The following is a 196103-nucleotide window of genomic DNA, read 5'->3' on the forward strand; positions in this document are numbered from 1 at the left end:
CCGCTCAAACGGGCCGAGCATCGCAGCCGGACACCACCCGCACCGGACACCGTCAGTATCACTCGACAAGACAGAACTTAAGTCACCAGCATTGGACCTAGTTCAGGTAGTCCTCGCAGGCGCCGGCGCGGACGGTGTCGAGGGTGAAGCAGTGGAATCCGCCTCCCGCGAGCCGCCGGTGGCGGTGGCGTACGGGCACGACGGTGAAGCCGCGGCCCTCCAGGACCCGGATCAGTTCGGGGTAGAGGGAGTTGACGACGACGGTGTGCTCGTCGACGGAGAGCACGTTCATGTCGATGTAGCGGCTGGCGATGTTGAAGCCGAAGTCGCTGTAGTCGGGGAACGCGCCCTCGTCCATGGCCGGCGGGTAGATGACGTCCCAGGCCTGCATGGCCTCGGGAAGGTAGGCGAGGTACTTCGGCTCGCGCAGCAGCATCAGGCCGGGCCGAAGCGGCACCACCACGCTGTCGATGTGGCTGTCGGCGATGGCGTCGAGCAGGTGGAAGCGCAGGTGGGGCAGGGTCTGGCGGAGCCAGCGCAGGGCGAGTTGATGGTTTAGTTGGCGGCGTTGACCAGGACGTCGCGGCCCAGGCGCATGCACTGGGCGCCGTCGAAGATGAGCTCCAGGCCGAGTCCGTCGAGCGGCAGGGCCGTGTCGGTGTCGGTGACGTGCGTGACGTCGATGCCCTGGCGGGTGAAGTAGGCGATGTCTAGGGAGCCGCGGGCGAGGGCGGGCCGCGGCATGCTCTGCCAGCGGGCCCCGTCCTCGAAGTAGCGGTAGAGCACCGGCTTGAGCAGGTCGTTCTCGAAGATCCGGGCGCGCACGTGCGGGGCCGTCTCCACGATCGTGTCCCCGAGGATGATCGTGTTGTCGCGCACGTTGAGGGCCGGGGTGGCCCGCGCGTCCCAGAACGGCGAGCGGATGTCGATGTCCTTGCCCGGGGTCGCCGGGCGGTGCACGGTGACCCCGCACGCGGCCAGGGACTCGGCGAGGCCGGTGACATCCTCGTTCAGCTCGTCGACCAGCTGCTGCGGGATCTGCAGGAGGTCCTGCCCGGCGCCGCCGGGGGCGGGGTCGGGGGTGACGTTGTCGTAGTAGAACAGTTGGAAGGAGGCGTCGACGTGGTGCGCGGTGTAGTGCTCGGCGCTCCCGACGATGACCTCTTGGAGCGGGCTCCACTCGTCGTAACTGTTCAGGGGCAGGGTCTGGGGCATGGTGGGCCGACTCCTTGGCGGCGTGGGCGGCGCGGTCAACGGGGCCGTGCGCACAGCAGCGCGTCCGGCCGGTTGGGGTGGGCAGCGGGCCGGGTGGGCCCGGCTTAGGCGGAAGCCTCGGCGGTGCGGGGCTGCGCGGCGGGCACGGCGGGCACGCCCAGGCGGGCGATGATGTCCTCGATCACGCACGGCACCTCGGGGGTGGAACGGCGGCGGAAGAAGTAGCCGCTGCACCAGGGCACCTTCTCCCAGTCCTTCAGCCGCTCGCTGAGGAGACGGTGGGCCTCGGGCAGGCGCCGGAAAGGGATCTGCGGGCACCAGTGGTGCACCGGGTGGTACATGTCGTCGAGGTGCCCGCCCAGGAGATGGCGGGTGAGCCAGTGCGAGGACCAGCCGCGGGTCTGCCCCAGGACGTTCTTGCGGTCCTCGATGAGCCCGGCGTGGTTGCCCAGGTCGGTGATCCAGGTGACGACGGGGCGTACGAACACCAGCGGCACGAGCCAGTACCAGAGGAACGCCCCGACCGCGTCGAAGGGCCAGCAGGCCGCGATGGCCGCGCCCCATACCAGGGCCCGGCAGGCGAGCGCCCGCCACGACTCCTGCGGCGCCTTGGTGACCAGGGTGAGGACGGCCGTCTTGGGCAGGCGGAACAGCGCGCTGCGGACGATGACGCGCATGACGAACGCGCGGCGGGTCGGTGCGGGCCCGGCCCGGCGGATGTCGCCGGCCTGGTAGGACTGGAACATCGGATCGTCCGCGGAGCCGAGCTTGGCGTGGTGGATGCCGTGCGTGGCCTTATACGGTGCGAAGCCCTCGCCGAGCAGCGCGGTCAGCGCGTACCCGATCATCCGGTTCGCCTTCCGCGTGGCCATCAGCTTGGAGTGCACACACTCATGGGCCAGGTTGGACAGGTGGCGCTGGCGCACGCCGATGTAGCAGACGGCCACGACAGGCCCGAGGAGGTGCCCGGCGAGCGCGCCGAGGACCGCGGCCGCGGCGACGGCCAGGATGTCCATGAGGACGTCGCGCATCCCGATCGTCGGGCGGCCACACAGCCCCTCCAGCTCGCTGATCAGCGGCCGGCCGAGGACCTGCTGCACGGAGCGCGAGGCGCCGGTGCCGTGCCGCGTACGGCCCGGTGATGCCGACAGCTCGGGCGTGCGCGCCGCTCGGCTGCTCATCCGATTCCTCCAGTCTCCTTCGAAGGGGTGGGTGTCGTGGTGGGGGGGGGGGGGGGGGGTGGTGGGGGGGGGGGGGGGGGGGGGGGCCCTCCCCCCCCCCCCCCCCCCCCCCCCCCCCCCCCCCCCCCCGCCGGCTCCTCCTGGTGCGGTGCGCCGGGCGGATGCGCCGTCAGGAGCGCCCGCGCGGGCCATGGATCACCAGGAGGCGGCCGGTGATGGGGCCGGTCAGGCCGCCGCGTCCGGACGCTCGCCGGACTTCAGTGACGACGCGGCGTCCGGGCGCTGCCCGGTCTTCAGGGAGACGGCGTCGGGACGGACACCGACCTTGAGGGCGCCGGCGTCGGGACGGACGCCGGCCTTCAGAGCAGAGTTCATGGCTCCTCCTTCGGGCACAGCTGTGCCCTGGATTCGAGACGATCGGGAGGGAATCAAGCGTGCGGAGGGCCGCGGGAGGTTCCCCGGGGCATCCCGCACGCCACGGCGTTCGGTCGTGGTTGCGCCCACACATGAGAGCTGGCGGAGCTGGCCGGGCCCGCGGTGCGGACCGCGCCCTTCGCCAGAAACGGCCACGGTGACCACGGTGTTGACCTGGCGCCGGGACATCAAGCTAGGAGCGGTGCGCGGCCCCGGCAACGGGTTGCGACGTTGCACCGGTCGCGTGGCCGTGGCACCGCGCGCAGGAGGGCGTCGCACGGGTGTTGCACACCCGAGGGCGGTGACCTGCGCATGCAACACCCGCCGGGCGCCGGAAACGCAACCTGGGCCGCTGCGGGCTCCGTTGGCCGGGCTCGGTGGGGTTCTGCTCGGCACCGGGCCCGACTAGCGTGCCGCTGCCGGCGCCGAGCGCCCGGCCCCCGCTCGCGCCCTCGCGCCCCTTCCTGGTCCTCGCTTTTCCGCCCACTCACGGAGTGCCGCGTGCCTGACGACCCGATCGCCCTCAAGTCGAACCTGCTCTTCGGCCTGCGCGACACCCTGCGCGCCGAGGGGTTTCTCGAGCTGCACACCCCGGTCGCCCGCCGGGCCGATCTGGGGCCGGACCGGCGTGCACCGGTCGACCTGGACGGCGGCCGCTTCCTGCGGGCGATGATCGGGCCGGCGCTGCGGATGAACCTGGAGTTCCATCCGAGGATCTTCGAGATCGGCCCCTGCTTCAGGCCCGAGACGCCGGACGACCTGCACGGGTGCGAGTTCGCCATGCTCGACCTGTACGCCGCGAACGAGGATTTCGCCTTCCTGCTGCACCTGGCCGAGCAGCTGGTCGCGCCGCACCTTCCGTACGAGCCGGTGAAGGTCTCCGTCACCGACCACATTCGCGACGTCTTCGGGACCGACTTGCGGCACGAGCCGACCGGGGATCTGCCGCAGCGGATGGCCGCCCGCCTCGCGCTGAGCGCCGACACCCCGTTCAAGGTCACCCTCGGCACGTTCATCGAGCGCGAGCTGGAGACCCAGAGCATGGGCGCGGCCGTGTTCCTCATCGACTACCCGCTCGGCGGTGACGAGCCGTGCGCCCGCCTCTCCCCCGGCACCGTCGCCCAGCTCAACCGGTTCGAGCTCATCGTCGACGGCATCGAGGTGGTCCACGGCTACGAGGACGAACCCGACGGCGCCGCTTTCACCCAGCGTGCCAAGGAAGTTGACCTCTACGACGATGAGCAGCGCCTCGCGCGCGAGGCCGTCGACGGGGGCCGCGTGCCGGCCGTGAGCGTCGGGCTGGGCATCGGCATCGAGCGGCTGTGCATGGCCGCGTCCGGAGTCAAGGACATCAGCCGCTTCCAGCAGTCCCCCATGTTCTGACCCCTCGATCCCCCGCGAACATCAGGAGGACCCGTGCCCCTCCCGCTCACCCCGCTGGCCGGTGGCTTCGGCGCCGAAGCACACCTCGACCTCACCTCCCCCGACGTGCCGGCCGGGCAGCTGGCCGACGCCCTGCACCGCCACCGCGTGCTCGTCTTCCCCGGCCAGCACCTCAACCACGCCGACCTCCTCGCCGCCGCCGGGCACTTCGGCACGGTGGACACCCACGTCGACCGCACCTACGCCGTCCCTGGATTCCCCGGGATCACCACGATCAGCAACATCACGCAGGATGGCGCCCGCATCGGCATCTACGACGGTGACCAGGAGGAGGAGTGGCACGCCGACAACAGCTTCAAGCCGAACCTGACCCGGGCGACCCTCCTGTACTCGGTCATCACCCCCGCGGCCGGCGGGCAGACACGGTTCGCCGACACCACCCGCGCGTACGCGGATCTGCCCGCCGCCCGAAAGAAGGAACTCGACGGCCTGCGGGCGGTGCACTCCATCCAGCAGCTCGGCGCCCTGCAGAGCCAGGCCAACGGGGGGCAGTCCTCGACCGCGGCCGGCAGCCTTTCGGCCAGCCCGGACGTGGAGCACCCGCTCGTCCTGACGCATCCGGTCACCGGCGCCCGCTCGCTCCTGCTCGGCAGCATGGTCATCAGCCACATCACCGGCATGGACCGGGACGACGGCGCACGCCTGGTCGACGAGCTCCTGGACCACGCGACCAGCGCCCCGTACCTCTACACCCACCGCTGGAGGCAGGGCGATCTCGTCGTCTGGGACAACCTGGCCACCCTGCACACCGCGTCGCCCTGCGACAGCTCCCGTCACCACCGGCTGCTCTACCGGGCCGCGATCCGCTGACCCGGGCGGAGTCGTACCTCGTCCGGGCGGCGGACGGCGAGATCCCGCCGGTGCGTGGGTGGGCGCCACTAGGGTGGCGGCATGGCCGAGAAGGAGCACTCGCTCAGCGAGAACCGCGTCAACCGGATCGGCAGGGAGGTCCACGCGGTCTGCCCGGAATTCGACGCCGAGGCCTTCGCCCGCGACGTCGTCGCCGGCTTCCCGCGGCTCGGGCTGAAGGACCGGATCGCCCGCACCAGCAAGGGGCTCAGCACCCATCTGCCGGTCAGCGGACTCCAGGCCGTTGACATCCTGCTGCACTCGCTGCCCGCCACACCGCAGGACGCGGGCATCACCAACGAGTTCGGCTTCTACATCTACGCCCCGCACAGCCACTTCGTCGCCGAGCACTGCCGCAACGGCAGGGACCTGGAGCAGGCGCTGGACGCGCTGCGGCGCTTCACCTCGTACTTCTCGGCCGAGGACGCCATGCGGTACTTCATCGCGGACTTCCCGACGGAGACGTTCAAGGTCATCGAGTCCTGGACCGCCGATCCGGATCACCGGGTGCGTCGCCTGGCCAGCGAGTGCACCCGTCCCCGCCTGCCGTGGTCGGTCCGCATCCCTGTGAACCTCGACGCCGGGATTCCGATCCTCGACCGTCTCTACGGCGATGCGAGCCGGTTCGTAACCCAGTCGGTGGCCAACCACCTCAGCGACATCGCCGAGGACAACCTCCCCCTCGTCCTGGTCACCCTCGGCCGCTGGCGGACCGAAGGCCGTGCCACGGAGAAGGAGTTCGCCTTCATCGCGCGGGAGGCCCTGGCCACCCGACTGAAGAAGGGCGACGCCGCCGCGTACGAATTCCTCGGCTACCCGAGCGATCCGCCGGTCCAGCTCTCGCCGGTCCGTCTGGAGAGCAACCAGCTGCGCCTCGGCGACCAGCTGGTGTTCGCCGCGGACATGACGGCAGCGGCATCGACGAAGGTGCGGGTGAACTACGTGATCTCCTCGCCCACCAAGACGGGCAAGCGCCGGGTGAAGGCGTACGTCCTGAAGACCACCGCGGTCCAGGCCGGGCAGACGATCGAGCTCGGCAAGGAGCACGCCCTCAAGTCCACGGCCACCGTGACGCTCATTCCCGGCACGTATTCGATCGAGATCCAGGTCAACGGCCGGAGCTCCGCCCCCGTCGAATTCACCGTCGTCGAGTGACGGGCACGGGCGGACCGGCTCAGATGATGGGCGGCGACCCGGCCACGAACGTCTCTCCCAGTCGCGGCCGTCAGTCGCGAACGGGTAGCTCGGCCCGTGCCACATCGGGGCCGTCCGTGTCACCCGCTGTCGACCAGCGGCGCGCGTAGCGGTATCCCCAGATGCCTGCCGCGAGCGAGCTCAGCCACATCCAGGGTTCGGGGCTCACCCCGGCGACCGCGCAGAGGCCGACGGCGATCAGCCCGCCGGCGAGCGCGGGGATGAGAGCGAATCCGATGCGGTGCGCGGGGTCGACCGTGGCCATACGGTCATCCTGCCCGAGGAACCCGGGGCGGCACCGCGATTCCGGGCCATCGGCTCCGTTCTGGACACGCCCCGTCTGTGAGCTGCGGCGTTGGTGGGGTCACAGACGAGTGAGGATCCGCGCCAACTCGTCAACGAGCGCAATGAGTCGGGCACGTACGGCTCCGTGACGGCCCCGGCGGACCCCACGCCGGCGGCCGCCGTAGGCGGCCTGGACCGCACTGAGCTGCGCCCACCGCCGTGCGTGCTCCCGATCGAGCTCGGCGGCGCAGGTGAAGGCGTCGAGGGTGCGGTCGATCCCCCTGGCCAGGTCTCCCTGCTCGGCGAGGACGACCGACCGGGACTTGGTCAGCGTGCCGCAGTCGTACGCCCGGTCGCCCACCCAGCCCTTCGGGTCGACGGCCAGCCAGGGCTCTCGGGTGCCCGCCAGGATGTTCCGCGCGTTCAGGTCGCCGTGGATGAGGGTGTCCGGCTGGTGGTGCGCGAGCTCGCGCACCGTCGCCGTCGCGGCCTGCACCGTCCGGGACGGCAGGGCGTCCGGGAATTCCTGGACGTCCCGGCGCAGTTGCTCTTCCCACCCGGCGGCCCGGTCTTGAAGCCGGGGCAGTCCGGCGGGCGCGGCGACGGCGAGGCGACGGCTGACGCTCCCCGCGATCGCCGCCACCTCGTCGCCCTGCACGGCCTGGGCCAGCGTCGTGGGGTGCGCCCGCTCCAGCAGCATGGCGAACCGGTCGTCGTCGCGCTCGTGCAGCAGGACCGCTCCGCGCCCGCCCCAGGCCGAGAGCGCGTCCGGCTCGAACCTGTTCTCGGGATGAGGAAAGGACACCTTCAGCACGGCAGGCTCGGTCGTCTTGCGCAGCACCGGGACAACGATCCCGACGCCCCCGTACAGCAGGTCACCGTCCGCCGTGCAGTCCCAGCCCTCGGCCACCTCCCGCACCGTGGCCGGGAGAGCGGAGAGCCATGCCGAGCCGGCCGGGGTACGCGGCGCCGTGCCGGTGCGCGGCTCCTACCGGTCGGTCGGTCACCGCCGTGCCGGCCACTGCTGCTCCAGGAAGCGCCGGAGCTCCGGGGTGGTCGGCGGCAGCTCGTCCAGGGCGCGCACCCACAGGTGGCGATCGTGCTCGGACAAGGCGACTGGGCCCGGCTTCTGCGGCGTGCAGGCGAAAACGAACTGGCGGCTGGTGCGGCCACGGGCGTTGGTGTACTCGAAGTGGCCCACGTAGCGGTCGATGGTGATGGTGAGGCCGGTCTCCTCCATGATCTCGCGCGGCAGGGCGTCGATGATCGACTCGCCCTTCTCGAGCCGGCCGGCCGGGGTCTCCCAGGTGCCGCCGAGGTGGTCGTCCGATTTGCGGCGGACGACCAGGAGGCGCTCGTCGTGCACGATCAGGCCGCCGACGACGAGCGTGTGGATTCCGTCGCGGTGTGCCTCGTCTTCGAGCTCGGCGGCGAGACCGCGCAGGGCGGCGTAGCGGGCGAGCGGGCTCATCGGCCGGTCCCCGAGGTCCTTCGGGTCGATGAACGCGAGCGCGCGGCCTTCGGGTGAGGGTCAGGGTGTCGGGGTCGCCGTCCCAGGTGCCGCGGAAGACGTAGGTGAGGTGCCCGTTGTCGCCGGTGTGGGTGAACAGGTGCGAGAGGTGCACGGCGGCTTCGTCGAGGCCGACCTCTTCGTGGACCTCGCGCACGATGGTGCCGCGCGGTCCGGCATCGGCGGCCTCTGGCCTGCCGCCGTTGGGTGACCAGGTGTCCGGCCAGCAGGTTCCCGGGCTGTCGCCGCGCAGATGCAGCAGGAGATGCCCGCTCCGGTTGCCGATCAGGGCCAAGGTGCCGTAACCGTAAGGCGGTTGGCGTGGCGTGATGAGCTCCAGGACGCGCTCGGTGTCCTGGCGTGTGGTCGGGTGCAGCGGGATCCGGTCGAAGTCGTCACGCGGGATGAAGGCGAGCTCGCGGCCTTCGGTGAGGGTCAGCGTGTCGGGGTCGCCGTCCCAGACGCCGTGGAAGGCGTGGCGGGGGTAGCCGTCGGTGTGGGTGGAGAACAGGTGCGTCAGCCGGATGTTCTCCAGACCGGTTTCCTCGCGCAGCTCCCGGCACGCGGTGGCGTGCGGGTCGGGGTCGTCGGGCTCGGCGCCGCCGCTCATCGGCGCCCAGGTACCCGGCGCCCAGATGCCCGGTTTGTCGTCGCGCAGGTGCATCAGCACCTTGGTCGTGGCCGGGTCCGTGATCACGACGAGGGCGCAGTACGGGTCCTCGTCCGCCGGGCGGTCCTCGCGCGGCCGGCCCAGGCTCGCCAGGACCCGGGCGCGCAGGACGGGGTCGCCGAGTTCCGAGGGCGAGCGCCATTGCGCCGCGCCGACCTCTTCGGCCTGAAGGATCAGGTCGACCGGTCCGCGGGCGCGGAACAGGTAGCGGACGTCGTAGTGCACGTGGGCGGGCTCGTTCTTGTCCGGCCGGGCCGAGATCGTGTGGACGTCGATGTGCACGGGCGTGCCGTCGCCGAACACTTCTAGCTCGGTGACGCCGGTCTCTTCGGCGATCTCGCGCCGGACGGCCTGCCCGAGCGTGCGGTCCGAGTCCTCCGGGTGTCCCCCGGGCTGGATCCATCGGCCGGAGGCGAGGTGGTGGATGAGCAGTACGTGGTCGGCGTCGTTGATGACGACGCCCGAGGTAGTGACGTGGCCGTTGAACTCCCGCCGGTCGGTCACGTTGGCGCCGGCGGCGAGACGGTCCAGGAGGGGCTGGAGCATCGACTGTTCGTCGGGGTGCCCGCGCAGGTAGCCGGTGACGAGGTCCTGGAGGTGCGGGGCGGGGATGGTCATGGTTCTCCTGGTGACCTCGTGCGCGGCGCAGCTCCACAGGGGGCGCAGCGGGGGACGGCGCGTTCGAACGTAGCGGCCGATCTGCGGGCGCGGGCACGGAACGCGAGAACATCACCCGGGCGTGCGCCGGCCGCGTCGAAGGTGCCGATGCTAGCCGCCGTCGCGGCAGTCCAGGGGCGTGACGCTCCGGGTGCTCACCCGGCCGCGAACCAGATCGAGCCACTCTCGCGGGCGCCGGATTCCGGGCCAGCTCGGAGAGTTCAAGAATCCTTTCTCCCCGCATCACCCCAGGTCAGAGCCCTCCCTTGCACGGGTGGCGGCTGGCGGCAGGGAAGGCCCGGGATGACCGGATCACGGTGCTGGTGGCCGCGGATTGTCAGTGGCGTGGGCGAGGGTCCGTCCGCAGAGCACAGCCACACACACCGAAGGAGACGGGTGCTGTCGACGCGTCATGCAATCCGCCGCTCGGGCAACCGTCCCGCCGCCTTCCCCGTACGTGTGAATCGAACGAAGCGAGAGGAGCCGCCCACGCAGACGGCCCTTGCCGTCCGCGTCCGGCGTCGAACCTTCATTCGGCTCGTCGCCCGCGGCTGCCCGTAGCGGCCCTGTGATCAGGTCCGTTGTCCGGGTGCTCTGCCCCCGTTCCGAACCGAGGAGAAACCGTGAATCCCGTCCGCTTGGTCACCCTTCACCCTGTACTCGAGAACCCTCCTGCTGCGGCCGCCGAGGCCCTCGCACACCGGCGGCCCGTCGATGCCCGCCGCGTCCTGTTCGCCGCAGCATCACGACCGTCATCGGGGTGGGGGGCATGACCAACCCGACCACTCCACCCCCTGCCCTGCTCGCGTGGGCCAGCCGGGCACTCGGCGCCCGTCCCGCAGTCAAGGACGTCAGCCATCCGCGCGAGAACTCCCGCGTCTGGCGGCTCGACCTGCCCGGGACCGCCCGCTTCTACCTGAAGATCTCCCCCAGAGCCGTGATGTACGAGCGCGAGACGCTCGCGCTCCGAAGTGCTGCACCGGCCCTCGGCGCCGGCGGTGCGCCGCAGCTGCGCGCCTCGAGCGCGAAGGATCTGGCACTGCTGCTGACCGCCGTCCCAGGACGGCCGCTCAAGCAGCTGGAGCTCTCGCCCGTGGAAGAAGCCCGCGCGCACCGGCACGGCGGCGCCCTGCTGGCCCTCCTCCACGCGGCCGGTGATCTGTCCGGTCCTCGACGGGCCGAGGCGGAGCAGACGCTGCAGGCCGCGGCCAACGGCGCCGAGGGGCACCTGGCGGCGGCCGGGGACCGGCTGACCGCGCCGGAGCAGAAGCTCGTGCGCCAGCTGGCCAAGGAGCTGCGGGCCCTGCCGCCGCTGCCGCTCGCGTACATCCACGGCGACGCGTGGGACCGCAACCTCATGTGGTCGACCGCCCGGCAGCAGGCCGGCTGGATCGACTTCGAGCGCTTTGTCTCTGCTTAGTGGTCATGTCTCATAGATGGAGCGAGTGAGGCTCTGGTCCCCGTTTGTGCTTTGCAGTCTGTAGCGTCCCGCACGTACCGTCCCCGCCATGCAGATGATCTTCTTTAGCTCGAAGGGCTGGCGGTCGTGGGGGCTCGACGGCCGACCCGTGATAGCCGAGCTCATGCCGGTCCTCGTCGATGACGACCTTCTCTTCGAGGATGAGCGTGGAGTGCGCGACACAGTGGCGATCAACACCTGGCTGCGGTGGCTGCCACTGGATGGGGTCCCAGCACCCAACTCGTGGGAGTTCTACGCTCGCACGCTGCGGGAGTGGTGCGAGTTCCTTGCGGCCTTGGGGATCGGCGTCTTCGATGAGCGCGCCCAGCTGAAGGACGCACTGAGCCTGTACGCGGTCGACAGGTCGTGCGGCCCACTGAAGCGTCGCCTTGCGGCCACCACGTGGAACCAGCAGATGAGCATCTTGTCGCGCTTCTACACGTGGGCGGACAAGGAGAGCCACGCGCCTGCAGTGCCGTTCACCTACAAGGAAGCCGTCTCAAAGTACGGGGACCAGGTGCGGGCTCAGCAGGTCAACCAGGCCCGCCGGCGCACTCCGAAGCGTCATGTCACGATCCGCTACTTCGAGTCCGACTTCGCGGAGATGTTCGTTCGGGGCCTGGCAGGGCTCCGCCCGGACGGGTCGCCGGACACCTCGTACCGCGGGCGGACGCTCACGCGCAACGCCGCGATGGGTGACTTCGTCCTCTCCTCGGGGCTGCGGTCGCAGGAGTTCACGTACTTGCTGGACGTAGAGGTTCCCGCGCTTCCGCCGAAGCCGACCGCGCTGCCGATCTCCTTCCCCGTCCCCGAGGGCATAACGAAGGGCCGCAAGTTCCGCACGACGTGGACGTCCTACAGCAGCCTGGCGCGCGTACACCGGTACATGACGACGGTTCGCCCCTTGGCCACGGTCGGCTCGCGCTGGAAGCCGCCGGCCCGGTGGGGTGAGCCGTTGGTGGTGAGCGAGGCCAACGCCCGGGGTGGCCGGGTGAACGGCACCAGGGTGAAGTGGGCGGCGTTGACGCCGTCCGAGCGGCGACGCCTGGTAGCGCCCGATGGTGGATCGATGCTGCTGGGGGTGCAGGCGAACGGCGCTCCCTTCACCGCCTGGGCCACGGTGCTCGAGCGGACTTCCACCCGGATCCGGGAGCGTTTCGAGCCCCGCTTCCCGCACACTGCCCCGCACCGGCTCCGTCACACCTTCGCGATCAGGACGTTGGAGTGGCTGGTCAGCGGCCATTTCATGGAGGCCGCCCGCATGGTTCACGCGACCGATACGGATGCGGCGCTGGCTCTGTACCTGGGCAAGGCGGATCCGATGATGGTGCTGCGTGACCTCCTTGGACACACCAGTGTCGTCACCACGGAAGCGTATCTACGCCGCCTGGACATGACCCGGATCTACCGCGATGCGTATGAACGCGCGGGGCATGAGTTTGACCTTTTTGCCGAGGCCCAGGCGGATGAGGAGTTCGAGGATGAGGCGGTGCTCGTCTGATGGCCGCTCAACTGCTGGAGGAGCCCGCGCGGCTGGTCTGCTGGTTCACCAGGGGCACTACCGCGACGGTGGAGCTGCCCGTGCAGGAGAATCCACAGCTGGTTCGCGATATGGCCAGCGGGTTGATCGGGCTGATACATCCTCACGGCAAGGTCGACGCGGAGAGGACGGTCGAGGAGTTCGTGCGGGCGATTCGCCTGTTCGCGGCGGCGATGGCCAGGCGCGGGCACGTCGGTGGTGCGGCGGACCTCACCCGCCCCGTCCTCGTCGAGCAGTTGTGGGTGACGGGAGCCGCTCAGGAGTCGATGATCCGTCGGATGCTGGCCGCGTTCGACCAGGACTCGCAGGCGCTGCGTCCGGAGGTGCGTGAACTGGTGGGCGGGCGGGCGTACAACCAGAGGCGTCGGCGGGACTCCCAGCCGCTCCTCCCGTACGACGAGACGGTCTGGCGCAGACTGCAGGAGGTGTGCCGGGTAGAGATTGAGGAAGCCTGGTCGCAGTTCCGGGAGGCTCGCGCCGCAGCTGAGAAGGGACGGGATCCTTATCAGCACGGCTGGTCGTACGAGAATTTGTGCTGGTGGATGGTCCGTCACGGCCCGGAGAACGCGGTCAGCCTGGGGCAGCGGGTCGGGTGGACGCCGACGATGGCCTACTACCGCATGGGCCGCGGCGCTGATGCACAGCGTGTCTGTACTGCGCTGTTCCCCTCCCCGTCGGTGGTGATCGCCTACCAGCTGCTGTTCGGCGCGTACACCGGCATCGTCCCCGACGGCATCGCCGATCTGGGCGTTGAGGACCTGGAGTGGGCCGGAGACGCGGCGATGCTGGTGAACTACCTCAAGGGCCGGACCGCCGAGGAGAGCGTGACGCTGTCCCCGCGCGCCGTGCGGCTGGTGGAACGATGGCTTGAGCATTCCGCCTTCTCGCGCCGCTTCGCTGCGGAGACCGAAGGCTCAGAGCTGTGGCTGCGCCACGATTTCACCCAGATTGGGGTCTGGAGGACGGGTGCGTCGCTCCACGATTCCATCCAGCGATGGGTGAAGCGGGCGGGTTTGAAGGGCAGCGACGGCAAGCCGCTGCGGATCCACCGTCACAGCATCCGGACCTCGTTCGAGTCCCACCGGGACCGCAAGAACTGGTTCGGCAGCGGGCGCGGGCGAATCGACCCGAACCACAGCCCACGGGTCGAGGGCGACCACTACCTCACGGCCGCGACCCCCGCGCAGAAGGACGCGCTGGAGACGATCGTGGAGGAGGCCCAGGGCGATGTTCTACGCAAAGCGCTCCCACCGATGGTGCTGAGTGACGACGACCTGGCCCAGCTGGCGGACAACCTGCCCGACCTCGTCTCCCGGCTCGGGCTGGACGACGCGGCCATTGCCGAACTGGTCGGCGGACAGCGGGACGTGTTCGTCGCCGCGTGCGCGGACCCGCTGGCAGGGCTGCATGGTCCAAAGGGCCAGCCGTGTCCGGCCCGCCCATGGGTGTGCCTGCTGTGCCCACTCTCCCTGTTCGCGCCGCGACACGCCGCCAACCTTCTGCGGATGAAGGCGTTCTTCGCACGGCAGTGGCAGCAGATGCCGGCCGCCCAGTTCATGGCTGTGTTCGGTCCGTATACGCACCGGATCGAGCAGATCCTCACCTCCTACGATCCGGCCGAGCTCGCGCGCCTGGCCACGGTGATCACCGACACCGACGACGAGATCCCCCTGTACCCCGAGGAGCGCACCGCATGATGCCGCCACTGAACCCCCGGCCGCGGCGTCTCGTCTCGCCCTTCGCCGGCGCGGAGCTGTGCCCGCTGTTCGGCTTCGCTCTGCCGCTCGACGTGACGGGGCCCTTCTTCGACGAGGACCGGTGGCCCTTCGACGAGGTGATCGGGCTGCCGGCCTATCTGCGGCCCAACCAGCGCGCCCTCGACTTCACGCCGATCGTCAACAGGGAGTGGAGGCTGACCGCGAAGGAGTACATCGCGGCGCTGATGGCGCCGCGCCACGACGCGGTCCGTGACCTCGCCTATGCCGAACGGACCGTGCAGACGCTGACGACCTGCCATGGTAAATTGTCCGAGCTCATACGGTGGTTCAAGTGGCTCACGGAGCAGGGCATCACCGACCTGGAACAGGTCACCAACCACCACTGCACCGCGTACGTGGACTTCCGGGCCGAGAAGCTCGGCGACGATGGTGAAGTGGTCGCCGACTCCCCTTCAACCAGAGCCGTCGCAATGGGCGCGCCGATCGGACTCGCGCAGTACCGGGCGCTGTTCAGCGGGCAGAAGTTCCGAGCCGATCTCCGCCCCTTCGACGGCGCGAGCGCCGCCGGTGGCTCCGGCCGGACGGCGGAATTGGGCGGCGCGAACAAGGTGCGGCCGCTGGCGTCCGAAGTGCAGCAACCCCTGCTCGCCGCCGTGCTGTACCTGATCCAGACTCTGGCCCCGCACATCCTGAGCGAAGCCGAGGCAAAGCGGAAGCGGCAGGCCGCGGACCGCAGCCTCACCTCCCACAAGCACCCCAGGCGCGAGGCATTCCTGCACAACCTGGAGCGCCGGGTTGAATCCGGAGAACCTCTGGAACTCATGACACCGGCCGCGGCGAAGGATGCCCGTGCTCGCGGACTGCGCGAGGAGAACGATCCCCTCGCCTCCGTTTCCCTGAGCGCGCTCGCTCGGGAGTGCGGGACCCGGCAGTTTTACGGCGCCTGGCTTCCGGCACTCCGTCCCGACCTGGAGCGGGCCCTTGCCCTCGTCGGAGTCTGCGCTCCGTATGGCCGCCACGCTGCCGAGGTGGAGCGAGCCGACGGGCAGGGGCACGTCGCGTGGACAGAACCGCTGTTCTCGACCGAGCTGAAGTTCCTGGTCGGGTACCTGGCCACGGCCTGCGGCCTCGCAGTGGCCGCGCTCGCCGGGATGCGGCACTGCGAGTTGGGCGAACTGGTCGTCGGGTGCCGTCAGCCGCCCCTGGAGATCGCTCCCGGCCTGTTCCGCTACCGCCTAGCAGGCAAGCTCATCAAGGGACAGCCGCTCGGCGGCGTCCGGGACGAGTGGGTGGTGACCCGGGAGGTCTACGAAGCTATCGAGGTGGCCGAGCAGCTCCTCGGCCAGGACGCGGCGCCCGGCACCTCGCTGTTCCATCCGGTCTTCTGCGACACGACGTACCAGAACTTCAGAGCCTGGGTGAACGGGCCGGCCGGGCAACGGCTGGGCCTGGCCCCCATTCCGGAGGGGGCGGTGACGCCACGGGCCCTCCGGCGCACCCTCGCCGTGGAGATCGCGTATCGTCCCGGCGGCCTTCTCGCGGCAAAACTGCAGCTCAAGCACCTGTCTGTAGCCACTACGGAGGGGTATGCGGCACGGCCAGGCGGCGCTCAGGCGAAGTTCCTCGCCGAGATCAACGAGCTCGAGGAAGAGCGCAACATCGGCATTCTCACCGACGTCTACCACGACTATCAGCGCGGGATCATGCCGTCCGGTCCCGGCGCCCGCGACCTGATCAGCCTCTTCACCAGCGTGGACGGACGGCTCCACGAACTCATCGAGCTTGCGCCCCAGCTCGTCGACAGCGACCAGGAGGTCGTGGCCATGCTCACGGCCCGGGCCCACACCCTCCACCTGGGCACGGCGAACTACTGCTGGTTCATCGATCCGGCCAAGGCGCTGTGCCTGCGGCTGGCCGGCACCCCGGATGCCGACCGGCCGCTTGCCGGCATGTGCGACTCCGCCCGATGCCCCCAAGCCACGCACCACCCGTGCCACCGCCCGGTGTGGGAGGAATCGCGGCAGACCGCCAAGGTGTTCATCGGCAGCCTCAGCCGCCGGCAGAAGACCGAACGGGCCCGTCTGGAAGTGAGCATGGCCCGTGCCGAGCGGGTTCTCGCCGAGATCGACCAAGCCACCGCAGGCGCCGCCGGGAAGGACGAGATCTGATGGGGCGGATCAGCGACAGCAACCGCGCACGCAACGAGGACGCCATCCGAGCGGCCATGGACCGGCTCCTGCGCGGGGAACTTCCACCAAACGGCAAGTGTGATCTCAAGACCCTGGCCCTGGAGTCCGGCGTCACCCGGACCGGCTTCTACCCGAAGAAGAACCGCGACGGCACCACCCGGCCGGGCCCCTACCAGCAGCTTGCCGACGAGTTCGAGCGGCGACTCGCGGCTCTGCAGCAGGCCGGCGAGATCGTCGACCCACGTGCAGCGCAGATCGAACGGCTCAAGGCCCAGGTCGCCGAACTCAAGGATCGGGTCGCCAAGCGGGACGAAGCCCTGGCCGAGCTCACCGCGTTCAAGACCCTCGCCGTGTCCCGGATCGCGGCCCAGCACTCAGAGATCGAGCGGCTGCGGGAACAGACTGCGGCCCTCGGCAACGTCCGCCGCCTGCCCCCCGCCCGCAGCGGCATAGCGCCGTACGGGTCGTGCAGCTGAGGTCGTCAAGAGCATTCGCATACGTGGGCGGGAGACCCAGTCGAAGACCGCCGGGTGCCCCGCCCCGTTGCGGATCGCGTTACTGACACGCCTGAAAGCACCGATGGCCTCGACGACGCTGACGACCACGCCGCTCTCTTCCTTGATCTCGCTGTCGCGGCGAAGTAGATCTTGTCATCGGGAAGCCCCGTTCTGCATGACATGGACCATGGCCTGGTCGAACATCGCCAGTCAGTGGTCAGAGTCCACGATATGACCTGCGGCCACCGCACGATCAGGGAGACACCTTCGCGTTTCTTCCTCGACAACCGACACACCCAACCGAGACGGCGAGATTACTAGCCGCTGTGTCAACGACTCGTCTATCGACACCTCATGAGAAGCTCGGTCAATTCGTCCTGGGAGAATGAGACGGGGTTGTTGCCGAGCCGTTGAACATTCACGGCGGCAGCAAGCTCTCGCATGTCGGCCGCGGACTTCACCCCCACTTCGGACAGGCTCATGGCCATACCCAGCCGCCGCGCCAGAGCGACGAAGCGGTGCCCCGAGTCAGTCGGGTGGGAGGCGCCCAGCAGTCCCGCGATGTCATCGAGCCCCCTTCGGTACATCGGCACTCGCGCCTCGGGGTGCAGATCGGACGTGCTCGCGCGGGCATGGGCGTCCAGGAAGGCGCCTAGGGTGAGCGCGACCGCGTGACCGTGGCTCACGCCGTATCGGCGAGTGATGCCGTAGGACAGCGCGTGAGCTCCCGTCGTCTTCGAGAGGTTGATCGCGCGTCCCACGAGATGGCTGCCTACGACCATGGACCTCGCGGCACCGGCGTGCGGCGACGAAACGAAGTCGTCGATGCCGGACAGCAGACTTCGCAGGCCGTTCAGGGCCAGTCCACGGCTCTCCTGACAGGACTGGACTGCCCAGAGGCTCTCGATGCCCTGAGTGATAGCGTCGATGCCGGACGCGGCCCGCTGATAGGCGGACCCACTCTCACTGAGGGCCGGGTCGAGGACGGCTACGTCTGGCAACAGAGCCGTCCCGGCCACCGAGTACTTGGCATCGCCGATGTACACTGCGGCGAAATGCGTGGCCTCGCTGCCGGAGCCGGAGGTCGTCGGTACCAGCACGAGCTTTATGCGGCGGATTTCGATCGCCGCTCCGGAGCGGATGCATTCCTCCAGGCCAACGCGTGGCACGTCCTCCAGCGCACACAGCATCTTGGCCATGTCCATGGCGCTGCCGCCGCCCACTCCTACCACCGCGTCTGGATGTAGGTCCCGGACCAAGGCGAGCCCCTGCTCCAGCTCCCGGGCGTCCGGGTTTGGGGTGAAGCCGTGCCACTGCCAAATCCGCGTCCGCCGGCTGAACGAAGCCAACATGCTCGATGCCCCGGACTCCTTGAACGACTGCACCCCCCGGACGACGAGGACCCTGCGCGCAGGTAGAGCCTCCACCAATTCCGGAACCGATGCGACGACGCCCCGGCCGTACAGGACAGCGGGCCACCGGAGCGTCACGACGCCGCCTGTTCCACGAGCGCACGCATGATCGACATCCTGCTCTGGGCGGGGGTGGCGCATGGCCGCCCCAAATCGGTACGACTGCCCGGCCGGACACGAATTTCCAACAAGGCGGGGCCGCCGATCTCGCGCAGCCTGGCCAGTTCGTCCGCGATCGCCTCCACCGAGGACGCGGCGACACCGTGCCGATATCCACAACTCTCGACCAACGTCGGTACGTGCACGTGTCCGATTGAAGTTGGTTGGCCACCGACGCTGTCGTGGACGCCGTTGTTGAAGATGACGTGGAAGAACGTGCGCGGAGCGTGCTGAGCGACGACCGGTAGAGCGCCCAGGTGCATCAGCAGAGCTCCATCTCCGTCCAGGCACCACACCTCCCGCTTCTGCTCGCGCAAGGCGATGCCTAAGGCGATGGAACTGGCGTGTCCCATACCGCCCACGGTGAGGAAGTCCAGCGCCGCACTGGACCCCGTCCGCTCCCGGTACTCGACCAGCTCCCGGCTGAGCATGCCCGTACTGGATACCACCACCTGGCCGGGGCCCACTGCCTCGGCCAGGGCGACCAGCGCCTCTTCGCGACTCGGCAGGCCCGGTTCCAGCGCGGCGGCTTGGATCCGGGCAGGCGCGAAAGTGCCCTTCTCCACCAGGAAGACGTACGGCGTGCCGTCGGCGAGCGAGGACGCGATCGCCTTCTGGGCGGCCTCCACAGCTGCGTCAGTCTCTTGCGGGAGCACCGACCAGGGCAGCTCCAGAGCGTTCAGCAATGCCGGCATGATCTTGCCTTGCTTGACGTGTTGAGGCTCGTCGAGCACTCCTGGGCGGCCCCGCCAGCCGATAAGGAGAATCATCGGGATGCCATAGACCGCGGGATCGGCGAGCGACGTAAGCGGGTTGATCGCATTGCCGATGCCAGAGTTCTGCATGTAGAGCAGGGCAGGCATACCGGTGCGCAGGTAGTGGCCGATGGCCACGCCGACGGCATTGCCCTCGTTGGCGGTGATCACGTGTCCGGCCTCGGGCCTGATGCCGCCGAGACAAGCGTTGAACTCCTTGAGAAGGCTGTCCGGCACCCCACAGAAAAGCGAGACACCTTCCGCCACCAGCCGGGACGCGAAGGCGTCGGTGCGGATCATGTGGCGTTCTCCGGGATGATCGACAAGGTTTCCTTGATCGAAGCGAGCATGGGCTCGACTTCGAAGGCACGACCGTGCTGGAGGATCGACTGAGCTACCTTGGACATCTGCGGGTAGATCGCACGCATGAGGTGGTTGGCGTAAATGACCATGTTTACGCCCGCATCCACGAGTTCGGTCTCGCGCACACGGCTATAGCTGGTGGGGACCACCACTAGGGGGACCCGCCGGGGCAGATTATTGAAGTACTTGCAGAACTCGAACATCTCCGAGGGATCCGAGCGCCTGCTGTGGATCATGATGCCGTCGGCGCCAGCGTCCACATACGCCTCGGCCCGGTCCACGGCATCGTCCATTCCCTTGCCAAGGATGAGGCTCTCGATGCGTGCTACAACCATGAAGTCGTCGGTGATCTGTGCCCGCTTGCCGATGCGGATGCGCTCGCAGAAGTCCTCCACCGGCGCCTGGGTCTGCGGAACCTCCGTCCCGACGAGCGAGTTGCGCTTGAGCCCCTCCTTGTCCTCGACGATGACCGCAGAGACGCCCAGCCGCTCCAGGGACCGCACGGTGAAGCCGAAGTGCTCGGGCTTGCCCCCCGTGTCACCGTCGAACACCAGGGGTTTCGTGGTGACCTCGAAGAGTTCGTTCACCGTCTGCAGCCGTGACGAGACGTCGACGGCTTCGATGTCTGGCTTGCCCCGCGCGAGGGAGTCGGTCAGGGACGACGACCACATTCCGTCGAACTCACGGGTCTGGTTGTCCACCACGGTCTTCAAGTTCTCGATGACGAGACCTGACAGGCCGTTGTGTGCCTCCAGAATCCGGACGATGTCCTTGTTCTCCAGCAGCCGGCGGAGCCGGGCGAGTCGGATGTTCGGTGTCGTGCCGATCTCCTTGACGGCGTTGTTCAGCTGTGTGGACGAGATTCCCGTCGTGTAGGGGATCTCCACCAGTCGTCCGCCCCACTCCGCGAGGACTTCGATGACACGCTGCCGTGTGTGCTTCTGTACGCCCGTGCGCCAGTCGTCGCCGTGTACGACGAGGTCGGGCCGGATTGTCCGCAAGTTCTCCTCATAGTCCAGGGTGTGCTGAGGTACCACGGCGGTGACACCCTTAAGGTTCTCGACAACCGCCCGCCGTTGCTCGAACCTCATGTGCGGAAGCCGCTTGTAACTCGCAATCGCAGCGTCGGTCAACAGGCCGATAGTGATGTCACCGAGTTCACCTGCGCGCTGGATGATGTTGATGTGCCCAGGATGAATCAGGTCAGCACTCATACCGACGTAAACAACCGGCCTTTTCATTCGGAATTCCTCATCCTGGAGAACCTGACTCACTTGGCAAGCTGCTTAAGTGCCGCATTCCGGGCTTCACTGTCAAGCATGTCAACATTGGCCCGGTAACACTGCGCTCTCCCGACCAGTGCGGTCAGCTCCCTCCGCATGCGGCGCAGGGAAGCGACGTAGGCATCGAAATCAGAACCGTGATGAGCCAAAAGGTCGTCCTTCAGTCCATAGGTGGTGACCGCGAATGAGAACTGGTCCATGAAAGTTTCGGCCGCACCGGAAGGAATGCGGGTGAGACCCTGTGGGGACAACGGGTTGTAATCGACGATGACGACGTTCCGCACCGGCGCGCTATCGATCGGCGTACTATCAAAGAGGGTCGACGCGTCAGCGACGTAGTCTCCGGACTCCATGTGTGGTGTCAACCCGTGCAGGTCGATAAGCTCGCCGAAGCACTGGTCGTGGCGTACCCGGATCGAAGAGGGGATGCCATGGGCGACGCCGTCGCGCACCAGCGTGTGGGTGTTACTGAGGAACCGGGCGCCGCTCAGGCATGCCTGGGCTAGGAACACCGTTTTCCCGGCACCGTTGCGGCCGATCAGCAGGGTCGCGCCGGCTCCGGGCAGCTCAAAGCCGGCGGCCTTTAGGTGCAGATAGCCGTGGTCCGCGGCAAAGATAGTCAGGATGTGTTTGACGAAATAGGGCCAGACCGTCTTCTCCAGTGCCCGGCCGAACACGTAAAAAGTTCGGCCGATCGTGACTAGATGAGCGGGTTCCCCGAAATAGTGCACGAGGTAGTAGCCGGATTTGAAGCGCTTGCTTCGGAAGGTGCGGTCCGCCTTGTCCCGGTAGACCGACTCCGGCACCTCGTCGCGGTCCAGATCGATGCAGACGACCTCGTAGTCGGGCACCGCCTGCTGATCGGCGCAAGCGGACGAGAAGTAGGAATAGGCGGAGAATTCAGGAAGGTTTGAGGCGATCCTTACCCTGAGCAGATTGAGGTCGACCAGCCTACTGCTGCGAATGATGAGGTTTTTCATTACCCAACCACTCTATTCATGCGATGTCCGATGATGCGGGTGGCCCGCAGCGACGAGGGCCAGGAGCTGTAAGGAGCGGCCAGGAGGTCCAGATCCATCCCAGGATCGCCTCGCATGATGAAGCACTCGGCTCCAGCGCGAGCGCACGTGATCAGGGCGTCGAGCTTGGTGCGCATGGCACCGGTGGCATCCCACTGGCTGCTTTCCCACAGGGCCGCGTAGGCCCGCTGTGGTGACTCGGCATCCACTTCCGGTAGGACCTGGCTCCCCCCGGCGCCGTCGGTGATGATCCCGTCGACGTCGGTGAGGGTCACCACCCGCAGGTGCCCGAAGACCAGAGGAAGCAGCACTTCCGGCACCCGGTCGCTGGAGAAGGTGTGGAGCGTGCCCCTCTCGTCGAACAGGGCGTCACCCGCCAGCACCGGCAGTACACCACGATCGAGCAGCTCCGCGGGGACCGGGGACCTCAGCTCCGGGACGCCGTCACGGAGAGTGCACATCGCCGCGAGTTGTAGCGGAAAGGCAGCGGCCCCGGCGTTGCGCAGCTCAACGGCCCACCTCTTCTTCACCTCGAACGTGGCCTCGGTCAGCCCGGCCAGCGAGAAGGCTCTGGACGGGTTGTGCTCTCGGATCGCTCCGTGCCCGAAGGCGCCCCCACCGCTGATGAGAACCATGCGCCCGGGGAACCGCTGGCTGAGTCGGCTGAAACCCTTGGCGAAGAGCGCCATGGCCGTCTCGTCCAGGTTTCCGGGCTCGTCCTTGCGCGAGAACAGGCTGCCGCCCACCTTGACGGCCAGAAAATCCGGTGTCATCCCTGAGAGCCCCCGTTGTCAGAAGTGTGAGGTGGAAGCGGCCCCCAGCCATCGGGCGCCTCCCACGACGACCAGCTGGTGTCCCACCACTGCGTGTCCTCGGCGACCGACCCTGCGACACTCGCCGCTTCCGTCCGGATCGCGGCCGCCTGCTCTGCCGTAAAGTGCCCGCGCCGCACCCGCGTTTCGAACTTGCCGAGGTCCTTCCACCGGCACGTCTTCGCGCCCGCCGGCACGATGAGGTCGATCTCGTGATCCAGTGTGCTGAATCCGGTGGCGTCTCTTTCGAGCGGTGCCTCGAGGTTGATGTACCACTGCCGAAAGTCACCGCTGTCCGGGTCCTTCGCCACCCACACAGAGTGCGCGTCCCCCGGCCGGTGGAGCTGGAGCACGCCGGCGCTCTGCCAGCGGTCTCCGATCTGCTTCCAGGGATGGGTTCCGCAGCTGAAGGAGTCGTAGCCGAAGCGCAATTGCGTCCCGCGCGACAAGTACAGGGCCACCAGACGAGGAGTGTCGGCCACCACCCGAACGGGATACGCGATCCACGTCCGGCCGTCCAGCACGTCGCGCCGCTCGACGACCGCCCCGTAGCGGAAACGCTGTTCCCGAGTGTCCTCGGATCCGAAGCCCATCGCGCTGTTCCCTCCATCCGGTGTATCGGCGGACGTCACTGTGTCCGGTGTCATGGGTTGTGGGCCCACCACCCATGACGGTGAGCATCAGAAGTTCACGGCGATGAGCTTCGCGGAGCCTGTCCCCTTGGCCGCAGTGAACGCGTGCGGGACGTGCTCCTCCACGAACAGGCTGGCGCCGGTCGGCAGTACGGCTTCCTGGGGGTTCTCCGGGTCGCCCCACTTCATATGGATATCCCCCTCCAGGACGAAGAGGAACTCGTTGCCGGCGTGGCCCGCGTTGAACTTCGCCTCGTCGGGGTTGTCGGTGACCACGTCGACCACCAGGGGCACAAGGGAGGGCACCCGTTTGGTGCGGACCAGGCAGTTGTAGACGTAGTACTCGACGTTGTCGCGCACGCCCTTGAGGATCGGGCGCTCTTCGGGCAGCTGGATGACGACCCCGCCGTTCAGGTCGTTCTCAGCCGGCGGCGTCAGCGCACCGATCGACGTCCCGAGGGCGTCGGCAATCCTGGCGAGCTGCGTCAACGTGAGGCCTCCGCCGTCGCCGTTCTCCCAGGCGGCAATGGTCTCCGGCGTCTCGCTGAGGATCCCCGCCAGCGCGGCGTGATCCATCTTGACCTGCTCGCGCCGCTCCTTGAGAAGCGCGCCGAAGCCACTCGCCGTCACGGTGTTGCTCACTGTTTCTCCCTGAAGTCAGTACTGCTCTTCGTTCCACTGCTTCTGCGGTGTGTAGGCACGTTCGCGTCGCGCGTTGAAGTCGCGATTGAACTTCGCGGCGAGTTCAGCGATCTCCGCGCCGCCCCACAGGCCGGGAACGTTGATGATTCCCTGCTTGTAGGTCATTCGGTACAGAGATTGCTGAGGGTCAACGAAACCCTGCCGGATGCATTCGCGGAGAAGCTCGGACCCGACGATCGGCGATGCCGCGAAGAACGAGGCACTGTTGAAGCCGGCCTCATCGGCATAGTCGTAGGAAGCCTGCATCTCCTCGATCGACTCGCCTTCGTAGCCGAACATGGGCGGCATGCCGATGATGAAGAACCCATGCACGTGCATTCCGAGACCGCGCGCGTACTTAATGAGGTGTGATGTGCGCTTGAGGTTGAGCGGCTTCTTGATCAACTCCTTGAGGACTCGTTGCACTCCGCTCTCGATGGCGAAGGTGACCTGATAGGCCCCGGATTCCGCCATGAGGTCGAGCAGTTCTTCGTCCATGCGCCACAGAGCCGTCCCTTGCGGGGTCGCCCAGGGCAGACCCACCTCACGAAACGCCTTGAAGAGTTCCCGGGCGTGGTCCATGTCGTTCGTGATGTTGTCGTCCTGAATATGGAACTCGTCGATTCCATATGCGTCGCGCAGCTTCCGCACCTCGTTTACGACGCTGTCCACGCTTCGCCTGCGGAGCTTCTGCCCCCAGAAGTGGGTGGTCGTACAGAAGGTGCAGTGCGCTGTGCAACCGCGGCTGGTGTACAGCTGTCCCACCCGAGAGCCGACCGTGTACGGCGACTGATAGGCCTTGATCTCGAAGTACTTCTCCATGTTGTAGTGGTGCCAGGCGGGGAAGGGGATGTGGTCCAGTTCCCCGGCCATGCTCAGCATGGGAGACGACTTCCCGAGCTCGGGGCCCTGGGGGCGCATGGAGCTGATGAGCGGCAGTTCGGGCTTGATCTTGATGTTGGAGTCCCGATCCCGTAGGGCTACGCCGTGGACCTCGTCCTCGCCCACGGTGCCGTTCAGGTATTCGAGCCACAGCAGGAAGGTCATCTCCCCCTCGCCGAGGAACACCGCGTCGAGGTTGGGGTCCTCCAGGCAAGCTTTGGGGAAATAGCGGGCGTGGGCGCCTCCGATGGCCGTGACGGCCCCGGGTGACGCCAGGTCCGCCAAGCGCAGCAGATTGTGGACGTTGTCGGCCTGGTTGCTGAAGATGCTGGACACGCCGACGACATCGGGGCCGAAGTCCCGTATCACCTTGACGACGTCGTCGTCCGACAGCCCGTAGCACAGGAACTGCTCGTCCCCGTCGACCGTCTGGGCGTTGTAGTAGCCCTCGGCGAACACGTCGAGGATCTTGACCTCGTAGCCGTACTTCTCCAGGACGGCCGCGATGTATCCGATGCCCAGCGGATATGTGCACCGCGGCAGGTCGTGCCGGTACAGAGTGGCCGCGGGATTGAGCAGCAGTACCTTTTGGTAGCGCCGCGCGGACTTCTTGCTGATCCGTTGGGGGAGATCGCACCACCTAATGGAGGGTCTCCCATGCAGCGCGAGCTCGGTGGAACCCAGAGAAGCAATCGTCAGGGTATTCACTGTCTTACTCAAAGCCGCCATATTTCCTGGCATTAACCTCGCCGATCAGAAATTTAGCCGAAGACGCCGAATAGCGCGGCAGGCTGGCCTCGCCTGTATCAGTGGCTGTAACGCTGAGTCCAAGCACCCTGTGGTACCCCATCCCGCTATTCCGTCGCCCAGAGAACCCATAAATCATGGTCGACAAAAATACGTCGACTCTCAGTCGCGACCGGCCGGATTATGGTCAGGATGTAGTTGTTTTAGCATGCATCAGTTGTTCCCGGTCAAGACGGGATCGCACTTCGAACAAGTGCAGCGCCAAAGAATCGCCCGCGGAACAGCAGAGCGGTGCCTGAGGCTGCTATATGAAGCTTGTAGAGAGGAGCGAGCGGCAGGCGACCAAGAGCATCCCGAGGTGACCCTGCTGTCGAGCCCCGTACCCAACGGCTGAACCAACTTCTGGCCGACGGCCCTTCCCCTGGTGGCATAGCTGCACTACGTGCCCTGCCCACTCTGGGAGGCCGGCCGCTGAGTTGATCGCGCTGCCTTCGTTTACCACGCAGGCAGCCTACAACGCCGATGCGTAAGACTTGCCACGCCTTCACCGGATTGGCCTAATCGCGGAAGACGGTCAAGGTGCCTGTACGGAAGGCGCCGACGGCATCCTCATGGGACCCGGCAGCTTCTACAGCGCACAGGACGCTGCAGAACCGCGCACATTGACGTTCCATACGTCGTTCCCGGGCACGAGGTTGGCCGCAAGGCGAATCAGCACGCCGTCACCGGCAATTTCAGCAGGGCCTGCCAGCCAGCGGGGAGCCAGCGCCACCGCGTCCGGGCTTTAGGCGCCGGGTGGCCAGCAGGCGGGAGAGGAACCCGCAGGATCTAGCTGGACACAGTTTCACTCTTGTGCGCCATATGACCGAGACCTCGCTTGGGTGAGTCGGCTTGCTCATTGAGGGTCGCTGATGTCAACTGGCTAACAAGGCTGGCACCCCAAGTCGCGAGTAAGTCTTCTCGCGAACAAATGGGGGCCACGTCCACGAACTCGATGGGATCTTACGGAGACCGTGGATCGCGAGCAAAATGCGAGCGCAGCACTTAGTCACAGTTTCCGTCACAACTTCCATGCAGGTCAGATCAGGTGCGAGGGAGAGAACTCAGTGGGAAAGAAAACGGACATTGAAACGGATGCCCCGGTTTCAGTCATCTTGACGCTAAGGGACCCTGCTGCCGCATCCGAAGTCGTGACAAAGCTTCAAGAGGCTCTCGCGGGGTCGGCGGAGTCGGTGGTCTTGTCGGTCAGGGGGCAGACCAAATCGGTCGTTGCTGACATCTTGTCGCAGTTCGGCGAAGGGTCTGATCCCGCCTCCGTTCAAATCGCACTGAAGGGCGACCGCCCTGTCCAGTGATAGGCATATGTCGAACGCCGAGGTGGCGATCAGGCTACTGCGGTGGGGTGCGGATCGAACGCAGGCTCCGGGGTTCGAACTAGACGACGTTCCGACCAATGGGAGCATTCGCTCGTTCCTTAGATCGAGGAACATCGACTCAATGCTCGCGCTGTCGTTGGAGGACACGGGCATTCTTCAGTCGGGGTATGATGCTGTCTGGAGTTGTCAGCTCACGGCTCTGCTCGAAGTATTGGAGGCTTTCGCGAGCGCCGGTATCCGGACGCTCACCTTCAAAGGAGCAGAGCTAATCCGACGCCATTTTCCCGGCCACTCGATCGGCCTCGTCGGGGATGGTGACGTGCTCGTGCCACGCGACCAGATCGAAACGGTCAAGTCGATCATGTATACCCTTGGGTTTCGTCACGCCTTCTTCGATGCGGCAAACGGCGTCATGAGAGACCGCGACCTTCGATACGTAGCGGACTTGGAGCTGCGCCACTACGAGCTTTGCCCCTTCGTGAAAACCTTCGAGCTGTCTGATCCAGTCGTCGTACAGTTGGCGAAAAGCCACAACGCTCACCCCCTCCGATTTGTGTCGGGTCGAGCCGTAGTGGTCATCGAGATTGACGTTCATCACAACGTTGCGTCAGATGCTGATCCCTCGATTCTTTTCGACCGCGCAGTACCAAGCTCGCTCGGTGTAGGAGAGACACTCTCGCCGGCCGATCACGTCTGGCTCAACCTCAGTAGGTACTACAACGAAGTTGCACTGCACGACGGGCGCTCGCTGCGGCCATTCGCTTACACAATCCCGGAGGTGGCTACCGGCAACGTGGACTGGAGCGTGGTCGAGCAGGTAGCACGCGATCTCGCACTCGGTCCGACTTTGTCGTACTTCTTGCGTTTCTGCGACCACGTCGTTCCGGGCAGGATTCCGCTCTCTACTCTTCAATCAGTCCATGACTCAACGAGTAGCCGTGTACGTGATTGGGGCTGGCAACTTGCGAAGCTCTTCGACTTCCATGAGCGGTTCCCGACTTATGCTTTCGAATCCTCCGAGGCACCCAGATGCGAGCCCGAAGTCGTCTCCGGTCAGAGATGGTGATCCAGGGCTTCGGCGTATTGGCTTGACATCTAGTTCGTGATGGTCTGCCAGCGCGGCGGGTTTCCGGGAACGTGACAGGCACGGACTTCCTAGATCATGGAGTTCTCGACGCTCTGTGATCCGAGTGGGGACCGTGCCTGCCGACGCATAATCGCCAATCCCGCCTGCCTTTGACCAACTCCACCAGCAACCCCAGGCCGTGCCCGGGAGATCTCGGGCCTGCTGGCTGCACGAGCTGCCCGACCCGCGAGATCCCCGCGGTGTACGGCACGCTCTCGTCGTCGTGCTCGCGCTGATCTCGTGCGCGGTTCTGGCCGGAGCAACCTCCCTGCTCGCGGTCGGCGAGTGGATCGCTGACGCCCCGTCCTCTGTCCTGGAACCTCTTGGCGTACGACCCGATCCGCTGTCCCCGAAGCGGTGCCTGCCTACGAAACGACAGTACGGCGGCTATTGAGCATCGACGGCAACGCGTTGGACCAGGCGGTGGGCCACCGGGCTGGCCGACCGGCGCACCACACAGGCGGTCACCTGCGCGGCCTGGAGGTGGACGGCAAGAGCCTGCGGGGAGCGGCCGGAGCCAAGGACCCGAAGATCCACCTGCAGGCCGCCTACGACCACGTCCGTGGCCTGGTCCTGGACCAACGGGATTTGGGCGAGAAGAGTCGAGTAGCCGGGGGGGGGGGAATCTCGCCCCCCGGCTCTCGCAGAACCGTGCGTAAAGGTCTCTCTTTACGCGGCTCTTGCCATTCTGATCACCAGGCCGACGACGCTGCGGCGGTCATCTTCCAGCGCGCGAACATGCGGGGGTACCGCCGTGATGGGCTGGTGCTTACATGCCTGAAGCTGTCGGCGGCACCTGGGCAGTCCTGCTCACTGGCCACCGCCGTCAGCGGCACCCCGGACGCGAACCGCGTCATTATGAACGGCTCGCCCACCAACTCCCCGCCGTCATCGGCATAGACAACCTCTGGAACCGGAATCCGGTCCGCGACCAGTCGCATCAGCGCCACCTCGATGGCATGCGTGTTCCTGCGCGGTACCGCCGCAACACGAACGACTTTCCCCCGGTCCGTACGCAACACGTGTCGCTACTGAAGTCGCCCAACAGCCTCCGCTCGTCAACGACCAGCGCGCCTCCCAGCACCCGTGTACGCAGACCATCCAGGGCGTCCGGGACCGGAGAAGCACCAGGGGCATCAGCCGTGGGCACGAGACTGCATCACATGTCCCTGCAACCCCACACAACACGCTGGCCCGCCTACCGCGTACTGGGCACTCCCCGCTCTTCTGGCCGCGCGGAGGTCAGCGAGCAAGTAGGGTGTGGGATCCGTCACACGATGGGGTGGGGATAGCGACACGATGCACTGCTGCTACGCGACACCGACCGCGCCGTCGGCTGCCCCATAAAGCGACACGACCTGCGGGGGACACGGTCTCTGCGGAAACAAAGCGCTCCCGGGCCGCGACCGCCGTGCAGGACTTCGTGCTGATGGCCTGCTCCACCTGGACCGATCGGCCCGACCTGCGCGCCGCGTGCCTCCAGGGCTACGGCCGCAACCTCACCGTCGAGGAGCAGCACGCCTTGAAATGCCTGGCGGCGATCGACGCGGTGAGCTGCCTGGTCTGGGGACCGAAGCTCGACGACCCCCACCTCACCGCACGCGGACGTCGCACCCTGGACCGGCTGACGGCGGGGGTGTTCGCATGACCGCACCGCACAACCGGACCGACGCCCCGGCCGCCGACGCAGCAGACGTCAGCGGCGAGGCGGCGTCCCTCCCGGCCGCGCGGACGGGCCCTCCGCAGCCCTCGGCACCGCCGGAGCTCGACTACAACGGGCGCAAGCACCGGCGGGCGATGGACGACGCCACCTTGTGGGACATGGCCCGCCGCATCCCCGCGGCCCTGATCCAGACGGCCCGCCTGGCCTGGAGCGTCGACCGGCGCATGGCCCTGACGATCGTCGTGTGCCAGCTGCTGTCCGGCATCGGCACGGCGGTGATGCTCACCGCCGTCGCGAAGGCCCTGCCGCAGCTGATGGTCGACGACCCCCGCCAGGGCCTGGCCCATGCGTGGCCGGCGCTGACCGTCGCCGTCGTCGCGATGGCCATCGGCGCGTCCATGTGGATCTTCGCGGACTGGGCGACCCGGCGCCTGAATCCGAAGATCGCCTCGGCCGCGGACCTGCAGCTCGTGGATCTCCACATGCGGGCCGAACTCGCCGCCTACGACGCGGAAGGGTTCGGCGACCGGAGCCAGGCGGCGGAGATCGGCGCGCTGCGCGCCGTCGACCTCGCCGACGACGCCAAGACCCTCACCAACGGCCTCGTCCAGCTCGCCTCCGCGGCCGTGGTACTCACCACCTTGCACCCGCTGCTTCTCGGTGTGCTGCTGCTGTCCGTCGTCCCCCGCGGCCTCGGCGGCGTGATCGCCGCCCGGGTCGACTACCGCGTCCACGACCAGACCATCTCCGCCCGCAATGTCCGCGGCATGATGCGCTGGTGGCTGACGACGGCCGAGCTCGCCGACGAGCTGCGGGCCAACACCATGCGCGGCTACCTGCACTTTTGGTATCGGTCCATGTGTGACCGGGTCGAGTTGAGGGAGGTTGCCGGGGCGCGCCCGTATCTGCGGATCACACTGCTGGCCGCTTCGCTCGGTGGCCTGTTCACTCTCGGCATGTGGGCCTCGCTCGCTGGCCTGGTCCTCGCCGGGGCCATGACGACGGCGATCGCCGGCACCGCGGTCGTCGCCTCGCAGACCGCCGGCCGTGCCCTGAACTCGATCATTCGGTACTCGACGGTCATGTTCCACCACGGGCTCTACCTCTCCGACTATTACGAGTTCATCGACGAGGTCCGCGCCATGACCACGGCCCGCGGCACCGCGTGGGCCAAGCCCCCGCAGCAGATCCGCTTGGAAGGCGCCTCCTACACCTACCCGAGCAAGGAGGCCGCGGCCGTCCAGCCGATCACCCTTACCCTGAACCGCGGCGAAGTCGTCGCCCTCGTCGGGGAGAACGGCGCCGGCAAGTCCACGCTGATCCGCATGATCACCGGACTGACCGTCCCGACCGAGGGCAAGGTCCTGTGGGACAGCACCGACCTGGCCGGCGCCGACGCGGAGTCGGTGTGGCGGCACGTGGGCCTGGTGCCGCAGAAGAACGGGCACTGGCCGCTCGCCGCCCGGGAGAACATCACCCTGGGCCAGCCCCGCGAGCACGGCGACGAGCGGATCTGGGACGCGGCCGAACGCGTCGGCATGACCAAGGCCCTGCGTGAACTCCCCGAGGAACTGGAGACGCTGCTGGCCCGGTCGGTGTGGGGCGGCCACGAGCTGTCCGGAGGGCAGTGGCAGAGGCTGGCCTGCGCGCGAGCGATGTACAGGGAGCCGGCCGTACTCGTCCTGGACGAGCCGACCAGTGAGATGGACGCCCGAGGAGAGCACCAGATCTTCCGGGAGCTGCGGGCCATGGCCTCGGACCGGATCACCGTGGTGGTCACCCACCGCCTCGACAACGTGAGGATGGCCGACCGAGTGATCGTCCTCGACCAGGGAACCGTCCGGGAGCAAGGCTCCTTCGACGAACTCATCGCGACCGAGGGGAGTTTGCTCGGCGAGCTGTACGCCCTCGCCCAGGACCGCTGACCCGCGGCCCCCAGCAGAGGTCCACGCGGGGCCGTGCAGCCGGCGCGGCCCCGCCACTCTCCCGACGCCAAGGAGCGCCATGCACCACCCCGAGCCCGAAGCCGTCAACGCCCGCGCCTGGACCACGTACGGCACCCACCATCTGCAACGAGGCACCGACGTCCCGGAAGTCGACCGCATCTCGTGGGGATTCTGGCCGACCGGGCCCGGCGCCGAAGTCCTCGGCGACCTGACCGGCCTGCGGGTCCTGGACCTGTGCTCCGGCCTGGGCAAGCACGCCGCACACCTGGTGCGCGAGCACGGAGCCACGGTCGACGCCGTCGAAGCATCCGCCAGCCAGCACGCACGCGCCCTCGCCCGGTACGGCGACCTCCCGGGGCTCACCCTCATCCACGCCGACGCCGTCGAGCACCTGCATCAGGCCGAGCCCTACGACGTGATCTATTCCATCCACGGCTTCGGCTACATCGACCCCCATCGCCTGCTGCCCGCCCTCCGGCCGGCCCTGAAGCCCGGCGGGCGCCTCGCCTTCTCCGTCTTGCACACCAACTCCCACGGCCAGGGGCCCTCTTCGAGGGTCACGCCGCGCGCGGAGATCCTGCCGCTCGCCGGCGGCCAGGACCAGAGGGTTGAGATGTGGGTGCTCACCCCGAAGCTGTGGGAGGACCTCTGCGTCGACTACGGCCTCCTCATCGACGGGATCGACGCACTCGACGCCCCCGAGGACGACAATCCGGTCTCCGTCCGCCTCTACCGTTCGCACAGCCGCGCCTCTGCCAGCAGCCGGCCGCGCACGACCCGCCCGCCGGAGCCCAACGCCGCGCTCGGGGTCGGCGCGATCCTGCACGGACCCCGCGGACTCCTGCTGGGAGTCCACCGCCGCGGGACCACCGAGATCCCGGGCGGGACCGTGGAGCCCGGCGAATCCCTGGAACACGCGGTCATCCGCGAGCTCCACGAAGAGACCGGCTGCCGTGCCAGCGAGGAGGACGTCGTCCTGCTCGGCGTGCTCGTGGACCAGGTCGGCACCGTCGTACGCACGACGGTGCCCGCGGTCGTGACCCAGTGGGAAGGTGATCCGGCAACGCAGCCGAACGAGAGCGTAGGCGACTGGCGCTGGCACCCTCTCGACCGGCTCCCAAATGGTCTCTTCATCGCCAGCGCCCAGTGCCTTACCGCCTGGCGGCCGGAACTCGCGATCGACCACCCGGTGGCCACCTTCTACCCGTTCGCCAGCCCTGCCAGATCAGCGTCTGACTGCTGTACTGAGTCGCTCGGTGCCAAGGGCGGTGAGCCACGGTGAACGTGGGAAGCGAGGAGAGCCGACTCGTGGTCATCCGGGGAAACTCAGCGTCGGGGAAGTCCTCCGTGGCAGCCGGCCTTCGCGACCGGTTCGGTCGCGGTCTCGCCCTCGTGGGGCAGGACAACCTCCGGCGGGTCATACTGCGCGAGCGGGATCGGCCCGGCGCTTCCAACATCGGGCTGATCGACACGGTCGCCCGCTACGCCCTTGATGCCGGGTACCACGTGGTTGTCGAGGGGATCCTGTACGCAGACCGCTACGGGGAAATGTTGGAGACCCTCGCCGGTGACCACCGTGGCATCTCCCGCCACTACTACCTGGATGTCCCGTTCCCTGAGACGCTTGTTCGGCATGCAACGAAGCAAGATGCGGAGTACCTCGCGCACGTAACCGAGCGGGAACTCAGGGACTGGTATCGCGAACGCGATCTACTCTCCGGTGAGGTGGAAACCGTGATCCCTGCGGACAGCTCGTTGAACAAAACGGTCGACCATGTCATGCGAGACACGGGCCTTGACCGTCTCCCTCCGCGAGACCTTTGACCCCTCGTGTCCGCTGGCCTCCTTGGGACCGAGGCGCAGCCGAGGATCGTCGATGGACGCGCGCACGCCTCAGCCGGGTGAGCTTAGAACGGTGTAGAGCGCTTCGACCGTCGCGCAGCCACCATCGAGCGGCACGGGGCCGCGTGCGAAGCCCTGGTGGCGGGGTCATCAACACCGGGCCTCTTCCGGCCAGATGCCGGCGCTGATCCAGCAACAGAGGCTCCCGCTGCTGGCCCGCCGCCCCTTCCCGCACGGCCTGACCGGCCTGCTGCTGACCGAGGAGTGGGTCTACCAACTGCGGCGCTCCCTCGGCATCGAACTCGCCCGCGTACGCCTCCACCAGTGGCTCATCCGCTCCCGGCTCCCGGAGACGGTCCGGCTGTGGCTGCGGCCGATGGTCTACGCCGTCGGCTGCGGCATGGCCGTCCACCTCCCCGCCCTGCGCCGGCTCGGCGGCTTTCCCGAACCGATGGAGGACCTCGGCACCGGACACCGCCTCTCCCTGCTCGGCGCCGACCTTGCACCATCCGCTGCCCTGGTCCTGGACGAGCCCTACACCGACACCACCGGCCTGACCAACCTCCACGCGCTCGCGTTCACCGCCTCCGCCCGACCTGACCGGCACGCCCGAGCCGTCGCCCACCTGCCAAGCGGCCTCTCCCGCCTGGCCAGGGCCGTGCTGATGCTGCGGGAGTGGGCGGACGAAGCCGCCTGGCTCCTCGGCACCCCGCTGCTGGCCGCCGCTGTGGCCAGCGCCTGGTGGGCCGGTCCCTTGTGGGCTGGGCTCGCCGTAGTCGGTGTCCTGCTGCACGGTCCCCTCACCACCGCCCGGCTGCTCGCCCTGGCACCGGCCCTGCACCGCCATGTCACCCCACCCGCCACCATCGGGCCGCCACCGCGCTGTACCGCAGCGCGGCCGGTCGTGCTCATCCTGGCCAGCCCTCTCCAGCCCTTCGTCCGGCTGGCCGGGCCCTGGCGGCTGATCTGGGCCAAGGCCACCAGGCGCCGCCTCGGCTTCGGTAAAACTGAACGCTGAACACCCAACGCCCGATCACACGTGGGAGCTTCCTGTGGCTGAACCCGTTACCGCGACCGTCCGCAACGCGGCCAAGGCCGTCGTCCTCCACGACGGGCGCGTCCTGCTCCAGCGCGCCCACTGGGAGGCCCAGGACTGCTACTTCCTGCCCGGCGGCGGACAGGACCCCGGCGAGACCCTCGGCGCCACAGTCCGCCGCGAGGTCCACGAGGAGAACGGCCTGGACGTCACCCCCGAGCGTCTGCTGTGGCTGCGCGAGTACATCGGCGCCAATCACGGCGGCGCCCCGGAAGACCACCGGGTCGAAGCGATCTTCCTGTGCCGGCTCGAGGGCGACCCGGACAAGCTCGGCGGCCACGCCGAAGACGACGTGCAGACCGGCCTGGAATGGGTGGAGCTGGAGAAGGTACCCGGCCTCAACCTGCTGCCCCACGGTCTGCGTACCCTGATCGCCGACCTCGCCCAAGGCGAGCCCCCCACCCGCTACCTCGGCGACATCGCCTGACACCATGGGGAGGATCGACGGCCGCGCCCCCGAAGGCGCCACCGAAATCACCACCGGTCAGGCCAACCGCGTCTGGTACATCGCCGGACGCGAGCCGTACATCCTCAAGCACTACAGCGACCCGGCCCGCGCCGCCAACGAAGCCGCCGTCCTCACTCTCCTCACCCACCACCACGCTCCCGGCCCCGCCTGCTCGACGCCGACGCGGAGGGGCAGCCAGCCTGGACCGCGCAGAGCGCCGTCCAGGCACAGCCCGTCCCCGCTGACCAGTTACTGGATGACCTCGCTGGCCCGCTCGCCGCAGTCCACGCCATCGCCGGAACCCACTTCGGGCGTCTCGCCGGAGCCACCCGTCACCCCACCTGGCGCGCCTACCTCCACGACCGCCTGAACCTCTACACGGCCACAGCACCCGATCTCGCTGCCGCTGCGGCGGCCCTTCGCCGAGACCTCGACCGAGTGAACCTCGACACCGAACCACGCCTGCTCCACCACGACCTCCAGCCCGGACACCTCGTCCGCACCACAGACGGTTTCCGGCTCCTGCTGGACTGGGAACTCGCCGCCTTCGGCGACCCCATCTCCGACCGCGCCCGCCTCGCCGTACGCCTCCGCCTGCCGGCCCCGGGTCCCGTGCTCGCCCACGGAGCCGACCCAGCCACCCACCAGCGCCTGGACCTGCACTGGCGCCTCCACCTCCTCGCCGACGCGGCACTGGCCACCGATCCCGCAGTCCGCGCACACGCCGTGTCCCTGCTAGACCATCCTCGAAAGGGAGGCGATCTCGTTGCGACCCAGCCAGCAGATGCACAGCCTCGGCGTCGTTCAATACGGCGCGCCCATCCTGAGTGAGCCTGCCCGGGCCTTCTCGTTCCCTGACGAGCGGCAGACCGCGGACAGCGTCATCGCTCAACTTCTTGAAGCCATGGAGCGCATCCGCCGCGCGCACGACTTCTCCGGCAAGGGTCTGGGCGTGGCCGCCCCACAGATCGGCATCGGCCGGGCCGCAGCGGTGATTCAGACCCCTGGGGCCGACCCCATCGTGCTGCTCAACCCCCGCATCACCGCCGCCTCTACGGAGGTCGACGAGAAGTTCGAAGGGTGCCTGTCACTCTTTGACGTGCGCGTCCCAGTTCCCAGGCCGCTGCGGATCACCGTGGAGACGGTGACGCCGGACGGCCGTGCGGCGACCGCGGGCTACGAACGCGGCACGGCGCGGCTCACCGCGCACGAAATCGATCACCTTGACGGTCTCGTGCTGCTGAACCGCATGCGGCCCGGCGTGACCCCGATCCCCGTCGAGGAGTACCGCAAGAGCACCGAGGCCACCGGCCGAGCCTGGTCGTACGAGTAGAGGCAACACGACTGAGGTAGTCACGCCGGCCCTGGACCGCCGGACCCGCCATGCCGCGCGGTCTGAGCATCGACCCTCCACAACCCACGTAGTGGGGTGACCCCGCACGCGGATCGGTGTACGTACACGGCCCGACGCCCGGCGATTCAGGCGTTGCGTCGGATCTCCTCCTGATGCTCGGGCGGCAGGCCGCCGGCCGCCCACCGCTGGGCGGCCGCGAGGTTCGGCGCGGTGCCTTGCGGGACGTAGGCGAAACCGTCCCAGCGCTCGAGGAGTCTCGGCTCCTCGGGCCGCAGGTGGCTGGCTCCACCGCTCACAGCGCGATGACGCCGGTAGACGTCCATCGGGGCGCGCCGCCGCCGCTTGTACGCGGCGAGCGGATCGTCGGGGTGAAGCTCGGTGCCTGGTGCCCCCGCCTGGATCCGCCCGTTGACGTCGACGAGCCACTCGCGTGGATCACCGTGACCTCCGCTGGCGGCCAGCGGGAGTTCACCGCCCCGGCCGAACTCGTCCTCACGCCTTGCCCCCCACAGGCGGGAGACCGGTTCGGCTCCACGACCACCGGGCTCGCCTCGGGCAACACCCGTGCCGAGGCCGTCCTGCACGGCCTGTGCGAGGTCCTCGAACGCGATCTCACCTCGCTGATGAGCGTCGCCGACACCACCCGTCTTATCGCCGCGGACAGTCTGCCGCCCGGCCCCGCCGAGCTGTATGACCGGATCCGCCGGGCGGGACTTGGCGTGTGGCTGCGCTGGCTTCCCGCGTACGGCGGGCACTACATGGCCTGCCTGATCGACGACGCGGACCGATTCCACCCCCTGTACTGCAACGGCGGCTACGGCTTCCACCCTGTCCCCGAGATCGCCGCCGTGCGGGCCCTGTCCGAAGCCGCGCAGTCCCGCCTCACCTACATCCAGGGCTCCCGGCACGACCTGACCGACAGCTACGCCACCTACGCGGCCATGACCGCCGGCGAACGAGCCCGCTGCCGGGCCCAGTTGCTCGAGCGCTATGCCCGCCCCGAGCCGACCATTTCGTTTCCCGCCCCCTGACGCCACCCTCGTCGGCCGGTCACCGCAGGAGCTGCTGGAGCACCTTCTCGCCACGACGGAGGCCGCCGGTCTCGGACCGGTCGGCGTCCACGACTTCGCGCCGCTCGCGGATCCCTTCCACGTGGTGCGCGTCGTGGTCGCCCACGCCGAGCACTTCACGCCCCTCACCCGCCGTTTCGGCCGCCGCCTCGCCGAGCACGCCAGGAGCCACCGATGACCCCGCCATCCGACGAAGCCCTGATGGAGCTGTTTGTCGGGCCCACCGCTCACGGCCTGCCCGCACAGCTGGTGTACCAGGACGGCGTACGGGTGCGGCCACCGGCCCGCCGCGGGCACATCGACGCGCTGGTCACCAGTGAGCCGCCGGGGCACATCGCCCTGGTCGACGGCCGCTACGACGATGTCCCCGCCGTCGGGCACCGCGAGCTCCTGGACGCCCTGGCCGCCGGGTGGACCGTCACAGGACTCGGCTCGATCGGGGCGCTGCGCGCCGCTGAACTCCTCCCCCACGGCCTGACCGGCTACGGCCAGGTCTTCGCCCATCTGCTGACCACCGAGGCCCCCGACGACGAGGTCGCGCTCCTGCACGGCCCCGCTCCCGACTACCAGCCCATCAGCGAGGCACTGGTCGACCTGCGCGCTTTCGCCGAGCACCTCAGCGGTGCGGGCCTCGTCGATCACGACCAAGCTGCCGCGGCCATCGGCCTCCTGGCGGGCCGATGGTTCGGCGACCGGTCACAACCGGCGTTCATCGACGCCGTCCGTACCACCGCCGGGGACACCGCGGCCGGCGCGGCCCGTGCGCACCTGCCGCGTCTGCCCGGACTGCGCGTGAAGGCCCGAGACCTGCGCGACTACCTCACGGAGCGCCCATGGACACAGCCACCGACACTGTCCCGTTCGTGCCCGCCCATTGCGGGGGCTGGCCCTTCCTCGACGACGAGCACGCCCCGAAGAAACTGCTGACGGCCGTGGCCTGTGCCAGGCTCGCCCGCCGCGACGGCTCCCGCCCCTCCCCCAGCCCCGAAGGACTCGCGGCCGTCCTCGAACCCGGCGAGGCCCTGCGGATCCGCTCCCTGGACCTGCCCCGCCCCCTGCCCACCGGCACCCTCACCTCGCAACAGCGCGCGGCCATCCCGGCGACGGTGGAGCTCATCGCCCGCCTCGTACCGCCGTGGGCCGCTCTCCTCCAGGCGCTGCCCCTGACCTACCTGCCGATGCCTGCCGGCCGCAGCAGCGTCAGCGCCTCCTGTTTCGCCTGGCCCCAGCACATCCTGCTCGCCGACGCCGCCTTCGACGACCCGGCCGTCCTCGCCGAGCAGACTCTGCACGAGACCTTTCACCAGTGAGCTCTTTCAGCGTTGCCGCTCCAGGGTGAGGACGGCCGCGGAGATTGACGACATTCGATTCGGGCTGCACCGGGACTTGCGGAAGATCCGCCACGACTTCAGCCGTGCGACGCCGCTCTCGACCGGTGCCCGTGCTGTGGAAAGTGCTCGGTTGACGGTCTGCTGGGTCGGCGTGAGGTCACGGTTCGGCGGGCGTCTGAGGGGTGTCGTCACCCACGGGCCGACTCCCATTTGGGCGCGGTCGGCGAGGATGGGAACGCCCTGGCGTTCGCAGATCCGGATGATCCGGTGGGCGCGGGCGGCGGTCAGGTCGTGCGCGCGGCCCGGCAGTACTGGCGAGATCCACAACAATCGTCCGGCTGGGTCGGTCACCACCTGCACGTTCACCCCGTGCCGGCGGTGCTTGTGGGAGAAGTCGGCCCGGCTGTCGCCGACCCGGTCGCACCCCGCCAGGGTGCCATCCAGCAGGACGTAGTCCGGGTCCGCCTCGCGCAGGGCGCGCAGCAGGCCGGGTGCGCGGTCGGCGAGCAGGTCGACGACGGCTGCCGTGTAGGCGTGGGCGGTGCCGACGGAGATGCCGAACCCTGCGGAGAGCTGGGCGAGGGTGTCGTGCCGACGCAGGTACACCAGCCCGACCAGAGCACGCTGGTGCGGCGGAGCTTGCAGCGGCGGTCACCCTCGCGGGTGACGATGAGCATGGTGACCCACTCGACCAGGGCGTGGGGCAGGTCGAGTGCGGCAGAATACGGAACCAACGCGGCTCCTGTGCCTGTGGGTTGAGAATTCGAACACCTCACCCAACGGCACGGGAGCCTCGTGCGTTGCCGGCATCGATCCCGTCACTCGATCAGTGGCCCCGCTGGAAGAGCTCACTGAACCTCTTTCATCCTGGGCTGTCGGGTGAACCGTGCTGGTCAGGGGTGGTGACGCGGCGAAGCCCCTCGTCGTTGGTGTGGTGATCTCACTCAACACGCCGACGGCCGGGGGGCTTCGTTGGTTCCGTATCCTTCCACGCTCGATGTCCCGCACGAGCTGGTCGAGCATGTCTCATGGCTCATCTACGCCCGAAGGTGTGAACAAGGCACCCGTTGGAGGAAGTTGAGCTGCTTCCGGCAGGCCCTGCTCGCGCTCGCCCACCTGCGGAACAACGACACGCTCGCCCAGCTCGGCACCGGGTTTGGCATCTCCGAAGCGACAGCCTGGCGCTACGTGGACGAGACGGTCGACGTCCTTGCCGCCTGGGCGCCCGGCCTGCGTGAGGCCCTGACCGGCCGCGGCGAGGACGACTTCGTGATCCTGGACGGCACTCTGATCCCCACCGACCGGGTCGCGGCAGACGAGCCGTACTACTCCCAGAAACACAAGAAACACGCATGAACGTGCAGGTCATCGCCGCGCCCGACGGCACACCCCTGTGGTTTTCGCGTGCCTGCCCGGACGCACTCACGACCTGACCGCCGCCCGCGCCCACGGCGTGATCGAGAACTGCCTTACCAGGCAGATCCTCGTCCTGGCCGACCGCGCCTACCAGGGCGCCGGCGCCACCGTCCGCACCCCCTACTACCGACACCACGAACTGCCCGAACGCCACCAGCAGTACAACCGGGACCACGCCCGCCTGAACGCGCCTTCGCACAGTTGAAAACATGGCGCCTACTTCGTCGAGCCCGATGCTCGACCAACCGCATCGGACGCATCGTCGCTGCCATCCACACCCTCCTGATCTGCGGATACAGAGGATGAAAGAGGTTCACTGACTGGAAATGCCCCTGGCTGCTGACCGGATCGAGTCCGGCACGTCGCAGGAACCCCGCCGCCAGCCGGAGGTCAGCCCGGCGCCCCGTCATCTTCAGGCATCGGCGCACACAGCGAGGCAGTTCTGCGTGACGCCCTGCATCAGGCCGGTGTTTCGCAGACGGCATAGAAGGTCACGTCGATGTCGCCGGTGCCCTCGTTGGTCACGGTCGTGTGCCAGGCGGTGGCGGAGAAGACGGAAGGGTAGGTCTCATTGATCCGGATGGAAGCGAACTGGTCCAGTTCAGCTCTGGCGCCGCCCGACACCGGCTCCAATCCTGCCGGGCATTCGACATCATGGCCCTCGACAGCGCCGGGGAGAACGTTGAACGGACCCCTGGTGGCAATCTCCCGCTCCACCGGTGTCGACGACGTCGACGAACTTTGCGTCGCGCTCTGAGTGCAGTTGGAGTTCTGGTTGCCGTTGTGGTTGGCGTACCCGTTTTGGACGTTGGGGTAGCAGACGTTGATGAGTGCCGGTCCGTTGAGGATGCCGTTGACGGCCCCCAGCAGTCCGTCCCCGTCTGCGTGAGCCCCGCCGGCACCCACGATGGCCGCGGTTGCAGCGGCGGTACTAATTGCGATGATCCTATGAGCGAGCCTCATTGAACATCCTCCTGCTGTTGCGATGCCAGATCTGTGGTCCTTCATCGCAGAGCATGGTGAGACGGCACGCCGATCAGGCCTGTGGCACGCCACGGGCCGCGTTCTTCAGCCTTGCGGCTCAACCACGCGCAGGACGCGTACACGCTGCACGTCGGGGAGGAAGTCGAGGGCGGACATGGGGACCAGCGCACCGACGGGCCGACCAGGCGGTGCGCGTCGATGACGGGCAGGCGCTTCGCCGTACCTGATGCCCGGTCATTTTCTGAAGGTGTTCCGGTGTGTGGAGCCCGCCGCCTCCGGGCCGCAAAGTGGCCGGGCATGGGCCTGCGGATCAGTGAGCCTTTTCAGGCTGGCCTCTGATCGGGTGACGCCGGTGAGGTGGGTCGGGGGCCGCAACGCACGAGGCCCCCGTACCGTTGGGGGAGGTGTTCGAAGTCTCAACCCATCAGCACAGGAGCCTCGTTGGTTCCCCATCCTGCCGCACTCGACCTGCCCCATGCTCTGGTCGAGTGGGTCACGATGCTCATCGTCACCCGTGAGGGTGACCGGCGGTGCAAGCTACCGCCGCACAGGCGTGCGCTCGTCGCTCTCCTGTACCTGCGGTGCCACGACACTCTCGCCCGCATCGCGGCCGGCTTCGGGATATCCGTCGGGACCGCCCATGCCTACGTCACCGGCGTGACCGGTCTGCTCGCCGACCGCGCGCCGGGCCTGCTCAAGACGCTGCGCGAGCACGATCCGGAGTTCGTCCTGCTGGACGGAACCCTCGCCGAGTGCGACCGCGTCGGTGACAGCCGGCCGGACTACTCGGCCAAGCACCGCCGGCACGGCGTCAACGTCCAGGTCGTCACCGATCCCGTCGGCGAGGTGCTATGGATCTCGCCCGCACTGCCCGGCCGCACCCACGACCTGACCGCCGCCCGCACCCACCACATCATCCGGATCTGCGAACGACAAGGCATCCCGATCCTTGCCGACCGCGCCTACCAGGGCGCCGGCCCGTGGGTCACCACCGGACTCAAACGACCACCCGGCGGCGAACTCACCCCCACCCAACGCGCCTGCAACCGCACCCTCGCCCAGGCCCGAGCGCCCGTCGAGCGCGGCATGGCACGGCTGAAGTCCTGGCATATCTTCCGCAGATCCCGCATCAGCCCCAACCGCATGACCGTCATCGCCAAAGCCGTCCTCACCCTGGAGAGGCAACGCTGAAAAGGCTCAGTGGCTCTACCTGTGCGAGGAGCTCACCCCGCTCCAGCAGCCCGGCTGCACCCAGCGGGTCACGCTGCCCTCCGGCACCAGCGGCCGAAGCCCCGCCGAGCTCCTCGGTGCCGCCCACGTCACCAGTGGACTCGCCCGCCTGTGGCCACTCCTCGACGTCCCCTCCCCCGTCCGCGACCGACGCTTTGCCCACCTCACCGCCTACATCCGCGGCTGCCGCGACCTCATCACCGACAACCGCCCCCATTTCACAGCTGACGGACACGCCCTCGCCGACCGGATCCTGGAGGCCACCCGTGACCCTCACCGTCCCCACCCCTACCGTGCCGTTCAACGACGGCTTCTGGAGTACTCCCCTCTACACCCGCACCGTCGACGACGGACCGGCCGTCAACGATGATCTGCACGCCCTCGTCCTCGACCGCACCCGTGCCGCACCGACCTCCCAGGTCGGTGTGCGCAACGCCGACAAGACCTCCTCCGACGTCCTGCGCTGGGAGCACCCCGCCATCGAGCAGCTCCGCGGCTGGATCACCGACGCCGCCTGCACGCTCAACGACCACGTGGGCGCCGGCCGCGACCCATCGGGCCAGGAAGCGCAGATGATCGCCGAAGCGTGGGCCGTCGTCTACCGTCCCGACGGCATCCACCAGCTCCACAGCCACCACGACGCCGCCTGGTCCGGCGTCTACTACGTCTCCACCGGACACATGCAACAAGGCACCGGCCTCCTGCAGTTCGTCGACCCGCGTCCCGCCGCTGCCGCCCGCGAACCCGACCGCACGCCGCTGCACACGATCAGCCCGAAGCCCGGGCTGCTGGTCGCTTTCCCCGCGTGGCTGCGGCACTGGGTCACCCCGTACCAGGGCGACGCGGAGCGCCTGGTCATCGCCTTCAACATCGGCTTCCGCCGCAGCTGATCACCTCCCGCGACGAAGGAGAGTCCATGTCCGTCACCGCTTTGTGGCCGACGCCCGTGCACACCGTCCTGCTCGCCGCCGACGACTTGGCCCAACTCGCCGCCGATCCCGCTCAGCTCACCGGACACCTGCCGCCCGGCCATCCCGCCCGCGACGTGCCGTGGACTTCGCGAACCGAGAAGTGGGACGGAGGATTCCACGCCGCCCTCCGCCACGGCACCGGAGCATGGTTCGCCCTCGTCGTCCTCGACGCGCTCGTCTGCGACCGCGCCGAGGCGTCGGGGGCGGCGATCCTGCACGACCCGCGGGCCGGCGCCGCCAACGTCGCCCTGCCCGGCCTTCCCTGGGGCCGGCCGATCACGGTGCCCACCGTTCCCGGCACGCTCGTGCTCGTACCGGGCTGGCTGGCCTGGCAGATCGCCCCTGTACACGTCGGCGAGCACCGCACCGTCCTTATCGCGGACTCGGCATGAGGTCGACCCACTGGCCGGATGGGCGGCTATGCGGCCAGGTCTGCGGCTGCGGCGGTGGCCGCGCGCCACAGGTGGTCGAAACGGACCGTGGCCCGACCAGCGCGGTCCGGGACGAGCCGCGGGCTCCCCTCGCCGCTCTCCGTCGCGGTCATGGTGAGGGCGCCGTCGCCGAGGACCGCCAGAGCGAACGCACCCACAGGAGTCACCAGTGCGGTCACTGGCGAGGGCAGCACGCGGATTTCCACTCCCAGGCCGTCGACCTCACGCAACCGCGCTGCCTGCTCGCGCATCACCTCCAGACCGCCGATCCGGCTGGTGAGGGAACCCTCGCCGAGCAGAACGCGTACGGGAGTGCGGCCGCGTCGGGTAAAGCGCTGCTGGCGCAAGGCCAGCAGCCACAGGCGCCGCTTTCCCTCCGCTTCACCCGCCTTAGCAAGCAGCTCGCGGGCGTAGCGGCGGGTCCGCAACACCGCCGGGATCACGCTCGGCGCGTACACCGCGCTCAACGCCCACGGTTCCACGTCGAGGTAATCGCGAAGAGCGGCATCGGTGACGTCGCCGAACGAGTGGTAGGCGCTTCGGCCCTGGGCGCGCGCGGCCCAGTCCAGCGCCCGGTCGCGCAGGGCAACGGAAGGTTCGTAGAAGTCGATCAGCCGCTCAATGTCGGGCAGAGTCGCCCGGTGACGGCCGCACTCGATGCGCGAAAGCTTCGACACGCTGAGGTAGTGGGCGCACGCGACTGTCTGGAGAGTCAGCCGGCGCGCGGCGCGGAGCTGGTGGAGCTGGTGGCCGAGCAGGAGATCGCGAGATCGTCGCGCTCGGCTGGGCGTCGTGAACCACGGACAACGCGCCCCTCCGTACCGTCGGCGGTCGCCGCCCACAGCGTCGGGCGGCTGTCTGCCCGGCCAGGGTCGACCGCGGCCACGGCCGATTCCAGATGGAGGCCCTATACGACGACCACGTATCGCTGACAGAACGTCACAGACCGCTCTACGCTGGGTGCGCCATGTCGTCCGCCCCGCTGAGGGGGTCACCGTGCGGCCCAGCACCCCTACACGATTAGCCGTTCCCGAGGGCCTGTGGGATCGTCCTGAGATCGCCCAGGCTCTCGCGAGGCGTGACGCCGGCGTTCTCTTGCGCTTCTTCCGTCAGCACACGGGCGCGAGCCAAACGCAGGTCGGGAGCCTGACCGGCCTGAGCCAGTCCGACGTGTCCGCCTTCGAACGACGCCTTCGCCAGGCAACCAGCCTGGACGTCCTCGGCCGCATCGCCGCCGGCCTGTCCATCCCCGGTTCGATGCTCGGCATCACCACCGACGGCGAAGGAGCGAACGCACATCCCGCACACGCGCCGGGCCCTCTCACCCGCGGCGGCGCGGGAGGACCAGGACGACTCGGTCCGTCCGATGGGAACCAGCAGGCGCTCGGCGATACCGTGGCCTCAGTCATGCATCTGGGAGGCGCGGACGTGGATCGACGGCAGTTTCTGACGGCCTCGGCAGCGATCGGCCTGGCCGCCCTCGACCTGCCCGACGCCGAGGCGCTCACCCGCCGCGTGAACAGGCCTGGCCCCGTCGCGGTGGGCATGGGAGAGGTCGCCGCCATCCGGACGATGACGACCGAGCTGGGCAACGCCGCCTCCGAAACCGGCGGCGGCCACGCTCGCCACCTCGCGGTGCGCTATCTGACGATCGACGTACAGCGCTGGCTGGAGGGCAGATACGCAGATCCGGTGGGGCGAGAACTGTTCGCCGCGACCAGCCAGTTGGTCCAGTTGATCGGGTGGATGGCCCGCGACGAGGGCCTCGACGGCCTGTGCCAGCGCTACCACCTGTACAGCTACCGCCTCGCCGCCGAGGCCGGCGAGAACGAACTCGCCGCCACCGCTTTACGCGGCCTCGCCGATCAGGCAGTCGACCTGGGGCACCTGCCCGTCGCCGTACGGCTCGCCGAAGCGTGCGAGCACCGCGGCCGCAAGCTGCGCAACCCGAAGGCTCTCGCCTACTACAGCAACACCTACGCCCGGGCAGCCGCCGCTGACGGCGACCGCCCCCTCGCCGCGAGGCTGTTGAAAGCGGCGCAGAAGGCGATCGAAAACGCACCGGTGAAGCCAGGCGAGTCGTGGGCCAGCCACTACAGCCACGGCCGATGGGCCCACGAGGCCGGGATGATCCACGCCCGGATGGGCGACCTGACGGCAGCAGAGGCCCATCTTCATCAGGCACTCGGGACGTACAGCCTCGACCGGCGACGCACCCGCGCTATCGTGCTCGCCGACCTGGGCCACGTTCAGCACAAGCGTGGGAACACCGCTGAGGCGTTGGGGACTTGGCACGAGTTCCTCGACTGCGCGGAAGGTGTGCAGTCGGTACGCATCAACGACGGCATCAGCAATATCCGGGCACGCCTCCCCCGCCTGCCAGAAAATCAGGAGAGCCAGAGCCTCACCGAACGACTCGCGCTGCGAGCGTGACGGCGCCGAGTCAACGGCCCAATCCCGCCCACTGGGGGCGCACGGCCCCGGGGTGCCGAATACCAGGGCACCAACGCCGGCTACGAAGGCAACCGCGAGAGCACCCCGGCCGCGCTGTACCCGGTGAACCGGCGCTCTTCGTTCGCCGCGTCGCCCGGCCTTCGGCGCCATCAGTTCGGTGGCGGAGGGCGAGGGCTCGGCGTTTCGGCCAAGATCGCTCTGGGCTCAGGCCGGACGGGGCAAGGGTCGTTGCATCGCACAGTCGTCGCCTCTCCCGTCGTGAGGCGGATCTCAGCACGTCTGAAAAACGTGCGTTCGAAAAGTGTTCCGTCTCGTTGAGCCAGACGCACTCGAACTCCCGCGCGACAGGAAGAGGGCGACTCGTGGCCTCGGCACAGGACGGCACACCGGATCGCGACACCGCTCTGGCGGATCCAGCGGAGCCGGAGCAGGTGTGCATGCGTGTCGTCGGTGAGACGGCTACGGCCCGGGAGGGCATGGTCGCCCGGCTTGAGGAAGCCGGCGTGCTGCGGCTGGGACGGGTGCGCGAGGCCCTGCTCTCGATCCGGCGCGAGGTGCTGATGCCGCATGCGTACGTGCGGCGCAGCCCGCCAGGAGAACTGCCGCCGCGGTGGGACCTGTTGGGCTGGGCTGATCCTGCCGACCGCGACGAGCTGCTGGCGCTGCTCTACGGCGGGGAGAGCGTGCTCATCCAGCACGCCGGCGAACCGGTTCTCGGCCGTGTCCCGGGTCCGAGGTCGGGTGGGGTGATCACCTCGATGACCAGCATGGTGGGCATGACTGCCAGCCTGTTGCAGGACCTGGATCTGCGGCGGGGGCAGCGGGTCCTGGACATCGGTACGGGCGCGGCTGTGACTGCGGCCATCGTCTGCTGGATCTGCGGCGACCGGAACGTGGTCACGCTCGACCGCGACGCGCACCTCACGGAGGCGGCGCAGGCCCGCCTGGCAGATCTCGGGTACCGACCGATGGCGGTGACAGGGGACGGGGCGCAGGGCTGGCCGGGCGGCGCGCCGTACGAGCGGATTTTCGTCTCGTACGCCGTCCCCAGGATTCCGCAGGCCTGGGTAGACCAACTCGCCCCGGGCGGGCGGGCGATGGCAACCCTCAGCGGCACCTCTCCGTCGTGGCCAGGCCTGGCGATCGTGACCGCCGCGGCCGACGGCCGCATTCGAGGCGAAGTGCGCCCCGTCGAGTTCGGGCACCGGCCTGGCCACGGCTTCGAACGGCTGTGCATGACGCGGGAGTTCCTCGACCGGATCGAGGCCGGGCGGGACACAAGCCGCCTCGTCCGCACCCGTACGGCGCCACCATCAGACGAAGCCCGCGGATTCTGGCTTGCTCTCGATCATCTGCGTCCCGGTCTGGTCCGGAACTGGGGCGCCGACCACTTGGTCATCGGCGCCCCAGCGTGCGGATCCTGGCTCGCGGCCCGGGCAGGCGGAGGCGGCCGGTGGAGTCTGGCGGCGGATGGGCCTCGGGACATCTGGGAGGAGATCCAGAGCGTCGCCGCTCGCTGGAGGGCCGCAGGAGAGCCGTCCGTCTACCGGCTCCATCTCGGTCACGACCACCACCAGTGGGTCAGCGCCGGCACCGGCACCGCGGAACTGTCCTGGCCGCTTCCCAGCCCGGATACGGCCAATGGCGAGGAGCCACGGTGACCGCTGGCGACCTTCCGAATCCGACCGCCCGGCGCCAACAGCGCTACGCCGCGCCCCGGTTGGCGTGCGGGCCCCTGGACCACGTGCGCCACCTCGGCGGCTGAGTGATCCCGGGCCTCGGCTCGTACGCTGATCCCTGTCCCCCGATTTTCGAGAGGTGCTGACATGCCGCCCGCCCCATCCGAAATCCGCGCTCTCGTCCAGACGTACCTGGTGCGCCACCCCGCCGAACACGCCGTCGGGGAAGCGCTGCTGGCGGTACTCGACGGAACCGACGATCCGACGAGCCATACAACGATGCCGGCACACATCACGTGCAGTGCCGTGGTGATCGACCGTGACCGGCGGGTGCTGCACATCCTCCACAGGGCGAGCGGCCTGGTGCTCGTCCCCGGCGGCCATCCCGAGCCGCACGATCGCACGCTGCTCGCCGCGGCCGTGCGCGAGGTGGGCGAGGAGACCGGGATCAAGCCCGGCAACCTGTGCCTGACGCCACTCCTCGGCGTCCCCATCGACATCGACTGTCACGACATCGACGCCCGCCCGGACAAAAGAGAGCCGGCGCACCGGCACTACGACTTCAGGTTCGCGTTCTACCTGGCCGAGGAGCAGCCCGACCTCGTCCTGCAGGACACGGAGGTAGCGGGAGCCGAGTGGCGCCCGTTCGCCGAAGTCAGCTCGCCGACGCTGCGCGCCAAGCTGCAGGAGTCGGAGCTCGACGGCCGGCCGGAACCGGTGAACGCCTCGGCTTTGATCTTCGACGACGCGGGCCGGTACCTGCTGCACCTGCGCGACAATCTCCCGGATATTTGGGAGCCAGGGGCATTCGACTTGCCCGGCGGCGGCAGCGAGCCGGAGGACGAGACGATCGAGGACACGGTCCGGCGCGAACTCGGCGAGGAGATTCCCGACCTTGTCGTGCCGGTCCTTGAGCCCTTCGCCGTGGAGAAGGCCACCGGGACCGACGGACTGTGCGTACTGATCAAGGTGTTCGCCGGCCGGTGGAACGGCGACCCCGACCGGCTGCGTCTCACCGAAGGCGTCTTGCTGCGCTGGTTCCCGCCCGAGATGCTGCACCGGCTGCGCCTGAGCCCGTCGACACGCGATCTGGTGCTCCGGCACGCCGCTCAGCGCACCGCCGTCCTCGGCCACGACCATGAGCAGTTGGACGACGCCGGGCAGGGCCCTTTCCAGGTCGGCGGTTACGCGCACACAGAGCCCACGGTGCCGGGGCCCCGTATGGGTGGTGTGCCGCGCCTCGCGGTTTCTGCCGATGCGAGTGAGATCGCCCGTCTGAGGTCCGAACTCATCCTGTCCGAGGCGCTGGACGAGGACTGGCTGGCCATGTGCCGCGACCACCTTGCCGCGCGCCTTGTCCCGGGCGGGGACGCCCGGGCCTACGTCGTCGACGCGCCCGAGGGCGGGCTCGCGGCCTGTGCTCTCGCCCTGATCGATACCGTGCTCCCCGCCCCCCGGTACCCCAAGGGGCTGGCCGCGCGGATCCAGGCCGTCGCCACCGTTCCCGGCTGCCGCCGCCGGGGCTATGCCAAGGCCGCCTTGACCGCGCTGCTCGCGCACCTGGAAGGCGACGGCGTGACGCTCTACGAGCTGCACGCCTCCGACGACTCCGCCCCGCTGTACGCCGCGCTCGGTTTCAGGAGCGACCCCGCCCTCATGCGGATGACCCGGACCCCGTCCCCAGTTCGCGCACCCGCTCACGGGATGACCTGACCGGCGCCGAATCCGACGCGAAAGCGAACCACCACACGATGAGGAGCAGCTACGTGGGTTACGTCCGCCGGGACCAGTGGGAGCGCCACTATACGCAGGACCGAGGCTTTCGACGGGTCGGTCAGACCGAGAGGGCCCTGCTGGCCGAGCACGTTCCCGCGCCGGCCAATGGCCGGGCGCTGGACGTGGGTTGCGGCGACGGTTGTGTCGGCAGAGACCCTGTCCCCCGCAGGTCGTGTCGCTTTACCCGGCAGGACAGTCCGACGCGCGTGTCGCGGTGCGACGGGGCACTGTGTTCCTTTCACGTTCCAGTGGTGTGATCGAGATCACGGCGGCAGGGATGCGCTTTGCGCTGTCCTCACGGTCGACGGGCGCTTGGAGTTGTCCGTAGGCCGCTTCGCATTGGTGATCGACCCTGCATGGTGCGGCTGGTCCGCACGGCAGTCATCGCCACTAGTCTGTATCCAGATCCGCTCGCCGTCTCGAGGCTGGTCCGCTCTTTGAATGGAGTGAACAGCACACTAAGGGCTGTCCCGTAAATGATCTACGAGCTGCCTCGGGCGTGGTTGGCCGTTGTGAGGGCTGCCCGTTTATCCGGCGAGGGTGAGGTTGTGCATCCGGGCGATGCCGAGCATGGCGTGGTGGACTCCGTCGCCTTTGAGGCGGCAGTCGCGGAGAATCTTCCAGGTCTTCATGCGCGCGAAGACGTGCTCGACGCGGGCGCGGACCTGCTTGTGGGACTTGTTGTGTGCTTCCTTCCAGTCCGGAAAGTCTTCGCCCTTGCGTCGGCGGTGGGGTATGACGAGCCCAGTGCCCGGATAGCCGCCGTCGGCGATCGTGAGTGTTCTGCCGACGGCGGCTTTGGCACCGGATTCCTCCCACGCCTTGCAGTCGTTGCGGTTTCCGGCGAGAGGCCGTCCCACCACGACGACCAGGCGGGTGTCGGCGTCGATGACGACCTGGTGGTTGGTCGAGTACCGGTAGTTCTTGGACTGCTTCGCCACCGTGTGGTCCCGGGTCGGGACCAGGGTGCCGTCCACGATGAGCACGGTGTGCTTGGCGAACCGCTTGCGGGGTTGGAGCGCGAGCATCGGCCTGAGGTGGTTGATGATGCGGTCCGCTGCCGACTTGGACACCCCGAAGAGCGGAGCGAGTTGGCGCATCGTCAGGTTCGTGCGCCAGTACGCCGCGACCAGCAGTGCCCGGTCCTCCAGCGGGAGGCTCCACGGCCGGCCCTTGCGGACCGCGTCCGCACCCTCGCGCCGCAGTACGGTCACCAGCTTGCGGAACAGGCGAGGGCTCAGCCCGGTGAACGGGGCTATCCAGGACGGCTCCGAAGCCGAAATCACACCAGCCACCGCAAGATCGTCTCACCTGCCGGAGAGGCAGTTGGCGAGCCAGTCTGCCTGCTCCTCACGATTGACGCCGCCATCGCCATCCACCACGTAGGCCAACGCCTCCATGAAGGTAGAACCCAGGGGCCAGAGCCAGTTCGGCCCCACGGCGACGACGCGACCGCTGGCCGCGATATACGACCTGAACTGGACCGACCACATGCCCAGAGGGCTGTAGTTCTCTCCGAATCGACACCTCAGTGTGGACGCTTCCTCGGCGGCGTCGATGCAGGCGTCAACGGGGTCTATGTACAGCGACGAGCCGGGGACGCGGGCCGAGGAACTCTCAATCGTCAGCTCGCCGAACTCGGCCCAGACTGCCGTCGCCACGTCGTTGAGTTCGAGCCCAGCACCCATCAGTTGCTGTGTCCAGTCCGCAGTGGCGATCTTGCGACCTGCTGTCCACCCAGCAACGCAAAGCGCGTCCAGCACCGACGGACTACAAGCCATCATCGACTCACTGGTGTGCTCTATGCGCCCTCCCCCTCGGCCGTGTCTGTTGTCCCAGTCTGCCGCACATCAGGAGCAGCAGACAGGGCTACTGGCACGGAAGACACGGAGATCGTTTACGGGACAACCCTTAGGTCCAACTCGGCGACAGCCCGTTAGGCTCTCCGTACGGCACTGGCCGACCGGTGAAGGCATCCAGGAGAATACGGTCATCGAGTGGCTTCCGCAGCTCCACCTTCACGCTCTGTTCGATCATGTCGGTGCGGCAGGGCCCGCTCCGTGCCCCTGCGATGGAGGCGTACAGCACTACGCTCTCGTCCGTCTCAAGTACCTTCACGACGGGGCCGTCGTCGCAGGCTCCGTGCGTGGCCTTCACCGTGATGGACCGGCCGTCCATCGCAGTCCCGGCCAGCCGGGCGACACGCCTGAGACCGCCGACAGACCCTTGCTGAGCCGCTCCGATCGGCGGCTTGGGAAGCTTTGACGGGGTGACGGCGACACGCTTGAGCGGGGTGTCGTAGCCCTCAAGCGTGAACAACCAGGCGGGAACGGTCGCCGTGCCTCGGCTCGTCGTGATCGTCGTTTCGCCGAGCCTCGCTCCCGTCACGGTCAGCCGGGGTCCCTCACTGCGGTTGAGGGCAAACGACTGGTACGCCTTCTTCGCCCCCATCAGTGGACGGCTCAGGGTGTCTCCGCTTCCCCACTCCACCTTCCCGGGCACGGTCGCGGTGGTCGGCAGATCTCCACGCAAGACGAAGTTCTTGGTCTCGTAGGCCCGCTCGTCCGCCTCGGAGAGCCAGCCGGATTCCGGCGTCTGTACCGCGTCGGCCATCGGGTAGTAACCATGGCTCCAGGCAGTCGCGGCCGCGGACCCCTGCCACGCGTCGGCCACTTCACGAGCGCGCCTCTCCTGCTTCTGCGGCGACTGACTGTTCGCATGGCCATCGTCGGCGCCCCGATCAACGCCGCAACCGGCAAGGAGCCAGACACCCAGGAGGGGCGCGAGTAGCAGGCTGACGAGACGCTTCGCTTGCATGTTCATGGAGTTCCCTTGGACGTCGCCGACGACGGATTCCCTGCTGAAGAGCATGGCGCTGAGACTGACCAACTCCTTGCGCCAGCCCCGGTCCACACCTTCGACGCGGAGGGGGGCACCGGGGTTCACTCACGACCTCTCGCACCGCCTGCGGTGTGCCCATCCAGACCGCAGGCAGCGAGAGGAAGGTGCGCGTGCCTAATAGACTTTCAGGCCCTCCCAGGAGAGCACGAGGTAAACCGGCTCGTACCAACTGACGCGGTCCGCTTGGCCGTCGGAATCTCCACAGGGATAGAGATCCCCGTCGGCGTAGTTGGCGCCCGACTGGATACCCACAGCCGTTTCACCGCTGAACAGGGCTCCTCCGCTGTCACCATGCACCGCGCAGTTACTCGCCTTGATCATGTGATTGAGCCTGGTGCCGTCGTCATAGGTGACCGTCGCGTTCGTTGAGAGCACCTTGCCCACCAAGTCCTGGCTCATGGTCCCCACGCGCTTCACCTCCTCATTCACGAATGCGGAGGCGGAACGCGAGATCTGCCCTTCCGAGCCGTCCTTGTACTGGATCGTCCCATACGGCGAGACGTCGGGGTTGGTGTACGCCATCACCCCGTAGTCGGACTGGTTCGTGTCGTTTCCGTAGGCCCAGTCGGTGGCCCTCCCGAGGGGAATGTCCCCGCTCCTTCGGCGCCAGGTGACGGCGCCGTCCTCCATGCAATGTCCGGCGGTGAGCATGTACTTCTTGCCGTTGTCATCCTGCACGTTGAACCCGGCGCTGCAGGTGCGGATCCAGTTGGTCCCGCCGGAGGTGTAGTTCGACAGTATGCCCAATCCGCCGCGCATGGCGTATGCGGTCGATTCGATCTTGCCGGAGTGTTCCGTTATGCTGACCGCATCGCCGTATCCAGAGACAGCATTTTCAATTCGGTCTCTGTCAGCGGCGGAAACCCCGTCGTAGATCTGTACGTCCACCTGGTTGTTGCTCGGGTCGATGCTCCAGGCAGTATTGGGGATCACTGCCAGCTGATCCAGTTTGGCTTTGGCGGAGTCGAGTTCGGCGGTGCTGTGGGGTACGACCTCCGCTACCGCGCCGGCACTTCGCACGGTTTCCGCCGCAGCCTGATCGGTGACCGCGACGACGATTCGTTCATTCCGGTAGTACACGCCAGCCGCGCGCTTGTCGCCCAGCTGATCGGCAATCGCTGTCGCCTTGGCTGGATCGGTGAGTGCTGGCGGCGCAGCTTGGGTGGCGGTTGTGGTGGTCAGCGTGAGTACTCCGCCGACCGCCGCTGCGATTAATCCCCGGTACACGTGACGTCTTCGCATCTACGGTCCTCACATTCTCGATGGATGCACCTTTGGTGATCGACACGCTTCGTGTGAGGCTGGTGAAGCAAGATTGCCAAGAGGTGAACCGGGCATGACAATCTTTGGGGTTGGCGGGGTGTTGACCTGAACTCGCGGGCTGCGGCCTAAAGAAATCCCTGGCAGCGAAACGTTTCGGGGGAGGGCTACTGGCCCGGCCTTGCCGCCGCTCTGGGGTGGTCCCGGGCACTCTCGCGGCGGCGACCTCGAGAATCTTCCTGCCGTCCGTCTGACCGTCCGACGACGTCCACCGAATGGCAAGCCGGATCGCGGGCGCGTTTTATGACGCTGTGACCTGTCGATAGGGGAAGTGACAGATTTTTTCACTGGCCGCGCACGCGTCAACCACCTTGTGCCACACGACCACGCGCCGCCCGCGGGGCCCTGGGGCGCGACTCCTCCCACATCGCCATCGGCCTGGCCGTCGTCGCCCCGTTGGCCGCGGCGCTCCGCCAGCTTTTCGGCTTCTCCCACGCTCCCTGACTGGGGCAGGTCAGCGTCAACTGCCCGATCCGTACGGCGCCGTTCCCGCCGTGCTCGATGGGAGTCTGCGGATGTTGCCGACGGCTGCGGCTTGTCCTCGCAGACGTTCGATCTCCAGGTGCTGGGCGGCGATCTGGGAGAGGGCGCGTCGCTTGAAATCCTTGAGCGCCTCCAGCTCGGCATCGCGTTGAACCAGCCGGGACTTGAGTGCGGTGTTGGCCTCCTTGAGCCTTTCGATCTGCGCCGCCCGGGGATCGGGGACCGTCCCGGCGTCGCGCAGGGTGGTCAGGCGTCGTTCGAACTCTTGGGCCAGGTGCTGATACGGCCCTGGTCGGGTGGTGCCGTCGCGGTTCTTCTTGGCGTAGAAGGCGGTGCGGGGCACCCTGGCCTCGCCCGCGAGCGTCCGCAGATCGCATTTGCCGCCGGGCGGCAGGTCGCCACGCAGCAGCCGGTCCATTACCGCTCGGATCGCCTCTTCGTTGCGGGCTCGGGTGTTCTCGCTGATGCGTCCCATGTCATGCTGCCGTTCCGGTCGCGGCGTCGATCTCGGCCAACACCCGAAGGTCGCGGTCGAGTTCCTTCTGCAGGCGGGCTTTCTCGTCCTTCTGGCCGCGTCCGATCTTGCTGATGAACACCTTCTTGTTCTCCGCGCTGGAGGCCCATACCGGCCGGTGTCTGCTGTGGTGGGTGGCCTGTGGGCAGCGGGCCGAGTCGCACATGCCGACCAGCGGCTTGTCCGCTTTCGGTGTGCCGGCCAGCAGCAGGCACAGCGCTCTGGAGGGGGCGGCGAACCAGCAGTAGCTCGCAATTCCCAGATGCAGCGTCTTCGCTCGGCGGGCCAGCAGTTGGATCACTTCTTCGTCTCCGGGGCGGACGCCAGGAGACGATGCTTGCAGTTCGCGGAGCTTGTCGTCCACGGATTCGAAGTGGGCGATCAGGTCGCGGGCGCCGGGTCCGGTGGGACGGATTCCGTTCTGGAAGTCGCGGAACGCCGCCAGTGTCAGATCCTTGTTGCGGATCTGCTCCTCCGCGCTGACTTCGGCCATGAACTTGGCCTGGGAACCGCCGGGGCTGGCTAACGGTGGAGTCGGGTATTGGAACTGTCCGAATGCCTGACACGTGTGTGCGGCGCTCTCCGACTTGGGCAAGTATGTCTGTCTTGGCTGATGCGACGTGTGGTGGCCTCTACAGTGCTATCGGTAGCCAGCGAGCTCGGGGGTGCGGGTGGCGCGTGTGGTGGCGGTCCATGGGATCGGCAAGCAAGTACGGGGCGAGGACACACTCCTGACGGAGTGGTGGCCCGCGATGGCCGATGGGTTGCGCCGCGCTGGGGAGGATGGCGCGGTGGCACGGTCGGACGTGGCGATGGCGTTCTACGGGGATGTCTTCCGTCCGGCGGGGCAGCTTCTAGCTGTGGGCGATCCCCGCTATGGTGCCGCAAACGTCGGTGAGGGTTTCGAGCGGGAGTTGCTGCTGGCGTGGTGGCGGGCGGCGGCGGAGACCGATCCGGCGGTGGTGCCTCCGGATGCGGCGGATACGCTGGTGATGACGCCGCGGTCGGTGCAGGCGGCGTTGCGGGCACTGTCGGCGTCGCGGTTCTTCGCCAGGGTGGCACTGCGCGCGATGGTCTTCGACGTGAAACAGGTGCACCGCTATCTGCTCGATCCGGACGTGCGGGCTCAGGCCCAAGGCCGGGTACTGGCGGCGCTGAGCGAGGATACCCAGGTGGTGGTGGCCCACTCCCTGGGGTCGGTGGTCGCCTATGAGGCGTTGTGCGCCCGGCCTGGGCACCAGGTGCGGGCTCTGGTCACCCTCGGCTCGCCACTGGGCATCCCGAACCTGATCCTGCACCGGCTGGAGCCGAAGCCGCAGGAGCTGGGCGGCACGGCGCGGGGTATCTGGCCGGGAGGGGATCGCCTTGCGTGGACGAACCTCGCCGACCAGGATGATGTCGTGGCCCTCGTGAAGGACCTGCGCCCGGCGTTTGGCGATGCTGTGCGCTCGACGCTGGTCCACAACGGTTCTCACGCGCACGACGCGACCGCGTACCTGACGGACGCGCTGTGCGGGCGAGCGATCGCGGCGGGCCTGGAATGAGCACCCCGGCGACCGACGAGGGCGGTGCGGGAGTGCCGCGCCGGTTCCTGATCGCCACGGCTGTCGCGCGGTACCCGAAATGCCCCGGCTGGGACAGGCCCGGGCTGGCTGAGGCCCGCGAGCGCGTCATCGACCTGTTCACTCGCGAGCTGGGTTACCGGCATCAGACTGCCCTCGGCTTGGATCCCACTCGGGCCCAACTGACCGATCAGCTAAGGGCGTTCTGCAAGTCGGCGGACCGGCGTGAGGACGACCTGCTGGCGGTGTACATCTCCGGGCACGGGGAGGTCCTTGACGACGGTGGCGATCATGTGCTGCTCACCGCCGACACCGAACCGGACGACATCGCCTACACCTCCCTGCGCACAGGGGAGCTGGCCCGGGTGATCCTGCGGGACACCAAGGTACGACGGCTGCTGCTGGTGCTGGACACTTGCTTCTCCGGGCAGGGCGGCAACGAACTGGCTGCGGCGGCGCTGGACCGCATTGGCGCTCAGTGGGGGCGGGCCACCGGCTCGGGACTGGCGATTGTCTCTTCGGCCCAGCCGCATCAGCAGGCGCAGGCCGGTCTCTTCCCCCGTTTGCTCGACAAGGCCGTGGGCAGCCGGGCCACGGCCGGGCGCGGTCCGGAGGCGCTGTCGGTGTCCGCGGTGGTGCAACAGATGAACGACCATCCCGATCGGCCCGGTTTCCAGCGCATCACCCTGTCCCTGATTGGGCTGACCGGGGAGCCGCCCGCGTTCCTGGCTAACCCTCGCCACAGCACGCGGCTGACCGATGTGGATCTGGCCATCCAGCGGGCCGCGGAGTTCGACGAACACGCCCGGCGCCGCGAGACAGAGCTCACCACCCGGCTGCTGGTTCGCGCCATGGGGTACCACGGAGACGCGGCACAGGGGTGGTGGTTTTGCGGCCGTCATGCTGCGCTCGCTGACCTCGTCGACTGGCTGCGCATGCCCGCTACAGACCTCGGGTCGGTCTGCCGGGTGGTTACAGCCGGTCCCGGGTCGGGCAAGACCGCCGTGCTCGGTCTGATCGCCGCCCTGTCCCACGCCGGACGCCGTCGCACCGTACCCGTCGACGCGCTCGGCCTCGCTCCGCACCTGGTGCCCGACGCGGGGGCGGTCGACGTCGCTGTCTATGCCCAGAACCTCACCGACACCGACGTCCTGCAGAGCATTGCCGCTGCGGCGAAGGTGCGCGCCGACACCATCGGCGAACTGCTTGAGGCCCTGGGCCCACCAGCTGGCGGGCGGCCGTTCACGGTGCTCGTCGACGCCCTCGACGAGGCCGCCACGCCCGAAACCCTGTGCTCCCGGATCCTGCGCCCGTTGATCGACCACTCCGGCGGTCGGATCCGGCTGCTCCTGGGCACCCGCCCCTATCTGCTGGACCGCCTCGGCCTCGACCGGCACCACCCCGCCCAACGCGAGCAGGTCGTCGACCTCGATGCCCCTCGCTACGCCGACCCGCAGGCCATTCTCGCCTACGCCGTCCGCAACCTCTTGGAAGCCCACCCCTCCTCCCCCTACCGGCGGCAGGTCCAGGTGCTGCGGCCGGTGGCGGAAGCGGTCGCCGAGGCCGCCGGGACATCGTTCCTCGTCGCCCGCATCATCGCCAGTACCCTGGCCTCGGCCGACGACGTCGTCCCCGACACGTCGGACCGGGCATGGCGCGACGCCCTGCCGCGCCTGCCGGGGCAGGCTATGCGCGACGATCTCACCCACCGTCTCGGCTCGGACGCCCTACGGGCCGTCGACCTGCTGCGGCCGCTGGCCTTCGCTGAGGGTCAGGGCCTGCCCTGGGAGGACATCTGGGCGCCCCTGGCCTCCGCGATCTCCGGCCGCGCTTACACGGACGACGACGTGCTGTGGCTGCGGCGCGCGGCCGGCTCGTACGTCGTGGAAGCCACCGAGTCCGCCCGGTCGGCCTACCGCTTGTATCACCAGGCCCTGGCCGAAAATCTGCACGACGGCACCGACCGGAAGGCGGTCCATGCGGCCTTCGCCGAGGTCCTCATCAGTCGGGTCCCTTACTGCATCGATGGCTCGCTCGATTGGTCTCGCGCCCATCCGTACACGCTCCGCTATCTCGCAGCCCACGCGACGGCGGCTGGCCACCTGGACGACGTCCTCGGCGACACTGAATACCTCGTCCACGCCATCCCACGTGGGCTCATCCGGCACCTGTACCACGCTCACAGTGACTCTGCCCGGCTGTCTGCGGCGGTCTATCGCACGTCTGTCGGGATCCATGTGGCGGCGACTGCGGCGGCACGCCGACACGTTCTCGTTCTTGACGCGGCCCGGGCTGGGGCCACAGAACTGCGGCAGGGGCTGGCTCAGAGAGTGCCAGAGGAGGAGTGGGTGGCTCAGTGGGCTACGGGGGGCGGCTTTTCGCCAGCGCTTCGGGATACGTTGACTGGCCACACCATGCCGGTGAACGCAGTGGCGTGCACGGTGGTGGACGGTTCCCCCGTCGCCGTCACCGGCGGTTCCGATGGGACTGTGCGGGTGTGGGACCTGACCACCGGGACCCAGGTCGGCCATCCTCTGACCGGTCACACCGGCGTGGTGTCGGCGGTGGCGTGCGCGGTGGTTGATGGCACCCCCCTCGCCATCACCGGCAGCGGCTCCGATGGGACCTTGCGGCTATGGAACCTGACTACCGGGAAGCTGGTCGGCTCGCCGTTGACCGGCCACACCTTCGTGCAGGGAGTGGCGTGCACGGTGGTGGACGGCACCCTGCTCGCCGTCACCGTCGGCGGCACCGACGGAACCGTACTGTTGTGGAACCTCACCTCCCGGACCCAAGTCGGCCAGCCCCTGACCGGCCATATCGGCGAGGTAGCGGCGGTGGCCTGCGCGGTGGTTGATGGCATCCCCCTCACTATCACCAGCAGCCAGCTCGGGGCCGTGCGGGTGTGGGATCTGACGTCCAAGATCCCAGTCCGCCAAGATCTGACCGGCTATGGCTGGTCACGCCCAAGCGGGGTAGTGAGCCTAAGCCCGGTACGGGCGGTGGCATGGACGGTGGTGGGCGGCACCGCCGCCGTCGTCACTGCGGGTGATGACGGGGTGCGAGTGTGGGACCTGGCTACCGAGACACCCGTCCGCCGACATCTGCCCGGCCCCGCCAGCCCGATTCAGGCGTTGGCGTGCACGGTGGTCGACAACACCCCCGTCGCCATCACCGGCGGTTCCGATGGGATGGTGCGGGTGTGGGACCTGACCGTCGACACCCCGGTCGGCCGAGCCCTGGGCCACCACAACAGGGCAGTAAACGCTGTAGCGTGCGCGGTGGTGAACGGCACATCCGTCGCCGTCACTGCGGGTGATGACGGGGTGCGGGTGTGGGACCTGACCGCCGAGATCCCGGCGATCCGACCCCTGACCGGCCACACCGGCCAGGTGCAGATCGTGGCGTGCGCGGTGGTAAACCGTCGCCGCCCGCGATCGCCGCAGCCAGGCCGTAGGACACCGCCGAAAGCGCGGTGGCGAGCGCAGTCCCCTGACGGCACCCCCGTTGCCATCACCCTCGGCAGCAACAGCATCCAGCTATGGGATCTGGCCTCCGGGGCCAGAGTCAGCCAGCCACTAGCTGGCGACACTGGCAAGGTACTGGCGGTGGCGGACGGCACCCCTCTTGCCGTCACCCTCGAATTCAACGGGCACCCGCACAAGGCCCAGCTATGGGATCTGGCCTCAGGGACGCCGGTCGGCCGCCCCGTGACTGGCCTCTTTGGGGCAGTAGAGGCAGGGGCGTGCATGATGGTCGACGGCACCCCCCTCGCCGTCGTCGGCAACAGTGAGCAAGGCGAGGTCTGGGATCTGGCCGCCGGGACCCGCCAGACTCTAACTGGCCACACCGGCGAGGTACGGGTGGTGGCGTGCGCGGTGGTGGACGGCACCCCCCTCGCGGTCACGGGCAGTTCCGATAGGACGGTGCGGGTGTGGGACCTGACCACCGGGACCCAACTCGGCCAGCCTCTGACCGGCCACACCGGCGTGGTGTCGGCGGTGGCGTGCGCGGTGGTGGACGGCACCCCCCTCGCCGTCGTCGGCAACGATCAGAAAGTCGAGGTGTGGGATCTGTCCTCCAGAATCCTGGTTGGTCAGCCTCTGGCTGGCCACACCGGCCAGATACGGGCGGTGGCATGCAAGGTCGTGGACGGCGCTCCCGTCGCCGTCACCGCGGGTGACAATACGGTACGGCTATGGAACCTGCGTTCCTGCGAGCCCGCAGGCATCCTGACGGTACCCGGTCCTCGCGCTGTCGCACTCACCTCCGACGGAGTTCTCGTCGTGGGCATGGGCAAGGACGTAGCGGTCTTCCGCCGGTGCTCTGCACACAAGGTGCGCTGACCGAAAGAACCGCCGCTGCCCGCCAACCTCGTAGGTCGGGGGCTGCCATCAAGTTCGTCGCTGACTGACGTCGGCGGCGTAGGCGGCCCAGTCGCCGGCTGATGCCTGCTGCCACTGGACGGCGGCCTTGATGTGGACCCCGAGCATCCGGGCGAGGATCGCGGCGGGGACTTCGGTCGCGAGGGTGAACAGTGCGGTGGACCGGTCCTGTTTGGGTCGGACTCCGATTCGATGGAGGCGCTTGCCGATTTGGCTGTCGGTGAGAGGGTGCCCGGGGAGGCCGCCCGGAAACAGCCAGGGAACTTCGTCGGGGGTGCCGATCTTGGCCTTGCCGCGGCGGGTTGCGACGAGTTCGCGGACCAGGCTGGCCAGTGGGGCGGGGAGGACGACCGGCGAGGTGCCAAACGTGATCGCGACGGTGTCGCCGTCGATGGTGACGTCGTCGACGGTGAGTTGGCTGATGGTGGCGATCTTTTGTGCGTAGAGGATCAGCAGCAGTCCCGCGACACGGTCCAGGGTCGGCAGCGTGTCGTCGTTGAGGAGACGACGGGCGTCGGCCCAGCGTTTCTCGCTGTCGATGGTGCTGAGCGGGCCGGTCCAGCGGACGGTGCCGTAGGTCAGATCGCGGGCATGCCGGTGCTGTACCGACCAGCGCACGAAGTGGCCGGTCTCGTCGCGGTAGCTGACCGTGGGGTCGGCCATCCAGCGTTCCAGGTCCGGCTGGGTGCAGGTGCCCAGAGTGAGTCTTTCGCCGGTGAGCCAGGTGAGGAAGTTGTCAGCCGCGGTGACGTGGCAGCGCACGTTCAGATCCTGGAGCCGATTGGTGTGGTCTTCGCCGAGGCGCCGACGTAGCCGACGCATGTGATGCCAGACCGCGTAGCCGTGCAGGATCCGGCGCTCGGCGAGATCGGTGCGGGCCTGGACCGTGGTGGTGATCCATTTCTCCAGAGCGATGAGCCGTTCGTCGCGGGGCGGGAGGGCGCCGGTCGCAACCAGAACACTGCGCAGGTGAGCCAGCACCTTGCCCGGGGGTAGTTCGTCGAGGACCTCGTGGGTGACGGGCCGCTCGTCGCGTCCTATGCGCTCCAGGAGATCTCGTACTTTCGAGCGGGAGATCCAGGCCAGGGCGATGTCCGGGCGCTCGGCTTTCGTCAACGCCTGGTGGAACGGGGCGAGTTCAGGACGCCGGGCCCCGGTGGCGTCACCGAGGAGGTTGCGTACTTGTTGGTCGAGGACGCATCGCTGGCAGGGGCGGGTGCTGAGCTGCCAAGTGATGGTGCAGACCGGACAGCGGCCCCAGAATTCCGGGTCGGGGTTGGTGCACTTCGCGCACAACGGCGCCTCCCAGGCGCCGCTGCGGGCCTGGGCGACGGTGCCGCAGCCGCTGCAGGCCACCCATCGCTGCTGGCAGCGGTCGCACCACGGCTGGCCGCTGGCCCGGGATATGTCGCAGAGCGCCGTCCGCCCGCAGATGCCGCACTCAGCGGTGATCCTTGGGCGGCAGTTGTTGCAGCGCGGGCCGTCGGGCAGCCGGTTTCAGGCGTTTCTGGCGCCGACGTCGGTGGTAGGTGCGCTCGATCCAGGTGACGATCGCGATCCGCAGGTCCTGGCGGGTGGCCCAGGTACGGCGGTCGAGGACGTTCTTCTGCAGCAGCGCGAAGAAGCTCTCCATGGCCGCGTTGTCTCCGGCCGCGCCGACCCTGCCCATGGAGCCGACCATGTCGTGACGTGCGAGCACGGACACGAACTTCCGTGAGCGGAACTGCGATCCACGATCGGAATGAACGATGCATCCGGCGACCTGACCGCGACGGGCCACCGCGGATTCAAGGGCTCTCACCGCGAGGCTGGACTTCATCCGGGCGTCGATGGAAATAGCCCCACGACGCGGCCGGAGTACACGTCCTTGACCGCGCACAGATACAGCTTGCCCTCGCCGGTGGCGTGCTCGGTGATGTCGGTGAGCCACAGCCGGTTCGGCCCGGCTGCGGTGAAGTCGCGCCGGACCCGGTCATCATGGACAGGCGGCCCGGCCTTGGTGTTCTTACCGCGGCCCCTGCGCTTGCCGAACGCACTCCACCAGCCGTTGTCCCTGCAGATCCGCCAGGCGGTCCGCTCGGCCATCGACTCACCGGCGGTGCGGGCCTCGTCGAGGAGGAAGCGGTGACCGAACTCGGGATCGTCGCGATGCGCATCGAACAGGGCGTCGGCCCGGTATGCCTCGGCGAGCTCGGAATCGGTCACTGGTGAGGCCAGCCACCGGTAGTAGGGCTGGCGGGCCAGCTTGAGCACCCGGCACGTCACCGCCACCGGCACCCGGTGAGGGGCAGCGGCGGCGGCCAGCTCGCGGACGAGCGGGTACATCATTTTGCCGGCAGGTTCGCCTGCGACAGATACGCCGCAGCCCTCCGCAGCACCTCGTTCTCCTGCTCCAGCAGCCGGATGCGCTTGCGGGCCTCGCGCAGCTCGGCCGACTCGCCCGACGCCGTCGCGGGCCCGGCGTCCTCGTCAGCGTCGGCGCGGCGCAGCCACTTCGACAGCGTGATCGGGTGGACGCCGAAGTCGGCGGCGATCTGTTCCAGCGTGACGCCGGGCTCGCGGTTGCGCGCGACCCGCACGACGTCCTCGCGGAACTCCCTGGGATACGGCTTGGGCACTGCAACATCCTTCCAGGCCGCCTCTCGGCAAGCCAGGTCAGGTGTCACCTATCCGTGCAGCAGTCCCCATCACCCGGCATACGGTGGATGCGATCCAGGCATGGCAGCGACGCCGACGTGAGCTGAAGGTCACCCCGTCCAGCACGAACTACCTGTTCCCTGCCGCGACCAGCGACCGGAAGTACCCGCATATGGAATCGGGAGACTTCTCCCGGGCCCTGCGGTCCTGGGTCGATGGCCTCCCGGCTCTCGACTCCGACGTGCCCGGCGACGACGGGCGTCCGCTGCCCTTCGATCGCAGCAGGATCTTCCCCTACGCCTTCCGGTCCTCCTTCGCTCAACGGCACGCGGACGCGGGCACCGACATCGACGTGCTGATGGACCTCATGGACCACCGATCGCCCGACGTGACCATGACGTACTACAAGGTCACGATGGAGCGGAAGCGGGCGGCGGTGCAGACGCTGCGGCTCCACTCCGTCGACCGCGTCGGCAGTCCGGCGCCCTTTTCCTCGAACCTGTCGTACGAATCGAAATCAGTCGCTGTCCCGTACGGCAACTGCGTCGAGCCGTCGAACGTGAAGGCCGGCGGGAAGAAGTGCCCGATCCGCTTCCAGTGCGCGGGCTGCGGCTTCTACCGACCCGATCCGTCCTATCTGCCCGCGATCGAGGACCACATCCGCGCGCTGAAGGCCGACCGCGAGTTGGCCGAGGCCATGGACGCCGACGCCTTCGTCATCCGCAACATCACCGACCAGAATGAGGCGTTCCAGGGCGTCATCGAGCGCATGAACGCCCGCATGGAAGAGTTGCCGGCAGAGATCCAGGCAGAGGTAGAGGAGGCCAGCAAGGTGCTGCGCAAGATACGGGCCGGAGGGCGCACCCTCCTGCCGCTCTCCGTCGTCCAAGGGCCGAGGGCACAGGCATGACCGTGTCCCGCACGCCCGCCAAGGTCCTGGCGGAGTCCCGCCGCAGGGACAGCCGGACCAAGCGGCAGCGCGTCCTTGCCGTAGTGGAACAACTGCTGGCCCAGGGAGATCCGGTGACCTTCGCCGCGGTCGCCCGCACGGCGGGCGTCTCGAACTGGCTGGTCTACGCCGACGGGGTGCGCGGGCACATCGACAAGGCCCGTGCCCAGCAGACGAGCCGTCCCGCCCGCGACCGGCAGTCCGGAGGCACCGCGAGCACAGCGAGTCTGCGTACCGACCTGGAACTCTCCCGCACCGAGATACGGGCCCTGCGCGAGGAACGAGACAAACTGAAAGCAGCTCTCCAACGCAGCCTCGGCCAGCAACTCGACCAGGCTGCTACAAAGGACCTCGTCGCCCGGATTGATGAGCTGACCAGCCACAACCACGAGCTGTCTACCCAGTTCCAGCAGGTTCAGCAGGACAACACTCAGCTCCAGCAACGCCTGGAGGAAGCAGAAGACGACCTCGCGGCGGCCCGCACCAGCCTCCGCCGCATGATCCGGGACGAAAGCCGTGGCAGTGGCGGCTGACCCCGCCGAGTCTCATTCGTTCTGATCCCAAGCCCGGCGGCAGCATTGGAACGTGCCCTCCGACGCCGGGCACCTCTACCTGGCCTGATCGAGGCGGTCGCCGGCCTTCCGCCCATCGGCGTCAACGACCTGTTCGGCATCCACCCCAACACCGCACACACCTGGTTCGGTGCGCGCAAGACAGCTGCGCGGACTACCTCGCAATCTGCTAGGGCGCGTATCGGGTCGTGATCGATGAGCATCGCAGCTTGCGGGGCGGGCGCCCGTCTGGGGTACGGGGCCCGGCGGTCTGCGGCTGCGCCGTGTGGGCGCGAGTGACCGGAAGCGATGCCGGAGGCAGGCAGCGGGGTCCGGGGACCCCGGCTGCGTGCCCGCTGGGGCGGTGTGTCAGACCATGGCGAGCCGGTCCACCAGCAGCTCCACCCTGCGCTCGGTGTCCTCCCGCGGGAGCCGTCGCGCCCGGGTCAGGGTGGCCAGTCCGTGCAGGGCCGCCCAGAACACCTCGGTGAACAGTCCCGGGTGGACGCCGTCCCCGGCGACCTCGCCGAGGCTTTCCAGCAGAGCGGCGAAGGCGTCCTTCAGAGGCTCCGGGGTGTCCTCGTTCGCGAAGGCCAGGCCGCCGTCGAGCTGGAACAGGGCGTCGTAGACCGCCGGGTTGCGTGCGGCGAAGTCGAGGGCAGGTCGATGGTGCGTGACAGGAAAACCGAAACGCGAACCTACAGCAGCCGACAGTGAGGGGCGCCGAGAATCGCCGACCTTCGTCATTGCGGCCTCGACCATCGTAATCAGGACGCACCGCATAATATCCTGCCATCCTTGGTCGACCAGATATCGGAGATGTCCATCGCGACACGGGGTAACGGGGGGGCTATGGCTGAGGTGCCGTTGGCCGAGGCGATCACGGACCTGCGCAGGGAGCTACAGCAGGCGATGACCGCCGGGGAGGGAGAGCCGCTCAAGTTCGAGCTGGACTCGGTGGTGCTCGAATTGGAGGTGGGTGTCGCCACCAAGGGCAACGCCGATGCCAAGGTGGGGCTGTGGAGCGTGCTGACCCTGGGATCGTCCGCAGAGCACAGCCGCGGGTCGCTGCACAAACTGACGCTGACGTTGTCGCCAAGGCTTGCTGACGCTCCGGACAAGAAGGTCCAGGTGGGTGACGAGGTGGCAGAGGTGCCGCCAGTCGCGAGGCCGGACCGCTGGACGCCAGGTCACTGACATGAACCGGCGTCACCGCGTTGTGGAGATTCTCCCCCGTTCCGGGGAGACGATGCGCGTCGGTTCCGGTTACGCGATCGCGGACGACCTTGTCCTGACAGCCGGTCATGTGGTCGCGCCGGAAGGTGTCGCCGTTCGCATGCTCGACGGGACGGTGATCGATGCCGAGGTTATCTGGCTGGGGGTAGGCGTCGGCGACGCGGCTGTGCTGCGTGTCCCCGCTGCGCCGTGGCGCAGCCGGCCGGACAGCGGTGCGCTGCGCTGGGGGAAGGTCACCGGCGAGGCAGCCGTCTCCTGCCGTGCGTGGGGCTTCCCCAAAGCGCAGGCGGCGGACGGTGCCCGGGACGTCGAGCTCATGGAGGGCACTGTCAACGCGAGCAGCGCCATCCGGTCCGAACGGTATGACGTCAACATCAGCAGGCCCACGTTACTGCCCTTACAGGGTGACGATTCCGGCTGGAAGGGCATGTCCGGCGCCGCCCTGTTCGGGCCCGGACTACAGCTGCTCGGCGTGGTACTCGCCGACCCGAAGATGTACGGCAGCAGCCGGTTGCAGGCGTTGCCGGTCGCGCGTCTGCTGGCGGACGACGACTTCCGCGCGCTCGTCGGAGTGGGGCTGCACGATCTCGAAGAAGTGGGTGGCCGCAGCGAGGTCGCTTACCTGGATACCTATGTCCGTGCGGCGTATCTGCCACGGCAGGCCGACATGCCGGATCCCGAACTGCTGCAGGCGAAGTACGGCATCGTCCCGTTCCTCGGCCGGGAGACCGAACAGCAGCAGCTGTACGACTGGTGTGTCAGCGGAAACCGGTTCAGTGTCGCGGTCATCACCGGCGACGGTGGCGCGGGCAAGACCAGGCTGGCGGCGGAGTTGTGCCGGACGATGACCGAGGCGGGCTGGCAGGCCGGTTTCGCTGACGAGGACACGTTCGACGAGGCTGGCAGCCACATCGAACTGACCTGGCCGACCGTTCTCGTGATCGACTACCCGGACCGGATGACCGAAACCGCGGTCCGCCTGATCGGTCGGCTCGGTCGTGCCCGCCGCGGCCCGAAGCTCCGCATCCTGCTGGTGGACCGGGCCCCTGGCGGTGTCACCGACCAGCTCACCTGGTGGCGCAAGCTGAACCGGGACACCGACCGGCTCGTCCAGCACAGCACCCGGCTGTCGATCCGGCTCGAAGCGGGCCGACTCGATCTTGCCGACCGGCAGCGGCACGCGACCGTCGCGTGGACAAACTTCACCGACGGCACCAGGGAGATGCCCGAGCTCGACCTGACCCACGAGGGCTATAGCAACCCGCTGAAACTCCACATGGCCGTTCTGCAGGCGGCCCGGGGCGAGGTCCACTCGGATGCGGACACCGTCGTGGCGGGTTTCCTCGGACGGGAAGAACGGCGCTGGGTGGACCGCCTGCCCAGGCACTTCATCGCCGATCTCACCGACGTGCGCGCCCACCAGGCCGTCGCGCTCGCCACCATCACCGCACCCGCTCAAGCCGTGGCAGTGCACCTGCTCACCGCCTTGCCGGGCATGGCAGACCCTGTCGGGTTCGCCATCGAGCGCCGGACCAGGATCACCGAGTGGCTGGCCGAGCTGTTTCCCGGCGGGGACCGCATCGCCCCGCTCAGCCCCGACATTCTGGCCGAGGAACTGCTCGCCAAAACGCCCGCTCTCGACGTGCTCGTCCAAGGGATCCACGATCACGAGGCGTGCACGACTGACCACAAGGCAGGGATGCTGAACGCCCTTCACCTTGCGGTCAGCCGTGATGAGGTGCGCATGGCGTTGCGAAAGCTGCTCGTCGAACGGCTGCCCGCGCTCATCGAGGCCGCAGAACAGGACAGCTTCCTCGCCCGGCAGATCGACACGGTGATCCCACTCTGTGTCGACGACGACCTGCGTGCCGCATCAGCCGCGGCACTGGGGAATCGGCAACATACGACCGACAAGGACCTCGCGCAGCTGTACAGCCGTCTCGCTGACTTCGCTGTGACGTGGCTCGGTACGCAGCCGCCAGACCTTCGACGCCCGGACATTCTCACCGATCTCGTTGCCTACCGGGCAGTTCTCGGCACGGTCGCCAAGTCCGAGGCGGAACGGGCTTGGACGGACTACCAGTCGCTCGGTGCGTCACCGGATCGGCTGGCGAAGGCGGCCTACAACCTCGGCACGTGCTTCGGCCAAGCCGGGGAACGGGAACTCGCCCGCGACTGGCTGACCGAGGCCGTGCGCCTCTACAGCCAGGTGAACGGCCATGCCCAAGCCAGGATCGAAGCATGGACGAACCTCGCTGTCGCCAGGGCGCAATTCGATGATCAACGCGGCGCGTTGGAAGCATGCATCGCGGCGATCAAGGTCCACGGCGAGATCCACGACGGCAACTACTTCTTGCTCCAGACCGTCGAGCCGCTCGAAATCCTGGTCAAGAGCCTCGCCATCGAACCGGCTGACCGCCAACTTCTTGACTCCGCGCCGGACGCCTACTACCCGCCGGCAGGGACGGACGAGACCTGGTGGCCGGCGGGCAACTACCTGCTGGCCACCCTCCCGCTGACCCGCCTGGTGGCGCGTCTCGTTCAGGGGCTGTCGGACCGCGTTCCGGACAAGCTACGCAACGCCCTGATTCCGGTGTTGTTCGGCCGGTTTGCCAGGCAGCAGGCGGGATACGCCGCCCAGGACTACTCGGAGTTCCTGCGCGTGTTGTCGCTGGACCTGTCCAGACAGAAGCTGTATGTCGAGGCGATCGGACCACTACTCGAAAGCGTCTCGCTGCTGCGACGATTCGCACCCACCGATCCCTACTTCCGCAAACGCCTGGCCGAGGGATTCGATCGGCTCGCGTTGTACAGCTGGCAGGCGAAACACTTCGACGACGCGAGCCAGTACGCGACGGACGCGATTGCGGCATATCGCGACATCGTCATGACCGACCCCGGCTCCATCGAACCGATACTGGCCAGTCTCCACAATCGGCTCGCTGAGAACCTCACGGAGGTTCAGCGGACGCCCGAGGCCATTGCGGCTCAGCATGAAGCCATTGCGATCTACCGGAGGCTACCGCAGCAGCGCGCGGACCTGGCCGAGAGCTGCCTGGATCTCGGTTCTCTGCTGGCCGTCCGAGGCGACGTAACCGAGGCGGCGCAACTGCTCGACGAGGCGGCGGCGCTGTTCGCAGATCTCCGCGCGGCTGACCCGAAGTTCGGCCAACAGCAGTCGACCGCACTCATGCTCCTCGGTACTCTTCCCGTGGAACCGGAACAGTCGCTGAACGCCGCGGAGCAGGCGGTTGGGCTGAAGCGTGATTTGGTCGCGGCGGACCAGGCCCCGCTGATCGAGTACGTGGACGCGCTCATCGGCTTCAGTGCCGCTTTGGGCAATGTCGGCCGGCCTGAGGAAGCCCATCGGCAGGCGGCACAAGCGGTTGGCCTGGCAAGGGAGCTGGCCGAGGAGCCCGCCGAGCGCGCTCTGGCGTTGGGGACGGCGTTGAGCCTGGTGGCGCGGTGGGCATTGGTACTCGGCCGGTACGACGAAGCCGTCACAATCGCTCCTGAGGCAATGGAGGCCATCGCCTCAGTGCCGGACACGGAACCCCTCGCGCGAGTAACCCGCGCGGACGTATTGTCCACGTTGGCCGCATGCATGATCGCGGACAGGCGCCCCGAGGAAGCGCTTTCGCTGGCCGGCGAGGCTGGCGACCTGTACGACGGTTTGATGCGTTCCGGCAACACATTTGCGGGGATCGAGCTGTCGTACGCCATGGCGTTGGTCAGTGTCGGCCAGAGTCACTCGTTGGCCGGGCGGCCTGTGGAGAGCCTTGAGGCTGCCGTGGCGGCACGCGAGGCAGTCGGACAGTTCCCTGTGGACTCACCGTTGGCCCAGCGGACGATAGCGGTTGCCCAACTGGTTGAAGGCGGTTGCCTGATGGCCATGAACCGTCCTGCTGAAGCGGTGGATCTGTTGACCGCTGCGGACGAACTGCTCGGCCAGTTCGGCGACGGGGATCGGGGCTCATACTTGATGCGCGTCAACGCGATCACTTCCCGTGCCGGCGGCCACCTCGTTCTCGGACAGCCTGACCTGGCGTTCGAACTCACCGGCAGGGCGCTGGACATGCTGGGCGACCTCGCCGACCACCAAGGCCGACGCGCTGAGGTCGCCCGAGCGTCGACCATCCAGGGCGCAGCCGCGATCCAGCTGGGCGACGCGGAAAGAGCGTACGAAGCCAGTTCGGCAGCGCTCGACATCTATCGGGAGTCACCGCCGAGCACCCTGGCCGAACGCACTCTGCTCGCCATGGCACTGCATTCGGCGGCCGCGTCCCACAACGCGCTTGGCGATCCCACCCAAGCGGTCGTGTTGTACGAGGAGTCGATCACCGTCTACGGCGAGGTTGTGGAACACGACCCCGACGCACTCATCTCCGTGGCCGGCGTCCTCGCCGACTACGGCATCTGCCTCTTCAGTCTCGGCGACATCGAAGCGGCGGCAGCGGCGACGGGCGAGGCCATTGACGGGATGAGGGCGTCCGGCATGTTGCAGCACGCCCCGGTTGTCGCGCTGTATGCGACTGTTCTGATCACTCACGCACAGTGCCTCATGCAACTCGGGGAGCCGCTCGGCGACATCGTCAATGAGGCCGTCAGGCTTCTGCGCGGCCTGCCCGAGTCCCGCCTGCAACTGGCCCAGGCACTAGGTATTCAGGCGGTCAGCCGGAACATGGCGGGCGCTCCAGGCGTGATCGAGGCAGCAAATGAGAGCGTTCAGGTGTACCGGGAATTCGACGGCACACCAGGGGTTCCGACCACCATGGCCAGCCTCCTGGGCCTCCTCGGGCAGCACCTGGCCATCGCCGGGGGGGTTCCCGAGGCGGTGGACGCCTTACGCGAGTCAGGTGCCCGCTTCGCGGACGAGCCAGAGCCCCAGCTCCAACTGGTACTCGAACACATCGATGTGGAACGGAACCTGACCATCAGCCTGGCCAGCCTCGGCGACTACCCCGAGGCGGTACAGCACGCGTCTGTTGCCCTCGACCTGATGCGCCCGCTCGCCGACGAGAATCCCCACCTGGTGCAGTTCATCGTCGAGATGCTGGAAGTACGGGGTGACCTTCTCGCCGAGCTCGACCGGCACGACGAAGCCGCGCAGGCCATGGCAGAAGTCCGCCAATGGCAGAACTGAGTGCCCGTGTACAAACCGGTCCGCGGCGGCGGACAGGACGGTTGATTTCGCCTGTAACTCCAGAGGAGCTACGCGATGCCGCCGACGGCAAGCTGGTCGAGCCGCCGGCGCCGCCGATGCCGTTCGAGACGTTCAAGCGGCTGACGATGGAGCGCAACCAGCTGCCGGAGAGGCTGACCTACGGCGCGTCGTACGTCTTCCATACCGCCGACGGCCACAGCTTCACCTTCCGGCTGTGGCCTTTCGGGGAGAAGTACAAAGCACGGGTCCTGTTCATGGACGGGCAGGAGCTGCCCGAGGACCTGACCCGCCAGCCGCTCGCCGACGGGCCCTACCTCAGGGCACCGAACGGGCACGACGGGATCCTCGAGATCCGCCACCCCGGGTGCGACATCCCGCTCATCCTCGATTTCCACAACCCGGTCCACCCGAGGCGGACGGACAACACCGCCGCGTGTCCGAAATGGTGGCTCGACACCCTGCGGACGTTCGCGGAGCGTGCCCGGGGACTGTACGCTTCCGGCCGCTATCCCGACTCGTTCAACGTCACCCGGAAGGTCGTCGAACATTTCGTGAATGCCGGTCCGGGGCTCGCCGACATCCCTCTGCACAAGTTCGCCGAAGCGTGGCTGGCCTCCGCCTGGGCCGCCCATCCGCACGCTGTCCCGGCCCAGCTTGCCGCGGCGCGGAACGGCTGGGAGGTCATGCGTTTCCTTGCCGACCGGCCGAACGGCGAGGACACGCAGCGGGCCTCCCTGGCCGGGCAGCTGCACTACCTGAGCGGATTCCTGGCGTTCGGCTCTGCTACCACCGAACTGGCCGTCGAGGCGGCCGCGCTTGCCCGCCGGCTGTACGCCGAGCTCAGGGACGGCGACCACCGCTTGGACATCGCCCGCTCTTGGACCGACCAGGCCCAGTTCCACCACGAGGTTTCGTTCCACCCACAGCAAACCGACGCCCGGCGGGAACAGGCACTGCAGCGCGCGGCGGCCGCCGAAGCCGCGACGATCCTCTTCCCGATGGCCGAAGCGCTGCCCGATCCCGCCCTCACCCAGGCCGACCTCGGGCTGATCGCCAGCCTGCTGCACCGGCTGACCGGCCTGCTCACCTTCGGCTCGGCGGACTCGGGCACGAGCGTGCGCACGTCGCACCTGGCGCGCCAGGTGTACGCGCGACTCGACGGGGACCACCGTCTGGAAATCGCCCGCTCATGGGAAGCCCTGGCTACGCGGCACCACGAGGTCTCCTTCCACCCCGACCAGAGCGACGCCCCGCGCGAACAATCCCTCCAGCGACGGGCAGCCGCAGAGTCCGCCATGATCCTGGTCCCGCTGGCCGAGCAACTCCCCGCCCCCTCCTTCACCCAGGACGACCTCAAGAACATCGCCGACCTGCTGCACCGCCTCACAGGACTGCTCACCTTCGGGGCACCACCTGGGGCGGACGACCCTGAGACGGTCGAGCGTGCGCGGCTGTCCCGGCGTGCGGCCGAGCTGCACGAGGTCGTACGCCGCCTGGTGGAGGGCTGACACCGGGGGGTGCGGTAGGGCGCCACCACGTGCGCGCCGAGCCTGCTGCCCGTATCTCCCTGACCTGGTCCGCCACGGTGAGTGGGAGCGGAGGGTCGCCTTGCCCCGCCCGCGGGTCAACCGGACCGGCAGGCCGAGCACGGCCGCACCCCGCTCGTGGTTGAGGGCGCTGGTCGGCTCGTCGACTAGGAGCACGGCCGGCACGTGCATCAGCGCGCCAACTGCGGGAACAGCATCTTCACGATGTTGGAGTCACACCGCACTCACGCTGACGTGCTGTCACCGCCGCTTTCGTGCAGAGCCATTCATAGAGACAGGGTCTTTTGATAGCGCCGGAGTGACGAAGCCAACAGATGACGACGGTCGGCGAGGTGGTGCACCTGGTCGACGTGGTGACCGGTTCAACCGCCACCCTCCCCCCGTACGACGGCGGTTGGCCAGTGCGTGAGGGCGGCCCGGTGCGGCTCTGGGACCGCATCGAGCTCGTATTGGACGCCTATGACGAGGCCGACCGGTCCGGATCGGAGACGTTCACCCTGCACGTCTACGACGGCGGACAGCACCTGCGGCACCCGCAGATGGCCGCCTACCGCTGTCAAGGCTGTTGCGACCTAAGCCCCTGAGCGCGGACGGTACCGCCAGGTCTGTCCCGTGCCCTTGTACTCGGCCACCGAGATCGTGCTGATGCCGGGAGCCATCCGCGCGACGTACAGCACCCGATCCAGATGATCGACTTCGTGCGCGATCAGCCGGGCCAGCCCATCCGTGAAGATCGTCGTCTGACACTTCCCGTCGAAGTCCTGATGACAGACCCGCAGCGTGCGCGGGCGGGGCACCTTGCCGCGGACATCGAAGAAGGACAGGCACCCCTCGAACTGCTCATCGGTGTCTGACGACTCCTCGACCACCATGGGGTTCAGGAGAGCGATGGCATCGCCATCGGCCGGCCGGACGATGGCCGCACGCCGGCGGACCCCGATCTGTGGTGCTGCTATGCCCATCCCCTTACTGAAGGTGTGCACTGCCGCGGCACGGTCGGCGGCCGCATGGAGCGCCGCCACAATCTCCCGGGCCTCCGCGGCTTCTCGGGGGAGTTCGAAGGGGCGAGTCGGCTCGGTGAGGACGGGGACCCCTTCCTGCACGATGCCGATCGACTTCATGGTGTCGCTGGCGGGGGACGGTGTGGTCACTGGCGTGCTCCTCGCTCAGCTCCAGAAATGCCACGTGCCTCATATGCCTGATACCGCCACGATCTCTCTGCCCGCACAGACGCTTGACAGCTGTAGATAAGGCCGGTGCCTCGGTACTCCTGGACTGGGATCGGGAGGACACCCGGGCGCATGCGCTCACGCTGGAACTGGCGAAAGCCCGCGCCGCCGCCCTCGCCGAATGCGCCGAGCAGGGTATCCACCAGGATCAGCACGACGCCTGGGTGACCTCCAACCCACAGGTCGTCGCCGCTGACATGGACCTGACCCGCACCCAAGAGGCCCTGCAAGCGGCGACGCTGACCCTGACCTTCCGGGCGTTGCCCCGCCCGGTGTGGGAGCAGCTGCTGCGCGAGCACGCGCCGACCGAGGCGCAGGCCGACAAGGGCATGGAGTACAACGTCGAGACGTTCCCCGCCGCCCTGGTCTCCGCCTGCAACGTCGAACGCAGCGAGGACGGCACCGAGGTCGAGGGCATGAGCGTCGCCGACGCGCAGGAACTGCTGGACTCCTGGCCCGACGCGGAGGCAAAGGCGTTGTTCACAGCGGCGCTGGTCGTCAACCGGACACTGCGTGCGGAGCTGGGAAAAGGCTGATCTCCGATCCGGCGTTCCGGGCCGAGATGGAACTGTGCCACAACTATGGAATACCGCATAGTCAGTTCACCGGCGCCGGAGACGGGCGCTGGACGGCGCTGGATAGGGCGAAGGCGCTGGCGTGGCTGGCGTACACGCGGGCGGTGTGCCCGAGCTGCGGCACACGGGATGACGAGTGGCGGCCGGAACTGGGCGGGGACCGGTTCGCGTACGTCGTCGACAGCCGCACCTGTCCGGGGTGCGAGCTGATCCAAATGGAGCGGGAGCACGTCCCAGTCGGTCCAGAGGGGCGTGGGGTCAAGATCGGGCTGAGGCCCAGACGGGAGCGGTAGGTGAGCACTGCCTACAGCCTGTACGTCGACCTGACGGCGCGGACCGGCGGACTGACCGGCGGTCTGCGTCAGTCGGCCACCCAACTGCGCCAGTTCGACGGGCAGCTGCAGCAGGTCAACCGGACGCTGATGAAGATGGGTTCGGCCACGCAGCGGCTGGCCCGTCTGCAAGCGTCCGCCTCGGCTGACGCGGTCCTCGGTCAGGCCCGGGTGACCGCGGCCGTGGAACGCACCGCAGCAGGGCAGCGGGTGGCCGCGGCGGCGGCTGAGCGGTCCGGGCGGGCGCAGGCGCTGTCGGCGAGCGTTGCGGCGCGCGCGGAGATGGAGCGGGCCGCAGCGGTCGCGGCCGGCGAGCGGACGCTGCGCGCCCAAGCGGTCGCGCAGACCATGGCGGCCCGAGCCCAGGCCACGGCCGGGGTGGGTGCGGCTGCGGCACAGGCCACCGCGAACGCTGCCGCGCAGGCGGCGACCAGGACCGCGCAGGCGCAGACGCTGCAGGAGGAGCGGGCCGCTGCAGCGCAGGCCGTAGCCGCCCGCGCGGCCGGAGTGTCGACCCGTGCAACGCACGCCCGGGCGGCGGCCGACGCGCAAGCCGCGCAGACACTGGCCGCCCGCAACGAGGCCGAGGCTGCCGCGTCGGCGCGTGCTGCGGCGAACGCTGCTGCGGTCCGGCAGGCGGAGGCGGCAGCCCTTGCGGAGGCCCGCGCCGCGTCGCGGGCCCGCATCGGCGGCTACATGCGCACCAGTGTGGTGCTGTCGGCGATCCTGGCCGCCGGTGTCGTCGGCGCGGTGTCGCTGGAGCGGCACATGGCGAACGTCATGACGATCTCCCAGCAGATCAACGCGTCCACGGTCAGCGGGTTCACCGACCAGATCCTGAACCTGTCGAAGGGAATGACGCAGTCGACGAGCCAGCTCGCCGAGGGTCTGTACCAGGTTGTGTCGACCGGCTTCGATGGTGCGGCGGCGATGACGATCCTGTCCGTGGCCGCGAAGGGCGCCAGCGCGGGCCTGCCGACGACGGAGATCTCCGCACGGGCCCTGCTGGGTGTGCTGAAGGCGTACGGCATGCCAGCGTCCAAGGCGTCCGACGTCATGGACGTGATGTTCCAGACGGTGAACAAGGGCGTCATCAGCTTCGAGGAGCTGGCCCTGCACCCTGGGCGACATCGTGCCGATGGCCGCTGCCGCCGGTATCAGCTTCGATGACCTGGCCTCCGCGTACGCTGCGGTGACCCTGGCGGGTGTTCCCGCTGCGGAGTCCGCGACCGGCCTGAACATGCTGATGACCCGCATGATGCAGCCGACGCAAGAGCTGAGCGACATGATGCGCAAGCTCGGATACGAGTCGGCGGCCTCGGCGGTGCAGCAGGACGGGCTGTACGTCGTCGTGAACAAGCTGGCCAGGGCCGCGCACGGCTCCGCCGAGGAGATCACCACCCTGTTCCACGACGTGCGGGCCTCCCGCGCGATGCTCGCGCTCGCCGCCAACGACGGCAAGAACTACGCCGGCACGTACCAGGGCATCGCCAACGAGGTGGAGCGGGCCGGGGGCCGCCCACAAGGCGTTCGAGATGCAGATGGACACCACCGCCGGCCAGTGGGAGATGTTCGTCAACCGCAGCAAGGCCCTGGGGATCGACCTGGGGCGGGCGCTGCTGCCGGTGCTGCAGACCGTCGGCAACGCCCTGTCGGTGTTCGCCGGGTCGATCGCGGACGCGCCGGGCCCGCTGAAGTCCATGGGTGCCGGGCTGCTCGCGATATCCGCATCTGGGGCGCTCGCCCTCGCCGCGATCACCCGGATCACGGCACAGTGGCAGGCGTTCCGGGTCGCTCAGGCGGAAGCCCAGGCGGGCGGCTCGGTCATGCCGGCGGTCCTGAAGGGTACGGGCCTGGCGGTGTCGGGTCTAACGGCACTGCTGGCGGTGGGCGTGCTCGCCTACGCGGCGTACTCGGCTTCCAAGGAGCAGGCCAGGGCGGCCACCGACGACCTCGTGCAGGCACTGCGCGCCGAGCGAGAGGAAGGCGACCAGGGTGCGGGCCTGCGCGCCCTGACGGAGTCACTGACCAACTCCGATGACGCGGCAAAGCTGAAGAAGGTCGGCATCGACATGGCGTCCGCACTGGACGCCATCACCTCTGGCGGCAAGAAGCTCGATGACCTCAAGAAGGACATCTGGCGCGACGCCTCCTTCGCGACGGTGGACCAGTCCGGGCAGGTCAGTTCGGCCCTCACCACCGAGGGGCAGTCCGCGATGGACGTCCTCGACGAGCAGCACCGCGTCTGGTCGTCGGCGGTAAAGAAGGAGTCCGAACTCGCCGCTGCGATGGAGATCGTCAACGCCAAGGTGGAGCAGGCGAAGGTCGGCGCGGTCGAGGCGTGGAACCTGGACCTGCTGGTGCCTGTCGGCAAGGACGGCCTGCCGCAGTACACCGACGAGATGAAGGCCATGGCGCAGGCCCTGGGCGCCATCGTCGACCCGGCCAAGGCGTGGCAGACCGCCCAGGACAAGGTGGCCAGGTCCAACAAGAACGCCAAAGCCACCTTGGAGGACTACCTGCGAGAGCTGCGCAGCCAGTTGAAGGCGCAGCGCAGCTTCCAGGGCAACCTGTCCAAGCTAGCCATGGCCGGATACGGGGACCTCACCGACCACTTCGCCAAGCTCGGTGTGTCCTCGGCGCCGATCCTGGACGGGCTGGTGAAGCAGCTCAGCATGGGCAAGACGAAGGTCGCCGACGAGCTGGCGTCGGTCATCACCGAGTCGGCGGCCCGCGCCCAGCCGGCGTTCCGGGCGGGCCTGGCGCAGCTGCCCGCGATCGCCGCCCGCTACGGCAAGCGGATCGCCAAGGAGTTCGCGGACGCTGCCGAGACCAACGACGCACGCAAGCTCGGCCATGTCATGCAGGCGATGGCCGTCAGCGATATGAGTCGCGCTGTACGTGCCGGCAGTACCTGGTGCTGTACTTCGTCATCGGCGCCCTCGGCACGGCGCTCGCCGCGCCGCTCCTCGACGCGGTCGGGTGGAGGGGCACGGCGGTCACGGCGCTGAGCGCTCTGCTCGCGGCCGCCTTCGTGGGGCGTACGGGGGATCGGCCGGCCCGCGGGGGCGACGGAGGTGGCGAGTCCGGTACGTCCGGTGCGACCGGTGCGTCCGCCTTGAGACGGCGGTGGGCGGTGGGTGTCGTACGCCGGGCACCGTCCCCTCGGGAATGACGGACGGCGTCCCGGCGGGAATGACGGGGACAGGACGGCCGGCCGGTCGTCCGGTGCTCAGTGGGAGCGTTCGACGCTCCACCACGGCAGCCGTTCGAAGAAGGCGACCGCCTCGGCTCTCCAGCGGGGACGCCAGGCCGCGGCCTCCGCGGACGCCTGTTCCGCGTGGCGACGCATGTCGGACCGCAGCCGGTCCGCCACACCGTGGCCAAGGCCGATCTCCCGGATGGCGGCGATCGTCTCCGCCGTGCAGGACGGGTCACCGAGCGCGGACTCCACCAGGGCGCGCTCCGGGCCGCTGACGGCGGACAGCAGGGCGGACACCGTGTAACTGCGCTTCCCGTCACGGATGTCGGTGCCGGTCGGCTTGCCCATCACGGCCGCGTCCCCGAAGAGGTCGAGGTAGTCGTCGCGCAATTGGCCGCAGATGCCGACCAGTCGAGCGTAGCGGCGCAGTTCCTGTTCGTGACGGGCCGGCTGCTCGCCGGCGGCCAGGAGACCCAGTTGAAGGGGCGCGAGCAGCGAGTAGCGGGCGGACTTGTAGTCGGAGACGCAGTGCAGGACGTCCTCGGTCGGCGCCGTGGCGCCCAAGTCGCGTTCCAGGTCGATGATCTGGCCGACGAAGGTGTCCGTCGCGGTGCGGGTCTGCACCTCGGTCATGGCCTGGCGCACCTGGAGGGGCGCCTTCGAGTCGAGCAGGACGCGCAGGGACAGGGCCAGCGCGAGGTCGCCCGCGAGGACGGTGAGACCGAGAGCCGTCCGGGGGCGGTCAGGGAACGACTCGCGGTAGGCGTAGTAGGTGGAGGGGCCGCCGCGCCGGGTGGGGCTGTCGTCGATGAGGTCGTCGTGGATCAGGCCGTGGGTCTGGAGCAGTTCGATGCTCAGCGCCGCGTCGTCCAGCCCTGCCACCGGTTCGTCCGTGACCAGACGCGCGGCCTCGTGCACCAGCACGACCCGGATCCGCTTGCCGCCGCGCAGGGACAACTCCCGTACCAGGCGCAGGCATTCCGGGACGAAGCCGCTGAACGACGGTGCGTCGAGGGAGGTCTCCAGCGTGTCGAAGTACTCCTCGAAGAGCGCGTTGAAACGGAGTTCGTGACCGGCGAGACGTTGTCTGATCCGTTCGGCGGGGTCGGGGGCGTCGGGCACGGCAGGGGGCTCCTGAGGGAAGTTCGGGGCGCGGACAGTGGGTGACGGGTGACGGGTGACGGGTGACGGGTGACGGGGCAGTGAACCGACGAGGCCTGTCCAGGCTATGTCGGGTCCACGGCGCCCCGCCCCGCGGACCCCGGCAAGGACTTCTTCCGCGCCGCTCGGTCGAGTTCCTGCTTCAGGGCCGGCACGCCCTGTCCGACGAGGGTCTTCTCCAGGCTGCGGTCACTGGACCGGCCGACACGCTCGCCCTGGGCGAAGCCATCGGTGTCCACGACCTGCCCGCACCACTCCCCCTGTCCGATCCGCTGATCGTCGAACGGCACGACCGCGCCCTCACCGAGCGCCACCCACCGCTCCCCGTCCCAGCGCAGGGCGAGGATGTAGGTGTGGCCGGGTACGACACGCGGGGCGTCGCCGGTCAGTTCCGCGACACGGGTCTCGCCGTCGGAACGAAGCAGCTTCCAGCCCGGGGCGACGTAGTCGAGGGTGGCGCCCACGGTGGGGTGGGAGCGGGTGCGGGAGTTGAACGGCGTGTCCTGTGTGGCCAGTTCGACGGTCCGCTCCAGCCGGTGGCTGTACGCTCCGGTCTCCAACTCCTCGCGCGCGCTCTCCCGTTCCCGTTCCGCCTTGCCGACGACCACGACATCGGCGTACCGCACCCAGTCCGCCGCGGTCGCCGACGGATAGCGCTCGGTCGCGAGCCCGCACCCGTTGACGGTGTCGAGGCCGGGCCAGCCGATGAGAACGCCCGCGACGACGCCGACGGCGGCCACGACGGCGACGACGGGGCGTCCCGTCACGCGGGCCGGTAAGAGGTCTCTTCGCATGTGTTGATCTTGATGGAGTCATGATCAGTAAACCGTGACGCACGCCACTCTTCCGGTCACAGGCGTGTCACAGGCGAACAGATCTCACCATCACCACTCAGCGGGGCGCGGTCACACCGACGCGCGTACGACGATCCGGCCGGGCGCGGGGACCAGACCCGCCGTGTCGATGCCGAGGGCGACGCGGGCGGCGACCCGCCCCAGGGCCTCCGCGTCGATGTGGACCGTGGTGAGGGCGGGAGTGGAGAGGGAGCCGTGCTCGGTCTCGTCGAAGCCGATCACGGCCATCTCCTCAGGTACCCGCCGGTCGAGGTCGCGCAGGGCGGTGAGGCAGCGGAGCGCGATGTCGTCGTCGAAGGCGGCGACGGCGGTCACGTCCGCGTGAGCAGCGAGGAACTCCGCGACGGCGACCGCGCCGGCCTCCCGGGGCCTCGGCACGACGAAGCGCTCCAGGGGCGGGAGTCCGAGGCGCCGGGCGGCCTCCCGGGCGAATCCGAGCCGGGCGTCGGTCAGCGGGAAGTCGTGGTCGGGCAGGGCCATCGCGATGCGGGTGTGTCCGCGTTCGGCGAGGTAGCCGATCTGGAGCGCGGCGTTGGCGGCGAAACCGTTTGCCCCGTCCCGCTCCATCGCCTCGTGCCCCTGCATGTAGACCTCGCCGAGCCGCAGCACCGCTCTCGGCGCGATGGTGTCGAGGACCTTCTGCGTGGCCTCCGGGATCGCGTGCCCGTGCCGGACCAGCAGGATGTGGTCGTGCTCGGCGAGTTCTTCGTCCAGGCCTCGGACGTAGCTCCGGGAGAAGTTGCCCTCCATTCCCCAGTCGACGTTGAGCACGACGATCCGCGAGGACCCCTCGCGCAGGGCGCGGGCGATCCCGTGCGGGACGTAACCGAGGTCCTGGGCTGCCTCCATGACCCGCTGACGAGTGGCCGCGGAGATCGTCTGCCGTGGGTCGTCGTTCAGCACGAAGCTCACGGTCGCCCGCGACACGCCGGACGCCTTGGCCACGTCGCTCAACGTGACCCGGCCCGAACGACCCATGTCGACCCACTCCCATTCGTCGGACTGCGCGGCCCGCTCGCCCTGCCGGGGCCACGCGCCGCCGGGAGCGGCTTGCCACCTCTGGAACGTTTGAGTGCGTGAGGTTCAGTCTACGCAGCCGGATCCCTTCATTTCCCTGAAGCCTCAGGCCCCACGCCCCACGCCCCACACCCCACGCCTCCGGCCTCAGGCGAAGACGATCGTGTGGTTGCCGTCGCGGATGACCCGGTCCTCGGCGTGCCACAGCACGGCGCGGGACAGCACCGCGCGACCCGAGGCGGCGGGCGGATATGTGCGGTACGGGTACAAAACCGAGCCGCTTGACCGCCCGGGCCGCGTCCAGCCGCATCCGCAGGTCCTCGTTGCCGAGGAAGGTGATCAGCGAGTCGACCCCGACGGCGAGCCAGGGATCCGGCAGGACCGCATGCAGACACCGGACGATCCCGGACTTCCCCGAGCTGGAACCGCCGTTCAGCACGATCACTTCAGTTGTCACCGCGCCACACCAGAAGCCCTCCTCACCACGACCGAAACGAATTTCGGCAGGCCTGCCCTGCCGCCGCACCCACGCGAGCCCTTGCGGTCACGGCACTACCGTGGGCGGAGCACCTCGCTTCTCACGCCCGTCCTCGGGGCGTCGCGTCGGTGAGGTGGGTCCAGTGCGCGAGGGTCTCCTGGTGGGATCCGGTTGCCGTTTCCGCCGCCACCGTCGCGGCGGCTTCCGGGGTGCACGGTGTCTCCGCTCGGGTCAGGAGCGTCAGCGGCCACTCAGGAGTGCCGGCGGACTCGTCGCCGTCGAACGCGTGCCAGTCCCAGGGGCCGTCGAAGCGCCAGGCCCGCCCCGCGGTGTCGGCGACCTCGTCGCCGGGGTGGAGGAAGGCGTACGGACGGAACAGCAGGTCGAAGGTGAACGGGATGCCGTTGTCGGGGTGTATGTCGAAACCGGTTCCATCGAGGTGACTCTCCGGCGGGAACTCCTGGTACGACAGGCCGCGGGGAAGCAGCGAGACAGCCAGGTGCGGGCGCGGCAGCCAGCCCGTCTCCTGGGGCGGATCGAAGTGGTCGACGGCCGTCACGTGCACCACGGTCGGCGGTATGCCCACCCGGCACGCGTCGCCGGGCTCCAGGAACTCGGGCGCCGGGTCGGTGCGGAAGATCTCCGTCTCGTGCCAGACGCGGGTCTTCGCGTCGATGCCCAGGGCCACGATGCCGTTCCAGTGGTGGAACTCGCTGTCGGGGTCGGGCCGCCACCACGGCCAGGGCACCGACAGGTAGTCCCACTTCAGGTTCTTCACCCGGGTGGCGACGAACGGGCAGGCGATCGACAGCACGTCACCGCCCCGGAACTCCATGGCGTCCAGCATGGCGTCAGGTTAACGAGGGTGAGCACGGCGGGCCTGGGCCGGGCGGCTCAGGCCCGTCCTCGATCGGCTCGAAGCGTCAGCGCAGTGCGGACTCGCCCGCGTGGACGGCACGCAGGGCGCGCTCGACGGTCTCCTGGTTCTCGCCGACCGGAGCCACGTAGTCGAGGACGTCGCGCGCGGCGTCCTCCCCGAGCGTGCGGGTGATCACCCACGTGGCGAGGTACTGGGACGCCAGGCAACCGCCCGCCGTGGCGATGTTCCCCTCGGCGTGGAACGGCGTGTCCAGCACGGTGACGCCGCGGGCTTCGACGAAGGGCCGGCTCTTCCGGTCCGTGCACGCCGGCATGCCGTTCAGCAGCCCCAGCCGGGCGAGCACCAGCGCGCCGGAGCACTGCGCGCCGATCAGCTGGCGTGAAGGGTCGAGCGGCAGCCTGGAGATCAGCCGGTCGTCGGCGACCACGTCCCGCGTCTTCACCCCGCTGCCGATCAGCACGACGTCGGCTTCGGTCACGAACTCCATCGGGCGCTGCCCCGTCACCTCGACGCCGTTCATCGACGTGACCACCGGCGTCGGCGTCGTGACGAAGGCTTCCAGGCCGTCCTTGCGGCACCGGTTGATCAGCGCGGACGCGATGAAGCTGTCCAGCTCGTTGAACCCGTCGAAGGTGACCACGGCTACCTGCATCACGACTCCTTGACTCCTTCACCCACGGCACCGGACCGGATCACCAGTCTCCCTGGCGCATTGTTCCGGTTCGAGAGCCAATCGGCGGCCGGTGGCTTGCGCGCCGGGAGCCTGCCGCCGATTCCTTGTCTCCCCTCTCCCCTCTCCCCTCTCCCTCCCCCTATCCCTCTCCCTCGTCTCCAGCTGCACGCACCACACCCCGCTCACCGGCACTACCGAGGCACCGTCGCTTTCCTGCGACGTGATCGGCCGGACAGGTCCTAGTCGGGCAACCGTTCCAGCGCCGCCGAGATACCGGCCTCGGCGGCCGCGTCGATGAGCGCCTGGGCGATGACGGGGACGGGGTCGCGGGACGGGAGCATCAGGCCGATGCGTTCCGTGCGAACGGGCCGGACCAGCGGGACGGCGTGCATGCCGGCGGGGACGCCGAAGACGTGCAGCCAGGCGTGCGGCACGATGCTCGCCCACTGGCCCGCCCGGACGTGCGCGAAGAGGGAGGCGATGGAGTCCGTCTCCACCCGTGGGGTCACCGAGACACCGACCGCCTCGAAGACCGCGTCGAGGACCTGGCGGCCCTGCATCATCGGATGCAACAGGCACAGCGGGTACTGGGCCGCCTCCTCCCAGGAGATGTCGGCGGGTCCGGAGTCGGCGGCGGAGCGCTGGATCAGCAGGACATAGCGTTCCCGATACAGCGGGACGAACGTGAAGCCGTGGGCGAGGGCGGAGCTGTGGTAGGTCACGGCGGCGTCGAGTTCGTACGCCTGGAGCCGGGTCACGATGTCCTCCGCCCGAAGGTCGGCGAACACCTGAACGGTCGCCAGCGGATTGGCGGCGCAGAACGGCTGGGTGAGCAGGGCGACCGCCGTGGCCGCGGTCGGGACGGTTCCGATGCGCAGCCGGCCGGTCAGACCGGAGCGCAGCGCCTGGATCTCGTCCTCCATCGCGTCACGGTCGGCGAGGATGCGCTGCGCCCACAGGACGACCCGCTCGCCCTCCGGGGTGAGACCGTCGAACCTGCGTCCCCGCTGGACCAGCGGGATGCCCAGTTCCTCCTCCAGTTTCCGGATGCCCTCGGAGAGGGCCGGCTGGGAGACGTAGCAGGCCTGCGCCGCCTTCGCGAAGTGGCGGGCTCGGGCGAGGGCGACGAGGTATTCGAGTTGGCGCAGCAGCACACCTCCATGATCCCCCTGATCCGGGCACGGGCACGGGCACTGATCGGCGCCGCCTATCGGGCGATCGGAACCACCGCTTTGACCAGGCCCGACGCGTCGGCGAAGAGTGGGGAGGAAGGGCCGGCGAGAGGGCGTGACACGAGATGCGGGACTTCGACGAACCCGACGGACAGGACGACGAGGACGAGACGGACGGCCGACACCTGTCCGTGACCGCTCCCAAGACCTGGGCCACCGGCGCGCCCGCGGTCGTGCACGCCCTGCGCTACGCGCTGGGCCAGACCTCGCCGAAGCGCACCGCGCTCACCCTCCTCGGCATCAACCAGACGAAGGGTTTCGACTGTCCGGGCTGTGCCTGGCCCGAGCCCGCGCCGGGGCAGCGGCATCGCAACGAGTACTGCGAGAACGGCGCCAAGCACATCAGCGACGAGGCCACCTCGCGGCGGGTGACCGCCGAGTTCTTCCGGCGGTACTCCGTGGACGAGCTGAGCCTGAAGTCCGACCGCTGGCTCAACCAGCAGGGCCGGCTGACCGAACCGATGGTGCTGCGCGAGGGCGCGCGGCACTACGAGCCGATCGGCTGGGACGAGGCGCTGGACCTGCTCGCCCGCGAACTGCGTGCCCTGGACCACCCGGACGAGGCGCTGTTCTACACCTCGGGGCGGCTGGCCAACGAACCCGCCTTCCTGCTCCAGCTGTTCGCGCGGGCCTTCGGCACCAACAACCTCCCCGACTGCTCCAACATGTGCCACGAGTCCAGCGGTTCGGCCCTGAACGAGACATTGGGCATCGGCAAGGGCAGTGTGAGCCTCGACGACCTCTACAACGCCGACCTGGTGTTCGTCGTGGGGCAGAACCCGGGCACGAACCACCCGCGCATGCTGTCCGCGCTGGAGGAGACCAAACGCCGCGGCGGCCGGGTGGTGGCCGTGAACCCGCTGCCCGAGGCGGGACTGCTGCGGTTCAAGCATCCGCAGAAGGCGCGGGGCGTGCTCGGCCGGGGCACGGACGTCGCCGACCAGTTCCTCCAGATCCGGCCCGGGGGCGACCTCGCCCTGTTCCAGGCGCTGAACCTGCTGCTGGTCGAGGCGGAGGACAAGGAGCCGGGGACGGTCCTGGACCAGGAGTTCATCGCCGCTCACACCACCGGTTACGACGCCTTCGCCGACCACATCCGCACGACCTCCTGGGACGACGTCCTGCGCGCCACCGGGCTGAGCCGGGACGAGATCGAGCAGGTGCACACGCGCGTCCTGGAGAGCCGCAGCGTCATCGTCTGCTGGGCCATGGGCCTGACCCAGCACAAGCACGGCGTGCCCACCATCCGGGAGGTCGTCAACTTCCTGCTCCTGCGCGGCAACATCGGCCGGCCGGGCGCGGGCGTGTGCCCGGTCCGTGGGCACAGCAACGTGCAGGGCGACCGGACGATGGGCATCTGGGAGCGCATGCCGCAGCCGTTCCTGGACCGGTTGGGGCGTGAGTTCCGGTTCACCGCGCCGACGGCGCACGGGCTGGACTCCGTGGACTCCATCCGGGCCATGCGCGACGGTCGCGCGAAGGTCTTCGTCGGGGTGGCGGGCAACTTCGTCCGGGCCACGCCCGACAGCGACGTCACCGAGCGCGCCCTGCGCAGCTGCCGTCTGACGGCGCACATCTCGACCAAGCTCAACCGGTCCCACGCCGTGTGCGGACGCACCGCGCTGATCCTGCCCACGCTCGGGCGCAGCGACCGTGACGTCCAGGCGAGCGGGGAGCAGTTCATGACCGTCGAGGACTCCATGAGCGAGGTCCACGCCACCCGCGGCCGGCTGGCCCCGGCCTCCGCGCACCTGCTGAGCGAGGTGTCCATCCTCAGCCGCCTCGCCCGCAGGGTCCTGGGCGAGCGGCCGGACATCCCGTGGGAGGACTTCGAGGCCGACTACGACACCGTCCGCGACCGCATCTCCCGGGTCGTCGACGGGTTCGAGGACTTCAACGAGCGCGTGCGGCGCCCCGGCGGGTTCCGGCTGCCCAACCCGGTCAACAGCAAGGTGTTCCGCACGCCCAGCGGCAAGGCCGTCTTCACCGCCAACGACTTCACGCTGCTCGAGGCGCCCGAGGGCCACCTGGTCCTGCAGACGCTGCGCTCGCACGACCAGTGGAACACGATCCCGTACGCGAACGACGACCGCTACCGGGGCATCAAGGGCAGCCGGCGCGTCGTCCTGGTGAACCCGGCCGACCTCGCCGGCCTCGGGCTCGCGGACGGCGCTCTCGTCGACCTGGTCAGCGTCTGGTCCGACGGTTCGGAGCGCCGCGCGGACGCCTTCCGTGTCGTCGGCTACCCGACTCCCCCGGGTTCGGCCGCCGCGTACTACCCGGAGACGAACGTCCTGGTCCCGCTCGACAGCGTCGCGGACATCAGCAACACGCCGACGTCGAAGAGCGTGATCGTACGGCTGGAGCGGGCCACCGAGCGGGAACCGGCTCAGCGGGGCCGGGCGGAGGCGAAATCCTTGTGGCGGGGCTCCTGTTCACCGCCTGGGCCGTGGCCGCCCTAGTGGCCCTGACCTCCGTGCCCGTGCCCGTGACCCTGCCCCCGCCCCTGTCCGTGCCCGTTCCCGCGCCCGTGTCCGGTGCGACTCCCGTGCCCCGTGTCCTCGTGGTCGGCGGGGCAGTCGGTACCGTCGCCTTCGGTGCCCTCATCGGTACCCACGGGGGCCGGTTCCGGGTCCGTCGCGGGCGGTGTCTCGGGTTCCGGGGCCGGGGCTTGCGGTGACTCCGGTGTGCCCTCGTCGGTCGGGGGGACGGGCTTTTCGTCCACCGGCTCCTCGGGGGGCGGCGACGCGTCCGTCCCGTTTCCGTCCGTCGTGTCCGAGGATGCCGGGGGCGTGGTGGCGGCCGGGGTCTCGGGGGTCGTGTCCGCGGTGTCCGTCCGGAGCCGCTCCCCTTCCCGGCCCTCGGGCCGCGGCACGGAGATGACGAGGTCCTCCGGAGCCTCCGCCCCGACGGGGGCCTTCGACGGCGCCGACACCGGTATCTCGTCGACCGGCGCCTCGGCCACCGGCACTTGGGCCACGGGCAGGTCCGCCACCGGTGTCCGCTCGGCCGGTACGGGAGTGGTGCCGGGCCCGACGAGGACGAGGCAGACCGCGGCGGCACCCGCCGCGAGCGCACCGGCCGCCACCGCCACGGGGGCCTTGGAGCCACCGATCGCGGCATGGCGCACCCCGTGCAGCAGGCCTGCGCCCGGCCCGCCCACCGAGGTCGTCGTTGCCGTAGCCGCCGTCGTCGCTGTAGCTGCCGTGGCCCCGGTCGCCACACCCGCGGCCCCCGCCGCGAAGCCGAGCAGGAACTTGCCCGTGCCGCCCAGTACGAAGACGAGCAGGGCCGGGCCGACGAGAGCCGGCAAGCGGTTGTTCGCGAGCATCAGCGCGGCGAGCCGCTCACGGCAGTCGTCGCACGCGTCCACATGGCCGAGGAGTCGCTCGCGCTGACGCGCGGTCGCGGCGCCCCGGACGTACGCGGGCATCCGGGCCCAGTGCACCTGGCACGTGGGATCGTCCGGCGCGCCGGACTGCGTGCGCAGGAAGGCCTGTCGCATACCTTCCCGGGCGCGGTGCAGCAGGACGGCCGTGGCGCCCTCCTTGGTGCCGAGCTGCGGCCCGATCGCGGCCAGCGGCTGGCCCTCCGCCTCCGCCAGCCACAGCGCCCTGACCCAGCGTTCGGGCAGCTCGCCCAGGACCCGTACCACCAGATCGACGGAGGCCACCTGTTCGGCCGGATCGCCGGCGTGCGGGCCCGTGCCGGCCCGCTCGTCGGCCTGGGGATCCTGCGGTGTCTCGCGCACGGCGGTACCGGAGGCGATCGCGAGGTGCCGGACCGTCGTCCTGAGGTACGCCGGTACGTTGTCGATCTCGTGCCCCTCGGCCAGTCGCCGCCAGACCCGGAAGTGCGCCTCGGCGACGAGGTCCTCGGCGGTCCAGGCGTTCCGGGTGAGCGAGCGGGCGTACGCGACGAGACGCGGCTGCTGCTCCTCGTAGATCCGGGCGTAGTCGGCCGTGGCGGCGGTCGCGGAGGATGGTGCGGGCACGGCAGGGGACCTGTCGGACATGGAGGAACGCTCCAGTTGCCTGCTGAGGGGCAGAAGGATTTCGTCACCCTAGATGACAAAGGTTTCAACCAAAGTTCCAGCCCTCACAGGATGTGTCTCACATCACAACCGGTCGAACTCGTGGTCGCGCGTCTCGGGCAGGGCCAGCAGGCACAGCAGGCTCAGCAGGCAGAGGCCGCCGGTGTAGAAGCCGAGGACGAGCGGTGAGCCCCAACGACTGTTCAGCCAGGTGGCGACGAGCGGGGCGAAGCCGCCGCCGAGGGTGTTGGCGAGGATGAAGGCCGCGGAGGCGCCGGTGTAGCGCAGCCGGGCCGGGAAGAGTTCGGGGAGGAAGGCGGCGACCGGCGAGAACATCAGCGCGAGCAGCATGAGTCCGACCGTGTAGGCACCGGTGATCACCCACGCGTCGCGGGAGTCCAGCGAGGCGTACATGGGCACGGCCCAGAGCACGCAGCCGGCCGCCCCGGTCACCATGACGGGGCGGCGGCCGATCCGGTCGGCCAGCCGGGCGGCCGGGAGGGTGACGGCGATCCCGGCGGCCGCGCCGACGCTCGCGGCGGTCAGCATCGTGTTCTGCGGGATGCCGAGTTCCTTCGGCCCGTACGACAGGCTGTAGACGATCGTCAGGTAGTAGACGGCCGAGCCGCCGAGCGCCGCGCCGACGCCGAGGAGCAGCCGGCCGGGGTGGCGGGCGAGGAGCGTGCCGAGCGGGAAGCGGGGGTGCGCGGGCGCCGTACGGCCGGCCGCCTCCGTGAACACCGGGGACTCGGCGACCGCCGTCCGCACCCACAGGCCGACCACGACGAGCACGGTGCTGAGCAGGAACGGGATGCGCCAGGCCCAGTCGGTGAAGGCGTCCCGGCCCGCGAGGTTCAGGGTGGGCAGGATGACGGCGGTGGACAGCAGGAAGCCGAGCGAGGGGCCGGCGTTGGGGATGGCGGCGTACAGCGCGCGGCGGCCGGGCGGCGCGTGCTCCGCGGCCAGCAGCACCGCCCCGCCCCACTCGCCACCCATGCTCACGCCCTGGAGCAGACGGAGCGTCACCAGGAGGACGGGGGCGAGGAGTCCGGCGGTCTCGTACGTGGGCAGCAGTCCGACGCCGACCGTCGACACGCCCATCAGCATGAGCGAGACGACCAGGGCGCGCCGACGGCCGAGCCGGTCGCCGATCGTGCCGAACAGGGCGACGCCGAGCGGGCGGGAGAGGAAGGCCGCAGCGAACGTGAGGAACGCGGCGAGGGAGGAGACGGTGGGGTTGCCGGAGGGGAAGAAGGCGGGCCCGAGGACGAGCGCGCTGGCCGTGCCGTACACCGCGAAGTCGTAGTACTCGATCGTCGTGCCGACGAGGCTCGCGCCGGCGACCCGCGACACTCTCGCTCCGGCGGCCCGCTTCGCCGGGGACGGTGAGGACGGCGACGGCGGGGACGGCGGGGACGGCGGCGTGGCCGGTGCGGGGCCGGCCGGGCCGGAAACGGACTTGGGGACGGTATTGGACGGTAATTCAGGCATGGTGAGTCACTTCCGGTACGCCCGGTCCGCGCGGTCCGCGCACTCCGGGCTCGAATGGGGACGGGAAGGCCTCGCATGTAACACGAACCGGAGGGCTCCTGTCACCACCCCGACCGGAAATTCAATTTCGTCGAAATGGCCTTCCCGTTCGACTATTCGACCATGTACACGTGCCACGGGACGATAAAGCGTTCGATGCGGGCACGGGTGGGGCAGATCGGCCCAATATGCAGAGAACACTGGCGAACAGCACCCGCTGACGGCGTCAACCCGCCGCACCTGTCAAGCAGCTGTCAAATACTCATGCGGCGGTTGGCATGAATATTTCGCCGCGATCACACCTTGCCAACGGTCGATCACTCACGGAATGCTGTGCGGCGGGGAACTTGAAAGTTCTACTACCATCGCTTTTCGGCCACGGCGACAGCGGCTGACCGCTGCGGTCCCGGCTTTCCGGAATGCGGCCCCCAGGCTGGAAAGGGGCATTACCCATGCTGAAAACCGGCAAGTTATTGCGCTTAAGAAGACTTTCTCTGGCGGGGGACGGCCGGCATCTTCTCGTCCCTCTCGACCACAGTGTTTCGGACGGCCCGATCGTCCCCGCCGACAAGTGGGACGACCTGTTGCGCGCACTCGTGGACGGCGGGGCCGACGGGATCATCGTGCACAAGGGGCGGGCCCGTTCCTTCGCGCCGGACATCCTCAAGCGCTGCGCGCTGGTGGTGCACCTGAGCGCCAGCACCGCCTGTTCCGGTGACGTCAACGCCAAGGTGCTGGTCGCCGACGTCGAGGAGGCGCTGCGGCTCGGCGCGGACGCGGTGAGCGTCCATGTGAACATCGGCTCGGACACCGAGGCCCAGCAGCTCGCCGACCTCGGGGCGGTGGCCCGTTCCTGCGACGCGTGGGGCATGCCGCTGATCGCGATGGTCTACCCGCGCGGCCCCCGGATCGAGGACCCGCGCGACCCCGTCCTCCTTGCCCATGTCGCCAACGTCGCCGCCGACCTGGGCGCGGACATGGTGAAGACCTCCGTGGCACTGCCACTGGAGCGGATGGCCGACGTGGTCGCCAACAGTCCCATTCCCGTCCTCGCGGCGGGCGGCCCCCCGGACGACTCCGACCTCGTCGAGTACGGCACGACGGTGATGGCCGCCGGCTGCCGAGGACTGGCGATCGGGCGCCGGATCTTCTCCTCCCCCTCCCCCTACGCCCTGGTGTCCCGGCTCTCCGCGGTGGTGCACGGCGGCCCCGGCCCGGGAGTCACCGACGACCTGAGCATGAGCGCCGGCGGCACAACCGCGAGCGGCACAAGCGCACACAGCACAACCGCAAGCAGCACAACCGCCTCCAGCAACTACTCGACGATCGTGGCAGGTGTCGCATGAGATTCGCGTGGATCGATCTCCGTGAAGTCGCCCGCCCGCAGCTCCAGGCGGTGGTGGACGCCGCCGTCCACGCCCGGATGGCCGGAGTGGTATCCGCGGACGCGGAGTTGCTCGGGACCCTGCCCCCGACCGTGACCCGGGTGCTCGTCGCCGACGGGGCGGTCACGCCCGTGACGACGCCCGCTGCCGGGAAGAAGGCGGGCGACAAGCCGGGTGAGAAGACTGGCGAGAAGGCCGGAGAGAAGACCGGCGGAACCGGGGAGAAGCCGGGCGCCGGGCCCGCCGGATTCGACGTCCAGCTACGGAAGTTCACCACCCAGCCCGAGCTGGACGCCCTCGCCACCGCCAACCGGACCGCAGACACCGAGACGGGCACCGGCATCCCGGCCGCCGGCTTCATCGACGTACGGGACGACCGCACGCTGCGCCTGTCGTGCTCCGCCGCCCTGGTGCTGCCGTACACCGTCATCCACTTCGCCGACCCGACCAAGATCCCGCTGGAGATCGTGCTGGCCGCGGCCGAGTCGGCCGAGGGCAAGCTGGTCACCGTCGTCGACGGTCTGGAGGAAGCCGCGATCGTCTTCGACGTGCTGGAGCGCGGCTCGGACGGCATCCTGTTCACGCCCCGCAGCGCCGACGAGGTGTTCGCCCTGGCCCGGCTGCTGGAGGCCACCACGCCCCCGCTGGAGCTGTCCACGCTGACCGTGGAGAGCATCCGGCACGTCGGACTCGGCGACCGCGTCTGTGTGGACACCTGCTCGCACTTCGAGGAGGACGAGGGCATCCTCGTCGGCTCGTACTCCTCCGGGTTCGTGCTGTGCTGCAGCGAGACCCATCCGCTGCCGTACATGCCGACCCGGCCGTTCCGGGTCAACGCCGGTGCCCTGCACTCGTACACGCTCGGACCCGGCAACCGGACCAACTACCTCAGCGAGGTGGGTTCCGGCAGCACGCTGCTGGCGGTCGGCGCGGACGGGCGCACCCGGCGGGTGGTGGTCGGGCGCGCCAAGCTGGAGTCGCGGCCGCTGCTCGAGATCCGCGCGCACGCCGAGGACGGCCGGCTGGTCAGCCTCACCGTGCAGGACGACTGGCACGTCCGGGTGCTCGGTCCGGGCGGCAAGGTCCTGAACGTCACCGAACTCCAGGCGGGCGACGAGCTGCTCGGCCATCTGGCCACGGACAAGCGCCATGTCGGCCTGCCCATCGGCGAGTTCTGCAAGGAGGTCTGAGACCCCATGGACGCAACTGTCCGGAGTCTTCTCGACGCCCAGGACGACCGTCAGCCCTTCCTGATTCACCGTCAAGAAAACGTCAGTCGAGGCGAGTTACGGGAGCGGGTGGCCAAACAGGCCGCTGTCTTCGCCGGATACGGCATCGGCCCGGGCAGCACCGTGGGCCTCAGGACCCCGCCCAGCTTCACCCAGGTCGAGGTGCTGCTCGCGCTGTGGCGGCTCGGCGCCCAGGTGCTGCTCTTCGACTTCCGGCTGAAACCGGCCGAGATCGCCGGGCTGAGCGCCTCCTGCCGGCCACAGTTCATGGTCAGCGCGGGCACCAACGTCCAGGCGACGTTCGGCTTCCGGTCGGAGTACGAGGTGGTCACCGAACGCCAGGGCCGTGGCCGGCCGGCCGACACCGACCACCGGCTGGTCCAGTTCAGCTCGGGCTCCACCGGGCGGCCGAAGGTCATCGGCAGGACCGCCGCGTCGATCGCCGCGGAGGTGGACCGGTTCACCCGGATCCCCGGCATGCCGACGCACGGCGACCGGCTGCTGCTGCTCAGCTCGACGGCGCACAGCTTCGGTCTGGTCGCCGGGCTGCTGCACTCGCTCGCGGCCGGCGTCCGCGTCGTCTTCGCGCCCCGCGTGTCGGCCCGCGACATCCTGCGGACCGCGGTGGAACAACGGATCACCGCCCTGTTCGGGGTGCCGATGCACTACGAACTCCTCGCCGCCGTCGATCCCCCCGAACTGCCCGCACTGCGGGTCGCGGTGTCCGGTGGCGAGCTGATGCCCCCGCGGGTCGCGGCGCGGTTCACCGAGCGGTACGGCGTCCCGGTCGGCGAGTCCTACGGGACCACCGAGACCGGTGTGATCGCGATGGACACCGGCGGCACCCTGCGGCCGGCCGTCGGACCGGCCGCCCCGGGGATGGTGGTGCGAGTGCACCGGGGCGAACTGGACGTCGCCCTCGACACGTCGCCGTATCTCCACGACTCCGGCGGCACCCAGTACACGGACGGCTGGCTGCACACCCGGGACCGGGCCACGGTCGACGCCGGCGGGGCGGTGCGGGTGCACGGCCGCGCCGACTCCCTCGTGGTGATCGGCGGGCTCAAGGTGGACCTGACCGAGGTCGAGCACGTGCTCCGCGAGCATCCGGCCGTCGAGCAGGCGATCCTCGTCCACGAGGGCGTGACCGAGGCGTACGTCGCGGTGGGCGGCGGAGCCGGGCGGCCGTCCCCGGAGGAGCTGCTGCGCTGGTGCCGGGAGCGGCTGGCCGACTACAAGCTGCCCCGCGTGATCCGACTGCTGGAGTCCCTGCCCCGCACCTCCAACGGGAAGCTGCTGCGCCAGGCGGCGGCGCTCCAGGCCGCGGCGCTCCGGGCGTCCGTGTCGGGCGGCGACGCCGCGTAACCGCCTCAGGCCGTGTATCCCGGCATGCAGCCCGCCGTAGAGCCCGGCAGGTAGCCCGGCGGGCCCCGCCCCCCTCTTCCTCCCTTCCGACCTTCCGACCTTCCGACCCTTCACGTGGAGACACTGATCATGAGTACGTCGACCCTGGAAGACGAGATCCGCGAGTTCGTCCTGACCTCGGTCATCGACGAGATGAACATCCTGACCAGCCGGGACGGCATCACGGACGAGAGCCCGGTGACCGTCGGCGGACTGGACGTGGACTCGCTGAGCCTGATCGAGCTGGCGCTGCGGCTGGAGTCGCGGTTCGGCGTGGAGATACCGGACACCGAGATCGAGCCGCTGGCGTCCCTGACCCTTGGCGGGCTGGTCGCCGAGGTCGTCCGGCGCGGTGCGAAGGCATGAGCGGGGGGACCACGGCGAGCGGGGCGGACCCCGCGCTGTCCCTGTTCACCACCGACACGGTCCGGGAACTGCTGGCGGACCGCAACGTCTTCCCCGGGCTGCCCGACGACCTCGGTGAGGACGCCGAACTGGTCCTGGACTCCCTGGGGTTGGTGTGGCTGCTGCATGTGGTGGAGGAGCGGCACGGCCTGGTTGTGGAGCCCAGCGACGAGGACATCGCCGGGCTGACCTCACTGCGCCGGCTCACCGACTATCTGCGGGCCGCCGAGCGGAACCGCCCGACGGGGGGTGAGCGCGATGACCGGTGAGATCACGGTGACCGGGTACGGGGTACGCACCGCGTTCGGCGCCGGCGCCGATGCCCTGCGGCGCGGGGTGTTCGCGGGCGTGCCCGCGTTCGCGCCCACGACCCGCTTCGACACCGGTCCGTACCGTACGCCGATGGCGGCCGCCGCACCCGACGGCCCCGACGCGGTCGAGGCCTGGGCCCTGCGCCACGCGCTCGCCGAGTGCGGGGCGCGGGCGATGGAGATGGCGGGCCTGCGCCCGGGCACGGAGGCGGCGGTACTGCTCGGGGTGGCCGGGGACCATACCGGGGTCACCCGGTACTGGCGGGGTGGTGGAGGCGAGGCGGACGGCACCGAGCCGAGTCCGCCCACCGGCCCGCGACCCGGTCCTCCGCTTCCCGACGCCGCAGACGCCGCCGGCCCCACACGCCTCGCGGACGCCGGCCCCATCCGCCTCGCCGACCCCGGCCCCGCACGCCTCTCGGACGCCGTCCCCGCCCGGCTCGCCGAGTCGTTCGCCGGGGCACTGGGGCTGGTCGGGCCGCGGCTGGCCTTCACCAACGCCTGTGTGGCCTCCGCCGCCGCGATCGTGCACGCCTGCCGGCTGATCTCCTCCGGGCGGGCCGACGTGGCGGTGTGCGCGGGAGGCTACCTGGTGGAGGAGGAGACCTTCGGGAAGTTCGACTCGGGGCGGGCACTGTCCCGGGACGGCATGGTGCGCCCGTTCAGCGCCGACCGCAGTGGGCTGCTGCTGGGCGACGGCGTGGCGGCCGTCGTACTGGAGTCCGCCGAGCACGCCCGGCGTCGCGGTGCCCGGCCGACGGCGTCCGTGGTCGGGTGGGGCGCGGCCACCGACGCCCATCACATCGCCCAGCCGCACCCCGAGGGCGCCGGTCTCGCCCGCGCGGCGCGGCAGGCGATGCGGCTCGCCGATGATCCGCGGGGCACGGCTCTCGGCTATGTCAACGCCCATGGCACCGGCACGAAGTACAACGACGGCGCCGAGACGCGCGGGCTGCGGGCCGCTTTCCCCGAGCGGGCGGAGTCGATCCCGGTCAGCTCGACGAAGAGCACCACCGGCCACCTCCTGGAGGCGGCGGGCGTCGTGGAGTTCGTGATCACGCTGCTGGCCCTGACGGACGGGGTGCTGCCGCCGACCGCCGGGTTCACCGCGCCGGACCCGGAGTGCGACCTCGACTATGTGCCGAACCGGCCGCGCGAGGCCGATCTGCGCCGGGCTCTCACCGTCAACGCCGCCTTCGGGGGCGCCAACACCGCACTCGTCCTGGAGCGGCCATGACGACGAAGCCCGTACTGCGTTCCGCCCTCGGCGTCCTCGCCACCGCCACCGCCACCCACGGCACCGGGCGGGACGACGACATCCCGCTGCCGAGACTCCCCGGCTTCGTGGAGTCCGCCTTCAGCCCGCTGGCGTACGAGGTGAGCCGGCGGTGTCTGACCGAGCGGCCCGATGGGGGCACCTCCCGCTCGAGCGAAGCCGAGAGTGGGGGAGGGTCCCGTACGGCCGTGGTGCTGGCCGGTCTGACGGGTGACACCACGACCGCCGACCTGGCCAGCAGCCGCATGGTCTCCGGGAGGGTGCACAACCCGCTGCTGTTCATGCAGGCCACCCCCAACTCCGTACTCGGCCACACGAGCCGGGAGTTCGGGATCACCGGGCAGATGTTCAGCGTCTCCACCCTCGACGACCCGGTGACCGAGCTGCTCGCGATGGCCGACCTGCTGTTGGAGGACCCGGAGCTGGACCGTGTCCTGGTGCTGGGCGTGGAGCTGGGCGGCGGCGAGCGGCTGGCGGCCGTGCATCGGGAGCTGGCCGCCGGGAGCGACCGCCCGGTGCCGGACCTCCCGGCGTCCGCCGGCCTCGCGGCGGCCGTGCTGCTCGGCCGCCCCGGCGCCGGCACCCGGGTCACGGTGCGGTCCGCCGAGACGTCGTACGCGACCGGTTACGGCACCCCCCGCCACCACGGCAGCGTCCAGGGCCTGTTCGAGCTGGCCGACGCCCACCGGCGGCTGCTGCGGGACGGCGGCAGCCATCACCTCGTGGCGGAGGCCCGCCGCCGCCCCGCCGTGTTCACCCTCACCGCCCGCCCGGACCTGCCCGGGCCGGCCCACACCGCACGGAACGAGACGGAGACCCATGCTCATCAGTAGGCACGAGCGGGCGCGGATCTGCTCCGACACCGAACTGGGCGCCGGCAACGTCCTGGAGCGCCTGGGGGCGTACGGCCGTCCGCTCGACGAGGTCGTACTGCGCACGGACGGCGGGTGGCGGGCACCGGACGGCAGCCGTCCCGAGGCGCTGACACTCGGCGAGCTGCGCGAGGCCGTCGAGACGTACGCGGGCTGGTACGCCGCCCAGGGGGTGCGGCCCCGTGATCCGGTGGCCGTGCACTCCTTCTCCAGCGCGGAGTTCGCGCTGAACTTCCTGGCGCTGACCTCGCTCGGCGCGATCCCGTCGTTCGTCAACGGCAATCTGGCCCCCGACACCGCACGGGAGTACGTGCGCCGGCAGGGCGCGGTCGGCGCGTTCACGGACGCCGCCCACCGCGAGGTGCTCGCGGACTGCGGGCTCGGTTTCCACGTCACCGCCGCCGGTGTCCGGCCCGAGCACCGCGACGCGCTGCCGTCGGCGTACCCGTACCGGCACGACCCCGGCGACCCGGTGCTCATCTCGCACTCCTCCGGCACCACGGGCATGCCCAAGGGCGTGCCGCACACCCACCGGACGCTGATGTACGCGCAGCTGCACCGGCTGCGCTACTCCACCGGGACCGACATGGAGCGCACCCTGGTCGGGCTGCCGGGCGCGCACAACGCCATGGTGGCGACGCTGCTCTACTGTCTGCTCCTGCGCACCGACATCAAGCTCCTCTCCAGCCAGCGCGGTTGCGATGTGCTCGACGCGGTCGAGGAGTTCCGGCCGACCACCGTGCTGGCCTTCGCCGGGACCTTCGGCGAGATGGCCGCCGAGGACCTGACACGGCGTGATCTGTCGAGCGTGCAGGTGTGGTTCAACACCGGGGACGCGGCGCACGAGGCGCACATCCGGGAGCTCGTCCGGTACGGCGGTCATGTCGAGATCCGCCGGGACCTGAGCCGCGTACGGGTGGACGGCTCGGTCTTCGTGGACGGCCTGGGTTCGTCGGAAGCCGGTTACTCCGTGTTCCACAACCGGCACACCAAGGACACCTCGGCGTACGGGCGCTGTGTCGGCAGGCCGATCAGCTTCGCCGAGGCCGCGGTGCTCGCCGAGGACGGCACCCCGCTGCCGCCGGGCCGGATCGGCCGGCTGGGCCTGAAGTCGCCGACGCTCACACCCGGTTACTGGAACGACTCGCTGACCTGGAACCGGATGCGGCTGGGCGGCTACTGGCTCACCGGGGACCTCGCCCACAGGGACGAGGACGGCAACTTCTACCACCTCGACCGGGCGCCGGACGCCGTCCGCACCCGCGACGGGATCGTCTTCAGCACCCGCACCGAGGAACTCCTGCTGGCCGAGGTGCCCGGGCTGACCGACTGCACGGTCGTCGGGGTCGCCCCGGACGGCGTACGAGCGGACTGGGACGGCGACGGCGAGGCCGAGGCGTACGCGCTGCTCCACCTCGCGGACGACGCCGACGACCCGGGCGAGGCGGTGTGGACCGAACGGGTCAACGCCGTACTGACGGCCGCCGGACTGCCGCCCGTGGCACGGGCGTTGCGCAGGGAGCCGGACGAGATCGCCAAGGGCGCCACCGGCAAGGTTCTCAAACGAGTGATGCGCGACAGGTTCGCCGCCGAGGAGCAGCACGTATGAGCACGAACACGGGTGCCGACGGAGTCAACCACCGCGCGCGGGCGGGCGAGGCGTACCGGCTGTGGTGGCAGCACGACGCCCACTGGTACCAGGGGGTGGCCGCGCGGTTCGGGCAGGCGGCCGCGAACGAGATCAACGCCGAGGCGCTGCGCAAGGTCGCCCTGCACGTCGGGCAGCGGGTGGCCCGTCTCTCCGGCGCGCTCCCCGACAGCGGGGACACCGGCAAGGACCTCGAGGAGCTGCGCCGCCGCTACGACGAGTGCGGTGACCGGATGTTCCCGCCGGAACTGCGCAACGCCTCGACCGAGGTGGAGGAGGACGACGCGATCGTGCTGACGCTGAGGCGGAACTTCGCCGTCACCATGGTGCGGATGGCCGGTTCGCTGGACGGCTACCGGTGCCCCTGCACCGACATCCACGCGGGCTGGTCCGAGGGGCTCGGGGTGACCCTGACGGAGAACCGGGCCGAGAGCTGTCTGCGCGACGGCGACAAGGCGTGCCGGCTGGTCATGCGGATCGCCGGGACCGCCGGCCCCGTCCCGACCGCCACGGAGGGCTGAGCCGTGCGGGTACTCGTCGCCGGGGCCACCGGAGTGGTGGGCCGTCCGCTGGTGGGCGCGCTGCGGGCGCGCGGCCACCGGGTGAGCGCGCTGGTGCGTCCGCGGTCCCGGGACCGTGCCCCGGACGCGGACGGCGTCGTCGTCGCCGACGCGCTCGACCGCGAGGCCGTGCTGTCGGCGGTGGCGGACGCCGGGCCCGAGGTGGTCGTCCACCAGCTGTCGGCCCTGCGGCTGCTGCGCGACGACCCCGCGGGGGCCTTCGCGCTCACCGCGCGGCTGCGCACCGAGGGCACCGCGCACCTGGTGGAGGCGGCCCGTGCGGCCGGGGCGCGGCGGCTGGTCGCGCAGTCGATCGCCTTCGCCGCCGCGCCGGCCGGGGAGCCCGTCCTCGACGAGGACGCGCCGCTGTACGTGGCCGCTCCCGACGCCGGCTGGGCCGCGACCGTGCGGGCCGTCGCCGAGCTGGAGCGGCTGGTGCGGTCCCAGGCCCCGGATCTCGCGGGCGTGGTGCTGCGGTACGGCACGCTCTACGGCCCCCGGACCGCGTACGCCCGTACCGGCGGGACCGCGCGGGCGGTGCTGGCCGGGAAGCTGCCGCTGCCCGGGGACGGGGCCGGGATCATGTCGTTCCTGCACGTGGAGGACGCCATGGGGGCTGCCGTCGCGGCGGTCGAGTCGGAGGCCACCGGCGTGTTCCATGTGACGGACGACGATCCGGCCCCGGCGGCGCAGTGGCTCCCGCACTTCGCCCGGGTGCTGGCCGGCCCCTCCCCCCGGACGGTTCCGGTGGCCCTCGCGCCACGGCTGCTCGGCTGGTTCATGGCCCATCAGCTCACCTCGGCGCACGGCGCGGCCAACGACCGGGCCCGTGCGGCGCTGGGCTGGAAGCCGGTGCGGCCGAGCTGGCGCGACGGGCTGGGCCAGGAATGACCCGGCCCCACGGCGCCCTGACCCTGTGCGTGATCGGTGCCGGTCCGCGCGGGCTGTCCGTCCTGGAGCGGATCTGCGCCAACGCCGAGGCCGCCGCCCGGCCGGTCGAGGTACACCTCGTCGACCCGTACCCGCCGGGTCCGGGCGCGGTGTGGCGCACCGGCCAGCCGGGCGAGCTGCTGATGAACACCGTCGCCTCCCAGGTGACCCTGTTCACCGACGACAGCGTGGCCTGCGCCGGGCCGACGGTGCCGGGGCCGAGCCTGTACGCATGGGCCCGCACGCTCACCGGTGACCACCCGGAAGCTGTCCTGGCCGAGGCCCGGCGGCTCGGGCCCGACACCTATCCGACCCGGGCGTTCCACGGGCACTACCTGGAGTGGGTGTTCCGGCATCTCTTACGCACCGCGCCCGAGGGGGTGACGGTCCACGCGCACCGCTGCACGGCGGTAGCGCTGGAGGACACTCCCGACGGGCGCCAGACGGTGACGCTGGCCGACGGCGCGCGGCTCGCGGGGATGGACGCGGTGGTGCTGGCGCTCGGCCACGGCGGCCTCGCACCCGACCGGACCGAGCGGGCGCTGGCCGGTTTCGCCGAGCGGCACGGTCTGGTCCATGTCGGGCCCGGCAACCCGGCGGACGCCGACCTGGGCGGGATCGCGCCGGGCACGCCGGCCGCCCTGCGGGGACTGGGGCTGAACTTCTTCGACCATCTGGCCCTGCTCACCGAGGGCCGGGGCGGCACGTTCAAGGAGAGCGAGACCGGCCTCGTGTACCTCCCGAGCGGCAACGAGCCGGTCCTGTACGCCGGTTCACGCCGCGGGGTGCCGTACCACGCCCGGGGCGAGAACGAGAAGGGCGCGCTCGGCCGCCACCACCCCCGGTTCCTGACCCCGCAGGTCGTCGCGCGGCTGCGGCGGCGCCCGGTGGGCTTCCGGGCCGGCCTGTGGCCGCTGATCGACCGCGAGGTCCGCACCGTGTACCACGAGGCGTGGCTCAGGGCCGCCCGAGGCCCCGCGGCCGCCGGGGAGTTCGTACGGTCCGCGGTGGCCGGCCGGTGTCCGGAGGCGGAGCTGCTCGACCGGTACGCGGTGCCGCACGGCGAGCGCTGGGACTGGGCGCGGATCGAACGGCCCTACGGTGAGCGGCAGTTCGCCGACCGGGCCGAGTTCCGGGGCTGGCTGCTGGAGTATCTGCGGCGGGACGTCGTCGAGGCCCGGCGGGGCAATGTGAACGGGCCCCTGAAGGCCGCGCTGGACGCGCTGCGGGACCTGCGCAACGAGATCCGGCTGGTGGTCGACCACGGCGGAGTCTCCGGCGCGTCCCACCGCGCCGAACTGGACGGCTGGTACACGCCGTTGAACGCCTTCACCTCGATCGGCCCGCCGGTCTTCCGGATCGAGCAGCTGATCGCGCTGGTCGAGGCCGAGGTGCTGCACGTCGTCGGTCCGGGGATGCGGGTACGGCCTTCGGCGGACGCGGGCGCTTTCCTGGTGGACGCGGAAGGGGTGGCGGAGCCGCCGGTGCGGGTCGGCGCGCTGATCGAGGCGCGGCTGCCCGACGTCGATCTGCGGCGCAGCACCGATCCCCTGCTGGGCGCGCTCCTCGCGGCCGGTGCCTGTGCGCCGTACCGGCTGGACGGCCATGAGACGGGCGGACTGGCCGTGACCGGTGGCGCGCCCCGGGTGGTGGACGCGGCGGGCCGGGCGCATCCGCGCCGCTTCGCGTTCGGGGTGCCGACGGAGGGGGTGCGCTGGGTGACGGCGGTCGGTGTCCGGCCGGGCGTCGGCTCGGTGACGCTGGAGGACTCGGACGCGATCGCGCGGGCGGCGCTGGGCCTGGCGGACGACGAAGTGCCAACAGGAACAAGAACAGGGAGTCGATACGCGTGAACGCGCTGTCCGTAGGCACCGACGCGGGCCTGCTCGCCCCGACCTGGGCCGGGACGCCGGCCGCGGCCGAGGTGACCGACGAGGCCTGGTTGCAGGCCATGCTGGACGCCGAAGTGGCGCTGGCCCGGGCCCAGTGCGCGGTCGGGCTCGCGCCCGCCGCCGTCGTGGAGGTGATCGCCTCGCAGGCCCGTGCGGACCGGCTGGACCCGGTCGCACTCGCCCGGGCCTCCCGGGCCGCGGCCAATCCGGTGGTCGCGCTGGTCGCCGCGCTCACCGAGGCGGTCGCCGCCAAGGACCCGGCCGCCGCCGAGTATGTGCACCGGGGGTCGACCAGCCAGGACATCCTCGACTCGGCGGCCATGCTGGTCGCCCACCGGGTGCTCGGTCTGATCGCCGCCGACCTGGACCGTGTCCGCACCGCGCTCGCCGCGCTGGCCGGCGCCCACCGGCACACCGTGCTGGCCGGGCGCACCCTGGCCCAGCACGCCGTACCCACCACGTTCGGTCTCAAGGCGGCGGGCTGGCTCCAGCTGGTCGCCGACGCCCTGACCCGGGTCCGGGCGGTCGCGGCCGGTCTCCCGGCCCAGCTGGGCGGCGCGGCGGGCACGCTCGCCGCGTACCGCGAGTACGCGACGCTGGACGGCGGCTGTGGCAAGGCCGGGCGCGGCGAGGGCGGCGTGGAACTCATGGCCCCGTTCGCACACGCGCTCGGGCTGGCCGTACCGGTGCTTCCGTGGCACACCGCGCGCACGCCCGTCGCGGAACTCGGGGCGGTGCTCCAGCTGGTCACCGGGGCGCTCGGGAAGTTCGCGCTCGATGTGCAGACGCTGTCGCGCACCGAGATCGGTGAGGTGTCCGAACCCGTGGCCGCCGGGCGTGGTGCGTCGTCGGCGATGCCGCAGAAGCGCAATCCCGCGCTCGCCACGCTGATCGTGTCGGCCGCCCGGCAGGTCCCCGCGCACGCCCTCGTCCTCGCCCAGTGCATGCTCGCCGAGGACGAGCGGCCGGCCGGGGCGTGGCACGCCGAGTGGCAGCCGCTGCGGGAGGCGCTGCGGCTGGCGGGCGGGGCCGCGCACACCGCCGTGGAACTCGCGCGGGGGCTGGTCGTCCATCCGGACCGGATGCGCGCCAACCTCGGGCTGACCGGTGGCGCGATCGTCGCCGAGCGGCTGTCGGTGGCGCTCGCGCCGGCGCTCGGCAGGGCCCGGGCGAAGGACCTGCTCACCGAGGTCACGGCCGGCGGCGGCCGCCCCGTCGCCGAGGCGCTGTCCGGGCATCCCGAGCTGTCGTCCCGCTTCACCCCCGCCCAGTTGGCGGAACTCCTCGATCCGGCCGGCTACACGGGCGCGGCCGACACGCTGGTGGAGCGGGCCCTGCGCAGCTACGGAGACACCGGCACGGGCGAGGAGGGGGTCCGATGAGCGCGGTGAGCCGCACCGAGGAGACCGGGAAACCGGTGACGACATCACGGTCCTGGCCCGTCCTCCTGGTCGTCGTCTGCGCCCAGATGCTGATCTGGCTGGACACCTCGATCCTCAATGTCGCGGTCACCACGCTGGCCGACCCGGCCGACGGCCTGGGCGCGACCCCCGCCGAGCTGGAGTGGGTGGCGAGCGCGTACACCCTGGTCTTCGCCGGCACCCTGTTCGCGGGCGGTGCGCTGGCCGACCGCTTCGGGCCGCGGACCACGCTCCTCGCGGGTCTGGCGCTGTTCGGCGCCGCCTCCGGGGCGGGCGCCTTCGCCCCGGACGCGAGCGGGCTGATCGTGGCGCGCGCCTTCATGGGCGCGGGCAGCGCGCTGCTGATGCCCGCGACGCTGTCGGTCATCGTGCAGAGCACCCCGGAGGAGAAGCGCACCCGGGCCATCGCGATCTGGAGCTCGTCCAGCGGTCTCGGCGTGGCCGTCGGCCCGGTCGTGGGCGGGGCACTGCTCAGCCACTTCTGGTGGGGCTCGGTGTTCCTGGTCAACGTGCCCGTCGTGGCCCTGTGTCTGGCCGGGGTGGTGGCCGTGGTGCCCGCGCTCAAGGGCCCCGGGCGCAGGGTGCTCGACCTGCCCGGCCTCGCGCTGTCGGTGCTCGGGCTCGGTGGTGTGGTCTACGGCATCATCGAGCTGGGCAACGGGCAGAGCTGGTACGGCGCCCACGTCCTGCTGCCCCTCGCCCTGGGCGCGGCTCTGCTCATCGCGTTCGTGGCCGGTCAGGGCAGGTCCCCGGCGCCCAGCCTGGACCTGCGTCTCTTCCGGCGGCCCGGGTTCACGGCCGGCAGCGTGGTGCTGCTGATCGCGTTCGGGGCGCTGGCCGGACACCTCTTCTACGCGGCCTTCTACCTCCAGGGGCCCCGTGGCCTGTCCCCCGCCGACGCCGGAACCGTGATGATCGCGGCGGCGGTCGGCATCGTCCTGGGCAGTCAGGCGTCCCCGACGATGAGCGGGCGACTGTCGGCCCGCTGGACGGTCGCGGCCGGGATCCTTGTCACGGCGGTCACGTACGTCGGCTATCTCTGGTTCGACGCGGGGACCCCGATCGCGGTCGTGGTCGCGCTGCTGTTCGTGCAGGGCTTCGGCATGGGCCTGGTCGGCACACCGGTCACGGCCGCCATGATGAGCGCGGTGCCGCCGCAGCTGGCGGGCGCCGGATCGGCCGTCAACAGCGTCACCCGGCAGGTGGGCGGGACGCTCGGGGTGGCGCTGGCCGGCTCGGTCCTCTCCGCGGTCTACCGGGACCGGATGGCCGAGGCCGAACTGCCCTCCGCGGCACAGGGGTTGTCGCCGGAGGCGGCGGAGCGGGCCCGGACCTCGGCCGAGGCGGCCCGCTCACTGGCCGGTTCGCTGCGGCTGCCGGAGCTGGCGGCCGCGGCCGACCGCGCCTTCCTCGACGCGATGTACGCGGCCACGTTCTGGACGGCGGTCGTGGCCTTCGTCGGGTGCGCGGTGGCCGCGGTGGGGCTGCGTACGCGGAATGCCACCGACGGAGGAGAAGGACGAGGAGGAGGACGAAGAGGAGGACGAGGAGGAGGTGGACATGGAACGGACTGACATGGCGAGGAGCGCGGACACGGCGGTGAGAGGGGACACGGCGGTGAGACGGGATACCGCGGTCAGAGGGGACACGGCGGTCAGAGGGGGCACGGCTCCCCGCTCGGTCTTCGTGACCGGTGGAAACCGGGGGATCGGGCTGGCCGTCGCCCGCCGCTTCGCCGCGGCGGGGGACCGGGTCGCGGTGACCCACCGCGGCGAGGGGCCGCCCTCCGGCTCCGGCGTGCAACTCCTGGCCCTGCGCTGTGATGTGAGGGACCGTCAGCAGGTGGACCGGGCCTTCGAGGAGGCGGAGGCCGCGCACGGTCCGGTCGGCGTGCTGGTCGCCAACGCGGGTGTCGTCCACGACCGGCTGCTGCTGCGGATGAGCGAGGAGGACTTCACCTCCGTCGTCGACACCAACCTCACCGGGGCTTTCCGGGTCGCCCGGCGCGCGGTGCGCGGGATGCTCGCCCAGGGGTACGGCCGGATCGTGCTGATCTCCTCCACGGCGGCCCTGCACGGCGCCCCCGGGCAGAGCAACTACGCGGCGGCGAAGGCCGGGCTGGTCGGTTTCGCCCGGTCGCTGACGCACGAACTCGGTGCGCGGGACATCACGTGCAACGTGGTCGCCCCCGGCCTCACCGAGACGGACATGAGCCGCGCGCTCACCGAGGCGCAGCGCCGCGAGCTGCTGGACCGGACGCCGGCCGGTCGCCTGGTCCACCCGGACGAGGTGGCCGACGCCGTGGCGTTCCTGGCCGGTGCCGGGTATGTGCGCGGGGCCGTGATCCCGGTGGACGGGGGTGCGGGGCTGGGCCACTGAGGCGGTGGCCGGACGGCGGGTTCAGCCTCGCGGGCTGCCGGGCGGCCGGGCGGCCGGGCTGCCGGGCGGCCGGGCGGCCGGGCGGCCGGGCGGCCGGGCGGCCGGGCGGCCGGGCGGCCATTTCAGGCCGCAGGCTGCCGGTCCGGCCGCTCAACCCCCCGAGCTGCCGGACGGCCCGCGCAACCCCGCAGGCTGCCGGACGGCCCGCTCAGCCCCGCAGGCCCAGTTCGCCCGCGCGCATCCCGGCCTGGAAGCGGGAGTCCGCGTCGAGGGTGTCGAGGAGTTCGGCGACGCGGCGGCGGTAGGTGCGCAGGGACATGCCCAGCTCGCGTGCCGCGCTCTCGTCGGTCGCGCCGGATCCCAGGGCGCGCAGGACCGTACGGCTCCCGGCGTCGAGGTGGGGCCGCTCGCCCCGCAGGAACGCCTCCAGATCGGTGGCCGTCTCCCAGGCGGCCTCGAACAGCGCGTACACCCCGCCGACCAGGGTGGGCGCGGTGGTGAGCGTGTACTCCCGGCCGCCGGGGGCGTTCAGGCCGGCGAGGATCGCGCACCGGCGGTCGATGACGATCGTCTCGTGCGGGAGGGCGGTGGCGGCGATCCGCACCCGGGCGCCCCGCTCGACGAGCGCGACCAGGTGCTCCCGGCTGCGTTCGTCGGCCAGCGCGGACGGGCTGTAGAGCTTGCGGATCCGGTGGGTGCCGCCGCCACGCAGCCGGTCGCGGGCGACCCGCCGGGCCGCCGGGCGGGACCAGGTCTCGAGGTCGCGGGCGGCGCAGACGAACTCCTCATGGACCGAGGAGAACAGCTGCCGGGTACGGGCGAGGAGTTCCAGGTCGCCATGGATCGTCACGATGTCCGTCACCCCGCCATTCTCCCCCCGCCGTCCTCCCCGGTGGCAGCAAGCTGCCACCGGTTCGCGGTCCGACACCGGTCCGCACAGGATGAGTTCATGAGCGACGACTTCCGCCTGGGTGGCGAACTGCCGGTCGACCGGATCGGCTTCGGGGCCATGCGCCTGCCCACGAGCACCTTCCACGGCCCGGCCCGCGACCCCGGGACCGGGCGCGCCGTCCTGCGCCGCGCCGTGGAACTCGGTGTCGACCACATCGACACCGCCACCTTCTACACCAGCGGCGACGGCACCGTGCGGGCCAACGCCCTGATCCGAGAGGCCCTTCACCCCTATCCGGCCGGCCTGGTCATCGCCACCAAGGTCGGCCCGGCCCGGACCCCCGACGGCGGCCTGGCGGTGGCCACCGACCCCTCGGTCCTGCGTCCGATGGTCGAGGAGAACCTCGAGACGCTCGGCGTGGACCGCCTGGATCTGGTCTACCTGCGGATCGGGGGCCTGGGGGAGCCGCCGCACGGCGAGTCCGTCGCCGCGCGCTTCGAGGCGCTGGCCGCGCTGCGCGAGGAGGGCCTGATCCGCCACCTCGGCCTGAGCAACGTCGACAGCTGTCATCTCGCCGAGGCACGCGCGATCGCGCCGGTCGCGGCCGTCCAGAACCACTTCCACGCCGGCAAGCGCGACGACACGGAGATGCTGGCCGTCTGCGCGGACGCCGGCATCGCCTATGTGCCGTTCTTCCCGCTGGGCGGCGGCATCGGCGACCCGGCCGGTGACCGTGTGGCCAAGGTCGCCGCCCGCCATGGCGTCACGGCCCCGCAGATCGCCCTCGCCTGGCTGCTGGCCTCCTCGCCGGTCACGCTGGCCATCCCCGGCACCGGCACGCTCGCCCACCTGGAGGAGAACATCGCCGCCGGAGCGATCACCCTCACCGAGGAGGACCTCGCCGACCTCGCCTGAACTCGGCCGGCCGGCGGCCCAAGGGCCCCGCCGAGTCCGGCGGTTCGGCCGAGGTGGCGTGATGTGCGGTGCCGCGTGACGCGAGATCGAAGACACCCCGAACGCCCGCGCCGCCGCCGGTTCACAGCCCGTCAGGGGCACAGCCGCCGCAGGTCGTAGCCGTACGTCTCGCCCAGGTGGGCGCGGAGCACTTCGACGAAGCCCGGTCCGTCGTCGCTTCTCAGGCGGGCGACGAGGTCCTCGTGCTCGGCGATGACGGCGTCGCTGCGGCCGAGGAGCGTGTCGCCGTAGGCGAAGAGCAGGAAGCGCTGCCGGTCCGCGAGCCGGTCGTTGAGTTCGAGCATCACCAGGTTGTCGCCGGCCTCGACGAAGGACCGGTGGAAGGCGACGGTGAGTTCGACGAACCGGCGCAGGTCACCGTCCGCGAGGGCCCGCTTCTGGCGGTCGATGTCCTCGGCCAGCCGCTCGGCGATGGCGCGGCGCCGTCGCGGGGTCGCGCGCTGGACGCCGGTGCCCTCCAGGATCAGCCGGGCGTCGGCGAGATCGGCGACGACCTTCTCGCTCATGCCGCGCACGAGCGCGCCCCGCTTGGGGTACACCGTGATCCAGCCCTCGTCCTGGAGCCTGGCCAGGGCGGCCCGGACCGGGGTGCGGCTGACTCCGAGCCGGGCGGCGAGAGGGGCCTCTCCGAGCATGGTGTCCGCCGCGTGGGTGCCGTTGAGGATGCCCTCGCGGATGGCCGCGTACGCCCGTTCGGAGGCGCTCTCGCTTGGTGACATGAGGCCTATTTTCTACGCCTCGACGGGCACGCGGCCAATGGCCTGAAGCAGTTGTCCCGCTGGGGACGACGAGGCGCCCTCGACCGGCGCCCATCTAGCATACAAGTTGCGCACCAATGGAGTACCAGCGGACGCCGTGCAGTCGCCCCGCACCGGGCGGCCCCATGACAAGGAGTCGGGCCATGTCCTCCTCCCCCCTCGGACGTCACCGCGTCGTCATCGTCGGCGGTGGCAGCGCCGGTGTCAGCGTCGCCGCCCGATTACGCCGCGCCGGGGTCGGCGACATCGCCCTCGTCGAGCCTTCCGACACGCACTGGTACCAGCCGCTGTGGACCCTGGTGGGCGGCGGCCAGGCCCCGCTGAAGGGCTCGCGCCGCCCGCAGCGGTCGGTCGTGCCCGACGGGGTGCGCTGGATCCGCCGGGCCGCGACGGCGATCGACCCCGACGCCCGCACCGTGACCCTGTGGGGCGGCGAGCGACTCGCCTACGAGCACCTGGTGCTGGCACCGGGCCTCCAGCTCGACTGGGACGGTGTGCCCGGACTGGCCGAGGCGGTCGGCCGGGACCGGGTGAGCAGCAACTACTCGGCCGAGTACGCCCCGCGCACCTGGGAGCTGATCAGGGACATGCGCTCGGGCACCGCCGTCTTCACCCAGCCGGCCACACCGGTGAAGTGCGGCGGGGCACCGCAGAAGATCATGTACCTGGCGGCCGACCACTGGCGCAGGAGGAAGGTCCTGGCCGGCATCCGGGTCGTCTTCGTCCTCCCCGACCCCGTGCTGTTCCGGGTGGACGAGTACCGCAGAATCCTGGAGCAGGTGGTGTCCCGCTACGGCGTCGAGGTGCGGTTCCGGTCGGAGATGACGGCCGTGGACGGCGGCCGGCGCGAGATCACCGTCACCGACCACGCGCACGGCACGACGGAGACGCTCGGCTACGACCTCCTGCACGCCGTTCCGCCGCAGAGCGCCCCCGACTGGATCAAGGCGTCCCCGCTCGCCGATCCCGCGAGCCCGCACGGGTTCGTCGCGGCCGACCGGCACACGCTGCGACACCCGTCGTACGACACCGTCTTCGCGCTCGGCGACGTCGCGCACCTGCCCACCTCCAAGACCGGCGCGGCCGTGCGCAAGCAGGCGCCGGTGGTCGCGGCGAACCTGGTCGAGGTGATGAACGGCCGTACCCCGACGCACCGTTACGACGGCTACACGTCCTGCCCGCTGGTCACGGCCCGCGACCGCATGCTGCTCGCCGAGTTCGACTACGACCTGCGGCCCCGGCCGTCGTTCCCGCTGATCGACACCTTCAAGGAGCGCCGCGACATGTGGGTGTTCAAGCGTTACCTCCTGCCGCCCGTGTACTGGCACGGCATGCTCACCGGCCGCCTGTGAGGCCCGGCGCCCTCCCCGTCTCCGGCACGGCTCTTCCCCGCGAGAAGGAGTACGCAGCGTGTTCTTCGTCGACACCGTCGAGGTGCCGGGTCTCGGCAACCGCGGATACCTGGCGGGAGGCGGACGGACGGCGGTCGCCGTCGACCCGCCGCGTGACATCGACCGCGTGATCGCGGCGGCGGCCCGGTCCGGGGTACGGATCTCCCACGTCGTGGAGACACACCTCCACAACGACTACGTCTCCGGGGGGCTGGACCTGGCCCGCGTGACCGGCGCGGCGTACCTGGTCCCGGCCGGGGCGCGGGTGGCCTTCGCGCGGACGGCCGTGCATGACGGGGACGTCACCGTCGTCGACGCGGCGGCCGGCCTGGTCCTGCGGGCGCTCACCACCCCCGGCCACACCCCGCACCACACCGCCTACGTGCTGGAGGAACACGGGGTGCCGGTCGTGGTGTTCACCGGCGGCTCCCTGCTGATCGGCACGGTGGGGCGCCCCGACCTGGTCGAGCCGCGGCTCACCGAGCACCTCGCCCGCGCGCAGCACGCCTCCGCGCACCGGCTGGCCGCCGCGCTCCCCGACGCCACCGCCGTGCTGCCCACCCACGGGTTCGGCAGCTTCTGTTCCGCCGCCCCGGCGACGGGCGGTGCCACCACGATCGGCGCGGAGAAGTCGTCCAACGAGGCGCTGATCCGCGATGTGGACACGTTCGTCGCCGAGCTGCTGGCGGGCCTGGACGACGTGCCCGCGTACTACACGCACATGGGCCCGGCCAACGCCGCCGGGCCCGCTCCGGTCGACCTGACCCCGCCGGTGTCGGCCGACGCCGAGGAGATCGCCGCCCGGCTGGCCGCGGGGGAATGGGTGGTCGATCTGCGCCATCGCGTCGCGTTCGCGGCGGGGCATGTCGCGGGCTCGTTCAACTTCGAGGCGGACGGGCAGCTCGCCACCTACCTGGCCTGGCTGATCCCCTGGGGCAGGCCGGTGACGCTCCTCGGTGAGTCGGCCGACCAACTGGCGGCGGCCCAGCGCGAGTTGGTGCGGGTCGGCATCGACCGGCCGGCGGCCGCGGCGACCGGCGGCCCGACGGCGTGGCTCCGCGCGGGCGAGGCGCCGGCCTCCTTCCCCCGGGCCACCTTCGACGACCTGGCCCGGCTCCACCCGCGCGAGGACGTCATCGTCCTCGACGTCCGGCGGACCGCCGAGCGGGCGGGCGGCTCCGTCCCCGGCTCGGTGCACCTCCCCCTGCACACCCTGCACCGACGGCTCGACGGCATCCCGGAGGGCCAGGTGTGGGTGCACTGCGCGGCCGGTATGCGGGCGGCCGTCGCCGCCTCGCTGCTGGACGCCGCGGGCCGCGACGTCGTCGCCGTGGACGACACGTTCCGACCGGACCGGCCGTGGTGAACCGGTACGCCGACCATCGCACGGTCACGTGAACGCGTTGGTCCTCGCCCTGGTCGCGGGAGCCGTCGTGGGGCTGGCGTTGGGGGCCCTCGGGGGTGGTGGCGGCATCCTCGCGGTCCCCGCCCTCGTCGGTCCGCTGGGCGTTCCCCCGGCCGCGGCCGGTACCGCCAGTCTGGTCATCGTGACCGTCACCTCGGCCACCGCGCTCTCCCTGCGCGCACGCGACGGTCTGGTCCGCTGGCGCACGGGGCTGCTGTTCGCGGCGGCCGGCGTCCCGCCCGCCCTGGCGGGCGCCGCCGTCGCGGCGCGGCTCCCGGACCCCGTCCTGACCGGCGCGTTCGCGGTGATCGCGACGGCCGCCGCGCTCCGCATGCTGGCCCCGGGCACGGCCGAGGAGGACGTACGGCCGCCACGGCCCGGCGTTGCGCTCGCGGCCGGTGCCGGGCTCGGCGCGACGACCGGTGTCCTCGGGGTCGGTGGCGGGTTCCTCGCCGTGCCCGCGCTGACCGGGGCGGTCGGACTGCGGATGCGGGAGGCGGCGGGGACGAGCCTTCTCGTGATCACGGTCAACTCCCTGGCCGCGCTGGCGATGCGCGGCGGCACGGCCGACGGGCTCGACTGGACGGTCCTGGCGCCCTTCACGGGGGCGGCGATCCTGGGCGCGTGGGACGGCCACCGCCTCGCGGCGAAGGTCTCCGGGCCGGTGCTGCGGCGCGTGTTCGCCTGCGCGCTCCTGGCGGTGGCCGCCTTCATGGTCGTCGAAACGCTGGTGTGAGGGTTCCCCAGAGGCCGGGAGGCTCAGCCCGCGCTCAGGGGGCCGTGCCGATCCGGTGGGCCGGCGCGAGGTCGACGCCGGGCAGCCGCCGGTCGGGGGCGGCCCGTCGGGCGTCGGCGCCGGACTCCGTCGAGGGCTGGGCCGTCGCCGGGCAGAGCGCCTGGGCGAGGTGGCCGTAGAGCGCGTCGTCGATGGGGCTCGGCTCGACCGTGCCGTCGTCGTTGATCCGCTGGTACTTCGTCAGGTTCCAGCCCAGGGCGAGCTGCCGCTTGCCGTCACGGCTGGACAGCGCGATCGTGCCGGCGCCGAAGACCCCGCCGTCGTGGCCCCAGAAACGTCCGCAGTCGGGCAGGTCGAGGGCGAAGATCCCGAGCCCGTACTCGAGTCCGTCGGGGGTCCGGACGGTGCGCAGCATCTCGGCGAGGGCGGCCCGGCCGATGAGACGGCCCTCGAACAGGGCGCGGTAGAAGCGGTTCAGGTCCTCGGTCGTGGAGACCAGCGCGCCCGCGGTGCTCCCCCAGGACATGTCGTACACGCTGTAGTCGCGGGGCGGGTCGATCAGGCCGTGGAGCGACTCGTACATCCGGGAGTGCGGGCCGCTGATGTAGGGGGTGCGCGGGTAGGTGGTGTGGCGCAGCCCGGCCCGGTCGACGACGTGCCGGGTGAGGTACGTGCCGGGGTCCTGCCCGGTGACCTTCCGCAGGATCAGCCCGGCGACGATGTAGTTGGTGTTGGAGTACGACCAGCCGGCGCCGGGCGCGCCGGTCTCCGGGGCCGCCAGGCCGAGCCGCACGAGTTCCTCGGGGCGCAGGGAGCGGAAGCGGCCCTCGTCGATGCTCGCCGGGGAGTTCTGGGCGAGTGAGGGAAAGGCGCCGAGCACGTAGTCGCCGATGCCGCTGGTGTGGTTGAGGAGCATGCGTACGGTGATCGTCCGGCCGCGCTCTCCGGGCACGAGGGCGGGCAGGTAGTCGCCGACGGGTGCGTCGAGGGCGATGCGGCCGCGCTCCACCTGCTGGAGGACGGCGACGGCGGTGAAGGTCTTGGTGATGCTGCCGATCCGGTGGCGCATGTCCGGCCGGACCGGGCGCCCGGTGTCCACGTCGGCGACGCCGGACGCGCCGGTCCAGGCCGCACGGCCGTCGCGCACCGCGGAGTACGTGCCGTACATGCCCGCGTCGTGCAGGGTGTCGAGCGTGGCGCGCAGCGCGGCCCGGTCCATGGTCTTCGTGGTCGGCCGGGCGGATGCGGCGGTGTCGGCGGTCGCCGTCTGCACCCCCGCGGTGGCTAACAGGGTGGCGCCCAACAGGGCCCCGACAAGGCGGTTGACTCGCATGATCGTCCCTCCAGAAGACCGGTCACTACCAGGCCGATTCTTCCGGCCACCGGTGGCTCGGGCATCGCCCGCCGGCACGAGGGACACCTCTCCTGTCGACGCATCTGACATTTCGTCAACAAGGCTGATGCACAGGGCTGTTGGCGTGCTATGGGCGCAGGCGGACACCGGCGGCCCGTTCGTCGTGGAACCCGGCGGGGACGAACAGCCGCGCAACCTATCACCCCATGGCGCCCTGCCAGGAGGCTCTCGCCAATTCCCCGTCGCTCCGCCGGGTTTCGGCCAGAGTGTGGGGACATCGCTTCCACGAGCCGACCGTACGATCCACGTCCTCACCCGGCGCTGATCCTCCGCCTTCGACGTGAAGGCCGTCCCCCTTCAGTGCTGTGGGACCTCAACCCCGCCGCCGTCGGCGTAGCCGAAACCTCACGCAGCAGGCCGAGATCTCGCTGCTCCCTAGGAGTCGACCTGTGTCCTCACCCTTTCCGCTGTCCTCCGTCGAACTGGACGAGGTGGAGGCGGTGCTCGTCGAGCCCGAACTCCGGCGGCTGGACGGAGTCACCCGGGAGGCGTTCGTGCCGCCCCTGGTGCCGCTCACCGCGTACGGGTCGCTCGCCGACGTGCCGTTCGACAACGCGCGCCGGGCGCCCGATCACGTCGTCCTCAACAGACGTACGGAGGCGGGCCGTTGGGCCGACGTGACGGCGGCCGCGTTCGCGGAGCAGGTGCTGGCGACGGCGAAGGGCCTGGTCGCGGCGGGGCTGGCGGCGGGCGACCGGGTCGCGGTGATGTCGCGTACGGCGTACGAGTGGACGCTGCTCGACTTCGCCGCCTGGGCGGCCGGACTGGTGACGGTTCCGGTCTACCCGACCTCCTCCGCCCATCAGACCCGCACCCTCCTTCAGGACTGCGGTGCGGTCGCCCTGGTGACGGAGACCCGGGCGCAGTTCGCCGCGCTGGCGCCCGAACTCGACCGCCTGCCGGAGCTGGCGCACGTGTGGGTCACCGAGAACGGCGACGTGGACCGGCTGGCCCGGCCGGACGCGCGGGTGCCCAGCTCCGACATCGCGGTGCGACGCGGCATGCTGGGCCCGAACACCGTGGCCAGCATCGTCTACACCTCCGGCACGACCGGGCGGCCCAAGGCGTGCGCCCTGACGCACGGCAACTTCTTCGCGCAGATCGACAATCTGATCGAACTGCTGCACCCCGTCTTCCGGGCGGGGGCCGGCGCACAGCCGTCCGTGCTCCTCTTCCTCCCCATGGCGCACATCTTCGGCCGGATGGTCTCGGTGGCCTGTGTGCGGGCCCGGATACGGCTGGGGCACGCGCCGAGCCTGAAGTCGGAGGACCTGCTGGCGGACCTGGCGGGCTTCCGGCCCACGAGCCTGTTCGCGATCCCGTACATGCTGGAGAAGGTGTTCCACGTGGCCCGGGCCCGGGCGGAGAGCGGCGGCCGCCTCGCCGCCTTCGACCGGAGCGTCGAAGTCGCCCGGCGGTTCAGCGAGGCCCAGGAACGCCGGCGGCTCGGCACCGGCGACGGCCCGACGACCGCGCTCAGGGCGGCCCGCGCCTTCTACGACCCCACGGTCTACCGGCGCATCCGCCTCGCCCTGGGCGGCGGGATCTCCCACATCGTCTGCGGCGGCTCCCCGCTGCTGCGCGAGCTGGAGGCCTTCTACGCGGGGGCCGGCATCGAGATCTTCGAGGGCTACGGCCTGACCGAGGTGACGGGCGCCGCGACGATCACTCCTCCCCTCAAGGCCCGTATGGGCACGGTGGGCTGGCCGCTGCCGGGCACCAGGATCCGGATCGCGGAGGACGGCGAGATCCTCCTCGCCGGCGACCATGTGCTGCCGGGCTACTGGGACCCCCGGGTCGACGGTCTCGTCCCGGCCGCGGCCGACGGCTGGCTCGCGACGGGCGACCTGGGACGGCTGGACGAGGAGGGCTATCTGACGATCACGGGCCGCAAGAAGGAGGTCCTGATCACCAAGGGCGGGAAGAGTGTGGCCCCCGGCCCGTCGGAGAACCGGCTGCGGGCGCACCCGCTGGTCTCGCAGTGCATGGTCGTCGGCGACGCGCGCCCCTACGTGAGCGCCCTGCTCACGCTCGATCCCCAGGGCCTCGACCACTGGCGACGGTCGAACGGCAGGCATCCGGTGCCGCCCGCCCTGCTGGTGGACGACCCGGACCTGCGGAACCTGTTGCAGCGGGCGGTCGACAGCGTCAACTCCTACGTCTCACGCCCGGAGTCGATCCGGCGCTTCACGATCCTGCCCGTGGACTTCACCGAGGAGGCGGGCCATCTCACCCCGACCATGAAGCTGCGCCGGGAGCGGATCCTGCGGGACTTCGCGGCGGAGATCGACGCCCTGTACGCCCGCTGACCGGCGGCGCACCAGGCGTCAGCCGACCGGAGCCGGGTTCGAGGGGGCCGCCTGTCCGGGGTCCCCGAGCTTGGCCCGCTGGATCTGTTCGTAGACGTGCGCGCGCAGTTCGGCGAAGCGTGGGCTGGAGCGGGTGTGCAGCTGGTCGCGGTCGTCGGGGAGGTCGATGCGCAGGTCCTCCTGGACGACGGTCGGTGACGTGGACAGGACGATCGTGCGCTGGCCGAGGTAGACGGCCTCGTCGATGTCGTGGGTCACGAACAGGACGGTGACGCCGAGTTCGCGCCAGAGGCGGCGGACCAGGTCCTCCAGGTCGGCGCGGGTCTGCGCGTCGACGGCGGCGAACGGCTCGTCCATCAGCAGCACTTGGGGCTCGTACGCGACGGCGCGGGCGATGGCGACGCGCTGCTGCATGCCGCCGGACAGCTGCCAGGGGTAGGCCTGGTGGGCGTCGGCGAGTCCGACGACCTCCAGGGCGTGCTCGACCAGCTCCGCCCGGCGGGCCTTGCCGAGCTTCTTGCGGCGCAGGGGCAGGGCGACGTTGTCGTACACGGTCATCCAGGCGAACAGGGAGCGGCCGTACTCCTGGAAGACGACGGCCATGCCGGGCGGCGGGCCGGTGATCGGCCCGCCCTGGAGGCGTACCTCACCGCCGGTGGGGTCGAGCAGGCCGGACATGCACTTCAGGAGCGTGGTCTTGCCGCAGCCCGACGGGCCGACCAGGCAGACCAGTTCGCCGGCGTCGAGGGAGAAGGTGATGTCCCGCAGCGCCTCGACGGTGCGGTTGCGGCCGGTGTAGGTCTTGTTCAGGTTCCGTATGTCGAGCAGGGACATGGACGCCTCCGTGGGCCTGTCGGTCAGGAGTCGCGCTGGGCACGGCGCAGACCGTGGTACCAGGCCAGGGCCCGGTTCTCCGCGAACCGGAAGAGCAGGGACAGCAGGAAGCCGAGCAGGCCGAGCAGCAGGACGCCGCTCCACATCTCGGGGATGGCGAACGAGCGCTGGAACTGCACGATGGTGAAGCCCAGGCCGTTGGTGGAGGCGAACATCTCGCTGATGACCATCAGGATGATGCCGATGGACAGGGCCTGGCGCATCCCGGTGAGGATCTGCGGGCTCGCCGAGCGCAGCACCAGGTGCCACAGCCGGGAGCGGCCGGTGACGGCGTACGAGCGGCAGGTGTCGCGCAGGACCTCGTCGACGGCGCGGACGCCCTCGACGGTGTTGAGCAGGATGGGCCAGACGCAGCCGCTTGCCACGACGATGATCTTCATGGTGTCGCCGATGCCGGCGAACAGCATGATGACGGGGACCAGGACCGGGGGCGGGATGGCCCGGAAGAGTTCCAGGACGGGTTCCAGTACGTCGCGCAGGATCCGGTGCGAGCCGACGGCCAGGCCGAGCGCGACGCCGACGACCGTGGCGAGCAGGTAGCCGGCCGTGAGCCGGAGCAGGCTCGGTACGACGTCGGACATCATCCGCTCGGGGGTCCAGACCTCGGTGAACCGCGCCAGGATCGTGGCGAGCGGGGGCAGGTAGAAGTCGGTGCTGCCGGCGCTGGCGAACCACCACACGGCGAACAGGGCGGCGGGCAGGGCCACGGCGAACAGGACCCGCCGGGCGGCGGAGCGGAGGATCACGCGGGCCACCCCCTCTCCACGCTAAGGATGCTCATGCGGGCCTACCTCTCCGCGCGCTGGGACTGGTGCCAGTGCAGGACACGGCGCTCGACCGCCCGTGCGGCCAGGTTGACCGCGACGCCGATCAGGCCGGTCGTCAGGACCAGCGCGTACACCCGGGGCACGGCTCCGGACGTCTGCGCGACGGCGAGTTCCTGGCCGAGGCCGGGTGAGCCGATGACGAGTTCGGCGGTGACCGCGAGGACGAGCGCCACGGTGGCGGCCAGCCGGACGCCGGTCATGACGTACGGCAGCGCGGTCGGCCACAGGACGTACCTGATCCGGCCCCAGGTGCCCAGCCGGTAGCTGCGGGCGGTGTCCTGGGCGACGGGGTCGGCGTCCTGGAGGCCGGCCAGCACCTGGACGAGCACCTGCCAGAACGACGCGTACACCACGAGCAGCAGCTTCGAACGCAGGTCGGTGCCGTAGAGCAGCACCGCCACGGGGATCAGCGCCACGGAGGGGATCGGGCGCAGGAACTCGATGGTGGAGGCGGTCGCCGCGCGCAGCACGGGCACCGAGCCGATGACCACGCCCGCCACCACCCCGGCGGCGACGGAGAGGGCGAGGCCGATCCCCCAGCCGGTCAGGGTGTCGCCGAGCGCGGTCCAGAACGCGGCCTCGCCCAGCAGGTCCCCGAAGGCGCGGGCGGTCGTGGAGGCCGGGGGGAGGTAGTCGGCGGAGACGAGCGGGGTGCGCGGCAGCACCTCCAGGACGGCCACCAGCCCGGCCAGACCGGCGAGTCCCCGCAGTACGGCGGGGCTCGGGACCGTGGGGCGGCGCCGGGCGGCAGGCCGCACCGGCCGCGAGACGTACGTGGTGGTCATGAGAACAGCGCTCCGATGTCCGGCTTCCGGTCACCGAAGATGCCGTCCTGCTCGCCGAGTCGGGCCAGCTTCTCCAGGGAGGCGGTGTCGACCCGGGCGGGCCAGCTGGGCAGCGTCAGCTCGTTGAGCACATCACCGCTGATCCTGGTGTAGGCGGTGAGGATCCGGCGTGCCTCGTCGGGGTGGGCGGAGGCGTACTCCAGCGACTCGTTCATCGCCTCGGTGAACTTCTTCACCAGGCCGGGGTTCTGCTGCGCGATCTTCGTCGAGGTGAAGTAGGTGGCGACGGTGAGCTTCGGGTCCGTCTCGGCGAACGGCGAGGCCACCACCCGCGCGCCCTGGCCCTTGGCGATGGTCTGGGCGGGCTCGCCCATCCAGGCGGCGTCGACGCGTCCGTCGTCCAGGGCGGCCGGCATCTGGTCGAAGGGGAGCTCGACGAACTCGACCTCGGCGGGGTCGCCGCCGTCCTGGCGCACCGACTCGCGGACGGTCGTGTCGCCGATGTTCTGGAGCGTGTTGACGGCCACGGTGTGCCCGGCGAGGTCCTTGGCCGACTTGATCGAGCTGTCCTTCTTGACGAGGACGCCGGTGACGTCGGCACCCACCTGGCCGTTGGAGGCGGCGCCGTTGGCCACGGACTTGACGGGCACCCCCTTGGTCTGGGCGAGCATCAGGGAGGTGGTGTTGCTGAAGCCGAACTGGAACTGGCCGCTCACCACGCCGGGGATGATCGCGGCGCCGCCCTGGGCGGTCACCATCTTCAGGTCGATGCCGCGGCTGCCGAAGAAGCCCTTCTGCTGCCCGAGGTAGAGCGGCGCCACGTCGACGATCGGGACGACACCGACCGTGACCCGCGTGGTCCCGCCGTCACCCGCGGGCGACGCGGCGGCACTTCCGGAGTCCGACGAACCGCACCCGGCGACGCCGGCGACGGTCACCGCGACGAGGGCAAGCCCGAGTGTGCACCTGTGCATGGGCTCCTCCTTGAGGAGTACGGGATGCAGTGAGAGCCGAGCTTCGATGTTGTGCAGATTCTTGACGCCCGCAATCTACACACCTACCTTCGCCGTGTCAGTCCCCCCGACCGAAGGAATTCGCCGCCCCCCCTTCCCCGCACCACCACCCCCACGACGAGGAGTTCCGCCCCCGTGAACCAGCGCATCCGCACCCGCACGCTCACGGCCCTCACGGCACTGCTGCTCGCCGCTCCCCTCGCCCCGTCCACCGCTCAGGCCGCGGAAGCCGCCCACGTCGAGGGCCGGCTGCCGTCGGGCGCCGCGTACCTCATGGACATGCCTGCCGAGTTCAACGGCACGGTCCTGCTGTACAGCCACGGCTACACCCCGACCGGCGCGCCGAACCCGGCGCGCAACGCCCCGGACGACACCACCAAGAGGCTGCTGCTGGACCGGGGCTACGCACTGATCGGCTCCTCGTACGCCACCACCGGCTGGGCGGTGACCGACGCCGTCCCCGACCAGCTCGCCACCCTGGACGCGTTCACGTCCCGCTTCGGGCAGGCCCGGCGGACCATCGCCTGGGGCACCTCCTACGGCGGTCTGGTCACCACGGCGATCGCCGAACGTCACGCCTCGCGCATCGCCGGTTCGCTCTCCCTGTGCGGGCTGGTCCAGGGCGGCGTCGCCAACTGGAACAGCACCCTGGACCCGGTGTTCGCCCTGAAGACCCTGCTCGCCCCCGACTCCGGCATCCGGCTCACCCGCCTTCAGAGCCCGGCCGTCGCCGCGGAACAGGCCACAGCCATGACCGGAGCCCTCGCCGACGCGCAGGAGACGGCGGCGGGGCGGGCCCGGATCGCGCTGGCCGCGGCCCTGCACGACATCCCCGGCTGGAACGACCCCGCGCAGCCCCGGCCGGCCCCCGCCGACTGGGACGCTCAGCAGGCGGGCCAGTACCAGGCCCTCGTCGGACTCGTACGGTTCCCGGCGTTCTCCTGGCGGCAGGAGGCCGAGAGCCGGGCGGGCGGCAGCATGGCCTGGAACACCGGGGTCGACTACCGCGCCCTGCTCGGCCACTCCCCGTACCGCAAGGAGGTCGCCGAGCTGTACGCGAAGGCCGGCCTGTCCCTCGGGTCCGACCTCACCGCCCTCAACAAGGCGCCGAGGATCGCCGCGGACCCAGACGCCGTGGCCTGGATGAGCCGGACCAGTTCCTTCACCGGTCGCCTCACCAAACCCCAGCTCACCCTCCACACCACCGGGGACGCCCTGATCCCGGTCCAGGCCGAGAGCGCCTACCGGCGGGCCGCGGACGCCGCGGGCTCGGGGTCCCTGCTGCGGCAGCGGTTCGTCGACAACGCCGGGCACTGCACCTTCAGCCCCGGCGAACAGATCGCCGCCCTGCACACCGTCGAGGACCGCATCACCGGGGGCCGGTGGTCGGACAGCGCCCCCGCCGACCTCAACGCGCGGGCGACCGAGGCCGATCCCGCCTCCGCCGCGCGCTTCGTCCCGTACGCCCCCGCCCCCTACCTCCGCCCCTTCGACCTGTCCCACCGGCACGACGGGTTCCGCGAGTGAGGCCGTACCACCTGCTCATCGTGTGTCCGGCGACCGTAGTCTTGCTCGGGTGAACGTGAACGCCGAGCATCCGCGGGATCTCCTGGACCCGCCGGACTCCCCGGAGCGCCCGGGGAGTGCGGCGGCGCGCCCGCAGTCACTCCTGCTCACCTTCTTCGGCAACCACGCCCTGGACGAGGGCCCGCTCTGTGTCTACTCGGGCAGCGTCATCGACGTCCTCGCCCGGACCGGTGTCGGCGAGCAGGCCGTGCGCTCCACGCTCACCCGGATGGTCAAACGCGGTCTGCTGCTGCGCCAACGCCAGGGGCGCCGGATGTACTTCGGGCTGACCCCGCTCGCCACCCAGATCCTCCACGACGGCCGGCGCCGGATCTGGGAGACCAGCGCCGTCAACGACGACTGGGACGGCACCTGGACCCTCCTCGGCTTCTCCCTCCCCGAGTCCTGGCAGCGCCAGCGCCACGACCTGCGCTCCCGCCTCACCTGGGCCGGCTTCGGCCCGCTCTACAACGGCCTGTGGATCGCGCCCGGCCGGGTGGACGTCTCCGGGGTGATCGACGAGCTGGACCTCTCCGCGTACGTGAAGGTGTTCCACGCGCGCGCCGACGACGCGACCGACATCGTTCTCATGGTCCGGGACACCTGGGACCTGGACTCCCTGGCCGCCCGCTACACCGACTTCACCGCGCGCTGGACAGCCCCCGCGGACCCGGTCGCCGACGACGCCATCGCGACCCGGCTCCGGCTGGTCTGCGAATGGCTGGGGATCATCCGCACCGACCCCCGGCTCCCCGGGCAGCATCTCCCGCCCGACTGGCCGGCCCGGCGAGCGGAGGAGATCTTCCACCGCGTCGCCGCCGAGACCGAGGCACCGGCCCGCCGGATGGCCGCCGCCATTCTGGACACCGTTCCGCTGGCCGCGTCCTGATCTCAGAAGTCGCCGAGGTAGTCCCGCAGCACCTGGGAGCGGGACGGGTGGCGGAGCTTGGTCATCGTCTTGGCCTCGATCTGACGGATGCGTTCGCGGGTCACGCCGTAGACGTGGCCGATCTCCTCCAAGGTCCGGGGGCGGCCGTCGGTGAGTCCGTAGCGCAGGGAGATGATCCCGGCCTCGCGGGCGGTCATCCCGGTCAGCAGGCCCCGGATGGTCTCCTGGAGGAGGACGTGGGTGACGGCCTCCCAGGGGGCGGGCGTGTCGGTGTCCTCGATGAGGTCGCCGAACTCGCCGTCGCCCTCCTCGCTCAGGGTGGCGTGCAGGGAGACGGGTTCCTTGGTGTAGGCGTCGAGTTCGGCGAGCCGCTCCACGGGGATCTCGGCCTTCGCGGCGATCTCCTCGGGCGTCGGCAGGGTGCCCATCTCCACCATCAGCTCCCGCCGGGCCCGTGCCACCCGGTTGATGACCTCCACGGTGTGGACCGGGATCCGGATGGTACGGCCCTGATCGGCGAGGGCGCGGGTGACGGCCTGTTTGATCCACCAGGTCGCGTAGGTGGAGAACTTGAAGCCCTTGGCGTAGTCGAACTTCTCCACCGCCCGGATCAGACCGGAGTTGCCCTCCTGGACGAGGTCCAGGAAGTCCAGTCCCCGGCCGGTGAAGCGCTTGGCCACGGAGACGACCAGACGCAGGTTGGCCTCGGTGAGGTGCGCCTTCGCCCGCAGGCCGTCCTCGGCCAGGGCGGCCAGCTCCTCCCGGCGGTACCGGACCTGTCCTTCCGCCAGCAGCCGCTCGGCGTAGAGACCGGCCTCGATGCGCCGGGCGAGGTCCACCTCCTGTGCCGCGGTGAGCAGCCGGACCCGGGCGATGAGGCGCAGATAGTCCTTGACGGGGTCGGTGGTGGCGCCCAGCGCCGTCAGTTGCGGCTGCGGGCCGTCGGTGTCGTCGTCGTAGGGCGGCAGCGCCTCCGCCGCCGTGGGCTCTGTCTCGATCACGCTCATGTGGCCTCCGTCCGCAATGCGTTCAGGAACCGCCCGGTGTGCGATCCCGGATGGGCCGCGATCTGTTCCGGCATGCCCTGGGCGATCACCTGTCCGCCCTGGTGGCCGCCCTCCGGGCCCATGTCGATCAGCCGGTCGGCGGCCTTGACGCCATCGAGGTGGTGCTCGATGACGACGACCGTGTTCCCGCCGTCGACCAGCCGCCGCAACACCGTCAGCAGCCTTTCCACGTCGGCGACGTGCGGACCGGTGGTGGACTCGTCGAGGATGTAGAGCCTACGGCCCCGAGTACGGCGTCGGAGTCCGGCGGCGAGCTTGACGCGCTGGGCCTCGCCGCCGGAGAGAGCCTCGGTGCCGTGCGGCACCGCCTCCCGGACGCCGGCGGGCAGTTCGCGCCAGGGCGTGGCGGTGCTGAAGCCGGCCTCGACGGCCAGGGCTTCGAGCAGGCGGGTGAAGGAGTCGGCGCCGCCGGTGTTCGTCCACGGCGTGACGGTGGCGCGACGGCGCCGTCGGCGAGGGACCGGTGTCGTCCGGGTCGACGGCAAGGGGTCGACCTCCGTGCGGGAGCCGAGTCCGGCGCAGGCCGGGCAGGCGGCCCGAGCCCGCCCAGCAGACCACCGCCGGCTTCGACTTCCCCACCTCCAGCTGACCTTCCCGTCCCAGGGACCTTTCGAAGGACACCCCCATGACCACATCCGCCAAGCCCCTTTCCGTCGCGGTGATCGGCGCCGGGATGGCCGGCCGCAGCCACGCCGCCGGATACCGCAACGTCAACACGGTGTTCGGGGCCGGGCTGCCGCCGGTCCGGCTGGCCGCGATCGCCGATGCCAACCTCGCGCTGGGCGAGGACGCCGCCCGCCGCTACGGCTTCGAGAAGGCGCTCCCGAGCTGGGAGGCCGTCGTGGAGGACCGACGATCGACGCCGTCAGCATCGTCGTCGGCAACGCGCTGCACCGGCCGATCGCCGAGGCGCTGGTCGCCGCGGGCAAGCACGTGCTGTGTGAGAAGCCGCTTGCCGGGTCGCTCGAAGACGCCCGCGCGATGGCCGAGTTGGAGCGTTCCGCCGAGGTCGCGACCGCCGTCGGGTACACCTTCCGCCGGTCCCCCGGCATCGCCGCGATCCGCGAGCATGTGCGGCGCGGCGAGCTGGGCGATCTCTCGCTGTTCAGCGGCCGTTACTGGTGCGACTACGCCACCGACCCGAACGGGCCGCTGAGCTGGCGGTTCAAGGGCGGCCCGGGTTCGGGTGCGCTCGGGGACATCGGCTCGCACATCATCGATGCCGCCGAGTACCTCGCCGGGCCCATCGCCACGGTCTCCGGTGCCTCCCTGTCGACGCAGATCGCCAAGCGCCCGCTGCCGCTGGGCGCGGTCGTCGGGCACAACGCGGCGCCGGTCTCCGACGATTCGGCGAGGTGGAGAACGAGGACACCGCGTCCTTCACGGCTCGTCCGCCCGCCCCCACGGCCCAACCGGCCCCCTGCAACCACATCGTGACCCTCGATCACATGTTCTCGCCTCGGCTCCTGGCACGGCGATGCGATAGAAGTTAGCCTTACCTAAGTTTGTGGGTAGGCTCTTCAAGTGCAGTGAGCCATAGGTCCGGAGGGAAACGTGAGCAAGGCGGACCCGCCCGGCCGGAAGGTCCTGCGGCGTGCCGTGCGCGAGCAGCGCCGCGATCTGGCGCTCGGCGCCGTACTGGGCATGGGACACCAGACGGGCGAGGCCCTCGTGCCGGTGCTCATCGGTCTGGCCATCGACGAGGGGGTCGTGGACGGCGACGTATCCGGACTCCTGCTGTGGCTGGCGATCCTGGCCGCGGTCTACGTCGGCCTCTCCTTCAGCTTCCGGGTCAGTGCCCGCGCGGGTGAACGCGCCGCCCTGACCACCGCGCACCGGCTCAGGGCCGAGGTGATCGGCCGCGTCCTCGCCCCCGAAGGCGGCGCGGAGGAAGGCCGGTTGCCCGGCGAGCTGGCGAACATCGCGACGGAGGACGCCAAGAGGGTCGGCGCCGTGATGATGGCGCTGATCGTCGGCATCGCGTCGGCGACCGGCCTGGTGGTCTGCGCGGTCGTGCTGCTGCGCGTGTCGCTGTCCCTCGGCCTGCTCGTCCTGGTGGGCACCCCGCTGCTGCTGTGGCTCGGCCATCTGCTGAGCAAGCCCCTGGAGGCGCGCAGCGAGACCGAGCAGGAGCAGGCCGCGCGGGCCTCGGGCGTGGCGGCGGACCTCGTAGCGGGGCTGCGGGTGCTCAAGGGCATCGGCATCGAACCGACGGCCGTCTCCCGCTACCGGCGCATCAGCCAGGAGTCCCTCACCGCCACGCTGCGCGCGGCCCGGGCCGAGGCCTGGCAGAACGCGGTGGTGACCATCCTCACCGGCGCGTTCCTGGCCCTGGTCGCCCTGGTGGGCGGACGGCTCGCGGCCAGTGGCGACATCGGCATCGGTGAGCTCGTGTCGTCCGTCGCGCTCGCCCTCTTCCTCATCGGCCCGCTCTCCGAGTTCTCCTGGGTCAACGCCGAGCTGGCCCAGGGCCGCGCCTCCGCCGGCCGGATCGCGGGCGTGCTCGACGCGGAGCGCGCGGTGTCCCCCGTAGCGGCGTCCGCGCGGGCGGCCGTATCGGCGGGCACCGACGACCGGCCGGGTCTGCCGCTGGGGCTGCGCGGACTGTCGTACGGCCCGCTGCGCGCCCTGGAACTCGACATCGCCGCCGGTGAGACGGTCGGCGTCGTCACCACCGACCCCGCCGACGCCTCGGCGCTGCTGCGCTGCCTCGGCCGCCGCGCGGACCCGGACGCCGGGGCCGTCGAGCTGGACGGCACGGAACTCACCGCGCTGGACCTGACCGAGCTGCGGGCCGCGCTCCTCGTCGCCGAGCACGACGCGGACCTGTTCGAGGGGACTCTGCTCGAGAACGTCACCGCGGCGGCGCCGGTCGTGCCCGGCGGCACGGACGGCTCGCGCGTCTCCGCCGTCCTCACCGCGTCCGCGACGGACGAGGTCGTGCGCACCCTGCCCGACGGGCCCGACACGGCCGTCACCGCGCGGGGGCACTCGCTCTCGGGCGGACAGCGGCAGCGGGTGGCGCTGGCCCGTGCGCTCGCCACCGACGCGCCGGTCCTCGTCCTGCACGAGCCCACGACCGCCGTCGACGCCGTCACGGAGGTCCGGATCGCCGCCGGGATCAGGGAGATCCGCACCGGCCGCACCACCGTGCTGGTCACCAACAGCCCCGCGCTCCTCGGCGTCACGGACCGGGTCGTCCTCCTCGACGGCGGCCGGCTCGCCGCGAGCGGCGGTCACGAGCAGCTCGTCCATGAGTGCGCCCCCTACCGGACGGCGGTCCTCTCATGAGCGACACCCCCACGAACACGCCCGCCGGCACGCCCCCGAACACACCCGCCGGCGCACCCACGAGCACGTCCACGCACACCTCCACGCTCCTGCCCGTCGCCACCCCCGCCCGCACCCGCGCCGCCGTCGCCGCGCTGCTGCGCCCGCAACGGCCCCTGGCGCTGGGCGCGTTGGCGGTGATGGTCGCGTCCACCGCCGTCGGACTGCTCGTGCAGCCGCTGCTGGGCCGGATCGTCGACCTGGCCGCCGACCGCGGCTCCGCGGCCGCGGACGCCATCACCACCACGGCCGTGCTGCTGGTGGCCGTCGCCGTCGCGCAGGGCGTCACGACCGGGCTCGGGCTGTCGCTGATCTCCCGGCTCGGCGAGACGACGCTGGCCCGGCTGCGGGAGAAGTTCGTCGAACGGGCGCTGGGGCTGCCCCTGGAGCGGGTCGAGAAGGCCGGCGCCGGGGATCTCACCGCCCGGGTCACCGCCGACGTGTCGCTGATCGCGGACGCCGTGCGCAGCGCCCTGCCCGAACTGGCCCGGTCCCTGCTCACCATCGTCCTCACCCTGGGCGCGCTGGCCGTCCTCGACTGGCGGTTCCTGCTGGCGGCACTCCTGGCGGTCCCCGTGCAGGCGGCCACCGCCCGCTGGTACGTGGACCGCGCCGTGCCGCTGTACGCGCGCCAGCGCGTGGCGGGCAGCGCCCAGCAGCAGCAGTTGCTCGACACGGTCGGCGGCAGTTCCACCGTGCGGGCGTTCCGGCTGGAGCGGGAGCACACCGAGCGGGTCACCGAGCGGTCCGCGTCGCTGGTGGCGCTGATGATGCGCGGGGTCCGGCTCGTGCTGGGCTTCTACAGCCGGCTGCACATCGCCGAGTACATCGGACTCGCGGCCGTCCTGGCCACCGGCTGCTGGCTGGTCGGCGACGGCAGGGCGTCCATCGGTACGGCGACCGCGGCGGCCCTGTACTTCCACAGTCTGTTCACGCCCGTCAACGCCGCCCTGGTGCTGCTGGACGACGCCCAGTCGGCGACGGCCGGCCTGGCCCGGCTCGTCGGCGTCACCGACCTGCCCCCGCCCCCGGCGCCGGCCCGCCCGGCGGCCACCGGCGACGCCGAGATCACCGTGCGCGGGATCGGCCACGCCTACCGGCCCGGTCATCGCGTGCTCGACGGTGTGGACCTGACGATCCGGCCGGGCGAGCGGGTGGCGCTGGTCGGGGCGAGCGGGGCGGGCAAGACCACGCTGGCCCGGCTCGTCGCGGGCATCCAGCAGCCGACCGAGGGCACGGTCCTGGTGGGCGGTGTCCCGCCGGCCGAGCTGGGCCCGGCCGGGGCGGGGCTCACGATCGCGCTGCTCACCCAGGAGACCCATGTGTTCGCGGGCCCGCTGGCCGACGACCTGCGGCTCGCCCGTCCCGACGCCACCGACGACGAACTGCGCTCCGCGCTCCAGCAGGTCGACGCCCTCGACTGGGCCGAGGCGCTGCCCGACGGGCTGCGCACCGTGGTCGGCGACGGCGGCCACCGGCTGGACGGCGCGCAGACCCAGGCGCTCGCCCTCGCCCGGCTGGTGCTCGCCGACCCGCCGCTGGTGATCCTGGACGAGGCCACCGCCGAGGCCGGCAGCGCCGGCGCCCGCGCCTTGGAGAAGGCCGTCGCCCGCGCCGTGGACGGCCGCACCGCGCTGATCGTCGCCCACCGCCTCAGCCAGGCCGCGACCGCCGACCGGATCGTCGTGATGGACGCGGGCCGGGTCGTCGAGACCGGCACGCACGACGAACTGCGAGCCGCCCGGGGGCCGTACGCGGCCCTGTGGGACGCGTGGTCCGACACCCGCTCCCCCGGCGCCGCCTAGCCCTACGACGAGACAGCCCCGCGACGAGCAGCCCCACGCCGAGAGAGCCCCACACCTCCCCCACACCCACCGCCCCGCACCACAGGAACCTACCGAAGGACCACCGATGCCCCGCTTCCGCAGAGCGTCACGGACGGCCGCCGCCCTGGCCTCCGCACTCGTCATCCTCACCACGGCCGCCGCCTGCGGCGGGGACGACTCGGACACCGGCTCCTCCAACGCCGGCTCGAAGGCCTCGTCCTCCGGAACGTCCGCGTTCCCGGTCACCATCGCGCACAAGTACGGCAGTACGACGATCGAGTCCGAGCCGAAGCGGATCGTCACCGTCGGACTCACCGACCAGGACTCGGTGCTCGCCCTGGGCAAGGTGCCGGTCGGCACCACCGAGTGGATCGGCGGCTACAAGGGCGCCGTCGGTCCGTGGGCGTCCGACAAGCTGGGCGGGGAGGCGGCCCCGACCGTCCTCAAGGACACCGGCACCGGCCCGCAGGTGGAGAAGATCGCCGCGCTCAAGCCGGACCTGATCCTCAGCGTCTACGGCGGCATCACCAAGGAGCAGTACGAGTCGCTGTCGAAGTTCGCGCCCGTGGTCGCGCAGCCGAAGGAGTACAACGACTACGGCGTGCCGTGGCAGGAGCAGACCGAGACGATCGGCAAGGCGCTCGGCAAGTCGGCGGAGGCGGCCGCGGCCGTCAAGGAGACCGAGGCGAAGATCGACGCGGCCGTGGCGGAGCACCCGGAGTTCAAGGGGAAGAGCGCCCTGATGGCCACGCCGTACGAGGGCATCTTCGTCTTCGGCAGCCAGGACCCGCGCTCGCGGCTGCTCACGGATCTCGGTTTCACGCTGCCCGCGGACCTGGACAAGGTGATCGGGGACAAGTTCGGCGCGAACATCAGCAAGGAGCGCACCGACCTGCTGGACCAGAACACGATCGTGTGGATCGTCGGTGATGTCACCAAGGACGCCGACAAGCTGCACAAGGACGCCACGTACAAGGACCTGAAGGTGGTCTCCGAGGGCCGTGAGGTCTACGTCGCCGAGACCAGCGACTACGGCTACGCCGTGTCCTTCGGTACGGTCCTGAGCCTGCCGTACGAGATCGAGCGGCTGGTGCCGCAGCTGGCGGCGGCCGTGGACGGCAAGCCGGCCACGAAGGTGGAGCAGCCCGCCGCCTGAGGCACGTCCGACATGACCGAGGGGGCCGACGGTGTCGGCCCCCTCGGTCATGCGGTCATGGTGTCCCGCGCTCAGCGCTCCATCGACTCGGCCAGGCTGCGCGGCCGCATGTCGGTCCAGTGGGTCTCGACGTGGTCCAGGCACTCCTGGCGGGAGGCGGGCCCGTGGACGGCCCGCCAGCCGGCCGGGACGGCCACGAAGTCCGGCCACAGGCTGTGCTGGTTCTCGTCGTTGACGAGCACCAGGTAGACGCCCTCGGGGTCCTCGAACGGGTTGCTCATGCCATTCCTCTCCATGCCCTCGCGGTGCTCACCGCTGCTGCTTCCTCACCGCACGTGCGACGAGGCCCTCCAGTGCCCGGAACCACGTGGCCGCGAGATCCTCGACGGTCTCCCGCGTCAGCAGTCCCTCCAGATAGGACCAGTGGGCGGCCAGCACCGGCCCGTCCGCCCGGTCCTCGGTCACGACGTTGATGCTCAGGGCGTGGCCCACGCGCATCGCCGCCTCCGGGCCGATGTCGGCCGCGTCCTCCTCGGGCGCGTACGACCAGTCCGTCTCCTCGGGGATCCCGAACCGGCCCAGGTAGTTGAACTCCACGTGGGCCTGTTCCCGGCCGGCCAGCGCGTCGCGGGTGCGGGGGTTGAGGTGCCGCAGCAGGCCGTAGCCGACGCCGTTCGCCGGGAGTGACGCCAGGTGCTCGCGCACCCTGCGCACGGCCTCCTCGGCGGCCGCGCCGCCGTCGAACGCCTCGGCCGGGTCGGCCGGTCCGGCGTCGAGCCGGACGGGGAAGACGCTGGTGAACCAGCCGACCGTGCGGGACAGGTCGACGTCGTCCCCGGCAAGCTCCTCCTCGCGGCCGTGGCCTTCGAGGTCGACCAGGATCGAGCGGTCCGCGCCGCCGGAGCGGCGCCGCCAGTCCGCGAAGGCCAGGGCGAGACCGGCGAGGAGGACGTCGTTGACAGCCGCGCCGAACACGGCGGGCACGGCGGACAGCAGCGGACCGGTGCGGTCGGCGGGCAGCCGCAGCACGACCTCGCGCTGGGTCGCGGCGATGTCGCGGCCCGGGTCCGGCTCCCGCAGCAGCGGGAGCGGTTCGGTGCCGCCGTCCAGGATGTCCGTCCAGACGGTGAGTTCCGTCTCCCGCTCGGGTGCCCCGGCGAGCGTGGTGAGCTGCCGGGACCAGCGGGCGAAGGACGTCTCCACGGGGGCGGTCCGCGCCGGGCGCCCGGCGCGCACGTGCTGCCAGGCCGCGGCGAGGTCCGGCAGCAGCACGCGCCAGGACACACCGTCGACGACGAGGTGGTGGGCCATGAGCAGCAGCCGGCCCGGCGCGTCGCCCGCGTCGAACCAGACGGCCCTGACCATGGCGCCGGTGTCCGGGTCGAGCAGGGCCCGTGCCGCGTGCGTGTGCTCGCGCACGCTCTCGCCCAGCTGCGTCGCGTCCAGGCCGGTGACGTCGACCCGGTCGAGCCAGCCGGCGGCGTCGACCGTGCCGGTGGGCGGCACGTGCAGCGACCAGTCCCCGGTGTCCTCGCGGGTGGGCCGTACGAGGGTGGCGCGGAGCAGGTCGTGGCGGTCGGCGAGCGCCTGGAGCACGGCGGTGAGGCCGGGCAGGTCCAGGTCGGCGGGGGTGCGTACGAGTGCCGCCTGGTGGTAGGTGGCGAACGGGCCGCCCAGTTCGCGCAGCCAGTGCATGACCGGCGTGATCGGCACGGTGCCGGTGCCGTCGTCCTCGCGGCGCGGCGCGGCGCTGTCGGCCGTCTCGGCGACGGTGCCCAGCGCGGCGACCGTACGGTGGCGGAACACGAGCCGGGGCGTGACGCGCAGGCCCGCCGCACGGGCCCGGCCGACGAGCTGCATGGCGACGATGCTGTCGCCGCCGAGGGCGAAGAAGTCGTCGTCCACGCCGACCCGTTCCAGGCCCAGCACCTCCGCGAAGACCGTGCAGAGCAGTTCCTCCACGGGGCCGGCGGGGGCGCGTCCGGAGGACAGCGCGGTGAAGTCGGGCGCGGGCAGCGCGGCCCGGTCCAGCTTGCCGTTCGCCAGCTGCGGGAACCGCTCCAGCGGTACGACGGCCGCCGGGACCATGTGGTCGGGCAGGCGGGCGGCGACATGGCCGCGCAGCAGGGCGGGGTCGGGTGCGGTGTCCGGTGCGGTGTTCGGTGCGGGGACGACGTAGGCCACGAGCTGCTTGCGCGGGCCGTCCTGGCGGACCGTCACCAGGGCCTGGCCGACGGCGGGGTGGGTGGTGAGCGCGGCCTCGATCTCGGCGGGTTCGATGCGGAAGCCGCGGATCTTGACCTGGTCGTCGGCCCGGCCGAGGTAGTCGAGGCGGCCGTCGGCGGTCCAGCGGGCCAGGTCGCCGGTGCGGTACAGGCGGGAGCCGGGCGGGCCGAACGGGTCGGCGACGAACCGCTCGGCCGTCAGGCCGGGGCTGCCGAGGTAGCCGCGGGCGAGCCCGCCGCCCGCGAGGTACAGCTCGCCGGGGACGCCCGGCGGCAGCGGTTGCAGCAGGTCGTCGAGGACGTACGCGCGGGTGCCGGTCACCGGGCGTCCCACCAGCGGGCGTTCGCTGTCGCGGACGCGCGCCACCAGGGCGTCGACGGTCGACTCGGTCGGCCCGTACAGGTTGAAGGCCTCGGTGCCGCGCAGCGCGGCGAGGCGCTGCCACAGGGCGACGGGGACGGCCTCGCCGCCCACGCCGACGACCGCGAGGGGGCAGTCGTCGCCGCGCAGCAGGCCGCTGTCGGCCATCTGCGCGAAGAACGACGGGGTGACCTCCAGGAAGTCGAGGCGGTGGCGCAGCACGGCCTCGGTGACCAGCTCGGGGTCGCGTCGCACCTCCTCGGAGAGCACGTGGACGCAGTGCCCGTCCAGCAGCCACAGCTGGGGCTGCCAGGAGGCGTCGAAGAAGAACGACCAGGCGTGCCCGACCCTCAGGTGCCGGCGCCCGGCGGCCTCGACGGCCGGTTCGTAGAGCGTCTCGCGGTGGCTGTGGAAGAGGTTGCCGAGGGTCTCGTGGGTGATGACCACGCCCTTGGGGCGGCCGGTGGAGCCGGAGGTGTAGATGACGTACGCCGGGTGGCGGGGCGTCAGCGGGGCCGTGCGGTCGGTGTCGGTGAGGTCGGCCGGGTCCCGGTCCGCGATCCGCTCCCGGGTCGCGGGGGCGTCGAGGAGCAGGGCCGCGGTGCCGGGCGGCAAGGTCGCGGCGAGGTCGCCGGTGGTCAGGGTGAGGACCGGTCCGGCGTCGGCAAGGACGTCGGCGGTGCGCTCCACGGGGGCGTCCGGGTCGAGCGGCAGATAGGCGGCGCCCGCCTTGTGGACCGCGAGGACGGCGGTGAGGAAGTGGGCGGTGCGCGGCAGGGCGAGGGCCACGAACCGCTCGGGTCCCGCGCCTGCCTCGACCAGGAGCCGGGCCAGCCGGTTGGCGTCCGCGTTGAGCCGCGCGAAGGTCAGCTCGACGCCGTCGGAGGCGGCGGCGGGCAGACCGGCGTGGCGGCGGGCCTGCTCCTCGAAGAGGGCGGGCACGGTGGTCGGCCGGGCGGTGACGGGCCCGCTGTACCAGCCGCCGACGAGCCGGGCCCGCTCCCGCGGGTCGAGGAGGTCGATCCGGCCGAGCGTCCGGTCCGGGTCGGCGACGACGGCCCGCAGGACGCGCCGGAGCCGGTCGGCGAACGACTGGGCGGTGGCGGGGTCGAACAGATCGGCGCTGTATTCGAGGACGCCGTCCACGCCGGTGCCGTCGCCGCGTTCCACGAAGTCGAAGGAGAGGTCGAACTTGGCGGTGGTCTGGGCCACGTCGTCGCGGCGGGCGTTCAGGCCGGGCAGCAGCCCCGTGTCGTCGCCGTCGGCGGCCAGGTACACGACCATCACCTGGAACAGCGGATGGCGGGCGAGGGAGCGGGCCGGGTTGAGGGCGTCCACGAGCCGCTCGAACGGCACGTCCTGGTGGTCGTAGGCGGCCAGGTCGGACTCCCGGACCCGGGCGAGGAGCTGCCGGAACGTCGGATCGCCGGAGGTGTCGGTGCGCAGCACCAGGGTGTTGAGGAAGAACCCGACCAGGTCGTCGAGGGCCGCGTCGGTGCGGCCGGAGATCGGGCTGCCGACCGGGATGTCGGTGCCGGCGCCGAGCCGGGTGAGCAGGGTGGCGACGGCGGCCTGGAGGACCATGAACACGCTGACGCCGTTGGCGCGGGCCAACTCGTCCATCCCAGCGGCCAGTTCGGCGTCGAGGGAGAGGTCGGCCGAGCCGCCGCGGTAGCTCGCCTCCAGGGGGCGGGGCCGGTCGACGGGCAGCGCGAGCTCCTCGGGGAGCCCAGCCAGGGTCCGCTTCCAGTAGGCGATCTGACGGGCCGACAGGCTGTCCGGGTCCCGCTCGTCGCCGAGGACGTCCCGCTGCCACAGCGTGTAGTCGGCGTACTGGACGGGCAGCGGCCGCCAGTCGGGCGTCCGCCCGGCCGTACGCGCCGCGTACGCGAGCGCCAGGTCCCGGTTCAGGGGACCCTCCGACCACTCGTCGCCGGCGATGTGGTGCAGGAGCAGCAGCAGGGTCCACTCCTGCGGTCCGGTGCGGAACACATGGACGCGCAGCGGGATCTCCCGGTCCACCGCGAATTCGTACGCCCCGGCCTCCGCGAGTCGTCCGGGCAGCCGGCCGGCGTCCGTTTCCTCCACCGTGAACGGGACCACGGCCCGCGACGGGTCCACGATCCGCTGGTAGGCCACCCCCTCCTCGTCGGGGAACACGGTGCGCAGCGTCTCGTGCCGGCCGACCAGGTCGTGCACCGCGGCACGCAGCGCCTCGACGTCCAGCGGGCCGGTCAGACGCCAGGCCCACGGGATGTTGTACGTGGCGCTGGGCCCCTCCACCTGGTACAGGACCCACAGGCGCTGCTGCGAGGACGACAGCGGCAGCCGCTCGCGGCGGGCGACGGCGGTCAACGGCGGGCGGGCGACGGCATCGGCCGGGTCCCCCTCCGCCAGCCGGGCCGCGAGCCGGGCCGGTGTCGGCGCGTCGAACACCGTGCGCAGCGACACGTCGGCCCCGAGGGCCTCCCTGATCCCGGCGACCAGGCGCATGGCGAGCAGCGAGTGGCCGCCCAGGGCGAAGAAGTCGTCGTCGACGCCGACCCGGTCGGCGCCGAGGACACCCGCGAACAGGCCGCACAGGATCTCCTCGCGGGGGTCGCGGCCCCGGCCACCGGCGCCGCTGCCCGCCGTGAGGTCGGGAGCGGGCAGCGCCCTGCGGTCGAGCTTGCCGTTCGCGGTGAGCGGCAGCGCGTCCAGCGTCACGAAGGCGGCGGGGACCATGTGCTCGGGCAACGCGGCGGCGGCGTGCCGGCCCAGCTCCTGCGGGTCCGTGGCCTCACCGGCGGCGGGGACGACGTACGCCACGAGCCGCTGGTCGTGCGGGACGACGACCGCGTGGCCGACGGAGCCGTGCCGTGCGAGGACCGCCTCGATCTCGCCGGGCTCGACGCGCACGCCGCGGATCTTGACCTGGTGGTCGGTGCGGCCCAGGAAGTCGAGCGAGCCGTCGGGCAGCCGGCGGGCCAGGTCGCCGGTGCGGTACATACGGGCTCCGGGCGGGCCGTACGGATCGGGGACGAAGCGCTCGGCGGTGAGCCCGGGGCGGGCGAGATAGCCACGGGCCAGCTGGACGCCCGCAAGGTACAACTCGCCCGCGACACCCGGAGGAACGGGCCGCAGCCCGGCGTCCAGGACGTGGGCCCGCGTGTTCCACACGGGACGACCGATCGCCACGCGACCGGCGCCCGGCGGTACCTCGGTCGCGGTGACGTCGACGGACGCCTCCGTCGGCCCGTACAGGTTGTGCAGCTCGGCCGGCAGGACCCGGTGGAAGCGCTCGGCCACCGCGGCCGGCAGCGCCTCACCGCTGCACAGCACCCGGCGCAGGCCGGTGCAGGCCGCCGCGGCGGGCTCCTCCAGGAACACCTGGAGCATGGACGGCACGAAGTGCGCCGTCGTCACGCCCTGCTCGCGGATCAGCCCGGCGAGATAGGCCGGATCCTTGTGGCCCTCCGGCCGGGCGACGACCAGGGCGGCTCCGGTGATCAGCGGCCAGAAGAACTCCCACACCGACACGTCGAAGCCGGTCGGCGTCTTCTGCAGGACCCGGTCCTCGGCGGTCAGACCGTACGCGTCCTGCATCCACAGCAGCCGGTTGGCGATGCCCTCGTGCGGGACGACCACGCCCTTGGGGCGGCCCGTCGACCCGGACGTGTAGATGACGTACGCGGGGCTCGACAGCGTGTAGGAGGACGGAAGTTCGCCGGCCGGGCCCTCGGGCAGTGCCCCTTCGATCACGCACACCGGGCGGGCCTCGTCCAGCATGAGGGCACGCCGCTCCGCCGGCTGGTCGGTGTCCAGCGGCAGGTAGGCCCCGCCCGCCCGGTGCACGGCCAGCAGGGCGACGACGAGGTCCACCGAACGCGGCAGGGCCACCGCCACCGTGCGTTCCGGGCCCACCCCCATGCCTGCCAGCACCCGGGCGGTCCGCTCGACCCGCGCGTCCAGCTCGGCGTACGTCAGCCGCCGCTCCTCGAAGACCAGCGCCGTGGCGTCCGGGGTACGCGTCGCCTGCGCGCGGAACAGCTCCGGCAGGGTCGTCGCCGGCACGTCGTGCGCCGTGTCGTTCCACCGGGTGCGGACGGCCTCCCGCTCGTCCTCGGTCAGCACTTCCAGCTCCCGCACCGGGCGGTCGGGGTCCGCCGCCACCTGCTCCAGCAGCCGCACCAGCCGGCCGGCCAGCCGCTCGGCCGTCGGGGCGTCGCACAGGTCGACGGCGTACTCCAGGAGCAGCAGCAGCCGGTCGCGGTCCGCTTCGTCGACGAACGTGAAGTGCAGGTCGAACTTGGCCATGCCGGTGTCCATGTCGAACCACTCGGTCGGCATGCCGAGCACCTGCGGGTCGCCGCCGGGCCGGTAGTGGTAGCCGAGCATGACCTGGAACAGCGGGTTGCGGCCGGCGGTCCGGGGCGGGTTGAGCGCCTCGACGACGTGGTCGAAGGGCAGGTCCTGGTGCTCGAAGGCCTCCAGGGACGCTTCGCGGACCCGGGCCAGGAGCCGGCGGAAGGTCAGGTCGGTGCCGGACAGGTCGGTGCGCAGGACGAGGGTGTTGACGAAGAAGCCGACCAGGTCGTCGAGCGCGTCGTCGGTGCGGCCCGCGATGGGCGCGCCCAGCGGGATGTCCTCTCCGGCGCCGAGCCGGTGCAACAGGGCCGCGGTGGCGGCCTGGAACAGCATGAACATGCTGGTTCCGGTGGCGCCGGACAGCTCGCGCAGGGCCTCGGCGGTGTCGGCCGCGAGTTCCACGCCCACCTTGCCGCCTAGCCCGCCGGGCCGCTCCGGCCGGCTCCGGTCGAGGGGCAGGGTCAGTTCCTCGGGGAGATCGCGCAGGGCCTGCGTCCAGTGGGCCAGCTGGTCGTCGCCGACCCGGTCGAGCAGGGTGTCCTGCCAGAGGGTGTAGTCGGCGTACTGGACCGGCAGCGGCTCCCACCGCGGGGCCCGGCCGTCCCGGCGGGCCTCGTAGGCGGTGGTGAGGTCGGTGAGGAAGGGCCGGTCCGACCACTCGTCGGTGGTGATGTGGTGCAGCACCAGCGCCACCACGTGGTCCTCCGGGGCCAGTCGCAGCACTTCGGCGCGGACCGGCAGGCCGGCACTCAGGTCGAAGGGGCGGCGCTGGGCCGCCGCGATCCGCGTGGCCAGCTCGCTCTCGGCGATGTCGTCGACGGAGAACTCCGGCGCGGCCTCACCCGGCGCCACGATCTGCTGGTACGGCACTCCGTCCAGCTCGGGGAACCGTGTACGCAGGGCTTCATGTCGGGTGATCACATCGTCGAGCGCCGTGCGCAGGGCGACGAGGTCCAGCGGGCCGCGGAGGCGGAACACGAGCGGGAAGTTGTAGGCGACCCCGCCCCCGGTGATCCGCTCCACCAGCCACAGCCGCCGCTGCGCCGCCGACAGGGGGATGCGGGCCGGGCGTGCGGTCACGGGCGCGAGCGCGGGACGGGCGGGGCGCCGTCCGGTGTCGGCCCGCAGGGCCAGGGTCTCGGGGGTGGGCGCCTCGAACAGGTCACGGATCGCGAGTTCCGCGCCCAGTTCGGTGCGGGCCCGGCTGATCAGCCGGGTCGCGAGCAGGGAGTGGCCGCCCAGGTCGAAGAAGTTGTCCTCCGCGCCGGTCCGGGGCAGCCCCAGCACCTCGGCGAACAGCCGGCACAGCACCTCCTCGACGGGGGTGCCCGGGCCACGCCCGGCCGACAGGGCGACGGCGGGCTCGGGATCCGGCAGGGCGCGTGCGTCGAGCTTGCCGTTGTCGTTCATCGGCAGCCCCGGCAGCACCACGAAGGCGGCGGGCACCATGTAGCCGGGCAGCCGCTGTCCGAGGTCGTCCCGCAGCCGCCTGACGAGCGCGGTGTGGCCGCGCCCTGCCGCCGGGGTGTTGGCGTACGGGGCGTCCTCGCGGCCGGCGCGCGCCCGGTACAGGCCGGCCGTGCGCGGGGTGTCGGTGCCGGGGACGAACACGGCGTCGTAGCGGCCGGGTTCGTCGGACCAGGTGGTCAGCAGGCGGTGGCCGTGCTCCCGGGCGGTCTCCCGCAGGTCCTCCGGTTCCACGCCCGTGGCGTCGAGGCCCGTGGGGCGGCCGGTGTCCAGGGCGCGCAGGGTGGCGAGGTCGCCGGCCGTGCGGGCGTCCGGGATGCCGCGCACCCGCAGCGGTCCGGTGCCGTCGAGCCGCGCGAGGAGCGCGTCCGGCCCGGTCCAGTCGACGGCCGGGGCGCCGTCCAGGGCGAGCGCGTCGCCCTCGTACAGCACGACGTCGTACCGGTAGCGGGTCAGCTCGTTGTGGTGGCGGCCCGCCTTGGTGCGCAGGTCGACGCCGACGCCGAGGGTGGTGAACCAGTCCGGGTCGACGAGGAGTTCCTTCTCCAGGGCGAGGCCCCGCTCGACGGCCCGGCGCAGCGCGTCCGGTTCGGTGTCCGCGTCGGCGCGGGCGGCCTGGATGCCGGCCTGGAACACCCGGGCCTGGCGCAGGTCGCGCACATCGCCGAGGAACAGGGCGCCGCCGGGAGCGAGCAGACCGAGCGCGCCGCGGATCACCTGGTGCAGGTGGTCCAGGCTCGGGAAGTACTGGAGGACGGAGTTGACGACGATCGTGTCGAACCAGCCGGTGGGCAGACCGTCGGTCACCTCGGCGGCCTGGCAGCGCAGTTCGACCTTGGCGGCCAGGCCGGGGTCGGTCCGGATGCCCTCGCTCAGCTTGCGGATGACGGGTTCGGCGAAGTCGGTCGCCCAGTAGGCCTCGGCGTCCGGGGCGAGCCGGGAGAGCAGCAGGCCGGAGCCGACGCCGATCTCCAGGATGCGCCGGGGCCGCAGTTCGCGGATGCGGTCCACCGTGGCCTCGCGCCATTCGCGCATGTGCTCGACGGGGATCGGGGTGCCGTCGTATGAGCTGTCCCAGCCGGCAAAGTCCTCGGTGAACAGGGCGGTGCCGATCTCGGTGTACTCGGCGGAGTAGATCTCCCGCCACTCGCCGATCTGCTCCCGCTCGGCCGACTCCCGTGCCTCGGCGTCGGGTTCGGCCGGGACGACGTACGCCACCAGCCGCTTGGTGCCGGGGGCGACGGTGTCGTCGCGGGCGAGGACGGCTGCCCGGGAGACCTCGGGGTGCTGGGCCAGGGCGGTCTCGATCTCGCCCAGTTCCACCCGGTGGCCGCGGATCTTGACCTGGTCGTCGGTGCGGCCGAGGAAGTCGAGGTTGCCGTCCTCGCGGCGGCGCACCAGGTCGCCGGTGCGGTACATGCGCTCGCCGGGCAGGCCGTAGGGGTCGGCGACGAACCGTTCGGCGGTCAGGCCGGGCCGGTCGAGGTAGCCGCGGGCCAGGCCCACGCCGGCGATGTACAGCTCGCCCGCCACGCCTTCGGGGACGGGGCGCAGCCAGGTGTCGAGGATGCGGGCGCGGGTGGCGCGGATGGGCTTGCCGACGGTGGGGGTGGCGCTGTCGTGGGTGCCGCCGCCGAGGGTGTTGATGGTGTACTCGGTGGGCCCGTACAGGTTGTAGCCGTAGGTGCCCTCGGTGTCCCGCAGGGTGTTCCAGACCGTCTCGGTGACGGCCTCGCCGCCGAGCAGCACCAGCGGCGGCCGGTGGCCGTCCAGCAGGCCCTCCTCCAGCAGGAGGTGGGCGTAGGTCGGGGTCACGTTGACGACGTCGACGCGGTGCCGCTCGCAGTAGGCCACCAGGGCGATGGCGTCGCGGCGCAGTTCCTCGTCGCAGATGTGCACCTCGTGTCCCTCGACGAGCCACAGCAGCTCCTCCCAGGACATGTCGAAGGCGAAGGACACGGTGTGCGCGATGCGCAGCCGCCGCCCGCCGGCCGAGGCGATGGCCGGCGCGAAGATCTCCTTCTGGTGGTTGAGCTGCATGTTCGTCAGACCGGTGTACGGCGTGACGACGCCCTTGGGGCGGCCGGTGGAGCCGGAGGTGTAGATGACGTAGGCCGGGTGGTCCAGGCTGAAGGAGACCGTGACGGGCGCGCCGGACAGCGCGGCCAGTTCGGCGGCGGTGTCGGGATCGTCGAGCAGCACCCGCGGGACGTCCCCGGTGAGGGTGGCCGACACCGCGCGGTGCGACAGCAGGAGCAGCGGGCGGGCGTCGGCCAGCATCAGGGAGAGCCGCTCGGCCGGATGGTCGAGTTCCAGCGGCAGATAGGCGGCGCCGGTGCGCAGGACGGCGAACAGGGCGACCACGGTGTCGAGGGAGCGGGGCAGGCCGAGCGCGACGACCTGCTCGGGTCCGGCGCCGTGGGCGATCAGCAGCCGGGCCATGCGGTTGCAGCGCTCGTCGAGTTCGGCGTAGGTGAGCGTGGCGGAGCCGAACACGAGAGCGGTGTCGTCGGGGGTGCGGACGGCCTGGGCGGCCAGCATGTCGGCGATCGTCTCGTGCGGCACGGGCTGCCGCTGGTCGGCGTCCTCGCGGGCCAGGAGGGCGGTCTCGGCGGGCAGCAGGCCGTCCAGCGAGCCGACCGGGGCGGACGGGTCGGCGACCAGTCGGCCGACCAGCAGCACGAACCGCTCCAGCAGGCCGCGCGCGTAGGCGTCGTCGAGCAGGTCGGGCCGGTAGGCGAGGGTGACACGGACGCGTTCGCCGGGGGTGACGACCAGGTTGGCCGGGTAGTGGGTGGCGTCCACGTTGGCCACGGCCGTCGCGCCGTGCCGCTCGCGCAGTTCCGCCAGCCGCTCCTCGGTGTCGGCGTTGCGCAGCACGAACAGCGTGTCGAACAGCCGGCGGTGACCGGTCTCGGCCTGGAGGACGCCCAGCCCCAGGTACTCGTACGGCATCAGCGCCAGGCGCTCGCGCTGGACGCGGCGCAGCAGGTCGAGGACCGGTTCGCGCGGGTCGAGGGCGATCCGGGCGGGGACGGTGTTGAGGAACATGCCGATGACGTTCTCGACGTCCGGCACCTCGCTCGGGCGGCCGGCGACGGTCGTGCCGAACGCGATGTCGGTCCGGCCCGTCACGGCGGCCAGCGCCAGGCCCCAGGCCGCGTTGAGCACCGTGTTCAGGGTGAGGCCGTGGCGGCGGGCGGTGTCGTGCAGCCGCTCCCCCACCTCCGGGTCCAGGACGGTGTCGAGCTGCTCGGGGATCACCGGTTCCAGGCCCCGGTCGGAGACGGCCGGCGCGAGCAGGGTCGGCTCCTCGAAGCCGGACAGGGCGGTGCGCCAGGCGTGGGTGGCCCGTGTGTCGTCCTGGCGCTCCAGCCAGGTCAGGTAGTCCCGGTAGGAGCCGGGTTCGGCGAGGCCCGCGGGGTCGCCCCCGTTCTCGTAGAGGGCGAACAGCTGGTCGAGGAACAGCCAGGCGGACCAGCCGTCCCAGAGGATCAGGTGGCGGCCGATCACCAGCCGGTCCCCGCGTCCGTCGCCGAGCCGTACGAGCAGCATGCGGAACAGCAGCGGGCGGGTCAGGTCGAAGCGGCGGGCGCGCTCCTCGTCCATCAGCTCCCGCATCCGCGCGTCCTGCTCGGCCGGGGGAAGGCCGGACAGGTCGACCTCGGTCAGCGGGATCTCGGCGTCGCGCACGATGAACTGCACCGGCTGGCGCAGCCCCTCGCTGGTGAACCCGGCGCGCAGGCTGGGGTTGTGGGCGAGCAGGGTGCGGGTGGCGGCCAGCAGGCGGGCGGTGTCGACGCGTTCGGCGAAGTCGAAGGACTCGTGGACGGTGTAGACGTCGAGGGTGCCGTCGTCGTACGTGGAGTGGAAGAACAGGCCTTCCTGGAGGGGGGCGAGCGGCCACACGTCCTCGATGCGGCCGGGGGCCAGGCGCTCGACGCGGGCGTGTTCCTCGTCGGTGAGCGTGAAGGCGGGGGCGGCCTCGGCGCTCTCCGCCGTGTCCACGGTCGCGGCGGCGGCGAGCGCGGCCGGGGTGCGGTGCTCGAAGACGTCGCGCGGGTCGAGGGCCAGGCCCGCGCGGCGGGCCCGGCTGGAGACGGCGATGGAGGTGATGCTGTCGCCGCCGAGCAGGAAGAAGTCGTCGTCCACACCGGCGTCGGGGAGCTTCAGCACGGCGGCGAAGATCTCGGTGAGCAGTTGTTCGCGCGGGGTGCGCGGGGCGCGGGCCTCGGCGCGGACGGCCTGCGGGGCGGGGAGCGCGGCCCGGTCCAGCTTGCCGCTGGGGGTGAGCGGCAGGGCGTCGAGGACCACCCAGGCGCTGGGCACCAGGGCGGTGGGCAGGACGCCGGCCAGGGCGTCGCGCAGGGCGGTGACCTCGACGGGGTGGACCGCCGGGACGACGTACGCGACGAGCGCGTTGTCCCGTACCGTCACGGCGGACACGGCGACCTCGGGCAGGGCGGTCAGCGCGGCCTCGATCTCGCCGAGTTCGATGCGGTTGCCGCGCAGCTTGACCTGGCGGTCGGTGCGGCCGAGGTACTCGATCACGCCGTCGGCGCGGCGGCGGACCAGGTCGCCGGTGCGGTACATGCGGCTGCCGGGCGGGCCGTACGGGTCGGCCGTGAAGCGCTCGGCGGTGAGGCCGGGGCGGGCGTGGTAGCCGCGGGCGAGCTGGACGCCGGTCAGGTACAGCTCGCCGGGGACGTCGTCGGGGACCGGACGCAGCCGGGAGTCGAGGACGCGCAGACCGGTGTTCCACACCGGGCGGCCGATGGGTACGGCGGGGCCCTCGTCGGTGCCGTCGTAGGGGTGGTGGGTGACGTCGACGGCCGCCTCGGTGGGGCCGTACAGGTTGTGCAGCGGGACGCCGGTCAGGGCGTGCCAGCGGGCGGCGGCGCCGGCCGGCAGGGCCTCGCCGCTGCTCAGGACGCGGCGCAGGGACGCGGCCCAGGCGGGGTCCTCGGTGACCTCGTCGGACTGGAGGAACGCCTCCAGCATGGACGGCACGAAGTGCATCGTGGTGACGCGCTCGGCGCGCACGAGTGCGGCCAGGTAGGCGGGGTCGCGGTGGCCGTCGGGGCGGGCGAGGACCACGGCGGCACCTTCGAGGAGCGGCCAGAAGAACTCCCAGACCGACACGTCGAAGCTCGACGGGGTCTTCTGGAGCACCCGGTCGTCGGCGGTCAGCCCGTAGGCGCCCTGCATCCAGGCGAGCCGGTTGACGATGGCGCGGTGGGTGACGACGACGCCCTTGGGGCGGCCGGTGGAGCCGGAGGTGTAGATGAGGTAGGCGGGGTCGTCGGGGTGGGCCGGGTCCGGGGTGGCCGCGGCCGCGGGGGTCTCCTCGTCGGTGTCGAGGAGGAGGACCCGGGTGCGGTCGGTCTCCGGCAGGAGCGCGGCCGTGGCGGCGAGCGTGATCACCGTGCCGGCGCCGGAGTCGGTGAGCATGTGCGCCACGCGGTCCGCCGGGTAGTCCAGGTCGAGCGGCAGATAGGCCGCGCCCGACTTCAGTACGCCGAGCAGCGCCACCATCAGCTCGGCCGAGCGGGGCACGGCGACCGCGACGAACTCGCCGGGCCGGGCGCCGCGTTCCGCCAGCCGGGCGGCGAGGGCGCGGGCGCGGGTGTCGAGTTCGGCGTAGGTGAGGCGTTCGGTGCCGAAGACGACCGCCGTGGCGTCCGGGGTGCGGCGCACGTGGTCCGCGAAGGCCTCGGCGAGCGTCGTCCGCGGGACCTCGCGCTCCTCGCCCCGGGGGTGGGCGCGCAGGGCCTCGTCGGGGGTGAGCAGGTCGAGCGAGGCGGTGGGCCGGGACGGGTCCTCGGCGATCGCCTCGAGGACCCGCGCCAGCCGGTCACCGAGGGTGCGGACCCGATCGGCGTCCAGGCGTTCGGCGTGGTGCTTGAGCCGCAGGTCGAGGCGGCGGCCGGGCTTGACGACGAGGGCGAGCGGGTAGTGGACGGCGTCGTTGAAGGCGTCGGCGGTGATCCGTACGGTGCCGGAGGCGTCGCTCAGGTCGGTCTCGGCGGGGTAGTTCTCGAACACCACGAGGGTGTCGAAGAGTTCGCCCTCGCCGGCGTGCCCGGTGAGCCGCTGGATCTCGGCGAGTCCGAGGTGCTGGTGGTCGAGGAGGCGCGCCTGCTCGTCCTGGAGCCGGGTCAGGAGGTCGGCGAAGGTCTCGCGGGGTGCCCGGCTCAGGCGGGTGGGCAGGGTGTTGATGAACAGGCCGACCATGGCGGCGATGCCGTCGACCTCGCCGTCGCGGCCGGAGACCGTGGTGCCGAACACCACGTCGTCGCGGCCCGTGAGCCCGCCGAGCAGCAGTCCCCAGGCGGCCTGGACGACGGTGCCGAGGGTGACGCCGTGCTCGCGGGCCCGGTCGGTGAGCAGGGCGGTGGTCCGCTCGGGCAGCTCCACGCGGACGTGCGCGGGCCGTACAGGGCCCTCGACGGCCGGGGCGGTGACGAGCCGGGTCGGCTCCTCCAGGCCCGCGAGGGCGGTGCGCCAGCTGTCGCGGGCCGCGTCGCGGTCCTGTTCGGCGATCCGGCGCAGGAAGGCGCGGTACGGGGCGACTTCGGCGAGCGCGGGCTCGTCGGTGCCGTAGTACGCCATGAGTTCGCGGTGCAGGACGGGCAACGACCAGCCGTCGGCGACGATGTGGTGGAAGGTCAGGACGAGTCGGCTGCGCCGGTCCCCGAGGCGGATCAGGGCGCAGCGCAGCAGCGGCGGGGCGGCCAGGTCGAAGCCGGCGGCGCGCTCGTCCTCGGCCACGGCGGCCCCGAGGGTGTCGCGGACCGTGGCGTCCTGGGCCGTGAGGTCGACCTCGCGCCAGGGCAGTACGGCGTCCCGGGTGATGATCTGCACGGGCGTGCCGTCGGGGCGCCGGCGGAATCCGGCGCGCAGGGGCGCGTGGCGGTCCAGGAGGCGCTGGGCGGCGTGGCGCAGGGTGGGGCCGTCGACCGGGCCGGTGAGGTCGAGGACCTGCTGGACGACATAGGTGTCGCCGCCGGGGCCACCGGTCAGGGCGTGGAAGAAGAAGCCCTGCTGGAGCGGGGTGAGGGGCAGCAGTTCCTCGACGGTGAGCGGGTTCGTGCCCTGGATCTCGGCGAGTTCGGCCGCGTCCACCTCGACGAGGGGTGCGTCGGTGGCGGTGGCGTCCTCGTCGGTGCGGGCGACGGCGGCCTGGGCGAGGGCCTCGACCGTGCGGTGGCGGAACACCTCGCGGGTGGTGAGCCGCAGGCCCGCCTCCCGGGCCCGGACCAGCAGCTGGATGGCGGTGATGGAGTCGCCGCCGAGGGCGAGGAAGTCGTCCTCGGCCGTCACCGAGTCCAGGCCCAGCACCTCGGCGTACAGACCGCACAGCAGCTTCTCGCGCGGGGTGCGGGCGGGGCGGCCGGAACTCATCGCCGCGTAGTCGGGGGCGGGCAGGGCGCGTGCGTCGATCTTGCCGCTGGGGGTGACCGGCAGGGTGTGCAGGGGCACGAAGGCGGACGGGACCATGTAGTCGGGCAGCCACTCGGCGGCGTGTCCGCGCAGGGTCCGCATCAGTGCCGTGACGTCCCGGAAGGGGGCGGGGCGGTTGGCGTGGGCGTAGCCGCCGGCCGAGCGGTACAGGCCGGTGAGGGGGGCGTCGCCCTCGTCGGGGGTGAGCACGGCGTCGAACGCGCCGTCGTCGGAGGCGCCGTTCCAGGTGGTCGCGGCGCGGTAGCCGTGGGCGGCGGCGAGGGCGTGCAGGTCCTCGGGGTCGGTGCCGGCGGCGGCCTCGCGGCTGCTGCCGTCGAGGGCGCGCAGGGCGGCGAGGTCGTCGGTGAGGCGGGCGTTGGGCACACCGGTGATCCGCAGCCGGGCCGGGCGTGCGGCCAGCAGACCGGCGAGCCCGGTGAGGCCGCCGCCGGTCTCGCTCCACGGGACCTCGCGCTCGTCGGGTGCGGCGGGCGGGCCGGGGCGCAGGACGACGTCGTAGCGGTAGCGGCTCAGTTCGTTGTGGTGGACGGCCCGCTTGAGGCGGATGTCGGCGTCGAAGCCGTCGAGGGCGGCGAAGAAGTCCGGGTCCAGGAGGAGTTCGCCCTCCCAGCGCACCGAGCGTTCGACGGCCTCGCGCAGCGCGCTCTTGTCCTCGGGGTCGGGGCCGCCGGCCGCGCGCCGGGTCTCCACGGCCGCGCGCAGGGTGCGCAGCAGCCGCAGGTTGCGTACGTCGCCGACGAGGATCCGTCCGCCGGGCGCGAGGAGGGCGGCGGCGCGGCGCAGCACGTCGGCGAGGTAGTCGGCGCTCGGGAAGTACTGGGCGACGGAGTTGATGACGATCGTGTCGAAGAAGCCGTCGGGCAGCCCGTCGGTGTCGTGGGCGGGCCGGGCGCTCAGCTCGACCTTGGCGGCCAGCTCCGGGACCGCCTCCAGCTGGGCGCGCAGGGCGGCGATCGCCTCGGCCGACAGGTCGGTGCCCCAGTAGGACACGCAGTCGGGGGCGACGGCGGACAGGATCAGTCCGCTGCCGACGCCGATCTCCAGGACCCTGCGGACGTCTCCGAGTTCGCGGATGCGGTCGACGGTCGCGGCGCGCCACTCGCGCATCTCCTCGACCGGGATGGGCCGGCCGTCGTACATGCTGTTCCAGCCCGCGAAGTTCTCGCGCAGGCCGTCCGTGTGCGCGGCCGCGCCCTCGGAACCGGCGGCGCGGTAGAGCAGTTCGTGCAGTTCGCGCCATTCCTCGACGCCGGCGTCCGGGTCGTCGTCACGCGGGGTGTCGAGGGCGGGGACGACGTACGCGGCCAGCCGCCGGTCGCCGGGGCGGTCCTCGCGGGCGACGACGGTGACCTGGTCGACGGCCGGGTGGGAGCGGAGCACGGACTCGATCTCGCCCGGTTCGATGCGGAAGCCGCGGATCTTGATCTGGGCGTCGGCGCGGCCGAGGAACTCCAGCCGTCCGTCGGACCGTCGGCGCACCAGGTCGCCGGTGCGGTAGAGCCGCTCGCCGGGGGCGCCGAAGGGGTCGGCGACGAACCGTTCGGCGGTCAGGGCGGCGCGGCCGAGGTAGCCGCGGGCCAGGCCGGCGCCGCCGAGGTACAGCTCACCCGTGACACCCGGGGCGACCGGCCGGAGCCGGGCGTCGAGGACGTACGCGCGCGTGCCGGGGTCGGGGACGCCGATCGGGACGATGGAGCCGGCCGGGATGTCCGGATCGCACAGGCCGAGGGTGGAGTTGGTGGTGGCCTCGGTGGGGCCGTAGGCGTTGAACATCATCCGGCCGCGGGCGTAACGGCCCACCAGCTCCGGGGAGACCCGCTCGGTGCCGGCCAGCAGCGTGGCGGTGGGCGGCAATTGGACGTCGTCGGGCATCGCGGCGAGCAGCGCGGGCGGCAGGATCATGAAGGTGATGCCGTGCCGGTGCGCGTAGTCGGCGAGCGGCGCGCCGGGCACGCGGAGTTCGGCGGGTACGACGACGAGGCGGCCGCCGGAGAGCAGGCCGAGGCACAGGTCCCAGAAGGCGACGTCGAAGCTGGGTGAGGCGAACTGGAGCACGCGGCTGTGCGGACCGATGCCGAAACGTTCAACCTGGGTCGCCACGAGCTTGGCGACTCCACTGTGGGCCAGGACGACACCCTTGGGGCGGCCGGTCGAGCCCGAGGTGTAGATCACGTAGGCCGCGCCGAGGACCGTGAGGGGCGCGCCCCGGTCGGCCTCGGTGGGGTCGTGGGCGGGATGCCGCGCCAACTCCGCGACCGTGTCGGGCGCGTCGAGCGCGAGGGCCGGGGTGCCGGGCCGCTCGGGGAGGTCGCGGGCGGTCTCCTCGTCGGTCACGAGGCAGACGGGCGCGGCGTCGTCGAGCATGTAGGCGACGCGGTCGGCGGGGTAGTCGTGGTCGATCGGCAGGTAGGCCGCGCCGGACTTGAGGACGGCCACCTCGGTGACGATCAGCTCGACGGAGCGGGGCAGCGCCAGCGCGACGATGCGCTCGGGGCCGGCGCCCCGGGCGATCAGGGCGTGGGCGAGCCGGTTGGCCCGCGCGTCGAGTTCGGCGTACGTCAGATGCTCGTCCCCGAAGACCAGGGCGACCGCGTCGGGGCGGGTGCGGACCTGCTCGGCGAACATCTCGGGCCAGGTGCGGGCGGGGACGGTGTGCTCGGTGGCGTTCCAGTCGAGGACCACCTCCCGGTACTCGTCCGGATCCATCAGGGCGAGCCGGGCGACGGGCGCGTCGGGCCGTTCCAACGCGTCGGCCAGGAGCGTCCGGTAGTGGCCGAGGAGCCGCTCCACGGTCGCGGCGTCGAAGAGGGCCGGATCGTAGGTCGCCCGCGCCTCGCCCCCGTCCGTCTCCAGCAACAGGTCGACGGGGCCGGGCAGTTCACCGGTCGGCCGCCGGGCGGTGCCGAACGCCACATTGAGGAGGAGCCCACCGCCGCGGGTGGGCCGCGGGGTCAGTTCGTCGACGAGGAAGGAGGCGGGCACCCGGTGGGCGACCGCGTCCTCGTGGGCCTCCCGCACCCGCCGCACCAGCTCGCGGAAGGCGGGTTCGTGGTCGAGGGAAACCCGTACCGGGAGGCCGTCGTGACTCACCGTCAGGTCGACGGCGGAGCTGTAGCGGTGCAGCAGGGCGGCGAAGGCGGCGAGCGACTCCGCGTCGGAGGCGGCGGGCAGGCCGGTCAGGACACGGCTCTCCCGGGATCCGGCGTCCGGCCGCGGTCCGTAGGGGCGGTCGACGGGCAGCGAGGTCTCCGCGGGGAGCGGAGTGAGCGTACGACGCCAAAAGGTCAGGACTTCTTCGGACCCGCACACGACAGTGCCTCCCCAGGCTTCGTCCCGGCCTCGAGCCGGAGGATCGCCGCCATAGTAAGGTAAGGGTTACCTAATTTCACAGCCCCTCCACAGGCCGATGTCCTGGGGAGTGCGACGAGCCGGAACTCGCCCTACAGTTAAGGCAAGCCTGACCAAAGGAAGTTGACGTGGGGACCTCGACGGTCCGGGCGGCCACGGGCCCCCGCGCTGTACTGCTGCTCTCGTTGTCGTGCGCGGCACTTCTGACCCTGTGCGCCCTCTCGATGGCGTACGGCGCGCTCGACGTGCCGCTGCGTCAGGTCTGGAACACCCTCCTGGGCGACGCGCCCAACTCCCGTGTGGACAACGTGATCTGGTCGGTACGGCTGCCCCGCACCGCGCTGGCGCTCGCCACCGGGGCGGCGCTCGGTCTGTCCGGCGCGCTGATGCAGGCGCTGACCCGCAACCCGCTCGCGGATCCCGGCATCCTCGGGGTCAGCGCGGGCGCGGCCTTCGCCGTCGTCCTCTCGGTCGGCGTCCTCGGCATCGGCTCGGTCTACGGCTACATCTGGTTCGCGTTCGCCGGCGCGCTGGGCGCGAGCGTGCTCGTCTACTTCCTCGGCGGGGTCGGCCGGTCCGGCTCGACCCCGGTCAAACTCGCCCTGTCCGGCGTCGCGGTGACCTCCGTGCTGTTCTCGCTGACCAGCGCGATCGCCCTCACCGACCCCGACGCCCTCAACCGCTACCGGTTCTGGTCGGCGGGCTCGCTGGCCAACCAGGACACGGACGTCCTGCTGCGGGTGCTGCCCTTCCTCGCGTTCGGCGCCGTGCTCGCCCTCGTCTGCGCGCCCTCCCTCAACAGCCTCGCGCTCGGCGACGACGTCGCGACCTCACTGGGGCTCAGGCTGGGGCTGGTGCGGGTGCAGGGGGTGGTGGCCGTCACCCTGCTGACCGGCGGGGCCGTCGCCGTCATCGGGCCCGTGGTCTTCGTCGGCCTGGTCGTGCCGCACATCGCCCGCGTCCTCGCCCAGTACGCCGGGATCGGGCCCGACCACCGCTGGCTGCTGCCGCTGTCGGCGGTGCTCGCGCCGTGCCTGCTGCTCGCCGCCGACGTCACGGGCCGGCTCATCGACCGTCCCGTCGAGATCCAGGCCGGGGTGCTGGTGGCCTTCATCGGCGGACCGTTCTTCATTGCGCTGGTGCGCCGCCGACGGCTCGCGGAGCTGTGAGGGTGGCACGGGGGGAGGGAGTCGCGGTGGTGACGGAGCGACAGTTTCCGGGGTCCCGGCACGGTGGCCGTACGGACCCTGCCCCACGGCCACCGGCCACCGGCCGTGGCGGCCGGCCTCACCGCCGGCCTTCCGGCCGCGTCCGCCGACCCCACCCGCACCCCCGACCGAACCAGTGGAGCCGTACGCCATGACGACCGAGCTTTCGCCGACGGCGGGCCGGCCCGGGCCCCAGGACGCGAAGGGGCCCTCGCGCGGGCCGGCCCCCGGGGACCGGACGCCGGCGCGGCGGACCGCCGGGCGGGTCACCTTCCGGCTCGCCGTGCCGCCCGTGTCCGGGCTGCTGCGGCCCCGGCTGCTGACCGTCTCGCTGGTCCTCGTCGCCCTCACCTTCCTCGCCTTCTGCGTGGAGACGGCGGTCGGCGACCTCTCCCTGTCGCTCACCGAGGTGACCCAGGCGCTGCTGGGCGGCGGCGACCCCGGCACCCGGCTCATCGTCCAGGAGCTGCGCCTGCCGCGCTCCCTCGCGGGGCTGCTGGTCGGCGTCGCGTTCGGGGTCTCGGGCGCGCTGCTCCAGGCGATGACCCGCAACCCGCTCGCCAGCCCCGACATGATGGGCATCACGCAGGGCGCCGGCGTCGCCGTGGTGGCCGGCATCGTCCTCGGCCCGGACGGCGGGCCGAGCACCCAGGTCCTCGGTCTGACCGGTGCGCTGGCGGCGGCGCTCGTCGTCTACGCGCTGGCCTGGAAGAAGGGCACCACCGGCTACCGGATCGTGCTGGTGGGCGTCGGCGTGGCATGGATCTGCACCAGCGCCACCGACTACCTCATGGCCCGCGGCGAGCGCTTCCAGGCGCAGGCGGCGCTCGGCTGGCTGGTCGGCAACCTCAACGGCCGTACCTGGGACCAGATCGGCCCGCTCGCCCTGGCCCTGGCCGTCCTGCTGCCGACGGCGCTGCTGCTCGGGCGGCTGATGCGGACCCTGGAACTCGGCGAAGACGTCGCCCGGGGCCTCGGCACCCGGGTCCAGACGGTGCGGGTGGCGGTGCTGCTCGTCTCGGTCGGCCTCGTGGCGTTCGGGACGGCGACCGCGGGGCCGGTCGCGTTCGTGGCGCTCGCCGCCCCGCAGGTCGCCCAGCGGCTGGCGGGTACGGCGTTTCCGCCGCCCTTCGCCTCGGGCCTGACCGGCGCCGTGATGGTGCTCGGGTCCGACCTCGTCGCCCGAAAGATCGTCCCGGACACCGAACTGCCGGTCGGGATCGTGACGGGAGTGCTCGGCGCTCCCGTTCTGCTGTGGCTGCTCATCCGCGCCAACCGCGCCGGTTCAGGAGGCTGAGGACGTGTCATCGACCTACGAAGGGCCCACCGACGGCCCCGACCTGCGGGCCCGGGGACTGCGGCTGGCCTACGACGACCGGATCGTCGTCGACGAACTGGACCTGGCGGTGCCCTCCGGGCGGATCACGGCGATCGTCGGCGCCAACGCCTGCGGCAAGTCGACGCTGTTGCGCGCGCTGGCGCGGCTGCTCACCCCCAGGGCGGGGGCCGTCCACCTCGACGGCCGCGCCGTGCACACGATCCCGACCCGGGCCCTCGCGCAGAAGCTCGGCATCCTGCCGCAGACGCCGGTCGCCCCGGAGGGACTCACCGTCGTCGACCTGGTCGGGCGGGGCCGGGCACCGCACCAGACCTGGTGGCGGCAGTGGTCGGCCGGGGACGAGGAGGCCGTCCACGAGGCGCTGCGGGCCACGGCGATGAGCGACCTCGCGCACCGGGCCGTGGACGAACTCTCCGGCGGCCAGCGGCAACGGGCCTGGATCGCGATGGCGGTCGCGCAGGGCACCCCGGTGATGCTGCTGGACGAGCCGACAACGTACCTGGACCTGGCGCACCAGATCGACGTCCTCGACCTGATCACCGACCTCAACCGGCATCAGGGCCGCACGGTCGTCATGGTGCTCCACGACCTCAACCAGGCGTGCCGCTACGCGGACCACATCGTCGCCATGAAGGCCGGTCGCATCGTGGCCGAGGGCATCCCGTCCGAGGTCATCACGGCCGCGGTCGTCGAGGACGTCTTCGGCCTGCGCTGTGTGGTCCGCGAGGACCCGGTCAGCCGGACCCCGATGGTCATCCCGATGGGCCGCCACCACGAGGGCGACGACACGACGTCGGACACCCCGGAACAGGCGGCGGTCACCGGCGCCTAGGACCCTGTCCGGCCGATCAAGTCGCAGGAAAGCGACGGTGCCTCGGTAGTGCCGGTGAGCGGGGTGTGGTGCGTGCAGCTGCAAGGCGGAGGAGGGCGTCGACGCGATGGGGGTCCCCCCGCGCGAGCGCAGCCGAGCGTGGGGGAGTCGGCAACCGACGACAACGCCGCTGGGGGTACCCCCTCTGGGGGAGGGCGTGCCACACCCCGCGTCTGCGGCGTGATCGGCCGGACAGGTCATAGGCCGATCCGGCGGGTCAGGTCTCCTGCATCGGTACGCAGAGCACCGGGACCGGGGACAGGTGGAGGAGCTTGTGGGGGGTCGATCCCAGCAGGGCGCCGCGTACCGGGCTCTCGCCCCAGCTGCCCACCACGATGCAGCGGGCCGTGTGGCGGGTCGCGGCGTCGAGGAGGGCCTGGGCCGGTTTCTGGTCGAGGACCTCGACCGTCGTGGCGACGCCGGCCTCGTCGGCGGCCGTGACGGCGTGGTCGAGGGCGGCCCGGCCGGCCTCGCGAATGGCCTGGAGGTGGGTGCGGTACTCCTCGCCCATGCCGCCCGGCGCGGCGGCGCCGTAGACCAGGACGAGGGGTTCACCGAAGGCGGCCGCCACCTCGAGCGCGACCCGCAGCGCGCGGACCGCGCCCGGGGACTCGTCGTATCCGAGGACCACGGACATCTCAGGACTCCTTGGCGTGGACGAGTTCGGGATCGGCCACGCCGGGGCGTTCCGCCCAGAAGGCGGGGGCCGTCAGCCGCCATACGATCATGAGGAGCACGCCGGCGAGGGCGATCCCGATCCCGATGACGAGCGGCGGACCGAGCCCGAACCAGGAGACGCCGCTGTAGGAGTTCGCCGGGTCGGCCATGTCGGTGACCGACTCCACGAGCAGCCAGGAGAGCAGCCCGGCGCCGACCAGCGGGCCGAGGCCGATCAGCACGAAATTGTGGACGCTCTCCAGCAGATGACGGCGGTAGTACACGGCGCAGGCGACGCCGGTGAGCGCGTAGTAGAAGGCGATCAGCAGCGACAGGGCGGTGAGGGAGTCGAACAGGGCGTTGGCGCTGATCTGGTTGAGGACGAGGTACCAGGCGCTGGCGATGCCCGCGACCCACCAGGTGCTGACGTCGGGGGTGCGGAAGCGTGGATGGATGTGCGCGAAGTGCGAGGGCAACGCGTGCCGGCGGGCCATGGACAGCGCGGTGCGCGACGCCGGGATGATCGTCGTCTGGGTCGAGGCGAGCGCGGAGGTGGAGACGGCGAGCAGGACGACCCAGTCCCAGCCGCCCATCGCCTCGCTCGCGAGCAGGGCGAAGATGAACTCCTCCTCCTGCGCGTTCTCGGCCAGGAAGGTCGTTCCGGCGTAGGCCACGACCGCGTAGGCGACCGACACGTACGTCACCAGCAGGACGACGGTCGACCATACGGCCGCCTTGCCCGGGGCGGTGGCGGAGTGCTCGGTCTCCTCGGTCAGGTTGACCGCAGACTCCCAGCCCCAGTAGATGAACACGCCCAGCAGCAGGGCGGCCGTCAGCTCCGCTCCCCCGGCGCCGAAGGGGTTCAGCCACGTGACCGACGGGTCGGCGGAGTCGAAGGTGCCGGTGTCGGCGTACACGCGGTACAGCGCCACGACGGCGAAGGCGAGCAGACAGGTGACCTGGGCGAGGATGAGCACGTTCTGCACCTTGGCCGACACCTCGGTGCCGATGACGCACACCGCGGTCATCACGATGATCAGCAGCACCGTCAGCAGCTGGCGCAGGAAGTCGTTGTCGGCCCAGCTGTCGAGGCCGAAGGCGAGCAGGGCGAAGGTGACGGCGACGTCCGCCAGCGATCCGACGACCAGGACCCCGGTCATCGCGATGGCCCAGCCACCGAGCCAGCCCGCCCACGGGCCCATGGCCCGGGTGACCCAGGAGAAGGTCGTGCCGCAGTCCTGGTCCACCCTGTTGAGGTAGTAGAACGCCGACGCGATCAGCAGCATCGGCACGAAGGACGCCACCATCACGCCGGGGGCGTAGACGCCCACGAGCACCACGACCGGGCCGACGACCGCGGCCAGCGAGTACGCGGGAGAGGTGGAGTTGAGCCCGATGACGAGGGCGTCCACGAATCCGATCGCGTCGGCCTTCAACCCCTCCTGTGCCGGCGAACGTGCGTCCGCTGTGCTCTCGGCCATGGGACCTCGCTTCGTTCGTACCTGAGGTCATCCAACAGGGAGCGACGGGGATTCCCGTAGCACGGACGCCGTCACGGACCACATGTCACTCGGCTGCACGGCAAGGGGCCATGGTGCGTAGCGCCCCCGGGCCGGGACGACCGGCCCGGGACGACCGGGCCGGGACGACCGGGCCGGGACGACCGGGCCGGGACGACCGGGCCGGGACGACCGGGCCGGGACGACCGGGCCGGGGGCGCTGGAGTGTGCCGGGCTACTCGTCGATCGCCGCGCCGAAGCGCGCGTCCGTCCCCGAGACCGCGAACGAGCCGCCGCCGTACAGCCAGGAGCCGTCGGCGGTGATGCCCGTGGTCGCGGCCGGGAAGGCGATCGCGACGCCGTCGTCGGTGTTCTCGCCGGGCGCGGCGGCGAGGAGTTCGGCGCGGCCGTCGGCGTCGGTGTCGACGAGCCGGACCTGGGCGCCGAAGGCGTCACCGGCCTCGGCGGAGCCGGGTACGTGTGCCGAGTTCTGGTCGAAGGAGCGCACGCCCGTCGGTGTCCAGCCGCGCTGCTGGCCCCGGATCACCCACACCGCGCCCGCGTCGGGCACCGTGCCGATGTCCTCGCCGGGCGCGCCGACCGCGAGGTCCGCGTAGCCGTCTCCGTTCGAGTCGGCGACCGACAGGTCGGTGCCCCAGCCGTCGGCCTCCTCGGCCGTACCCGGGACGCCCGGCGTGTCCTGGGTCAGTTCGTCGGCGAGTTCGGTGATGCCGTCCTCGCTGCCGTAGCGGATGGCGACCAGGCCCCCGGACTCGGGAGTGCCCTCGTCGCCGGTGACCAGTTCGTCGTAGCCGTCGCCGTTGATGTCACCGGCCGCGGCGGACGGGCCGCCGGTCAGGTCGCGGACGTAGGCCAGGGCGTGCGGACCGCCCTCGAACACCACCGTGCGGCCGCGCACCCCCTCCTCGTCCACCAGGCTCAGCCCGGAGACGACGAGGTCGGCGTAGCCGTCGCCGTCGAAGTTCCCGGTGGTGAGGTTGAACGGGACGACGGCCCGGTCACCGGGTTCGTTCACGGTCTCCAGGCGGGTGACACGGAGCATGGGCCCCTCGTCGGAGAACAGGTCGACGCCCTCGTCGTCGGAGACGGCGATCCCGTCGCCGGGTGTCGCCGAGGTGAAGTGGGCCGCGGCCACCGCGCCGCCGTAGCCGGCCTCCCGCTTCGGCTCGACCGCCTCCAGGGAGACGCTGCCGGTGCCCCGCAGGCCGCTCGCGGAGCCGTACAGCACGCTGGCCCGGCCGGCGTCCGCCGCACCGTCCAGGTCCTCGCCCGGCGAGCCGACGACCGCGTCGTCGTAGCCGTCCCCGTTGACGTCACCCGTGGCGACGGAGGCGCCGAAGGCGTCGCCGGCCTCCGCGGCGCCGGACACCCCGGCGGTCGACTGGCTGAGCACGGCGGTACGGACCCTCGGCACGGTGTTCGCCGTCCCGATGCCGCCGGCCGAGCCGTACTGGACGGTGACGTAACCCGCGCCCTTCTTGCCGCCGACGGTGCCGCCCGGGGCGCCGGTCAGGACGTCGTCGTAGCCGTCGCCGTCGAAGTCGCTGCCCCGGTCACCGGCGAAGGTTCCGCCCGGCGTGCCGGCGAAGGCGGCGGGCGCGACGGTGATTCCGGCTCCGGTCACGAGCAGGAAGGTGGCGGCGCCCAGGGCGAGCTTCTTGCGCTTGATCATGGATTGGTCCCCGTTTCCATGGTTGGTCGGCAATTCCCCTTTTCGCTGCCGACGCCCCCTTCGACACGGGATGCCGTACCAGAGTTGTGTCGTCATGCCCGTCTGTGACAGTCCGGTGACAATCGGTGGGTGGCGCCCGCTTTCCCCTCGCGCCCGGGTCGGATGTCCGCCGTGGGGCGGCGGTCCGCCCGGCTCGCCGCCCGCGCGCGGACGGGTGACCATGGAGGACGGGAGGCGGTTCGGGGGGCCCGACGCTGGGAGGCACCCGTGGCGCACACCCCGACGACCGACGTACTGATCGTGGGCGCCGGCCCGGTCGGCCTGAGCGCGGCCGCCGAACTGGGCCGGCACGGCGCGCGGTGCCGGATCGTGGACCGGCTGCCGGCCCGGCTGCCGTTCGCGAAGGCGGTCGGCATCCAGCCGCGCACGCTGGAGATCTGGGACCGGATGGGGCTGGCCCGTACCGTGCTGGAGGCCGCCGCGCTGATGCGCGGGCAGCTGCTCTACGTCAACGGCCGGGAGCAGGCGCGGATCGATCTCTCGCTGCCGCCCGAGGTGCCCTACCATTTCGCCGCGCTGCCGCAGTACGAGACCGAAAGCCTCCTGGAGGAGTACGTCGCCGACCAGGGCACGGCGGTCGAACGCGGCACCGAACTGCTGTCGTTCACCCAGGACCCGGACGGCGTCACCGCACTGCTGCGCACGGCCTCCGGCGCCCAGGAGGAGCTGCGGGTGGGCTATCTGATCGGCTGCGACGGGGCACACAGCACCGTCCGCAAGACGCTGGGCCTCAGCTACGAGGGGGCGGCGTTCGCCGAGGAGTACATGCTGGGCGACGTCGAGGCCGACTGGGACATGCCGCACGGCTTCGGCATCCGGTCGATGCACCTCGCCGACGACGGTTCCAGCGACGACCTGCTGGTCTGCATCCCGCTGCCGGGTTCGGGCCGCTACCGCATGTCGATGCTGGTCCCGCCCGAGCTGTCCATTGGGACGAGCGGCCGGGAGGAAGAGGTGGCGCACGGTCTGGAGGGCGGGCGCGCACCGGAGCTGCATCACATCCAGGCGGTCGTCGACCGGCTCGGCCCCCGGCCGGCCGTGCTCTCCCGGATGCGCTGGTCCTCCGTCTTCCGCATCAGCCATCGCATCGTCGACCGCTACGGCGAGGGACGCGTCTTCGTCGCGGGCGACGCCGCCCACATCCACCCGCCCACCGGCGCCCAGGGCATGAACACGGGTGTGCAGGACGCCTGCAACCTGGCCTGGAAGCTCGCCCTCGTCCTGCGCGGAATGGCGGGGCCCGCCCTGCTGGAGAGCTACGACGCCGAGCGCCGCCCGATCGGCGAGGAGGTCGTCGGACGCACCGTCCGGCACGCCGTGCGGGGCGTCCAGAGCGACCCCGACGACCCGGGGACGGTGATGCTGCGCGAGGCCCAGCTGCTCATCGGCTACCGGGACGGCCCGCTCGCCGGCGCCCCGTACGGGCCCCTCGAAGCACCGCAGCCCGGCGACCGGGCCCCGGACTGCGACGGCCTGACCGCGCCGGCGGCCGCCTACCCGCTGCGCCTGCTCGACGTGCTGCGCGGCCGTGCCGGGCACGTGGCACTGCTGTACGCCGCCGATGTCACCGACCTGGCCCGGGCGGCGGCCGCCGCCACGGTCGCCGTCGCGGGGACCGAGGCGAGGCCCGGGGTCGGTCTGCAGACCGTCGCCGTCCTCGCCCGGGCGGCCGCACCCGGCGCCGCCGACAGGCTGGCCGTCGCCGCGTACCGCGACGCCGCCGGGGAGTTCGCCCGGCTCTACCATCCGGACGGCCCGACCGGGTTCGTCGTCCGCCCGGACGGCTACCTCGGCACCCGCTTCCCGCTCGACGGCACGGCGGCCGCGCTGTCCGACTACGTCGCGGCGCTCTCCGGGCGGTCGGCCCGCGGGCGAAGCTCCGGAGTTCCTCAGATGCGGTAGGGCCTCTGACGGCGGAAGTCAGTCGGGGACCCACAGCCAGGCGGGGCGCCGGAAGTTCTTGACCTCGACCGTGACCCGTTCGAACTGCGCGGCGTCCAGCCCCGGATAGCCCTCGCCGACGACGGCCTCGTACAGCACGTCGGAGACCAGGGCGGCGAGGTCGGCGCCGGGGTGGGCGGTCAGGGCGTCGCGCAGGACGGAGCTGTCCAGCATGCGGCTGATGTTCACGATGGTGGCCCCGGAGAAGCCGAGCGGGGCCGCCGCGACCGGCCCCACCCCGGTGGACAGCCGTATCCGCATCCGGTCGCGGAAGCGCGCGTTGTCCGCCGCGAGGCGTTCCCGCCAGGAGTGCAGCAACCTGGGAAGCACGCGGTGCAGTTCGGCCTCCGCCGGGAGGAAGACGTTGATGCCGTCCCCGGTCATCTGGCGGTCGGCCTCCTCCAGGCGGTAGCCGAGGTCGTCGAGAATCTCCTGCGTCAGGGCGGCGACCCGCTGCTGCACGCCCAGCTTGTCCGGTGAGGTACGGCCGCTGTAGCTCTCGACGTCCACGGCGAAGCCGAGGCGCTGGCTGACGCGCTGCCGTCCCTCACCGGTGTGCGGTGGGGAGTACCGGACCCAGCCCGTGGGGTCCCGCCGTGTGTCGGTGGGGCTCTGCTGGGCGAGGCGGCCGAGCTCGCGGGCCAGTTCGCGCGCCGCCTCCAGGTACTCCGTGTCGTCGTCCAGCTGGTCCACCAGCCACTCGGCGAGCCGCCGGTCGCTGCGCCACGGCTCGGCGAGCGCGGCCGTCATGTTGTGCGCGGCGATCTCCACGGTGCGCCGCATCGTGCGGACGTCCCGTGCGGCGGACGTCAGGTCGGCCTCGTCCAGTCGCAGCCGGGTGAGCGCGGCGGAGTCGGCCGAGCCCCGTTCCAGCGCGGCGCGCACCTGCGCGGCATGGTCGTTCACGCCGGCGACGAGGCGTCTGAGCCGCTGCTCCGCGTCACCCCGTGTCCGGGCCTGGTAGCGGAGTTTCGCCGCGTGCATCAGATAGCGGGCCAGCGGTGGCATGGCCGGATCGCCCTGGCTCCAGGTCCAGGCGCTCAGCTCGGCGTCCTGGTCCTCGGGGGCGAGGACGACGACGCGCCGCCCGGCACGTTCGTCGTCCGGCGACACCTCCCACACGGCGAACCCTTCCGCGGTGGTCCAGCCGCGCCGCCACCAGTCCGGGGCGTGACCGGTGCCGGGCAGCGTCGCGCGCACCTCGTGGGCCATCGCGTCGAGCGCGGGAGCCGGTTCACCTGTGAACTTCGCCTGGCAGACCCGGACGACCCCCAGCAGGGCGTCGGTGCCGTGGGCGGCCAGCTCGTCCCACCAGCGGTCGAACTCGACCCAGCCGGGCGGCGGCGCGGACCCGAGGCGCGGGCTCCCGGACGCGGCGCCCCGGAGCGCGGTGCCCTGCGGAACGGTGTCCTGCGGCGCGGTGTCCTGGGGCGCGGTGTCCTGGGGCGCGGTGTCCTGGGGCGCGGTGTCCTGGGACGCGGTGTCCTGGGGCGCGGTGTCCTGGGGCGCGGTGTCCTGGGGCGCGGCGAACGCGACCGACAGATTCACCACGTCGTGCTCGCGGCGCACGACGGCCTGGTAGCCGGCCGCCCGGTCCTCGATCGCCGCGGCGGGCCGGTCCGGCGCCATCGCGTCGGGGGCGGCCGGCAGGGTGGCCGACAGACCGGTGGCGGCGATCTGCCGCACCATGCCCAGCCGGTCCCGGCAGCGGTCCCAGATGCCCTGGATCTGCCGGTAGGCGGCCTTGGCGTACGGGCCGTCGGTCGGCGCGTAGACGTGGACCACGAGTTCCTGGTCAGTGGGTGGGCGTACGGGTTCCGTCACTGCCAACGTCACCCCCCGGACCGCCCGGACCCCCCGGACCGCCCGCCTCACCCGGATCGCCGCCGACCGGATCCCCCTGGGGCCGGCCGAGCGCGTGCACCAGATGGTTGGCGCGGTCGCGGGTCCGTTCCGGCACCGGAATCGACGACTCGGCGCCGATCCGGGTGATCCGGACCGGTCCGGCCAGTTCCAGCTCGGCGGTGGCCGTTCGCAGCGCGTCGCCGTCCCCGCGGTCGAGGGCGTCGGCGAGCGAGCCGACCATCTCCTCGACCCGTTCCCAGCGCTGCGGCGGGTGATGCCATCGGAGGAGGTCCCGGAGGACGTCCACGGCGTCCTCCCGTGCCTCGTCGTCGATCGGAACCCCACCGGACATGTGCGCCCCCTTCCGCCGTACCTCTCGGCGCTCGCTCACTGTAGCCACGTCATGACCCTGTGTCCGCCGCACCGCAACTCTCCCCGGTCCGCGCGGAGATGGCGCGTCCGGCACCCACCAGGACGAAGGCCGCCCAGGCCCCACCAGGTCGGTGTGCGGCCCCTGTCCGTCGGCGACCGCCTGCCGGGCGTACGGCAGGGCGCGCCGGTAGGCCTCGACGGCCTCGCGCTCCCGGTGCGCGGCCAGCAGGTCGCGTCCCTCACGCGCGTGGTGCACGGCCATGGCGAGGTTCGGTCCGCCGTCCCCCTCGGCCTGTGCGTCGGGTCCGTCGGCCGCCTCGGTACGGTCCACCGCTCCTCGCTTCCTTCTTCCTTCCGTCCTGCTTCCCTCCGGCCTCCTTCTTTCTGTCCTTGCGTCCTTCCGTGGTGCCGTGCGGGTCAGCCGTCGCCGACGAGGACGAAGGGCGCCCAGTGGGACGGGCGTTCGGCGTAACGGGCATGGGTCCTGCGGCGGCGCAGGCCGACCCGTGCGGCGAACGCGTCCAACTCCTGCGGCGTCGCGTCGCGCATCCATGCCTGGGCGCGGGCGAGGGCGACCGAGGGCGGCATCGGGGGTCCGCCGTGGTCGGGGTCGCCGTGCAGATGGAGGTCGTAGATCCGGGCGACCAGCAGCGCGGTCGACCGGTCGTTGACCTCCCACAGGCTGCCGATGACGGCGGTGGCCCCGGCCTGCACCAGTCCGGCGGGCAGGCCCACCGACTCGTCCGGCAGCCGGGTCATGTCCGTCACCGCCGTCTGGCAGGCGGAGGCCACGACGAGGCGTACGCCGCTCAGCGCGTCGCCGTCGAACAGGTCGCGGAGGGTGAGGCGTTCGCCGTCGGCCAGGGCGAGGTGGGAGGCGAGCGGTTCGTCGGGGTCGTAGGAGCCGTGCCCGGCGAAGTGCAGATGGGTGGCGGCCGGCAGCGCCCGCAGCAGGGCGTCCCGGGTGGCGGCGGGGCCGGTGAGGGCCGTGGAGGGTCCGCCGAACAGCGCCCGTACGGCGTCCAGTTCGGGCTGCGCCCAGGGCAACGGCGGGTCGCAGGGGTGGGGTTCGGCGACGCCGAGCAGACACGGCGGGGGCCTGCGATCCGGGCCGGCGGTGCCGGTGGTATCGGCGGTACCGGTGGTGCCGGCGGGGGCGTACGGGGCGCCGCGGCGCGGCTCGTCCGCGGCGGCGCGGGCCGCCACGAGGACGCGGGCGGACGGCGCGTGGGACACGGCCACGTCGTCGAAGAGGTGCCGTGGCCGGCCGTCCACCGGGTAGCGGGCGGCGTGGACGGGCAGCACGCCGAGGAGTCCGGTGGGCACCAGCACCGCGCGGGTCGCGCCCAGGGCGCGCAGGCGCTCCGCCAGCGGCCCGATCAGCCGTGCGCCCAGCAGGTCGAGGAGCACCGACAGCCCCTCGTCCTCCTCCAGCGACGGGTACACGGCGAGGACCATGAGGAGTTCGGCCTCGGCCAGTGGCGCCCGGACCGCCTCGGTGAGTGTCGCCCGCTCCCCCGGCGGGCGGCGGACGATCAGGCAGACGCTGCCGTGCCGGGTGGTCGCGAGGTACACCAGGGGCGGGCCCGAGGCCACGGCCTCGTCGAGGGCGGGCTCCGGGGCCGCCCGCAGGAAGTCGCCGAAGGAGGGCAGCGCCCTGATCGCCTCGACGGCGGCGGTCAGTTGGGCCCGGGCGTCGGTCATCGCGGCACGCGCTCGCCGCTGGTCCTCGGGGGACGCGTCCGGTGCGCGCGGGGCCCGCTGTCGTGCCTCGAGGGTGCGGATCCGGCGGACGGCGTCCCGGTACGCGGCCACGGCGGCGACGGCGTCCGGGCGGCCGGCGGACAGCGCGGCCAGTTCCGCGCGGTCGCGCTGGAGCCGGTCGCCGAGCGCGCGGGCCCGGTTCCGCTCCAGGACGGCGACGGCGCGTTCCGGCCGGCCGGCCCGGGCCAGGGCGTGGGCGGCCTCCCGGGGCAGGTCCGCGGTCTCGGCGAGTTCCGCGTCCTTCCCGCCGGGCAGGATCGCCACCTCGTACAGCCGCTCGGCGGCGGCCAGGGCCTGTTCGTAGGCGTCCGCCGCGGCGGGCCAGCGGCCGCGCTCCGCCTCCGCGTCGCCCAGCAGCCCCCAGGCCCGGCGGGCGTGACCGCTCGCTCCGGCCGCGGTGACCACGGGGACGACCTCGCGCAGGAGGACGGCCGCGCGCTCGAAGCGCCGCGGGCCGTCCCCGTCGTCGGGCCCGGTGATCCAGGCCCTGGCCAGTTCGGTCGCGGAGTCCGCCCACTCCAGCGGGACGGTGTCCGGGGTGCGTACGTCGAGGCTGCGTTCCAGCAGTTCGACGGCGCGCCCCGGGTCGGGGCGGTCGCCGCGGCGCAGGGTGGCGGCCAGGTTGTAGCGGGCGCGGGCCGCCTCCAGCCGGTCCCCGTGGGTCTCGTACGCCGCGAGGGCCGACTCGTGCAGGCCGACGGCGGTACGGAGGTCCTCCGCGGTGGGGTCGGCCCGTTGGACGAGGGTGCCGGCCAGGTTGTCGGCGATGGCGGCGTGCAGCAGGGGGTCCTCGTCGGCGGGGGCGAGGTCGAGGGCGCGCCGGTACCAGGTGACCGCGTCGTCCGACGAGGCCCCCTCGTCCCGGAGGGCGGCGTTGGCCAGGGCGTCGGCGACGGCGGTGCCGGCGTTCGCCATGTCGTGGCGCAGCCCGAGCTGTTCGGCCAGATCGAAGGCGTCCCGGGCGTGGCGCAGTGCGGTGGCGTGGTTGCCGTCGTGGTCGCCGCGCACCCGCAGGCGGTAGCAGCGGCTGAGGTTGATCAGGGCGGCGACCCGCTGGGCCGGCCCCAGTTCGCGGGTGTCGAGGGCCTGTTCCAGCTGGCGTCGGCCGAGTTCGAGGGAGTCGGGGTCGGCGGCCAGCGCCGGGTCGGACAGGACGAGGCCCATGTTGCTCTGGACGGTGGCCCAGCGGTCCGGGTGCTCGCGCCGGGTGAACACCGTGAGGGCGGCGGTGTGGCGGGTGAGTGCCCGGCGCAGGTTGCGCACCCGGTCGTGGGGGCACTCCCAGTACGCGTTGGCCAGGTTGACCAGGGTCGACGCCCACTCCACGGGGGACGTGCGGCGCCGGTAGTGGGTCAGCGCCGCGCGGAAGGCGTGCTGGGCGCGGGCGATGTTGTCGCCCTTGTCGCCCTGCCGGCGGGCCCGCCACACGGAGCCGAGGAACGTCTGGGTCGCCGCCCAGGTGTCGCGCGCCTCGGGCCGGTCGAGCAGCGGCAGCGCCTCCTCGGCGAGCCGCAGGGCCCGCTCGTGGTCGGGCACTCCGGTGCGGGCCCCGGCCGCGTGCAGCCGCGCCAGCTCGGTCAGATGGAGGCCGTGCACACCGGGGAAGCGGTCGGCGGGCACCAGGGACAGGAGGTGCTCCAGGAGGGGCTCGCGCCGCTCGGGCCGGTCGGTGATCAGCAGCTTCAGCAGCAGGTCGGGCAGTTCCGGGGGCAGCCGGTCGGCGGTGTCCCCGGCGATCCGGCGGGTCTGCGCCCAGTCGATCCGGCGCCACTCGGCGAGCGCCCCGTCCGGGCGGTCCGCGAGGTGGTCCAGGGCGGCGTCCATGGCCCTGGCCCTCTCCTCCATCCGGGCCAGGTGCGCGCGCACGGCGTCCCTGGCGGCCGGACCTCCCTCCCCCTCCGGCGCGTTCAGCAGGCCGCGGAGTGCGGCCGCCGTGCCTGCGGCGCCGGCCTGCCGACCGGTCAGCACGTCGGCCGAGTCCCGCAGGTTGATCAGCATCTGGAGGGCGAGGCCCCCGAGCAGCGCGGGCTGGCTGGTGACCGCCGCCGCGCGTTCCTCCTCCGTCCGGGCGGCGAGCAGCACCGCGAGCGCCTCCTCGGCCTCGACGACCGCGTGCAGCTGCTCGATCTCCGTCACGTCCACGTCGCCGGAGCGGCGGGCCCGGTCGAGGGCGCGCTCGGCGGCGGCCCGCGCGGCCGCCGGGTGCCCGGCGCCGCGGTGCACGCGCGCGGCGGTGTGCAGCGCCTCCACGGCCTCGGGTACGGCCCCCGCCGCGTCGAAGAGCCGTACGGCGTCGTCGAGGGAGCGCAGCGCGTCCTCGTCCGCGCCGCGCTCGGCCTCGGCCGCCGCGACCAGTCGCAGCGCGCGGCCCTCCTGCACAGGGTCCCCGACGCCGTGGAACAGTTCCCTGCCCCGGCGGGCGTACCGCTCGGCCTCGGCGGGCTCGCCGAGCCGGTGCAGCAGGGGCGCGAGGTCCCCGAGGGTGCGGGCTTCGCCGATCACGTGTCCGGCGCTCCGGTAGGCGAGCGCGGCCTGTTGCAGCAGCGCGGCGGCCTCCGGCAGGTCGCCGCGGTGGTGGCTCAGCTGTCCCAGGTGAGCCAGTGCCGCCGCCCGGGCACGCTGGTCGCCCGTCTCGGCGGCGAGTGCGGCGGCCCGGCGCAGGGCCTCTTCCGCGTCGGTGTCGCGGCCCATGCGCTGGAGCGCGACCCCGAGGCTCTGGGACCAGTCGATCCGGTCCTCCGGGGATCCCAGGCGGGTCGCGGCGGCGAACCCGAGCCGGCTGACGTCGGCCGTTGCCTGCCAGTCGTGGACCGCCAGCAGGAACGGGACGAGGCGGCGGACGGCGTCCAGGAGCCCCTCGTCGGACAACGTCCGTAACCCGGCGGACAGTTCGGGCCACGCCGTGCGGAACCACCCGAGCGCCTCGCGCCGTTCGTCGTCGCGGCTCTCGGGCCGGGTCAGCGCGGCGAACATCCGGGGCAGTGCGTCGAACGGGGCGGAAGACGGATCGGGAGCGAATTGCTGATCGAGCGGAGCGGATTGCGGGTCGTGCGGCGGCGTGCGGTCCACGCGTTCACCCTTCGTGCCAGGTGCTCTCGTGCGGAGGGGGTGGCGCGGTCAGCGCAGGGTCTCGGCCGCGCTGAGCAGCGCCGCCACCGCCAGGGCCGTCAGGGCGACGAGCAGCAGCCCGATGCTGAGGCCGACCCAGCGGTACTTCCGGCGGGCCACGTGCGCGTTGGCCCAGATCTGTTCGGCGACGGCGGTCACCAGCGCCTCCTCGTCCCGCAGCAACGCGTGCAGCCGGTCGCGGTAGGCGGCGTGGCTCGCGGCGAACTCGCGGCCGATGTGGTCGTAGAACAGCAGGCTGGTGGGAAGGGTGTCGTCGGCGACCCGCTGCCGGGGCCACAGCACGAGGCCGGCGGTGAGGCCGGCCGCCACCGCGCAGACGGCGGCGACCGCAGCGGCGACGGCGAACCAGGGCGAGTCGGCGTCGCCGCCGGTGACCAGGCTGTACAGGACGCCGGCCAGCACTCCGGACGCGGCCAGGGTGGTGGCGGCCTTCGCCTCTGCGTGCTTGGTCCACTCCCGGACGGTGTCCAGGATCCGCCAGGCGTCCTCCGCGCCCGCCGGCCGCTGTTCGGCCGTCTTCACCGTCGTACGCTCTCGTGCCATCCCTCGGCTCCCCTCCCGCGGTTCGGCTCACGGCAGGCGGCCGGCGGCGACCCCCGTCACCGCCCCGCCCCGTCACGCACCTCGTCCAATCCCCCGGCACCCGCTTCCCGGGCACCCGCCGTGCGCGCCCCCGTATCGTTTCCAGCCGGTGCCGGATTCATGCCCTCGGGGCGGCTCAGCCGGACCGGCCGGACCACCCGGACCAGCCCAGGAGGCGGTCCCGGTCGTGTGCATCGGTCCGGTGCGGCGGCCGGGCCGGCAGCATCCGGGCGAACCGGGGGGACGGCTCGACACCCAGTTCGTCGAGCAACAGGCACCGGAACGCGTGGTAATGACGCACCGCCTCGCTGACGTTGCCCTCGGCGAGATGCGCCGCCACGACGGCCCGGTGCGCGCTCTCCCGCAGCGGCTCGGTGCGCACGCTCGCCCACGCCGCCTCCAGTGCCAGGGCGGGTTTGCCCTGCCGGGTGAGGGTCTCGGCGAGTGCGTCCAGGGCGTGCAGCCGCAGTTGCCGGAGGCGTTCGCGCTCCACGCGCACCCAGTCCTCGTCCCAGCCGGGCAGCAGGTCCTCGACGGTCAGGAGCGCCAGCGGGGGCGGGACATGGGCCGGTGGGCCGTAGCCCTGGAGGACGCCGAGGGCGGTCCGGGTGAGCGTGTCGACGTCCACCCGCAGGGCCGGCGTGACCACCAGGGTGTCGCCGCAGCACCGGATCAGGGGCGGCTCCCCGCGCGGCAGCTTCCACAGGGTGGTCCGCAGGCTGCCCCGGGCGTGCTCCTCGGTGACCTCGGGCCAGAGCGTACCGGCGAGGACCGTGCGCGAGACCCGGCCCCGCAGCCCCATGAAGGCGAGCAGCCGCTGGCCGTTGCGGCACGGTTCGAGGGTTTCGGTGCCGCGTTCGAGCCGGAACTCGCCGAGCAGCCGCAACCGAAGGGGTGGAGACACCAAGTTGATCGCCCCGCTCACAGTCGTGTGCGCGAGCGTGCCCACGAAGGCGGTCCGGCCTCTCACCGAGGCCCAGGAGGACCGCCCTTCTCAGTCTCGGCCGCCCGATGCCGCCCTGCAACTCCGCCGGGCGGCGGTCCGCACGGATGCGGTCCGGTACGGATGACGACGGAATGACGCTGTGCTGACGGCGGATCCCTACCTTCGTACCGACGGCCGCTGCGGATTTTGTCGATTCCCGGCAGCCGACCACGGGGTCGGCCACCCCGCCGACCGGGCGTCCCGGCGCACGCTCACCCACCGCTCGCTCCCGCCCCCACACCGCCCGCACCCACAGCTCCCCTAGGCGGCCCGCATGTCCGAGAACCAGAAGCTGCCCATCATCTACGTCCGGGGCTTCGCGGGCGGCCAGTCGGGCATCGACCAGGCCGCGGCGGACCCGTTCTACGGCTTCAACGCGGGCTCGACCCACATCCGGATCGGGCCGGACAACAAGCCGAACTTCTACCAGTTCGAGAGCCCGCTGCTGCGCCTGCACGGGGACGAGGGCTACCAGATCCTCGTCGAGGGCAGCCAGGAACTCTATCTGGACACCCACGACAAGGTTCCGTCGGACAGCATCTGGATCCACCGCTTCTACGATCCGTCGGCGAGCACCTGGGGCGGCAGTCCCTCGGAGTTCCACATGGAGGACGCCGCCCGAAGCCTGCTGGCGCTGATCACGAAGGTCCGGCAGAAGGCCCAGGTGGAGCAGGTCCATCTGGTGGCCCACTCCATGGGCGGGCTGATCTGCCGCTGCCTGCTCCAGAAGGTCCTTCCGGAGCGCGGGGAGCATCCGACCGACTACGTCGCCAAGCTCTTCACCTACGGCACCCCGCACGGCGGTATCACCTTCGACTTCGGCTTCGGCCTGCTCGAACGGTTGCGCGACGAGATCGGCATCAACGGCGCCGACATCTTCGGCCCCGAGCGGATGTACCAGTACCTGACGCCGAACGCCACCGACGACGAACCGCCGGACGGCTGGGATCCCCGTGTGATGCCCGGTCAGGGAGAGTTCGCCTTCCCCCTCGGCCAGGTCTTCTGCCTGATCGGGACCAACCCGACCGACTACGACGTGGCGGCGGGTCTGTCCTCCGCCGTCGTCGGTCCCCGCAGCGACGGCCTGGTGCAGATCGACAACGCGTACGTCCCCGGCGCCCACCGGGCCTATGTGCACCGCAGCCACAGCGGACGCTACGGTCTGGTCAACTCCGAGGAGGGCTACCAGAATCTGCGGCGGTTCCTGTTCGGCGACCTCAAGGTCGAGGCCGCCCTCGTCGATCACCGGCTGCCGCGGGAGAGGAACACCGCCTGGCAGGCGGAGGTCGCGCTGTCGATCCGCGGGCTCCAGATCGTGATGCACGAGCGCAAGAGCGCGCAGTGGTGCCCCATCCAGCTGAGCGACGGCACGCCCAGCGACACCACGCCCACGGACGCCACACCCTCCGACGGCACGCCCTCCGACGGAGCCGTGCCGCTGGTGCACACCTTCCTGTCCGGGAAGCTGGCCAGTCCCAACGGCGCCGGCACCCTGCGCTACGCGCTGCACCTGCGGGTCCTGTCCCTGCGGACCCGCGACCACGGTCTGCTGGACTTCGACGACCACATCGAGCAGGGCGCGGACTTCGACGACATCCTCGTCGTCGACATCGACGCCGAGAACGGGGCGCCGGCGCTGCGGGCCACCTGGAACTCCACCATCGACGGCCCCATCAGCGAGTACGTCTCGACCGGTTCGCCCCTCACCGACCAGGACCCCGATCTCGGCGAGTGGGTCGCCGCCCTCGCGCTGCCCGACACCACCCGGCCGATCCTGGGCGAGGACGCGCGGATCCGGCTCACCGTCACCCCCTGGACCTGACGAGAGGAACCGAGCCGCCATGGTCGCCCTGTCCAACGTCCGGTTCGGCAAGAAGAACGAGGACGTACGCACCGTACAGAAGGCCCTCATCGCCCGCGGCCGCAAGATCCCCAACGGCGCCACCGGCCTCTTCGGCGAACAGACCAAGGCCGCCTACCGCGCCGAACAGATCGCCCAGGGCTTCAGGGGAGCCGACGCCGACGGCGTCCCCGGCTGCACCTCCCTCACCGCCCTCGGCCGCCACGCCGGCTTCAAAGTCGACTGCCGGGGGGCCGCGACCGGCGGCGGTGGCAATGGGCGGCTCAGCCTCTCGCAGGTCACCTACCGCGATCCCGGTGACGCCTCCGGCGAGTCCGCCATGCGGCGCTACGCGCACAAGGCGTGCCAACTGACCGGCATGGACCCCCGGTTCGGCGTCCCCGCACTCGTCACCATCACCAAGCGCGAGTCCGCCCACAACCACCCCAAGTTCCGGGTGAACACGACGGACGGCAACGCGCACGGCCGGAAGGCCGCCGACGGCCATCCGCTGAACTGTTCCCGGGGTGCCACGCAGTGCATTCCCCCCACGTTCGCCACGTACCACCAGGCGGGCACCGCCACCACGCCCTACGACGTGGTCGCGGACATGTGCGCGACGATCAACTACGTACGCGACCGCTATGACGTGAACCGGTCCGGCTCGAACTTCGCCGCCCGCGTCCAACAGGCGGATCCGAACCGGGCTCCGCACGGGTACTAGGAGTCCCCCATGGTCACCCTCTCCAACGTCCGGTTCGGCAAGAAGAACGAGGACGTACGCACCGTACAGAAGGCCCTCATCGCCCGCGGCCGCAAGATCCCCAACGGCGCCACCGGCCTCTTCGGCGAACAGACCAAGGCCGCCTACCGCGCCGAACAGATCGCCCAGGGCTTCAGGGGAGCCGACGCCGACGGCGTCCCCGGCTGCACCTCCCTCACCGCCCTCGGCCGCCACGCCGGCTTCAAAGTCGACTGCAAGAGAGCCGCACCGGCCCGCCCCAAGGGGCACGTGCCGTCACCCGTGCCCGGGCACAAGGTCACCTTCGGGTTCTTCGAACCCGGCGACTACCAATGGAAGCCCGACGGCATCGGCCGGCACACCGGGCAGGACTTCGCCGCCAAGTCCGGCGTCCCGGTGGTCGCCGTACGCGGCGGCACCATCGCCTGGTCGAACAACGAGGGCGGGGCGTACGGCCAGTGGGTCGGCCTGAAGGCGGACAACGGTCACATCTACACCTACTGCCACCTCTCGCGCCGGCAGGTGCGGGCCGGGCAGAAGGTGAGCGCCGGGCAGCGGCTCGGCGCGGTCGGCAGCTCGGGCAACTCGACGGGGCCGCACCTGCACTTCGAGATGTCGAAGGGCTCCAGCTGGTCCTACGGCAATGTCAAAAAGCCCAGCTGGTGAACGAGCCAAGGAGTCGCACCATGCCTCAGCGCAACCCCCACCTGGTCCCGAACGAGCCCGGAGTACTTGTGCCGGTCGAGTTCAGGGGCTGGCAGAACGGCTACGACGCCGGCATCAGCTCACCGCCCGACGTGCCCAGCACTCCTCTGGTCCGCCACCTTGGCTACGCGATGGCGTGGGAGGAGGGGGCCCTGGCCGGAAACCACGACGGGCGGGCCGAGGGCTGGCGTTGGGCGTACTTCGCCGGGAAGGTCCGGCCCGAGCCCAAGGACGAGGCAGGCGGGCGGTTCGGGCCGCAGGACAGCGGCGAGGAGCAACCAGGGGACGCCTTCACGTTCGCGCAGAGCTGGCCCTGTGTGGGCGAGCTGCCGCTGCTGGTGATGCTGGCGCAGTTCGCCCCGGGCGAGAGCGGCGGGAACGGCCTCTCGGGGCGGCAGCTCGCGCGCGCCTGCGCGGACAAGGGCGTCCCGCGGCTGTACCTGCCGGTGAACCTGTCGTCGTCCGGGCCGCCGGCGGAGCCCACCGGTGATCCGCTGGGCGACGCCGGCTACTGGCACGGCACGGTGTCCGAGTCCCTCGACGAGGCCGCTCCCGAGGCGATCGCCCAGGTGACCGTCCGGATCCCGCAGTACGCGGCCGTCGTCCGGTACGCGCCCGCGGCCGAGCACCGCTTCTTCGATCTCCTTCCGGTGGACGGCGAGCTGCCCCCGGACCGCGGCTGAGGACCCACTGGGTGACGGGCGCGGGCCGAGGAATCGCTAGGTGACGGGCCCGGTCAGGCGTTCGGCCTCGCGCGCGGTGTCGCGCGCCTCCTGTTCGGCCCTGGTCACGGCGTCGGCGGCGGCCCGTCGGCGCTCCTCGGCCTCCTGCCGCTCCGCCTCGGCGTGCTGGAGCCGCTCGCGTGCCTCCTCCAGTCGCCGCTCGGCCTCGGACACCCGCGCACGGGCCCGGTCGTACCGGTCGCGCGCCCGCTCCAGCCCCTTGTCGGCGGCCGTCTGTTCCGCGCGCCGGTCGCGCAGCCGTCGGTCGGCGGCCTCGGCCTCCCGGCGGGCGCGCTCCAGCCGCTCCTGGCGTCGGCGGCGCCGCTCGGCGAGTTCGTCCTTCGCCCGGGTCCGCGCGGACGGCGCCGCGCTCCGTGCCGGGGCGGGCTCGCGCACGGCGGCGGGGCGCGCGGCGGTGACGGGGGCCGCCGGACCGCCGGCGAAGTCCGCCGGCGGGGTGAGCGAGGTCGCGAGGCGCCCGGTGGCCCACCGGTCCGCCGCGTCCTGGTCCGCGAGCACGGCGCGCAGGGTGGACTCGACGTCCTGCCAGACCGTGTCCGACAGCCGGTGCCCGGCCCGCTCGGCGAGTGCGACGGCCTGTCGGGAGAGGGCGGCGACGACACTCCTGCGCTGTTCGGACAGCTCCTTGACCCCGCCGGCGTCCAGGGTCCGGTAGGCCTCCCGCAGCGCCGTGCCCAGTTCCAGGAACCGTCGGCTCTCCTCCGGCGCGCCGCGCAGCAGCAGGTTGGCCGCCCAGGCCGCGAGCGTGGGGCGGCGGGCGGCATGGATCCGACGGGCGTCCTCCACCCTCCCTGCGGTCCTGGCCGCGACGGCCAGTTCCTCACGGCGGGAGACGAAATGGGCCGGTGGTGTCGTGTAGAGGTCGTCGAGGACCGCCTCCACGTCCTGCGGTCCGCCGTCCGCCACCCGCTTGCGCCGCATGCCCCCAGGTTCCACCGGGCCGGCGCGGCCCGCACGCCGGCACCCGCCGCCGACGTTCCGCTCGCGTTTCGCTCACGTTCGCTCACACAGGGACATCGCGGTCTGTGGCCCCGTGGTCCGCGTGGTCGGGGGCGCCCGGGGGTGCGACGCTGGAGAGAGAGGCGTCCGGGGGACAAGCCGGGAGGGCCGATGGGACGTGATGTCCCGGCGCTGGTCTTCACTCGCGAGGACCGCCGTCGGTACCGGATCAAGATGCAGGAGTGCCTCGACGTGTTCGCGCGGATGCTGCGCGAGTCACGGTTCGAGTCCGAGCGCCCGCGGGTCGGCCTGGAGATCGAACTGAACCTGGTCGACGACCGGGCCGAGCCAACGATGCGCAACACCGAGGTGCTGGAGGCGATCGCGGACCCCGCCTGGGCGACCGAGCTGGGGCGGTTCAACCTCGAGATCAACATCCCGCCGCGCCGATTGACGGAGGGCGGCCCCGACGACTGGGAGTCCGCGATCCGCGCGTCGCTCAACCACGCCGAGGAACGCGCCCGCTCGGTGGGCGCGCACCTGATCATGGTCGGCATCCTGCCCACGCTGCGGCAGGAGCACGTCGATGAGTCGGCGCTGTCGGAGAACGCGCGCTACCGGCTGCTCAACGACCAGGTGTTCGCGGCGCGGGGCGAGGACCTGCGGCTCGACATCGACGGAGTCGATCGGCTGCGGACCTACGCCGACACGATCACGCCCGAGGCCGCCTGCACCAGCACGCAGTTCCATCTCCAGGTCTCCCCGCAGGAGTTCCCGCGCTACTGGAACGCGGCGCAGGCGATCGCCGGGGTCCAGGTGGCGCTCGCGGCCAACTCGCCGTTCCTGTTCGGCAGGGAACTGTGGCACGAGACCCGGATCCCGCTGTTCGAGCAGGCCACGGACACCCGCCCGCAGGAGATCAAGGTGCAGGGCGTCCGGCCCCGGGTGTGGTTCGGGGAACGGTGGATCAACAGCGTCTTCGACCTGTTTGAGGAGAACCTGCGCTACTTCCCCGCGCTCCTGCCGCTGTGCGACGAGCAGGACCCCGTGCGGACCCTGGACCGGGGCGAGATCCCCGAGCTGGGCGAACTCACCCTGCACAACGGCACCATCTACCGCTGGAACCGCCCGGTCTACGCCGTCGCCGACGGCACCCCGCACGTCCGGGTGGAGAACCGCTGCCTGCCGGCCGGCCCGACCGTCGCCGACACCCTCGCCAACGGCGCCTTCTACTACGGTCTCACCCGCGCCCTGGTGGACGAGGAACGGCCGGTGTGGTCCCGGATGTCCTTCCAGGCCGCCGAGGACAACCTGCACACCGCCGCCCGGCACGGCATCGAGGCCCAGCTGTACTGGCCGGGGATGGGCGAGGTACCGGTGCCCGAACTCGTCCTGCGCCGCCTCCTCCCGCTCGCCCACCGCGGGCTGGAACTCTCCGGCATGGACGACGCGTGGCGGGAACCGCTCCTCGGCGTCATCGACCAGCGCTGCGTCACCGCCCGCAACGGCGCCGTCTGGCAGAAGGAGACCTTCCACCGCCTCACCGCCACCCACTCGGACCGCCACGAGGCACTGCGCCGGATGACCCAGCTCTACGTCGACTACATGCACCTCAACGCCCCGGCCCACACCTGGCCGACGGACTGACCCGAGCCGCGACGAGGGCGAGGGCGAGGGTCTGAAGGAGCTGAAGGGGCTCAGCCCTGCGCGGTGAACTGGCTCCCCGTCTTCTCCCCGTCCTCCGTGACCGCCGCCGCCACGCACCGGAAGACCCGCAGCCCCTTGTCCCATTCCGACGCCGTGGGCGGAATGATGTCGACGTTCCACTCGTCGGCGACGGCAGGGCCGTCGGCGGTCATGGATTCGGCCCTGACCGTCTGCGAGCAGAGCGCCTTGACGTCGGGGTGCTTGATCAGGTCCCGCGCGTTGTTCGTCATGCCGTCCTTCGGCAGCGGAGCGATCGCGAAGGTCTCCCACACGTGCTTGGCCTGGCAGTCCGCGCGGCTGACCGTGATGATCCCCGAGATGTCGGTGATGCCGCTCCAGCACTCGGGGGTCGCGACACACCGGCCGCCCACGCCGTCGACGGCCGTCGCGGGGCAGTTCTCCGTCGTGGTCGCCACCCCGAAGCCGGACGCGCCCCCGTCCGCCGTGGCGGAGGAGGAGGCGGTCGAGCGGGCGTCCGCGCCGCCCCCGCCGTCCGGCTGTCCGTTCCGGTAGGTCATCACGGTGACCGTGACGCTCACGGAGACCGCCACCACGGCCAGCGCCGCGATCAGCGCGGGGCGGCGCCCTCGCCCCTTGCGACCGCCGTCGCCGTCGCCGTCGCCGCCACGGTTGCCGGGTCCGACGACCGCGGTCGTCGGGCCGCCCGCGCGGGCCGGCGGCCCGGGAGCCACCGTCCCGGGGACCGCGTCCCGGTAGGCGGGCACGGTGGCCACGGGGGGCGCGATGGTCATGGCCGGCGCCGTGGCCATGGTGGGTGCCGGACCGAACCCGCCGGCGTCGGCCAGGTCGACGGACGCCAGGGCGTCCCGGAACGCGCCCGCGTCGGACAGCCGCTCGGCCGGGTCCGGGGCCAGGGCCTGCCGGAGCGTCGCGTTGAGGGCGGCCGACACTCCGGGCAGGTCGGGGTAGGGCCAGGTGTGCCGGACGATCAGTTCGGCGAGGCTCAGCTGCGTCCCGTCGTCCGGGTGGTGCGGCGGGCGGCCCCGCAGCAGGGCGTAGAGGGTGGCGGCGAGCGAGTAGACGTCACCGGCCGGGCTGGGCTCCGCCATGTGGAAGGCCTCGGGCGGGGCGTACGCGGGGGTCAGCGCCTCCCTGGTGACGGAGAGTTCCTGTCCGGGCCGGGGCATGGCCGCCAGTCCGAAGTCGGTGAGGGCGACGCCGCCGTAGCGGTTGATCATGACGTTGCCGGGCTTGATGTCGCGGTGCAGCACACCCGTGGCGTGGGCGGCCGCCACCGCGTCCGCGAGGCCCACCCCGATGTCGCGGGCCTCCTTCGGCGGCAGGGGGCCCTGCCGGACCAGCCGCTCGCCCAGCGAACCGCCGGGGCACAGCTCCAGCACCATGTAGGGGCGGTTGTCGGGGAGCACGCCGGCGTCGTACACCGGCACCACGTGCGGGTGCCCGGACAGCTGCCCGGCCGCCGTGACCTCGCGCAGGAAGCGCTGCCGGTCGCGCGGTGTGGCCAGCAGCCTGCTGTCCACCTTCAGCGCGACCTCCCGGCCCACGGCCAGCTGCCGGGCCCGGTAGACCGTGGCGAATCCCCCCTGGCCCAGGACACCCTGAACCTCGTAACCGGGCAGTTCCATGCGTTCGGGCTCCCTCTGCCGTACCCAGCGCATCCCCGGGGCCGGACGTTCGACCGAGGACGAGGCGAGACTCTAGCCGAGCCTCGCCGGAGGGGACTCTGCGATCCTGGCATCGTGCACAAGCCCGCCTCGGTCAGTCCCGACGCCCCCGCCGCCGTACGTGCCCCGCTCCTCACCCAGCGGTGGCTCGACCTGTGCTTCATCCACTGGGCCGTGGAACCGGATCTCGTGGCGGGGCACCTGCCCAGGGGTACGGTTCCCGACGCGCACGAGGGGGTCACGTACGTCGGACTCGTCGCCTTCCGGATGCACCGGGTCGGGTGGCTCGGGATGCCCGGTGTGCCGTATCTCGGGTCGTTCCCGGAAACCAACGTGCGCCTGTACTCGGTCGACGCGCACGGCCGACGCGGTGTCGTCTTCCGGTCGATGGACGCCTCACGCCTGATACCCGTGGTGATGGGGCGGGCCGGCTTCCGGCTGCCGTACCTGTGGTCCCGGATGAGCGTCCGTGCCGTCGGCGACACGGTCACCTACACGAGCTCCCGCCGCTGGCCCGGCCCCCGCGGAGCGTACAGCCGCATCGCCGTACGAACCGGTGAACGCATCGAGGAACCCACCGAGCTGGAGCACTTCCTCACGGCTCGCTGGGGCATGCACAACGCGTTCTTCGGCGGAGCGGCCTACCTGCCCAACCACCACCCGCGCTGGCCCCTGCACCGCGCCGAGTTGATCACCTGTGAGGAGAACCTGGTCGCGGCGGCCGGGCTCCCCGCGCCGAGCGACGCCCCGGTCAGCGTCCTGTACTCCCCGGGCGTTCCGGTCCGTCTCGGCCGCCCGGCACGCCCGGCGGGCATCCCGACTCCTTGATGCCTCGAACCCGTTGTCAGTGCCTGGTCCTATGGTCGGCCGTATGACAACCGACCTGGTCGAGAGTTCCTGGGACCGTATCGACGCCTGGCTGCGGGAGCACGCGCCGCGCACCTTCGCCACGCTCGCCCCGCCCGCGACGGACGAGGAGATACGCGCGGCGGAGAAGGAACTCGACCTGGTGTTCCACCCCGATCTGGTCGCGTCCCTGCGCCGCCACGACGGGACGGCGCAGGGCACGGACGCGTTCGGTCTCCCGACGCACGACCGCTTGCTCGGTGTCCGGGAGATCGTGGCGGCGACCCGGTTCCTGCGCGGCATCGCCGCCGACCTGGACGAGGAGAGCGCCGAGTTCTACTGGCATCACGGCTACGTCAAGTTCGGGTCCTACGAGGTCACCTCCGACGGTCTGACGGCCGACTGCCGTCCCGGCGGCTCCTACGGCGCGATCGGACGGTTCTTCGACGAGACCGGGACCGACTTCGGGCGGGCCGACTCGTTGGGCGGGTATCTGGCCGAGGTGGCGGACCAGTTGGAGCGCGGCCCGGCGACCGGAGGCGCGGGCGAGGGCGCGGTGACGTTCAACGGCCGTCTGATCTGGGAGTGGGCGGAGCGTGCCCGCCCGGAGTGGGGCAGCGCCGACGACCCGCTGCCGGGCACGGCGGCGGATCTTCCGCCCCTCGACCTGCCCGCCGGGCCGACGGAACCGCTGAGGCCGGGCCCGCTGCTCGGGCTCCAGGAACTCGGCGCGCTGGTCGCCTCGATGTCCCGGGAGCAGGCCGCCGTCGCGGCGTGGAAGCAGATGCGCAGACTGGCGGTCGAAACCGGCCTCGCCAAGTACCCCGAGGTCGCGGCCGCCCTGGACGCGGCCGAGCGGGGCGAGACAGTCGCACTGGCGCAGGACGGCCCGCTCGGCCTCAGGCTGCGCTCGGTGATCGCCAAGGCCGCGGTGCACCGGGACAGCCACCGGGCGTGGGCGGCGCAGGCCATGGTGGTCACCGTGTGCGGATCGCCCCACGCCGCGGTGGCGAAGAGCGTGGGGGTCCGCGGTCGCCTGAGCCTCGGCTGGCGGGACGAACTGCTCACCGACCTCGGCGGCCCGCCCCTTCCGCCCGTCCCGGACGACAGGTTCTGGGCGACGCTGGGCAACCCCGCCATCGACGCCGGCTACTACGAGGCCCGGTACGCGCAGGAGCGGGGCCGCTGACCGTCGGCCCCGTCGCGAGGGCGGCGGAAATCCCGGGTGCGGTGCCGGTGACTCCCGTGGTGGGATGCCCGCATGAGCGACTCACTGCGCGCCCGGATCGAGGAGTACTACGCCACCGTTCCGCTGCTGTTCGCCGACGCCGAGGAGTTCGGCTCGCTGCGGCTGTTCGTACGGAAGGAGCCGGGTGCCCCGTACTACGGCGGTCCGGGGCATGCCCAGCCCACCGCGGAGGGTGCCGCGCGGGTGACCGACGCCGACATCGCGCGGGTGCGGGCCCGGCAGCGGGAGCTGGGGGTGCCGGGCGCGTTCGAGTGGCTGGCCGAGGCGGCGCCGGGGCTGCGGGGCCGTATCGAGGCCGCCGGACTGACGGTGGCGGAGCGGCCGTTGATGGTGCTGGACCCCGAGCGGCCGATGGCGCCGCAGCCGCTGCCGGCCGGTGTGTCGATCCGCGCGGTCGACGCCGACGACGCGGCGCTGCCCGCCGTCCTCGCGCTGCCCCGGCTGGCCTTCGCGCCGGAGAGCACGGGCGGGGCCGCACGGTTGTCGGCCGTGGCCGGGGAACTGCTCGCGGACGGCACGGTCGAGACGGTCCGGCCGACGCTCCGTGCCGGGCACAAGCGGCTGGTCGCCGCCTTCGCGCCGGACGGTGTCCCGCTGGCCGCCGGCCACTACCACCCGGCGAACGGCGCCACCGAGATCGGCGGCGTGGGCACCCTGCCGACCGCCCGCCGGCAGGGGCTGGCCGCCGCGGTGACGGCGGCCCTGGTCACCGACGCCCGCGAGCACGGCGTGACGACCGTCTTCCTCGCCTACGCCGAGGAGTCCGTCGCCCGTATCTACGCCCGCCTGGGCTTCCGCCCGGCCGGCACCACCCTCCTGATCGCCGACCAGCCCGCACGCTCATAGCCCGACGGCCGGGTGCTGCTCCGCCCCGGCCCGTCCCGCCGATCAGGTCACCAGATGTGCGATGTCAGGGCCTGTCCGGCGGATCATGCCGGATACGCGGGGCCCGACCCGGCCGCACGTGAACTGTTCCCCGACGACTTCCATGCTCTGTCGACCAGAATCGGCTTCCTCTTCTTCGTCGTCTGGATACCGCCGTCGGCAGCAGGCTCGGAGTACTTCATTGAAGTGTGATCACAGCTCGGCAAGTTGGTTGGGCCGAAGCAGGAGCAGGGCGACGTCGTCGGTGCGTTGACGGGCATGTCGAGTGCGGTGGACGAGGCTGTCCACGAGTTGGTGCAGGGGAAGGCCGCTCCACTCGCCGAGGCGGTCCGCGAGGTCGGCGATGGTCTGGGCGATGTCGATGCCGGGGACCTCCACGAGGCCGTCGGTGTACAGGGCCAGGAGCGCCCCCGGGCCCAGCGGCAGCGTGGTGAGCGGATAGGAGTGGGTGCCGAGACCGACACCGAGAGGCGGGCCGGGACGGATGGCGACGGCATGGGCCTGGTTGTCGGGGTGCCGAAGGAGCGGGGGCGGGTGTCCCGCGCTGGCGAGGGTCACCTGGTGACGGGCGAGGTCGAGGTGGGCGTAGAGACAGGAGACGAAGCGGTCGGCGTTCAGGTCGGCGAGGTCGCGGTCGGTGCGGGTGAGGACCTGATCGGGCGCGGCTCCGGCCGTGGCGTGGGAGTGGACGGCCATGCGCACCAGGCCCATGAGGGCGGCTGCCGACATGTCATGACCCTGCACGTCTCCGATGACGGCCGCGGCGGTGGTGTCGGTGAGGCGGATGAGGTCGTAGAAGTCGCCGCCGAGGTTCACGCCGTGGCTGGCGGGGAGGTAACGGGCGGCCACGTCGAGTCCGGTCACCGTGGGCAGGGCGTGGGGCAGGAGGGTCTGCTGGAGGGCGTGAGCGAGTCCGTGCTTGGCGTCGTAGAGGCGGGCGCGGTCCAGGGCCTGGGCGATGAGACCGGCGAGCGGCGTGAGGATGGAACGCTCGGCGGCGGTGAACCGGTGGGGGGCGTCGTAGGCGAGCAGGAGACCGCCGATCGGGCGTCCGGAACTGAGCAGCGGCAGGAACGCCCACGCTTGTTTGTCGGTGAGCTGCGGCGCCTTGGGGTAGCGGTGGACAAGCTCGTCGCGGCTGGCGAAGAACAAGGACACGCCGGTTGCCATCGCGTGGCCGGCGGGGGTCAGATCGGCGTCCGCGGGCAGGCCGTCCAACCGCTCGATGACGTCGGGGTCGTACCCGCGGTACCCGATGATCCGAATACGGTCGGGATCGGCAGCGGACATGATCATGCCGTGGGCGCCGAAGGCGGGCAGGACTTGGTCGGCGACCAGGTCGACGACGTCCTGAACGCCGATGGTCTCGGTCAGTGCGGCCGCCAGCACCATCAGAAGATGGATGCGGCTCTCCGGCGAGGCCGCGACCTGGGTGGCGGGCTGCGGGCCGAGAGGCCTCGACGAGCGGTGGGGCGTGACGAGGATGCTCGTGCCGCTGTCGTCCGCGTGGAGGCGGAGGTCCAGCCACTGATCCGGCGGGCGCGGGACGGTCAGGGCGACGTCGTCGCGGCTGCTCAAAGCGGTGCGGTACGCGTCCATGAACGTGATGGTGTCGAGCCAGGGCAGTGACTGGGACGGCTGAGTGCCCAGCAGTAGCTCCACGGGTTTGCCGAGCAGCCCGGCGGCGGTGGTGTTCACGTAGGTGATGTGCCCCGCGAGGTCGAGGGCGAGGGTGCCGAGGGGCAGACGTTCGACCAGGCGGGCCGCCGGCGAAGCGGACTGCGGCGTCGGCTCTTCGTGACGGGGAGGGACGAAGCGGGGCCGCTCCGGAATGGCCGGAGGGCGGGCGGCCGCGTTCAGTACGCGCGCGATGCGCCGGGCGCTCAAGGCGATGCGTCCGCGCTCCCGGAGGCTGAGAACGGGCGTACGGAGGCCATGCGAGCAGCAGTGCACCCCGGCAGTGTCGGACGTGTCTGAACGGTGCGACCGCGAAGGCGAGTTGATAGGGGAGGTTCGCCGCTGCGCGCGGGTAGAGGCGCGCCAGCTCCTCCAGCGAACTCATCCAGACGAGCCGCTCGTTGCGTATCGAATCCTGCATCGGACCGGGCGCGCCGAAGGCGCTCCGCCACCACGGCGCGAAGGCGTCGACCGGCACACCGCACAGCGCGACCAGACCCATCACCGATTCAGCCGGGTCCACCAGGTAGACACCCCCGAACCTGGCACCCGTACGACGTACAGCTGCCGCCAAGGCCGCACCGAGCGGATCGATCGCATCCAGTTGCCCACCGGAACCGGTCATGCGACGCAGCACCTCATGCTCATGTTCAAAACGCTAAGCCCGCACGGTGGTGGCGGCATGTCGATCAGTCGCGCACGAGTTCCGCCCGGGAGACGGTCACGCGGGCTGTGGTGTGAGGCGCTTGTGGCCCGCCCTGTCGTAGTACCTCGTCATCGCGAAGCCGAAGAGGAGTGCGAGGGCGGTGCCGATGGCGATCATGATCCAGGAGCGGGTGAGGCCTGCGTCGCCGCGCGCGTCGAAGTAGAGGATGGCCCGTACGCCGTCGCTGAGTTGGCGCATGGGCTCGAAGAGGGCCAGGAAGCGGTAGAAGTCGGGGACCGCCTGGAGCGGGATGGTGGCGCCGGAGGACGGCAGGCCCAGGACGATGAACACGAACATGGACACCAGCTGGCCGATCCCGCCGAACGCGGCGTTGATGGCCTGGACGCCGAGGCCGACGGCGAGGGTCGCGCAGTAGGAGTAGATCCACAGCAGTGGCAGATGGGAGGCGTCCATGCCGAGGATGGCGACACAGGCCAGCAGGACCAGCGACGCGCTGACGAGTGCGATGCCCGCCGTCATGACCATCTTCAGCAGCAGGGTCTGGGTGCGGTTGATCGGCACGGTGGGGCGGCGGGTGTGCCAGGGGCCGATCTCGTTGTCCGCGTAGCCGAGCGCGGTGTCGACGCCGTTGCTGATGACGTTGCCGCCCATGAATCCGGCCAGCACGAGCAGCAGCGTGTAGTAGAAGGCGCTGAGGCCCAGGCCGCTGTGGGTGCCGATGGGGTGGCCGGCCCGGGTGACGACCTCCACCGGGTCGGCGAGCAGCACCTTGGTGGTGGAGTCCGCCGTGGTGACGGCCCCGGTGAGCTGCTTGCCCAGGGTGGTGGACGCCTGATGGGCCGCCTGCGTGGTGATCTGGCCGGCGAGCGAGGAACCGAGGCTGCCCTTGCCGGGGTTGGTGAGCACCGTCATCGTCGGCCGCTGGGTGGCGCCGGTGGTGGTCAGCGCGGTGACGGAGTCGGTGAAGTCGGCCGGGATGACGAGAGCGCCGTAGACCTTGCCGGAGTCGAGCTGGTCCTGCGCCTGGGCACGGGTGAGGGTGCGCCACTCGGCCTTCCCGCCGGCCGTGTCGGCGGCGATGGCCGCGCCGATCTGCGTGCCGAGGTTGTCTCGCTGTCCTGCGGGCGGCGCGCCGGTGTCGCTGTTGACCAGGGCGATGGGCAGATCGCGCAGGTCGCCGTTGGGGTTGACGATGCCGCCCATGTAGAGGAGGGACAGCAGCAGGGTGAGCAGGCCCGTCAGAACGGTGGGCACCAGCCACAGCTGGGGGCGGCGCAGCAGTGCGGTGGCGCGGGCCTCGGGACCGGGACCGGGACCGGGACCTGGGTCGGGTTCGGGGTCGGCCATGGTTCTCCGTAGGGTCCGGGCGGTGCGGGGACCGCGTGGGCGAGGGGCGGGCGGCCTCGGCGGACACCGGCGGCCGGCCGCGCGGACGGACGTCAGGTTGCAGGATGCGGTGTGCGCCGGCGCGGGACGGCAACCGCCTCGCCCCTCCTCCCCCGGTTGCAGTAGGGCTCGGGTACGACCGCTCAGCGCGCCCGGATCGCCCCGACGGTCCTGAGGGTGCGTACGGCCGCGCTCTTCAGTGCCGGATGGTCCCGCACCAGCCGGTGGGCGGCCCGCATCGGCTCGCGGCGCAGCCAGTGCAGAGCCGCCCCGGGACCCGCCGTGCGCAGGGCGCCTTCGTGGACGAGGAGGTCGCCCGTCTTGAAGGAGTTCTTGTACGCCGCCTCGCCCCTGCCGAAGTCGACGAGGTCGATGCCGGACGCGGCGGCGGCTTCGATCACGCGCAGATAGAGGACGCGGCCGGGCGAGTAGGTGGCGACGGTCAGGTCGTAGGAGGGGAACCAGCAGGACAGGACCGTCCGGGAGCGCAGGCCGAAGTGGGCGGCGACGGGCCGGTCCGCGGCGTAGAGCACGGACAGGATGCCCGTGCAGTCCGGGGCGGCGGTGGCGGAGAGCAGGTCGACGAGCCGGGCGATCCAGGGCTGGGCGAAGGGGTCCCGGCGTCCGGTGCGGCGGTAGTGGGCGGACTTCCAGGTGACGAGGGCGCGCAGGGCGGCCGGGTCCGGGTCGTCGAAGACAAAGCGCAGCGGGCCGAGGTTGCGGGCCATACGGCGTTCCTGGGACCGTGCGGCCTTCAGGAAGCCGCGTGCGTGCGCGCGCAGGTGGTCCTCGTACGCCGCGAAGCCACGCGTGAGGTCGATGACGGGTGAGGCGAACTGGCCGGTGGCGTAGGGCAGGAAGAGGTCCTGGCCGCTCTCCAGGTGGTTGAACTCCCAGGCGTTCAGGGAGCAGGCGCGCATGAGGTGGTACGGGTCCAGGTGCAGGCCGGGGTCCAGGACGGCGCCCTGGCAGTCGGAGACGCCCAGGCCGACCGCCCGGCCGCAGCCCCACCGGCGCTGGTAGGGGAAGTAGCCGACCGTCCTCCGTCTCCGGCGCAGGACCGCCACCCGGGTGTCGGGGCGCACCCGGCCGACGGCCTGGCTGAACTCCGCGCTCATGAAGGGGTTGGCCGCGGTGCCGGCCGCGGTCCGCAGGTCGTTCCACAGGCCGAGGTCGGTGGGTGTCAGGTCGGCGGGGTGCACGATGTCGATGCGTGGTGCGGTCATGGGGGGGCTCCTCACGTGTCGTCTCTCAGGTACGGGGAACCGTGCGGCCCGCCGCAGCACGCAGATGGCCTTCTCATGGTCCGCGAGAACGGCGAGCCGACGTTCCGGAACCGGAGAACTGCCGGATGTGAACGTGCGGCCGAAACCTCACGGGCGCGGGTGAACCCGCGGCGAGCACTCGACCGGAGGCGGGCCTGCACACGAGCCACTGCACACGAGCCACTGCAAGCAAGTCACTGGAAGCGAGTCCACTGAAAGCGAGTCACCGGAAGCGAGTCACTGGAAGCCGTCCCCGTTCCGTGGGCCGTCCCGGCCGTACGGGGGCGGATCGTAGACGGAGGGGCGGTTGTCCCCGGCGGTGAGGTGCTCCAGGACCTCGACGAGTTCCTGACAGGCGCGCTCCACGGAGCGCCGCGTGTTGCGCTGCTCCATGATCACGGCGGACAGGAGCAGCGCGGTGAGGGCCATGGTGCCGTTGAAGGCCTGGAGCTTGATCATCACCTCGACCCGGGTCAGCCGGGCGAAGGGCCCGACCTGGTCCGTGGCGGCGATGGTGGCCATGACCGAGGTGAACAGCGCGCACAGCATGCTGCCGGCCAGCTGGAAGCGCAGCGCCGCCCAGATCAGCAGCGGGTAGACGAGGAAGAGCACACTGACCGTGCTGCGGGTGGCGAGCGGGACGACGGCCAGGGAGATCAGGGCCAGGCCCACGGCCTCCTTCCACCGGGCCAGGCCCAGCGGCCGCTGGGCCTGGTGCAGCAGGAGCAGGACCGGGGTGACGATGAGGACGCCCATCGCGTCACCGACCCACCAGGCCAGGAACACCGGCCAGAAGCTGGACGCGGCCAGCCGGTCGGTGAGGACGAGCAGGCCCACGCCGACGGTCGAGCTGATCAGCATGGCGGTGAGCGCCGCCAGGAAGACCAGGGCGAGACCGTCGCGTAAACGGGCGAGGTCGGTGCGGAAGCCGACCTTGCGCAGCATGAGGTAGGCGCAGACGGGCGCGACGGTGTTGCCCAGCACGTTCACCAGCACCAGAGGCCGCAGCGTGGTGATCGACAGGATGACGAGCAGGACCCCGAGGGCGATGCCGAGCCAGGACCGGATCCCGAAGATCAGCAGACAGGCGACCGCCACGCCCGTGGGCGGCCAGATGGGGGTGAACACCGCGCCCTCGACGACGAGCTGCCGCATCAGCCCCAGACGCCCGGCCGCGTAGTAGGAGACGGCGACCGCGAGCGTCAGGACGGCGAAGACGGCCGTCCGTCGCAGCTCCGGTTCCGGGGTACCCACCACAGCAGCCATCAGACACCGCCCCGGCGTCCGCGGCGAGGTGAGCGGCCCGCCGTCCGGCCCTATGGCTGAACGGAGGCCCGCTCGGCCGGCAGCCCGTCGTGTCCCACGACCAGGACGGCCGCGTCGTCCTCGTGGCCCACCCGCTCGGCGCCCTTGATCACGGCGGAGGCGAGCGAGCCCGCCTCCAGACCGGCCACGGCGGCGATGCCGGCGAGCCGCGCGACCTGGTCGAGTCCCTCCTCCACGGACAGGGTCGGCCCTTCCACCACCCCGTCCGTGAGCAGCACGAACACGCCGCCCTTGGTGAGGCGATAGCGGGTGACCGGGTAGTCGATGTCCGCCACGACGCCGAGCGGCGGTCCGCCCTCGTCCTCGGCTATGCCGGACTTGCCGTCCGCCGTGGCCCAGACGCACGGGATGTGCCCGGCCCGGGCACTCTCCAGGACCCCGGTGGCGGGGTCGAGCCGCATGAAGGTGCAGGTGGCGAAGAGGTCGCTGCCGAGGGAGAGCAGCAGGTCGTTGGTGCGGGCGAGGAGTTCGCCGGGTTCGCCGGTGACGGAGGCGAGGGCCCGCAGACCGACCCGTACCTGCCCCATGAACGCGGTCGCCTCTATGTTGTGGCCCTGGACGTCACCGATGGACAGGCCGATCCGCCCGTCGGGCATGGTGAAGGCGTCGTACCAGTCGCCGCCCACGTTGAGGCCGTAGCAGGCGGGGGCGTACTGGACGGCCAGCCGGAAGCCGGGGGCGACGGGCAGGTCACGGGGCAGCATGCCGCGCTGGAGGGCGAGGGCCAGTTCGACGCGGGAGCGTTGCAGCACCGCGCGCTCGCGCGCCTGGGCGGTCAGCGAACCGAGCCTGGCCAGCAGCTCGTCGCCTTCGTCCGGGGGGCGCTTGCGGGACATGGATCACTCCGGCGGGGACGGCGGCCTCGTTGCGGGACGGCGATCTCGTGACCGCTACATGGGACCTTTCGGGCAAAATTCACATTTCAGCTTGAGAGGATCATAGCGAGAGCGGGAGGTGCCCCGTCGTCGCCGGTCCCCCGCCCCCGGCGTCAGCCCTCGCCCGTCACGACAGGCCCGGTCGTCGTGTCGAAGGCATGGACCACCTCCGGTCCGGTCCCCGGTACGAGCAGTTCACGGGCCCTCTCCTCGTGGCGGCGGTCGGTGACCGTGAGGCGCGTGTGGTGCTGGGCGAGATGTTCGTCCCAGGAGGAGACGAGGTAGTGCTCCACGAAGCGCTCGGGGTCGTTGCCGTCCTGGTAGAGGCCCCAGGTCAGGGCTCCGGTGCGGCGGCGCGAGCGGGCGACGCGGTCCATGCGGGCGGTGAACTCGGCACGGTTCCCGGGCGGCACCCGGTAGGTCACCGAGACGAGCACGGGGCCGTCGGCGGGACCGGGCACGAACACCAGCGGCGGAACGGGCCAGTGGCCGGACGGCGCGGGGTCCACCTGCTTCGAGTCGTACAGCGGCCACCGGCGTACCGTGAGCGCGCCCGCGAGCGTCAGGGCGCCGGCGGCCAGGTAGGCGGCGGTCAGGCCCAGCCATGCGGCGAGGACGCCCCACAGCGGGGCCGCGAGGGCCTGCCCGCCCTGGAAGACGAGCAGGTGGACGGCGAGCCCACGGGCCCTGACCCAGCCCGGCAGCCGAGTCTGCACGGCGGCGTTGAGGGTGGACAGGACACCGATCCAAGCGAGCCCGGCAGGCACCAGGGCGGCCGCCACCAGCCACGGCGACCGGGCGACGGCCAGCACCGCCAGGACGGCGGCGAAGACCAGGGTCCCGGCGCCGAGGGTGCCGCTCGCGCCCAGCGCACGGCGGATCGGGGGCAGGGCGAAGGCACCGGCCACGGCGCCCGCGCCGACCGTGCCCAGGAGCAGGCCGTAGCCGCCGGAGCCGAGGCCCAGGGTGCGGCTCGCGCTCACCGGGAGCAGCGACCACAGGGCGGCGCCACCGGGCACGAACAGCGCCGTGCGCAGCAGGACACGGCGGACGCCCGGGGCGTTGCGGACATAGCGGCGGCCCGCGTACAGGGCGGGCAGGAGCCGTTCGTGGCCGCCGGGGCGGGCGGCCACGGGCGCGGGCCGACGCCAGACGAGGAGGACGGCGGCGGTGCCGAGGTAGGAGAGCGCGTTGAACGCGAAGACCCAGCCGGCCCCGGCCGCCGCCACCACGGCTCCCCCGACGGCCGGCCCGACGGCGCGCGCGAGGTTCATGTTGACCGCGCCGAGCGCCGCCGCCTGGCCGAGCCGATCCCGGTCGACGAGTTCCGGCTGGATCGCCTGCCAGGCGGGCCCCATCAGGGCGGTGCCGCAGCCGAGGAGGAAGGTGAGGGAGAGCAGGGCGGCCGGGGTGAGGGCGTCGGCGAAGGCCAGCGCGGCGAGCACACCGGAGACGGCCGTCATGGCGGCCTGCGCGGCCAGCAGGACCCCGCGGCGGTCGAAGCGGTCGGCGAGCACGCCGGAGGGCAGTGCCAGCAGGACGACGGGGAGGCTGGAGGCCGTCTGGACGAGCGTCACCAGCGCTGCGTTCTCATCGACCAGCACCCACTGGGCGCCCACGGTCTGCATCCAGCCGCCGATGTTGGAGACCAGCTGGGCGATCCAGAGGGCACGGAAGACCTGGGCGGCGAGCGGTGCCCAGGGCGAGTCGGGCCGGCCGGACCTGCCCGAGGTCCTCGGGGCCGGGGGTGCGGTGCTCATGGGCGTCCAGGCGGCTGGGAGTGGCGGGGCCTGGTGACCCTAGGCAGCGGCCGACGTTCACGGTTGTCCGGCAGCGCACCGGTTGTGGCCTCCGAACGCATCGGACACCACCGAGGCCGGGCGCGGGCCGCACGGATCAGCCGCCGTGCGCCGGCCGCACAACGGCCGTGCGAGAGCCCGACAGCGGCCGTGCGCGCACAGGCAACGGCCGTGCGCGCACAGGCAACCCGGACACGCCGGGCCGTACCAGCATGTGCGGGCGACCGAGTGGTGCCCGGGCCCGCGCCGCCGGACACTGACTGACGAACCCCCGCACGCTCCCCGGCGGACGTGCTCAGGAGATGACCGCTGTGAACTCCTTCTCCCCCGGCTTCCAGGGACGCGCCCGGCGCCTGGCCGACAAGCTGCCGCCCGGCCAGTACCCCACCGAGTCGTTCCCCGTCCTGTCGGCCGGCCCCACCCCGAAGGTCCCCACGGACACCTGGCGCTTCACCGTGACCACAGAGACCAGCGAGGCACATGCCTGGACCTGGGACGAGATGATGGCCCTCCCGCAGGAGGAGACCGTCCAGGACATCCACTGCGTCACCCGCTGGTCGAAGTTCGGCACCCACTGGCGGGGCGTGCCCCTGGACGCCTTCCTCGAGGACGTCGTCACGGCCGCCGACTACGTCGTGATCAGCAGCTACGGCGGCTACACGACGAACCTGCCGCTGGAGGACCTCCTCGACGGCCAGGCGTGGATCGTCCACACGTACGACGGCTGTCCCCTCTCCCCCGAGCACGGCGGCCCGGCCCGGCTGCTCGTGCCGCACCTGTACCTGTGGAAGTCCGCCAAGTGGGTGCGCGGACTGCGGCTCACGCACGAGGACGAGCCCGGATTCTGGGAGACCGTCGGGTACCACAACTACGGCGACCCGTGGCGCGAGCAGCGCAACTGGGGCGACTGAGCATGGCCGGCCTCACCTGGCGCGTCGCGCGGCTCGAGGAGCGCCGGGCGCAGAACGCCACCGCCCGCACCCTGGTCCTCACGGTCCCGGGCTGGCCCGGCCATCTGCCCGGCCAGCACGTGGACGTACGGCTGACCGCCGACGACGGCTACCAGGCCGTCCGCAGCTACTCGCTGGCCGCGCCCGCCGACGGCGACCGGATCGAGCTGGGGGTGCGGGCGGTGCCCGACGGGGAGGTGTCGCCGTATCTGGCGGACGGGCTGCCGATCGGGGCGAACGTGGAGGTGCGCGGGCCGCTCGGCAACTGGTTCGTGTGGCGGCCCGGGGGGACCGAGCCGGTCCTGCTGGTGGCCGGCGGCTCCGGGGTCGTCCCCCTGGCCGCCATGGTCCGGGCGCACGGGCGGGCCCCCACGCGCGGCGCGTTCCGGCTCCTGTACTCCGCGCGCGACGCGGACGACGTCTGGTACCGCGAGTACCTGGACGACGGGCAGCCGGACCTCGACGTGCGCTTCGTGTACACGCGCAAGGCGCCGCCGAACGACCCCCGCGGCCCCGGCCGGATCACGGCGGCCGACCTCACGGAGGCGGCGGCCGGGCTGCCGCCGGGCGGTCCGGTCTACGTCTGCGGCCCGACGGCCTTCGTCGAGACGGTCGGCGATCTGCTCACCGGCCTGGGCCGGGACCCGGCCACCATCCGTACGGAACGCTTCGGCTGACCCCGACCCCCTAGGGAGAACCCCGTGGCAGACACGGCAGCCCACCTGGACGGCAACTGCCTTGCCGGACCGTTGTCGGAGATCCTCTCCGTGGAGGCGACCGCCGCCTGGTGGCGCTGCCCGGAGTGCGCCCGCTCGGGACCGCTCGCGGAGCTGCACGTCTACGGCCCCGAGCCCGGCCTCACCGCCCGCTGCCCCGGCTGCGCCCATGTGGCGCTGCGGCTGGTGCGGGAGGAGCGGTACGTCTGGCTGACGCTGGGCGGGGGCGACGGCGCCTTCCGGTTCGCCGTCGCCTGACACCGTCCGCCCGCCCGAATCCGGCCCCCGCCCGAAACCGGCCGCTGCCCGCAGCCGGGAGACCACGAAGCCGTCGCCCGCAGCCGGAGGACAAAAGGCCTGGTCAGCCGCCCAGTGCCGCCATGACCACGTCCTTGGCCTCCTCCTGGACCCGGCTCAGGTGGTCGGCCCCGAGGAACGACTCGCCGTAGATCTTGTACACGTCCTCGGTGCCCGAGGGCCGGGCCGCGAACCAGGCGTTGGCGGTGGTCACCTTGATGCCGCCGACGGCCGCGCCGTTGCCCGGGGCCTCGGTCAGCACGCCCGTGACCGGCTCCCCGGCCAGGGTGTCGGCGGTGACCTGCGCGGGCGAGAGCCTGGCGAGCAGCGCCTTCTCCTCGCGCGTCGCGGGGGCGTCGATCCGGGCGTAGGCCGGCGCGCCGAAACGGTCCGTCAGGGCGGCGTAGTGCTGCGACGGCGTCTTCCCGGTCACCGCGGTGATCTCGGAGGCGAGCAGCGCCAGGATGATGCCGTCCTTGTCGGTGGTCCACACGGAGCCGTCGCGGCGCAGGAAGGAGGCGCCGGCCGACTCCTCGCCGCCGAAGCCGAGCGAGCCGTCGACCAGGCCGTCCACGAACCACTTGAAGCCGACGGGCACCTCGACGAGCCGACGGCCGAGATCGGCGGCGACCCGGTCGATCATCGAGGAGGACACCAGCGTCTTGCCGACGCCCGCGTCGGCGGGCCACCGCTCGCGGTGGGCGTAGAGGTAGGCGATGGCGGTGGCCAGGTAGTGGTTGGGGTTCATCAGGCCCGCGTCGGGGGTGACGATGCCGTGCCGGTCGGCGTCCGCGTCGTTGCCCGTGGCGATGTCGAACCGGTCGCTCCGGCCGATCAGTGAGGCCATCGCGTACGGCGACGAGCAGTCCATGCGGATCTTGCCGTCCCAGTCGAGCGTCATGAACCGCCAGGTGGGGTCGGTGAGCGGGTTCACCACGGTCAGGTCGAGGCGGTGCTGCTCGGCGATCCGGCCCCAGTAGGCGACGGAGGCCCCGCCCAGCGGATCGGCGCCGATGCGCACGCCCGCGGCGCGGATCGCGTCCAGGTCCAGGACGCCCGGGAGGTCGGTGACGTACGTGCCGAGGAAGTCGTAACGGCCGGTGGTGGGCGCGGCGAGCGCCCGGGTGTACGGAACGCGCCGGACGTCCTTCATGCCCGCCGCGATGATCTCGTTGGCCCGGTCCTGGATCCAGGACGTGGCGTCCGACCCCGCCGGTCCGCCGCTCGGCGGGTTGTACTTGAACCCGCCGTCGGCGGGCGGGTTGTGGGACGGGGTGACGACCACGCCGTCGGCGAGGCCGGTGGTGCGGCCCCGGTTGTGGGTGAGGATCGCGTGCGAGACCGCCGGGGTGGGCGTGTAGCCGTCGGCACTGTCGATCAGCACGGTCACGCCGCCCGCGGCGAACACCTCCAGGGCGGTGACCCGGGCGGGTTCGGACAAGGCGTGGGTGTCGGCGCCGAGGAAGAGCGGGCCGTCGGTGCCCTGGGCGGCGCGGTACTCGCAGATGGCCTGACTGGTGGCCGCGATGTGGTCCTCGTTGAACGCGGTGTTGAGGGACGAGCCGCGGTGGCCCGAGGTGCCGAACGCGACGCGCTGCGCCGGGTCGGACGGGTCCGGGTGCAGCGCGTAGTACGCGGTGACCAGCCGGGCGACGTCGACGAGGTCCTCGGGGCCGGCCGGGCGGCCCGCTCGCTCGTGCAGCATGTGCCCGCTCCTCCGTGTCGGTTGACCATTGGCTTGCGGGTCCATCTTCCCCCGTCGCCGTGATCTTCCGCGAGGGCCCGCCGGGGCGTGAACTCCCGTGCCGGGCAGGGTTTGAGTATCCGTACTCAGGCGCCGCCGGGTCCGGGGCCGCGAGACTGGGCGCACATCAGCGTTCCCAGGGAGGCCCGCGCGTGTTCAGCCGTACCGTCATCGCCCTGACGCCGTTCTTCGGCCGGCTCACCACCACGAGTGAGATCAAGCTGCGGCTGCCCGCGGGGACCCTCTTCGTCGCCAACCACGACTCGCTGGCGGACCCGGCGGTCGTGATGGCCGCGCTGCGCCGCTACGACCTGGAGCCGGTCGTCCTGGCCGCCGCCGGGCTGTGGCGCATCCCGCTGTTCGGCCGGGCGCTCACCCGGGCCGGACACATCCCCGTCCAGCGCGGGACGGCCCACGCGGCGCTCGCGCTGGACGCCGCCGCCGAGGCGCTGGCCGGCGGCCGGCACGTGCTGCTGTACGGCGAGGGGAAGCTGCCGCGCCGCAAGGACGCCGCCGCCACCGCGCCCGAGCCGTTCCGCACCGGACTGGCCCGCCTCGCGCGGACGTCCGGCGCGCTGGTGGTGCCGGTGGGTCACGCGGGCGCCCGGCGGATCGCGTCGGGTTCGGTGGCGAAGCAGCTCGCGGGCACGTTCACCGCGCCGGTCCGCCGCCCGCACTGCCACGTCCACCTGGGCGCTCCGCTGCGGCTGCCCACGGAGACCGACCGGGGCACGGCGGCCGCCCGGCACGCGGTCACCACCGCCTGGCGCACGGCGGCCCGCGCGGTGGGCGAGCGACTCCCGGCGTAGGGCCACTCCGGCGGATCATGCCGAAGCCACGGGGCCTCGCACGCGCTCCCTCCGGAGGGGGACCCCAGCGGCGTTGTCGTCGTCGCCGGCTCCCCCACGCTCGACTGCGCTCGCGCGGCGGGGCGGCCCCATGGCGGGGGCGGCCCCATGGCCCCGCCGGACTCCTCCGACCCGATCCCCCGGACCGACCCTGGCCGGGGGCTCACCCGCGGACCGTCACTTCCCCCCGCGCGGAGGCGCCGTGCTCTCCCGGACGACGAGCCGCGTCGGGACGAGGGTCGTGCCGTGCTCCGGGTCGTTCTGGCGCATCTTGCGCAGCACGGCCCGTACGCACAGCCGACCGACCTCGGCGAAGTCCTGGTGGACGGTGGTGAGCGGCGGCAGGAAGGAGCCGGCCTCGGGGATGTCGTCGAAGCCGATGACACTGACGTCCTCGGGCACGCGCCGCCCGCGTTCGTGCAGGGCGCGCAGCAGGCCGAGGGCCATCTGGTCGTTGGCGGCGAAGACGGCCGTGCACTCCTCGTGGGTGGCGAGTTCGAGGCCGGCCCGGTAGCCGGACTCGGCGGACCAGTCGCCCCGGATGAGGGGCGGCGGGGTGCGGCCGGCCTCGGTGAGGGCGGCGCGCCAGGCGTCGGTGCGGCGCTGTGCGGCGAAGGAGTCCTCGGGTCCGCCCAGGTGCCACACCGTCTCATGACCGAGGCCGAGCAGATGTTCGACGGCGGTGCGGCTGCCGCCGGCCTGGTCGGTGTCGACGACCGTGTAGTGGTCGCCGGCGTCGGAGTCGACGACCAGGACCTGCACGTACGGCGGGAGCATGATCGTCGCGGCGTCCAGGAGGTGCACCTCCATGATGACGATCACCGCGTCGACGGCCAGTTCCTCGAGGCGGGTGAACGCCCCGCGCACCGCGTCCTGGGTCGGGAGGGCGACCGGCAGCAGGGTCACCGCGTAGCCCTCGGCGGCGGCGGAGGTGGCGATGGCCTCCAGGGTGCGGACGTTGCCCGTGCTGGAGAGCGAGAAGGTGATCACGCCGATCGTCCGGAACTCGCCGCGTTTGAGGGCGCGGGCGGCGCTGTTGGGCCGGTAGCCCAGCTCCTTCATGGCGGCGAGCACCTGCTCGCGCGTTTCCTCGTTCACCCCCGCGTAACCATTGGAAACGCGGGAGACGGTCTGCGAGGAGACCCCCGCGAGGCGGGCCACATCGGCCATGGAAGCGGTGGCCCGGGGGCGTCCCGGCCCCTTCACCGGGGTTCTTTCAGCCATGTCCACGGGTGTCCCCACCTCTCTGTACGCGCAGGCGTCACGGTCTCCGCAGAGGACCCTTGACCATCGTTATCAGGGCAGTGTAGACATGCCGCCATCAGATGTTTACGTAAACATAACAGCTTGCCCAGGGTTCTTGCGTGGCTGATGTTTGCGTAAACATCATGGGTGGCGGTGGGGCGTTCGGAAATCTCCGCGCAACACCGCCGGGTTCCAGGACCGCACGAGCGAGGAACGACATGACGACGCTGCAACCGCCGGCGGCCGCCGAGCCGCGGCCGGCACCCCCTCCGGCGAGACGGGACCGACGCTCCTGGACGGGGTGGGGTTTCATCGGTCCCTTCGTGGCCGTCTTCGCCCTGGTCTTCCTGGCCCCGATCATCTATTCGATCTATCTGAGCCTCTTCCGTGACCAGCTCATCGGCGGCAACACCTTCGTCGGCCTGGACAACTACACGCAGGCGCTGAAGGACGACCAGTTCTGGTCCTCGCTCGGCCGGGTGTCGCTGTTCCTCGCGGTGCAGGTGCCGATCATGCTCGGCATCGCCCTGCTGGTGGCGCTGGCGCTGGACAGCGGCCGGCTCTACGGCAAGAGCTTCTTCCGGATCACGATCTTCCTGCCGTACGCCGTGCCCGCCGTGGTCGCCACCCTGATGTGGGGCTTCATGTACGGCACGCAGTACGGCCTGGTGGGCGACATCAACGGCGCGTTCGGCGTCGAATTGCCCGACCCGCTCTCCCCGGACCTGGTGCTGGCCTCCATCGGCAACATCGTGACCTGGGAGTTCGTCGGCTACAACATGCTGATCTTCTACTCGGCGCTGCGCGTCATCCCGCAGTCGCTGTACGAGGCGGCGGAGATCGACGGCGCCGGACAGATCCGGGTGATCACCGCGATCAAACTGCCCGCGATCCGGGGCGCGATCGTCATCGCGACGATCTTCTCCATCATCGGCAGCTTCCAGCTCTTCAACGAGCCGAACATCCTGCGTCCGCTGGCGCCCAACGCCATCACCACGGACTACACCCCGAACTTCTACACGTACTCGCTGTCCTTCAACGGCCAGCAGCACAACTACTCCGCGACGGTGGCCATCATCATGGGCCTGATCACGATGGTGATCGCCTACGTCGTGCAGCTGCGCGGCATGCGCAAGGGAGCGTGACCCGATGAGCAGCCCTCTCACCACCGCCTCCCCCACCGCGGCCGTCAAGACCGCCGAACCCGGCAAGGGCGGGCCCCGGCTGCGTGGCCCGCGCCGGCACAACCCCGGCAAGCCGAAGCGCAGCGTGCTGCTGACGGTGCTGACCGCCCTGGTGGTCCTCTACACCGTGGTGCCGCTGATCTGGCTGGTCATCAACGCCACCAAGACCCAGTCGGGCCTGGCCGATTCGTCCGGCCTGTGGTTCGCCCACGACTTCGCCCTCTGGGACAACATCAGCGACACGTTCACGTACCACGACGGTGTGTTCGGGCGCTGGCTCCTCAACACCGTGCTGTACGTGGTCCTCGGGGCCGGCGGCGCCACGCTGCTGGCCGTCCTCGGCGGCTACGCGCTGGCCAAGTTCGACTTCCCCGGCAAGCGCGGCATCTTCGCCCTGGTCATCGGTGCCGTCGCCGTCCCCGGCACGGCGCTGGCGGTGCCCACCTTCCTGATGTTCAGCAAGATGGGGCTGACCGACACCCCGTGGGCGGTCATCATCCCCTCGCTGGTGTCGCCGTTCGGCCTCTACCTGATGTGGGTCTTCGCCACGGAAGCCATTCCCACCGAACTCCTCGAGGCCGCCCGCATCGACGGGGCCGGCGAGGCGCGCACCTTCTTCCGGGTCGCCCTGCCGCTGCTCGCCCCCGGCATCGTGACCGTGCTGCTGTTCACCACGGTCGCCACCTGGAACAACTACTTCCTGCCGCTGATCATGCTCAAGGACTCCGAGTGGTACCCCCTGACCCTGGGCCTGAGCGCCTGGAACTCCCAGGCGGAGACCATCGGCGGCGACGTCATCTACAACCTGGTGATCACCGGATCGCTGATCACCATCCTCCCGCTGATCGCCGCGTTCCTGCTGCTGCAGAAGTACTGGCAGTCGGGTCTCGCCGCCGGAAGCGTCAAGGAGTGACCCCGCGGCCCCCGGCCGCCCCCTCAGCCCCACGTTTGCTCGGCCCCGCGTTTGCGCACCACCCCCACCCTCACCTGTCCCACCCACGAAGAAGTGGAAGCATCTTCATGCGCAGAAAGACCAGCCGCCTGCTGCGCGGCCTCGCCCTCCTCTCCACCCTCGCGCTCGGCGCCACCGCCTGCGGCAGCTCGGACGACAGCTCCGACACCAAGGCGGTCTCCGCCGGTGACATCCAGGCGGCCCTGAAGAAGGGCGGCTCGGTCACGGTCTGGGCCTGGGAGCCCACGCTGAAGACGGTCGCCGCCGACTTCGAGAAGAAGTACCCCAAGGTCAAGATCAACCTGGTCAGCGAGCGCTCCGGCGACAAGCACTACACCGCGCTGTCGAACGCCATCTCGGCCGGCAAGGGCGTCCCCGACGTCGCCCAGGTCGAGTACTTCGCCCTCGGCCAGTACTCCCTGACCAAGGGCCTGAGCGACCTGGCCCCGTACGGCGCCGACAAGCTCGCCTCTCAGTACACCCCCGGCCCGTGGAACGCCGTGAGCGACGGCGACAAGGTGTACGGCCTGCCGATGGACTCCGGTCCGATGGCGCTGTTCTACAACAAGAAGATCTTCGACAAGTACAAGATCGCCGTCCCGACCACCTGGGACGAGTACCTGGACGCGGCCCGCAAGCTCCACAAGGCCGACCCGAAGGTCTACATCGCCAACGACACCGGTGACGCGGGCTTCACCACCAGCATGCTGTGGCAGGCCGGTTCGCGCCCCTACCAGGTCGACGGCACCAAGGTGAAGATCGACTTCTCCGACGCGGGCGCCACGAAGTTCACCGACACCTGGCAGAAGCTGATCGACGAGAAGCTGCTCGCCCCGATCACCGGCTGGACCGACGACTGGTACAAGGGCCTGGGCGACGGCACCATAGCCACCCTGGCCACCGGCGCCTGGATGCCCGCCAACTTCGTGACCGGTGTCCCGGACGCCGCCGGTGACTGGCGCGCGGCAGCCATGCCCGCCTGGGCCAAGGGCGACAAGGCCAGCGCGGAGAACGGCGGCAGCTCCCTGGCGCTGCCCACCCTGGGCGGCAACAAGGAACTGGCCTACGCCTTCGTCGAGTACGCCAACTCCGGTGACGGTGTCGCCACCCGGGTGAAGCAGGGCGCCTTCCCGGCCACCAAGGCGGAGCTGGAGTCCACCGAGTTCCAGAGCACCAAGTTCGAGTACTTCGGCGGGCAGGAGGCGAACAAGATCTTCGCCGAGTCGGCCGCGAACGTCGCCGACGACTGGTCGTACCTGCCGTTCCAGCAGTACGCCAACTCGATCTTCAACGACACGGTCGGCAAGGCCTACGTCTCCGGCACCACGCTGGCCGAGGGTCTGAAGGCCTGGCAGGACGCCTCGGTCAAGTACGGCGAGGAGCAGGGCTTCACCGTCGAGAAGTAACCGACGGCAGGCCGCCGGCGCGCACCGGTCGCCGGCACGCAGGAACAAAACGCCGGGCGGCGCGGCACCCGGGCCGCGCCGCCCCCGTGTACCACCTTCGGAAGGGGCGCCAGGACTTCCCCCCTCCAATCCCGCATTCTGTGTGGGGCGGGCGGTGG

148 protein-coding genes and 11 pseudogenes are annotated in these 196103 nt (G+C 71.3%); 85 read left to right on the top strand and 74 right to left on the bottom strand.

Annotated elements, in window-relative coordinates:
* Positions 1 to 97: 97 nt before the first annotated feature.
* The 4 genes from ACZ6D7_RS23935 to ACZ6D7_RS23950 form a co-directional block, all read right to left on the bottom strand.
* The gene (locus ACZ6D7_RS23935; protein ID WP_469494156.1) at positions 98 to 601 is read right to left on the bottom strand and encodes a hypothetical protein; all 504 of its coding nucleotides are present in this window, start codon (positions 599 to 601) and stop codon (positions 98 to 100) included.
* A complete protein-coding gene (locus ACZ6D7_RS23940) occupies positions 556 to 1215 on the bottom strand; it encodes a hypothetical protein (protein ID WP_469494158.1) in 660 nt (219 codons plus the stop codon). The genes ACZ6D7_RS23935 and ACZ6D7_RS23940 overlap by 46 nt, the downstream gene beginning before the upstream one ends.
* A gap of 104 nt (positions 1216 to 1319) precedes the next feature.
* Positions 1320 to 2396: a fatty acid desaturase family protein gene (locus ACZ6D7_RS23945; RefSeq protein ID WP_469494161.1), complete on the bottom strand. Its 1077-nt coding sequence runs from the start codon at positions 2394 to 2396 to the stop codon at positions 1320 to 1322.
* Between the two features lie 225 nt (positions 2397 to 2621).
* Positions 2622 to 2771, bottom strand: a complete 150-nt coding sequence (locus tag ACZ6D7_RS23950; RefSeq protein WP_469494164.1) for a hypothetical protein — start codon at positions 2769 to 2771, stop codon at positions 2622 to 2624.
* 540 nt (positions 2772 to 3311) lie between these two features.
* On the opposite strand from ACZ6D7_RS23950, the gene ACZ6D7_RS23955 reads away from it, so the two are divergent.
* From ACZ6D7_RS23955 to ACZ6D7_RS23965, 3 genes are all read left to right on the top strand, one after another.
* Positions 3312 to 4193: an amino acid--tRNA ligase-related protein gene (locus tag ACZ6D7_RS23955; protein ID WP_469494167.1), complete on the top strand. Its 882-nt coding sequence runs from the start codon at positions 3312 to 3314 to the stop codon at positions 4191 to 4193.
* A 33-nt stretch (positions 4194 to 4226) separates the two neighbouring features.
* The gene (locus tag ACZ6D7_RS23960; RefSeq protein ID WP_469494170.1) at positions 4227 to 5063 is read left to right on the top strand and encodes a TauD/TfdA dioxygenase family protein; all 837 of its coding nucleotides are present in this window, start codon (positions 4227 to 4229) and stop codon (positions 5061 to 5063) included.
* An 81-nt stretch (positions 5064 to 5144) separates the two neighbouring features.
* A complete protein-coding gene (locus tag ACZ6D7_RS23965) occupies positions 5145 to 6257 on the top strand; it encodes a hypothetical protein (protein ID WP_469494173.1) in 1113 nt (370 codons plus the stop codon).
* A gap of 70 nt (positions 6258 to 6327) precedes the next feature.
* Here ACZ6D7_RS23965 and ACZ6D7_RS23970 read toward each other — a convergent pair whose 3' ends face one another.
* The 4 genes and pseudogenes from ACZ6D7_RS23970 to ACZ6D7_RS23985 all read right to left on the bottom strand — a co-directional run.
* A complete protein-coding gene (locus ACZ6D7_RS23970; protein ID WP_469494176.1) occupies positions 6328 to 6561 on the bottom strand; it encodes a hypothetical protein in 234 nt (77 codons plus the stop codon).
* Between the two features lie 99 nt (positions 6562 to 6660).
* Entirely contained in the window at positions 6661 to 7491 is an 831-nt protein-coding gene (locus ACZ6D7_RS23975; protein WP_469494179.1) for an aminoglycoside phosphotransferase family protein, read from the bottom strand.
* 93 nt (positions 7492 to 7584) lie between these two features.
* Positions 7585 to 8052: an NUDIX hydrolase gene (locus tag ACZ6D7_RS23980; RefSeq protein WP_469494182.1), complete on the bottom strand. Its 468-nt coding sequence runs from the start codon at positions 8050 to 8052 to the stop codon at positions 7585 to 7587.
* Between the two features lie 124 nt (positions 8053 to 8176).
* Positions 8177 to 9379 (bottom strand): annotated as a pseudogene (locus ACZ6D7_RS23985) (NUDIX hydrolase); the annotation flags it as partial.
* Between the two features lie 808 nt (positions 9380 to 10187).
* Here ACZ6D7_RS23985 and ACZ6D7_RS23990 point away from each other — a divergent pair.
* The 5 genes from ACZ6D7_RS23990 to ACZ6D7_RS24010 all read left to right on the top strand — a co-directional run bounded on the left by ACZ6D7_RS23990 (position 10188) and on the right by ACZ6D7_RS24010 (position 16800).
* A complete protein-coding gene (locus tag ACZ6D7_RS23990; protein ID WP_469494186.1) occupies positions 10188 to 10838 on the top strand; it encodes a phosphotransferase in 651 nt (216 codons plus the stop codon).
* A gap of 88 nt (positions 10839 to 10926) precedes the next feature.
* Positions 10927 to 12378, top strand: a complete 1452-nt coding sequence (locus ACZ6D7_RS23995) for a site-specific integrase (RefSeq protein WP_469494188.1) — start codon at positions 10927 to 10929, stop codon at positions 12376 to 12378.
* Entirely contained in the window at positions 12378 to 14114 is a 1737-nt protein-coding gene (locus tag ACZ6D7_RS24000; RefSeq protein WP_469494191.1) for a site-specific integrase, read from the top strand. The genes ACZ6D7_RS23995 and ACZ6D7_RS24000 overlap by 1 nt, the downstream gene beginning before the upstream one ends.
* 137 nt (positions 14115 to 14251) lie before the next feature.
* The gene (locus tag ACZ6D7_RS24005; RefSeq protein ID WP_469494194.1) at positions 14252 to 16303 is read left to right on the top strand and encodes a site-specific integrase; all 2052 of its coding nucleotides are present in this window, start codon (positions 14252 to 14254) and stop codon (positions 16301 to 16303) included.
* Positions 16303 to 16800 carry a hypothetical protein gene (locus tag ACZ6D7_RS24010; RefSeq protein ID WP_469494197.1) on the top strand — a complete coding sequence of 166 codons (498 nt, stop codon included), beginning with the start codon at positions 16303 to 16305 and terminating at the stop codon, positions 16798 to 16800. Before ACZ6D7_RS24005 ends, ACZ6D7_RS24010 begins: the two co-directional genes overlap by 1 nt.
* Positions 16801 to 17162: 362 nt before the next feature.
* On the opposite strand, the gene ACZ6D7_RS24015 is transcribed toward ACZ6D7_RS24010, so the two are convergent.
* The 8 genes from ACZ6D7_RS24015 to ACZ6D7_RS24050 form a co-directional block, all read right to left on the bottom strand.
* Entirely contained in the window at positions 17163 to 18311 is a 1149-nt protein-coding gene (locus tag ACZ6D7_RS24015; RefSeq protein WP_469494200.1) for a phosphonoacetaldehyde reductase, read from the bottom strand.
* Positions 18308 to 19447, bottom strand: a complete 1140-nt coding sequence (gene aepY / locus ACZ6D7_RS24020; RefSeq protein ID WP_469494203.1) for a phosphonopyruvate decarboxylase — start codon at positions 19445 to 19447, stop codon at positions 18308 to 18310. Before aepY ends, ACZ6D7_RS24015 begins: the two co-directional genes overlap by 4 nt.
* Positions 19444 to 20784 carry a phosphoenolpyruvate mutase gene (aepX, locus tag ACZ6D7_RS24025; protein WP_469494206.1) on the bottom strand — a complete coding sequence of 447 codons (1341 nt, stop codon included), beginning with the start codon at positions 20782 to 20784 and terminating at the stop codon, positions 19444 to 19446. The genes aepY and aepX overlap by 4 nt, the downstream gene beginning before the upstream one ends.
* A complete protein-coding gene (locus ACZ6D7_RS24030) occupies positions 20781 to 21773 on the bottom strand; it encodes a FomB family phosphonate monophosphate kinase (RefSeq protein ID WP_469494209.1) in 993 nt (330 codons plus the stop codon). Before ACZ6D7_RS24030 ends, aepX begins: the two co-directional genes overlap by 4 nt.
* The gene (locus ACZ6D7_RS24035) at positions 21773 to 22558 is read right to left on the bottom strand and encodes an amino acid kinase family protein (RefSeq protein WP_469494212.1); all 786 of its coding nucleotides are present in this window, start codon (positions 22556 to 22558) and stop codon (positions 21773 to 21775) included. Before ACZ6D7_RS24035 ends, ACZ6D7_RS24030 begins: the two co-directional genes overlap by 1 nt.
* Positions 22559 to 22581: 23 nt before the next feature.
* The gene (locus ACZ6D7_RS24040; protein WP_469494215.1) at positions 22582 to 23217 is read right to left on the bottom strand and encodes a ribonuclease FAU-1 family protein; all 636 of its coding nucleotides are present in this window, start codon (positions 23215 to 23217) and stop codon (positions 22582 to 22584) included.
* An 87-nt stretch (positions 23218 to 23304) separates the two neighbouring features.
* The gene (locus ACZ6D7_RS24045; protein WP_469494218.1) at positions 23305 to 23898 is read right to left on the bottom strand and encodes a helix-turn-helix domain-containing protein; all 594 of its coding nucleotides are present in this window, start codon (positions 23896 to 23898) and stop codon (positions 23305 to 23307) included.
* A 15-nt stretch (positions 23899 to 23913) separates the two neighbouring features.
* Complete coding sequence (locus ACZ6D7_RS24050; protein ID WP_469494225.1) at positions 23914 to 25527, bottom strand: B12-binding domain-containing radical SAM protein; 1614 nt, start codon at positions 25525 to 25527, stop codon at positions 23914 to 23916.
* Between the two features lie 1401 nt (positions 25528 to 26928).
* Here ACZ6D7_RS24050 and ACZ6D7_RS24055 point away from each other — a divergent pair.
* On the top strand, positions 26929 to 28008 hold the full coding sequence (locus ACZ6D7_RS24055; protein WP_469494227.1) for a nucleotidyltransferase family protein: 1080 nt from the start codon (positions 26929 to 26931) through the stop codon (positions 28006 to 28008).
* 283 nt (positions 28009 to 28291) lie between these two features.
* Positions 28292 to 28462 carry a hypothetical protein gene (locus ACZ6D7_RS24060; protein ID WP_469494796.1) on the top strand — a complete coding sequence of 57 codons (171 nt, stop codon included), beginning with the start codon at positions 28292 to 28294 and terminating at the stop codon, positions 28460 to 28462.
* A 298-nt stretch (positions 28463 to 28760) separates the two neighbouring features.
* On the opposite strand, the gene ACZ6D7_RS24065 is transcribed toward ACZ6D7_RS24060, so the two are convergent.
* On the bottom strand, positions 28761 to 29009 hold the full coding sequence (locus ACZ6D7_RS24065) for a hypothetical protein (protein ID WP_469494231.1): 249 nt from the start codon (positions 29007 to 29009) through the stop codon (positions 28761 to 28763).
* A 470-nt stretch (positions 29010 to 29479) separates the two neighbouring features.
* Here ACZ6D7_RS24065 and ACZ6D7_RS24070 point away from each other — a divergent pair, with 470 nt between their 5' ends.
* From ACZ6D7_RS24070 to ACZ6D7_RS24095, 6 genes are all read left to right on the top strand, one after another.
* Positions 29480 to 29716 carry a hypothetical protein gene (locus tag ACZ6D7_RS24070; protein WP_469494234.1) on the top strand — a complete coding sequence of 79 codons (237 nt, stop codon included), beginning with the start codon at positions 29480 to 29482 and terminating at the stop codon, positions 29714 to 29716.
* Positions 29713 to 31656, top strand: a complete 1944-nt coding sequence (locus tag ACZ6D7_RS24075) for an ATP-binding cassette domain-containing protein (protein ID WP_469494237.1) — start codon at positions 29713 to 29715, stop codon at positions 31654 to 31656. Before ACZ6D7_RS24070 ends, ACZ6D7_RS24075 begins: the two co-directional genes overlap by 4 nt.
* 79 nt (positions 31657 to 31735) lie before the next feature.
* Entirely contained in the window at positions 31736 to 32959 is a 1224-nt protein-coding gene (locus ACZ6D7_RS24080) for an NUDIX domain-containing protein (RefSeq protein WP_469494240.1), read from the top strand.
* Positions 32960 to 32961: 2 nt separating this feature from the next.
* Entirely contained in the window at positions 32962 to 33501 is a 540-nt protein-coding gene (locus ACZ6D7_RS24085; protein WP_469494799.1) for an AAA family ATPase, read from the top strand.
* A 193-nt stretch (positions 33502 to 33694) separates the two neighbouring features.
* Complete coding sequence (locus ACZ6D7_RS24090) at positions 33695 to 34537, top strand: hypothetical protein (RefSeq protein ID WP_469494243.1); 843 nt, start codon at positions 33695 to 33697, stop codon at positions 34535 to 34537.
* A gap of 34 nt (positions 34538 to 34571) precedes the next feature.
* Complete coding sequence (locus tag ACZ6D7_RS24095; RefSeq protein ID WP_469494246.1) at positions 34572 to 35042, top strand: NUDIX domain-containing protein; 471 nt, start codon at positions 34572 to 34574, stop codon at positions 35040 to 35042.
* 270 nt (positions 35043 to 35312) lie between these two features.
* On the opposite strand, the gene ACZ6D7_RS24100 is transcribed toward ACZ6D7_RS24095, so the two are convergent.
* The gene (locus ACZ6D7_RS24100) at positions 35313 to 35786 is read right to left on the bottom strand and encodes a hypothetical protein (RefSeq protein ID WP_469494249.1); all 474 of its coding nucleotides are present in this window, start codon (positions 35784 to 35786) and stop codon (positions 35313 to 35315) included.
* A 43-nt stretch (positions 35787 to 35829) separates the two neighbouring features.
* Between ACZ6D7_RS24100 and ACZ6D7_RS24105 the strand changes: the two genes are divergently transcribed.
* Positions 35830 to 36396 carry a peptide deformylase gene (locus tag ACZ6D7_RS24105; RefSeq protein ID WP_469494252.1) on the top strand — a complete coding sequence of 189 codons (567 nt, stop codon included), beginning with the start codon at positions 35830 to 35832 and terminating at the stop codon, positions 36394 to 36396.
* 146 nt (positions 36397 to 36542) lie between these two features.
* On the opposite strand, the gene ACZ6D7_RS24110 is transcribed toward ACZ6D7_RS24105, so the two are convergent.
* On the bottom strand, positions 36543 to 36740 hold the full coding sequence (locus tag ACZ6D7_RS24110; RefSeq protein ID WP_469494255.1) for a DUF6087 family protein: 198 nt from the start codon (positions 36738 to 36740) through the stop codon (positions 36543 to 36545).
* On the opposite strand from ACZ6D7_RS24110, the gene ACZ6D7_RS24115 reads away from it, so the two are divergent.
* On the top strand, positions 36720 to 37448 hold the full coding sequence (locus ACZ6D7_RS24115) for a YcaO-like family protein (protein WP_469494258.1): 729 nt from the start codon (positions 36720 to 36722) through the stop codon (positions 37446 to 37448). The two genes, ACZ6D7_RS24110 and ACZ6D7_RS24115, sit on opposite strands and share 21 nt — an antisense overlap.
* 19 nt (positions 37449 to 37467) lie before the next feature.
* On the opposite strand, the gene ACZ6D7_RS24120 is transcribed toward ACZ6D7_RS24115, so the two are convergent.
* Complete coding sequence (locus ACZ6D7_RS24120) at positions 37468 to 37659, bottom strand: hypothetical protein (RefSeq protein WP_469494260.1); 192 nt, start codon at positions 37657 to 37659, stop codon at positions 37468 to 37470.
* A gap of 2 nt (positions 37660 to 37661) precedes the next feature.
* Here ACZ6D7_RS24120 and ACZ6D7_RS24125 point away from each other — a divergent pair, with 2 nt between their 5' ends.
* Entirely contained in the window at positions 37662 to 38414 is a 753-nt protein-coding gene (locus ACZ6D7_RS24125) for a TfuA-like protein (RefSeq protein WP_469494263.1), read from the top strand.
* On the top strand, positions 38351 to 38797 hold the full coding sequence (locus ACZ6D7_RS24130; RefSeq protein ID WP_469494266.1) for a hypothetical protein: 447 nt from the start codon (positions 38351 to 38353) through the stop codon (positions 38795 to 38797). The genes ACZ6D7_RS24125 and ACZ6D7_RS24130 overlap by 64 nt, the downstream gene beginning before the upstream one ends.
* Before the next feature lie 6 nt (positions 38798 to 38803).
* Here the strand turns inward: ACZ6D7_RS24130 and ACZ6D7_RS24135 are convergent.
* Positions 38804 to 39552: pseudogene (locus tag ACZ6D7_RS24135) on the bottom strand (transposase).
* A 197-nt stretch (positions 39553 to 39749) separates the two neighbouring features.
* Between ACZ6D7_RS24135 and ACZ6D7_RS24140 the strand changes: the two are divergent.
* A pseudogene (locus ACZ6D7_RS24140) lies at positions 39750 to 40540 on the top strand (transposase family protein).
* A 153-nt stretch (positions 40541 to 40693) separates the two neighbouring features.
* Here the strand turns inward: ACZ6D7_RS24140 and ACZ6D7_RS24145 are convergent.
* Positions 40694 to 41197 carry a hypothetical protein gene (locus ACZ6D7_RS24145; RefSeq protein WP_469494269.1) on the bottom strand — a complete coding sequence of 168 codons (504 nt, stop codon included), beginning with the start codon at positions 41195 to 41197 and terminating at the stop codon, positions 40694 to 40696.
* Positions 41198 to 41659: 462 nt separating this feature from the next.
* Between ACZ6D7_RS24145 and ACZ6D7_RS24150 the strand changes: the two genes are divergently transcribed.
* The 3 genes from ACZ6D7_RS24150 to ACZ6D7_RS24160 all read left to right on the top strand — a co-directional run bounded on the left by ACZ6D7_RS24150 (position 41660) and on the right by ACZ6D7_RS24160 (position 43811).
* Positions 41660 to 42409 (top strand): transposase, encoded by a 750-nt coding sequence (locus ACZ6D7_RS24150; protein WP_469494271.1) that lies wholly within the window; start codon positions 41660 to 41662, stop codon positions 42407 to 42409.
* 305 nt (positions 42410 to 42714) lie between these two features.
* Positions 42715 to 43338 (top strand): 2OG-Fe(II) oxygenase family protein, encoded by a 624-nt coding sequence (locus ACZ6D7_RS24155; protein WP_469494274.1) that lies wholly within the window; start codon positions 42715 to 42717, stop codon positions 43336 to 43338.
* Between the two features lie 26 nt (positions 43339 to 43364).
* Positions 43365 to 43811 carry a hypothetical protein gene (locus ACZ6D7_RS24160; protein WP_469494278.1) on the top strand — a complete coding sequence of 149 codons (447 nt, stop codon included), beginning with the start codon at positions 43365 to 43367 and terminating at the stop codon, positions 43809 to 43811.
* 26 nt (positions 43812 to 43837) lie between these two features.
* Here the strand turns inward: ACZ6D7_RS24160 and ACZ6D7_RS24165 are convergent, their stop codons facing one another.
* Entirely contained in the window at positions 43838 to 44860 is a 1023-nt protein-coding gene (locus ACZ6D7_RS24165; RefSeq protein ID WP_469494281.1) for a Scr1 family TA system antitoxin-like transcriptional regulator, read from the bottom strand.
* Between ACZ6D7_RS24165 and ACZ6D7_RS24170 the strand changes: the two genes are divergently transcribed.
* The 3 genes from ACZ6D7_RS24170 (at position 44847) to ACZ6D7_RS24180 (ending at position 49696) form a co-directional block, all read left to right on the top strand.
* Entirely contained in the window at positions 44847 to 46283 is a 1437-nt protein-coding gene (locus ACZ6D7_RS24170) for a helix-turn-helix domain-containing protein (RefSeq protein WP_469494284.1), read from the top strand. The two genes, ACZ6D7_RS24165 and ACZ6D7_RS24170, sit on opposite strands and share 14 nt — an antisense overlap.
* Before the next feature lie 383 nt (positions 46284 to 46666).
* A complete protein-coding gene (locus tag ACZ6D7_RS24175; protein WP_469494287.1) occupies positions 46667 to 47965 on the top strand; it encodes a methyltransferase domain-containing protein in 1299 nt (432 codons plus the stop codon).
* Positions 47966 to 48130: 165 nt separating this feature from the next.
* Complete coding sequence (locus ACZ6D7_RS24180) at positions 48131 to 49696, top strand: NUDIX hydrolase (RefSeq protein ID WP_469494290.1); 1566 nt, start codon at positions 48131 to 48133, stop codon at positions 49694 to 49696.
* Positions 49697 to 50286: 590 nt separating this feature from the next.
* Here the strand turns inward: ACZ6D7_RS24180 and ACZ6D7_RS24185 are convergent.
* The 6 genes from ACZ6D7_RS24185 to ACZ6D7_RS24210 form a co-directional block, all read right to left on the bottom strand.
* Complete coding sequence (locus ACZ6D7_RS24185; protein ID WP_469494293.1) at positions 50287 to 51054, bottom strand: transposase; 768 nt, start codon at positions 51052 to 51054, stop codon at positions 50287 to 50289.
* A 12-nt stretch (positions 51055 to 51066) separates the two neighbouring features.
* Positions 51067 to 51522 (bottom strand): SUKH-3 domain-containing protein, encoded by a 456-nt coding sequence (locus tag ACZ6D7_RS24190; protein ID WP_469494296.1) that lies wholly within the window; start codon positions 51520 to 51522, stop codon positions 51067 to 51069.
* Between the two features lie 148 nt (positions 51523 to 51670).
* Positions 51671 to 52630 carry a hypothetical protein gene (locus tag ACZ6D7_RS24195; protein ID WP_469494299.1) on the bottom strand — a complete coding sequence of 320 codons (960 nt, stop codon included), beginning with the start codon at positions 52628 to 52630 and terminating at the stop codon, positions 51671 to 51673.
* A gap of 144 nt (positions 52631 to 52774) precedes the next feature.
* On the bottom strand, positions 52775 to 53902 hold the full coding sequence (locus tag ACZ6D7_RS24200) for a S1 family peptidase (protein ID WP_469494302.1): 1128 nt from the start codon (positions 53900 to 53902) through the stop codon (positions 52775 to 52777).
* Positions 53903 to 54440: 538 nt separating this feature from the next.
* Positions 54441 to 54938, bottom strand: a complete 498-nt coding sequence (locus ACZ6D7_RS24205) for a hypothetical protein (RefSeq protein ID WP_469494305.1) — start codon at positions 54936 to 54938, stop codon at positions 54441 to 54443.
* A 1-nt stretch (position 54939) separates the two neighbouring features.
* Positions 54940 to 55470, bottom strand: coding sequence for a hypothetical protein (locus ACZ6D7_RS24210; protein WP_469494307.1), 531 nt, complete (start codon positions 55468 to 55470; stop codon positions 54940 to 54942).
* Between the two features lie 178 nt (positions 55471 to 55648).
* Here ACZ6D7_RS24210 and ACZ6D7_RS24215 point away from each other — a divergent pair, with 178 nt between their 5' ends.
* Together ACZ6D7_RS24215 and ACZ6D7_RS24220 are read left to right on the top strand one after the other, a co-directional pair.
* Positions 55649 to 56521: a lipase family protein gene (locus ACZ6D7_RS24215; RefSeq protein WP_469494310.1), complete on the top strand. Its 873-nt coding sequence runs from the start codon at positions 55649 to 55651 to the stop codon at positions 56519 to 56521.
* Positions 56518 to 60885, top strand: coding sequence for a caspase family protein (locus ACZ6D7_RS24220; RefSeq protein ID WP_469494312.1), 4368 nt, complete (start codon positions 56518 to 56520; stop codon positions 60883 to 60885). The genes ACZ6D7_RS24215 and ACZ6D7_RS24220 overlap by 4 nt, the downstream gene beginning before the upstream one ends.
* A gap of 48 nt (positions 60886 to 60933) precedes the next feature.
* Here the strand turns inward: ACZ6D7_RS24220 and ACZ6D7_RS24225 are convergent, their stop codons facing one another.
* Together ACZ6D7_RS24225 and ACZ6D7_RS24230 are read right to left on the bottom strand one after the other, a co-directional pair.
* Complete coding sequence (locus ACZ6D7_RS24225) at positions 60934 to 62280, bottom strand: hypothetical protein (RefSeq protein WP_469494315.1); 1347 nt, start codon at positions 62278 to 62280, stop codon at positions 60934 to 60936.
* 85 nt (positions 62281 to 62365) lie between these two features.
* Positions 62366 to 63542, bottom strand: a pseudogene (locus ACZ6D7_RS24230) (IS3 family transposase).
* A 41-nt stretch (positions 63543 to 63583) separates the two neighbouring features.
* Between ACZ6D7_RS24230 and ACZ6D7_RS24235 the strand changes: the two are divergent.
* Positions 63584 to 64471 (top strand): tyrosine-type recombinase/integrase, encoded by an 888-nt coding sequence (locus ACZ6D7_RS24235; protein ID WP_469494319.1) that lies wholly within the window; start codon positions 63584 to 63586, stop codon positions 64469 to 64471.
* Positions 64468 to 65043, top strand: a complete 576-nt coding sequence (locus tag ACZ6D7_RS24240; protein ID WP_469494322.1) for a DUF6262 family protein — start codon at positions 64468 to 64470, stop codon at positions 65041 to 65043. The genes ACZ6D7_RS24235 and ACZ6D7_RS24240 overlap by 4 nt, the downstream gene beginning before the upstream one ends.
* A gap of 387 nt (positions 65044 to 65430) precedes the next feature.
* On the opposite strand, the gene ACZ6D7_RS24245 is transcribed toward ACZ6D7_RS24240, so the two are convergent.
* Positions 65431 to 65871 carry a TetR-like C-terminal domain-containing protein gene (locus ACZ6D7_RS24245; protein ID WP_469494802.1) on the bottom strand — a complete coding sequence of 147 codons (441 nt, stop codon included), beginning with the start codon at positions 65869 to 65871 and terminating at the stop codon, positions 65431 to 65433.
* On the opposite strand from ACZ6D7_RS24245, the gene ACZ6D7_RS24250 reads away from it, so the two are divergent.
* The 3 genes from ACZ6D7_RS24250 to ACZ6D7_RS24260 are packed head-to-tail and all read left to right on the top strand — an operon-like array spanning position 65860 to position 72969.
* On the top strand, positions 65860 to 66258 hold the full coding sequence (locus ACZ6D7_RS24250; protein ID WP_469494324.1) for a trypco2 family protein: 399 nt from the start codon (positions 65860 to 65862) through the stop codon (positions 66256 to 66258). The genes ACZ6D7_RS24245 and ACZ6D7_RS24250 overlap by 12 nt on opposite strands.
* A 1-nt stretch (position 66259) precedes the next feature.
* On the top strand, positions 66260 to 71440 hold the full coding sequence (locus tag ACZ6D7_RS24255; RefSeq protein ID WP_469494327.1) for a tetratricopeptide repeat protein: 5181 nt from the start codon (positions 66260 to 66262) through the stop codon (positions 71438 to 71440).
* Positions 71441 to 71481: 41 nt separating this feature from the next.
* On the top strand, positions 71482 to 72969 hold the full coding sequence (locus tag ACZ6D7_RS24260) for a hypothetical protein (RefSeq protein WP_469494330.1): 1488 nt from the start codon (positions 71482 to 71484) through the stop codon (positions 72967 to 72969).
* A gap of 90 nt (positions 72970 to 73059) precedes the next feature.
* Here the strand turns inward: ACZ6D7_RS24260 and ACZ6D7_RS24265 are convergent.
* Positions 73060 to 73185: pseudogene (locus ACZ6D7_RS24265) on the bottom strand (ABC transporter ATP-binding protein); the annotation flags it as partial.
* Between the two features lie 137 nt (positions 73186 to 73322).
* Between ACZ6D7_RS24265 and ACZ6D7_RS24270 the strand changes: the two are divergent.
* Positions 73323 to 73592 (top strand): hypothetical protein, encoded by a 270-nt coding sequence (locus ACZ6D7_RS24270; protein WP_469494333.1) that lies wholly within the window; start codon positions 73323 to 73325, stop codon positions 73590 to 73592.
* Here the strand turns inward: ACZ6D7_RS24270 and ACZ6D7_RS24275 are convergent.
* Positions 73581 to 74159 (bottom strand): peptide deformylase, encoded by a 579-nt coding sequence (locus ACZ6D7_RS24275; RefSeq protein ID WP_469494335.1) that lies wholly within the window; start codon positions 74157 to 74159, stop codon positions 73581 to 73583. The two genes, ACZ6D7_RS24270 and ACZ6D7_RS24275, sit on opposite strands and share 12 nt — an antisense overlap.
* Before the next feature lie 83 nt (positions 74160 to 74242).
* On the opposite strand from ACZ6D7_RS24275, the gene ACZ6D7_RS24280 reads away from it, so the two are divergent.
* From ACZ6D7_RS24280 to ACZ6D7_RS24295, 4 genes and pseudogenes are all read left to right on the top strand, one after another.
* Entirely contained in the window at positions 74243 to 74773 is a 531-nt protein-coding gene (locus ACZ6D7_RS24280; protein WP_469494338.1) for a hypothetical protein, read from the top strand.
* A 332-nt stretch (positions 74774 to 75105) separates the two neighbouring features.
* Positions 75106 to 76314: a phage tail tape measure protein gene (locus ACZ6D7_RS24285; protein ID WP_469494341.1), complete on the top strand. Its 1209-nt coding sequence runs from the start codon at positions 75106 to 75108 to the stop codon at positions 76312 to 76314.
* A pseudogene (locus tag ACZ6D7_RS24290) lies at positions 76283 to 76534 on the top strand (phage tail tape measure protein); the annotation flags it as partial. The gene ACZ6D7_RS24285 and the pseudogene ACZ6D7_RS24290, both read left to right, overlap by 32 nt.
* 145 nt (positions 76535 to 76679) lie before the next feature.
* Positions 76680 to 78155, top strand: a complete 1476-nt coding sequence (locus tag ACZ6D7_RS24295) for a hypothetical protein (RefSeq protein WP_469494830.1) — start codon at positions 76680 to 76682, stop codon at positions 78153 to 78155.
* Between the two features lie 221 nt (positions 78156 to 78376).
* Here ACZ6D7_RS24295 and ACZ6D7_RS24300 read toward each other — a convergent pair whose 3' ends face one another.
* The 8 genes and pseudogenes from ACZ6D7_RS24300 to ACZ6D7_RS24335 all read right to left on the bottom strand — a co-directional run bounded on the left by ACZ6D7_RS24300 (position 78377) and on the right by ACZ6D7_RS24335 (position 84563).
* Complete coding sequence (locus ACZ6D7_RS24300) at positions 78377 to 79468, bottom strand: polyprenyl synthetase family protein (protein WP_469494344.1); 1092 nt, start codon at positions 79466 to 79468, stop codon at positions 78377 to 78379.
* A 104-nt stretch (positions 79469 to 79572) separates the two neighbouring features.
* Positions 79573 to 80301, bottom strand: a complete 729-nt coding sequence (locus ACZ6D7_RS24305; protein ID WP_469494347.1) for a hypothetical protein — start codon at positions 80299 to 80301, stop codon at positions 79573 to 79575.
* A gap of 111 nt (positions 80302 to 80412) precedes the next feature.
* Positions 80413 to 81306, bottom strand: coding sequence for a LacI family DNA-binding transcriptional regulator (locus tag ACZ6D7_RS24310; protein ID WP_469494350.1), 894 nt, complete (start codon positions 81304 to 81306; stop codon positions 80413 to 80415).
* Positions 81307 to 81525: 219 nt separating this feature from the next.
* Complete coding sequence (locus tag ACZ6D7_RS24315; RefSeq protein ID WP_469494352.1) at positions 81526 to 81648, bottom strand: hypothetical protein; 123 nt, start codon at positions 81646 to 81648, stop codon at positions 81526 to 81528.
* 67 nt (positions 81649 to 81715) lie between these two features.
* Positions 81716 to 81835 (bottom strand): annotated as a pseudogene (locus ACZ6D7_RS24320) (phosphotransferase-like protein); the annotation flags it as partial.
* A 121-nt stretch (positions 81836 to 81956) separates the two neighbouring features.
* Positions 81957 to 82703 carry a hypothetical protein gene (locus ACZ6D7_RS24325; RefSeq protein WP_469494355.1) on the bottom strand — a complete coding sequence of 249 codons (747 nt, stop codon included), beginning with the start codon at positions 82701 to 82703 and terminating at the stop codon, positions 81957 to 81959.
* 76 nt (positions 82704 to 82779) lie between these two features.
* Positions 82780 to 83388 (bottom strand): DJ-1/PfpI family protein, encoded by a 609-nt coding sequence (locus ACZ6D7_RS24330; protein ID WP_469494357.1) that lies wholly within the window; start codon positions 83386 to 83388, stop codon positions 82780 to 82782.
* A gap of 260 nt (positions 83389 to 83648) precedes the next feature.
* Positions 83649 to 84563, bottom strand: a complete 915-nt coding sequence (locus ACZ6D7_RS24335; protein WP_469494359.1) for a LysR family transcriptional regulator — start codon at positions 84561 to 84563, stop codon at positions 83649 to 83651.
* A gap of 143 nt (positions 84564 to 84706) precedes the next feature.
* Here ACZ6D7_RS24335 and ACZ6D7_RS24340 point away from each other — a divergent pair, with 143 nt between their 5' ends.
* Positions 84707 to 87103 (top strand): FdhF/YdeP family oxidoreductase, encoded by a 2397-nt coding sequence (locus ACZ6D7_RS24340; RefSeq protein ID WP_469494362.1) that lies wholly within the window; start codon positions 84707 to 84709, stop codon positions 87101 to 87103.
* Here ACZ6D7_RS24340 and ACZ6D7_RS24345 read toward each other — a convergent pair.
* On the bottom strand, positions 87100 to 88656 hold the full coding sequence (locus ACZ6D7_RS24345) for a sigma-70 family RNA polymerase sigma factor (protein WP_469494365.1): 1557 nt from the start codon (positions 88654 to 88656) through the stop codon (positions 87100 to 87102). The genes ACZ6D7_RS24340 and ACZ6D7_RS24345 overlap by 4 nt on opposite strands.
* A gap of 102 nt (positions 88657 to 88758) precedes the next feature.
* Entirely contained in the window at positions 88759 to 90165 is a 1407-nt protein-coding gene (locus tag ACZ6D7_RS24350) for an MFS transporter (RefSeq protein WP_469494368.1), read from the bottom strand.
* 491 nt (positions 90166 to 90656) lie between these two features.
* On the opposite strand from ACZ6D7_RS24350, the gene ACZ6D7_RS24355 reads away from it, so the two are divergent.
* The 14 genes from ACZ6D7_RS24355 (at position 90657) to fabG (ending at position 105916) form a co-directional block, all read left to right on the top strand.
* Positions 90657 to 91550, top strand: coding sequence for a 2-amino-3,7-dideoxy-D-threo-hept-6-ulosonate synthase (locus ACZ6D7_RS24355; protein ID WP_469494370.1), 894 nt, complete (start codon positions 90657 to 90659; stop codon positions 91548 to 91550).
* Complete coding sequence (locus tag ACZ6D7_RS24360; protein ID WP_469494373.1) at positions 91547 to 92779, top strand: 3-dehydroquinate synthase II family protein; 1233 nt, start codon at positions 91547 to 91549, stop codon at positions 92777 to 92779. Before ACZ6D7_RS24355 ends, ACZ6D7_RS24360 begins: the two co-directional genes overlap by 4 nt.
* A gap of 6 nt (positions 92780 to 92785) precedes the next feature.
* Positions 92786 to 94183: a class I adenylate-forming enzyme family protein gene (locus ACZ6D7_RS24365; protein ID WP_469494375.1), complete on the top strand. Its 1398-nt coding sequence runs from the start codon at positions 92786 to 92788 to the stop codon at positions 94181 to 94183.
* A 129-nt stretch (positions 94184 to 94312) separates the two neighbouring features.
* Positions 94313 to 94588 (top strand): acyl carrier protein, encoded by a 276-nt coding sequence (locus ACZ6D7_RS24370; RefSeq protein WP_469494378.1) that lies wholly within the window; start codon positions 94313 to 94315, stop codon positions 94586 to 94588.
* The gene (locus ACZ6D7_RS24375; RefSeq protein WP_469494381.1) at positions 94585 to 94896 is read left to right on the top strand and encodes an acyl carrier protein; all 312 of its coding nucleotides are present in this window, start codon (positions 94585 to 94587) and stop codon (positions 94894 to 94896) included. The genes ACZ6D7_RS24370 and ACZ6D7_RS24375 overlap by 4 nt, the downstream gene beginning before the upstream one ends.
* Positions 94886 to 96175: a beta-ketoacyl-[acyl-carrier-protein] synthase family protein gene (locus ACZ6D7_RS24380; protein WP_469494384.1), complete on the top strand. Its 1290-nt coding sequence runs from the start codon at positions 94886 to 94888 to the stop codon at positions 96173 to 96175. The genes ACZ6D7_RS24375 and ACZ6D7_RS24380 overlap by 11 nt, the downstream gene beginning before the upstream one ends.
* On the top strand, positions 96172 to 97047 hold the full coding sequence (locus ACZ6D7_RS24385) for a hypothetical protein (RefSeq protein ID WP_469494387.1): 876 nt from the start codon (positions 96172 to 96174) through the stop codon (positions 97045 to 97047). Before ACZ6D7_RS24380 ends, ACZ6D7_RS24385 begins: the two co-directional genes overlap by 4 nt.
* Positions 97034 to 98695, top strand: coding sequence for a class I adenylate-forming enzyme family protein (locus ACZ6D7_RS24390; protein ID WP_469494390.1), 1662 nt, complete (start codon positions 97034 to 97036; stop codon positions 98693 to 98695). The genes ACZ6D7_RS24385 and ACZ6D7_RS24390 overlap by 14 nt, the downstream gene beginning before the upstream one ends.
* Positions 98692 to 99255, top strand: a complete 564-nt coding sequence (locus tag ACZ6D7_RS24395; RefSeq protein ID WP_469494393.1) for a hypothetical protein — start codon at positions 98692 to 98694, stop codon at positions 99253 to 99255. Before ACZ6D7_RS24390 ends, ACZ6D7_RS24395 begins: the two co-directional genes overlap by 4 nt.
* Positions 99256 to 99258: 3 nt before the next feature.
* Positions 99259 to 100185 carry an NAD-dependent epimerase/dehydratase family protein gene (locus tag ACZ6D7_RS24400; RefSeq protein WP_469494396.1) on the top strand — a complete coding sequence of 309 codons (927 nt, stop codon included), beginning with the start codon at positions 99259 to 99261 and terminating at the stop codon, positions 100183 to 100185.
* Positions 100182 to 102077 (top strand): FAD/NAD(P)-binding protein, encoded by a 1896-nt coding sequence (locus tag ACZ6D7_RS24405; RefSeq protein ID WP_469494398.1) that lies wholly within the window; start codon positions 100182 to 100184, stop codon positions 102075 to 102077. The genes ACZ6D7_RS24400 and ACZ6D7_RS24405 overlap by 4 nt, the downstream gene beginning before the upstream one ends.
* Positions 102068 to 103498, top strand: coding sequence for a nitrosuccinate lyase (locus ACZ6D7_RS24410; RefSeq protein ID WP_469494805.1), 1431 nt, complete (start codon positions 102068 to 102070; stop codon positions 103496 to 103498). Before ACZ6D7_RS24405 ends, ACZ6D7_RS24410 begins: the two co-directional genes overlap by 10 nt.
* On the top strand, positions 103495 to 105111 hold the full coding sequence (locus tag ACZ6D7_RS24415; RefSeq protein WP_469494401.1) for an MFS transporter: 1617 nt from the start codon (positions 103495 to 103497) through the stop codon (positions 105109 to 105111). Before ACZ6D7_RS24410 ends, ACZ6D7_RS24415 begins: the two co-directional genes overlap by 4 nt.
* Before the next feature lie 43 nt (positions 105112 to 105154).
* Positions 105155 to 105916, top strand: a complete 762-nt coding sequence (gene fabG / locus ACZ6D7_RS24420; RefSeq protein ID WP_469494808.1) for a 3-oxoacyl-ACP reductase FabG — start codon at positions 105155 to 105157, stop codon at positions 105914 to 105916.
* A gap of 208 nt (positions 105917 to 106124) precedes the next feature.
* Here fabG and ACZ6D7_RS24425 read toward each other — a convergent pair whose 3' ends face one another.
* Positions 106125 to 106778 (bottom strand): DNA-binding response regulator, encoded by a 654-nt coding sequence (locus ACZ6D7_RS24425; RefSeq protein WP_469494404.1) that lies wholly within the window; start codon positions 106776 to 106778, stop codon positions 106125 to 106127.
* Positions 106779 to 106865: 87 nt separating this feature from the next.
* Between ACZ6D7_RS24425 and ACZ6D7_RS24430 the strand changes: the two genes are divergently transcribed.
* Positions 106866 to 107723 (top strand): oxidoreductase, encoded by an 858-nt coding sequence (locus ACZ6D7_RS24430; RefSeq protein ID WP_469494406.1) that lies wholly within the window; start codon positions 106866 to 106868, stop codon positions 107721 to 107723.
* Positions 107724 to 107854: 131 nt separating this feature from the next.
* On the opposite strand, the gene ACZ6D7_RS24435 is transcribed toward ACZ6D7_RS24430, so the two are convergent.
* A complete protein-coding gene (locus ACZ6D7_RS24435) occupies positions 107855 to 108502 on the bottom strand; it encodes a GntR family transcriptional regulator (protein ID WP_469494409.1) in 648 nt (215 codons plus the stop codon).
* Positions 108503 to 108684: 182 nt separating this feature from the next.
* Here ACZ6D7_RS24435 and ACZ6D7_RS24440 point away from each other — a divergent pair, with 182 nt between their 5' ends.
* From ACZ6D7_RS24440 to ACZ6D7_RS24450, 3 genes are read left to right on the top strand one after another with little or no spacing between them, the layout of a single operon-like run.
* The gene (locus ACZ6D7_RS24440) at positions 108685 to 109893 is read left to right on the top strand and encodes an NAD(P)/FAD-dependent oxidoreductase (protein WP_469494411.1); all 1209 of its coding nucleotides are present in this window, start codon (positions 108685 to 108687) and stop codon (positions 109891 to 109893) included.
* 58 nt (positions 109894 to 109951) lie between these two features.
* A complete protein-coding gene (locus ACZ6D7_RS24445) occupies positions 109952 to 111298 on the top strand; it encodes a rhodanese-like domain-containing protein (RefSeq protein ID WP_469494414.1) in 1347 nt (448 codons plus the stop codon).
* Positions 111299 to 111326: 28 nt separating this feature from the next.
* A complete protein-coding gene (locus ACZ6D7_RS24450) occupies positions 111327 to 112073 on the top strand; it encodes a sulfite exporter TauE/SafE family protein (RefSeq protein WP_469494417.1) in 747 nt (248 codons plus the stop codon).
* A gap of 34 nt (positions 112074 to 112107) precedes the next feature.
* Here the strand turns inward: ACZ6D7_RS24450 and ACZ6D7_RS24455 are convergent, their stop codons facing one another.
* Positions 112108 to 113406: a serine hydrolase domain-containing protein gene (locus tag ACZ6D7_RS24455; RefSeq protein WP_469494420.1), complete on the bottom strand. Its 1299-nt coding sequence runs from the start codon at positions 113404 to 113406 to the stop codon at positions 112108 to 112110.
* Positions 113407 to 113876: 470 nt separating this feature from the next.
* On the opposite strand from ACZ6D7_RS24455, the gene ACZ6D7_RS24460 reads away from it, so the two are divergent.
* Positions 113877 to 115796, top strand: coding sequence for an AMP-dependent synthetase/ligase (locus ACZ6D7_RS24460; RefSeq protein WP_469494422.1), 1920 nt, complete (start codon positions 113877 to 113879; stop codon positions 115794 to 115796).
* Between the two features lie 18 nt (positions 115797 to 115814).
* Here the strand turns inward: ACZ6D7_RS24460 and ACZ6D7_RS24465 are convergent, their stop codons facing one another.
* The 4 genes from ACZ6D7_RS24465 to ACZ6D7_RS24480 are packed head-to-tail and all read right to left on the bottom strand — an operon-like array spanning position 115815 to position 119276.
* On the bottom strand, positions 115815 to 116630 hold the full coding sequence (locus ACZ6D7_RS24465) for an ABC transporter ATP-binding protein (RefSeq protein WP_469494425.1): 816 nt from the start codon (positions 116628 to 116630) through the stop codon (positions 115815 to 115817).
* A 23-nt stretch (positions 116631 to 116653) separates the two neighbouring features.
* Positions 116654 to 117445 carry an ABC transporter permease gene (locus tag ACZ6D7_RS24470; RefSeq protein ID WP_469494428.1) on the bottom strand — a complete coding sequence of 264 codons (792 nt, stop codon included), beginning with the start codon at positions 117443 to 117445 and terminating at the stop codon, positions 116654 to 116656.
* Between the two features lie 32 nt (positions 117446 to 117477).
* Positions 117478 to 118302 carry an ABC transporter permease gene (locus ACZ6D7_RS24475; protein WP_469494431.1) on the bottom strand — a complete coding sequence of 275 codons (825 nt, stop codon included), beginning with the start codon at positions 118300 to 118302 and terminating at the stop codon, positions 117478 to 117480.
* Complete coding sequence (locus ACZ6D7_RS24480; RefSeq protein WP_469494434.1) at positions 118299 to 119276, bottom strand: ABC transporter substrate-binding protein; 978 nt, start codon at positions 119274 to 119276, stop codon at positions 118299 to 118301. The genes ACZ6D7_RS24475 and ACZ6D7_RS24480 overlap by 4 nt, the downstream gene beginning before the upstream one ends.
* A gap of 174 nt (positions 119277 to 119450) precedes the next feature.
* Between ACZ6D7_RS24480 and ACZ6D7_RS24485 the strand changes: the two genes are divergently transcribed.
* Both ACZ6D7_RS24485 and ACZ6D7_RS24490 read left to right on the top strand, forming a co-directional pair.
* Entirely contained in the window at positions 119451 to 120842 is a 1392-nt protein-coding gene (locus ACZ6D7_RS24485; protein WP_469494436.1) for an alpha/beta hydrolase family protein, read from the top strand.
* Positions 120843 to 120891: 49 nt separating this feature from the next.
* Entirely contained in the window at positions 120892 to 121770 is an 879-nt protein-coding gene (locus tag ACZ6D7_RS24490; protein ID WP_469494439.1) for a PaaX family transcriptional regulator, read from the top strand.
* A 2-nt stretch (positions 121771 to 121772) separates the two neighbouring features.
* Here ACZ6D7_RS24490 and ACZ6D7_RS24495 read toward each other — a convergent pair whose 3' ends face one another.
* The 3 genes and pseudogenes from ACZ6D7_RS24495 to ACZ6D7_RS24505 all read right to left on the bottom strand — a co-directional run.
* A complete protein-coding gene (locus ACZ6D7_RS24495) occupies positions 121773 to 122777 on the bottom strand; it encodes an RNA polymerase sigma factor (RefSeq protein WP_469494442.1) in 1005 nt (334 codons plus the stop codon).
* A pseudogene (locus tag ACZ6D7_RS24500) lies at positions 122774 to 123121 on the bottom strand (excinuclease ABC subunit UvrA); the annotation flags it as partial. The gene ACZ6D7_RS24495 and the pseudogene ACZ6D7_RS24500, both read right to left, overlap by 4 nt.
* Before the next feature lie 15 nt (positions 123122 to 123136).
* A pseudogene (locus ACZ6D7_RS24505) lies at positions 123137 to 123472 on the bottom strand (hypothetical protein); the annotation flags it as partial.
* 265 nt (positions 123473 to 123737) lie between these two features.
* Between ACZ6D7_RS24505 and ACZ6D7_RS24510 the strand changes: the two are divergent.
* From ACZ6D7_RS24510 to ACZ6D7_RS24530, 5 genes and pseudogenes are all read left to right on the top strand, one after another.
* Positions 123738 to 123806, top strand: a pseudogene (locus ACZ6D7_RS24510) (Gfo/Idh/MocA family oxidoreductase); the annotation flags it as partial.
* A gap of 12 nt (positions 123807 to 123818) precedes the next feature.
* A complete protein-coding gene (locus ACZ6D7_RS24515) occupies positions 123819 to 124274 on the top strand; it encodes a Gfo/Idh/MocA family protein (protein WP_469494811.1) in 456 nt (151 codons plus the stop codon).
* 117 nt (positions 124275 to 124391) lie between these two features.
* On the top strand, positions 124392 to 126128 hold the full coding sequence (locus ACZ6D7_RS24520; protein ID WP_469494444.1) for an ABC transporter ATP-binding protein: 1737 nt from the start codon (positions 124392 to 124394) through the stop codon (positions 126126 to 126128).
* On the top strand, positions 126125 to 127972 hold the full coding sequence (locus tag ACZ6D7_RS24525; RefSeq protein WP_469494447.1) for an ABC transporter ATP-binding protein: 1848 nt from the start codon (positions 126125 to 126127) through the stop codon (positions 127970 to 127972). Before ACZ6D7_RS24520 ends, ACZ6D7_RS24525 begins: the two co-directional genes overlap by 4 nt.
* Before the next feature lie 106 nt (positions 127973 to 128078).
* Positions 128079 to 129149, top strand: a complete 1071-nt coding sequence (locus ACZ6D7_RS24530) for an iron-siderophore ABC transporter substrate-binding protein (protein ID WP_469494449.1) — start codon at positions 128079 to 128081, stop codon at positions 129147 to 129149.
* Positions 129150 to 129220: 71 nt separating this feature from the next.
* Here the strand turns inward: ACZ6D7_RS24530 and ACZ6D7_RS24535 are convergent, their stop codons facing one another.
* Positions 129221 to 129430: an MbtH family protein gene (locus tag ACZ6D7_RS24535; protein ID WP_469494452.1), complete on the bottom strand. Its 210-nt coding sequence runs from the start codon at positions 129428 to 129430 to the stop codon at positions 129221 to 129223.
* Positions 129431 to 129458: 28 nt separating this feature from the next.
* Positions 129459 to 148322, bottom strand: coding sequence for an amino acid adenylation domain-containing protein (locus ACZ6D7_RS24540; RefSeq protein ID WP_469494454.1), 18864 nt, complete (start codon positions 148320 to 148322; stop codon positions 129459 to 129461).
* 167 nt (positions 148323 to 148489) lie between these two features.
* On the opposite strand from ACZ6D7_RS24540, the gene ACZ6D7_RS24545 reads away from it, so the two are divergent.
* The 3 genes from ACZ6D7_RS24545 to ACZ6D7_RS24555 all read left to right on the top strand — a co-directional run bounded on the left by ACZ6D7_RS24545 (position 148490) and on the right by ACZ6D7_RS24555 (position 151740).
* Entirely contained in the window at positions 148490 to 149530 is a 1041-nt protein-coding gene (locus tag ACZ6D7_RS24545; protein ID WP_469494457.1) for a FecCD family ABC transporter permease, read from the top strand.
* Positions 149531 to 149720: 190 nt separating this feature from the next.
* Positions 149721 to 150866 carry a FecCD family ABC transporter permease gene (locus ACZ6D7_RS24550; protein ID WP_469494460.1) on the top strand — a complete coding sequence of 382 codons (1146 nt, stop codon included), beginning with the start codon at positions 149721 to 149723 and terminating at the stop codon, positions 150864 to 150866.
* A 4-nt stretch (positions 150867 to 150870) separates the two neighbouring features.
* Positions 150871 to 151740, top strand: coding sequence for an ABC transporter ATP-binding protein (locus ACZ6D7_RS24555; RefSeq protein WP_469494463.1), 870 nt, complete (start codon positions 150871 to 150873; stop codon positions 151738 to 151740).
* A gap of 256 nt (positions 151741 to 151996) precedes the next feature.
* Here the strand turns inward: ACZ6D7_RS24555 and ACZ6D7_RS24560 are convergent, their stop codons facing one another.
* The 3 genes from ACZ6D7_RS24560 to ACZ6D7_RS24570 form a co-directional block, all read right to left on the bottom strand.
* On the bottom strand, positions 151997 to 152416 hold the full coding sequence (locus ACZ6D7_RS24560; protein ID WP_469494466.1) for a universal stress protein: 420 nt from the start codon (positions 152414 to 152416) through the stop codon (positions 151997 to 151999).
* Between the two features lies 1 nt (position 152417).
* Complete coding sequence (locus tag ACZ6D7_RS24565; RefSeq protein WP_469494469.1) at positions 152418 to 153917, bottom strand: APC family permease; 1500 nt, start codon at positions 153915 to 153917, stop codon at positions 152418 to 152420.
* Between the two features lie 253 nt (positions 153918 to 154170).
* Positions 154171 to 155628 carry an FG-GAP repeat protein gene (locus ACZ6D7_RS24570; RefSeq protein WP_469494472.1) on the bottom strand — a complete coding sequence of 486 codons (1458 nt, stop codon included), beginning with the start codon at positions 155626 to 155628 and terminating at the stop codon, positions 154171 to 154173.
* Between the two features lie 267 nt (positions 155629 to 155895).
* Here ACZ6D7_RS24570 and ACZ6D7_RS24575 point away from each other — a divergent pair, with 267 nt between their 5' ends.
* Positions 155896 to 157590 carry an FAD-dependent monooxygenase gene (locus tag ACZ6D7_RS24575; protein WP_469494474.1) on the top strand — a complete coding sequence of 565 codons (1695 nt, stop codon included), beginning with the start codon at positions 155896 to 155898 and terminating at the stop codon, positions 157588 to 157590.
* An 18-nt stretch (positions 157591 to 157608) separates the two neighbouring features.
* On the opposite strand, the gene ACZ6D7_RS24580 is transcribed toward ACZ6D7_RS24575, so the two are convergent.
* From ACZ6D7_RS24580 to ACZ6D7_RS24600, 5 genes are all read right to left on the bottom strand, one after another.
* Positions 157609 to 159453 carry a CATRA conflict system CASPASE/TPR repeat-associated protein gene (locus ACZ6D7_RS24580; protein WP_469494477.1) on the bottom strand — a complete coding sequence of 615 codons (1845 nt, stop codon included), beginning with the start codon at positions 159451 to 159453 and terminating at the stop codon, positions 157609 to 157611.
* Positions 159425 to 160177 carry a CATRA system-associated protein gene (locus ACZ6D7_RS24585; RefSeq protein WP_469494479.1) on the bottom strand — a complete coding sequence of 251 codons (753 nt, stop codon included), beginning with the start codon at positions 160175 to 160177 and terminating at the stop codon, positions 159425 to 159427. Before ACZ6D7_RS24585 ends, ACZ6D7_RS24580 begins: the two co-directional genes overlap by 29 nt.
* Positions 160178 to 160263: 86 nt before the next feature.
* Positions 160264 to 164679 carry a CHAT domain-containing protein gene (locus ACZ6D7_RS24590; RefSeq protein WP_469494481.1) on the bottom strand — a complete coding sequence of 1472 codons (4416 nt, stop codon included), beginning with the start codon at positions 164677 to 164679 and terminating at the stop codon, positions 160264 to 160266.
* Positions 164680 to 164727: 48 nt separating this feature from the next.
* Positions 164728 to 165282, bottom strand: a complete 555-nt coding sequence (locus ACZ6D7_RS24595; RefSeq protein WP_469494483.1) for a Pycsar system effector family protein — start codon at positions 165280 to 165282, stop codon at positions 164728 to 164730.
* 175 nt (positions 165283 to 165457) lie between these two features.
* Entirely contained in the window at positions 165458 to 166234 is a 777-nt protein-coding gene (locus ACZ6D7_RS24600) for an AfsR/SARP family transcriptional regulator (RefSeq protein ID WP_469494814.1), read from the bottom strand.
* Between the two features lie 346 nt (positions 166235 to 166580).
* On the opposite strand from ACZ6D7_RS24600, the gene ACZ6D7_RS24605 reads away from it, so the two are divergent.
* From ACZ6D7_RS24605 to ACZ6D7_RS24620, 4 genes are read left to right on the top strand one after another with little or no spacing between them, the layout of a single operon-like run.
* The gene (locus tag ACZ6D7_RS24605; protein WP_469494486.1) at positions 166581 to 168128 is read left to right on the top strand and encodes an esterase/lipase family protein; all 1548 of its coding nucleotides are present in this window, start codon (positions 166581 to 166583) and stop codon (positions 168126 to 168128) included.
* A 19-nt stretch (positions 168129 to 168147) separates the two neighbouring features.
* Positions 168148 to 168870, top strand: coding sequence for a peptidoglycan-binding protein (locus tag ACZ6D7_RS24610; protein WP_469494489.1), 723 nt, complete (start codon positions 168148 to 168150; stop codon positions 168868 to 168870).
* Positions 168871 to 168879: 9 nt separating this feature from the next.
* A complete protein-coding gene (locus ACZ6D7_RS24615) occupies positions 168880 to 169554 on the top strand; it encodes a peptidoglycan DD-metalloendopeptidase family protein (protein WP_469494492.1) in 675 nt (224 codons plus the stop codon).
* 20 nt (positions 169555 to 169574) lie between these two features.
* Positions 169575 to 170276: a hypothetical protein gene (locus ACZ6D7_RS24620; protein WP_469494495.1), complete on the top strand. Its 702-nt coding sequence runs from the start codon at positions 169575 to 169577 to the stop codon at positions 170274 to 170276.
* A 36-nt stretch (positions 170277 to 170312) separates the two neighbouring features.
* Here ACZ6D7_RS24620 and ACZ6D7_RS24625 read toward each other — a convergent pair whose 3' ends face one another.
* Positions 170313 to 171257, bottom strand: a complete 945-nt coding sequence (locus tag ACZ6D7_RS24625) for a hypothetical protein (protein WP_469494498.1) — start codon at positions 171255 to 171257, stop codon at positions 170313 to 170315.
* 189 nt (positions 171258 to 171446) lie between these two features.
* Between ACZ6D7_RS24625 and ACZ6D7_RS24630 the strand changes: the two genes are divergently transcribed.
* On the top strand, positions 171447 to 172922 hold the full coding sequence (locus ACZ6D7_RS24630) for a glutamate-cysteine ligase family protein (RefSeq protein ID WP_469494501.1): 1476 nt from the start codon (positions 171447 to 171449) through the stop codon (positions 172920 to 172922).
* Positions 172923 to 172972: 50 nt separating this feature from the next.
* On the opposite strand, the gene ACZ6D7_RS24635 is transcribed toward ACZ6D7_RS24630, so the two are convergent.
* On the bottom strand, positions 172973 to 174589 hold the full coding sequence (locus tag ACZ6D7_RS24635) for a serine/threonine-protein kinase (protein WP_469494504.1): 1617 nt from the start codon (positions 174587 to 174589) through the stop codon (positions 172973 to 172975).
* A gap of 114 nt (positions 174590 to 174703) precedes the next feature.
* Here ACZ6D7_RS24635 and ACZ6D7_RS24640 point away from each other — a divergent pair, with 114 nt between their 5' ends.
* The 3 genes from ACZ6D7_RS24640 (at position 174704) to ACZ6D7_RS24650 (ending at position 177569) form a co-directional block, all read left to right on the top strand.
* Positions 174704 to 175456: a YqjF family protein gene (locus ACZ6D7_RS24640; protein ID WP_469494506.1), complete on the top strand. Its 753-nt coding sequence runs from the start codon at positions 174704 to 174706 to the stop codon at positions 175454 to 175456.
* Between the two features lie 43 nt (positions 175457 to 175499).
* On the top strand, positions 175500 to 176663 hold the full coding sequence (locus ACZ6D7_RS24645; protein ID WP_469494508.1) for an SMI1/KNR4 family protein: 1164 nt from the start codon (positions 175500 to 175502) through the stop codon (positions 176661 to 176663).
* Positions 176664 to 176735: 72 nt separating this feature from the next.
* The gene (locus ACZ6D7_RS24650) at positions 176736 to 177569 is read left to right on the top strand and encodes a GNAT family N-acetyltransferase (protein WP_469494511.1); all 834 of its coding nucleotides are present in this window, start codon (positions 176736 to 176738) and stop codon (positions 177567 to 177569) included.
* Positions 177570 to 177800: 231 nt separating this feature from the next.
* Here ACZ6D7_RS24650 and ACZ6D7_RS24655 read toward each other — a convergent pair.
* From ACZ6D7_RS24655 to ACZ6D7_RS24680, 6 genes and pseudogenes are all read right to left on the bottom strand, one after another.
* Positions 177801 to 179910, bottom strand: a pseudogene (locus ACZ6D7_RS24655) (SpoIIE family protein phosphatase).
* Between the two features lie 96 nt (positions 179911 to 180006).
* Positions 180007 to 181299: a YhgE/Pip domain-containing protein gene (locus tag ACZ6D7_RS24660; protein WP_469494514.1), complete on the bottom strand. Its 1293-nt coding sequence runs from the start codon at positions 181297 to 181299 to the stop codon at positions 180007 to 180009.
* A gap of 182 nt (positions 181300 to 181481) precedes the next feature.
* The gene (locus ACZ6D7_RS24665; protein WP_469494517.1) at positions 181482 to 182564 is read right to left on the bottom strand and encodes a GNAT family N-acetyltransferase; all 1083 of its coding nucleotides are present in this window, start codon (positions 182562 to 182564) and stop codon (positions 181482 to 181484) included.
* 276 nt (positions 182565 to 182840) lie between these two features.
* A complete protein-coding gene (locus ACZ6D7_RS24670) occupies positions 182841 to 183869 on the bottom strand; it encodes an MASE1 domain-containing protein (RefSeq protein WP_469494520.1) in 1029 nt (342 codons plus the stop codon).
* 50 nt (positions 183870 to 183919) lie between these two features.
* A complete protein-coding gene (locus ACZ6D7_RS24675; RefSeq protein WP_469494523.1) occupies positions 183920 to 184765 on the bottom strand; it encodes a PP2C family protein-serine/threonine phosphatase in 846 nt (281 codons plus the stop codon).
* A 152-nt stretch (positions 184766 to 184917) separates the two neighbouring features.
* Positions 184918 to 186564, bottom strand: a complete 1647-nt coding sequence (locus ACZ6D7_RS24680) for an MFS transporter (RefSeq protein WP_469494527.1) — start codon at positions 186562 to 186564, stop codon at positions 184918 to 184920.
* Positions 186565 to 186914: 350 nt separating this feature from the next.
* Between ACZ6D7_RS24680 and ACZ6D7_RS24685 the strand changes: the two genes are divergently transcribed.
* From ACZ6D7_RS24685 to ACZ6D7_RS24695, 3 genes are read left to right on the top strand one after another with little or no spacing between them, the layout of a single operon-like run.
* Positions 186915 to 187514 carry a sulfite oxidase-like oxidoreductase gene (locus tag ACZ6D7_RS24685; protein ID WP_469494817.1) on the top strand — a complete coding sequence of 200 codons (600 nt, stop codon included), beginning with the start codon at positions 186915 to 186917 and terminating at the stop codon, positions 187512 to 187514.
* A 2-nt stretch (positions 187515 to 187516) separates the two neighbouring features.
* Complete coding sequence (locus ACZ6D7_RS24690; protein ID WP_469494531.1) at positions 187517 to 188230, top strand: ferredoxin reductase; 714 nt, start codon at positions 187517 to 187519, stop codon at positions 188228 to 188230.
* 24 nt (positions 188231 to 188254) lie between these two features.
* Positions 188255 to 188527: a DUF6510 family protein gene (locus ACZ6D7_RS24695; RefSeq protein WP_469494533.1), complete on the top strand. Its 273-nt coding sequence runs from the start codon at positions 188255 to 188257 to the stop codon at positions 188525 to 188527.
* 103 nt (positions 188528 to 188630) lie between these two features.
* On the opposite strand, the gene pgm is transcribed toward ACZ6D7_RS24695, so the two are convergent.
* On the bottom strand, positions 188631 to 190271 hold the full coding sequence (gene pgm / locus ACZ6D7_RS24700; protein WP_469494536.1) for a phosphoglucomutase (alpha-D-glucose-1,6-bisphosphate-dependent): 1641 nt from the start codon (positions 190269 to 190271) through the stop codon (positions 188631 to 188633).
* A 191-nt stretch (positions 190272 to 190462) separates the two neighbouring features.
* On the opposite strand from pgm, the gene ACZ6D7_RS24705 reads away from it, so the two are divergent.
* The gene (locus ACZ6D7_RS24705; RefSeq protein WP_469494539.1) at positions 190463 to 191119 is read left to right on the top strand and encodes a lysophospholipid acyltransferase family protein; all 657 of its coding nucleotides are present in this window, start codon (positions 190463 to 190465) and stop codon (positions 191117 to 191119) included.
* A 216-nt stretch (positions 191120 to 191335) separates the two neighbouring features.
* Here the strand turns inward: ACZ6D7_RS24705 and ACZ6D7_RS24710 are convergent, their stop codons facing one another.
* Positions 191336 to 192382 (bottom strand): LacI family DNA-binding transcriptional regulator, encoded by a 1047-nt coding sequence (locus ACZ6D7_RS24710; protein ID WP_469494543.1) that lies wholly within the window; start codon positions 192380 to 192382, stop codon positions 191336 to 191338.
* A gap of 239 nt (positions 192383 to 192621) precedes the next feature.
* Between ACZ6D7_RS24710 and ACZ6D7_RS24715 the strand changes: the two genes are divergently transcribed.
* From ACZ6D7_RS24715 to ACZ6D7_RS24725, 3 genes are all read left to right on the top strand, one after another.
* On the top strand, positions 192622 to 193548 hold the full coding sequence (locus ACZ6D7_RS24715; RefSeq protein ID WP_469494546.1) for a carbohydrate ABC transporter permease: 927 nt from the start codon (positions 192622 to 192624) through the stop codon (positions 193546 to 193548).
* Positions 193549 to 193552: 4 nt separating this feature from the next.
* Entirely contained in the window at positions 193553 to 194500 is a 948-nt protein-coding gene (locus tag ACZ6D7_RS24720; RefSeq protein ID WP_469494548.1) for a carbohydrate ABC transporter permease, read from the top strand.
* A 107-nt stretch (positions 194501 to 194607) separates the two neighbouring features.
* Complete coding sequence (locus ACZ6D7_RS24725; RefSeq protein ID WP_469494551.1) at positions 194608 to 195945, top strand: ABC transporter substrate-binding protein; 1338 nt, start codon at positions 194608 to 194610, stop codon at positions 195943 to 195945.
* Positions 195946 to 196103 lie beyond the last annotated feature (158 nt).

Source organism: Streptomyces sp. NPDC041784 (genome assembly GCF_055591025.1).

Excerpts from the sequence above, each read along its gene's own strand:
- ACZ6D7_RS24160 (WP_469494278.1), top strand. The coding sequence starts at position 43,365 with ATGTCCGTCACCGCTTTGTGGCCGACGCCCGTGCACACCGTCCTGCTC.
- ACZ6D7_RS24630 (WP_469494501.1), top strand. The coding sequence starts at position 171,447 with ATGGGACGTGATGTCCCGGCGCTGGTCTTCACTCGCGAGGACCGCCGT.
- ACZ6D7_RS24385 (WP_469494387.1), top strand. The coding sequence starts at position 96,172 with ATGACGACGAAGCCCGTACTGCGTTCCGCCCTCGGCGTCCTCGCCACC.
- ACZ6D7_RS24720 (WP_469494548.1), top strand. The coding sequence starts at position 193,553 with ATGAGCAGCCCTCTCACCACCGCCTCCCCCACCGCGGCCGTCAAGACC.
- ACZ6D7_RS24565 (WP_469494469.1), bottom strand. The coding sequence starts at position 153,917 with ATGGCCGAGAGCACAGCGGACGCACGTTCGCCGGCACAGGAGGGGTTG.
- ACZ6D7_RS24330 (WP_469494357.1), bottom strand. The coding sequence starts at position 83,388 with ATGCAGGTAGCCGTGGTCACCTTCGACGGGTTCAACGAGCTGGACAGC.
- ACZ6D7_RS24560 (WP_469494466.1), bottom strand. The coding sequence starts at position 152,416 with ATGTCCGTGGTCCTCGGATACGACGAGTCCCCGGGCGCGGTCCGCGCG.
- ACZ6D7_RS24660 (WP_469494514.1), bottom strand. The coding sequence starts at position 181,299 with ATGGCCGACCCCGAACCCGACCCAGGTCCCGGTCCCGGTCCCGGTCCC.
- ACZ6D7_RS24375 (WP_469494381.1), top strand. The coding sequence starts at position 94,585 with ATGAGCGGGGGGACCACGGCGAGCGGGGCGGACCCCGCGCTGTCCCTG.
- ACZ6D7_RS24665 (WP_469494517.1), bottom strand. The coding sequence starts at position 182,564 with ATGACCGCACCACGCATCGACATCGTGCACCCCGCCGACCTGACACCC.
- ACZ6D7_RS24625 (WP_469494498.1), bottom strand. The coding sequence starts at position 171,257 with ATGCGGCGCAAGCGGGTGGCGGACGGCGGACCGCAGGACGTGGAGGCG.
- ACZ6D7_RS24715 (WP_469494546.1), top strand. The coding sequence starts at position 192,622 with ATGACGACGCTGCAACCGCCGGCGGCCGCCGAGCCGCGGCCGGCACCC.
- ACZ6D7_RS24615 (WP_469494492.1), top strand. The coding sequence starts at position 168,880 with ATGGTCACCCTCTCCAACGTCCGGTTCGGCAAGAAGAACGAGGACGTA.
- ACZ6D7_RS24200 (WP_469494302.1), bottom strand. The coding sequence starts at position 53,902 with ATGCGAAGACGTCACGTGTACCGGGGATTAATCGCAGCGGCGGTCGGC.
- ACZ6D7_RS23945 (WP_469494161.1), bottom strand. The coding sequence starts at position 2,396 with ATGAGCAGCCGAGCGGCGCGCACGCCCGAGCTGTCGGCATCACCGGGC.
- ACZ6D7_RS24210 (WP_469494307.1), bottom strand. The coding sequence starts at position 55,470 with ATGGCCGAAGTCAGCGCGGAGGAGCAGATCCGCAACAAGGATCTGACA.
- ACZ6D7_RS24305 (WP_469494347.1), bottom strand. The coding sequence starts at position 80,301 with ATGCGAAGAGACCTCTTACCGGCCCGCGTGACGGGACGCCCCGTCGTC.
- ACZ6D7_RS24350 (WP_469494368.1), bottom strand. The coding sequence starts at position 90,165 with ATGCCTGAATTACCGTCCAATACCGTCCCCAAGTCCGTTTCCGGCCCG.
- ACZ6D7_RS24650 (WP_469494511.1), top strand. The coding sequence starts at position 176,736 with ATGAGCGACTCACTGCGCGCCCGGATCGAGGAGTACTACGCCACCGTT.
- ACZ6D7_RS24390 (WP_469494390.1), top strand. The coding sequence starts at position 97,034 with ATGCTCATCAGTAGGCACGAGCGGGCGCGGATCTGCTCCGACACCGAA.
- ACZ6D7_RS24115 (WP_469494258.1), top strand. The coding sequence starts at position 36,720 with ATGACGCCGGTAGACGTCCATCGGGGCGCGCCGCCGCCGCTTGTACGC.
- ACZ6D7_RS24080 (WP_469494240.1), top strand. The coding sequence starts at position 31,736 with ATGCACCACCCCGAGCCCGAAGCCGTCAACGCCCGCGCCTGGACCACG.
- ACZ6D7_RS24340 (WP_469494362.1), top strand. The coding sequence starts at position 84,707 with ATGCGGGACTTCGACGAACCCGACGGACAGGACGACGAGGACGAGACG.
- ACZ6D7_RS24325 (WP_469494355.1), bottom strand. The coding sequence starts at position 82,703 with ATGCTGGACGCCATGGAGTTCCGGGGCGGTGACGTGCTGTCGATCGCC.
- ACZ6D7_RS24110 (WP_469494255.1), bottom strand. The coding sequence starts at position 36,740 with ATGGACGTCTACCGGCGTCATCGCGCTGTGAGCGGTGGAGCCAGCCAC.
- ACZ6D7_RS23970 (WP_469494176.1), bottom strand. The coding sequence starts at position 6,561 with ATGGCCACGGTCGACCCCGCGCACCGCATCGGATTCGCTCTCATCCCC.
- ACZ6D7_RS24365 (WP_469494375.1), top strand. The coding sequence starts at position 92,786 with ATGGACGCAACTGTCCGGAGTCTTCTCGACGCCCAGGACGACCGTCAG.
- ACZ6D7_RS24690 (WP_469494531.1), top strand. The coding sequence starts at position 187,517 with ATGGCCGGCCTCACCTGGCGCGTCGCGCGGCTCGAGGAGCGCCGGGCG.
- ACZ6D7_RS24030 (WP_469494209.1), bottom strand. The coding sequence starts at position 21,773 with ATGAAAAACCTCATCATTCGCAGCAGTAGGCTGGTCGACCTCAATCTG.
- ACZ6D7_RS24550 (WP_469494460.1), top strand. The coding sequence starts at position 149,721 with ATGACGACCGAGCTTTCGCCGACGGCGGGCCGGCCCGGGCCCCAGGAC.
- ACZ6D7_RS24680 (WP_469494527.1), bottom strand. The coding sequence starts at position 186,564 with ATGAGCACCGCACCCCCGGCCCCGAGGACCTCGGGCAGGTCCGGCCGG.
- ACZ6D7_RS24610 (WP_469494489.1), top strand. The coding sequence starts at position 168,148 with ATGGTCGCCCTGTCCAACGTCCGGTTCGGCAAGAAGAACGAGGACGTA.
- ACZ6D7_RS24725 (WP_469494551.1), top strand. The coding sequence starts at position 194,608 with ATGCGCAGAAAGACCAGCCGCCTGCTGCGCGGCCTCGCCCTCCTCTCC.
- ACZ6D7_RS24075 (WP_469494237.1), top strand. The coding sequence starts at position 29,713 with ATGACCGCACCGCACAACCGGACCGACGCCCCGGCCGCCGACGCAGCA.
- ACZ6D7_RS24515 (WP_469494811.1), top strand. The coding sequence starts at position 123,819 with ATGGCCGAGTTGGAGCGTTCCGCCGAGGTCGCGACCGCCGTCGGGTAC.
- ACZ6D7_RS24395 (WP_469494393.1), top strand. The coding sequence starts at position 98,692 with ATGAGCACGAACACGGGTGCCGACGGAGTCAACCACCGCGCGCGGGCG.
- ACZ6D7_RS24635 (WP_469494504.1), bottom strand. The coding sequence starts at position 174,589 with ATGGAACTGCCCGGTTACGAGGTTCAGGGTGTCCTGGGCCAGGGGGGA.
- ACZ6D7_RS24090 (WP_469494243.1), top strand. The coding sequence starts at position 33,695 with ATGCCGGCGCTGATCCAGCAACAGAGGCTCCCGCTGCTGGCCCGCCGC.
- ACZ6D7_RS24295 (WP_469494830.1), top strand. The coding sequence starts at position 76,680 with ATGCAGATGGACACCACCGCCGGCCAGTGGGAGATGTTCGTCAACCGC.
- ACZ6D7_RS24360 (WP_469494373.1), top strand. The coding sequence starts at position 91,547 with ATGAGATTCGCGTGGATCGATCTCCGTGAAGTCGCCCGCCCGCAGCTC.
- ACZ6D7_RS24145 (WP_469494269.1), bottom strand. The coding sequence starts at position 41,197 with ATGAGGCTCGCTCATAGGATCATCGCAATTAGTACCGCCGCTGCAACC.
- ACZ6D7_RS23940 (WP_469494158.1), bottom strand. The coding sequence starts at position 1,215 with ATGCCCCAGACCCTGCCCCTGAACAGTTACGACGAGTGGAGCCCGCTC.
- ACZ6D7_RS24535 (WP_469494452.1), bottom strand. The coding sequence starts at position 129,430 with ATGAGCAACCCGTTCGAGGACCCCGAGGGCGTCTACCTGGTGCTCGTC.
- ACZ6D7_RS23990 (WP_469494186.1), top strand. The coding sequence starts at position 10,188 with ATGACCAACCCGACCACTCCACCCCCTGCCCTGCTCGCGTGGGCCAGC.
- ACZ6D7_RS23980 (WP_469494182.1), bottom strand. The coding sequence starts at position 8,052 with ATGAGCCCGCTCGCCCGCTACGCCGCCCTGCGCGGTCTCGCCGCCGAG.
- ACZ6D7_RS24465 (WP_469494425.1), bottom strand. The coding sequence starts at position 116,630 with ATGTCCCTGCTCGACATACGGAACCTGAACAAGACCTACACCGGCCGC.
- ACZ6D7_RS24525 (WP_469494447.1), top strand. The coding sequence starts at position 126,125 with ATGAGCGACACCCCCACGAACACGCCCGCCGGCACGCCCCCGAACACA.
- ACZ6D7_RS24475 (WP_469494431.1), bottom strand. The coding sequence starts at position 118,302 with ATGACCACCACGTACGTCTCGCGGCCGGTGCGGCCTGCCGCCCGGCGC.
- ACZ6D7_RS24455 (WP_469494420.1), bottom strand. The coding sequence starts at position 113,406 with ATGCGAGTCAACCGCCTTGTCGGGGCCCTGTTGGGCGCCACCCTGTTA.
- ACZ6D7_RS24480 (WP_469494434.1), bottom strand. The coding sequence starts at position 119,276 with ATGCACAGGTGCACACTCGGGCTTGCCCTCGTCGCGGTGACCGTCGCC.
- ACZ6D7_RS24605 (WP_469494486.1), top strand. The coding sequence starts at position 166,581 with ATGTCCGAGAACCAGAAGCTGCCCATCATCTACGTCCGGGGCTTCGCG.
- ACZ6D7_RS24620 (WP_469494495.1), top strand. The coding sequence starts at position 169,575 with ATGCCTCAGCGCAACCCCCACCTGGTCCCGAACGAGCCCGGAGTACTT.
- ACZ6D7_RS24240 (WP_469494322.1), top strand. The coding sequence starts at position 64,468 with ATGACCGTGTCCCGCACGCCCGCCAAGGTCCTGGCGGAGTCCCGCCGC.
- pgm (WP_469494536.1), bottom strand. The coding sequence starts at position 190,271 with ATGCTGCACGAGCGAGCGGGCCGCCCGGCCGGCCCCGAGGACCTCGTC.
- ACZ6D7_RS23995 (WP_469494188.1), top strand. The coding sequence starts at position 10,927 with ATGCAGATGATCTTCTTTAGCTCGAAGGGCTGGCGGTCGTGGGGGCTC.
- ACZ6D7_RS24670 (WP_469494520.1), bottom strand. The coding sequence starts at position 183,869 with ATGGCTGCTGTGGTGGGTACCCCGGAACCGGAGCTGCGACGGACGGCC.
- ACZ6D7_RS24010 (WP_469494197.1), top strand. The coding sequence starts at position 16,303 with ATGGGGCGGATCAGCGACAGCAACCGCGCACGCAACGAGGACGCCATC.
- ACZ6D7_RS24440 (WP_469494411.1), top strand. The coding sequence starts at position 108,685 with ATGTCCTCCTCCCCCCTCGGACGTCACCGCGTCGTCATCGTCGGCGGT.
- ACZ6D7_RS24195 (WP_469494299.1), bottom strand. The coding sequence starts at position 52,630 with ATGCTCTTCAGCAGGGAATCCGTCGTCGGCGACGTCCAAGGGAACTCC.
- ACZ6D7_RS24125 (WP_469494263.1), top strand. The coding sequence starts at position 37,662 with ATGACCCCGCCATCCGACGAAGCCCTGATGGAGCTGTTTGTCGGGCCC.
- ACZ6D7_RS24355 (WP_469494370.1), top strand. The coding sequence starts at position 90,657 with ATGCTGAAAACCGGCAAGTTATTGCGCTTAAGAAGACTTTCTCTGGCG.
- ACZ6D7_RS24055 (WP_469494227.1), top strand. The coding sequence starts at position 26,929 with ATGTCGAACGCCGAGGTGGCGATCAGGCTACTGCGGTGGGGTGCGGAT.
- ACZ6D7_RS24180 (WP_469494290.1), top strand. The coding sequence starts at position 48,131 with ATGCCGCCCGCCCCATCCGAAATCCGCGCTCTCGTCCAGACGTACCTG.
- ACZ6D7_RS24710 (WP_469494543.1), bottom strand. The coding sequence starts at position 192,382 with ATGGCTGAAAGAACCCCGGTGAAGGGGCCGGGACGCCCCCGGGCCACC.
- ACZ6D7_RS24370 (WP_469494378.1), top strand. The coding sequence starts at position 94,313 with ATGAGTACGTCGACCCTGGAAGACGAGATCCGCGAGTTCGTCCTGACC.
- aepY (WP_469494203.1), bottom strand. The coding sequence starts at position 19,447 with ATGATCCGCACCGACGCCTTCGCGTCCCGGCTGGTGGCGGAAGGTGTC.
- ACZ6D7_RS24595 (WP_469494483.1), bottom strand. The coding sequence starts at position 165,282 with ATGGCACGAGAGCGTACGACGGTGAAGACGGCCGAACAGCGGCCGGCG.
- ACZ6D7_RS24435 (WP_469494409.1), bottom strand. The coding sequence starts at position 108,502 with ATGTCACCAAGCGAGAGCGCCTCCGAACGGGCGTACGCGGCCATCCGC.
- ACZ6D7_RS24255 (WP_469494327.1), top strand. The coding sequence starts at position 66,260 with ATGAACCGGCGTCACCGCGTTGTGGAGATTCTCCCCCGTTCCGGGGAG.
- ACZ6D7_RS24000 (WP_469494191.1), top strand. The coding sequence starts at position 12,378 with ATGGCCGCTCAACTGCTGGAGGAGCCCGCGCGGCTGGTCTGCTGGTTC.
- ACZ6D7_RS24270 (WP_469494333.1), top strand. The coding sequence starts at position 73,323 with ATGACGACGGTCGGCGAGGTGGTGCACCTGGTCGACGTGGTGACCGGT.
- ACZ6D7_RS24645 (WP_469494508.1), top strand. The coding sequence starts at position 175,500 with ATGACAACCGACCTGGTCGAGAGTTCCTGGGACCGTATCGACGCCTGG.
- ACZ6D7_RS24205 (WP_469494305.1), bottom strand. The coding sequence starts at position 54,938 with ATGGGACGCATCAGCGAGAACACCCGAGCCCGCAACGAAGAGGCGATC.
- ACZ6D7_RS23950 (WP_469494164.1), bottom strand. The coding sequence starts at position 2,771 with ATGAACTCTGCTCTGAAGGCCGGCGTCCGTCCCGACGCCGGCGCCCTC.
- ACZ6D7_RS24065 (WP_469494231.1), bottom strand. The coding sequence starts at position 29,009 with ATGCGACTGGTCGCGGACCGGATTCCGGTTCCAGAGGTTGTCTATGCC.
- ACZ6D7_RS24430 (WP_469494406.1), top strand. The coding sequence starts at position 106,866 with ATGAGCGACGACTTCCGCCTGGGTGGCGAACTGCCGGTCGACCGGATC.
- ACZ6D7_RS24345 (WP_469494365.1), bottom strand. The coding sequence starts at position 88,656 with ATGTCCGACAGGTCCCCTGCCGTGCCCGCACCATCCTCCGCGACCGCC.
- ACZ6D7_RS23965 (WP_469494173.1), top strand. The coding sequence starts at position 5,145 with ATGGCCGAGAAGGAGCACTCGCTCAGCGAGAACCGCGTCAACCGGATC.
- ACZ6D7_RS24570 (WP_469494472.1), bottom strand. The coding sequence starts at position 155,628 with ATGATCAAGCGCAAGAAGCTCGCCCTGGGCGCCGCCACCTTCCTGCTC.
- ACZ6D7_RS24415 (WP_469494401.1), top strand. The coding sequence starts at position 103,495 with ATGAGCGCGGTGAGCCGCACCGAGGAGACCGGGAAACCGGTGACGACA.
- ACZ6D7_RS24530 (WP_469494449.1), top strand. The coding sequence starts at position 128,079 with ATGCCCCGCTTCCGCAGAGCGTCACGGACGGCCGCCGCCCTGGCCTCC.
- ACZ6D7_RS24220 (WP_469494312.1), top strand. The coding sequence starts at position 56,518 with ATGAGCACCCCGGCGACCGACGAGGGCGGTGCGGGAGTGCCGCGCCGG.
- ACZ6D7_RS24405 (WP_469494398.1), top strand. The coding sequence starts at position 100,182 with ATGACCCGGCCCCACGGCGCCCTGACCCTGTGCGTGATCGGTGCCGGT.
- ACZ6D7_RS24040 (WP_469494215.1), bottom strand. The coding sequence starts at position 23,217 with ATGGGCTTCGGATCCGAGGACACTCGGGAACAGCGTTTCCGCTACGGG.
- ACZ6D7_RS24675 (WP_469494523.1), bottom strand. The coding sequence starts at position 184,765 with ATGTCCCGCAAGCGCCCCCCGGACGAAGGCGACGAGCTGCTGGCCAGG.
- ACZ6D7_RS24380 (WP_469494384.1), top strand. The coding sequence starts at position 94,886 with ATGACCGGTGAGATCACGGTGACCGGGTACGGGGTACGCACCGCGTTC.
- ACZ6D7_RS24495 (WP_469494442.1), bottom strand. The coding sequence starts at position 122,777 with ATGAGCGTGATCGAGACAGAGCCCACGGCGGCGGAGGCGCTGCCGCCC.